Raw genomic sequence first — 230,686 nt, forward strand, 5'->3', positions numbered from 1 at the left:
AGAAACTCTGCGGAATTTTTCTTTTAAATTTCCAGTAATTAGTGCTACGCTGTCTACCCCCCTCGCGCTCATAGACCAGGTGAACAAACTCCCGCCAACCCATGATTTGCCGTATAAACCCTTCTAAGGAGTTTAATGGGATATTGTTATTTTTTGCCGTTGCTAATGCCTCTTCAATAATTTGACCCGGCTGCAGTAGTCCAATATTCAACATCGGTGTAAGTACCGAATGATGAAGAATAGATTCATTAGCTACAATAGCATCTTCATAAATACCAAATTTCTCAAAGCGGTTTTTCAAAAAATCATCCAGCCAGTTTAAAGCATCCTCAAAGGTAACCACAAACAAACAGGGTGTATTTAGCTCACCGTAATTATTAGGAAAATGCTTTAGTACATATAATTTTGCTTCGACGACGAATTTATTTTCTTTGGGTAATTCCAGTTCAGGTACCTTTTCTTTTTTGGGGAATTTCTTGCGGTTATCCTCATCAAATGACCATCTCCCTCCAATTGGCTGCCCATCACTTTCCATCAGGATATTTCTTTTCTTTCGCTGGCTGATATAAAAATCGGTTTGAAAGTAAGTCTTTCGGTTATTGAAATAATCGGCCGTACTTCGTGTCGTGTTTAAAAAATTAGGGCTATCATAAACATGTAGGGTAACCTCATTCATAATACAAGCACTTTGCATTCTTTGAATCAACCAATTGTCGGCTACCGCTGCAATGTGTATATGCTTGATATTTTGCTGAACAAGGCTGTCCACCAATAACCGGCAATCATTTTCCTTTGTATCTGACTCAATATAATTAACCGTAAACTCATTTTTCTGAAGCCAGTCTTGATAAAATTTCATGCTCGCCCGGTGCAAGACCAATTTTTTCCGGTGAAAATTATACTGCTTAAAAAAGAGCCATTCCTCCACAAGATAAACCGCACGGTCTTTTTGTAAAGCCGGGTGGTTTTGGAATAACTGGTGGGGAAAAATTAGCGTAACTGAGTTTACCATGATATGTTAAGATTCAAGCCAAAGCTGCTGAAAAACCTGATCCGGATCGTAAGTTGCTGACTGTTTATCTATATTGAAATAACGAGTTGTTCTTGGGTCATTTCCTACCCCTGCAAGATAAGCCCAATTACCCCAGTTATTACAAACGTCATAATCGATTAATTGCTGTTCAAAATATGCCGCACCATAACGCCAGTCTAAACACAAATCGTTACAAAAATAGCTGGCTACATTTTGCCTACCTCTATTGCTCATAAAACCTGTTAGCTTTAGTTCAATCATATTGGCATCAATAAATGGTACTCCGGTTGTACCATTGATCCAATGATTTAACTTCATATTAAACTGATCAGTATTTGCTAACATTGATTGCAGATTAGCTGACCTTTGAAAATAGCGCTTCGCGTTTTTCTGCATACAAAAGCCAAAATAGTCCCGCCATAACAACTCAAACACCAACCAGTAAGTGGATTCGTTTGCTCGGTATGCTACTTCATATTTTTTTATAGCTTCATAAAGCTCTCTAGCAGAAATACAACCTAAAGCCAGCCAGGCTGAAAACTTAGAAGAATACCTTTCCCCAACCATACCATTTCGTGTCTGTTTATAAATTGATAAGGCCCTGGTTTCATAAAGATAATAGTGTAATCGTTGATGAGCCTGCTCAGTCCCACCTTTAAACTGTATTGCCGCCCGTGGATCAGCAATAATATCGGTGGAGTCTAACTCATTTAAAATTGCCAAATTCAAGGCGGCAATTGGTGGCGATGGAATAGCTAATGGTTTAGGTAATACCGGTCTAATCGAAACTTTATTTTCTGTACTTTTTCTAAACGCTGTAAATACATCTGGCAGCAGTTCTAATGAAAAAGGCAGATCCTCAGCACGAAAAAGGTTACGACAATCAAAGGTCGAAAAAGAACAATTCAAGCCAAGCAGTTTATCTGTTACTTTTTTTTGCGTACATAACTCTTCAGGTGCAACTTCTTTCTCTGCATAAATTCTTTGAGCGCCATATTCTTTTACGAGTTTGAAGATCTCTTTTTCAGGAGTTCCCTTTAGCAATACCAAACCCGAGCCGACCTTTCTTAAATCTTGCTCCAGTTGCTGCAAACTTTCCTTTAAAAACTTCAACCGGAAATCACCAGTCTTTTTAAACTTGAATGCTGTTATTTGAAAAAGATGATCGTCCAAACAATAAAATGGGATGACTATATCATTTTCTTCTACCGCATTAAACAAACATTCATTATCCCGCAAACGCAAGTTAGTTTTAAACCAAACTAAAGCTATTTTTTTTTCAGGCATCATCGGTGTATTAATTTCTTTTAGAAATTTTATTAGAGCTGATGGCTCTTTGTCTGCTACATTTGAATCTGCAAACTGAATGCTGCTCCAGCATTTTGCTATGTTTAGTGGCTCTCCCCTGCACCCTTTTACGCCATAATTTGAAGCTTGAAGCCTTCATTTCTCTGCGCATTAAGGCTATCACCTGCTATTCTTTAATTCCAAATTGGAAAGTAATGGCATCAAATGGAGTTCGATCTTCCCAGGCCATTTCTATAATCCGATCCTTAGCTGCCAAATCAAATATTAAAGTATTCATCATAAAAAAGCAAAATAAGTTGGTGCGATATATTATAAAAATTAGACTTTATTAAAAATTTGCAGTTCAATTAACCGGGCTCTGCCGCCTTAATTATAGCTTCGGCCGCGAGTCTGCCACTTTTAAGAGCTGCATTGATTGAGCCATTCATTAAATAATCTCCACAAACAAAGCACTGATCATTTAATCTCAGTAAATGATGCCCTGGCTGATTAGTAACCTGATCATCATTAGGCAGCGCATAATTGATATGGTAGGTTTTAAGATGCTCCCAGTTGAGCGCATCAGGATACCAAAATTTCATTTCTGATATCACTCTATCCTGAAGTTGGGTTTGATTCGCCTGTAAATGATGACCAATAAGAGATACTGATATTAAAGCCTTGCCATTACTGGAATACACTGGGGATATCTGATCCATCACAGCAATATTATTAACCAATTTTCCGGATAAAGTGTTCAAAGCGATCAGCGGCATGTTAAACGGCTTTTTATCAGCTGTAAAATACATATTAGTAACGGAGTGGTATGATTTTACCAGGTCCTGCTGAAATGGAGCTGGCATTTGAATAGGATTTGTGGCAATCAGGATATATTTAGCCTTGTAAACTGATTTTGAAGACGTGATTACACTACCACCATCAATAGTTTCTACTTTTTCATTAAAAACCAATTCATCAACAGAAAGACTTTGCGCCAGTTGTAAAGGAATCATTCCCATTCCTTTAGCCGGAATAGCGGCATCTCCTTCGCTAAACATTTTAAAAACAAATTCAAACATGCGGCTTGAAGTGCTCAACTGGTCTTCAAGAAAAATCCCCGTCAAAAAAGGCTTAAAGAACTGTCTGATCATCGTTTCGCTAAAGCCCTCTTTTTTCAAATAGTCAATAGTGCTGATCTCCTTTTCAGAAAATATTCGTTCCATGGTCTTGCGGCTAAGTTTCAGTTTTAGCCTCAGCATGTTAAATTTATCCGCTAATGTACCTACAGAAGAAAAAAGAGTGCTCATCAATGCGCCCGGCTGGCGCAGCGGATCGCCAATCCTAGAGATTCCATTTTTATTTAAAATCAAAGCACCCGGGTCAAACCTGCAAAGCGCTAACGCTTCATAATTTAAAAAGCGTTTTGCTTCTGGATAGGCAGTCAATAAAACCTGAAAGCCACGATCAAGAAGAAAACCATTTACTTCATCAGTCTGTACTCTGCCACCTACAGCGTTAGAAGATTCAATAACGAGCACAGATTTACCCGCCTGCTTTAAAACTTTGGCAGCAGCTAAACCAGCTAACCCCGCACCAATGATCATCACATCTGTTTCCATATTTGACATCAAGAATTAACAGGATTATTTATTTCATGAGGCTCTACCCCTGGCTTGGCATAAGCCAAACGGCCAATAGCCTGCGGCAAAAAATAAGCATCCAAACCGGCAACAGTCATGGTCTTGGCTTTCACATGATCCACAGTACCATCCTCAGCAATCAGATCATCATCAGCTAGGATTTGAACGATTTCTCCGATTAGAATAGTGGTACCATTAATTTCAACATCAATAATTTCCCTTAGCTCCAGTCCGATACAAATGGAGGATTGCTTAACAAAAGGTGCTTTAAAACGATCAACATATAACTTTTGAAATCCACAGGTATCAAATTCGGATACATTAGATGGGTAGTAGGCGCTAGTTTGGTGTGCCTGCATATACCATTCTGGCAAAACATTATTTAAAGTGTACTGGCCTGTGGATTTAATATTTGAAAGCGTGCTGTTCTGCTCACGTTCTGGTCTTATCACAATACCTAAAAGCGGTGGATTAGCGCCCAGATGAAAGGCCGAACTAATCACGCATAAATTAGTAATTCCTTCAGTACTGGCAGTACCTAAAAGATTCAGTGACTTATAGCCAACTAAACTATTAATCAGGCTAATCCTGTACCGTTTTTCTAACTGGTAGATCTGCTCACTCTTAATATTTACCATATTAACTTGTTTTTAATTTTCCCAATCCGCCATCCACACCAATGACTTGCCCTGTTATCCAATTGCTTTGATCCGAAAGTAAAAAAGCAATCAAACTACTGATATCTTCTGGTTGCCCAACCTTTGATAAAGGATGTCTTTTCGCAGAAGCTTCACGTTTTTCGGCAGAGTTCAATAGATTTTTAGCCAGTGGCGTATCAGTAAGCGATGGAGCTACCACATTAACCCGTATCTGCTGGGTAGCAAATTCCGCTGCCAACGATAATCCCAATCCCTCTACAGCTGCTTTTGCTGCAGCGACACTGGCATGATAAGGCATTCCGGTGCTAGCAGCAACAGAACTAATCAAAACTATAGATGATGAGGCGGCATTTTTCAAATGTTTAACAGATTGCTGAATAATGCGTGCAGCACCCAGAACGTTAATTCTGTAGTCGTTTAAGAAATCTTCTTCAGTAAGCCTATTGAAAGGCTTAAGGGTAATGCTACCCACTGAATACACCAAACCATGTAAATGCTCAGGAAGAAAGTCTACCATGGCACTCAGATCATCCAGAACATCCAAACACAAGTGCCTGATACCCTTAGGCCAATCCGAATGCTCAGTTCTGGATATATTATAGACAGTAGCACCATTTAGAGCCAGCGAGCTGACCAGCGAAAGCCCAATACCCGAACTTCCACCTACAACTAATATGTTTTTCCCTTCAAAATTCATCATCCTAATTATTTAAAAAAATCTAATGTTACAAATTGAATGCTATTAAAACACCAGCTAACACCTATAACAACCAGCAATATTAGTACACAAAAGTATTTATTTAGTTTTAAATAATACTATTTTTTATAAATATAGTATATTTGTACACTAATTAAATCCAATTAATCATGAACTATCAGCTCATAAAACAAGTCATTGGCCTAATTGAAAAGTTTGACACCACTGAAGATTCCAAGTCTTATACAAAGGACCTGATAGGCTTCAAACGTTGGATTCACGATGATCAAATAGATACAGCGCATTTATATGATGAGCTTGATTGGGAGGGAAAAGAAAATGGTAGGAGTCCGGAGAGCGAGATCAGCACCTTAATTGTTCAGCTGAACAGATATGCAAAAACCTATTCCAAATCAGCTATATACGATTCAGAGTTCAGCACTCAAGAAGAATTTATATACTTAATTAACCTGAAAGCTTTTGGATCAATGACAAAAACAGAATTGATAAAAAGGAATCTTCAGGAAAAATCTGCAGGAATGCAAATTGTCAACAGACTGATAGGACAAGGCTGGATACAGCAGAACGATTCTATGGCAGATAAAAGAAATAAAATCATCTCCATTACTGCTAAAGGACTCACAGCCTTAGCCGATGTCATAGGAAAAATAAGGCAAGCCACTGAAATTGTAACTGGAAACCTCAGCACTACTGAAAAAATGCAAATGATTAAACTACTTCAGAAACTGGATCAATTTCATCAAGCTATATATGAAAAAAATATAGCGCCTGCCGAACTTGTCAATGTCGCATACAATGAATTTTTAAAAAAAAATTAACTATATATTATGTTTAAAAAACTTTCAATCTTCATTCTATTCATCGGCTTTACCCTCTCGGGCATTGCTCAAAGTCAAAAATTTCAACTCTCCAGCCATATACTAGACATCTCAAGGGGGCAACCTGCACAAGGGGTGCTGATAAGGCTAGAAAAACAAAATGGTGATAAGCAGTGGACATTTATCGCCGAAAATAAAACCAACCAGCAAGGACGAATACAAGACTTTCTACCTTATGGAAATAAAGATCATAAAGGAATTTTTAAGCTAACCTATTTTATTGAGCCTTATTTCAAAAGCTTAAAACAGAATTCTTTTTATCCCTTCATTGAAGTGGTTTTTGAAATAAAAGACAAGCAGCACTACCACGTACCCATTACCTTGAGTGCTTACGGTTATGCTACTTACAGAGGAAACTAAACACCTGAATTACAAAACCTTTACATAACTTAATGTAAATGCCAAAATCAAAAAAAACTATAGCTATCATAGGTGCCGGGATTTCAGGTCTTTCAGCAGCCGCTTATGCCGCCCAGGCCGGTAATGAAGTACATGTTTATGAAAAGCATCCCCAAGCCGGTGGAAGAGCAAGACAATTCACAACAGAAAATGGGTACGTATTTGATATGGGCCCAAGCTGGTACTGGATGGCAGATATTATAAATAATTTCTTCCAGGATTTTGGTTACAAAGCCAGTGACTTTTATGAGCTTGTTTCCCTTAACCCCCAGTTCGAAATGGTATTTGATGATGGATTACTGTCAATTCCAGAATCATACCAGGATTTAAAGAAAATGTTTGAGCAGCTTGAACCGGGAGCAGCTGATCAACTTGATGCCTTCATGAGCGCCGCAAAGTACAAATACGAAGTTGGAATGCAGGATTTTGTAAACAAACCATGCTACAGCTGGATGGAGTTTGCCTCTGCTAAAATTGTCAGAAGCGCTTTAAAATTGGACCTGCTCTCCAATTTCAGAAGCTACGTCAGCAAATATTTCACACATCCCAAGCTAAAAACCTTAATGGAGTTTCCTGTTATTTTTCTAGGAGCATCTCCAGAAAACATTCCCGCACTTTATAGCTTAATGAACTATGGAGGATATGCATTGGGCACCTGGTACCCAATGGGAGGATTTTATCAGTTGGTGTTAGGGATGAAAAAAGTAGCAGAAAAACAAGGTGCAATTTTCCATTTTAATCAAAACGTAGAACAAATTGTTGCTGAAAAAGGAGTGGCCACAGGGATAGTCATCAATGGAGAGCTTAAGAAATTTGATGCCATTATTGCATCATCAGATTACCACCACACCGAAACACTGTTAAACAGTGAATTTCGTAACTATGACCAAAAATATTGGAAGAGTCGAACATTTGCTCCCTCTTGTCTGATTTACTATTTAGGATTTAAACAAAGGATCCCAAATCTAAAACATCACACCCTATTCTTTGAAAATGATCTCGATGAGCATATTAAAAGTATTTACCAAGAAAAGAAATGGCCTGAAAAACCACTGTTCTATACCTGCTGTCCGTCCCAAACCGATCCCAATGTAGCGCCCGAAGGACATGAAAACATTTTCCTGCTCATGCCACTGGCAACAGGCATTCATGACCAGGAGAATATCCGTGAGCAATATTTTCAGGAAATGATTCAGCGATTGGAAAAACACACCGGGGTAAAAGATTTATTATCAAACCTAAATTATAAACGAAGCTATTGTGTAAATGATTTTATCAGCGATTACAATGCATACGCAGGCAATGCCTATGGGCTGGCAAATACCTTATCGCAAACAGCAGTTTTGAAACCAACGATTAAAAACAAGCACTTGTCTAACTTGTTTTATACAGGACAACTGACCGTTCCCGGGCCTGGCGTCCCCCCATCAATTATCTCCGGTAAAATTGTAGCAAAAGAAGTAAATAAGCTTAAACAAAAAAAAGCGTGAAAAAATTATTTGATGAATTAGCCTTTCAGGTAAGCAAAGCAGTTACCCTGAAATATAGCACCAGTTTTTCATTGGGAATACTGGCGCTAAATCCTTCGATCCGTCCTGCCATATATGCAATCTATGGTTATGTGCGACTGGCCGACGAAATTGTAGACAGCTTTCACGATTATGATAAAAATAGCCTGTTGCAACGTTTCAAAGCAGAAACCTGGACCGCCCTGGAAGAAGGTATCTCCCTTAACCCAATTTTACAATCCTTTCAGGATACAGTCAATAATTATGCAATAGACAAAATCCTGATAGAACAGTTTTTACACAGCATGCAAATGGATTTACAGCAAATAGATTACAATTCTGAACTGTATAACCAATATGTACTAGGTTCTGCAGAAGTAGTAGGACTAATGTGTCTACAAGTATTTGTGGAAGGCAATAAAGAAAACTTCGATCGGCTAAAACCCTATGCGATGAAATTAGGCTCCGCATTTCAAAAAATAAACTTTCTACGCGACCTAAAAGAAGACTACCAAATATTGGGCCGCACCTACTTCCCTAACATTGACATGAAAACATTCAACAACACCATCAAATTAGAAATTGAAAATGAGATCGAACAAGAATTTAAAGAAGCATTGATTGGAATAAAAAAACTGCCACCTTCTTCAAAATTTGGCGTTTACCTGGCATATAAATATTACATATCCTTATTTAAAAAAATAAAGAGTACGCCAGCAGAAAAAATAATGAACCAAAGAATACGTATTCCAAACGGAAAAAAGTTTTCCCTGGCAATGAGTAGCTATGTACAATACAAGATGGCCATCCTATAAAAAGATAATTTTTGAAGATATGTCACTATTTATATAATCCGTAAAAACACTAAACATGAATTACCTTATCCTAATGATAACATTTGTGATGATGGAAGGAGCCACCTGGTTCATACATAAGTATATCATGCATGGTCTTCTATGGGGATTGCACCATGACCATCACGACCACAGTACTGAGGGCCCATTCGAAAAAAACGACTACTTCTTTGTAATTTTTGCCTTACCAGCAATTGCGCTGATCTATTTTGGTTCGTTAAAAGATTTCAATTACCTGTTTTACATAGGCCTGGCAATTACCCTTTATGGGATGGCCTATTTCTTTGTACATGACATATTTATTCACCAACGCATTAAATATTTAGCAGACACCCAAAACCCCTACCTACTGGCCATTCGCAGGGCCCACAAACAACACCATAAACACCTGGGCAAAGAAAAAGGGGAATGCTTTGGATTTTTATACGTACCCATGAAATATTTCAAAATGTATTATAAAAAAGCAAAGTGATGAAACCCTATACCTACCTTTTAATCAATTTGCTCAGCATCAGTATTTGTTTTATTTTTTCATACGACAGCAGAATCCAGTTCAACAAACAATTCCCTGCCTTTATAAAAGCGAGCATTTTAGTCGCAATTCCATTTATCGCATGGGATATATGGTTTACCGCACATCAGATATGGTGGTTCAATACAGATTATACTACAGGATTGATTCTTTTGGGACTGCCAATTGAAGAATGGCTTTTCTTTATCTGTATACCATTTTCATGTGTATTCACCTATTTCTGCCTGGATAAATTCTTCAATCTCGCCTGGCTCAGTGCCTTTAACAACATCATTGTTTTTGTGAGTATCATCACATGCACAGTTATAGCACTAATACATTACCACAAAACCTACACCCTTGTAACAGCTATAGTCACGGCAACAACTCTAATATACCTGCATTTTATAGTAAGAGCACACTGGATCAGCCAAGCCTCTTTTGTGTTCACCATACTAATGCTTGGATTCTTCCCAGTTAACGGTGTACTGACCGGTACTGGCCTGGAGTCTCCGATAGTGAATTACAATCCGAAAAGTTTTTTAAATATACGAATCCTTACAATACCAATAGAAGATGCCGTATACGGATACTCACAGTTTCTACTCAACATCTATTTATTTAAGAAATTTCAAAAGCCCGTAAATAATTATGAAAAATAAACACTCCATCCCTAGCATCCTTACAATTGCAGCAATCGCAGTATTAAGCTCCTGTGCATCCATGCCTAAAAAAGCAAAACCCGTAGCAGATTTTCAAGTAAAACGCTATTTAGGCACCTGGTATGAAATTGCCCGATTCGACTTTCGTTTTGAAAAAAATCTAGATAATACAACCGCACAATACAGTCTAAAGGAAAATGGAACTGTAAAAGTGCTAAACAGCGGGTATAATTATAAAACAAAAAAATGGAAATCAGCAACAGGAACTGCCAAATTCAGAGGCGATGAACACATCGCTGCATTAAAAGTAAGTTTTTTCGGGCCATTTTATGCAGGGTACAATGTAATAGCGATTAACAGTAATTATCAATACGCCCTAGTTGCTGGAAAAAGTTTAGACTACCTCTGGATCTTATCTCGGGAAAAAAGCATCCCGGATGAAGTAAAAAACAACTATCTTAAGATTGCCAGAGACCTAGGATACGACACAACCAGATTAATATGGGTGAAACAAGATCAAAAGAATCCCAACCTTTCTGAATAAAGACCAAGGAGTATTTTGTTAGAGTTGAAAAACTCCATATACTCCAGCTTCGCAGGGTAAAACCAGCATTTTAAGCCAGCTTAAAAAAGCCACTATATATTTTTCTTCAAAATACTTTCAGCCACAAGCCTGTAAGAGTCCGCGACTAGCGTTTGAATTAATTCCCAGGACACATCGCCATTCAACCCAACACTTACCCAGTGCTTCTGGCTCAAGTTAAAAGGCTTATCTACACCCTTAAGTTCCCTAAGCCCATCAATGAGCTTAGGATCACATTTTAATGTACAACTATCAAACTTATTGAGATCCAATAAGCAAAACATCTTCTTACCAACATAAAACACGAGAATTGACCTAGAATTTTTAAAGAAACCCTCAAAAGGCATACCTTCTCGCGTATTCGGGAAAGACAAACAGAAATCTCTAAACTCTTCTACATTCATATATAATTAAGATCATATCTATCAGCAAATGCTGACCATAAAGGTACAATGTATCGCCAGATAACTATAATTTAAGGGCAAAAGCAATGCATTTTTTTGCATAAATATAATAATCGTTTCTTTGATGGATGCTATTTCTATAACAAGACAAGTCTCCTCAGTAGATCAAAATGTCATTTATATTTTTTTTCTTAGCATATATCCAAAAATATGGGCAAAACAAATCCACATAGCTCATTAACAAAAAGCTACTTACTTGTCATTACTTGTCGCAAGTATGTGGTAATTATCATCGATTATTTCCCACCAATACAAAAATCACAACTCGCTAATAACAATGTGTTATAAAAAATAATTGACACTTCAGCAACAAAATAAGCGTCGGTGGTTATCTCTCTCATGATGTTGACAACTTTGTCTAATTCGCTACTACATGATTCCGTTTTCACCCATTCGGCAACTAGTAAAATTGTCTCTACATCAGATCATACTTGTATTTCTGCAACATTTCCACGGCCTGTCCTAATTTATATGGTTTCGAGAGGTGCATCGATGTCACATTGTCGATGTCTCTCTTGAATCCATTTAGGTAGAAAATATCGTCATGGTCCTTCCAGATAAATTTCATAGATAAAAAATCATTAAGAATAGATAAGCATAATTCTTCATCATGCGCCTTAGCTATTGAAAGCAGTGTTTCTGTGGCCATCCTGATTGCTGAGGTTGTAGTACGATCATAAACACCTTTACCGGCGAAGCCCAAAATATGGGCATCTATGATATTCAAAAGGATTGGGACAGCATCTTTATTGGAGTAGGATTCCCAAGACTTACCATAACCACTAATAACATGCTCATTTTCAACTACCTTTTTTTGCATCTTTTGGTACACCAATGCGAAAGCAATCTTACTATTGCATTTAATAAGCATCGAAATAATGGCCGATTCTTTAAGTACCCCTTCACTTATTAAAATAGAATGATTCGCTGAAAGGAACAACTCCACTTGGCTTGTCTCTCCGTTTTTGTCTAATTGATCAAGTAAAAAAGGGATAAAATGCGAGTGTCGCTTGTCCAGACCAAACTCCAGTAAAAGTATTTCTAAAAATGGGGTATCGTTCTCGAAAAAAAGCTTAATCATTTCCCGAGGATAATAACTGTTGCCAATGGTCAGCTCAGAAATAATTTCCCGTTTGAGCCTGTCATTATAAACCGGAACTTTAAGCCCTTCGTCCTGTATGTATTGATAAAGAAAAAACTGGCCGGACACTGATAGGTTCTCATCCTCGAGGAGAGATATAATAAACGGGTGTAATCTCTGTTCTGGAACTACCCCTTCTATGTAATCCAGATTTAACTTATCATCGTCGGCGCTTTCCCAAATCATGTTGAGCAACAACTCTGGATTTAGTGACTTAAACTTAAAATACTTCTGGAAACCGAAAATTAGTCTGGCGGTATGTTGACCAGTGTGCCTCTGATCATCGGGAAAACCATTATAAAAGTCAAAAGCTTTTTGCTGGTTAATTAAGCACCATGTCTCTATTTCCTGCTTTTGAACGTCGCCCACTATTACCCTGGCGCTATCACTTTTGGGAAGGCTATTTTGAATATCCTCAAACCGGTCAAGTTCGTACACATCTAAAACAGTTAATAGGTCATTCCTATGCAAACCCTTTCCGACTTCGTAACCCTTGTAGATAATTTCACTTAAGAGCTGTTTGGAATACGAATTTATGCTCTTAAGCAAAGGGATTTTTTTATAGTAAACCTCTGAGAAAGCCTCCATTCTTTTGTAAGAAAGTACCTGAACGCCATGGTAGTCATAGATTTTTTCCATATCTATAATAAGAGCTTGCTTGTTAAATTTCATATCAAAATCCGCTTGTTCCCTACCACGGTTAAATGTAATTTCTTTTTCTCGCTCTGCTTTATCGAATAATACCTCAAAACGATAAGTAGTTCTGTTTAGGACAAGCGATTGAAATTGAATACCTAGATCGATATCATCAGCACTTGTAATGTTTCGCAGCGACTTGATGAAGTCTCCTTCCAACTTTCCGGAATTATAGGTATCGATGATATTATCCATAAGGTGATCATTTAAAATGGCCGCAAGAAAATGAGCGACCATAAAACCTTTGGAAGCGTAGTTGAGTAACCGACCTGCGATAAGTTCTTCCAGATGGCATTCTTTTACTAGGTTTACTAGCAGATCATCCTCGAAATGCCTAATTTTATCTCCCGACACAGCGCCGGTTATCACTTTCGTTAATTTATCCCTAATATCATTGATGTTGATTTTAAACACGGCAGTGATATGAACATAAAATGCATTGATGTCCTTTTCCCTAAGCTCATAATTCTTATGTCTCTCAATGAGGTAGTAGAAAATCCGCATCAGTAGTACTGGATCTTTAACCTTACAGAAAAGATCGAATATTCTTTCTTTTGTAGAAACTACTGATCCATATTTTGAACGATGATTCCATGGCTTTTCTTTAATTGCCTTGCTCAAAATTTCCAGCACATAATCAATATATTGGTCAAGATCCGTTTCATTTATACTATCCAGAATTGGCCTGACAATTTCCCGCTGATCAAAATCTCTAAGTTCATCAATTATAAAAGTCGCAATTGCTGGCTTGTGAGCCCCTTGATTACCAAGAACAAGCTTAAGGAGATCTTCCATCAGGTAAATCATTTCATCCGGATTTTCAATAAATTCCCGCACAAGTTGTTTACAGATGTCCTCTAGCCTTTCTGGAAATTTTTGAGTTAACGACATTTCTCTGAGTAGAGATGACGCGGACATCCTTGCCCTTACATGCAAAGAAGAATCCCCAAGCTTATCAAAAAGATACTGCACATTTATTTCTGTATTGCCAAGGGCTCCAATTGCAGATATATTCGAGAGCCATAAGCTTTGCTCTATACTGGTGTTCTGGAATATAGTTTGAAGTGCACTATTTTTGATGCCTTCTGGAATGTTTCCGGGATCAGCGGAAAACACCAGTTCAAGATCATATTTCATTAACCAGTCGACAAGCTGTGAATATGTAGAAGCGTCGAAAGACATATTCAGCAGAAAAGAGAGCACGTTATGCCAGCTCGGATGAACCTTCTTAATGTCACTTCCAATACTGATCAGTTCTATGATACTCTCAAAAGATAACAAAGACAGGCTTCTGGCAGTGAGGAATTCCTGTATATTCTTATGCTCGAAACTCCAAGCACCAGAAGAACTCTGTTCCAAAAAGGGATTTTTAGAGCAATCCCACCCATCTTGCAGAATGGTTCTAACCTCCTTTTCTTTGAGTTCAGAACGCTGCATCACTTCCATGGCGATCGCCAACTCATTTGCAATTTGAAGTTGTTGCGACTTGCTAAACTTCATATCATTTCTATTTTTCTCTATAAAGTCCTCTTCAAGTCTTAGACTAATATAGGACTCAATAAGCTTCGGCCTGGAGATGACAACGTCAGGATTGATCATAAGGCTCTTACCAATCATTTCTAGATAAAATGGATTTTGGATAATATCTCTGAACCGCCAAAAATCGAATTCCTTTAGTCCGATCAGATCGATACTAAATTTGTTATACAAAAAGCGAACTGCTCCACCTTCGGACACCCCGTTTAGGAAATATGGCTCAAGATTTTCTATTACCTTGATGTATTTTAGATAAATATTGGTTCGGCAGCTGACTACGAACTTAATCGAGCCTTCATCTAAATACTGTCTTTTTTCAGAGGAAAACCTCCTGAGTTTATTGGTGAAATCTGCTATATCGTAAATCTCGTCGATACCGTCCAAAATAACTACCAATGAACCTATATTCTGAAAATTATCAGGTAAAAGATCCTCGATTGACATTCCAGAATTAAAGTCCCTTAGTCTTTCATATTTCGGAATATGCATACTTAGCTCCCTATTTTCCCACAGTTCAACCGCAAAATCCTTCAACTCACTGGTCTTCCCATAGCCGGGATTTCCCAGTAGGACCACACCCCATTTAGAAGAAGTCAGGACGTCAATTAAAAATTTCTGTTCATTCTCTTCCCATTGGTAAACATCCTCCTCATTTTCAGACCTCAGCGTCCTTTTGATGTGATGCCGATCCTTAACAATATCGCCGATAAAGAGATGTCTGTGAGATTCATCGATGACTATTTTTTTAAGATTTTTATCGGAAAAGAGCAGCTTTTCAAACTTAGCTAATAACCGTTGCCTACGTTCATCTTCTACAGGTTCAGTCTCAAGTTTATAAATTGGTTGATAAAGTTCTGGATATAAAGAGAAGTATTCCTTTACGAAAGCATTGGGTGTAAGAAATTCTACTGGACAAGTATCTGAAAGCACTTCATAAAAGCCCGCTAGTTTTAGATCCTCGTTAGGATTAGAAAAATCCCTATAAGGCGAAATAAATAATAACAGGTCTATCTTTTTATGGGTGGAAATTATATGTGGGATTTTCTCCATTGCATCAGCATGATTCAGCTGCGAAGAATAATCCTTGCATTCGACGTAAATACAGAGGTGCCGAAAATATTTGTCAACGACAACGACAGCATTGTCATAACCATCCTGTGTGCCAGAATTTTGGTTCCTGGACCTAACTACTTCGTAGCCTAATTCTTCTAAAATGTTCTCTAAAAATAACTTGGCAAGCCTTTCGAAATCTGCTCCCTTTTTAATTGCGCACATTGACAGTTGTTGATATATATCGGTTATAATCGCAAATATAACATATAACAACCATGTGATGTAATCACAAAGTTAGCGGTTTTTGAAAGTTCTTCGTATGCATAAAATTAACCTTTATATTTATTGGTATGTTTACAAGAAGAGAAAAACACATAAAACAAATGATGATTGATGCATTCAATCATCATTTAATTGAACGCGACACCGAGAGAGATACAAATGAGGACTTGGGCTTCATTTATAACGAGTTGAGTCCATTCACAGTTGCAGTTATTGTCACTGAGATTTGATCCTAAAATGAATTCACAATATTCGTATTAGTAATACTAATCCATCTGTTAAACAGCCGGTTCAGATAGAGGGAAAAGGCGAATAGAACCGGAGCTTGTTTCAAAATAGGAACCCGATTTATCTTTCTCCGGAAAATTGCCCTTTTCGGGGCATACCAAGTGTTCAGTAAATTCATAGACCAATGTTCCAAATTCCATAACATCGTTATCTGAAACCATCGATCCGTCAAAGTTAAAATGCGCACCGACTTGATTTCTTATTGCTGCAAGTTTCTTCAGCGAGTCCAATAGAGGTTTGAGGTCTTGTTCCCGGCTCACTACCGAGTAATCATATTTTCCAAGGTCATTCTTCTCAAACCGTTGAACCTTGAGGACCTTTTGGAGCCTGCCGGAAATGCAATCAAGCAACTCCCTGAGCACATACTCATTCCGTGGTTTCCTCGGAACCTTACAATGGTATTTAATGGAAATGAAATCAAGTACATTTTCTAGAACAGTGCCTGCAAGACTAGAGATCCTTTGCCTGTCAAAATCACTGCTATCAAGTGCTTTTTTTAGCTCCTCCAAATCAATCTTACCATTTTGCATTCTAATACCAGTGTTGATATTCCAGTTTCTAAGTTCAACAAAATGGACATCATGCGATGGCGCTCTGCTAAATCTGTACCTGTCTTTCCAGGGACGATAGTGTGTTGTAATCAAGATGTGTGCAAAGAAACTCACCTGATCATGGAGCAAGTCAATAAACCTGTCCAGATGAGTCTCATCAACCGACATGACTACATCATCGAGAATAAGAACGGTGTCTTTATCATTATACTTTTTCGCGAGCGCCAGGAAAATACAAATTCCCAATGTATCTAGATGTGATTCGCTATATACTGACTGAGGCGTAATGGACTCCTCAGAATAAAAATCAGCATTTAGTTCGATCGAATTTTTTACATTGGCTTTTAGGAAAAGTTTAATGCCCCCTAAACTTTCGCCGGGATGCATTTTTTGATATAAGGTCTCTACATCAGAAGAAATGGACGCCAACTCACCGTCGATAAAATCTTTCCTGCACTTTTCTACAATGGTTAGTGCATTTTCAGCAGCATTAGCTAATTTCTCAGCCTTTCCGCTTTCCTTTGTACTGCTAACTAAGGCATTAAACTGCTGTTTGATAAGATTATGTTGATTTTTAGACTTTTCAATCTTGTCACTCTCACTTTTAAAATCAAGCATCTTAAGATTGATTTCCGATCCTTTTATATTTAATGACTTGTATTTTTCATTATTGGTAGAAAGTACCTCAATTCCTGTCAAGACTGTTAAAAGTTTATCAACTGGATCTAATAGTGCTTTAATGGATGGGATAAAAACATCAAGGTCTTCAATAAATGAGTCTATTTGCGTCTTCAGCGTTGCTTCAGTTTGTTCCCTAACCTTTTTTAAATCTGCAAGTGATTTTTGAGCAGACTGAAATTCTTTCATTTTTGCAATCTTATCACTAAGGGATGTCAGGAGTTCTTCCTTAATGATACCCTGATCACATACCGGGCACTGGTCCAATTTTCCCTTACCTGAGATGTATGAATTAGCTTCAGTTAACACTTGTAATATGCTGAAATCTGCCAGTGGATTCGCCTTATTAAGTTCTTCAATTTTAATGACCGCCGCCTTCTCCTTAGCCAGATCTACATTATATTTAACCACGGTTTTTTTTACTTCATCCCGTTTTGATACCACATTATTCCAGTCCTTTATGAGTTGGAGGATTTTATTTTGTCGTTCAATAAGCTTCGAAATATCTTTATCAGACTCACTTTTTGCCCATAGTTTCCAGGTGGTCATTGGACTGCCCTCTGCTTTCCAGGTATTTTCAAGTACGGTTATGGCCGCGGTAATGGTTGTCTTTAATTTTTGAAATGTTTCAGATGTTATTTTTTTTGCTTTTCGTAACTCTTCCTCGCACTTCATGATCTCGGCTACATCAATATAATCTTTAAGAACTTCGTATCTTTTGCCTGGTTCCGAATCAATGAGGTGTATTATATGACTTCTTCTTAAGTGTCTAACACTTGGTGCGCCGCTTTCAGGAGTTTTTAAAAATGTAGAACCAGAGGAGTTTAACTTGGCTACAAAAGTCCCTTTGTCGGTATTAAGTTTTAATGAAACCTCATTTGCTGCACATCCTAAAGACTTAATGAAGCCTTTATCCGCGGAGGATTTGTCCCTAATAGAGCCAAGATTGTCAGTGCATAATGCAATCATTGCATCCGCGATACTCGACTTACCATTTCCATTTTCACCAAAGATCATGGTAATGCTTTTAGCTGGGTTGAATTCCAGCTTTAAAGGCTGTGTAGCTCCCCGGAATTTGTTAATTTCAAGCGTTTTCAGTTTCATTCGGTGGGGTCGAGAGCTTTAATTTTTTTATCAAATGCGGCGATCCAGAACTTTTCTGACATTTTCCCATCCATTAACAATTGTTGAATTTGCGGAACATTGACATCCAGAATTAATTCATTGGACAATAGCTCAGCAATAATTTTTTCAGCAAGTGTTTGATTTGGATTTCCTGATTGCAGCATAGAATTTAATTTATTACCTCAAAGGTAATCAATCTAAAACAGACGACGTAAACTATTGATAACTAAAATAATGAACATCTCTTACACATTTCAATACTTCGTCAAATTACACTCTCCTGCTTAAATATGCACCAATCATACTAGTCATTACGGACAAATCTGATGACCGATGCTTTTTGAACCTCAGGGACAGTTTCAATCGAACTTGCAAAAACAATCTGCTCCTCGCTGATTGATTCAATATGTTCGCTCAATACTTCAATATCCTCAAAGGACATTCCATATCTAAGCATCCAGATGGTTCTATCATTATCGGTACCAAACTTAATGTACATGGCAAGCTTGACGCCCCTTTGATCATCGTATTTCCCTGCATATCTGGTGAAAGCAGCGTAAAAGATATCACTCAACTTAAAACCGATGAGCTTGTCGATATAATCGTATGTATCATACATGATTAGGTCATAGGATACATCAGCTGCTTTTGTTCCTTTTTGCAAAAGGCTAAAGGAATAAAGATTCTTATTGGGTAGATCATGGTAACCCATGACGAATGCTGCTGGCAATTGATTCGCCAATTCGGGTGCCTTTCTTAATTTCCGACGCTCATGGGATTTGCTAGCATAAGAATAGCGGTACCAGCAGATCTGTTTGAAAGTCTTGCCATAAACCCTCCAAAAGATGATCTTAATCGCTGTATTAAGCACAGAGTTTTCTCCGTCCTCAAGTGGCCTACTTAAAAAGAGGGAATATAAATCCCTAAAATAAGCGTAAAAAGAAAGCCTGAAGTCCAGATCCCCACTGATTTTCTCCAATGATATAAGCTCTCCATTAACAAAAACCGCATTTAGAATCAGTTCAATAATACCATCGATACTATCGGTCGAAAGCTTTTCCAGATCCTTTTCGGTAAGATTGAACTCATCTGAATAGGTTCCTTCGAGAATTGCCTGCTTGAAATCGTTATATTCTTCATCGTGCTGCTCATCCTTTTCCAGTGCGGAAACATTATCCAAAATCTCGTCCTTTAACATAATGCCTCTGAAAGTAGACATCCTTTGAGGAGAATTCACCACCACAAATCCATAATCAAACTTTGGCTCCCGGGACGATCTTCCCGCCCTTCCTATAAGGTTTTTTACCGCAAGCGGCTTACTTCCCTCCAGTCGGTCTAAATAGACCAGATCAAACGGCATATTGATCCCCTGCTCTAGCGTGGAAGTAGCGAAACAGATTCGACAAAATCCGTCTTTGGTAAATTTTTCGATAATCAGCCTTGTCTGAAGTGGTAGGGAGCCATGATGAATCACAATGCCGCGTTTAAGCAGGTCGAGCATTTGGGAATAGTGTTCATTATTGATTTCTGTTTCCCCTCCAGTATATTCCTTCAAGGATTGCAGATAAGTTGCGGCCTGGGCGGCGGGCATAACTGGGCAAAGATCGACATACCGCTGGAATTCGGCTAGGAATTTCCCATTTAGTATTTTTGACTTGGGGATGTAAATTAAAACGGACCCCCCATTGGACAGCACCTTCTCTAAGGGATCAAAATTCGATAACACCTTCGTCTTCCCCATGATTTCGGTATTTACACCGAAATGATGAAATTTTCCTGGTCCATCGTGGCACATGAACATTTGTCCAACGTTTTTTTGCACATACTGGATTGATTTGGAACTGCGCTCATCGAAATGATTTTTCTCGATTTGAGATTCGGGATTTTTTACGAACGGGTGTGCAAACACAAAAATGGCATCTTCGAAAGCTTTCATACAGCGCCTAACGATGCTGTCAAAATAGAGACCTCTTTTTGAATCTTCACTGCTTAGCTGAGCTTCATCGAATAGAAAGAGACCAATTTGGAACTCATCCTTTAACTTGAAGAGTTCGCGACACCGTTCAGGAGTAACGATGAAGATGTTTTTTTTGGCATGTTTGGTATTGATCTTATCAATGAAGGTCAAGATATTTACGCTTTTATCTTGTATCCCTTGGGAAAGGGTCAGGTAATACTCATTGATCAATGCCCTTGAGGGGACGACTACTACAACATCATTTGTACTCTGGGAAATTTGCTTCATGAACACATAAGATTTCCCAGTACTGGTAGGTGCTGAGAAACTAAAACATTTATGTCCGGCAATACCTTTTATGATATCAGCCTGTACGGGTGTATATTTATCGTGAAAAGTGTCTTGGATATACTTTCTATATTGTGTGAAGATAACCTCCTCCAGGCTGTTGGTTTCGGTTGGCTTATAAAAGACAGCCATGTAATTTAAAATGGCAACCTTATATTGCTCAAATTCTGCCGGACGGAAACAAGCCAGATGAGAGAGGATTTCCATATCGGTAATTGAGGTCGGTCCGTTTCTATATAGATTTGCAATTACGTATTTAAAGAGCGAATCCACGTTGCCGTCACTCTTAATCTGTTTTATGACGTCCTTCATATGTTTACTGCTACACAAATCAGTTCCCGAAATGCGCTTGCGGCCACATAATGGGTGTTAGCTTTGATATTTTCAATTAGTTGGGCCGTGGGGATTTTCTTCGCGGAAAATGCGGAAATATACCCTTTATGACCATTGACAAAATTTTTTTTGGAATTTTCACAGCAGAAGCGGTCAATATCGGGAAGATCACTATTGTCCTGTTTTATGTCGATAAATTCTACGATTTGTTTCAAGGATTCTCCATAGGAATTGTCCCTTGCGCTATACTTAGCTTCCCCAAAAAGTAATATTTCCTGAAGGTTTCTGGTATAAAAGTCAAACCCGTGGTTTTTCACGGATTTTTCTTTGAAGAGCTCTGCCAGGGGGATATTTAGGTATTTCATATTTTCGACAATGGTCACTCTGGCCAATTCAGATACAACATATTCACCCGAACTGCTCGTCACAGCGTCGTCGGTGGATTTGATAATGTTCTTGGCGATGTATGTAACAGATTCATCAGCGCGTTGCTGGTAGCTGCCTGCAAGATAGCCAAGATCAAAGTTGTGTATCCAAGCCATATCTGAAAGTGATTGAAGTATCTCTTTAAGAGTTATTTCAATGTCGATCGGTTCTACCCTGAAAAAAGTAATATGGGTATCCAATTGCTGATGATCAACTATAGTATATCCTGTCATGGCGATTAACTAATTTAGATGGTGAGTTTGCGTACTATAGTACAAAGTACAAATTTTATTGGTGAATTAGGAGATTGCCGGTTTTATCCCTAACCTGACTCACCAGGCTGCATAAACCAAAAACTTGCTCCTTATACTTCGACTCTGTCAAAACCGATCTGCCCGCCGTGTCTTTTGATTAAAGGTCGCCGCATAAATACACCCTGTTTTTGTCGTAAATAACCCCAGCGTATTTCCCTTACAACAGGCATCTTTACAATGAATAACCCAGTTTGAATTAAAACATAACTATGAAGCAATTAATCCCTGAATCAACTTCAATGGAAACACTCAAGAAGCATTCAATTTTTATAAATCAGTTTTTGGCGGAGAGTTCACAAAGCTCATCCTTTTCAAGGACTTAGCAAGCGATGAATTTCAGGTACCGGAAAATGAAGCCGATAAAATCATGCATATTTCCCTGTCTATAGAGAGGAACACCGTATTGATAGCCAATGATGTTCCGGAGTTTATGGGACGGGTAGATGAAAACGAAAACAAGTCTAAAATATCAATTGGTGCAGAAAGCCGTTAAGAGGCAGATAGCATTTTCAACGGGCTACCGGCAGGAGGTAAAGTCGAAGGCCCCATTGGTGACAGTCCCTGGGGTACATATGCCAGAATGTTTAGAGACAAGTATGGAATTGAATGGATCGTGGAATTTGACCCAAATGACCACTAACAAAACTAACATCAAAAGGCCATTACGAACGTGTGAAAGGAAGCTTCCTTACCCAATCGTAGCAACTCAATGATCTGCAAAATAAAATCAGGATGATTTCGTTTGGCGCACGCACCAGATAGTCATACAACTCAGGTTCTGAACATTGGTGGTTTTGATGCTCGTGAAGTCCTCCGCCAATCTTTTTAGTCAGCCGGAGCAGCATCTCCTAGTTGGCCAGAAAGCGTTCCGACCCATCAGGCAGGATATACCTGACATTTCCGATAAATCTCACTAAGGATTCAATACCGATTTCAGAAGACAGCCGGCAGAAAAAATATCCTCCTGGGTTGAGCATATTCCACATGGAATTCAGCATCGCTTCGAAATGATTGGGTTTTCCGCAAAATGTAATACCGCGCTGCTGATCACGAGGTCAAAAGTGGTAGCAGCAAAGGGCAACTCCTCTACAGCTGCTACCTTAAAACTCTCTGCCGGATCCACCTGAGGAAATGACGTGGCCAACCTTCTCAACTGTGCGATTGCTTCCGCATTTTGGTCAACCCCAAAAACATTCGCCCCGCTTTTCAAAAGTTCCAGTTCCGCAACCGGCATCTAAAATCTTATGGCAATCATCATACGTGCCCTTTAGCAACTGGTCGAATAATGAAAATCGGTATTTCCGAAAGTTTCCTGAATGTGCTGCTTTTTCATCCCCGGGCAAAGATAGCCACAAGTCCGCTTACAGCGAATATTACTGCGCATTTATATTCGGTTGCTAGCCGTACAAACCATGAAACCCAAGGTCTAGCTGTTGTGTGTTAGGATAAATTAATCATGAATTGTGCAAATAAAAAACCCACTCGAACGGAGTGAGGTTAGCAACTTGAATTTCTAGCTACCCAAGATAGCCAAACTTGAATCACATGGAGAAGCAATTGAAGTTTTTGAACAGCCTTAAGCTACTATAATATGGGAATCATTCCTAACGATAGTAAGTCGTCCCCGTGTTTTAACCGAAAATCTGGGTCGCTAAAATGGCCGTGATAAAAAGTCGGAATGACTTTGGGCCTGCCGTAACCTATACTACCTGCAATTCTAGGAAGCATAATCTGCACCGAAGCATGCCTGAGCGGCTTTTTTGCTTTTGCAGGATAATCGAATATCACGGTCATCAGAACATCAGTTTCCGTGGTTTTTATAATAATTTCGGTAAGCCAGTCCATTTCTTTTGGGTCTCCTCCCATCATCCTAAGCTTTTCATGTGAGCGTTCATCGGCAAGGGCCATCGCCAATTCATGAAAATCTGGCCATATTAACCCTGAAAAATGTTCATTGACCGCAATGGGCGCATAAACGCCTTCACCAAGAATATCGCTGGACGGAAGTCTTAACGGTAGGTTGTCCAAGGTTTTAAGGCTGCTCAACGAAAGGTGTTGGAGTGTGTAGAATGATGATTTCTACATCCTTTAGATTGCCAATGGGACATTTTTTGTCGGCAAGCAGCGCTGCACGCGACGAATAGCCGAAATAAGCCGCCACAATTTCATGTGCATGTGAGGATTTTAACTGGATTCCGTAATTGTTTTGGGTGAAGGTGCGCAAGGAATCAACGCAAGCTTTTGTAATTTCAAGCATCATAGCAATTAGAGTTAAAGCCGGGCTTTCTACTCGTCGTGAGTGTTTAAGGACAACCATGCCAGCTGTTTAACTAAATTTGCTGTTTGACTTGTAAATTATTGATTTAACCTAACATTTTCAGCCACTCACAACTGGGGCGCTAGATTCCTTACCCGAAAGTAAAAATAATAATTTAAAAAACAAGCAAAATAATTTAAAACCGACATACTGTTTATTACGGTAACAATTCGCTTTTAGCGGATTTCACGAAATGTTTGGCCACTGCTCCTTACAGCATATCTGTTAAACTCAATAGCCAAACTAGATGGTAAGATATTCACTATTTCTCTTTAACTGGAATATTGGTGTGAACAAGGTGATCCCAACAATACTGAATCTTTGTTAAATTGCATTGAAATCACCAAAAGTCAATACTTTCAGTATGGGATATATCAAGTACATTAGCGATGAAAATGCAAAAAAACTTCTTGGTAAGCGGTTTCCCCTTGGATTAAAGCGGGTAATTAAATTGCTTGATCAATATCTCAACGTTCTCGATGATAATGGAGATTCTTTGCCTGGCCAACTCTTGTTTCATAATATCTCAAAAAGTAGAAACTGGTCAATTAGTGAGTTTGCGAAGATAGATGCCGACATGGTTTTGGAATTGGACACTGCCAGCAAACGGTTAAATATTGATCTTCGGGACTACCGTGTTCATTCTGAATTTGCAAGAGAATATGAAGAAAGACGTGTAGTGCTACATATACTCTTAAAGGATTCCCACAAAACAACTTGGGCAATCTACCTCCCACTCCAAAGTCTGATAATTGGCTTTGGCGACCCAATGCTCGGCTACCATTGTTATGGTCATGGAATATCCTTCTTGGATGAACATGGAGAATTAAAAGAAGAAAACGAAGTTTTTTACTGCGGAATAACGAAGCGAGGCTGGTTAATACGTATGACAGAACATTTTCGTGAAATCAAAGGAGATAGCAAAAAAACATTCCACAAGCTTTGGCGTGAATATCTTGGCAATTCAAATGTTCTATTGAACTCTGAATTAATCGCTCTAAATCATAGTTACGAAACAGCGATGAATTGGGAAGAATGGGTTGTAGAAAAGTACATGGCAAAAAATAAATCATTGAATATGATTCCAGGAGGCTTTGCCGGTTTAAAAAGATTTTCCAGCCAAAATCATTCGCATTCAGAGAACGAAATTTCAATTGTTTTAGGTCAGTCTTCATTTTTGTCCTTTGCAAATCGGTCGTACCAAGGGTTGAAAAACCCAATGATTGAAAAACTGTGGCGTGACGACAGGTATTATGCAAAGGTGATAGGAAAAAGAAATAACACTTTTTCAACATCTGAATTACTGGAGATCAGGCAGATGGCCAAAAAGGGATATGATGTAAAGCAGATTGGAAACCAACTGGGTATCATTGCTCCAAAACGTATCAGAAATGTTCTTAGCGGAAAGACCTATAGCAGAATGTAGTTCCTGATTGCACCCAATGAATTACCATTTTCGTCGATAACAGCGAAGGTCTCTCTTGTACCTGGCTCGTAAACAATGGTAACGGTCTGTTGTTTTCCATCAATAAACAGTTCCATACTTAGCAGTTCAATTGATGGTATATTCAATTCAACAAGTATTTCCTTGCTCTCCCCTTCTTTAGATAGATATATTGAAATATAATCCTCAGTCGGAAAATGATCAGGCAATATATCCTCCAAAATCCCTGCAAATTCAGTTAAATCTGTATCCGAAGTGACTATGATTGAATAAACATTATAAGGAGTGCCGCTAACATCTAAGATGATTTCAGCAAAACTTTCTTTTAGAATATCAACCAAGGATCCCATATTCTAATTTACTAAATTTTTAGCTTCTAATTATTCCTTTTTTCTGGTAATAATCGATAGCCTTTTTACTAAAGGCCTCCAACTTCGCTTCTAAATCTTCTTCAACTACACGATTTTTTTCTTTAAGCCTGTGAAGCTGTTTATGGCCAGCCTCAATACCGCCAATAGGATCGCGGATAACTACGTTTTCCAATATCAGGGTAATTCTATGGTTGGTATATTCTTCCTTCTTGAACTCCTGATAAAACTCCTCTGGCGTGTACCATTTTCCTGTTTCTTTACTATATAGCCAAAAACCACACCTTATTGCTTCCTTATATAAAGGAAGCAAACTGGTAAAACTCCCCTTCTGCTGACCAAAATGACTAATCCCCATAACACCACAAAATTACTAAAAATATTAGTAATCAAAATCCTATTCAAATTTAATACTAGAATAGATCTTCTTTCTAGTATTATGGATTTAGATTGGGTTCAATTAAATCAACCCTTCATCAGCAAAAGAATAATAACCATTATCAGGAGTAAGAATCAAATGATCCAAAATCCTTAGGTCAAGATATTTTCCAATTTCAATTAACTTATTGGTGATAGTGATATCCTGAGAACTTGGATCAAGATTACCCGAAGGATGGCAATGTGCAAGGATAATTGCGCTGGCACTTGCTTTTAAGGCCACTCCAAAAATCAGTTTAGCATCTACAACAACTGCCGAAACCCCTCCTGTTCCTACATTAAAATAGCCCAGAACCCTGTTGTTATAGTTCAATAGCAAAATCTTAAATTCTTCTCGAAGGGCAATTGTATTCTTATCCCAGCAATTATAAAGTGCCTTATACCCGTCCATTGAAGAAGTAATTTGTGGTCTTTCATACGCTTTAAATTTAGGCAGGTAACTGATTTTTATTTCTGCAATTTTTGATAGGTCGTTTTGAATTTTCAGAGTTTCCATAATTTCAGATTTTTAAAGATTTAATTATGGAAGCCTTTCTCCAGCGGCTGGCATCAAGGGCAAAGTGGAGATTCAAAAAATGTGGAGGTTCCCGAAGGGATACACATTTTTTGAATACTACTTTGGCGCAGCGCACCCATATGCTCAGCACGCTGGAGAACTTCGCTGAATAATTAATTCTTTGAAAATCATTATGACACTAAATTTCAAACCCTAAAATGAGCCAAAATTCAAACCCTTAATTGCATAAAAAAAGCCATACCCAAAAGGATATGGCCCAGAAACACATTTAATAACCCAGGCAATATGCGTTAATGCTGGATAAATGTATTTCCTTTCCCCTATTATTTAATTACTTGTTATTCTTTATTGCTGTGACTTCCTTACGTTGCTGATTAGCAAGAACTCTCAAAGCTAACATTCCTTTTCTAAGTCTAGTGCCTGCTGCTGAATTTCCTCTGTTATAAAATTTATCCGCATCAACTTCGATTTGAGAGATAAGTGTTTTAATCTGTTTAAAATTTTCCATGGTAATTAAGTATTAATGTGAAAAATGATGAATTGTTAAGCCTAAAGCCACTTATCTCGAAAGTTCCTGACCTGTTGAAAGCTCCTTATCTTTCGACTGCCCCACTTTCATGTCGAAAGTGTTTTCTTTGGCCTGAACTTTCTCAAACTGATTACGCTTTTCAAGCTTGCCATCCATTGTGAAAAAATTAAGATTCCCATACCGTGGAACGGCTTCCAGTTGCAATTTAACCTCCTTCCCGTCTTTAACCGTAGAGATTAGCGCACGATTACCGTTCTTCAGCTCAGCTTCTAATTTTTGTCTTTGTGAAGGATCATCTAATTCTTTGATTCTGTATTCGTTCAGTACATGTTTTAAATCATAACCATACTGGGGATCCATAAACTGCTGCATTTGAAAATTACCTCGATCATCTTTACCCTTCTCCAGATCTAACTTCACCCATGCCTTATAAGATTCTCCACTGTTATACTTTACCAAATCATCTCTGTAAACCGACCTTCCCTGAATCAGATTCGCTGATTGCTGTGCAGTGAAGCCCCTGCCCTTATCTACCCATATATTCTGCGTTACAGGTTTATAGAAATAGGCGTTTCTAAACTCTTTGCTAACAAAGTTCACCTTACCATTTTCCTTATTGGAATATATATTTCGATGTTTGGGATCCTTTCCAACAGAAAGTTCAGCAGTCCCAGTTTGCGATTTGAAATGATCAATCGCCTCGGTCAGATTTTCAATTCTCTTGACTGTGTTCTTTCCATCCGCTCCAGCTACAATGACCATGTATTTCTCACCTTCTTCAAGACCTTTACCTTTATTATGAGCCACCTCATAGCGATTCAGGTAGTAATAATCCGATTGGCCAGATTGCTTGAAGTGCAAAGTGAAGTCAACCTGTCCCTTATCCGCAGCAATGCTATCATTAAGATGAAACTGCGGAATATCATTTCTCATTTGTTCTTCCATGAGCACCTGCAGCTTATCACTAAATCCCAGGGCTTTCATTTCTTGTTTCAAATTCTCCAGATTGTTTAAATTCATGGCGCGTTTTTATTAATTAAAATTCTGTTGATTGGATTTATTATTACGTAGCAACACCGGCTGGCCTGCTTCCAGCTTGACCTTTATCCTCCGTACTTTTTTAGAAAAGAGGTTTTTCGCAGTGTTGATCCCAGCGCCAGCAGCTTGCAGGCCAATGGACTGATCTATATTCAAAAACTGCATGCTCTGCAAGGCATTATCTGTACCCCCAGAGACTGCATCCCCAAATACCACTTCAGGCGCATTAATTCCCTCCATACCATCTAGCGAGTAAACAGTCAGATCAACGGGAACTATAGAAGTTCCAAGCCTGATATTTTTAATGTTTAGCAATAACCTTTGGTTCATCAATTGGCAAATACCGTAAATCGAATGCCCTTTGAAAAACAGTTGACCAGCAAGGGTCACACTGTCCTGTAAAACAAGCTTAATGGTTGCTCCTTGCACTACTTTTTGGTGATTTGCAATGATGGCTGGAATAGCCCTGAACAAGCTATCGGATTTTAACGATTTCGTCTGCTCCAGTCGTTGTTGAACACGGCCAGGATGCTGGATATCTAAAATCCCTTGTAACATTCCATTCAATTGCTCCATTTCAGGATCAGCAGTTTTATTCTCCTGCATGGATTTCATGAGTCCCTCCAACCGGTCAACATCCCCTTTTAAAGGATCTTGTTGCATTTTTGGGCTTCCTAAAACCAAAGGCTCCTCTTTCCTATTCAATTCCCTATCCAGTAAAGACAGCTTCTGGGTAATGGCTATTGTCTGAGGATCTTCCTGAATTCCTTTAAAACCTAATCGCCCAGCTACAGATTGAAGTCCATAATCTTTAATTTTCACAGAATCCCTGTCGGACTGCTGATAATAACCATACTTATCCTGTGGCTGCTCGCGGGTGAAAGCAGCATCAGGTAAGTCCCTATTGATGCCCTTTTTTACCAATTGCTTTTCCTTCTCGGCATCCCTGATAAAAAACAGGTAATACCCCAACCCTAGCAGGGGGAAAACAATCAGCGGAAGAAAGAGTAGGATCTTCCGCTTTGTTACCTTTTGTTTTGTGTTCATATGTAAATGATTAAAATGGGTTAAAAAGATTCATTAAAGCCTTTGTCAACAAGTAGGTACAGTAAACAGTGAATACCAATAGAATCGACAATAAAGCGTAGATCCAATAGTTCCTGAAACGACCCTTAAGTTTATGATTCACTGCATCAGCAATACTCCGCTGAAATACGTGTATTTTCTTGGCTATACGAGGCTTAATTAAGTCAGGACGAACTGGAATAATGCTTTTGCGAATTGGTTTAGAAAATCTCATAGCCTTAAAGGTTTAAGGGTACATCCAAATTACTGATCGTCTCCCAGCGTTGGATTAGAAAACCATGTGGATTGTTATCAGTCTGGCTTTTTAAGTCCCTGACCTCCCCTGTTGTAACCAGGTTTCGTACAACCGTACTACTGGAACGAATCAACTTTTGAGTAGCGTAACACCTAAATTGATATGGGTATGCATTTAAGTCAAGTGCTATACTATCTACCTCAATTTCCTGACTAATATTAGCTGAAATCAAATTGCTGTAATAACCAGATTCTTTAAGGTTGTCATATTGTTTCTTTGCCGATTCATCCGCCAGATAAAGCGCTTTTGTCATGTTGGACAGAATGGCCTTTTCATCAGGATCCATGCTAAAAAAATACTGATGAAAAGTTTTGATGTGGTCGCGTAATTCTACGGGGATATTCGTTTTCCTATCTGCTGCAATGGCCTCCAGCACCTTCCCATTATACAAGATATGTATTCTATTCTGCGCCTTATTGGCAAACTCATAACTTTTATAAATGCCAAAACAAAGGATGAGCACATTGGCCAGGATCAGATAAATACTAAACCTTTTGATGTGCTGAAATGCCGTATCGATATTTTTAAACTGTGTAAACATGAGGTATGGATTTGGTGAAAGAATGATAGTTATTTGCCCGAGAGCTTATCCCGAAAATAATCCTGACCGGATCCTTCTGCCATCCCGTACGCGGTGTTGCGATGGCCATCTCCGTTTCGGTCAGCGACCATCCCTCCTGATTTTCCTTTTGAGGCGGCTATTCCGCTCACCGTCCCAATCGCTGCAGCTCCAGTGCTCACTACCATAGAATTGACTTTACTCAACATCGAATTACCTCCGCCTGCATGTACCACGTAATTGGCTACCGTTGGCACAGAGAAATAACCCAGGATTCCAATGATCATAAATATCAAATAAGCGGTATCTGTACTGGAGAAAAAGGTATCCCCATTCTGCTGAACCTCTGAAATATCAAGTTTCAACATGTTCTGCTGGATTTTTCCCAGAATGGCACCAAAAATATTGGCGATTGGCAACCATAGAAAAATGTTGATGTACCTGGCGATCCAAACCGTTAATGTATGCTGCAAACCATCGTAGACTGCTAAACCTAAAACAATAGGCCCAAGTATGGCAAGGACAATCAGAAAAAAGGTTCTCATGGTATTGATACAAAGTGCTGCAGCCTGATAAAGCAATTCCAACACCTCAGAAATAAACTGCTTAAAGCCGTGTCGCATTTTATAATCCTGCCGATCAGCCCAGAACTTGATGTCATTTCCAATACTTTCCATCCAGCCTTCATCAGTTCCGGAGGTTTTGTTAGGATGACTGAGTTTATACCATTTTGCCCTATCACCTCCCCCATCTGTGCCCACATAAGCCTTCCAATTGTCTGTTTTCTTCAATTCCAATTCCTTCTTTTTCAGCAAAGCCTTTATCGCGGAATCAGAATTCAGTTTCATTGCTGATGTTCCGGCAACAGTTACACTGAGCACACCGTTCATTACACTCAGCAGTACAGGAAACAATAAAATAGCAAGACCAAGCGTAAAAGGACGCAACAAAGGATATACATCCACAGGTTCGGCAGAGGCAATCTGCCTCCAGACCCTACTGGCGATATACCACAGGGCCCCAAAGCCAGCTACTGATCTACCTAGACCAATCATATCCGAACAAAGCGGAATCATTTCCGCATATACCTTATCTAACACAGATTGCAATCCACCTAGATAGCCTGCAGCTCCCTGAGCAAAGACTCCGGTAGGAAATCCGAAAATTCCCAGCAGAATTAATAAACAAAAAAATGTTCTTGTATGCATAAAATAGATTTAAGGATATAAACTCATGACCTCGCGCAACTCTCGCTGCTGAATTTCTCGCTGAGCTACCAGCAAGCCCGTCTCGGTATTGAAGCTTCTCAGAAACATCAGTTTATGCTGTACCCGCTTAAAAATCCCGTCGATGGCCCGAAGCCGTTCATCATCACTCATTCGCAGTTTGGAGGAAGTGATCACCATTAACAGCTCATCGATGTGATCCAGGCTTTGCTCAAATAACTGCTGATAAACTCTGCCTAAATATTCCAACTCATCCAGGTTAAAGGCGCCGGAAGATCTGAACTGAACAAAAGCAGCCCTATATTCATTAATAATGTTCTTCTGGTAAGTAATGATATCGGCAACCCTTCTGTATTTTTTCACCTCCGGACTGACTAGCATTAAACCATCGAGGAAAAACTCATGCAAAGAGAAATTACCCTTAGAAATGTTCCGAATCAGGTTGTAGCCCCCACTAACTACAGTCCAGCCCTTTTTCATGTCCTGAAGAATATTTTTCAACTGGCTCAGTTTCTCTACATTTAGTAGCAGTTGCTGCACCTCGGTAGACTGTGCCTTGAGCTGAACAGTTGCGCTAAGTAATAACAGCAACAGTCCAAAGCAAACACACAATCGTTTTGATTTATTCAATGATCCCATAATGATATTTTAACTTTTGAATAGATATAATTTCATTTTCCTTGGCCTGAACAAATGCATAAACTTCCTGACAAAAATTCTGGCTAAACTCCAGCTTCTCCCGCATGGCCGCAGATAGCTTATCAAGCCGCATCATCCGCTGGTCTGTGGTTATTTCTACTTTTCCTGAAACCACGACTAAAGCAAGCTCCTCCAGATCTTTCAAACATTCCTCGATGACACCCGCCTGTACTTCCCGCACATACAACTTAGCTTCTGTCGTCAATAACCCATTCCCATTAATCAGGTTAAAGGATTTTAGAATCGAAGCTTGATCGGCAATAATATCTGCAACTTTACCATGACCAGAGATTTGGGGACTAACCAGCTTTAATGAGGATATGAAAGTGCGATGCAACGAGAATTCTCCATTACTGAAATCCTTGATGGTATTAAGACCAGATCCCACTAACTCATAGCCCTTTTTGGCCTGCCCGATATAAAACTGTAGCGCGGCAATTTGCTGTAACAAGTATCGTTTCTGAGTCTTTTTTTGCTTAAAAAACTCTCCAAAGGTTTGTCCTAGTACTGTACCTGAAAAACCAGACAACCCGAAGGCCAGCAATAACGCCAATCCATAAACTTTAGTTTTCGATGCCATAGATTTCCTTTAAAGTCACTATCTCATCCAATGATTTAGCTCGCCCGATACTCAGACCAATATTTTGTCCATTAAACTGTTTGAGATCAGTATAATTGACGTCCATTTTTTCAGCTGCCTCATTAATAATTTCCAGCCGTTTAGCATCAGACATCTGAGTCTTAAAGGAATTCACCACCAGCAGAACCTGGTCAATATTCTTTATACTCTCCTCCAGTATCCCTCCATAAATCTTTTCCATATTGTCCAATTCAACAGAAGTAAAATGTTTATCTTTTTTGAACAGGTTCCAGGCCCACTTATATTCATCCATGATGGCCACCTGCCGCCCGGTCAGATCTTTAATTCTTTTGTAATAAGTGATGGCAGATTTGATTTTCCAGAGTTCCTGATAATAGCCCTGATATAAATCGCGCTGTTTTTCCGTCCAGTCTGCGATTTCTCCGAGCTTTAGCTTAGAGAGTTGATTCTCCAGAGCCTTCTGTGCATTTTGAAGCCAGATGGTTTCATTCTGGAGACGCTGGATCTTTAAATCAACAGCTTTGATTACCTTCTTTACCCCTGCCCGGATTACTTCCAGGACAGCTACCTGTGCGGTCGCGCCTTTGGGCAAAGCCACAAATAGCGTCATCGTACTTATTGGCAGAATGACCATAAATTGTTTCATAAGCTTAACTATATTCATATCCAAAACTTGATTGTTTACAACCTCTTTATTGTTTATTGTTTTTAGCCCTGAGCTCCTGAGCCAACACCATTATCCCCTTTTGCATGCTGCCGTACTTTTGCGCGTACTCTTGTACCATCAGCTTTTCCTTTTCTTCGGTGGTATAGCAGAGATACTCTTCCATGGAAACCTCAGTACGGTAAACTTTACTGTGCTGCTGCCCCAAAGCGATAAAGACTTCCTTGTACTTCCGTGATGGATCATTTGCTTTGTTCATCGATAAAATCTGCGCTTTCTGTTTATCGTCCAGACCTAAAAGCTCCTGTAAAAGGTCAAACTTGTTCTGATATTTACTTTGGTCCAGCAGGATCTTGCAATCGGAATTGTTGATGATGGCTTGTTTGACAATGGGTGATGAAATGATGTCTTCGATTTCCTGTGTAACTACTATCGGTTCTCCATAAAACTTACGCATGGTTTTGTATAAATACTGGATGTACTCGGCCATTCCTTCTTTAGCTATCGCTTTCCAGGCTTCCTCAATCAGCACCACCTTTCGGATCCCTTTCAGCTTCCTCATTTTAGAAATGATGAGCTCCATAATGACCAGTGTCACCACTGGAAACAGGATCGGATGATCCTTTACGTTATCCAGCTCAAAGACAATAAAGCGTTCATGCAGCATATCCAGGTTCTGGGAGGCATTGAGCAAATAATCAAATTCTCCCCCACGGTAATATGGATTTAACACATAAAGGAAATTGCTGATGTCAAAATCCTTTTCCTTAACATTACCATCTTCCAATACCTTTAAATATTCATTCATCAGGTAATCATAGAAGGAATTGAAACAAGGAAAAACATCGTTGTGCTGGCTTAAATAAGCATAATAGCCAGTCAATGCATTTGAAATCGCTACATATTCTGATCTACGATAAGGCTCATCATCCTTTTTCCAAAGTGCTAATAGTAAAGTTTTAATACTCTCTTTTTTCTCTGTATCCAGCGACTCTCCTTCTGCTAGAAAAAAGGGATTGAACTGAATTGGGCTAGCTTCAGAATAGGTAAAGTAATAACCTCCCAGCAGCTCACAAAGTCCTTTATAACTATGACCAATGTCAATCAGTACACAGTGAGCTCCCTGCTGATGGTAACTGCGCATGATATGGTTTACCAGAAAGGATTTCCCAGATCCAGAGCCACCGATCAGCATTTTTGAACGGTTTGAGGTCCATCCCAGTTGCATAGGCTCGTCAGAAATATCCACGTGTACTGGTTTCCCAGACAAGCGATCGCCAAGACGAATTCCAAAAGGACTTAAAGAAGACCTGTAATTACTTTCCAGGTTAAAAAGACACGTGGCCTGCTCAATGAAAGTGTCAAAAGTGTCATTCATTGGGAAATCTGCCTGATTTCCCGGCAAACCTGCAAACCAAATCTGTGCAGCGCCATCAGTCTCCAACTTGGCTACCCCATCCAACTGTGCCATTGCTGCGCTAACCAGATTCTTGCATTTTTTCATTTTGAACGCCTCATCTGCCCAAACTAAAAGGTTAAAATGGGCTTTTACAGGCTGTCTTCCTAAGGCAATCGCTTCGTTCAAAAAATCATTGACGCTATCTCTTGAAATGGCATTTTCACGGGAGTAAGCAGATAAGGACTGTAAACGAAGTTTCTTAGATTCAAGCCGTTTTAAAGTCTTCTGCTCATCCTCAATAAAGAGATACTGATTAAATACGTGATTACAGTTCAAAAGTCCTCCCAGAGGTGAAGCAAAACCAACAGAAAACTTAGTACGGTCGGTACTATACTTATCGTAATTAATCCTACTCCCCACCATAGCTGGCAAATCGGCCGTATCAGAAAGGCTGTACAGATCGGTATACTGATCGCCGATTTTGATTCCACTATCGATATGAATGTCCCGAATACCAGCAGCCCCGTCTTTAGGTAATAAGAATAAATAACGTTCAATAATCCCGGGTTGGTTCGCTGTCCCGGAAAGCGCATCATCATCTAGCTTCTGTAAAGTCACATAACCACTATCGGTTAATATTCGCTCAAATTGCCCCGCAGCATCCAAAAACTCTCCATATAAACCAGAGGTTATCACTTGTGTTGGAACAATGGATTTTCTAAGGATATTACTATATGACGAACTTGAAAGTTTCCTTGCAGATGGTTTCATGGTGAGAAAGACAAAGCATTCATGTTCCATAAATTCCCGCTCATTAAAGAAAGCTTCACTACTCCTAGAAAGTACATCATTCCCTGCCCTTTCATAATCTGCCCGATATGCGCTTTCAAAAAACCAATCAGATTTATGAAAAACTGTATGTGGTAACAATACCCGTATGGCCTTTACCCAGCTTTGGTGATAATTCTCATAATCCCTGTTTGATAAAGTAAAAATCTCTGGTAACGTCAACCTGTAAGCAATCGTGATATCCCCATGCATGGAAATGATCGCATTGTGTTCCACTTTGTGAAGTGGGAAAATATTTGCTGCTTCTACCATGATTTCTTTTTATCTAAATGAATAGCTGAACTTTTTAACCCGGTAAATAACCTGCGGGAACGAAAGATCAAGCTTTTAGGTAAACCACGTTTTGCCATAAACTTCATCAACCCGTGCTCTCCAAACCGATGACTTAAACGAAAAACCATAAAAAACAATAGACTCCCCAAGCCCAGTATGATTGGTAAGATTCCTATTAATCCAATGCCCAGCAGGTACAATACAGCAAAACCAATCAGCAACAATACCAGGCCAATCGCCAGCCAGGCAATGTATTGCCCTTTTAGCCCACGGAATTCAATAGGTTTAGAAACCCCTTTATTAATATGATAGATGCTAGCCATGATTAAACCCCGAAAAAAGACTTTAAAACGGTAGCCACTACCACCAGAAAAATACAGGAACCAAACCAGGCAGAAGCCACTTTCGAAGTATCTGGCTCACCAGCATTCCATTTATTGAATACCTTGATTGCACCTACTAGGCCCACAACAGCGCCAATTGCATACATCAGGTTAGTCCCGGAATTGAAATAACTTTTGACCTCCGTGGTGGCCTGCTGAATACCTGCGGTACCACTTTGAGCGTAAAGTATCACGCTCTGCAACACATTTACGACACAAAGCACGATGGCCATTAGCCAGGAACTGGCCAGCATTTTCTTTTTAGAAGATGGATGAAAACTCATAAGGAAGTATTATAGATAGCGTGGATAAAGGACCTTGAATTGTTAATTGAAGAGCAAGGATAAATTACCCCGGGCTTGCAGCTGCTACCTGAGCAGTGAACCTGATCAAATCAGCACTAATAATGCTCATCCCTTCTGGTAGCCTACTCTTCCCCATTATTTCAGCTTCCCTATCGTCGGCTGTTTCCATATCCGCAGGAGATACCCCAACCTTTTTATCAGCTATAGCCGACCGTTGTAATGGTATACCGGACACCAAAAATTTAGAATTAAAAAAAACAGACAAATTCTTTCGGTAAAACAGCAACAAGACAGCCGCATACCATACAATAGAAAAGACAAGAAAAACAACCAGTACTCCCTGCCATGAAAAATGTTGTAGTATCATAGACCTTTACTTTTCCCGGCACCCCATTGTGCCGGGAATACAAAAGCAAAGGTTCAGAGATTACAAAACTTCATTTCCCATATGGGATAAATAGCCTACAAAAGGCCTCTTACGCTTCCCCAGTCATCCTCATCGTCCATCTTTTTTATAACCGAGTCACGCATCAGATCCAGAAACTGTGTCCTACTCAACCGCTTCCTGGATTTCATATTATCAAAACCTTTCTTAGGAACACCCAGATTTACCCCGAAAAATTCACCGAGTCCTTCAAAAAACTCCACGATGCCAATCTCTCCCTCATTAATCTGTTTGTTTAAATGAATGGCATGGGCAACCTCGATCAAATTGATTGTCTCACCGGTCCATTTAAAGGGTTTCCGTAATTTACCAAACCTGTCTATCGTGGTACTGGATAAGATAGGTTTAGGTTCAAGTTCATACAATAACGAGAGTAGGTCTGTTCGTAGCCGCTCATAAGCCATAATTCTGGCAAACAACTCTCCAGTTACTGTACTACCAGCAGACTCATAAGCTGGGACAACCGGAAGCAATACATTTTGAGAGTCTGCATTCTCCGTAAAAAATAAAGCATCAAGCTCCTGGCCTTTTAAAATGAAATACTTGTAATGAAAAGCATAAGCATCAAAAAAGCGGGCAATGCGCTGAAGTTCCCCCTGATAATGCCTTTTAAGCAAACACAAATTATCATGAGGTAACGTCAAACATACCAAGTGTTTTTCCTGGTAATAAATCAATAAACTTCTAAAACTAGGATATAAGTGTTTGTGGAAATTGATCTCCAAGACTGGATCATCAACAGGATGAAGAATCCTTAAATCTCCTAAAACGGAGATAACCTGTGACTCCTGCTCACGCAAAATAGCGGTTGGATGTCCTTTAGATTGTGAGAGGATTTTCAAGTCCTCCTCTAAAACTGTAAACGCTCTAAGCGCATTTTCATTCATGCCATCATTCATAGATATGTAGATTGATTAAGCCTGACTTGCCTGTTCACTGGCGACAACTTTTCACGGGGTCAGGTCATGATGGCTCAAAAATGTGCAATACAGCGACAGCACCCAATAAGGGAAAACCTTGATTTGAGTAAAATAAGGGTAAACCCTTACACACCAAGTTAGGACTCACCATCCTAATCTACTAGCAGATCGTATTAAAAAACAATTAAATTTTGATCGTGAAATAATTGAGCATATCAATATTATTCCTAGGCGCTCTACCTCGTTTTATTCACAAATGCAGTACGAAATTTGAAAGACTTAAACTCTGCTTGAAGCGACTCTAACTTAGAAAAGTAGAATAAAATGATATTCTATACGCCCCCCTGCAGAGATGATTCGTAGCCAGTTCCAAAAAAGAAATTAAAGTTATCATAATTATATGGGTCCTTAGGACAATCAGCTATGGCTGATCTATGGTCTCTAAAAGCTGGCATTACCCTAACAGTGATTTAATATTGTTTAGCTAGATTGAATCACATTTTTATTCACAAAATACACATCAGGTCTTAATTTAAAAAATAGCAAGCTACCTCATTTTTTTGAAGAGAGCCTTTCAATATGCACATTGATCATCTTCTCTTGATTGCTTTCGTCATGCTGCGAGAGAATCTCTTTGATAATGTGGTACTGTACATGATCAGGCAAAGAGGCGAATTTTTCATAAACTTCTGCATCTTTGAAACACTCTTTGAGGTCGCCTTCTAAGGCAAGTCGGTTGTCGGAGGTTTTATACATGGTCACCACAACTTCATTTCCCCCTTTTTTACCAATAGCTTTGCGTATTTCACTATTGATTGAAATACGCTTATCCTCTCCTTTCAACGGGGCAAGGTTTAAGTTTTTAAATTCATAATGATCAATATTGCCGGATACTTTTATAGAACCCCATTTACCACGGATATCCTTTGTCCCCGGTATAACCAAATGATAAGTCCAGGCTCCCTTACCGGGCACATGCTGAAGGATGAGTTTTTTGTTTTTGAGTAGTTCCATGGTTTTTTCAGGTATAGATAATCGTTCTTATTTGTTAACCATTATTATGTTCAGAAAATCGAACCACAAAAACCTTCCTTGCTAATGTTGGCAGCTATATCTTTTAATTAGAGAGTGCTTTCTACCTAATTATTGTAGAAAAGGTTTAAGTAAGTGAGAAAAAAAATATTTAGCCAGACAAAATATTAAACAGACGCAAGCCACGCAATATGTTTTTTAACTCTTAAAAACTTATTGATAAAGACCGATTTACATAAAACCCATAAGATAAAACTCTCTTGGTTGTTAATAATTCATAAATATATTCACTCTACCCTACTCTACATCGTTCCACCGGACTTCCAACAGTTCTTTCGGTTCAATTCCTAAACCTTTCGCAAGATCAATAATTGTAAGTAATGTAGGATTAATCTTTCCGTCCACATACCTTTTGATGTCACTATGTTCGACATTACAATTAGCTGCAATTTTACGATAAGAAAGTCCACTAGCTTCCTTTAATACTTCAAGCCTTTCTCCGAACCTCTTTAAATATTTATCTTCTTTCTCTCCCATGGTTATACTTTGGTATGAAAGGTCAGAGAAAACAGGAAAAACATTGTTGTGTTTTAACACAACAATTAGTATATTTGATATAACTAAAAAAAATGAATATGATTTAATAGATTTGCAGCATCATATTGAAATTAATTATGGTGCTCACATAAACCTCAAAATCCGCACAAAGCTTAGGAACTTTATGGACAAAACGAGGATAGGTGAGTGCCCGGAACCTTATTATATCTTAGGGAGCCGGGCCTACTTATGGTTTTGTCCAGGTGCTTCCCTCGGGTAGTATTTTCTGTTTGCAGAAGAACCGTCCTAAGCGGTCCGTTGTGCGGATAACCATCGGTAGCCCGGCTCCTTCAGGAGTCTAAAAACCCATTGGCTTGAGGTTTGGAATTAACCAAACTTATTTCAATGGAAACTATAAAATATCAACGTTTAAAAAGGAACAGTTACAATATCATTGATGTTGTATGGTCTAGATTTGATCAAGTTTTTTTATTCAAAAACTTGATCAAAGGTATAAGCCAATTAGCCATCCTCTTCCCACTTAAACCCAAAGCCCCTATTTGATCATCATACAGTACCGAATGCTTATTTCCTAAGAGATAAAACCTAACCATTTATCATTCCTAAAAACTGTATGAAAAAAACGATATACTTACTCGTAATGGCTTTGCTATGCCTAAATATTAAAGGAATTGCCCAGCAATTGACTGAACTGAAAGGACAAGTCACGAGTACATCAGGCAAACCATTAGCTGGTGCAACTATAAAAATCAAATCATTAACTACAATAGCAACAACGGATCAAAATGGGAATTTTACCCTAAAAACAAGTGCGGACAAAGGTAAGTTGACCATAAGCTTCCTTGGCTATCAAGACAAAGAGATCGCGTTTGAAACTAAAAAGTCAAAATACTTAAGCATAAACCTCCAAGAGTCTGAAAATGCTTTAGCCGAGGTTTCTATTGTTAGCACAGGGTATCAAAAAATCCCCAAAGAACGGGCAACAGGTAGTTTTAGTCAACCCAATAAAGAAGCATTTGAGAGCAGAATTAGCTCAGATGTTATTTCACGTTTGAAAGGGATTACAAGTGGATTGAATTTTAATTCCGGAGATACTGGTCCCAATCAAGGTAAGCCAGACCTAAGCATTCGGGGTAGAAGTACAATTTACTCAAATGACCAACCGCTAATTGTGGTTGACAATTTTCCATATAATGGAAACATAAATGACCTAAACCCACAAGATGTTGAATCAGTCAATATTCTAAAAGATGCCGCAGCCGCATCAATATGGGGCGTCAAAGCAGGAAATGGGGTGATTGTAATTACCACAAAAAAAGGCAAAAAGGATCAGGCCACCCAAATAGCTGCAGGGGCAAATGTTACCATTGGTGAAAAATCAAACTTATATTACGATCCCAACTTTTTATCCTCTGAAGAATACATAAACGTCCAACAATTTCTATTTAGAAATGGAAAGTATGATGCAGATCTTGTTGATCAAAGAAATTACCCTTCTATCCCAGCAGCTGTAGAAATTATGGCCGCTAGAAGGAACGGCACAATTTCCAAGCAGGATTCAATTAATGAAATAGGAAAGTTAAAAAATATTGATATACGTGATGGCCTGTACAAATACTATTACGTAAGCCCAATTAATCAACAATATTCAATAAACATCACTTCAGGTGCAAAGAATAATCAGTACTATTTTTCATCCGGATATGATAAGATTCAGACCGAGTTAAAAAGTATTTATAGCGATCGTATTACCATAAATTTTAATAATACTTATACCCCAATTGCTAAGCTCGAAATATCGACCCAATTCAATTACGTATCAGGAAGAACTCATACTTCAAACCCATTAAGTTTAGCTAATGCAACGGGAATTTCAAATTTATATTTTCCTTATACCTCCTTTGCAGATGAGAATGGAACCCCATTAGCATTAAACCGTGGATTTAATAACCTCTTCATCAAACAAGCTACAGAAAATAATTTCCTGGACTGGAGTTATGTCCCCTTACAAGATTTAAAAGAAGTTCAAAATGTTACCAGAACCAATGAAGCAAGGATTTTTACAGGAATAAAATATCAATTGTTAAAGGGCATAAGTTTAGAAGCGAAATATCAATATCAACAGTACAAAACCACACAATCAGATTTAAAAGGACTAAAATCATATAGTACTCGCGATCTGATCAATAAATATTCTATTCTTACAAATGGCAAAGTCACGAACTATAACATACCCGTTGGTGACATCCTGTCTTTGATTAATGGCCAAACAATAAGTAATAATTTAAGAGGGCAAATCAATTACAGTAAACCAGGAAAACATAGTATTTATGCAATAGCTGGGGCAGAAATAATAGAATACCGCAACAGCAACAATTCTAATCAGCTTTATGGTTTCAATTCGGAAACTGATAATTTTACGGCGGTAAATAACATTAATGGATTTAACCTAAATCCAATTGGCTTTGGATTTATTGCTAGTGGAGATGGGATAAGAAATGGAATCGACCGGTTTAAATCTTTTTTTACAAGTGCATCCTATACCTATAATAGTAAATATACCATTTCAGCCAGCGCAAGACTAGACGGCTCTAACTATTTTGGGGTATCCTCTACCCAAAAATCTGTCCCACTATGGTCTGCTGGATTAAAATGGAATATAACAGAAGAATCCTTCTTTCCATCTAATCTGCTGTCTTCTCTACAATTCAGGGCAACTTATGGATACAATGGTAATTTAAACAAATCTGTAACTGGAATTACAACCTTTAGGTATAGTACCAATGCTGCCCACACCAATTTACCTTATGCTACGATTTCCAATTTAGGCAATCCAGAATTACGATGGGAAAAGAATGCAATATTAAACCTAGGTATTGATTTCAATATTACTGGCAATTGGCTATCTGGGAGCATCGAATACTTCTTTAAAAATGGAACAGATTTAATTGGTGATCAGCTTTTGGCGCCAAGTGTTGGATATCTTGCTCCGTCAACCTCGACAAATGTATTAAGGGGGAATTTTGCCCATATGGAAGGACGTGGGTTTGACTTACAGCTAAATTCAAAAAATCTTAAAGGAAGTTTAACATGGACAACAGTGTTAAACTTTAGCAAAGCAACAGATAAAGTTACGCGTTATGACCAAAAAACGGTTACCTCATTTGGTAACTTCCCTACAAGTAATGGCGGTATCCTTCCCTATGTTGGTAAACCCGTTTATAGCCTGTACTCCTATAAATGGGCGGGTTTAGATCCAAATACCGGAGACCCACAAGGTTTTGTCAATAATGAAGTAAGCAAAAACTATAGGGATTTACTTAATCCTGGAAGCATAAATGACATTGTGTATGAAGGACCATCCAGACCTGTTTACTTTGGTGGCGTTAGTAATCTTTTCAATTATAAACGCTTTTCCTTTTTGTTGAACATCAGTTTTAAATCAGGTTATTTCTTCAGAAGATCTTCCATCAATTACGATGAGCTTTTATCAGGGGGTCCCGGCCATAAGGACTATACCTCAAGATGGCAAAAACCAGGAGACGAAAGAACCACCTCAATCCCATCTATGATTTACCCTGTCTCATCCCAGAGAGGTTTTTTTTATAGCTATTCAGAAGCGACTATTGAAAAAGGGGATCACATTAGGTTGCAAGATATAAGCTTAAGTTATGAGCTCATCAATCCCAATCGAACCTTTAAGTCCCCTATCAGAAAACTCCAAATTTCCATTTATGCCAATAATTTAGGAATCCTTTGGAGAGCCAATAAAAAAGGATTAGATCCAGATTTCGCTTATGGCGGCATTCCTTACACACGAACGATTGCTTTAGGTTTAAAAACTGACTTATAATATTATTATGGAAAACATGAAATACATACTCATTACCTTAATTGGGCTCTTTTTCACATCCTGTAAAAAAGACTGGCTGGATGCTAAGCCTACTAATTCATTAGTGGTACCAACCATTATTGAAGATTTCCAGGCCTTACTGGATAACTCGGCACTTATGAATCAAAATGAATCGGGTGCTTATTCGGAAACCAGTTCCGGAGACTTCCAGGTCTCTAACAATTCATTTTTAACTTTTTCTGTAGCATACCGAAACTCATATATCTGGTCTGCAACTACTGATTTCTATGGAGGTGCAGATGTTAACTGGCAAAGCGCTTATCAACGCATATTGAATGCCAATTTAGCCCTTGAAGGCATAGCAACTATTGAACAAAGTTCTTTAAACAAAAGTAATTGGGATAATGTAAAAGGAAGTGCCCTATTTTACAGAGCCTATAACTTTTATGTCCTTGCTCAACAGTATTGCAAGCCCTATTCGGACCGATCTGATACTGATTTGGGAATTCCACTAAGGTTAAACTCAAATATTAACGAACGCTCAAAAAGGGCTACTGTAAAGAGCACTTACGACAGAATCATTACTGATTTAATAGAAGCTATTACTCTTTTACCATCAACCATATCCTACAAAACCCGCCCTTCAAAGCCAGCATGCTATGCGATGCTGGCAAGAGTTTATTTGAGTATGGGTAACTATGCCGCTGCCTTAGTTAACGCCACTGCCTGTTTAGCGCTGTATAATAAGGTTATCGATTATAACACACTTAATTCGGCCAGCACATACCCTATTCCACAGCTGAATGATGAGATAATTTATCAAACAAGATTAGGTGGAGCGACTCTGTTTTCCAGCGCGAACCTAAATGTAACTCAAGAGTTATTATCACTTTACAATTCGAATGACCTAAGATTAAAGCTGTTTTTTGAAAAATCAGTGTCTAATACCTCATTTAAAGGATCCTACGATGGTAGCCGTTTTTTCTTTTCAGGTCTAGCGGTGGATGAAGTACTGCTCATTAGATCAGAATGTAATTCAAGAGCTGGTAATTTAAAGGATGCACTGGAAGACCTAAACACCTTAGTAAAAAAACGCTGGAATAAGGAATCCGCTTATGTTGAATTTAATACTACTGATAAAGAACTGGCAATTTCCAAAGTGCTTGAAGAAAGAAGGAAAGAACTATGTTTTAGAGGATTACGTTGGACTGACCTAAGGCGATTAAACCAGGAAAATAACCGGCAAACAACCCTCACCAGAGTTTTAAACGGACAAACCTATCAGCTCTTGCCCAATGACCCGAAATATACATTCCCAATCGATTTGAATGAAATATTAATTAGTGGAATAGAACAAAATAACAGATTTTAAAAAAAACAAAAATGAAAACACAAACAATAATATATTATGTGATTTTTACAGCAATTTCATTATTCAATCTGTCAAAATCTTACAGTAAAACTGAAAAAAAGACAATTGAGGATCGGTTAATCCTAACGGGTAAATTTACAAATGTAGATCAAAATGGAACAGTCAAATTGTATTTATGGACAGATATCGTGGCCTCTAGTAATAAGTACCGAGAGCCATATAGGGTGTTTAGCACTAAACTAAAAAATGGAAGATTTGCATTCCAGATAGATTCGGTAAAAACAAACGACTACATAATATTGAGCAAAGATGAACTAAATGGCCAACCTATACCAATAATAGATATGTATAGAATAGAGCAGGGTGATCAGATTCATGTCGACATTCATCACAATGGCACATTGAAGTTATCTAGTGTGACAGATTTAGGAAAACCTACTTATGAATACCAGGTCCAATTCTCAGGTAGAGGTTCAAATAAATACCAATGCCGGTATAGCCTAGATTCATTGAAACAGGTATATACAGAAAATTTTTACAGATTGCCAGGAAATGAGAAAGCCAGAAATGCAGCAACAATACTAGAAATCTCACAAAATGAGATAAATATTGAAGATTACATTACCACTAAACAATTAGATTTTCTGGAAACTTACCGTCATAAAATTCCGTCGCATATTTTTGATTTAGTCAAGATTGACCTCATTTCAACCAATATGAAACATGAATTAAAATTTATCTCCACATCAATAAATGAATTCTACACTAAAACTGATAGAGATCTAGTTAGAGAACATTTCAACAACAGCAAATTAAATAGGCTATTTAATGGCATTTCTAAAGAAACAGGTATTAATTCTATAGCTTTTACAAATACAACATTAGAAAAACTAAGAAAAGAAAGCATATTTCTTTATAAAGACAAGCCTGTCCATGAATTAATCTATGCAAAATATAAAGGGCAGCTTAGAGACAAATTAATCACCGCTTACTTAATAAAAAACTATTCTTCTTTGTCAAATATCGAAGCAAAGAAAATATTGGCCGAAGCAAATGAAATTATCGAAACACCTGCTTACCTGAAAATGCTAGACGCATTAACAATTCTAAATATAGGCTCATTATTATACCCATTCGAATTACCAGACAAAGAGAACAAAATCGCAAAACTTAGTGACTTCAGGGGAAAGGTATTATTTATTGATTTTTATTATACAGGTTGTAGCAATTGCATCAGCTATAATAAAAATACCGTATCGGTTGCAAAAGAATACTTTAAAAACACTACAGATGTTTCCTTTGTGACTATCTCTATAGATGGCAATAGACAACAATGGTTAAAGAGTCTTGAAAGCAAACTATATACATCAGAAAGTGCAATCAATCTGTACACCAGTGGCCTTGGTGGAAACCATCCCTTAATAAAGCAATTAAAAATCACAGCATACCCTCATTCTATTCTAATCGATAGAGAAGGAAAAATTTACAATAATAATTTCAAAGATTTGGGTAAAAATGATCCTAATGATTTAATATCAATTATAAAAAAAGCCTTGAATTCAAATTAATTCATTCTATTCTTAAATATAGGGGGATTTTCCCCCTATATTATTTAACATTATGGTCCTAATTTGGGCTGATAAATTCTCCAGGTAAGGAATTACCAACTAATGTAGCACTAGGAATTGTGCTTAATTGTTGGCCAGTCGCCGGTGGGGTTATTGAACCGGTATCCCACTGTTCAGAACAAATTGTTAAAGATTGCTCACAAAAATCTGTGCTAGGATAATAGACATAGTTTGCTTTATTTAATGGAGTACTAGATCCACTTTTATTGTAGAATCGGTGTATGGTATTGTCTGATTTTTTAGTGTAATTAAATGCACTAAATCCCACCGCCAAACCAACTACCAGAAGGCTCAAAGCGATTTTTTTGATGTTTGAAGTTATCGTATTCATAACGTGTTTTTTTAAATTTTTAAGAATGTTGTTTTTTCATTAGCCATAGTGCACACAGGGCAAGAGCAATAAATCCCATATTAAACCACAAATGTGCTGTCCAGCTTAAATTTTGAATGATCAGATTGCAATGACAAGGCAACTTTTCTTCCCAGAGTAACATACTCAGAATGTAAGCCGTAAAAACAACCATTAGACTGACAAAACCATATAATCCCCATTTATAAGTTTTAGGGATGATCAGTAGCAATGAAACTACTATTTCTGATATGGGCACCATCCAGGAGATCAAGGTGGCATAAGTACCAATAAGCTTAACTTTAGCTAAGCCACTTTTGAAGCTTTCATGGTCTTCAATTTTGCTAAACGCAGAAATTAGAAACAGGAATAAACAAACAAGAATTATTAAAAAAGCAATTCTTTCTTTGCTACGCGCTGTAAGCCAAAAACTACACTTGCTAGCGGTTGTAATATCCATTGTAATAGGTTTGATCATTCAAAATATTATTAATTGTGGAATCCTCCACAGTAGACCTTTGGTCCACAAAACTTTAAGACTCTTTGTCACCGCTCTCCTTTCTTTTTATAAAACATAAATTCTACAACCCTAAGTTGTGAACTATCCGTAAAAATAAATGCGGTGAATACCACTAAAAAAAAGGGTTTATAACTAAAAAAAATCCGGCCAAAACCGGATTTCATCAAAAATTAAAATCAGGAGAGATAACGGGACAAATGGCAAGGTGAGATAATATTGGTTCCTGAGTTCGAATAAAATTTCATTATCGAAAACGATTTCTATTCACAGTTGTTCATGTAGCCGAAAATAGTTATTCGAAGCATGAAATTAAATGAATTAAGAAAAGGAAATATCGTTTATACCACAAGTACTACTGCAACCTATGGCCGTAACCCAGTTTTAGTTGTTGATATTGATGCTGATCATGTCTCCTATGTCAGTGAAAAGCATCAGTACTTCTGTGAACTTAAACCTTTTCGCATTATACCTAAGGAAATTACCCCGATCCCTTTATCAAGCAGCTGGCTGGAAGGTTTTGGATTTACAGATTCAAAGATCACTTTACCATCGGAATACGAGCTGGAGATTTGTCTAGAATCAAATACCTATAATATTCATCCGTTTAATAGCGAAAATGAATTGATCGAGTCAGGATTAAATATCAGTAACGTCCACGAGCTGCAAAATCTTTACCACGCTATCACAGGTGATGAATTAAATTTATTAGATTTATAAAAATAAAATCATTAAAGTAATTTACATTTTTACTTTCAAAATCATCCTTACCATTCCCACGAAAAATTTTAAAATCATGAAAGGAAGATCCATTTTTACACCTGAAGAGGCGATATTAATAAAGAACACAATTAATGCCTGCAGAGAGGATGGACGCTACTCCAACAAGGATAAAAGGGACACGCTTCGAAAAGTATATAAATTTTACATCTCGGATTTCGACAGATCAAGGGATGGCTTCACTTCTGTCGACTTTGATCACCAAGTTTCAATTGGCAATATCAAAATTGAAGAAGATCCTAAAGTGACCTTATTATATGAATTTGTGAATTTTGATTACGAATCTGATGAGGCACAAACTAGGTTTGATGAACTAACGAAAAGAGTGGAAAAACACGCCTTTATCAGTGAAGATCATAAACAATTTGTTTTTATGTTATTGAAAGAGGTTAAAAAGCGATTACGCACTATGATGATCAACTAAGAATACGGAAATGAAAGCAAATGAGCTAAGAATTGGAAATCTGGTTTATTCACAAACAGAGGTTGAAAATGGGCATCATCTTCCTGTGATCGTTATTGGTATAGATACAAAGCATATCACCTATTTAAGTCAAAACCACCGCATTCACTCTGAAATTAGGCCATTCCAAGTTATGCCAATCCAGCTTTACCCCATCCCATTGACAAAAATCTGGCTTGATAAGTTTGGCTTTAAAGATTCACTTATTCTTTTACCTGAAAATGGAGAATTAGAAATCAGGCTTTTTAGCAATTCATTTCATATATGGACCACTAAGGAACAAGTCGATGTCCCTATATATAGAAATCATATAAACAATATTCACCAACTACAGAATCTATATTATTCCTTAACAGGAGTAGAATTACCCCTTCTAGGATAATTTTTGAATATATAAATACACCCTCTGTTTATTATTCCAGATAGCTCAATAATAATGGAATCAATTCTTAAAACCTTACTGTTCAATAAAGCAAACGCTAAGAAAATTAAAGATGACAAGTTAGTAAACAGAAAAGTTTACCAAAAGGTATCTCTCTAGGTTGAATATTAGTTAACATCTGTTGGACAGGAATTAATCCCCTTTATAATTAGCTAAAGCAATGGGGAAATAAACAAATAGAAAAGGAATATGGAAAAATAAAGTTAGAATTTTAAAACTCCAACATTAGCCGCTTCATTCGGATTGTCCGAAGGCAGAAGAAGGATATTAATTTCAAGAGCAATTTATAAAACAAAGACATTATTCCAATTCCTAATTTAAAAATCACAATTAATAATTCTTTCTGAGCTTGCCAAGCCTATCGGCAGACATACTCATATACTCTGCAACATATTTTAACTTAGTAGCCGCCAATAACTGAAGTAAAACTGCTTTATGCTTCAGATAACGATCCACCGTATTTAAGTTTTTGATATCATCGATATGCTCCTGTCTGAGTTTATCATAAGTTCCCCTGATCTTTTCAGTAATAAACTCCGTTTCTTTAAAGTCTTCCTTCAAATCAGTCCAATCCTGATAACTAATCAACAACATCCTAGAATCTTTTAATATTTCGATGGTACATTCAGATGGTTGCTGGCTAAAAAAACCTGGGGTCGTATATAAAAAGCTCTTTTCAGACCAAAACCACATAGTTTTTTCTTCAAAAGTCTCCCCATTTACCCTGATCTCCCTGGCAAGCCCATCCAGCATAAACCAAGCGATCTTTTGCTTCTCATGGAAATTCAATATCCTACTTCCCTTTTTATAGGTAGTTTCCTGCAACTTACTTCTCAACATCGTCCGAAAACTGTGGTTCAGTGCAAGGTACTGCTCCAAGATTCGGATCAAGTTATCGAAAGATTCATCAGTTACAGGATTCATGAGTACAAAGGGTTATGGGATAACATGAACTCATCGGCAAAACCCAATTTTTGCATGAGTTCAATCTTTTTATTCACCCCGGTTTTAAAAAAAATATGTCTAATGTGCGTATCAACAGTCTTTTCAGAAATAAATTCCTGAACAGCAATCTCTTTGTACATGAGTCCAGTACAAAGCAGCTCGGCAATCTTTTTTTCACGCGGCGTGAGTCCAAAATTATCGCAGCGCTTCAAAAATTTGTGCTGCTTATTCACATAGCCAGTCATTTTTTGTTCTTCTTCTACCCTCGCTTTTAAAACCGACTGTGCCATAAACAATATGGTCAGTAACAAAAATCCACAATTAGTGACCAGCACCTCTATCCATTGACTGATGTTAAAATAAGCGAATAAACTCAAACAAGCCCAAGGCAACACCGCGCAATACACCGCAATCAGCTCGACACTGTCAGAACAATAAATGGAAGCTTGCCTGGATTTAAACTTGGCCTTGATTGCTACAAAGATTGCCCACATCATGTAAACAGAATAACCAAAAGGAATAATTAGTCCATAACCAAGTGCAAAGTTGAGATCACCACTCTTACCATAAATCAGCACAAAAAACAAGCAGTAAGGCAGTAATAAAAATAGATGCACCCCATAAAAAGCCTGAAAACGCAACAATTTCAAATCGAAACTTTTATAGAAATAAAAGGGGAAATAAGCAGCCATCAAAAATCCAGCACCATAGGCGATGATATTCTGCGTAACGATAGAAAATGAAAATTCAGGATCAGGAAAAAGACCAGAACTCACATTATAAAAAATCAACAGTCCCAATAAGATCAAATACCATAGTAAGGACTTATCCTCAGGGCAGGACAAATAACGATACAGCTGAACAGCCAGCATCATTAATTCGAAGATCACAAAAACATAAGTGATCACATGCATCTCGGAGCCAAAAACTACCATAGCAGATCATTTATAATATGATATTGTTTAAGTTTCCATTTTCATGAAGTATAATTTATAACCAAGGTTGATTTCATGATAAATCTCAAATCCAAATTTTTCATACCAAGGCACATTTTTCAAAACTGAAGTTTCCAAAAAAATTGGCCTTTTCATCGCCCTGGCATCCGCAATTAAAGCCTCCAGTAATTCAGTACCAAGCCCCAGATTCTGAGCCCGGGGATGCACCCCAATAAACCAGAGGTAATACATCTTTACAATAGGCTTGGAATGTTTAACTAAGGATTCCCTTTTCATTATTTTAAACAACTGGCTAACACCAATTACCCTAAAAATCAGTTTCAGATCCCAAAACAACATACTTAGCGAACACATTTTTTTATCCGGAAGCATGACCAAAGCACAGGCGCGACCATCTGCAGAAACAAAAACTTTCCCATAAGCCGTACACACCCTGAAAGCGTAATCCATCAGCTCAGTAAGCCGCTGGAAACGTAAATGATCTTGCTTTAGCATATAATTCACACTCAGGTTATGCTCAAATGCCTTAGCTAAGATGGCCACAACGTGTTTCTTATCATTATTCAGCGTTTTTATCATATCCTTTCATTTATATTATATTTCAAGCAGTTAGGATCCATCTACATCTGATCGACCTTTTTAATCATTAAAAGACCATGCTAACATTTGCCGGATCGTTTTGGAAATCATTTCTCTTCCTTGTTCAGTTCTGATGTTAATCCCGCAATTAATAGCTTCATTTTTTTTGGATTGAAGTACCATATAGTAAATACCTGAAGTCATTATAGCGGATAATGCCCGGAAATTCAGCTCAGATTTCTCAAAATACTTATCCGTATAAGAGAAAAATGGCTCAGCCATGCTTTCTCTTAAACTACTGAGCCGCTTTAAAATGCTGCTATCCTCAGATATTTCAGACAGAATAATGTGCTGCATCTCTTCACTGTTATAAAAAAAGTTGAGCTGATTCTCCAGTAGCTCAGCAATACTACCAACAATCTGTTCCTTGTTAGCCTGAGGATGAAAGACCTCAGGAAACTCTTTATTATCAGCCAGCCAAAAGTCTTTCTCTCTAATATAAGTTTCCACCAAGGTATCCACATCTCCAAAATACCGGTAGATCAAATTTTTATTTACTCCCGCAGTTTTAGCGATCCGGTTCAATCCCAGGCCCCGGTATCCATCTTCCTTTAAAATCACACCAATAGCGGCAATCAATTTACGCTCAGTTAAAACCCTATCCTTAACATTTTTTACTTCTTTTTTTTCATCTGGTATCTTTGTCATATATCCGGGAAATTTTAAGTTTTTTATCCATAAACTCAAAGGCATTTAAAGCCTTGTCCAGTTGCTCGGTGGTATGGGTAGCCATTAATGCCATTCTAATTCTTGCATCTTTTTTGGACACCGCAGGATAGATGATACAGTTGGTGTACACTCCCGCCTTCAGTAGCATTTTGACGGCCTCAGCTGTTAGTGCAGGATCACCCAGCTTAACAGGAATTATTGCTGAGGCAGTATCTCCAATATCAAATCCCAAATCCAATAAACCTTTTTTAAAGTAGCGTATATTGTTCCAAAGTCTGGACATCCACTGAGGCTCTTTTTCTAAAACATCCATCGCAGCAATTACCGTCATGGCAGAAGCTGGCGGCATGGTTGCAGAAAAAAGGTGCTGACGGGACTGAAATTTCAGGAAACGAATCAGTTCCGGATCCCCGACCACATAACCGCCAAGGCTAGCAAAGGCTTTGCTAAACGTCCCTGTAATGAGGTCAATCTCGCCAAAAAGCCCGCAATCTTCAATCAAGCCACGACCGGTATTTCCAAGCACTCCTATTCCATGCGCATCATCCACCAAAATGAAGGCGTCGTATTTTCGTACCAATGCTACCATTTCTTTGAGCGGTGCCAGATCACCATCCTGAGAATATACACCATCAATAACTACCAATTTTGTTCGGTACTGGTCCTTCACTCTTTTTAAGACATCCTCCAACTGTTCCAGGTTATTATGCACAAAAGTCTTTACATTGGTATTCAGGCAGCCTTCGTACACGCTCGCATGTACAGCCATATCCAATATCGCAATGTCTTCTTTTTTAATAAAGATTGAATTGTTGCGCTATTTGCAGTATATCCGGTAGTGTAAAGCATTGCCGCCTTACGCTTAAAAAAAGAGGCTACTTTGTCCTCTAACTGCTGATGAAAACAAAAATGCCCACCTATCGCTGGAGATGCTCCAGCGCCTGTTCCATATTGCTCGATAGCCTGCATAGCTGCATGTTTAACTTTAGGATGCTGGGTGAAACCTAAATAATCATTAGACACAAAGTTCACATACCTTTTGTCATTAACCTCGCCTTTTAAATTCAAACTAAGTTCGGGACCGCATCCTGATGAATTTTCAAGGCGGTAATTAAGATGGCCTTTATCATCCAGAAAATTTAGATAACTATTAAAGGAAATTGCCCTTTCCATCATATTAAGGCCTGGAATATTTTCAAAATCCTTAAAACTTAGTTTAGAATATTCCATGGTCCTATGAGGTTAGCATTGACAAATAACGTGTGTCTGATTTTAACAAAACAGACACACTAATGTAAGTAGTATATATTTAATTATCAAGAGTTATTTTTAACAAAAACCTAATAATCAATTATTTACAACAAAACAGCTAAGCAAATAATTTATGATCACTTTCAATTAAGCTCATTTCAGTTAAAAGAATAGTTTAATAATTGATTAGGGGAAACAAATCCTTTTATTGGTTATTGGAAAATCCAAAACATTTTCATTTTTCAAACCCTATCTTCAGAGTTCAAATAAGTTTAATAATTTGCGACATGGTTTCTCAATTAACCTACTATGGATATGTTCAAACTATTGGAGAAATACCTTAGAAAACAAAGCGAATTAGATCAGCAGAGCCTGGAACTTATATTTAGTAAGTTTAGGCTGATCAGCACCAAACCGAACCAGATACTACTTAGCTACCATGAAGTATGTAAACACCATTATTTTGTGAACAAAGGTTGTATTAGAGTTTTCACGATCAATAAAGCAGGCCAGGAAACTACTCGTTTTTTTGCTTTTGAGGGTGGATTTGGAACGGCTTTACCCAGTCTAATCGATCAGCAGCCTGCACAAGAGTACTTACAAACCACTGAAAAATCTGAATTGTTAACCATAAAAAGAGCAGATTTTTATCACTTAGTGGATACCATCCCTGAATTTGCTAAGGTATACCGAAATATCTTAGAGCTGGGATTTATTACCGCGCAAAAGAGAATCTATGGCTTCCAGGGTTTTGATGCTATAGAAAAAGTGAAGTGGATCAACAACTACTATCCTAAAATTCTTTCCAGGGTATCCAATAAAATGGCAGCCTCCTACCTAGGCATGTCTCCATCCACCTTAAGCCGCGTTAAACGAAAGATTTAAAAACGTTGACCTATGTCAACGTTCTGCTCAAGTCCCAAATGTAACTTTGAGAAAAAAGGTACCATGAAAAAATATCTAAAACTATTCCTATTTATACCCATATTCTGCTTTGGACAAACCAAGCAAAATACAGTTCTGCCAAAGGATGGTACCCAAAATTTAAGTCCAGGCCCAAAAGATTCGTATGTGATCAAAATAGACCAGCTAACCTTACTTGCTGCAACTGAATTGAGCAGTTTAGTCAGCACAAAGGCCCATGAAATAAATAGAGTGGTATCCGTTGCCATTGTTGACCTGGCTGGACAAATCATTGTAATAAATCGCGGAGATGGTGTAGGTCCTCACAATACCGAAGCAGCCAGACGAAAAGCATTTACCGCTGTTTCTACTAAAACGGCTACACTTCTGCTAGCTAAAAACGCAAAAATGACAGCTTCGACTGAAAATTTAGCCCAACTACCAGAACTTTTGCTGCTGGGAGGTGGAGTTCCCATTTATTACAATGACAAATTAATTGGAGCAGTCGGTGTAGCAGGCGGAGGAAGTCCTGAAAACGACGACCTGATTGCAAGAGCGGCACAGATCTTAAGCCTTAATCTAATCGCCAGGTAAAACATTTGATGATCACTAAATTTTAAAATTATGTATATAAAAAAAATGGTTATAGGAATGGTGCTAGCCTTATTCTCTAGTACCGGTTACGCACAGCAGCCCAGCTATCAATTGTCAAGTCATATCCTTGATGTCTCTACAGGACTTCCTGCAGCAGGAGTACCTGTTAAACTTGAAAAGCTAGATGAGAAAAGCAAAAAATGGTTATCCTTAGACCAAAAGAAAACCGATGAGAATGGCAGAATTAAAGATTTTCTGGAAACCAATAAATCTGAAAATGGAATATTTAAGCTTACTTTTCTAATTGCGGATTATTTTAAGCAAAAAAACACAGCCTCCTTTTATCCCTTCATCGAAGTTGTTTTTGAAATCAGGGACGATAAACATTACCATGTACCTATCACTTTATCCCCTTATGGTTACTCCACTTATAGGGGTAATTAGCAATACTGTTTTTGTTTAAAAACATCATTCGAGTGTTTATCGTTTTTAAACCTGAATTAATCATTTTGGCCTGAAGAGCTCGATTTCTTTAGGCCAAAATATCAATTAACCAGGCTTTTGTACCTGTTTTTTACAGCAGTGACATTTAAATTTTTTACATTCTGACCTTTATACTTAAATCCATATCTCATCGAGATTAACAACTGAAAACAACCTGCCGGAATTTATTACTGCACGATTTAAAGCTCAAATTGGGTTGATCTGATCTAAGGATTTCTTTGGTTTATTTTGCCGCTTTGGTCTGTTAACTACCGCCTTAACTTCTTGTTTTTCCTCAGGCTCTTTATCTACAGCACTCGGCTGATCAGTTAACTTCTGAAGTTCAGTAGCCACTAAATCCCTTATCTGCGTTTTAATTTTCTGGTACACCTGTTCTACATCAAAGGAAGTTACATTTTCTACTACTGGTATCATCTGGTAAACTGCCTCCTCCTGTTTAATGGCCTTGTGGTCATTTTGAATTTCACAATGGAACATCTTTAGTTTCATTTTCTGATCAGGATTATCTGAAAGTATCCCCACAAACTCACCAGATGAAAGGGTCGCAATTTTAGAGGCAGGTATCGCAGATTCGAGTTGTAAGGACTTAGATATCGAGAGCTCAGTGCTACTAAAACTCTTAGTTTCCCGGTCCTGCATGATCCTACCAAAATTCTCACTGAATTTTTTGGCAGTATCGCCTGTGACCTGCCCAGAAATGATATTTCCAACAATACCAGTAATCACCGCTGCCTGCTCAGTGCCATAATCCTTCCGAATTTGTTCCAGGCTCTGAACCGCCAAACTCACACTGATCAAATTTGATCTGCAGGTTGCCAATAAGGAATCGGTACCATTTAGAAAAATCGAAGGGAATTCGTCGAAGACTAAACTAGATTTTAACTGTCCTTTTCGGTTAACGAGTTTGATCATCTTTGATATGTATAAAGAAAGAACTGCTCCATAAGTCTGCTGCTTTTGGGGATTATTACCCATACAAACTATCTTTGGTTCCAGAGGATTATTCAAATCCAGGGTAAAATCATTACCGCTGAGCACATAATAGAGCTGAGGTGAGGCTAACCTGGCTAGACCTATCTTAGCGCTGGCAATCTGGCCTTCCAATTGAGCTTTGGCATTGTTTTGATAAGCTGAAATAAACGGATTGATCAGCACCTGAATCTCCTCACAAGTCACCAGAATCGCAAAAAGCTGATCATAATTTACCTGCATCAGTTCAATCACATGAGGCAGCGTACAGTACTTCCCATTTTCATAACATCGCAGGTACCAAATGATGGAGGTTAAAAAATTGATGGGAGATTCCACAAAGAAATCTCCCTGCTTTTTGATCCAATCCCTGTTCAGTCCCATCATAATGGTTCTGGAGGCTTCTGTTGCATCTGTGATGTCCTCCATGCTCACCGGATCCAGTGGATTACATCGGTGTGTACGGCTCAGATCATCGAAATTAATGATGTAAAATTTAGGCTTGATCTGGTACCTGGGATAGTACTTTAGTAGCTTATTATAAGTAATTTTGGAAAGATCATCGTATTTGAAATCGTAAACGAACATACTGAAGCCCTTAGCCAGGTGCTGATCTATGATGTGACGAATCACAAAATAACTTTTTCCTGCTCCAGGACTCCCAGCAATGAGAATCCCTCTGAATGGATTGATGATATTGATCCAGCTAGCTCTGATTTGATCTTTTAACCGATATTTTGCCGGTAAATTAATAGAGTATTCATTCTCCAGCAGCTGTTCCTGCTGAGGGAAAGTTTCATTTTCTGAATTAAAAACATCCGTATTCAGCCTATCTTTTATTAGTCTGGACAACCTACTGCCCCCCGATAATATTAACAAATAGCCGAGCAGCGTTGAGCCTATATAGGTAACTGTGACCAGCTCAGCCGCTGCATTAAGGTAAAAACAACCTACGCTTGAAAAATATAGAAATACCCCGACCATCAAATAGACTACAATCTTCCGAATGCGGATAGCCTCGTCGATCTTCCCTTTTATACCAAAAACTGAAATAATAAGGCAAATTAATGCTAAGAACTTAGCGACAATAAAACCACTAAAAACCCATGTTTTGGCAATATTCGCAATAATTCTATTGGTAATCTGCGAAGTCCAGCCCCAGCTTTCAAAAGCGACATAACAACTCAAGTAAAAATGCAAGCTTAGTATAAAAATGCTGATGTAGCGGGTAAAGTCTACAATCTTCCTTAAGGCAGTAAGATCCTCTCCGGTATTCATAAGCAGATATTTTATTGGTGAAATTTTTATAGCCCCAGCTCTTGCTGCTGGTCATTTCGTTTTTTGCGACGCTTCTTTCTTTTGATACTCATTGACGGATCATCATGACTTTTTGCCAAAGCAATTTCCAGGAAATTTGTTGACCGGACTGGCTGTAGATAACTAGGCAGCTCCAGTTTTAATTCAAGCGTTGGTTTCTTAGATTTATCACTTGTATTTGCCTGTTCAGGAATTCTTTCTTTTCCCTGCACAATTTCTAATCGCTGTTGAAGCGTACCATTCTTTTGAATATTAGCGTACTCAAATGTTTCCTTTAGACCACGATCAAATCCAAACTGCTGATCAAACAGTCTTTCTCCCGATGCTTTAAAAGCCGATCGGTCAAACTGGCCAAGCTTCAGCGAATGGGCCACATTTTTACCTTTCGAGGTATTCATGGGACTGAGTCTGATGAGATTGGTGATATCCTTGCGGCTTACAATGACCTGGACATGAAGCTGCTGCCCGGGCTTTATGCTTCCTTTTTTTACAGTACCATCCTTAACCTGGGGATCATTGTAGCCATAATAGCGGTAGTGTTCCAACTTTGCATACCACAATAGGTCTTTTTCACCATTAACGCCCGGCCTTTTAAAATTACAGGCATATTCATTCATTACCTCAGCCGCATATTCCTTTAAAGCATTCTCCACTCCTTTTTCTCCATAAAGCGATTGGAGGTAACTGATCTCTTTCTGTGAAGGACTGATGTTGATTAGAAAAAACTTAGCATCATCCTTACATAGCTTTGCAATGTTCTGATCCAGATTGTGTTTAACCAAATAGGATGGAATGGCATCGCTTGTACCATTAAACCACAGTTCAGGCTTTAGGTCTTTTGACATTCTATTTTCCTTATCCAGGTAATGCACCAACTCCCCACAGCTACCTTTATTATTTCCCTTATCACTATCAGTAATGTTGATAAACATAAGACTGATTTTTACAGCGTTTCGATTTGTTTTCTTGCCAGTTCAGCCAGCTCGTTTTTTTCTTTGGTTTTGAAGCTTCCCAAATTTTCCCTGTTTTTGATATAAGTATCCAGTATGATCAGAAATTTTTGCTGAAGTATCCTTTTGATTTCTTTAACCTCGTATAGCACTTTAATCATAGCTATAGACTCATCAATTCGCCTCAAATGAACATCCTGGTTCTCAAGTAATAATTGGTTTGCCTTTAATACCTGATCATTAAAAAAGCTTACAATTTGTTCCTGATTTTTGATCATGCGTTCCATCTCCACACGCATGGGTATCAGTAATACCTTTTCCTGGGATTTGATAAAACTGACATAAGCATCATGATTTCTGGACAATGCTTTTTTAAGCTGTTCATCCCCTATGTCTAGCGGATCTTTTCCACTACGGTAAAAGTACTCCACCATTTGCACAAACAGCCGGCTCTGGCTTCGCCCGAACTTCTCAGAAAGCTTCAACAGTTCGTTGTGCACTGATATCGGGAAGCGTATAGATTTCTCAGCAGGCCTGTTTCTTTTAACGCTTTTGCTTTTGGATATATCCATCGTACATATTGTTTTAAAGGTTTTAGCGTGCATAAAGAACGAGAAATATACCCGGAGTATATTCTAAACCCCCTCAGCGATAGCGCCAAGGGGGTAAAGTAAGGCGCTGCCTAACTTCCGCTTGCTCCTTTGACTCGTCCTAAAATACGTTTACGATTTTTTATTCTTGATCCTGCATTAGATTTACAGCAGCATCGTAGTCCTGAATAGGATTTACAATAGTACTGTTTTTGTGGTAATAATTCTTCCATAATCGCTGGGGTAATATGCTTCCAGCATGAACCTGATCAGGAGTTAGATTTCCTATGCTCATATGGGGCCTTTCCTCATTGTAGAGCTTGATTACAAAGTCCAGAACCTGTTTCCCTTCTTCCAAATTGTTAACGCTATAGCTGCTTAAGTATTCGTTTTTTATAATTCCGTTAACACGTTCGGCAATGGCATTATCCCTTGGATCTCCGCTTTCAGTCATACTTATTTGCACCGTACTTTCCTCCAGCGTCTGTATATACTCATTGCAGCAGTACTGTAAGCCGCGGTCTGAATGATGACAGAGGAATTCGATGTTCTCTGCATTAGATAATGCCATTTTCAAGGCCTTAACCGTTTCTACAGCCAAAAGGTTGTCGGCAACATTATATCCAATAATCTTTCTTGAAAAGGCATCCGTAATGAAGCTGATATACAAAAACTTATCATTTATCTTCCAGTAAGTAATGTCACTTACCCATAAGCGGTTTGCCGCCCCAGGCACAAAACCCTTTATTAGATTTGGAAATTTTCGGTACATGTGAAAGGAATTAGTTGTTGATATTCTCCGCTTGTACCTCTTTACCAACAAACCAGGCGTTGATAATAGATCAAATAAGGCATCCCGTCCCATTTTTATCTGATGTTCCAAAAGAAACGGTTGAATCAGCTCATAAAGCTTTCTTGTTCCCATATGTCTATGATCTTTTCTCATCTCAATAACTTTTTTTAATACTAGCTCTTGTTCTATGGTGATAGCCTGGTTATGCCACCAATGCTGATAATAGGCTTGCCTGGTCATTCCAAGTATTCGACAGATGCGTGCAAGGCTTTTCCGCTTGTTTCTGTCTTTCATTTCAAAGATTACTTGGTGAATGACTTTTTTCTAATGTTAATTTTCAGCTCACGTTCCGCTAGTTCTATCATCACTAGGTAGGCTTGTTCTCGAATCTGGCTATCCTCCAGCTGCAATTTTAATTGCCTTATTTCTGCATCTCTTTCATCTTTTTCAGGCAATTCAACGAGTTTATTTGTACTAGGTTTATCCTTCATATAGAATGAAATAGGTTTTTTCTTGACACTGTCGTCAATGTAACCCAATTGCCGCATAAACTTCAAAATTTTGCCGCATTCCCGATGGCTTCCCGTAAATTCCTTCCAGATCGCCTGTTTGGACTTACCGCCTTCAAGGAATGCCTTGACGATAGTGTGCTTCTGCTGAGTACTGAAATACATGCCTGGCCGCTGTTTGGCTCTTTCTTTTTTTTCCATTTTTTTGTCCTTTTTGGGTGTAAACCCATTTTAGGACAAGACACTTTTCATGGAAGAGAAAAGGCAATCAGATAGTACAAAATTCACTGCAATACATTCCCGTAAATTGAATGAAACCTAGTTCAATTACCGGCCAAATTCCCTTCAACAATGGCGTTCTTCAAAACAGGCTTGCCATTCAAATTTGATTCTACGGACAGTTGCATTAAAGCTCCAAAAGGAACGAATCGAATTTCAGTTTCACCAGCTAAATACAAATCGTCCTCACCTGGTTTCTTATAAACCGAAAGACTGATCTTCTTTCCGGAATCTTTAATCGTAAAGAAGCAATTGATGGCCATAAAAGTCTTAGACCATAACATAAAGTCAAGTTTAGCAAGGTAATTTCCGATAGGTACGTGCTCTTTGTAGAAAGAATAATTCTTTGGTTCATAACCCGCTTCCAAAGCAGGAAAGAATCCCATAACAGTGGTTTCTCTATTCATTTTTTTAGGTATTGTTTACCCAAAGATTCAGCTTTTAAGAGCCCTGGTTTCCCATATGGGAAAAACAGTTGAAATGCCAAGGTGAACTCTCCTACTACATGAATAAAAAGTAAACCTGAAATATATTGATTTATTCATTCTGTCTTTCTTAAAAAAACCCAGATCAATAAGAAAAAACAAACAGGTATTCTTTAATTTAAATTTGACTTTTTATACAAAAAGCGTTTGCTCATCAGTATAATACGTGGTTAATTGAGCATTCATTTTCATTTTAATCACCTTCCCTGTTGGACTACATTTTTTCTTGGCATTATGAATCATTAATAAATCAAGGCCTTTTTGTTTATCGTTGAACAAGTCTAACTTCCTTGCTTGCTTGATCAGGTCTTGTAAAACGTACTTAATTGTTTTATGAAGAATTCTAACTTCAGTCTTTGGAATCCTACTTACAATTGAAAAAGGAGAAATATTGGCAAACCAAAGAATTTCATCCGCATAGGCTTGATCTATTCCCCTAATTACTTTCTGATCGATTAACAAGGATTTGACCTCGACTTCTGTTTCAGAAAACAAGTTCATGAGGTAGTCCACTGACATTTCCTTAGATAAAACATCAGGAACAGCCAAAGCAACCGGGTTCAGATCAAACCTACTCAGTTGCTGACAATCCTTGACACTAATAATTTGTCCACCACTAAAACTAAAGTCTAATAATCCAGCAGTGACCTCCTGATTTTGCATGATAATTTGAAATTCTGTCGAATTGGATAAGTTGATTTCCAAGACCGAATGATTCTTGAACTGAAAGCATAATGAAAACCCGTCACGCCAAACTTTTTTCAATTCATGACCTACAAGATTTTCATTTAGCGCTGCAATGGAAACATTGATACAACTATCCTGCATAATATTCAGCTTTTGCAGAAGCCTGTTTTTATACTTTCTATCGAAAATTTCAGCACAAATTTCTAAGTAAGGTAACGTAAACATAATTTAAATCAGAACTTGATGAGGTAAGGGTTTAAAGGTACGCTGTCTTCCTACCTTCTTTTCCTGCTTTATGCAATTCATTATTGATCTAAATCAATGATGAATTCAAAATTTAACAGCGCTATTTTATCATTGCAGTGATTAACATGGCAAATGCTTTAACTTCAAAGAGTCTTCAGAATTAAACACCATATTTACTTGATGAAATTTCTAATTGTTGAAGACGAGGAAGGATTAAGGAAAAGTATTGATCAGTATTTGACTGCTGAAGGAAATATTTGTGATTGGGCTTCCAGCTATGAGCAAGGTTATCAAAAGCTATCCCTTTACGACTATGACTGTGTTTTACTTGACTTAACGCTTCCCGATGGAGAAGGGCTTCAGCTATTAAAATACCTTAAAAAAGTGAATAAATCGGATGGTGTTCTTATCATTTCTGCACGTAACTCCTTAGATCAAAAAATCGCAGGCCTAAGTATGGGTGCAGATGATTACCTGATCAAACCCTTTCACTTGTCAGAACTATACGCAAGGATTATGGCCATTGTAAGACGTAGGAATTTTAACGGAAACAGCCTTGTTCAGTTTAATGAGCTGGAGATCGACACGATTTCTAAGGAGCTCAAAGTAAATAATAAGCTGGTATATTTAACTAGAAAGGAGTTTGATCTTCTATTGTATTTTGTGACGAACAAAAATAAGGTGATTTCCAAATCTGCAGCTGTGGTACACATCTGGGGTGATGAAGCAGATATGGCAGACAGTTTTGATTTCATTTATACTCATATTAAAAATGTGAGAAAGAAATTAACAGATGCTGGCTGTAAAGATTATTTCCAGTCTGTTTATGGAATAGGCTATAAATTCTGCGAAACATGAAATTATTTAGCAGCTATAACCGGATCTTATCCGTCATTACCCTTTCAGGGTTATTAGTCATAGGCTTTCTGTTTTATCAAACACTTGGTCAATACCTCAACAGACAGATGGAAGATCATCTATATGAGGAGCTCCTGGAAGTTAGAGATTTTGCGCATGTGAAAAACATTCTGCCCTCTCCTGATGGTTTCGATGATGTAATCGTGGAATATAAAAAGATTAAAAAACTGGAAGACCAGCGTAAGTTTTTTGCCGACACCAACTTTTATAACCCGAAGAAAAAACATAAGGAGTCCGGTCGTTACCTGATGACACAAATGGTTTTAAATGGACAGCCTTATGAGCTGAAGATTATTGCCTCTAAGTTTGAACGGGAAGAACAAATAAAAAGCATTGTCCTCATAATTTTACTGCCTGTAATAGTACTATTACTAATTTTATGGTTGGTAAACCGAGTACTGATTAAAAAAATGTGGATCCCCTTCAGACAAATTCTAACAAACATTAAAGCATTTAACATCAACCAGGAAGAAGTTTTTAAACCTATTGAAACCAACATTGATGAATTTAAAGAGTTGAATAAAGCCGTGCTTGACGTCTCCTTGAAAGTGAAATCAGATTATAAGGAAATTAAGTTATTTACTGAAAATGCTTCTCATGAAATGATGACTCCTTTAGCTGTGATTAACTCTAAGCTAGACACCATGCTACAATCTAACACTTTAAATAAAGAAGAAAGTGAGATCCTGGCAGACTTATATAAGGCGACCTCTAAACTGACCAAATTAAATCAATCTCTGTTATTATTGGTTAAGATCGATAACAATCAACTTCAAGACAAGGAAAAAATCGACCTTGAAGCATTACTTTATGAGCGAATCAATTACTTTCAGGATTTTATTCAAAAGAGAAATCTGAATGTAAACACAGAGATCAGCAAGCTTTCCATTTACGCCAACCGTTCAATGGTAGAGATGCTCATTAACAACCTCTTCAGTAATGCAATCAGGCATAATTATGTTGGTGGATTTATAAAGATTGTACTAACTCCCTCCAGCCTTCTATTTTCGAATACCAGCACCCAAGCGCGCTTAGACCCGGTTAAGATCTTTGAACGGTTTTACAAGGACAATGCATCAGAAGGAACTGGTTTGGGCCTGGCCATTCTAAAACAGGTATGCCTGAGACAAAGTTACACACTGGCTTACGAGTATCAGGAGGGTCAACACTACTTCAAAATTGAATTTAATAACCCTAGTTAAAAATAACGATTTGATTAAATTAACATAATTTAACACTCAACTTCACAATGTCTTCAGAATTGCCATAGATATTAGCTTCATAATTTAGGAGGTAAAATTATGGATAGAAAAGATTTTTTAGCCAGTATAGGATTATCAGCCGCAACATTTGCATTCATCAATTGTGCAGGATGTGCCAAAAGTTCAAATGCACCTTCAGGGGACACTTCAGGTCCAACTGGCATTGATTTCACTTTAGACCTGAACTTACCCGCAAATGCAGGACTCAGTAATAACGGAGGGCATTTAGTTTCCAATGGCGTCATTGTTGCACGTACTACTTCTGGCTCATTTGTGGCTGCCCAGCGGTCCTGCACTCACGAAAGCTATGGCTTAATCTATCAGCCTAGTGCTTCCAGATTTTATTGTGCCAACCATGGCGCAACTTTCTCAGAAAGCGGTACCGTTACGAATGGTCCTGCTTCCAGAGCATTAACGACTTATCACACCCAACTCACAGGAACTTCACTAAGAATTTACAGCTAACACGATGAAACTATTATTGATCTTTTTCCTAGGCATCATTCCAAGCACTTTAATCTGGAATGAAAATTTTAATGAGGCACAACAACAGGCTAAAACTTCACATAAACAGATCTTAATTAATTTTTCAGGATCTGACTGGTGTGGCCCTTGTATCCGTTTAAGAAAAGAAATTCTGGAATCAGAGGTATTTGAGGCTTATGCCAAAGAAAACCTGGTACTGGTAAGAGCCGATTTTCCCAGACAAAAGAAAAACCAATTACCTGCAGCGCAAATCAAAAAGAACGAATCTTTGGCCGAGCAATATAACCCTGAGGGAAAATTCCCTTATACCATTTTACTAGATGAAAATGGAAAAATCCTCAAATCTTGGGATGGTTATCCAAACGTGGCCGCTGAAAAATTTGTATCGGAGATTAAAACCAGATAAAACGCTTTATGGAAACTATGGCAACTTATAAGCGCGTGCTAAAACTAATGGGAAACCGTTTTGAGTTCACAGTCGTCGCTGACAAGGAGGAATCAGGACAGAAATCCATTGATGCAGCCATAGCAGAGGTTAGCCGGATCGAGGCCTTATTCAGCACTTTTCAAGAAAGCAGCCAGACTAGTCTGATCAATCAATATGCAGGAATAAAACCTGTAAAAGTTGATCCAGAAATGATCCAGCTGATCCAGCGTGCAGTAAAAATATCAGAACTTACCCAAGGTGCATTTGACATTACCTACGGCTCAATTGATAAAAGCCTGTGGAATTTTGATACCAGTATGACCTCCCTGCCTGACGCGGAAACGGCGTTGCAGTCGGTCAGTTTGATTAACTACCAGCATGTAATTGTTGATGTTCCCCATTCTACAGTGATGTTAAAAAATGAGGACATGCGTATCGGTTTTGGAGGTATAGGAAAAGGTTATGCTGCAGACCGGGCTAAACAGGTATTACAAAATCTTGGAATCAAAAGTGGTATTGTTAATGCTGCTGGCGACCTCGTGACCTGGGGCAGCCAATCAGAAGATAAAGATTGGACCATCGGCATAGCCGATCCGGATCAAAGTGACCGTCCTTTCTCTGCCCTTAACATCAGCAACATGGCGATTGCCACTTCCGGTAATTACGAAAAATATGCCACCATTAATGGCAAAAGGTATTCCCATACCATTGACCCAAAGACTGGTTTACCGGTTACTGGAATTAAAAGTGTCAGTATTCTTTGTCCTAGTGCCGAACTGGCCGATGCACTGGCGACCCCGGTGATCGTTATGGGGGTTCAGGTTGGGCTTGACCTGATCAACCAATTACAACAAGTAGCCTGTATCATCATAGATGACCATGACAGGTTATATACTTCCAAGAATATTAATGTAAAACACTGATATGAAAACGTCCTTTGACCGATCTGTACTATTGGGTGTGAGCTTTTTCGCCCTGAGTATGCTGAGCGCCTGCGCCACAGTAAAACCTTACCAGAAAAGCAAGTTAAATGATTCTGAAATGGCCTTGTCCTCCCGAAAGGTGCAGAAATTTGAACAAAGTTTCCAATTGTACCGGGAAGGCGGTTCTGGTGCCAATGGTGGCAAAAGTGGTGGTGGCTGTGGTTGTAATTAACTGAAATCATGAGAAAAATCTATCTGCATGTACTCATGCTGTTCGCTGGCGTATTAGGCGCACAAGGACAAATTAAGATTAAACCGACCCCCTCAGACACGACCAACTACCAAAGTCGCAAGCTGAAGATCGATGAGATCAATCTGGTATCTGCATATTATCATCAGAATGGCAATAATTCTGCGGTAACCGGAGGGATTGGAACAGAGAAACTCAGCGATTTTGCGAACACGATTGACCTGCAGTTGTCCAAGTTAAATAAGGCCGGAAATAAAAACACTTTTTTGTTTGAGCTGGGTGTAGACCATTATACTTCCGCCTCATCTGATAAAATAGACCCGAGTACGATCTCCTCGGCCTCTATGGCAGATACTCGCGTTTACCCTTCCTTAAACTGGACACACAGCAATGAAAAAACAGGAAATGCATTTGGTTTTACAGGATCCTTTTCTACGGAATATGATTACCAGTCCTTAGGTGCAGGATTTAACGTTACCCGATTATCAAAAGATAAAAACACCCAGTTTGACTTCAAATTGCAGGCATTTTTAGATACCTGGAAGGTCATTCTACCTATTGAACTGAGATCTGCAGCGAGTCTTGGCAATGGCCATGAATCCAGAAGCGAAGGATCTAGTCCCCGGAATTCCTTCAGCGCATCGTTCTCCCTTTCACAAGTCATCAATCAGAAGCTTCAGGCAATGATTATTGTTGAACCCGCCTACCAAAAAGGTCTGCTGGCGACCAAATATCAACGCGTTTATTTTACCGATGGTTCCTTAAGAGCAGAGAACTTACCTGATCAACGCTATAAACTTCCTATTGCTGCAAGATTAAATTACTTTGCTACCGATCAGGTGATCATCCGGGCTTATTACCGGTATTTCATGGATAATTGGGGCATCAGGGCACATACTGCAGAAATAGAAGTTCCGGTAAAACTGACTTCTTTTATCTCTATAAGTCCATTTTACCGCTACAATAACCAAACAGGGACAAAATACTTTGCTCCTTATGGGCAGCATGATCCATCAGCCCAGTATTTTACCAGCGATTATGACTTGTCTACATTAAACAGTGATTTCTATGGAGCGGGCATCAGACTAGCACCACCACATGGTGTATTTGGCTGGCAGCACTTAAATATGCTGGAATTGAGATACGGACATTATAGCAGATCTACCGGACTGGTTTCTAATATCATCAGCTTAAATTTAAAAGTAAAATAAAAACCCAGGGCATCTGGAACATCAAATCCAGATGCTTTTAAACGCAATCAACATGGCTACCATTGCCCCCTTAAGAAAAGATATAGACCATCCAGGTGAGATTAAAAAACATAGCGGACCTGTGAGGCTTTGGCATTGGCTAAACCTATTAGTCATCACTGGCTCATTATTGACTGTATTGTTAAACTCTACCTTATTTGATGTAAAAAGCAATACGAGCTATGTGCAACAGCAACTACAGGAATCAGGGGTATCTGTCACCGCACAGCAGGCTAAAAGTGTAGCACATGGACTGGAAGATCAAGTTTGGGCTATCCATATCTATTTTGGTTATGCACTTGCCGCACTATTCCTGTTCAGGTTAATTGCTGAATTTTATCAACCTGGCCGACAACGTTTTTTTTCCAGCCTAAAAGATGCCTACCAGACTTATCGCAGCAGAAGTCAAAAGTCAACTTTAGCCCTACATGACCTTACCGTTAAATCATTATATCTTTGCTTTTACTTACTTCTAGCCATTATGGCCATAACGGGATTATTAATGGCTTTCGATCAGGAATTAGGGATTAGCAAAGCAACAAGCCATAGCATCAAAGACTTTCATGGTTTTTGCATGTATTTGATCCTGATATTTATTGCTGTACATATTATAGGTGTGCTGCTTGCCGAAAGAAAAGAAAGCAAGGGGATTGTATCTGACATGATTAATGGAGGAAAAGCATAGTAAACGTATACCATACAAAACAAGCCTAATTCAATTTCATTTATTCCTCCTTATTTTTCATCATCATTAGCAAAGAATAAGCGCCTTTAACCACAATCTTAGCGGTTTTAAAATCTAAGCCATCCGGTAATCCAACAGCAGTAAAGCACCCTCATTCTCTCCTACCTTAACCTCCTTGAATTCAAAAGTGTTTTTATCTTTTACCAGGAATAAAAACTGTTTTCCTTCAAACTGGCCTAACGCTTCGCTAGGAACAGCAGTTGAACTCACATTTTTCACTTGTACCACGGCATTAATAAAAGTACCTGGCACTAAGGATTTATCATAAGTTTCAAAATGACAATTAACGTCAGCATTTCCATCAGTAGAAAGGTCTTTACCAATCAGTAAAATAGTACATTTTCGTTTTTTTTCTACCTCATTATTGGTATAGGCAAGTAGTTGCTGACCTATGTAAAGCTGATGTAAATCTCTTTCTTTCAGAGCAAGGTGAATATCTGAGGGATTAACCAATTCAAAGAGCACTTCGGTAGAGTTAACATACTTCCCTATATTCACATTAACCTTAGTTCCCACCACCTGGTGTATTTGGCTGACAGCACTTAAACCTACAGGAATTGCAAAAATTAGACCTCCTATCAATAGGAAAACCTGGTTAAAATGATTAGGTTGAAACTAGTTCTTACATTTAACGCAATCCAACCATGAATATACAAAGGTTACTAAAGCCGCTGTTAACCCTGTCATTTCCTATTCTCTTCATTCCATTTGTATGTACAGCTCAAACCAAGGACACCTTAGCAGTATCAGATTATAGTCCAAAAGTGACTTCTTTCATCATTCCTACAATTTTCATTGGTTACGGATTGATATCCCTTGCAGGAAAAAACCCGATCAGAAGTCTCGACCTGACAACGAAAAACGAACTGCAGGAGGATCATCCATTATTTGCTGAACATGCAGATAACTACCTGCAGTACGCTCCAGCAGCGATTGTCTTTGGAATGAACCTGGCAGGAATAAAAGGTAGACACCATATTGGTGATGCTACAGGCATTTATCTGATGTCAATGGCCATCATGACCGGCTCAGTTACTACTTTGAAGCACCTCAGCAAACGAGAGAGACCTGACAACTCATCGGTCAATTCATTTCCTTCAGGACATACCGCCACAACATTTGCATCTGCAGAATTCCTAAAACAGGAATATGGGGATCGCTATCCATGGATGACTTATGCCGGTTTTGCCATTGCAACCGGAACAGGTGCTTTGAGAATGTACAACAACCGGCACTGGTTAAGTGATGTAGTTGCTGGAGCGGGATTCGGAATTTTGTCTACAAAGTTAAGCTATCTACTTTATCCTGAAGCAAAAAAGCTCTTATTTGGAAGAAAGGAATCTGCTTTTAGTTTTATGCCCACTTACCAAAATGGGAATGCAGGGTTTTATTTGAGCGGAAGTTTTTAAAATGAATACTACGCAAGTAGTGAACTGATTATTTAGTATCTTAATGTTTAATATCTTTAATTAACAAGTTATGTTCAGAAAAGTACTTTTAACTATCGCCGTATTAATGGTAGCCATACAATTTTCCAGGCCAGCTAAAAACATCTCGACCTTACATGGTCCGGAGGCCATTGATGCACATTACACTGTTCCTAAAGAGATTGGGGCACTTCTTCGAAGAAGCTGTTATGATTGCCATTCCAATACAACGGTCTATCCCTGGTATAGCAATATCCAACCGTTTGCCTGGTGGCAGCAAAGCCATGTCAATGATGGTAAGGAAGAATTAAACTTTGATGAATTTAATAGCTATGATGTTAAAAAGAAAAAGAAAAAACTGAATGAAGTAGCTGAAATGATTGAAAAGGATGAAATGCCATTAAATTCTTACACCTTGATACACCGAACAGCTATACTTTCTGCACAGGATAAAGACAAGCTGATCACATGGGCAAAGGAATTTCAGAAAACCATTAATTAATCTCATCACGAAAATAAAGTATCCTATGGAATTGGAAGACCACTATACCAACAGAAGTGGCTGGCTTAGGGCTGCAGTGTTAGGTGCCAACGATGGCATCCTGTCGACCACAAGTCTGGCTATAGGCATTGCTGCAGCTAGTACCACCCGTGAGCCCATTGTCCTGGCTGCTGTAGCAGGTCTGGTTGCAGGGGCGTTATCTATGGCTGCCGGAGAATACGTATCGGTGAGCTCCCAATCAGATCTTGAAGTTGCTGACCTGAGCAGAGAAAAAATGGAACTGGCAGAAACCCCTGAGCTAGAGCTGCAGGAATTGGCAAAAATCTATGAGCATAGGGGGCTTGATGAAAATTTGGCCATGCAGGTGGCCATCCAGCTTACCGCCCACGATGCGCTGGGTGCACATGCAAAGGACGAACTGGGTATAAATGATATCACCCAGGCAAAACCGATGCAGGCTGCATTCGCCTCAGCAGCCTCGTTCACTATAGGTGGCCTGCTTCCTCTGCTGGTTTCCATATTTGCACCGATAAAACTAATGGTCATTTATCAGTATGGTTTCGCCATCCTGTTTTTAGCACTATCAGCAATCATGGCGGCAAAGGCGGGTGGCTCAAACCGGAGAAAAGCTGTGCTGAGGATTTGCTTTTGGGGAACTGCTGCCATGTTAATGACTGCAGCTGTTGGTTATTTGTTTGGGGTAAAAACAACATAGTTTTTCCTTTTCCAACATTTAATAAGCTCAAACCAAATTACGCTAAGGAATCCAATACCTATACTTAACCCTATTTGCGTCAAAGTAAGGGCATGGAATTCAAAGAAGTTTGATAAGAACTTATTGTAGATCAACAAGCCACAAATAGCGATGGTTACCATAATAATTCCAAGAACCAAATTATTTTTATATTTCAATGTAGCTATGATGCTGTAATAAAATGAGCGATTGATTAAGGTTAAAAAGATATTTGCTGCAATTAACACCATAAAAACCATAGTCCTTGTTGTATTTTCACCCAAATCAAAGTAAACTGCATATTGGTATGTAAATAAGGTTCCAACTGCAATCATCAGCCCCTGTATCAAACTGGTCAATAATTCTTTACTATTAAAAAAAGTACTGGTAAAGGGCCTGGGTTTTTGTAACATGGTGTTTTTCTCCATCGGCTCATTTTCATAGATAATTGAACAGGTTGGCCCCATGATGAGCTCTAAAAAAATGATATGTACAGGAGAAAAGATATTTGGATAAATCCAGCCTAGCGCTAAAGGAACAAACACGGTAAGAATAATAGGAATATGGATTGATATGATGTACTGTATTGCTTTTTTGAGATTTGCATAGATTCGCCTGCCCATCCCAACGGCAATAACCATTTTTTGAAGGTCATCATCGGCCAATACAAGTGATGCGGCCTGTTTAGCAATTTCAGTTCCCTTTTTTCCCATAGCTATCCCAATATGGGCAGCCTTAAGTGCAGGTCCATCATTTACCCCATCTCCAGTCATCGCAACAATTTCATTGTTTTCTTTAAGTGCATTGATGATCTTAAGTTTAGCTTCGGGAAACATCCTTGTAAAAATAGAGGTATCCATTACCCTTTGTTTTAATTCACTAGCTGTCAATGCCATTAGTTCGTCCCCACTTATGCTATTATCAGCCCCCCGAAAACCTACCTGACGGGCAATTGCACAGGTTGTAGCTGCATTATCACCGGTTACAATCTTCACGTCTATCCCGGCAGCATAAAACCCCTCAAAAACGGACTGAATGTTTTTCTTTGGTGGATCATAAAAAGCAACAAGTCCTTTAAATTTAAAGCTAAAATCCTGTTGTTGCTCTGGAAAATGCTCGCCTGCAAAAGCGGCTTCTCCAACGCCCAATATGCGATAACCATTATTGGCTAATGCTTTGATGGCATCTTCAATCCCCTTCCGCTGCTCAACATCTAAATCAGATACATTTAATAAGGCTTCGGGGGCTCCTTTTGCAGCCACCACCCGATCCCCAAGCTCATTTTGAAAAATATGGGTCATCATTGGAGGCTTTCCGCTAAAGGGATACTCATGCCTCATTTTAAATTGAGGCCTTTCATCCAAAGTTGAAGTTTTTACATAGGCCTCATGTAAGGCGACCTCCATAGGATCAAATGGAATCGGTTCACTCGCCCACATTGCTGTTCTAATCAGCAATTTCTCTTCTAAACTAAGTTCGCCATCAGGACTTGAGATCTTTTGCTCCTGGCTTGCATAAAGCCCTACCAGGGTCATCTTATTTTCTGTTATGGTTCCTGTTTTATCTGTACAGATCACCGTAGCACTGCCCAGTGTTTCCACTGTTTTCATTTGTTTCACGACAATCCCCATTTTCATTAATCTCCAGGCGCCAAGGGCCATAAAAGTGCTGAAAGCTACCGGAATTTCTTCGGGTAGCACACTCATAGCAATGGTTAATGCCTTCATCAAACTATCAATTGCATTTCCGGAATTATAAAAATTTATTGCCCAGACTATAGCAAAAACAACAGCACCTGCAAGAACCATTTTTTCTACAAAATTGCCGATCTGCAGTTCCAGTGGGGTTTTCTCTTCCTTAATTTGTTCAAGACTTTTACCAATTTCCCCCAATTTGGTTTCATTTCCAATTGCAGTTACTTTGACGATAGCCAGGCCGCCTGATACAGTGGTCCCTGAGTATACGCAATTATCTACCTGAGTATGGTCCTTATAAACAGGCATAGATTCACCGGTAAGGATTGATTCATTGACAGAAAAATCATTAGACTGCTCAATAATCCCATCTGCTGCTATGAATGTACCTTCCTCAATCATCAGATAATCCCCTACCACCAGATCTTCACTTTTAACTTCCTGAACCTGTCCATCTCTGATCACTTTACAATCTGGCTCTGTTAATTTTTTGAGCTGTGCTAAGGCATTTCGACTTCTTGAGTCCTGGTACAATGAAATTAATGCGATTAAAACTATGGCAATCGCCAGAAAAACCCCATCACCAACATTTCCATTGATAAAATAAATGGCGGATGCCACAAGCAATAAAATGACCATTGGTTCTTTCAACACCCCTTTTAAAGCATTCAAAAAACCATTCTGCTCTTTATGATTAAATGAATTACTTCCATGCAACTTGCGTGCAGTGATCACTTCTTGTGTGCTTAAACCTTTTATATCTACTAATTCCATTGAAATTGTTTTTTAATACCCACAACTGTTGCATTATTATGGTGGCGAAAAGTAAGGAAGCATTATCATTAGACAAATCAATTCCCCCTACTGAAGGTTACAGAAAGAATACATATGTATTTAATAAACAAATACCCATCATTCCTTTTTAAAGGAAATGATGGGTATTTTACTATAAAAGCTACATTCTTCAGCATTTGAAGGAAGTACTAATTTCTCTATAATGGATCGTTTTTGATGGGTAAAGAATGCAATTATTGATGGCTTATAGCGCTTTACTTCCGTACTAATATCCTGGAGTGTGGTATGTAAAATATTCCATTCCCGATTGATTACTTCAACTTTATAGTTCAATTTCTTTTGAATACTTAACTCAACTGACGCTTTATCTACAACAAGTTCATTATTGGAAGCAAGGTGAATCATCCTCAGATGTGCATCAATTGGCTTTACAAAAGTTATTAATTTAGAAAGTTCAAGTTCATAATTCTTCATATCTGTAGCGTAAAGCACTCGCTTGCAAGGCCTGTTGCGGTAGCTAGAAGGGATGCAAATTACAGGTACTTTTGACCGGGCGATCAGTTTGGAGGTGTGAGTTCCAAATATTTTTTTTATGGTCCCGGCTCCTCTGCTGGCGATGCAGATATAGTCACAAGGATACTGAGCTGTAAATTTTAAAACCCCTTCTGTAACATCATCATCATCAATCATGACTAGCTCAAAGTTTAGTCCCGACAAATTCATCGATTTGAGGATTTTATCTACAAACACAGTGATCTCCTTCTTGGTTTGATTTACAAAAGACTGTTTGTAAACCTGATAAGCATTTTCAGACCATATAAAAGGTCTCAATACATGATAAACGTGCAAGATAACTAATTCTGCTTTCCTAGTTCTGGCCATGTTAATGGCAAAACGTATAGCAGATTTTGAATTTACAGACTGATCAGTCGTGACAATTATTTTATCCATATTGACTTAATTTACAACACACTCACTATAAGAACTATAAATATAAAAATTGAATACGGCATCCTAAATGATCTAAATCATAGTAATGGTTGATACAAACCAGTATTTCTTTTTCAGCAGCTACTCTGACCGGTAGTTCTTCAATTCACAAAGGCTGTCCGAATGCATGGATCACCGCTGCTTTCATGGTTTTAGGTATCATAATTTTGAGCATTATCTTCTAATAATCTTGCATAACCTATTTATCAAATCTACCTTTTAGCAATATAGAAGGAGCTTTATGGTAGTCCCCGTCAGGATTTAAAGCAGCATCAGGCTTTAACATGATACTCATCAGGCAAGGGAAGTAATTCATCAATTGCCAAACTGACCCCTATCATGTAAAACACTGATAGTCATCAAGGTTTTAACAGATTATTAGCGGAACCTTTGTATATAAACCTAAAATCATGACTACGACAATAGAAGACAATGCATTGAGCGCAGAATTACAGGAACTATTCCTGATCACAAAACAATGGTCAACTGATCTACAATTCATTAGTGAGGAATCAGAGATTCTGAAAAACCTAAGTCAGAACCCACTGGAACCTGAAGTGAACAGGAAACACGCGCTCCTGTTTAGTTCATTGGAACAACATTTAGTAAAACTAAAACTCCAGCTTATTCACTTGCAAAAAAGACTAGCGCCTTTAACTTATGGACCTATAAAGGAAATTAAGTTAAGTTTAATTGAAGAACACCAGCTTTTGAAGCGCGAAATGGAAAACATATTGTTGACTTTTCATGAAACTAAAAATGAATTGCTGAAACACATCGCACACGATTAATATCCGATTCAACTTAAAACTACCCAAAGTATCATGGAAGCCACCGATCAAACAAAAACTATACTTGTACTAACCGATTTTACAAATAGTGCTTTAAATGCTGCAGATTACGCCTTGTTTCTAGCCAGCCAATTAAAGACAAAAATATTATTATATCACTCCTACTACATCCCAGCCACTGAATCCGAATGTTTGCAAATCACAAATTATGGACTATTGGCCGAAACCAGCAAATCAAATCTGGAAAAAGAGATGAACCGTTTAAACATCTCCTTAAAAGCATATGGAAGTAATTTCAAACCTCAAATTGATTACTTGAGTGAAGGTGGAAGTTTTACGGACAATGTTTGCAGTATTATAGATGAAAGAAAAAACATTCTAATGCTTGTAATGAGTGGATTTAAAGCACACAACGATGATATCCTTTTTGGAACAGAAATCACCGCAGTAGTAAGTAAGGCCAGATGTCCTGTGGTTATCGTACCGGAAGTAGAATTTCTCAGGGCGTAAATACTAAAAAACAATCGTTTAGCAATGGAAAGCCTAAGACACACATTTTTAAAAGCAATCAATTCAGTAGGCCAGCAATCTGCATATGCGCCCTCTGCCCTTTTAAACGATTTTAATAATTTGCCAGAATTGCTGCAAAAATTCATCCATCAATCTGGCTATACTGGATTTGAAAAGATCGAATTTGCTCATATTAAATGGAACGACACCATGCTCAAACTTAGCCCTAAGGCAAAATGGAGTCCTATGCGTTGCTACCAGGTGAATTTTCTGTCGCAACCTGTAAGATTAGTCTACATGAAGATCAGCATTTTTGGATTACTTCCACTGGAAGCCCTTGATCTTTACATAGACGCACATGGTCGTATGTCAATTAAACTGATAAAAATAATTCCCATCAGTAACACTACAGGGAAAGAAATAGATGCATCAGAACTAGTTACAATCCTTGCCGAAACGATGATTATTCCGCACTATGCTATGCAAAAATACATTACATGGGAAGTTATTGATGCTTCAAGTATAAAAGGAACAATCAATTACAACGGTATTTCAGTAAGCGGAATTTTTCACTTCAATCAAAATGGTGAATGTACACGATTTGTCACACAAGACAGATATTTCACAAAAAAAAACAATAAATATCAAAAAACCAGCTGGACGGCAACTGCCAATGATTATATGCTAAAAGATGGTATCAGATTTCCTACTAAATTCAGTGCGATCTGGAATACAGACAATAGCGATTATGAATACTTTAAAGGCACTATCAAATCTATTGAATTTAATAAAACTGAACTTTCAGGCATCTAAAATAACATTACCCATATACAAATGAAAACTGATGAAGAAATTAGAAACGAGGTAATACTCGCCATGCAAGGCGAGCCTATTCTAAATCAAACTGAGCTAAATATTGTGGTTAAGGATGGGATTGTGACTATGATGGGCACTGTAAATTCTTCATCAAAAAAATTTTCCGCATGGCGAATAGCCTCTGGCATTCAAAATGTCCGTGCAGTTGAATTAGCGATCATTGTTCTTCCAGCACTAAACGTTAACAAAGAAGATGATATAAAAAGATTTTTCTAAGTTACTTTACAGCTATGATTTGTTGCCATCTGGTAGAACAAGTAATGGAATAGTAATTCTTGCTGCCATTTTCTGCGTACGACTACCTCTCAAAATAACATCTATAAAATCGTGTGGACGATGTACCATAACCAATAAGCCAATTTGCTCATCGTCAAAGAATAGATCGAGGCCTGTTCTGGTATCTTCGTTTTCAACAGATCTATAGAAAATATTTGGATAATTGGCTTTCTGGATTATGCCAGTGAGCAATTCATTTGCTATAAGTTGATGATCTACACTTTGAGTAAGCGCAATATGGACATGGGTCATCAAAATATCTGAACCAAATACACTTGCCAGCGATATTAGATTACAAATATCCTCAACATCTTGCTGTGGATGTTCAAAATTTGTAGCGAAAGCTATTTTTCCGAAATCCCGGAAAGGTGTATGAGGAGGAATCAGGAGCAGTGGACAAGTTGTTGAATTAATCATATTTCTACAATTATTATCTAACAAAAAATGAGAAATTCCTTTTCGGTGGGTACCCATTACCATCATGTCTGCATTACAACTATTCATTACATTCTCCACCACGTCAGCGAGTCTCCCCGCTTGATTCATGGTGCTGATCTGCGGGTGAAAACCTGAGCTATGATCAGTATGTTCAAAATGTTTCTTTAGCTTTTTTAGTTCCTCATCACTATCGTCAATAACGCCATCATATCCATTTAATGGCCAGTCGATGTCTCCGACCTCAGCAAGCTGGGCAGGAATGGTAACGGCATTGCATATAACCACATCGGCATTTAAAACCTTTGCAAGGTTATAACCGTATTCAGCCGCATGGTTTCCATCGGTTGAAAAATCGGTCAATAAAAGTAGTGTCTTCATAATTCCTGGAATATGGTTTATTATTAGCAAATCTCCTTAATAATGCGTCGGAAAGAGATGATAAGCATCATCAATGGAACTGACACTCATCACTTGCGCTCGAAAAGCCATTTGAAAGGTTTCACTTTATTTTCTGGACGAAGCCCATATTGTTTAATGCTTTTTTCAACGATCAAAGCAACAGCCTCCTCTATACTATCTGTGACCAAAAACAAATGCGGATCACCTGCACCAATAGTAGCATTGGCTTTCATTCGCTCAATATGAGCTATCAGCTCATATTACAGCCATCAGAACGACCGCCAGCCTCTTTGGCCCTACGATTAGCTGCTTCCATTAATCCCGGGCCACCACCGGTAAGAATGGTAAACCCCAAATGCGCAAATGCTGCACCCGCCTTTCTGGTAAGTTCATAGTAGGGATGATCTTCTTTAAAGCGGGCAGAACCAAATACTGTGACGCAGGGGCCGATGAAATGAAGTGCACGGAATCCCTTAATCATTTCCATCATAATTCTAAATGTAAACTTAAGCTCAGTCCAACGCGAATGTGGGCCACTAAGGAAAACTATTTCAGATTTATCCATCTATACTTTTGTTTATAACTTGATCGAACACATGTCTGTTTAACTAAAATACCGGACGCTCATTTTCAGAAAAAACAAGTAGTGGAATGTCGATGCTCCTGGAGAGCTTTTGTGTTTGACTGCTGCTAAATAGGTTATCAGGAAAGCTCTTTTTACGATGGACCATGGCGAACACATCAATAAATCCATTCTTGGCAATCCAGCTTAGCCCCCTATTGATATCCTTATCCTCAACATGACGGTAGTATATTTTATGATAGTTAACCTTTCCCATCACTTCATTTAAAAAGTTGCCTATTTGAATTTGATCAACGTTTGCTCCGCTAATATGAACGATCAGAATTTCTGCATTAAAGGGGCGCGCAAAGCTGACTAGTGAATGGATCAGTTCGATATCACCATCACTTAAGTCGCTTGCAAAAGCAATCTTATGAATTGATTCTGGAAACTTTTTAAAAGGAACCAACAGTACTGGAAACCCTGCCCTATTATCAATCAAATTCTGACTATTGCTCCCTAGAATAAATCTGTTGATAGCTCCTGCACCAAACATCCCCATCACCACTAAGCTGATCTCCCTATTTTTGACTACATCATTCACCACATCAGTTACCGAACCACGAGCGACAAGGCAGTCAACGGGGGTGATTAGGCCATCGTCTTCCTTCTGCTCCCTTAAACCCAGGGCTTGAAATTCAATTTGTTCAACAGCTTCATCATGAATAACAGAATAATTATTCAAGGGATCTGATACTTGTGAGGCAACAGTGGCCATAGGCGGAATTTGAATTGCGTGGCACAAAATGAGATGTGCTTTCATCGCATTTGCCAGATACATGGCGTAATGAGCCGCAGTTTGCGATGGTGCAGAAAAATCGGTAGTTACTAATATTGTTTTCATCTTTCCTTTTTAAAATGTATATCCGGAAGCGCTGGTACGCTTCTTTTTAATGGCTGATGTTTGTTTGTCTGATACATCGCAGCCTCCAGAGATTCATCGAGATGACGGACATCTTCGTAAAAAACCGGTAACCCGTCTTTTATCTCACACGTTAGGTAAGGCACTTTTTTATATCCGTTACGCTTTATATAAGACTCTTCCCAGCGCAAACGTTCCATATTGATGGCCACTTTCCTGACAGCTGATTCAGGTATTTCGTAACAATCACCTACGTATTGACCTTTAATGAGCCGCATGTAACTTTGCAGACTCACATAAGCTTTAGATTTTGGTTGAGCAGTTAATATTGCAGTCATAAAATCAGATTCCAGACGAGCTTTTGTGAGTTCAAGAACTGCATTAAATCCTGTGGTTTTAGTTACACCATCTATTTTTTTTGCCGAAAAGTCAGGATTTAACTTGCCGTAATGAAGATGATTGATTAAGGTAATTATGGCATCGGTTAACAGCACATCAAAACGTGCTTGCTCCCCAACAGATACTTTTTCGGGGCTATTGATCATCGTGCGTAACTCGTCATATATCAACTCTTTCGGATGGTAATCAGCGTGAGATAACCCGAACTGTAGCACACAATCCAATAGCATCATTGCTTCCCAGGTTTGTTTGGCTTGATCTTTACTTTTAATCCACATCAACTGAAAACCATTTTGATGATAATAACGATTCACAGATTTAGGATAGTAAAGTTTTGATTGTCTGGTCTGACTCTTTAACTGTGCAGACAATTCCTTTGAAATGGATTTTCCCTGACCGTAAACGAAAGATGGCATACCAATTAACATGGTCATCCAGCATAAAATAGCAGCTACAATTTTCATATCCAAATGTTCTGATTATCTGTCAGTTCGGCAATGACCACCATCAATGAAGCCGTTGATTTACATCTAACTTGTTCACTACTTCATCCAACTTTTTGATTTGGATGGCCTGAAGATCATACAATCGTTTAATCTGCTCGCCAAGTAATAAATCCATTTTCTGGTGTAAACTGCGAATACCCATTTCAGCTTTAAGATTAATCAAGTAATCGTTCTCACTTCTCATCCGGTCTTTCTCTTCCTTACGGTTTTGACTCATCATAATGATTGGTGCCTGTAAGGCAGCAATGCAAGAAAGAATCAGATTCATTAGGATAAATGGATAAGGATCAAAAGCTTTGCTACCCATAGCTGTAACATTATAAATAATCCAAAGCGTCAAGATAATTCCAAAAAAAATAATGAACCTCCAGCTACCGCCAAATCGGGCTACCTGATCGGAAAGCTTTTGACCTCCTGAAAGCACATCTTTTGCCGGATGTAGTAGGTTATTCAGGATAAGATCTTCTTCTTTAATGGTTTCAGCTACAATTTTATGAAGCTTATTCAAAAACTCATTCTCATCCGATGACACCTGCTCATTTAATTTCATTTTCATTTATCCACTATTTACTGAACAGGCCATACAAGCTACTCATACAAAAGTGTATAGTAGATCCTGATTGCTAAATGACCTGGGTCACCAGGCAGGATGATGAAGATCACTTGGTTACGGATTGCCGTCATGGCTGGACATTTCGACATCCTTTACCTTTATCAATATGTCATTAGTCATTCGCTTCAAAAACTTTCTGGATGAAACCGGGAATATAGCACGTTTCACAGGACGTTTCTTTTCGGTAGGAATAAAACCCAGATATGAGAATAAGGAGTTTTTTAATCAATGTTATACCATTGGCTACCGTTCCTTACCCTTAGTCGGGCTCACTGCCTTTATTATGGGGCTGGTACTTACTATGCAGTTAAGGCCATCCCTGGTGGATTATGGAGTTGAATCACAGTTACCAGTGATGGTTGGTTTAGCAATTGTCAGGGAAATTGGGCCGGTTATTACGGCTTTGATTTTTGCCGGGAAGATTGGTAGTAGTATTGGAGCTGAGCTTGGTTCGATGAAAGTGACTGAGCAGATTGACGCCATGACTGTTAGTGGGATTAAACCTTTTAAATACCTGGTTGCTACACGGGTTTTAGCTACTACATTAATGCTGCCACTTCTAACCATTCTTGGGGATGCCATTTCTTTATTCGGTGCATATCTGGGTGTAAATATTAGATCAGTAACCAGTTTTGATCTGTTCTTTCTACAGGTTTTTAAAAGCCTGGATTTCAGTGATGTGTTACCAGCTATTATTAAAACTTTATTTTTTGGTTTTGCAGTAGGTATTGTCGGCTGTTATAAAGGTTTCAATTCAACAAAAGGTACGCAAGGAGTTGGAATCTCAGCAAATTCAGCGGTAGTTTTATCCTCTGTAATGATTTTTATCATTGACTTACTAGCTGTCCAAATCACCGAATTATTAGGGCTTAATTAATCAATCATGGAAGTAGCAACGAACGAACAGGTAATCGTCATTAAAGATCTAGTTAAGGCTTTTGGAGACAAAAAAATATTAGATGGATTTAATCTGACGGTAGAAAAAGGCAGTAATGTGGTGATATTGGGAAAATCGGGCTCAGGTAAATCTGTACTGATCAAATGCATCATTGGCTTATTACAATCTGATAGTGGAAGTATTCATGTCTTTAAGGAAAATATATCCCAGATGACTGAAGATGAACTGGATCAGGCCAGGTCCAAAATCGGGTTTCTGTTTCAAAGCAATGCGCTTTATGATTCGATGACTATCCGCGAAAATTTGGAATTCCCCTTACTCAGGCACTGGGTTGACATCAGTAAAGAAGAAGTCGAAAGACTGGTGAAGGAGGCATTGGAAAATGTAGATCTGCTACACACTATAGATATGATGCCATCTGAGTTATCAGGGGGAATGCTTAAGCGTGTTGCCCTCGCTAGAACGATGATCTTACGACCAGAAGTCATTCTTTATGATGAGCCAACAACAGGCCTGGATCCGGTTACCTCAAGGGAAATAGAAAATCTTATCCTTAAACTCCAAAAGAAGAACCATACCTCTTCCATCATCATCTCGCACGATATGAACTGCGTAAAAAACACGGCAGATCTGGTTGTACTCCTATTGGAAGGTAAATGTTACATCAAAGGAACATTTGAGGAATTGAAGCAATCGACTGATGAAAACATTAAACAATTTTTCGAATAAAACAGCATGGGAAATCAAAAAGTAAATAATATCAAACTCGGTGCATTTGTGTTGTCAGGATTAGTACTGATGATATTCGCATTTTTTATCATTGGAAAGAACAACAATATATTCGGGAATGACTTCAAACTGAAGGTCCGGTTCTCCAATTTAAATGGATTAACAAAAGGCAACAATGTACTCTTCTCCGGCTTGCAGGCCGGGACTGTTAAAGAAATTGAACTAATCAACGACAGTACCATTGAGGTCATCATGCAGATCAATAGCAAAGTAAAATCATTTATTCATAAGAATGCGGTAGCAGCTGTCGGAACTGAAGGGCTCATGGGTAATAAAGTCGTTAATATCAGTCCGGTTAAAGGAACGAGTCAAAAGGTCGAAGAAGGTGATTTGTTGCAGGCAAAAAATATGGCTAACATGGATGAAATTATTGAAAAATTAGCGCAGACCAATAACAATGTAGCCAATATATCAGAAGTTTTAAAAGGCACGGTTCTGCGAATAGACAGCAGTGCAATTTTAAAATTAATCAACGATGAATCCATAGGCATCAGTTTGAAGTCATCCCTGGAAAACATCTACAAAATGACCTTAAACGCCAATAAAATGACAATAGGACTAAACCATCTGGTAAACGACATCAGAAAAGGCAAGGGAACTGCCGGTCTTTTACTGACCGATACTTTAATGGCCGGTACACTTAAGGATGCGGTTGTACAAATCAGGGCTGCTAGTGTCAATGCTAACAGCATGACCATACAACTGAACACAATGGTAAAAGACTTGAATCATGACCTGACCAATGGAAAAGGGACTGTTAACACCCTATTGAAAGACTCTTTAATGGCCAAAAATATAAGCCTTACCATGGAAAATCTTCAAAAAGGAACAGATGGATTCAATCAGAACATGGAAGCGTTAAAACATAACTTTCTATTCAGGGGATATTTTAGAAAACTTGACCTACAAAAGAAAAAAGAACAGGAGGAAATGCTAAAAGCTGCTCAGCAAAGATAATACTCCGGATTTCACAGCATAAATCATAATAATAAAATCAGATCAAATGGAATTTCATAAAATCCTAATCGCAATTGACAACAATCCAAGTGCTGAACTCGTTGCCCTCAGTGGCCTACAACTGGCTAAACAGTTCAATTCTGAAATCGCCCTGATCAGTATTATAGATCCAGAGAGCACAGCGGATGAGGATTCTCCTACAACCAGGGAGCTGGAGGACATGATGGAGCACAATCTAAACCGCAGCCAACTCAATGTAATTGAAAAGATATTCAATGGTTTTCCAATCAAAAGCTTCGTGGAAAAAGGCATTCCTTATAAAGTTATTTTAGAAACAGCCGATAAATGGGGAGCCGATATCATCGTTATGGGTACACATGGTAGAAAAGGATTACCCCATTTACTGCTGGGGAGTGTTGCCGAAGATGTGATCAGGCACTCCAAAAAAACACTAATTGTAATTCCGGTGAGTAATTAACAGACCATTAAATCCAGACATTTTGATACTAATAAAAAAAGAAGGTGTTATTTTAAGAAAAACCAACCTAGACTTTGAATGTCAAGGTGTGCTTAATCCCGCTATCATAAAAGAAGGTGAGCGGGTTTATATGTTTTACAGGGCGGTGGCTAAAAACAATTACTCAACCATTGGCTTTTGCGAGCTAAATGGCCCATTGGAAGTTATTCAAAGAAATGATCTTCCGGTGCTCATCCCAATAGATGACAACGAATCCAGGGGAATCGAAGACCCGAGGATCGTAAAAATCGACGAATGCTACTATCTAACCTATACTGCTTTTGATGGATTCAATGCATTGGGCGCTCTGGCAACCTCGCTGGATTTAAAAACATTTGAAAGACATGGCATCATTGTACCTATGATTTCGTTTCCTGAATTCAAAGCACTTGCAGAAAATACGGGTAAGCTTAATGAAAAGTATTCCAGGTTTGCTCATGACAAGACCATAATTACCATGAACACAAGACTTCTGGTTTGGGATAAGGATGTGTGTTTTTTCCCCAGAAGAATAAAAAATCAACTTTATTTTCTTCACCGTATCAAACCTGATATACAAATTGCCTGTGTAAATGAGCTTTCAGAGCTGAATGAGTTGTTCTGGAAAAATTACCTGTTAAACTTCAACAACAATATCGTTTTGGCTCCAAGATATGACCATGAAATAAGCTATATCGGAGGTGGTTGTCCACCAATAGAAACAACAGAAGGCTGGCTGGTGATTTACCACGGAGTACATGACACCGCAAATGGATATGTATATTCTGCATGCGCAGCCATGCTGGATCTGGAAAACCCTGGTATAGAGATTGCCCGTTTGCCATATCCTCTGTTTAAACCTGAAACAATATGGGAATTAACTGGTGAAGTGGATAGTGTCTGTTTTCCTTCAGGCACAGCTATCTTTGGTGATACGCTCTATATCTATTATGGAGCAGCAGATGAACAAATAGCCTGCGCCTCTGTTAGCTTAAATGAACTGATAGCAGCACTTTTAACATTCAGGCTCCAGTAGTTTTCGCCTATGACTAAATTAAATAAACCTTCGGGGAAACTTCTGCAGGACTTTCAGACTCAAGCCTGGGGTAAAACAGGAAGATTAAAGAAAAAAGATGAACCACGATTAATTTCACTATCTACCCATACCCTACCACCATGTCTTTTAATAATTTCAGCCGTTAAATAGAGTCCAAGGCCAAATCCATTTAGCCAGGACTACAACCATTCTGCTTTTAAAAGAAGCTGAAAGATGTTGAACAACAATATAGGACACTCCATCTAATGGCGTATGATCAAAGAAAGAGTTGATTTCTTCCAGTCCACCAGCAGAAGCGCCAATGGCAATAATATATTCAGGTTCATTCATAACCTCACAAGGTTAGAAAACATTATTTTTTTCATGGATTAAAATATTGGTGATGTTTATTCAAAAACGCCAGCGGATTAACTGACGGACAAAAGAAGAAAAGGCTTCAGAAAGAAATATTGTACGTAAAGGTAGAGTTAATTGTTAAATTAACTCAGGCGAAGGAGCCTTCTTGAACACGAGTAACGGAATTGTCAGTTCCCCTGCCATTTTTTGGGTCAGACTTCCCCGAATCATTCTATCTAAGAAACCTTGAGCATGGTGAACCATAACTAGCAGGTCCATCTCACCATGAATCATTAACCAATCCAATCCTTGTTTTTTATTCACGTTTTTAATAGCCTTATAATAAATTTTTGGATAATCATTTTCACAGGAGATATTCAGCATAATTTCCTGAACAGACTTATAAAGTTCTGGACTAGCCTCATTTTCTTTATATACATGTGTGATAAATATTTCCGCTTTAAGTGAAGAGGCCAATACAATCAGCTCCCGGATAAATTTCATTTCGTTATCGGGATCTACAAAATCAGTAGCAAAAGCGATCTTTCGGATTGGGGCAATTTTAGCCATTGCTGGAATAATAAAGAGTGGTGAGCCAATATCATCAATCAAACTTCTGCTATGATTTCCCATTAGCAGTCCACTAAAACCTGCACCATGTGTAGCCATCATTACAAAATCGATCTTAGTTTCGGCAGATATGTCCCTTACCACATCCAGTAGAATTCCCGGATCACTTCTGAAGCTGATCTCAGAATTGGGACTCTGGTTATCGCCCATTTTTTCCAATTGCAGCTTTAGCTTCTTTAATTCTACTTCACTTTCCTTTAAAAGAACATCAGATTCTTCCAGGGGCCAAACTATAAGCCCCGCCTGAGGAACCTCTGCCGGAATAATAACCACATTACATAGTATGATGTTCGCTTGTATTTGCTTAGCCAAGCTATAGGCATAGGCTGCCGCATGTTTTGCGGGCTTGGAAAAATCAGTAAGTACCAATAGGTTTTTCATATCCTGTTCATTGTTTTGTAAAGTTGATCAATAGGAATTGGTATTTCCTTGCGCAGAAACATCACTTCTGATGACCGTCATCATCGACCAAAAGAAGCAATCGACTTAGCTTAGGTATCTTAAAAAACAAAAAATGGAAGCAAAACTAAGTATCAATAATCTTCAGGATCTACTCGACCTGAACACCTCACATTTTTCAAGTGCAGAAACTGAATTGAAAAGAAAACTCCTCGAATGGGCAAACATCTCCAGTTCCATGCAACTTAAGATGATTTTAAAAAAATATATCAGTTTTACCAGTCAGCACCTGCAAAGGATGGATACTTTTCTTGAACAAGAAAAGATTCTTTCGGTTACCAGGACAAACACGATCATGTTGGCTTTCATCAAATCTATCGATGAGAAACTGGAAGCCTGCAAAAATCCTGAAATCAAGGATGCCTGCATACTTGCCGGGATCCAATCCATATGTCATTTTAAGATCAGCAATTATGGAACAGCGGCAGCATTTGCTAAACTGATAGGGCTTGCGGAATTCGCAAATGTCTTTTATGAATCTGAAGTCAACGAAAAACACATCGATGACGAGCTAACGCAACTTGCCATTTATGAAATCAACATTAATGCAATGACTCCATTGAACCTGACACAATAAGCATTTATTTTAAAAAACACCTTTGAGAAACCCAAAGGTGTTTTTTTTATTTTCTTACGTTTAGAGGTAAACTTTCCCGGTCAGATGCATATCAACCGAGAAATCATAAACGTGAGGAATTCCTGTGGCGATGTTCAGCATTGAAACTTCCTGTTCATTCAGATTCTCCAGGTACATCGTCAATGCTCTCAGACTATTGCCATGAGCAACGATCAGAATAGTTTTACCCTGCTTTAACACTGGCAAAATTTCCTTCTGATAAAAGGGCACAACACGGTCAAGAGTATCCTTCAAACTTTCACCCCCAGGGGGTCTTGTCCTAAAGCTTCTTCTCCACAAGAGCACCTTTGCAATACCGTATATTTTTTGACATCTGACTTGTTAAGTCCTTGCAGGTCTCCATAGTTTCTTTCATTCAGTGCCGACGACTTTACAATCGGAACTACACCATCGATTTCTTTAAGAACAATTTCGAGCGTATGGATTGCTCTTTTAAGCATCGAAGTGAAAGCAACATTAATGCAGAAATCCTTCAATAGTATTCCTGCACTTGTTGCCTCCTGTTCCCCTTGATCTGTTAAGTCAATATCCATTTCGCCGGTAAATCTGTTCTCCAGGTTCCATAGCGACTGACCATGACGTAGTAAAATAAGTTTAGACATAGCTTATGTTAAAATTTCGACGTCCTAAATGAATAAGCTTATCTAGCTAATGGATCTTAATCTGTCTTTTTTTAAGCAGTACGCCCTTATCTGATTTTTTTAAGTTAATCGTAAACAGCCCATTATGGTATTTAGCAGAAATATGATCTTCAAGAACATTTTCAGGGAGGCGAAAGGATCCTGTAAATGAGGAATGGGAGAACTCCTTGCGGATATAGTTTTCATCACTTTCCTTTTCTGCCCTGCTTGACTCTGCAGTAACTGTCAACATGCCATTGTCAGTAGTAATCCTGAAGTCATTCTTTTTAAAGCCCGGAGCTGAAAACTCAAGCTTATACCTGCCTATTTTATCCTGTATGTTTACAGCATATTTAGGCTCATCAGAACTGGCAAAAGCCTCATCATCCCAGAAATTATCGGTCATCAAAGCTACTGTCGATAACGTTTCACTTTTTTTTAAGTTGGTCATATCATTAGAGTTTATCTACCTTAAAGTTCGGATTCCCTTAAACATTTATAGATGATTTGTATACGCGATTAGCATGATGCTCATCAATCCCAATGAGACGTTTAGTTTAAAGGAATTACAATTTCTCGGTTATATGATGTATTAGGTTAGTATAATACCGCTTAACACGCAAACGAAAAATATCAAAAAACAAAGTAAAACACAAAACAAAGCATGGAAGTAAAAAAGCCTTGAAGTTTAGGTAACGAAACAAATAAGCACCTGACAGTGCTCCAATCATAAAGAAAAGTATGATTGACAATCGTAATTTGATTTTAGAAACCAGCTCCTGTTGTCCTTCTGGATTACCCAGTTTCAATTGGGCTAATTCAATTCCAAGATCAGTAAAAGTTCCGGTTAAATGAGTTGTACGTACCACTGATCCGGAGATCACAGAAACCAAAGCGTTTTGCAAACCCATAGTAAAAAGAAGGCAGCCAACGAAAAAATTTTTAGGAAAAAACAAATCATTACTGCTCCCATAAATGGCACAAAATATCAAAATGACCAATTCTATAAAAATAGGAATTGCAAAAGAAAACCGTTCATGATGACCAATCCTGGTAACAATCAAACTTGAACACCATGCCCCGATAAGAAACAATAACATCCAGATAGCAACCGTTCCTGCATTGTTCCAATCTCGAGATGCAATCTGTTCAGCAAATAATGCAGCATGACCGGTTACGTTTGTAGTTAAGGCAAAGAATCCTAAAAATCCAGCTGCATTCACAAATCCGGCCACAAAACTTAATAAAACAGCGACCCAAAGGTTATGTTTATAAGTTCTTTTAGTCCCAAAATGTCTAAGCATCTCAGCGGACGACTAAAAAGGGTCTGTTAATTTGCTGACCCGAATCAATTTTTTATTGACAAATTCTTGTATACCAAGACTAGACAACTCCCTTCCATATCCTGATCCTTTAGTCCCGCCAAAAGGCAAGTCAGGCTGAGTCCAGGTTGGATGGTTGATAAATACCATTCCGGTGTCAATCTGTTCGGCCAAACGCTTTCCCCGTTCTATATCATTGGTAAAGATACTCCCACCCAATCCAAAAGGCGAGTCATTGGCCAGATCAATCGCCTCCTGCTCATTGTTCACCCTGTAAAACGAAGCAACCGGACCGAATAATTCTTCATGATATGCAGCCATTCCAGGTTTAACATCACCCAAAATGGTAGCCTCAATAAATGCACCTTTTCGATTAATTAGTTTACCACCCAGCAATACCTTTGCACCAGCCCTGACACTTCGCTGTACTTGTTCTATTAACTCTATAACGGCTCCTTCTGAGCTTAATGGCCCCAGTTCTGTTGCCTCATCCATTGGATCTCCAACTTTCAAGCCACCCAGTTTGGCCTTGAATTTATCCAAAAACTCATCAGCAACTGCTTCCAGAACAATAATCCGCTTAGAGGCCACACAACATTGGCCGGTATTGTTCATCCGCCCAACAACAGCCCAGTCAACGGCCTTATCCAGATCAGCGTCTTCCAAAACAATAAAAGCGTCGCTGCCACCAAGTTCAAGTACCGACTTCTTTAAATATTTCCCGGCAGCAGCCGCGATACTTGCGCCAGCAATTTCACTTCCGGTAAGGGCAACACCTTTAATCCTGGGATCTGCGACCACGTCATCTATACGGCTTCCACTAACAAATAAATTAGTATATAATCCTTTGGGTGCCCCAGCCTCTGCAAACAATTCCTGAATGGCCAACGCGCATTGAGGAACATTCGAAGCATGCTTAACTAACACGACATTACCTGCCATAATGTTAGGTGCAGCAAAACGAGCGACCTGATAAAAAGGAAAATTCCATGGTTCAACCCCAAGCAGGACACCAATAGGAGTACTCTTAATATAAGCTTCACCAAATTCAGTTTCCAATTTTTGGTCACTTAGAAAGGCTTCCCCATTTATAGCGTAATAATCAATAATATCAGCGCTGAGTTCAATCTCCCCATAGCTTTGAGCAAGTAACTTACCCATCTCCAATGTGATCAATTTAGACAGTTGGTCTTTTTGCTCACGCATCAATTTTGCGACACCATGTAAAAGTTCTGCCCGCTGTGCATAACTGGTTTTACGCCAGCTTTGGAAGGTTTCATCAGCGATAGAAATTTCCTCTGCCACCAATTCCGGAGACATTTCGGGAAAACTTTTAATAAGTTCATTATTAAAAGGGTTAATGGTTTGAATAGCCATAATGTAGATTATTTATTTTAATTGTATAACTGTTGCTAGTAAGAAGGGTCATTTTCCTGAACAGTCTCATTTCGCTGATACTCCGTAAGATCAATTGCGCCTCTTGCAAATCTTTTCTGCAAAATATCCATCTACCCAAATTCTCGAACTAAGCGTTTTGATTTTCAAGTAAGTCATTCATATTCATAGCTATTTTAGATAGATAAAGTCTAAAGGTCTGTGTAATTGGGGGCATCTCAAATGATATGAATCATCTCCACATAAGACACTCGTCATCAGATCAGTCCAACCTTACGGGGAAGTACTTTTTCTCTTTCCCCAAAGGATCTTATAAATCTGAACCACAACCAAAGGAAGCAAACTGGCCATAATGGCTACCATCCATGCATCAATAGAAAATATAGATAAATTGAGTGCAACGTGTGTCTGTGGAAATAAGTAAACCAAAAATATCAGGAAGAAACATAACAACAGTGCCAGCCATACAAACCTGTTTTTAGTGACTTCGTTTGACCATATTCCAGAGTGATTAGAAGACATGTTGAAAACATGAAAGAGCTGAGCAAAGGCCAGCGTAATAAAAGCAATATTGTTAAGCACCTTAGGATCATTTGATACAAATGCACGGCAATAGAATACCGCCAAGACTACCGATCCAGTGATCAGCGTTGCATACAGCACGATGATCAGCCAGTTTTTATTCGAGATGATATCTAGTTTTGGATCTCTTGGTGATTTCTCCATCACTGTCGGATCTCCCTTTCCAAGGCCTAACGCAAGTGCTGGAAAGACATCAGTGACCATATTCAAAAAAAGAATCTGTAAGGGAAGTAATATGGTTTGAGGTGCCAGAAAACCTAAAAGTGTAACAATAAAAATCTCACTCAGGTTACAGGAAACGAGATAAATTACAAAGCGTTGTATGTTCTGAAATATCTCCCTGCCATGAGCGACTGCCCTTGCTATGGAAACAAAAGAATCATCTTTCAGCACAATGCTCGCTGTTTCCTTAGCAACCTGAGTGCCCCTTAATCCCATCGCAATCCCAATATCCGCTTGTTTAAGTGCGGGCGCATCATTTACCCCATCTCCAGTCATCGCAACCAGATACCCCGCTTTTTGATACACTTCTACGATTTCCAGTTTTTGCCTGGGCGTAGTTCTGGCAAAAACCACTGCGGAAAGAATTTTCTTACGCCATTGTTTGCTAAGTGATTTCATATCTGGCAATTCACTTCCCTTGATCACTTCCTGATCATCCTTAGTAGCGATACCGGTTTTCATCGCAATATTCAATGCAGTCATGGGATGATCTCCCGTAATCATCACCGTTTTAATTCCGGCTACCCGGCAGGTCGCAATAGCGCCCTTAACAGCTAACCTTGGTGGATCCAAAAAACCAACCATACCTACATATACCAATTCCTCAAGATAATGCTCCTTTGAAATTTCTGGAGCCTCTCTATATCCAAAAGCCAATACACGCAGCCCATCAGCCGAAATCTTTTCAGCAGCTGAAATTATGCCGGTTCGTTGAGCCGGAGTTAAGGGTAGCTTTTCTTTACCAGATTGAATCTGGGTACACCTTTCGAGTATACTTTCAACAGCACCTTTGGCAGCAACAAAATCCCCATTTTGATGTTCATTTAGTGTAACCATCATTTTAGTTTCAGCATTGAAAGGAGTTTCGGCAAGTCTTGGATATTCAGCGATCAGCTGCTCCGAAGAGACACCTGAAGCTTCCGTCAAATAAAGTAAGGCTACCTCTACCGGATCTCCGACAGCCTTTTTTCCGCTTTCTTTATCTTCCAACGATGCATCGTTGCATAAAGCTCCGATCAGGATCAGCTTTTCAAAATTCTCCCCGCCGCTTTGACCTAAACCGTTCAAATATTTCAACACTCCTTTTTCAATAGCTACCTGCAAAACTTCATCTGGAAAGCCAAGTAATTCCACGTAGATCTTATTTTCTGTTAAAGTGCCTGTTTTATCTGTGAAAATTACATTTACCCCACCAAGAGTCTCAACTGCAGACAGTTTTTTAACAATTGCATTTTTTCTGGCCATAAGCAACATCCCATAGGCCAAAGCAACGGTGGCAACGATAGGCAGTCCTTCAGGAAAAGCAGCTACCGCCAGGGCAATTGAAGTTTCAAGAATCAATAACCAAGACTTTCCTTCCAGCACCGCCGAAAGAGAAAATAGCCCAGTCATCACTAAAGTAATCCAAATCAACTTTTTAGTTAACTTATTAATCTTCAAATCCAGTGGTGTAGTGGTCGCCTCTGGGCGATCCACCATCGAGGTAATTCTCCCCAACTCGGTATTTTCTCCAGTGCCGGTAACGACCACTTTAGCATTGCCATTCATTACAGCAGTTCCCTTAAAAACCATGTTGATCCTGTCTGCCAGTTCAACCGCTCCATTTATGGCTTCAAGTTGCTTCAGTGCAGGAAAAGATTCACCAGTAAGAGGAGATTCATCACATTGCAATTGATTGAACTGAACTATCCGCCCATCGGCCGGGATCATATCCCCCGCTTCCAGCACCATCAGATCTCCTGGAACGATTTGTTCTGCTGGCAACTCTTTGGTCTTCCCATGCCGGATCACTTTGGAAAAGACCTGATCCATTTTTTTTAATGCACGCATCGACGTCCGGGCCTGCAACTCCATAAAAAAACCAATGAGCGCATTCAGAAAAATAACCACCAGGATAGAAATAGCTTCTATCGCATTTCCAAAATACATGGATGCGAAGGCAGCGACAAATAACAAATACACAATTGGGCTGCTAAACTGTCCGATAAGCATCATCCAGATGCTTTTCTTTTTTTGGCTTTGATAAATATTTAACCCAAATTTCAAGGCTCGTTTTTCGGCTTCTGCATGTATAATCCCTGAGGTCTCATCGGTGTTTAGCGCCTTGCACACCTCAGCGACACTTAGCGCATAACTTCTTTCCAGGGGATAGGTTATTTCATTTTCCATTTCCAGTTTTTGATTTCAGGCATATCATCCAGATTTTTACAGATGTATGCGCTATGTTCAGCTAGTTTTGCTTCACAGAAGTGAACGAAATCATTTACATGCTCCTGCATTGCAGGTACTCTACGCACTGCTTCCATCGCCAGATGATAGCGGCTCATCTGGTTCAATACGACCATATCAAAAGGAGTTGTTGTTGTCCCCTCTTCCATAAAACCCCGAACATGAAACCGTGCAGGATCGGGTCTACCATGAACCAAATCATGAATGATGCGTACATAACCATGAAAGGCAAAGATGACCGGTGCACTATCTGTAAAAAGTAGCTTAAACTGCTCCTTACTCATCCCATGCGTATGGTAAGCCCTAGGAGACAGGCCCATTAAATCTACCACATTCACCAGGCGTACTTTAAGCTTGGGCAGATGTTCATTTAAGATGGAAACTGCCGCAACTGCTTCAAGCGTTGGCACATCACCTGCACAACCTAAGATGACATCAGGAAAACTACCATTTTCGTTGCCAGCCCATTCCCAGTTAGATGCACCTCTGGCGCAGTGTTCAATCGCCTGCTCCATATTTAACCACTGAAGCTCTGGCTGTTTACCCGCAATCACCACATTGACATAATTCTTACTCCGCAGACAATGATCCATGACAGAAAGTAAAGTATTCGCATCTGGTGGAAAGTAAATTCTGATAACCGTACTCTTTTTATTAACAACCGTATCAATAAAACCAGGCCCCTGATGACTGTAACCATTATTATCCTGCCTCCAAACATGTGAAGTCAGTAAATAATTCAATGAAGCGATAGGCTTTCTCCAGGGAAGTTCAGCAGTAGTTTTCAGCCATTTGGCATGCTGGCTGACCATAGAATCGACTATGGTTACAAATGCCTCATAACAGGGGAAGAGTCCATGTCTGCCCGTTAAAATATATCCTTCAAGCCATCCCTCACACAGGTGTTCACTTAAAACTTCCATTACACGTCCATCTGGAGCAAGTTTTTCATCGATCGGGATTGTCTTCTCCATAAAACAGCGGTTGGTAGCCTCAAAGACAGCTTCCAAACGATTCGAGCTGGTTTCGTCCGGACAGAACAACCGGAAGTTCTGATGTTTATTATTTAGCTTTATGACGTCGCGAAGATACTTACCCAGATTACGGGTGCTTTCTGCCTCAAGTTCAGTGGGGAGAGCTAATTCAAGGGCATAATCTTTAAAGTCCGGAAGGATCAGTTCCTGAAGTAACATCCCACCATTTGCATATAGCGATGCGCTCATGCGTTGATGGCCTACAGGAGCCAGTTCTGCCAATTCCGGAATCAGGTTTCCCTGAGCCGTAAATAATTTTTCAGGTTCGTAACTGCGCATCCAGTCCTCCAGCATCTTTAATTTTGCTGAATCCTCTTTCACGCCAGCCAAGGGTACCTGATGCGCTCTAAATGTTCCTTCAATAGGTACACCTTTCCATGATTTAGGACCTGTCCAACCTTTTGGAGTCCTTAAGATCATCATTGGCCATTTAAAGTCATGAATGATTCCATCTTCGCGGGCATTCAACTGTATCTCTTTTATTTTCTTATAGACTACATCCAGCGTTGAGGCCATCTGGCGGTGTACCTTCATGGGATCATCTCCTTCAACAAAGAATACCTCATATCCATATCCGCTGAACAATTCTTTTAAAGATTGATCATCCATACGGGCAAAAACGGTGGGTCCTGATATTTTATAACCATTCAAATGTAAGATGGGCAGCACTGCACCGTCTCCTACCGGATTCAGGAAAGCTTTTGAATTCCAGCTGGCAGCAAGTGGTCCGGTCTCTGCCTCACCGTCACCAATTACGCATACTGCAATTAAATTAGGATAATCATACACTGCTCCAAAAGCATGCATCAAAGAATATCCTAGTTCTCCCCCTCGTGGATGGAGCCTGGTGTATGCGCACTGACATGACTTGGTATCCCACCCGGTGTAGAAAACTGCCTGAATAACTTCAGCATACCTGCTTCATCCTGACTAACGGAAGGAAAAACCTCCGAATAAGTTCCTTCCAGATAAGTATGCGCTACCACTGCCGGTGCACCATGGCCAGGTCCGCAAACATAAAGCAGCTCAGCATTACGCGCTTTGATCAGCCTGTTCAGGTGTACATATACTAGATTTAAACCCGGAGAAGTACCCCAGTGACCTAATAAACGGGGTTTGATATCCTCAGGCTTTAATGGCCTTTTCAACAATGGATTAGCCTGTAAATAGATCTGCCCGGCAGAAAGATAGTTAACCGCCTGCCAATAGGCGTGTATTTTTTTAAGATGCTGCTCTGATAGGGTATCCATAAATTAGTTTTTTAAATTAGTATTGATGATATGGTCTATATGTTTTGCAATCATCCAGGCTTCATTTGTTTTGATCACCTGAACACTAACAGTACTATCTAAAGTAGAAATGATATCCTCTGAGGTCTGATGGAGAGCAGGGTCTAGCTTGATGCCCATAAATACCATGTCCCTGCAGATTTGTTCCCGGATAAGGGGAGCATTTTCTCCAATACCTCCTGTAAAAATCAAAATATCCAATCCTCCTAAACCTGCAGCGAGTGCAGCAATTTGCCTTTTCGCCTGGTAACAGAATACATCAATGGCTTCCTGAGCCTGAGGATCTGAAAACCGCCTATTGATCAACTCCTTCATATTCCCTGTACCAGCGATTGCTTTCAGCCCTGAAGAGTTGCTGAACAATCCATCTAATTGTGCAGGTGTCATTTCGTATTTCCTTAAAAAAAACAAGATTACTCCCGGATCCAGATCACCTGATCGTGTGCTCATCACCAAGCCACCTATCGGACTCATCCCCATCGTTGTTTCCTGGCCTATCCCCCGGAAACCGCAGCCATACTTGCACCGTTGCCCAAATGGGCAATAATTATTTTCTTTTGCTCAATATCCTTAGTTTTATTGCCAAGCTCCTGCATAATGAATTCATAAGAAAGGCCATGAAAGCCATAACGCATCAACCCCTGATCTCTAAAAGCCCGGGGCAAAGCATAAAACTTAGCAACGGAGGGCATATTTTGATGAAAACATGTATCAAAACAGGCTATATGGATCGCTTTTTGATATGATTCTCGAAAAATGCGAATTAGCTGAATTTCCTCAGGCAGATGATTTGGAGCAAGATAAGTGTAGGACTCAAGAACCTTAATCAGATCTTCGTTGATTACCTCAGGCATTCTATGTATAGGACCACCCTGTACCAACCGATATCCAATATGCTGAATCGGAAAGCGAGCTGATAATGAATCTAACCTATTTATCAACTCGGCCGCAGCAATCTCCAAATTAAGATAAGGTGCCTCTTTGCTCAGTAAAAGTTTACCTGCCGAATCACTTATCAGCAATTTAGCTTGTTGATCACCAATTCCAGTTATAGATCCAGACCACTCCAGCTCCATACTATGTTGATGATACAGACTAAATTTAAGACTCGAAGAACCCGAATTGAGTACAAGAATATAACCACCGATGGTATTTGAATGATGCATTTATTATAGGGAATCAATCGCGAATCTGAGTTGATCGACAATTGTCTGAATTCAAATCTCGGCATTGAGCTATTGCTATGACATGATCAAACACCAGGGAAATCGTGACCCCCATCATCAGCCAACAGCTAATTAAAACAAAATGGCCTTCAGATTGTCATTATAGCACAGGTTTAATAATCTGTAACCACCAATTTTATGGAAAATACCGTTCTGCTTAAAGCGATCATCGATAATGCGATAGACGGTCTGATTACCATAGATGACCAGGGAATAATTGAGTCCATTAATCCCTCAGCCTGTAGACTATTTAGCTATACTGAACAGGAAGTTCTTGGAAAAAACGTCTCCATGCTCATGCCACAACCAGACCGGACAAATCATAACGGTTACCTCTTTCATTATAAAAAAACTGCTAAAGCCAGCATTATTGGTATTGGCAGAGAATTAACAGGCTTAAAAAAGAATGGCAGTACATTTCCTTTTCGTCTGGGCGTCAGTGAAGTTAAATACTCAGGAAGAATTATTTATGCTGGTTTTATTCATGACCTGAGCAGGGAAAAAGAAGCCGAATCACAACTCCAGGATTATGCCGCTTTACTCGAAGATCAGGTGCAGGAACGAACGCTTTCCCTTCGGGAAACGGTTGAAGCATTGGAAAAAACCAAGGTTGAATTGAATTTATCCCTGGAAAATTTGCACAATACTGTTTTTACTTTGGAACAAACCCAAAAGGAACTAAACTTATCCCTGGCAAAAGAACAAGAATTAGGAAAGCTTAAAAGTCGGTTCGTTTCTATTGCATCACATGAATTCCGAACACCTTTGAGTATGGTACAGCTTTCTGCATCACTTATTGAACGACATGCACTTCCTTTTGACAATCCAAACATCAGCAAACACGTAGACAAAATAAAAGATGCTGTACTGAATGTTACTGCAATCCTCAATGACTTCCTATCCCTGGAAAAACTGGATACCGGGAAAGTACAAGCTAAATTCAGTTATTTTAATTTGGCTGATTTCGCTGCAGAAATCGCTGAAGAGATGCAGATCGCTTTAAAAGGTGGACAAAAGATAGTATATGTACATAGGGGCCCAGAATTTATGATCACATTGGATCAGACCTTGTTAAAAAACTGCATCGTTATACTTATTGACAATGCGATAAAATACTCCGGGGAAGAAAGTTCTATACAATTCTATACCAAGATCAATGAAAATAATTGCAGCATCAGAATTTGTGACAATGGCATTGGAATACCCTTAGACGACCAGAGACATCTTTGCGAGCCATTTTTCCGGGCACATAACACGGGAAAGATCTCTGGCAATGGGCTTGGATTAAGTATACTTTCCAGGTATACTGAGCTGATGAATGGCAAAGTAGATTTCAAAAGCAGAATTAACCGAGGTACACTTTTCACCCTCACATTTCCCCAATCATGAACAAAAAAATATTGATCATTGAAGATCACGACGCCATAAGGGGAAACATAGTTGAAATCCTGGAAATGGCCAAATACACGGTTTTTGAAGCTGACAATGGAAAGATTGGCGTAGAAATGGCGTTAAAACACATTCCAGACATCATTCTCTGCGATATCATGATGCCTGAACTTGACGGATACGGGGTATTATATATGCTCAATAAATACACAGAAACCTCAGCAATTCCTTTCATTTTTCTAACAGCCAAAGCCGAGCACAATGACCTGCGCAAGGGAATGGAAATGGGCGCAGATGATTACCTAACCAAACCTTTTGATGACATTGAACTACTTAATGCCATAGATGTCAGATTAAGAAAAAAAGCCCATCTTCAGCTCCAAAATCAAAACATGGCTAATGATTTCAAAGTGCTGGTAGCCAAAACCGATGGCCTGGCAGAATTCACTAAGATCATAACAGGCCACAAAAGCCGTGAATTCAGAAAAAACCAAGTTGTTTACTATGAGGCAGATCATAGCAAAGGCCTTTACCTGATCATCCAGGGTAAGATCAAAACCATTAAACTTTCAATGGATGGTCGTGAATTGATGACCGGTATGTATGCGACCGGAGATTACCTGGGCATCAATGCCATTTTAGGAAAAAGCACCTATAGTGATACTGCTACAGCAGTGGAGGATAGCACACTCAGTTTGATCCCTATGGAAGAACTTGAAAAAGTCATCAACCTTTATCCTGAAGTAGCGAGAAAGTTCATTCATCTTTTATCCAATGACAACCGGGAAAAAGAGGAACAACTCCTCCAGCTGGCTTATGATTCCGTCCGAAAAAAAATGGCTGGAGCCATTCTTCGCCTGTACCATCAACAGATTATCAAAAAAGACGTTTTCAGCATTACCCGTGAAGACTTAGCAGCAATGGCCTGTATGGCTACCGAAACGGTAAGCAGAACCCTATCAGATTTCCGTAACGAAAAATTAATAGAACGTGAAGGGATAACCATTACTGTACTGGATCTGGAAAGGCTTGCGAAAATGAAGAACTAACTAAGCCATTACTCCGCCATCCAGAATAATTTGTGTCCCATTACAATAACTGGAGTCATCACAGGCTAGATAAATAAATGCTTTAGCCACTTCTTCAGGTGTACAAAGACGCTTAGAGGGGGTTCCATCAATCCAGGCTTGGTGAATGGCTTCTGGAGCCTCAGCCAATAATGGAGTTTCCACATAATATGGACAAAGTGCATTCGCTCTGATATTTTGTGCAGCATATTGAACCGCTATATTTTTGGTAATGCCTAAAACGCCATGTTTGGCTGCTGTGTATGGTACTAAACCGTGTTCTGCTTTCAATCCACCAAGCGAGGACATATTTACAATTACCCCTCCACCCTGCTTCAAAAACTGCTGCAGTTCATATTTTACGCAATAAAACTGGCCAGTTAAATTTACCGCGATCAACCTGTCCCAAGTAGCCTCAGGCATATCATGTATCCCGGAATAAGTTCCGCCAATACCTGCATTATTAAAAGCTACATCCAATCTTCCAAATTCTGCCACAGTCGTAAGGATAGCCAATTTAACGCTTTCCACATCTGACACATCAATTGGAACAAACATACATCTGGCTCCTAATGCCTTTATTTCATTAACCGTTTCCAGGTGATCCTTGTTTTCAAGGTCAGCCACAACAATTATCGCTCCTTCTCGTGCAGCTTCAAGAGCAGCAGCTTTTCCAATACCTGAATTTCCTCCGGTGATGAATACCACCTTTTTTTTCAATTTTCTCATAATTTCTAATAACTGCAAGCATTAGCTCCCTTTTAGTATTTGGTCAACTAACAAATAATTTTTTACAGGCCATTTATTTGGTCCAACGATTAACCTGCTTTCATCTGGATAAAATTGGTTAAATGCTCTTCAAGTAAAGCGGTTTTAAAGTCATTATCAGGTCCATTGTCAGTTATTGTAATCTCCTGATCTGACACACTAATTGTTAAAGCAGTTCCAGCAATTATATCAGGAAACAGCACATTGATCTCATTATAAACATGGACGAAGTCTATATTCAGCATAGCATCTAATTTAGTGTTGATATAATCTGGAAATTCCCTTTTTAGAAGGTCGAAAAGAACTACAGCACTTAAAGGATGTATGTTTTTAATTGTTGTCATAATAGTTTTTTTATGGAATTTCGCGTGAAAATAAATTGAACATACGCTTATCACTGTTGTATCATCAAATGTAGATAATGAAAATTCGCTGATAATGATCAACATCATAGATCACACTGATTTACATCAAGTTGAATTATTGTTCCTTACTGATCATTATATGATTATTCCATATACCCCATCGTTTAGGATCGACAAGTTTATCCCAAGTTATCTAATAGCAGGATCAGTTTTTGGTCTAAGGGTCCCGCTAACAGGAGTATGACAAGGACATTATTTTGTAGCCGATTACTTAAATAGTTTTACAGATAGGTATTTATTACGGTTCAGGTATCCTTAATTATTAGGTTATAAACTTCCTACTTCCTTTCAACCAGTGACCACTTGATGTGCGCTTAAATCGATTAATTCTAAAATACCAGAGGCCCCTTAAAGTCCTAAAAAAATTAAGCAGACACAATTGAATAATAATATAATGGATAGTGATTATTTGTAGTTGGAGCGGGCGATGAGCTTTTCGATATCTATAACCCGAATCTTCCTACCTTCGGTTTCAATGATTTCTTCTGTTTTAAACTCCTTTAACAACCTAATTACATTTTCCTTTGCGATACCGGCAATATTAGCCAGATCAGTCCTAGAAATATCAATAATTATTTCTTTGCCTTCTTCAGTCTCAATTTTAAACTTTTCACGCATTACAATCAGCGCAATTGCCAGTCTTTCGACTGCACTACGCTGCGCAAAGACAGAAATATTATTAGCAAGAACTGAGTATTCATGACTCAAAGATTTCAGTAAGCGATTTGCAAATATCGGAGAGGTATTTAAAACCGTTAAGAAGTCATCCTTAGGGATAAAACTGATCATACTATCTTCCATCGCAGCAGCAAAGTCAGGATACCGTTCTTCAGATAAAACAGCATGATAACCAATCAGCTCCCCTTTATTGGCAACATAAATAATCTGCTCTTTTCCGCCAGGATCAACCTTATATTTTTTAACCTTACCCTGATGAATAAAAAATATTCCATAAGGTACTACACCCTCTCTAAAAATAATTTCTCCTTTTTGATATCTCTGTTCTCCCTGGCGACCAATCAAAAAGCTATAGTCTTCGGCTGAAAGGATAGACACAATAGATTGAGTAGTAAAACTCCATTTATCAATCGGAAAAATGCCTGATAAGCTCATCCCGCAAAGATACAACATAATAAACCTGATACATACATATGATTTGTACAATTGATTTACAATCAGCCTATCACATGCATGTGGATGGATCCTATCATTTGTTTTCATATCTTACTCCCGGAGTCAACCAATAGAGTAGAATAACCCTTGAATATCTAAAATTAAAAGGTCCCAAGATGACAATTCCGCTCATAAGTACGCCACCGTACAACCAAAAAGAGGAAAGGTCTGCGGTAACGCCATAGGTTAGCAGACAAACCAGCAGCATTTCTACTACATTCATTCCATAGCTGATAAACATCGAGGCATAAAAATAACCTGGCTCACGCTCAAACCGGTAATGACAATTTGAACAGCAATCGTTCATGTGCTGAACATGAAATCCGTACATACTATTAGAAAACATATTTCCTACTCTACATCTTGGACATTTTGCATGTCTTAATGCGTAGGACTGTGATTTATTCATTGTCGTTCAAACTTATTTCTAAGATTTCCATCTAATTCAGCTAAAAACTCCACGGTGTATAGATAATCTTTTCCGTGTTCTACTGTTGTCCCATGAATACAGACTGCCAGATCCTTGGTCATCTTACCCGATTTAATAGTCTCCACACAAACCTCTTCCAGCATAGCACAAAACTGTATCAGTTCCTTATTGTCGTCCAACTTGCCCCGAAACGCTAATCCCCTTGTCCAGGCAAAAATAGAGGCAATAGGATTTGTTGATGTGGGTTTCCCAAGCTGATGTTCACGGTAATGCCGGGTAACGGTACCATGGGCCGCTTCAGCTTCCATCGTTTTTCCATCTGGAGTAATCAGAACGGAGGTCATCAGACCTAATGAACCAAAACCCTGAGCTACAGCATCAGACTGCACATCACCATCATAATTTTTACATGCCCAAACAAAATTACCATTCCATTTTAAAGCAGAGGCAACCATATCATCAATCAGACGATGTTCATAGGTAATACCCGCCGCAGAAAACATATCCTGAAATTCATTTTCATAAATTTCCTGAAAAACATCCTTAAACCTACCGTCGTATTTTTTCAGTATTGTATTCTTTGTAGAAAGGTAAAGTGGCCATTTTTTTGTCAGGGACTGATTAAAACAAGCCCTTGCAAAGCCATAAATACTTTCATCTATATTGTACATGGCCATTGCAATTCCATCTCCCTGATAATTGTATACCTCATGCGACTCTTCCGCACTTCCATCGTCTGGTTTAAATGTAATCGTCAGTTTTCCGCTGCCCTTGGTTAAAAAATCGGTAGCACGGTACTGGTCTCCAAATGCGTGTCGTCCTATACAGATCGGGTTGGTCCAGTTTGAAACTAGTCTAGGGATGTTGTCAATAACTATAGGTTCGCGGAATACGGTTCCATCAAGAATGTTCCTAATCGTTCCATTAGGCGATTTCCACATTTGTTTAAGCTTAAACTCTTTGACACGATCCTCATCCGGCGTTATTGTAGCACACTTAATCCCTACGCCATATCTCTTAATTGCTTCAGCCGCATGAATGGTTACCTGATCTGATGTTGTATTACGGTGTTCAATACTAAGGTCAAAATACCTAATGTCAAGTTCCAGATAAGGAAGAATCAGTTTTTCCTTAATAAATCTCCAGATTACACGTGTCATTTCATCTCCATCAAGCTCAACGATGGGGTTTACAACTTTAATTTTTTTAATTTCCATATCATTTATCATTTACATATCGTGAAGATCCTATTCTGGAAACACAACATAATTATGCAGATACACAAGCGCATATCTATAGCAACTAAACTGGGTACTGCTTAAAACTAATGGAGATAAATTCTCTATTTTCCTTTCCAGTTCATTCACGTATTCAATAACAGGATAACTTTTATTTGCAAGCTGGTTTACAGCATCAGTAATAATCGTCTCCACTTGTGGGTAATTTTGTGCTTCAGCAAGTTGTTTTAAAACTGTGGAGGAATAATTTTCTAAAGTCATTTTGATATTGTTTTTATTAAACAGTTTTATTTTTTAATCCACATTCTCAAAGGTTTATTGAGATCTTGTTCAACCAGCTCATATCCTAAAGGAATATGATGTACATATCCATGGTAGGTAACCAGCCTTGTTCCGCTGGCCATATTTTCCAGGGCCTTGCATAAATAATTAGAATAATAGGCATACAAACCCGGAGAGTAGTCAATAGACTCATCTATACGCGCAACGTCGATTAAATTTTCAGCAAATGCATTGTAAAAGTAAATGCTATCATAGTATCTGAGATTCGATTCTGTAAAATTACCATGAAGAAACCGGACATTACCGAGCTCAGTTCTTCGCTGTGCTTCAATAGCCATATCAAACAGATCTTTCCTCTGTTCCACACCATGAAACTCTGAATCAGGATGAGCATGTGCGGCGGCAATACAAAACTTACCGATGCCACTCCCAATATCCAGGATTTTAGATCCGGGAACCGGAGCTAAAAATGAAGCCGCTTTTTTTGCTATAGCCAAGGGGGTCCAATGGACTTTTGATATCTTTTTTATCCGTTCCGGGAAAAAGCTATCGAACACTGAATCATCAACGTAATAGTTCAAAGGCAACAAACCGTAATCCATAAGATTATACTGATCAGTATCCATTATAATTAGGATAAAATAGCGTGAAAAATGAATGACTTTTAAAAACAAGGGGCTTTACAGCAGGATGATCAATCCAAGAAAAATTCCAATTATCATTATCAAGTACATTAAAAGCTCTGTACTTGCGAAACTTTTATACTTCGCCCAAAATGAATCTTCATTTGAAGGTATTTCCTTTTCACTCATATTCCTGTAATTAAATATGGAGTCTAATGATTTCCATGATGTAAAATTAGCCTTATTAAGTACTTATTTCACAGAAAGATATCAGTACCTACACTGATAATAATCATCTTTTAATATTCTAATGAGGAAGTTTAGGAAATACTCAGGTGCTCAATGACCCTTCATCGCATTTGCCGTTTTTTGGTAGTATCGTTTTGCCTTAATTCTAAAAATATCGTAGAATAATGCATATATCAAAATGCTTATCGGTGCAAAAAAAGACTTAAACCCGAAATGATGAAAAAGGTATGCACCAACAACTGCACCTGTCATAAAAAAAAATATAATGACCAATCGAAGCTTTATCTTAGCGATAAGAGCTGGATGATCATGTTTACTTTTATTAAACAACTGTGCTAACTCTATACCAAGATCAGTAAACGTTCCGGTCAGGTGCGTAGTTCTTACCATCGAACCAGAAATCATAGATACCAAAGAATTCTGTAAGCCCATTGCAAAAAGCAGACTGCCAGCAAAGATCTCTTTAGCAACTAAAGTTCCATCATATCGATGACCATATAACGCAGAAAAAAGAAGGATAATAATTTCAATAAAAATAGCAATGAAATAAGAAAAGCGTTGGTTATGCCCCGTCAATGAAAGAATTAAGCTTGAAATGAAGGCACCTGCTAAAAAAAGGAACATCCATAAGGCAACAACCTGAGCAGTATGCCAATCTGCAAGGGCAATTTTTTCAGCCAATAAAGCGGCATGTCCGGTAACATTCGTAGTCAATACTGCAAAGCCCAGAAATCCCTCTGCGTTAACGAATCCTGCGGTTAGTCCCAGTAAAGTTGCTAATTTAAGGTTATGTTGAGGCGTACGTTTTGCCCCCAGGTGTCTTAACATGGCTGTTATTTATTGCATTTTCAATGACAGCTTTTACTCCTATTACACGTATAGAAAATTATGTTGTTGGCAAGCTATGTAAAAAATTGCAAATGTCTAGAGCGAGCCAATGTAGGGATAATCCAGTTATTTCATGCAACTATCAAAAAAGAAGGCCATGAAAAATGATCCGGTTATTTTATAAACTGATAAGTATCACCCTCATCTATGATTTCTTACTGTAAAACACTCTGATCTAACCAATAGATTTGCATGTGATTAAATTCTATTCTTTTATTGACCCATCTCATGACAATCTTCCTTAAAAGGCAATATCTATTAAAAGATTTATACCTGATGGTTTAAGCTTTCATAGCCCTAACCATCATTACAAAATCTAAAGACAGCATAATGAGCATAAATAAAAATAGCTATCAACATCAAAGAATCAAACCGGTCTTCAAAAGAAGACCTACCCGATTCACAAAAGTATTTCTAAAAATCCGGGAACACCCGGACAAGTATCAGTCAAGCAACTGATAAATAGCAATCCATACAAAATTGAAATAATGAATTTATTAGAAAAGAACTTATTAAAACCCGGCCCTTTAGGAGAACATGCACATTATGCACATGGGTATTTCGCCTACCCAAAACTGGAAGGTGAGTTAGGGAACCAAATGTTTTTTAACGGGAAACAGAAACTAGTTTGGAGTTTGAATAATTACCTGGGTTTGGCAAATTGTACCGAAGTAAGGAAAGCGGATGAAGAAGGTGCAAAACAATATGGGCTCGCCTATCCAATGGGTGCAAGAATGATGACAGGTAACACCATACTCCATGAAATGCTGGAAGAAAAACTTTCCTCCTTTGTGAAAAAGGAGGAAACATTTTTACTTAACTATGGCTATCAGGGTATGTTATCGATCATTGATAGTCTACTTGACCGTCATGATGTCGTGGTTTATGATTCTGAATCACATGCATGCATCATAGATGGTTTAAGGTTACATATTGGTAAACGTTTTGTTTACAAGCACAATGACATTCAAGATTTTGAAAAACAACTCATTAGGGCTAAAAAACTAACTGATCAGAACAAAGGCGGAATTCTTGTCATTACCGAAGGTGTCTTTGGTATGCGTGGAGATACCGGGAAATTAAAAGAAATCAGCGCCTTTAAAAAACAGTATGATTTTACTTTCCTTGTTGATGATGCTCATGGTATTGGTGTAATGGGTGCAACTGGAGCCGGAACCGGTGAAGCTCAGGGTGTTCAGAATGAGATTGATCTTTATTTTGCCACTTTTGCGAAATCATTCGCTGCTATTGGCGCTTTTGTTTCTGGAAAAAAAGAAATTATACAGTATTTAAAATACAATATGCGCTCTCAAATTTATGCCAAAGCGCTACCGATGCCACTGGTATACGGCCTACATCAACGACTTAGTTTGATTAAAGAAAAACCAGAACTCAGAACTCAATTGTGGGAGATCACTAAACAACTACAAAATGGACTTAAACAAGCAGGACTGGAAATTGGCAATACACAATCTCCTGTAACACCAGTTTACTTAACTGGTTCTATTGACCAGGCAACAGCATTGGTGAGGGACCTTAGGGAAACCCACGATATATTTTGTTCGTTAGTAGTCTATCCGGTAGTTCCAAAAGGAATGATCATTCTAAGGTTAATTCCAACAGCTAATCATACCACAGAAGAGGTTGGGCGGACTGTGGAAGTATTTAAACAAATTAAACTTAATCTAACTGCTGGAAAATACGACAATCAACTTCAACTGTCTTAATCAGCCACTCCTTTAAAAAAATGAATCATTTTATGAAAACCAGGGAAAAACGTTCATTAACGTATTTAGGCATTAATGGAGATAGATCCGGCTATTGGAACATTTCTACATTTGATTTAATTATCAACTCAATTCGTGATCATCAATGTGAACTCACATCAGCAGGTGCCTTGGCCTGCAATACCGGTAAGTTTACCGGACGATCACCAAAAGACAAGTATATCGTAGCAGAGGAGCTGACTGAAAACAACATCTGGTGGGGAGAAGTTAACCATAAGCTATCTGAGCAATCCTATGAATGTCTTTATAAGAAAGTGACGCTTTATTTATCAAGTCGGGATGTTTATGTTAGAGATGTATTTGCATGTGCAGCTAAAGACTACAGACTTAAAATAAGGGTTGTAACAGAACACGCCTGGCAAAGCCTTTTTGCTTACAATCTTTTCTTAAGACCGAATACTTATGAATTATCAGAATTCAGCGAGGATTGGGTAATATTATCAGCACCTGGCTTTAAGGCAAACCCAAAAGAGAATGACATCCGGTCTGAAAATTTCACGGTGATCAATTTCAAGAAAAAAGTCATTCTCATAGGTGGAACTGCCTATACTGGGGAGATCAAAAAAGCGGTATTTACAGTGTTAAACTACATTTTACCACAAGAAAGAAATGTATTACCCATGCATTGTAGTGCAAACGTTGGTGAACGGGGGGATACCGCTATTTTCTTTGGACTATCCGGGACAGGAAAAACAACACTTTCGGCAGATCCGGACAGGAAGTTAATTGGCGATGATGAGCATGGATGGGATGCCAATTCTGTTTTTAATTTAGAAGGTGGATGTTATGCAAAGTGTGTCGATTTAAGTCCTGAAAAAGAACCACAAATCTTTAATGCCATTAAGTTTGGTACTTTATTAGAGAACGTATGCTTTTATCCAAACCATCAAGTCGTAAACTATACGGATACCTCTATTACCGAAAATACAAGAGCAGCCTACCCTATTGATTCCATAGAGAATATAGTTGAGCCTAGTGTAGGAAAACCACCTGAAAACATATTTTTTCTGACCGCAGATGCTTTTGGTGTGCTACCACCAATTTCAAAGTTGAATGTACGACAGGCCATGTACCATTTCATTTCTGGATATACTTCAAAAGTTGCGGGAACGGAAGTTGGAATTAAGGAACCTCAGATTACTTTTTCCGCATGTTTCGGAAAGCCTTTTTTACCACTACATCCGGTCAGATACGCTTCAATGTTGGGTGAAAAGCTTAAAAGTACAGCCATCAAAGTATGGTTGATTAATACAGGCTGGACCGGTGGCAGTTATGGAATCGGAGAACGCATTAAACTGGAATATACCCGGGCTATGGTTACAGCTGTCTTAAATGGACAGTTAGAGCATGTCGAATTTAAAACACACCAGCTTTTTGACTTGGCAATCCCTATGAGCTGTCCTGGAGTTCCTTCAAATCTGTTAAGCCCCGAAAACACCTGGGCTGATAAAAACGAATATCAAATCGCCGCTAAAATCTTAGCTGATGAATTCGCCAAAAACTTTAAAAAATACAAAGAACAATAAACTTAACTAACAACAAACACCCTATGGAATACCCAAACAATTTGTTTTACACTAAAGACCATGAATGGATTAGTTTTGATGACCAATATGCTTTAATTGGCATTACCGATTTTGCTCAAAATGAACTTGGTGACATTGTTTATGTAGATATCCCCACTTTAAATTCGACCGTTCACAAAGAAGATATTTTTGGCACTGTTGAAGCGGTTAAAACAGTATCAGATTTATTTATGCCTGTTACCGGAAAAGTTGTTGCTGTAAACCCGGATGTTGAAAAGAAACCAGAGTTAGTAAACCTAGACCCATATAGTACCTGGTTGATCAAGATTTTCGTAAGTACAGCCATAGAAAAGGAATCCTTGTTAACAGCTGAAGCCTATAAAAGTCTAATTGGAGCCAATACCGCATTAAATGCACACTGACTCTCTTAATGTAGTGTATTTTGATAAAGACACCAGCTTCGATTTATTTATACCCCAGGCGCATTCAAAACCTATCAGAAATGCATTGGACTCCACTGGAAATTGCTAAAAAATCCAGTGAATATCTATCCGGACCAAACTCGAAAGTCCTGGATATTGGAAGTGGCGTCGGGAAGTTTTGCCTCGTGGCAGGTTTCTTTGAACCGGAAACTTTGTTTTATGGAGTTGAGCAACGTAATGATTTATTTAATTTAGCCGAATCAGTAAAAAACACACTGGAGCTACCAAATGTAAAATTCATACACAATAATATAACCGCGTTGGATTTTGACTTATTTGATTCTTTTTATTTTTTCAATTCCTTTTATGAAAACATCAAGCCAGATCTGGGTATTGATAAAAATATTGAAGCAAATGCCCTATTATATAGCTACTATACAAACTATGTTTATCAGCAGTTAGATCAAAGGCCATCAGGCACCAGGTTAGTTACCTACCATGGTTCATTAAAACAAATACCCTCCAGCTATAGGCTAATTGACAATACCCACCACTATGCACTAAAAATGTGGATGAAGGAATGAAAATCCAAGCGGATTAGGACATTAGAAAAGATAGATCCGACTTGGCTTTCATACCAACACAAGAGACTTTCACCTATCCCTGTCACAGGTAAGGTGTTCTACTGATCAAAGAAAAATTGTTAAAAAGATCATTATCATTTTTACAATTTGATGGAAATGCTATTTCATTACTTAAAGTATGGAATATCTAAATAATGTCAATCACAAACTTAATATATAAGATAAATATAGCGGTTACTGCCACCAGCAACAGCAATGGTGTAGCCCAAATGCCGACCTTAAAGAAATCAAGACCTCCCAATTTTTCGCCTTGCGCTAGTAATTACCAACATCGTAGCGAGAGAGCCTGAAATTTTTAAATTTGGACCAATATTACACCCTATAAGTGCAGCATATTGGATGAGACTGAGCGAGTGCAGATACTACATCTTTTTATCCGAATAAGCCCCAGAAGCACTAGAACGAACAAATCGTTTTAGATAATCAGTCGGCAGCAGCCTTCTGACTTTTTGATAAGCCCCCGCTCCTAAACAATTCCATAGCAAGACAAGGCTTTTCAGAAAAAAAACCTCGTGAGCGTAGCAAGCAGGGAAGATTTTTTCCAGAAAACCCGAAGGGTTTAGCCTTGTCGGTTAGGGAATTGTTGAGAAATTTGCCTACAAAAAGCAGGAAGAAATTTTAATCACCAATTGGTAAAAAAAACTATTGTTCAACACTATTGATTTCTAAGATGATCACTCAGAACAATCAGAAACATAAAATTCAGGTTCTTTAAATTCCAAACGATACAAGAACTGATATCTCATTATTCATCATGTCATAAAACTTATGGAATTTATCCCACATGGGATTTCTTGCCATTCTAAAAAACCATTATTGTGATGAATCTAAGATTAGATATAGACCTCAGCCCATGGAACCATTTAGTTTTGACAAACTCCCGGAAGTCGTTCGTCAGTTATTTGAGAAAATTGAACGAATGGAAGAACTGCTGCATGAATTACAACCCAAAGAACAGCAAGAAAACCAACTGCTCAGCATCACTGAGGCCGCAGAATTCTTAAAAGTATCTGTACCAGCCTTATACACCAAAGTTAGCCGGCAGGAAATCCCTGTCAGTAAACCGGGAAAAAGACTCTATTTCAATAAAACTGAACTAAAAAAATGGATCCTGGCCTCAAGAAGAAAAACTATTTTAGAGCTTAGAACTGAAGCTGCGGAACGCATCAAAATTCGTGACAAGCACAAAAACTTCATTTAACATTTCAAGAACAATCCTGCTACCTATAATGTTAAACACTAAATCAATGCCCTGATCAATTGGGATAATTGTTAGGGTAGATAATCGATTAATCCTAATTTGATTTTATAAGCTCTCTAGTTAAAAAGAAAAATAATCGACACTAATTACTAATATTTTTAGCATACTTGTAATCTAATTCTTTAATCATGGCAGCAAGAGCTTTAGCATATACAATCGATCTTTTACAGTATAAAATCATCACTTACATTCGCCTTAATTCAGCATTAAACTCCAACATTACCTACAAAACCAGATTTGTAGATGTCACTGAACATGCGATAAATTTCAATTTTTATGAATTCAATGAAGCCTATCAAGAGAAATTCATAGAACCTGATTTTGAAGCTTATAGTGCAAAATTCATTGAATTTATCAAACCTGTTTTCCAGGATTTCATCAAAGAAATTCACTATGGTGGCTATACATTCCGGGTCAGTATTAAATTTAATGCGGAAAGGTTTGAAAAAGTATTTTCTGTACTCAGCCCGGGCAATCCCCAGTAGACTAATTAAAGTCCAGTAAATTACAACCGGTAGCGGAGTTTGATGTTTCTACCTATGGCTTTAAGCAGTCCAGGGTTATCGTTTACAGTTGCATCAACAGCATCCCAATCCCCTTTTGAATTACAAACCAGCTGATACTCCTTATCATTCAGGTTAATCTGAATTTCAGTAGTTAGTTTTGTAATTCCTTTAGTTAAGATAAGGTAGGTATAGTCCTTCTCATCAAAGTTGATCCGCATAGGTAAATTCATGCCGTAAATATAGCTTCGCAAATTTACTTTTCTTGTGCCCCGGCGTTCAAACCCTATAAATAGCTATTAATGGGCCATTTCAGGCGCCAGACTACTGGTAAATCTTCATTAAATTAGTCAATACCACTATTTAAAATTCCTGCCACCGTGAAAAGCATCTTTTGGAGCTTGCTCAGCCCTTTTAGATCTTTTATCCCCAGAAGAATAAGGCGCAGATTTCTCATCTCCTCTAGCTAAAGTCAACACTGGCAAATCCTCCGCCTCACGTTACACAAGTTTGCCCAGCATCTTGGTAAAATCAAAACACTTACTGACGATCACATGGGCTACCTGCCCTTCGCGCTGTAACCGTCCTTACACCATCAGCAGGGCAGCTTCAAATGGCTGCTCACCAGTCATCACCTCTCCCTTAGGCACTGTCCAGCTGCCTTTATCTTTATTTCGGAAAAACGGACCGCCCGGATGAACCAATAAGACCTTCAACTTTCCTGCAAACCTATACAACAGTATACCAGCACTTTTTTTAGCCATAAAATAAACAATAAAACCCGGATCGCTCCAGGTAAATATCATTCAGAAGCATTGACATAAAAATAAACCATCCTATCTGATTAATCGCTGATGGTAAGTTTCAATTTCTTTAAGTGCCTCCAGGATCCCAGTACGCTGCCTTTGCAATAATTCAATATGGTCCGCATGTGACTGATAATCCTCCAATGCCTGGTCATACTTTTCAATCGCCGCTTTCTCTCCAGTCTCAATCGCGCTTAAAATCGCCACATCTTCTTTACTGCTCAATGCCTGTTTAATATCAATCCAGGTACGGTGTAATGCACCCAAAATACCACCCGATTCATTTTCAGAATCACCTCCGTGCAAAGCGATATGATCTTTCAGCTCCATAGCATACCCAGCACGCTGAGCAGAGTATTTTAAAAACAACCCCTGTAGCTCAATGCTATCTGTAGCCTCACTTGCAGATTCATAACCTTCTTTTCCGTCGTTCACAATATTAACCAATCCTTTCAGGTCGTTAATAATTTCGTTATTTGTTTCCATAGATAAATAGATTTTTAAATTAGAACAAACTCGCAAAAATAAAGTTTAGACCAGGTGTTAAAAATCAGCGATGATGTTGGGCAATGCCAGTTCGATTAGAAACCTTAGACGCTGTTAAATATTGGCGTATAAAAACTTTTGATTATACCTCGTTCCTTAAACACTAATATTAACTGCCTTTATTGTTACCCACAACAAAAAGCTGATCAATAAACTTCTACCTTATTTAAAATAAGGTAAAAATCATCTTAACTCCTTAGCCTTGAAAGTGTAAATACATTAAAATAATACAATTGGATTTATAACCCACACCATACATCCAGCCCCATCCCATTTAGAGCAGAAAAACACTACCATGAAAAATCAAGAAACCAATAGCCCAGATTTACAGCAGTTCATTAAAACCTTTCAGCCTAACAAATTTTTATTATCAAAGGAATGGTCCCTAACCGTAATAACCAAACGGTTACTTTGAGCGCTCTGAAATCAGTAACGGCCTTAAGTTTCCCAATAATAAAACATCAAAAAAACAAATTAGAACCCCGCTGGTTATTGTCCCTGGATTGTGTAAAAAAGATATTCACTTCAAAAACATACACCTATCAAAAAACAAAAGCTATGGCAACTACAACAAAAATTGGCACAAAAGCCCAGACAAAAACAAAAACAGGGAAAATGGAAAATTCAGAGTTTCATGATTTTTTCGTAGATGAACTAAAAGATATTTACTGGGCTGAAAAACACCTTGTAAAGGCATTACCAAAAATGAAAAAAGCAGCTACCAGTCCTGAATTGGCGACAGCTTTTGAAAAGCATACCGACGAAACCAATAACCACATCAGTACCCTGGAAAAAGTATTCGAACTACTCGAGGAAAAAGCCCAGGCTAAAAAATGTGATGCAATGGAAGGTCTATTGAAAGAGGCAGATAGCATAATTGAAGATACCGATGCAGGCACGCTTATCCGTGATGCAGGACTAATCCTTGCCGCTCAAAAGGTTGAGCATTATGAAATTGCCACTTATGGTACACTAGTAGTCTTTGCACAAAATATGGGACATAGCGATATAGCTGAGCTCCTGCAGACCACCCTTGACAATGAAAAAGCCACTGACGTCGCTTTGACAACTGTTGCTGAAAGCTTTATCAACGAACAAGCTGCATCAGAATAAATGAACCTATAACTCCTCTTAGCTAAACACTAAGAGGATTCTTTTCACAATTACATTGTAAATTAATAAGAAATGAAAAACGAATTGACTCATCAAATTTTGGATCGCGTAACCTCAGTTGGATTGAATACCACAGGAAATGAGAATATTGACAAAGGAGAAAGAATCATTTCGATGATAGCTGGAGGATGGTTACTTTACAAAAGTTTAAAAAACATTGGCAAAAGCCCAATGCTCGGGTTACAGGGTTCTGCTGCTGCGGGACTGATGTTATACCGAGGCGTCTCAGGAGTATGCCCAATTTATAAAAAACTCAACAAAGACACCACCGACCCGGGAGCAATTAGCATCACAGAAAATATTGTAGTTAATGCTCCGAAAGATAAAGTCTATGCATTTTGGCGAGACCTATCCAATCTACCCAAATTCATGACTCATTTGAAAAGTGTGGAGGAGATTAATGAAAGTATTTCATTGTGGATAGCAAACACTCCTGGAGGCCTGGTAGACCTCAATTGGAAAGCAGAGATCACCCGTGAAGAAACTGGAACATACTTAGGTTGGCAGTCCCTGGAGGATGCCATGATCGTGAATGCAGGAAAAGTAGAATTCAAAGAAACATTAAACGGCACTGGCACCGAATTACACATTGAAATTGACTATTTCCCACCAGCAGGTACTGTTGGCAGAGGGATCACCAAAGTATTCAATGGTATCTTTGAGCGCATGATTAAGGAAGATATTCAGCGCTTTAAAACTTATGCAGAAGAGACTGACTTTAAAGAATTTGCAGGACTTACTGTTGATTAGACCAATGCTGGCCCTGATAACGGGGCCAGTATTTAATTATGGCTTAGGATCTTTAGACTGAAGTACTTCGATAGAGGCCTTTTGAGTCTGTTCCATTTTCTTTTTCAATTCAGCAGCCCTTTCTTTCAAATCAGCAGATTTCTTAAGTAAATCCTCGCTAATTTCTGCATTAGTGGCTTCTTCGTTACCTTGCTCTAGATTATTCATAAATTAGGGATTTCCTCCAAAGATACAAATTATAACTAAATATTTAAATGGCGGATATGAGCTAAACTAACTTCAGGTAGATCTTGACTGGCTAACTAATAAAACCATTACTCTAACTCATCCATCATTCTCCCCTCATCAAAAAACAATGAAATCCATAATCTCTTTTGCTAATTAATTTAAAAGATCAGGAAAGATTATAGTTAAGATGATCTTTATAATCAAAGTTCCCTTCCTAAAGTGCTTTCTTTTTCAGTGTCCTTGATCTAAGCTAGCGGAAGTGAGAACGAGAATACCGAACCTTCACCAAGCTTACTATCTAATTTTATGGAACTTCCATGTAACTTGAGAACTTCAGCAACGAGATAAAGGCCGATTCCAAATCCAGAAACCTGCATGGTCTGTTGATCATTGACTCTATAAAAACGTTCAAATAAACGTAACTGATCAGCCTTTGAAATTCCTACGCCTTGATCTGCAATGTTAAAACGCAATTGCTTATTGATCAATTAGCAAATTATTTTCACAGTAGTACCAGAACCTGAGTATTTTACAGCATTATTCAATAAATTAGTCAACACCTGAGCTATTTTATTTCTGTCAGCACAAAGTTCAACATCTGGACAGCCACTGTATTCCAGCAGGTGATTGGGCGCTAAAATAATGGCTTCTGAGATGGTTTCTTCCATCAGTTCTTTTAAAGAAAACTGACTTAATGATAAGGTCATTTTACCATGTTCAAGCCTGGAAATATTTAAAAAATCATGGATCATTGTCGTCATTTTAACTGTCTGTATTTCGGCTCTTGTCAGCACGTTCAAAATGAATTGATGCTCAAGCCCCTGCGCTTTGACCATGGCCAGTTGTATATAACTTTTCAAAGAAGTAAGCGGAGTTTTAAGTTCATGGCTGACGATACCAATGAAATCATGTTTACGTTGTTCTTCAAGTTTTTTATCGGTAATGTCCCGGGCAATCTTAGAGAGCCCCGTTATTTGTCCCTGGCTATTCTTTATCGGAGAAATGGTCAACGATACATCAATGAGACCTCCAGCCTTGTTTAGCCTTTTAGTCTCAAAATTCTGAACACGTTCTCCTGTTATCAATTTACTTAGAATCATTGATTCCTCACTTTTTCTATCCTGGGGAATGAGTTTTAATATAGACTCTCCAATCATTTCAGCTGCTGAATATCCAAAAATCCGTTCTGCTGATGGGTTCCAACTTGTAATGATACTATTGAGGTCTTTACTAATAATTGCATCATCACTTGAGGCAATAATAGCAGAAAGTATAGCACTGTTTGTTTCAGCTTGTTTCAAATAAGTAATATCTCTAGCTATTTTTGAAACCCCTATTATTTTGCCTACACCGTTTTTAATTGGCGAAATGGTTAGCGATACCTCAAAAATCCACCATCTTTTCTTAGGCGTTTGGTATGAAAATGGTCCACCCTTTCACCCTGATTAATGCGTATTAAAATTGCTGGTTCTTCCTCAAGCCTGTCCTGTGGAATTAAAGTCAATATTGATTTTCCAATCATTTCAGCAGCGCTATAACCAAATATTCGTTCTGCAGATTTGTTCCAACTAGTTACCATGCCATTTAAATCCTTACTTATGATCGCATCATCAGAAGAATCTACAATTGCAGCCAGTATCGCTCCTTGTTCCTCTAGGCCCTGGTATTCCGAGATCAACTTTTCCTGCTGCTTGATTAACTGAATAAATTCTAGTTTTGGTAAATTCCGCCCATTTAGTGTCTCTTTCAGAGCTTTCCTATCATCCATTTATTTGCGAATTTTTTGTGGTTTCCAAAGCACCGATAATTTCATTTTACATACAAAGTATATATAAAGCCTGAATTAATACCTCATCAGTTATGGTGTTCTTCTGTCTAATTCCTAACCAGCGATTTAAATTGTTTCTTCGAAACTGGAATGTCCCCAGCATCTATTTCTTGTTCATTAATACAGTGTTTGTTAAAATACCTTTTCACCACGATTCCCGCAAATAATTTTTCAAAAGTATCTTTTTTCCAAACCACCAAACAAGCTAACATCATAAAAAACAGCGCAGTTATTCCAAACCCTTTAGCATAACTATTAAATAAGCTTGACAAGTAAAAAGTGAAAGTAACCATACAGAGCAGAAAGGTGAGCATCACCATAAAAAACAAAAACGTACTGGACAATACATCAGCGATTAACTTTGATCCTTTCTCTAGAGCACTAAATTTAAAAATCTCGATGCGGATGCTTAAATAGTCTTTGAATTCTAACCAAAGGGATTTGAGAGCAATAAGTTTAACATCAATCATAGGCACGTTTTATAAATAAAAACCAACTGAATAAAAAAATTTTAAAATAAGCCTTTAAAAACAAGCAAAGCCAACGCATTTCCTTGGGTAAAGTACTTTCTGATATATGACTAATGTGTATTTTTTTTTTAAGACCGCTTTTATAGATGTTTTTTTTAAAATATATAAGCACATTATCATACTGATTATCAGATAAATTCAAATAAAAATGATAAAATTGACTAAAACAAATTAAATATTTAAATTTCCTTCAGGATTTATTTAGCACCACATCCTCCAAAGTTCATGATTACCGGAACGGATCTCATTCGATAAATCCTGCATAAAAGCATCTTCTAAATTTCCCTCCATAGTTGTATTCACAATTTGAGTATTTGTTAAATTCACAGAAGTAAAACTGATTTCTTTTTTTCGACTTACTTTTTTTAAATGCTTTACTGCTTTTGAAGTTTTTGTTTTCATAAATAAGATTTTAAATGGAGTACATCAATAAAACAGGTGTCAAGAATGATTGTTTCAATTGAAGTTCCTTCTGTTACACAAAATAATATCCCCTAACTTTAAATTCGCTGTTATCTTGTTTTAAAAAGAAAAAATCGAAGAAGCACTTTTTATCTCTGAATTATTTAATATAAAAAAAACAAAAATGGAGTAATCGCGTTACCCCTAGGTATAGGTTGAACTGAAATAACTGAATACGTATAAAAATGGAGGCAATACAAAATGTTCTAATGATAATTAATGAAAAAGGTAGACTTCGAGTACCCAAATCTTTCCTAATTCCAATTGCGGGCTTTGCCAGGCTAAGAAGGGCCGGATACATTAGAATACAAAAAGAAAACACTGAATTCTATGCCTATCTCACGCCAAAGGGACTAACTTATTTGCAGGATCACTTCATCACCTCGAAATTAGTCCAGGAATACCTTTTAAAATATTGAACTTTTTTTGGAGTTAGTAGGCTAGTCCAGGCTTATGCTTTTTAATAAAATCAGCCCATTTAGTTGGTTGGCTACCGGTAATCACCTTTCCTGAAATATCAAACCGGCCTCCCAGACAGGGGCAATCCCAGCTTTGTTCAGCAGTAATGAACTGAACGATACAGCCAGCATAGGTGCAGGTCGGATCAAAATATCACCTTTCCTAGTCATCCTTTAAAATTGAAAGTTTCCTATCTTCAAAATTCACTATTTTTCCATCACCAGATCAAAATACTTGTGGGCCTACCCCATTTATATGTATACCTAAGTTTGGTTCCACAAAAATTTTTTTAACTGAGCGTTTGCTTTAGGTATCTGAAGATACATTCCTATGAACTTCTTTAACAACTTTGTCAAGATCTGTAACACTTTGAACAATCATTTTTGCAGCATCTTTAACATCTATCAAGTCTGTAGCCTCTTGTATTAATTTCCCAAGCCCCAACAGATTTGCTACATATCGGCGAATTGAATGAGAATGACTGATCTTAATCTCGTGGAGCTTTCCACTAACCTGCATTAACTCAGTGATATCATGACCAATACAAAAGATCCCAATAGGTAAATCATGGTCATTGAACATTGCCTTATATTCCCATTTTGTAATAATAAAACCACCGTTACCATCATGCTTACGTAAGGTTGCAGGAAAAACTGATTCTCTATGCAAGAATGCTTTTTCTGAAACAGCTTGACAAATTTGTTGATCTTCTTCGTGCATAGTTATAGCATAATGCTTACCTACAAGATCACCATGAATAGTTTGAAAAGCTTCGGTGTAATGCCTATTAAGATAACTGTATTTAGAGTCCATATCTACTGCTATAAGATAATACGTTCTTGAATCACCTAATAGTTCTTTAATTGCATGAAAATGTTGTATACCATTCATAGTTCTAAATACTTAGTAAAGGTAGCTTTTTAATTAAGTACATATCTGGTTAATGTTATTTGATGCATCATACAGTTCAACAACTTGTTTCTTTGATGCCATCATTTATCAATTATTTTTAATTGACCAAAGGTGTATCCTCTTCCTTGAACAAAGAAATAGGATTTATCGTCAATTGTCTTGACGCTATCAATAAGTCTAATTTCTTTTGTTTGGAGAACAAAAACTTTAGATTTCTTTTTAAAGGATTTGATCAAGTCTTTGTTATTTTCTTTTATTGAGAAGTCAAACGTCAGAATTATCATTAGAATAACACCACAAATGATAAAAAGATATTTGAAATTTTCTATGTTCATAAGTTTGTTTTTAAAACTTTCTACACCTATTCCCGAGAGATATTCGGATTGGTAGTAATTATTTAATTAGGCTTCATCGTTCCAATTTTTTATTGCATCCATTATTTATTTCACCCTTTACTTTATTAAATCTCGTTTTGTATATTAATTTTTCATCCTTCCTTCTCTATAAGTCTGCCCAGTATCGATCATGACCAAGTTGCGACTGATCAGCTGCAGCTTAGTGAGTAGGATCATGCGAAATCTTTATTAATTGGTAATTCCTGGATTCAAAACCTAGCTGTTCTGTTTTTTTCAGGAATCCTAGGGTTAGTCTCAATACGAATCACTTACAGTGTGTCATATTATCTCTAATGATTTATATGACAATAAATTTTAGTATCAACAATGATCTTATTAAACAAACAAGAACATTAACATTTTACGTATCAAAATGTTTCAAGTAAAAAGTTATTAAAACCCATTAAAACTAATTTCAATTTTACACGTATTGCAAAATAAAAATTGCCACTTCTATTGAAATTTAAAGTGGTCGTTAAACCAAAAAGTGTTCCCTTTATGAGAGTCACTATTCACACATATTTGTCAATTAAAATTTTTTATGATCAACCAGTGATATACTGCCAATACTCAAACTTTGAGTATTGACTTTCGCTATCTTTAAATGGATTAACGCTAAAAGTGTTGTGGAATTTTATGTTTAACCTATCATGTCATTCAGGGAATGATGGATAGCAAAGCCATAGCAACAGCCATCAAAATAGGAAATGGAAAAGCAGAACTGAATACTGAGAAGGTGGAAAAATCTAGGTATGGATAAAAGAAAATAAACATATATTAAAAGACGGTAACAATCTCAAAGGTTGATCTAAAAAATGAAGTAATCCATGTGGTAGATATCGTCTTAATCCATGATAATTTTGATTATTTAGAAAACCGTGCTACACTTTTAGGGCGCTTTTTACAGGACTTTTTACGCCTAAGTTTTTTAGAGCAACTTAAGAATCAGGCAATAAATTACCATTTATAATCCTTGACTGAATAGAGGATTGAATAGATATACTATCCCTTAAATATTTCTCCACGATCATACTTCCAATAGGGGCAGCCCAAACACTTCCATATCCGGCATTTTCTACAAACACTGCAATTGCAATTTTGGGATTCTTTCTAGGGGCAAAAGCTAAAAATGCAGCATGATTTTTCCCATGTGAATTTTGAACCGTTCCTGTTTTCCCACACATTTCAATGCCATTTATTCTTGCTGAGTAGGCAGTACCACCAGGATTATTAACGGCAAGGCTCATCCCTTGGATGACTGGCTCGAAGTACTCCGAATTGACATCAACTGAAAGTCGCTCCTTAAATTTAGGATTATTCAAATCTTGTGTACCGATGCCCTTTATCAAATGAGGTCTGTAATAAAATCCTCTGTTGGCAACAATAGCCATGATATTAGCCATTTGCATAGTGGTTATTCCCATCTCTCCTTGTCCAATTGAAAGAGACATATTGTATGACGAAGTCCAGTTATGGCTTCCGAATCGTTTAGTATAGAAAGCTGAAGAAGGTAACGAACCTGGTTTTTCATTTTGCAGATCTATCCCCAGCGCCTTACCTATACCAAATTTCATAATAGAAGATCTCCATTTATCATAAGCATCCACAGCACCAATACCTTGTTTGTCAATCATTCCAGAATAAATATAACCGAAATAGGTATTGCAAGAAGTTTGAATAGATTGAGAAAGATTTATTGGTCCATGCACATGAGTACACCCCATAAACCCTTTCTTACCATAACGATATCCACCCTGGCAATTAAAAACTGTATGTTCATTGATTAAACCGGCTTGTTGTGCCACCAAAGCACTCACCACTTTAAACACTGAACCCGGAGGATACTGCGCCTGGATAGGTCTAATGAACAAAGGGTGATTGGAATTATTCAATAACTCCATATAATTATTTCCTTTTTCTAGTCCTGACATTAAGTTCGGGTCATAAGACGGGCTGCTTACAAAAGCTAAAACTTCACCAGTACTGGGTTCAATAGCCACTATGCTGCCGATTTTATTATTCATGAATTTCTCTGCAAGTTTTTGAATTCCTTGGTCAAGGGAAGAAACCAAATCCTGTCCAGCCGTCGAAACGGTATCATATTCACCGTCTTTAAATTCACCTTTGGGTCGATTAAATGCATCTACCATTACATTTTTAACACCACGTTTTCCCCTAAGCTGTTGTTCATAAAAACGCTCTACCCCGCTCACACCTATAAAATCGCCAGGACGATAAAAACGATCATCGTAATGAATATCCCGTTCGGTAACCTGGTTTACATATCCCAAAAATTGAGCTGCAACGCTATCAGGATAAACACGAATTGTCCGTCTTTCGGCCCAAAACCCACTAAACTGATTGAGTTGTTCTTGTAAACTACTATAAGCTTCTAATGTGATTTCCTTTTTAAAAATTGAGGCTTTATAAGGAGAGAAATTCTTTGCCTTATTCACCTGATGCTCAAATTGCTCGAAATTAATATTTAACAAACGGCAAAACTTAGCAGTGTCAATATTTTTCATCTTAGAGGGAATAACCATAATATCGTAAACAGGTTTATTCCTAACCATAATTTGCCCCCCTCTATACCTTATATTACCCCTATTTGGATAAAGAACCTTTTTACGCAAGACATTTTCTGTTGCCGCTTTATAGTAAGAATCATCGATGAGCTGCATAAAAAGCAACCTAAAAAAAATAACAAGTACACACACCACCATAACACCCTGAATTACGGATTTTCTGGAATAATTATTCATTAAACTTCAAATTTTAAAAAAGACTTACCATTAAATGGCCTTAATATTATACTTAATCACGAAGATTGATTTATTATTCTTAATAAATCAATTTCTATCCATGAAGTTACCAAAGTGAAGTATTTTAATGAATTTTGATAACTCCTTTATCTCATTAAATATCATAAACTTTATGATTAATACTTACCTTGCTGTTTTACACCCAACTCAATTTATGCAGGCAACATTAACAAAACAAGGAATACTACTTATACTATTGAGCATTTTTAATTTATTCAGTAACTCATCTTCCGCCCAGGAAAATATTTCAAAGCGAAAAACTCCCATGATGGGATGGTCTAGTTGGAATAACTTCAGGGTTGCTATTGATGAAAATATCATTAAAGCCCAAGCAGACAAAATGGTTTCAACCAAGCTAAAAGATGCAGGCTACAATTTTATAAATATTGATGATGGCTTTTTCGCAGGCAGAGATGCTAAGGGTAACCTATTAACCCACCCTAAGCGCTTCCCTTCAGGAATGAAGGTACTAGCAGATTACATTCATAGCAAAGGTCTAAAGGCAGGCATCTATTCTGACGCAGGAATAAACACCTGTGCTTCAATCTGGGATAAAGACACCATAGGAGTAGGTTCAGGAATGTATGGGCATGATGAACAAGATTTAAATCTAATGCTCAGAACATGGGGATATGATTTTATAAAGATAGACTGGTGTGGAGGAGAAAAACTTGGTTTAAATGATGAAATGAGGTATACTCAATTATCTAATCGCATCAAATCAATAAGCAGTAATGTTTTGTTTAACATTTGCCGTTGGCAATTCCCTGGTAAATGGGCGGTAGAAATTGCTGATTCCTGGCGCATTTCTGGAGACATCAGCAATGATTTTAACTCCATTCTGCATATTATTGATAAAAATGCTGACCTATGGAAATTCAGTTCTCCCGGTCATATAAATGACATGGATATGTTGCAGGTAGGACGAGGTATGAGTGATGATGAAGATCGGTCCCATTTCACCATGTGGAGTGTAATGAACTCTCCCCTGCTTCTTGGAAATGACCTGAGAACCATATCCAACAAAACCTTAGCGTTAGTCAGCAATAAGGAAATTATCGCATTGAACCAGGATAAATTAGGTTACCAAGCACGCAGGTTAAAAAAAAATGATAAACTGGAGGTGTGGGCAAAGCCGCTTATATCGACAATGAGCGGAGAGGTAGCTGTGGTTTTATTTAACAGATCTGATAAGAAACAAGAAATCACATTTGAATTGGATAGTATAGGCATTGATGCAGATAGATTATATAAAATAAGAGATTTATGGAAGCACCAGGAAACAGGCTGGATGAGCTTAAAATCGCAACAATTTGTAGTACCGCCGCATGGTGTTGTCGCACTTAAGGTTATGGGCAAATCTATACCATTTAATGTCTTCCAAAAGGATATATAAACAAGTTATTTGTTTTGTAACCTGGATAACTTGGTCCCTTAAAATATGAGACGAAAAAAAAGTACAGCGTCTCTATGATAAAAAGAACGTATTTTATGGATCAACACCGATGGTGGCGGAATAAATCTGGTTGCCCCAGACAAAATATTATTTAAACACTATTTTCCGACCTATGGTTTAAAAATCGCCTCTATTACCTCATTTAGCGATCAAGAGCTGCTCATTTCTGCAATTAGTAAGGGATTATCCTTATCAATAAAGTCAGTGGAGCAATTTAACCCTTTCATAACAACAAAATTAATTCTCAGTGCGAAATCATTAAATCCTCTGGTATAGCTGTAAATATTAATAGTATCAGTCGGGATTACGTATATATGTAGAATTACATTTATAATGTACAACTGCTTAAAATGATAATATGTTTTTAATCCATGTAAGCCTCCATATTCACTTGCCCATCTTGGATCAGTTTGCCACGTTTGGGCTACAAAACCTCGAATAAGTTTTAAACTTACTAAACTAAAAAAGGGGTAAATCAATTACCCCGCTGAATTTACTTCGACAAATCAAAAAGCTCTGCATCTTCCAGGATAATCAGCTTGTCATTTGCAACTCCAAATTCTTCCGCCTTTTTTCTAAGAGAGGCCCTTGTGGTACGACAATGATCCAATGCATCCATATGCACAGCAATTACTTTAGCACTTCCACTAGCAGCTATAAGTGCCATGGTCTGCTGCTGATCGGCAATTCCTCGAAACCTTGGATTCTTGCACCACCGGAAATTACGATGATGAAATCTGGCTTGATCCTGTCGATATTTTTTCGGATCTGTTCTGTCCAAATAGCATCACCCATGATATAAATGGTGGGTTGGTTCTTTGCTGTTAATACGAAACCTGAGGTTTTACCCATCATTTCCAAAACTTTACCGGAACCATGTTCACCATTGACCCCCTCAATACCAATATTTTTCCAACTGGTCTTTTGCTCAAGTGTCTAAGCACCCGAAAACCCCTTTTGCTGAAAGAAGTCCCGGTCAGCAGGCTGATTAATCAACTTGACGGTCTTTGATAATAACTGGCCCGCAGGTTCGTCGAAGTGATCCGCGTGGGTGTGGGATACCAGAACGAGTTCAACGCCGTCGGTGATCGTCGAGATGATTTACTAACACTAAAAAGGGATAAATAAACTTTACCCCTTTTATTTACTTCGACAAATCGAGAAGGAAAAATAATTACCCTTATTTATTCACATGGCTGTGATCACGAACTACTTCATCTTAAGCTTTTGATGATCCTTTAATCTATTTACCCATATGGAATTCTGTTTTCAAATTAATAGTCACTATTGCATAAAAAAGCAGATACTATGGAAACTTTACATCAACTGTCGCATTTTTTTAATAAGAGACCTTTTCAGAATTAGGAGACTTAACTTTCCAATGTACTGAACTAAGAACTTTGCTTTTCTGCAATACAAAAACTGCCCATAAATCCCAAAAGCACAGTTATAGCAACACCTGGACTGCAGAGCTTTTAGTCCTTATTCGAAACCATATTCTTATAAATAATGCCGTTTTTCATAATGATAATGAAGTTCTTTTCAGGATTTTCTATTAATTTTATATTTTTTATAGGGTTTCCATCCACTAGTAGCAAGTCAGCATAAGCGCCTTGTTCAATAACACCAAGTTTTCCTTCAGAATATGGGTTACGCTTACCACATAAAGCAAGCAACTCCGCATTGGTGGAAGTAGCCATTCTTAAGATTTCGAAGGGTTTGTACCAACGTACAAGTTTGGCAAGCTGTGCACCTTGCCTTGTAGCCAGTTTTGCATCAAAAAGGCAATCGGTGCCCCAGGCTGTTTTTATATTATATTTTTTTGCGAGCGCGTATGCATTGTCTGTTCCTTTGGTCATTTCCAACTGCTTTTTTCTGTTCTCTGATCCTTCAGGCTGGGGATTGGCATCAGCATCATCCAAAAACGGCTGCAATGATAACCATACCCCCTTTTGTGCAAGGAGTTTCGCTGTCGCATCATCCATCAATTGCGCGTGTTCTATGCACTTTACACCGGCATGTACGGCCGCCACAATAGCCTTTGGTGTATATGCATGCACAGCGACATAGGTTCCCCAATTATCGGCTGCATCCACAGCTGCCTTAATTTCTGCCTCTGTAAACTGGGACACGTCCAAAGGATCATAGCTAGAGGCCACACCACCGCCGGCCATAACTTTGATTTGGGTGGCACCCAAACGCAATTGTTCCCTTGCCCGCATTAAAACCTGATCGGCACCATCAGCAATGATCGTCATACCAGATTTTTCCATATAATTTAACGGTGCGCCTGTATGCTTTGGCACATCTGTAGGCATTCCAAAGTCACCATGTCCACCGGTTTGGGAGATGGTAGCACCGCTTGGATAAATACGAGGCCCATTAATTATTCCCTGATCTATCGCTTTCATGAGGCTAAATGAGGCTCCTCCCATGTCACGCCCTGTCGTGAATCCACGAAATAGTTGTTTCTTGGCTGCATCTGCTGCAACAAGGTTAACATATCCTATATCTGATATCATTGCAAGCTGTAATGGAATTGATTCCATTGTTAAGTGAATGTGTGCATCGATTAATCCTGGCATTAAAAACTTACCCTTGCCATCAATAATTTGCGTATTTGTGCTTTGAATTATAGCAATAGGGCTGGTAGAAACGGTTTTTATCAGATTAGCTTCGATCAATACATTTCCGATGATGGTTTTCTCATCTTTACCGTTAAAAATTTCTACATTATTAATCAGTATAGCTCTAGGCTGTCCTAATGCCATGCTAGCCATTGTTAATAGAATAATAGTGAATACGTATTTCATAACTTATAAATTAGCTGAATTAGAAATAAACCTATTTTTGCAGAGTGGCTACATAGAATGTAGATCTGGAGTTAGTACATTTGAATAGACAGTAAGTTAAGAGAATTCATAACTTAACAGAAATTATGTCCCGAGAAAGAAAAGCGTATCCAAAAGAGTTCAAGCTGATGAGTGTTGAACTGAGTAACAGCCGTAACGATTTGACAGCCCTTGCCAAAGAGTTAGATATCCAAGTCTCTTTATTGTATCGTTGGAGGAAGGAATTGTCAAACAAACAGAGCACTAGTTTTCCAGGGAATGGGAAAGTAATACTAACGGAAACCGAACAAAAGTTAGCCCGATTGGAAAAAGAACTTCGTGAAACACAAATGGAGCGAGATATATTAAAGAAGGCCATCAGCATTTTCTCCAGGAGCGACAGCAAATATTCAGGTTCATAACGGATCATAGTACGTTATTTCCTGTCGGGAAAATGTGTTTAGTATTAAAGGTAAGTCGGGGTGGTTTTTATAGCTGGTTAAAGAATATTCCCTCAAACCGAAGTATTGAAAACAACATGCTTGAAACCGAGATTCTTCAGGCTTTTGAAAACAGTAAAAAAATATACGGAAGTCCTCGGATCACTCAGGAACTTCATAAAAAGAACATAAAAGTGTCCAGACCAAGAGTTGCCAGAATGATGAGAAAAGCGAATTTGAGAAGTATCGTAAAGAAGAAATTCAAAGTGACCACTGATTCCAACCATAAGTTCCCAGTACCGGAAAATAGGTTGGGCCGTGATTTTAAGCCAGGAATATTAGGTGCAGTTTGGGTATCGGACATCACCTACATTAGAACAAAGCAGGGCTGGCTATATTTGACCACCGTTATAGATCTGGGTGACAGAAAAGTGGTCGGCTGGGCATTAAGCACAACAATGAAGGCTATAGATACAACAATACCAGCATTTAAAATGGCACAAAAAAACAGACCTATCATTCAAGAGCTTATTTTCCACTCTGATCGCGGGGTTCAGTACGCCTGTAATGAATTTAAGGGCATATTGGAGAAAAATGCCTTGATCATCAGGAGTATGAGCAGAAAGGGTAATTGTTGGGACAATGCAGTCGCTGAGAGCTTCTTTAAAACACTTAAAACGGAATGTATATACCAACATAAGTTTATTAACAAAGAGCAGGCAGCACTCGTCGTATTTGAGTATATAGAAACATGGTATAATCGCAAAAGGCTACATTCAGCTTTGGGGTACATGTCCCCACAGGAATTTGGTCAAAACTTAAATAAACAAAATATTGCAGCTTAACCCAATGTCCATTTTATTGTTGCAATTCCAATCATTATTTCAACAAATCAAACTCCGACTTTTTGAACAACCTTTTTCATTAGTGTGTCAAGTTGGGAATTGAGAAAGATATTTCGTTCTCGACTACCAGCATTCTTTATTAAGCTTTAAAAAAGCTATTTATTAAAGTTAACTTTTTTAAATTATTAACGGGTCAATTAAATATGATAATAGCCCTTATAAAAAAACATATATTTAGATTTAGCGACTGCAACTAAAATATTCTTAAGAAAACCGCGCGTTATTCGAGGAGTTGAATTACAAAAGCCAACAGATGATGTAAAAACGTTAATTTTAGCACCAGGTTCGAATCCATACCCGCCAGCTTTGTTGAGACTTCTGTACTGCTGCGATGTGCTGCGAACCCATTTTTCAGCAGTCTGATAGAAATGCTGTGGGTACTTAAATCCTAGCTCGCAGGCAACATCAGCTATAATATTAATACCCTCAAGCATCTTAATTTTAGCTACATCGATCGCCACTAAACCTTTTTGTTACTCACCATATTATTGGTAACCAACCTGGCAATAACCACGGCAGGATATAATATCCCTACTGCAGAAAGCAAAACTGAAAGCATACGTGAGGCCATTCCATCAGGATAAATATCGCCATAACCAACTGTAGTTAACGATACCAGGCTGTAATAAACATAAACAGCATAATCAGTATCGTTATTATGCAAATTTATATTCCCGGCAATTGATTTACCGGTTTGAATTTTTAAAATCTCAAAAGCAAACGCGCCCATTAAGGCAAATAAGAGATAAACATTCACTGCTCCTATCACTCTGAAGACATTACGCTCTGCATTTCGAAACAACAGCCTAACATTAATAAAAATGAACAAACTCATATTCACAAGCCCAACTAAACGCTCCACTAAATAGTATTCCTTAGGCGTATCGTCAAATCTAATCATGAGCAAAATCAAATGCGCCAAGAACAGAAATGACGATAAATATATGTTCCACCTATCTTCGCTTGAAAAAATCCCAATAAAGTAGAGTGCGAGGAATAACATATTTAAAACCAAAATATCTACTACTGCTCCCTCTAGCAAAATGGGCATAATAAATACCATAAAAAAGAGCATTACCAATAATGTGATAAAGCTGGTGTCTGAATGCCAATAATCCTTTACACTATTAATAATTCGTTTCAACGGCAGTATGATTTAGATAAATTTAAATAAGAACCGGCGGTAACAGCTTGTTGAGCATATACAATTTAGAGCTGAAAGAATGTAAATTAAACATTTGCTGCAACTTAATTTCAAATAATTTAGCAATATAATATACACGAAAGGTCCAAAATCCAATCCACCTAAATCCAAGTAGCTACTCAGTATTGCTAAAAACAAGCAGTTGTTGAACGCTTTTAATTAAGTTGCAACCTAGACACTTTATGAGCTCTTGGTTATTTTATTGGTTATAGAGGTGACCACCTCATCTAGTTCGACTGAGGATTTGGCGAGGTGTTTTATTAGCTCCTCACTCTCCTGATCTAGACAATTGTATTGCAGTAGATTTACCAGCGCCATTATTTTTGTTAAAGGAGCACGTACCGCATGGGACTGTAACCAGGCGATTTCCTTGAGTTTATTGTTCTGCTCTTCAATAGCTCTCATTTGCTTTTTATTCTCGGTAATATCTTGCATTGCTCCAATCATTCTATAAGCATTTTGATTCTTGTCAAATCCAATGTATCCACGGTCCATGATATCGCGGTAAACACCATCACCACACAAAAACCGGTATTCATCCTTCCAAAATACAATCCCTTGTTGAATTTGCATTTCGATCTTTTCCATTACCCTTGGACGGTCATAAGGATGAATATTGTTCTCCCACCAGGAGCCGTCCGTCAGTAAACTAGCCGACTCGTATTTCAAAATTTCACTGAGTCCAAGATTCCAGCTGATTTTCTTGGTTTTAAAATTAAAATCCCAGATGGCATCTCTGGTAGCTCTTGCTACGATCTTATAGCGTTCTACACTCTCAAAAACTAGGTTTTCGTGCTCCACTCTGTCGGTAATGTCTCTGGAATTACAAACAATCCCTAAAATAGATACATCTTCAATCAGGTTCGTTGCACGGGTTTCGATCCACCTCCATTCTCCTGCGATATTCTTAAAACGGAATGGAGAAAACAGCAGCTGCTGAGTTGTTTTTAATTTTTCAGCTTCTTTAACGACTTGATCAACATCATCAGGGTGAATGAAATCCAAAGCATTTTTACCTATAAAAGTAGTCGACTCAATTCCCAGTATTCTCAAGGAGGTTGGGCTTACATATTTATAGTTCAACTCCAAATCAACAATAGCAATCAAATCAGACCCTTCTTGAACCAGGGCCTTAAATCGCTGTTCACTTAAAGCCAGTTGCTGCTCTGCAATGATTCTACTGGTAATGTCTTGAGCCAGCACTAGCCTAGCCTTAAGCCCATTGAAATCAATTAAACTACTTTCAATTTCAACAAAAATAAGCTCGCCGTTTTTCTTAAGATGCCGGAAAACTGTTTTATAAAATTCTTCACTGTGATCGTCCTCCCGAACTATATCATTTACCAGAACCAAATCCTCCGCAGGACTGATATCGGTAATTTTCATATTCAAAAATTCCTTTTTACTATAGCCATACTTCATTACAGCCGCCAGATTAACCTCTAAAAAGAAAAAAGTTTTGATGTCAAAAACCCACATTGGCAAAGGCGACTTTTCGAATAGATTGTCAAGACTGATAGGATCAATTTTACCCTTCATTTTGCTTCGATTTACAGGTGTGATTGTTGATTAATTATAAATGGCAAAAAAAATTCAGGATATTCAATAGGTAACCGTAAACCTCAAAAGTCAATTTCCGCTAACATATAAAAAAAAGCAATAACTAACCACCCTCATCAGAAAATTCACTTAAATACCCAGGGTCAAGCTAAACCTATCCTAAAAATAAATCTAGAATAGACCATTTTTGTTCTGTTTTAACAGGCACAATTTATTTCAGAAATCGCCCCTCAGATCCTTGTATTAATAAAGTATCATCAACATTTTTATATTGCTAAGAACCTTAATTGCTAAAAAGCGGTAAATTGGCTTATAGGAATAATTTTTATTGGAATTTTACTTATATAAAGATCGTTTTTTTATGGTGACAGGATCTTGCATGTAGTTGATATACGTAAAACAATTCAATTCCAAACTTGTTTAGCAGGCAAAAATTTTTGAAAAGACACTTAGATTTCTATCATCATGTTGCTGCCCTTTGGGGTCAATGCGCAAAATGCTGGTAAAATGTTCGCTGAAACAACCAGGTTGTGGATACCGCTGGAACCGACTCCGCCTGAAGTTCAATTAAGTATCTGATCAAGCTTGAAGAAGCATTTTAACCCATCCAGAAGAACCCAAATAAATTTTAGTAGTCCAAATCGCCAAAGACTCAAAATCAGCTGCTGCGGAAAGAATCAAATAAAAACGGTATTTTTGCAGAAAATGGACATTTTATGGCCATTTCAGCCTTCCTTTATAAAAACAGCTATGAGCACAATAAACTATCCGCAATTCAGCCTAGATTTTCATAAAAACATCTTAGAAAGCCTGGAAGATTATGGAGTATTTACTACTGATAAACATGGAATTGTAACTAGTTGGAATAAAGGAGCAGAAAATGTGCTCGGCTATGTTGAACAGGAAATATGCGGCCAGTCTGCCAGGATCATCTTCACAGATGAGGATCGCAAGAATGAAATTCCAGAGCATGAATTCACAGAAGCAATGGAAAAAGGAAGAGGTCAGGACGAGCGTTATCATCAAAGAAAAGATGGAAGTTTGTTTTGGGCCAGCGGACTAGTTTTTCCATTATATGACAATGACCAGAACCATATTGGCTTCACCAAAATTCTTAGAAACCTAAGTAACCGCAAGCAGGCAGAAGAAGAGGTTTTAGAAGCCAGAAAATATGCACAAAGTATTGTTGAGACCTCTAAAGAACCCATCCTCATTTTAAATGCTGACTTGAGCATTAATTCTGCAAGTAAATCATTTTTTAATTTATTCAATTTAGACAAGCAGGAAGTCGAAAACCTAAACCTGTTCGAGGTGCTGTCCAGATCGCTCGACCCCCAGGCGCTAAAAGAGCAAATGCAAAGTTATGACAGCTTTGAAAACCTCGAACTAATTCAGCCTCAAAAACAGACTGATGAAGAACATATATTACTGGTTTCCAGCCGAAAGGTTTTTCAAACTTTCAAATCAATCGGCCAATTTCTCCTGACATTTGAAGACGTCACATCAGCACGAAAACTCGAACAGGCTAAAGAAGATTTCATGAACATCGCCAGCCATGAACTCAAAACCCCCATTTCAGTGATCCGCTCCTATACACAATTACTAGGTCTGGAACTAAAAGAAAAAAGCAATGATCGGGTCAGCAAAATTCTCAAACGCATTCTTCATCAATCAGACCACCTCAATAAGCTCACCTCGCTGCTGCTGGATGTTTCCGCCTTTAACGCCGGAAATATTAGCCTGAATAAAGCGCCTTTTGTATTGTTAGAACTGGTCCTGGAGATCGCTGCTGAAATAACCGAAAATGCAAACCATCAAATCATCCTGCAGGAAATCAGCGACGTCAGGGTAATGGCAGATCGCAGCCGCATCGCTCAGGTGATCACCAATCTGATAACTAATGCCATAAAATACTCACCTGATGCGGACATCATAAACCTTAATCTACAGGTAGATGATAGCAAAAAAACTGTAAGGCTATCAGTTCAGGATTACGGCATAGGTATTTCTCTTAAAAATCAACAAGAACTGTTCAAGCGTTTTTCAAGATCAAATCATAAAAAAGCGAGAAACATAGACGGTTTTGGCATGGGCTTATACCTCTCTCAGGAGATCATAAAAGCACACAGGGGTCAAATAAGCGTCATCAGTGAGGGAGAAAATGGCTCCACATTCTATTTCGATCTAGATGTGATTTAAATAAATTGCTGCTAAGCCTGGTAATTACTCTGTCCCATTTTTACACTTTGCTCTAGCTTTTGTTTTAGCTGCTCAACAGAAAATGGTTTCAGCAAAAAATCATCCAAATAACGCAGCTCAGGATGCTCCTCTAAAGACATCCCGATTGAAGCAGTAAGTGCAATGATACAGACCTGACTTTTTTGTGGATCGCTCAACTCACGAATCCTCCTACTGGCATCAAAACCACTCATCACAGGCATATTAATGTCCATAAGTATTAAGTCATAAGGGTTCGCTATTACAGCGTCCAGGGCAAGCTCGCCATTTGCTGCAACATCAGCAACCAGCCCCCATCTGGTCAGCGTTTTCTGCAATACCATCACGTTTACAGGATTATCCTCAGCAATCAAAATTCGCAAATGCCCAATTTCAGTACTGAATTCATCCGGCATAACCTGAGGCTCATCATTAACAAGCTCAGCAAAGGACAGTTCAAAACTAAAGAACGTTCCCAGCCCCTGTTCAGATTTAAAGCTCAATACACCTCCATGAAGCTCCACAAGCCTTCGGGCAATACTTAAGCCAAGACCAGTACCCTGGAACTGCTCAGAGATTTGATGTTCAGCGCGAAAATAAGGTTCAAAAACACGAGCTTGCTGCGTTTCAGGAATTCCGATCCCAGAATCTTCAATTTCAAATCTAATGCGAAGCATAGCTGAATCAGCCGATACCACAACGGCCTTAATTTTAACAAATCCTGATTTTGTGAATTTTATTGCATTTCCGGCAAGGTTAAAAAATATTTGAGTCAACCGGATCTGATCCCCCATCACTAATTTCTCCTTAATCCGATCATCCATATCAAGCTCAAAGACTAAATTACTATCCAAAATCCGCAATTTTAGCGCGCCATACACATTACTTAATAAAAGGTCCAGGCGAAAACTCGTACTTTCCAGCTGTTCCATTCCAGCATCCAGGCGATTAAAGCTCAGGATATTATTAATCGTTGACATCAGGTTTTCTGCTGAAAAACTTAAGATATCCAGATTTTCCCTTTGTCGATCACTAGGATTGTCTTCCAGTAATATATTAGTTATCCCAATCACTGCATTCAAAGGGGTGCGAAGTTCATGAGACATGGTAGCCAGGAAATTAGTTTTCGCTGCCGCCATCTTTTCCGCCGAAACCAGCGATTTTTTAAGATTGGCATTCAACAGCCGCTCCTTACGGCTGGTCTTCTTAAATGCACGAAAAAAATAATGATGAATAAAAATAAGCAGTAAAAAGTTAAACACTAAAGCAAAACTATATTCATAAAAACTTACAGAAAGATTCCCAACTAAAAAGTCAATTTGAGTAAGCTCTTTGATAAAAAATAACGCCACCAAAGACAGAGTGTTGACTAATGAGTAAGCCAATCCCCATCGAAACCCCAGGATATAATAACCACCCGATACAATAATCAGAACGTACTGCACAGTCACTATATTTATTCCATCCTGCAGTAATAACATATTCGACCAAACAAAACAGGTCAGGCAAAAAATAAAATAATGCCCTACCTTTTTCCAGCAGACCTCTGTGAATATTAAAATCAAACCCAGGATAAATAGCAGTAATAATAAGCTAACCCTATAACCAAGGATACTGGGCTCCTGAAAGTAATATATAACCAGTAATACCATGCTCTGGAAGGAAAAAGCAATCAGCAATTGCATAAGGATTGTGATTCTTCCGCGGTTAAGCAGTCCGGCTTCGTTGTTGCGGATTGCTTTAAATTTCTCTATAAATCTTTTCATATTTGTTCACACAAATCACCTATTTATTTATCAGCTCTACCATAATATTTCTTTAACAAATGCCAGATCAATAGCGATCATGACGATCGCCTATAAACTCTGCATAATCATTTCAGCCGCTTATTCATTCTAAATGAATAAGCTAAGCCATATTTTAGCTTTTGGCCTGGCGTATGCCACCAGAATCCTTAGTTCGTGAATTCAATAAATTATTGTATTTCAACTCACAAGACATGGTGTGTATGCTGAACACCTGTTTTCAACAAACAAAAACAAGTTCTTAAGTCCTTATCTTAAGACAGCAGCAGCAACCCAACTTTATCTGAGATTAAAAAATAAAACACCTCATCAACCTAAAAAAATTTGATGTTTTATAGTCTATTTTTAGCAAAACCAATTAAGTTTAACCAGCTCCCTTATGCAAATTACATACCAAGGAAAATGAATTAATGCTATTAGAAGTTATTGAATTAATTATTTGGTCTATCCAGCAACCAAAGCTTTTTAATAGATATTAAAGAAAATTAAAATCCTATTTTTCTTCCTAAGATAAAAAGCTAGCATTATTTGTGAAGTCAAAAGCCGATAAAAGAACACCTACAAACTAATAGCTGCAGTGTTAGAAGAGACCCACTGCAATAAATTAGAAAGAAGTAGGCAATTTAAAGTGAAAAACACAACCATTATGCTCATTATCCTCCATCCAGATTTCACCTTGATGGGCGCTTACGATTTCTGCACATAGATATAATCCTATTCCAAAACCAGCAGCATTCTTTATCTTTGAATTTTCTATCTGGCTAAAAAGCTCAAAAATTCTACTTTTATCAATATCCGCAATTCCGCAGCCTTGGTCTGTGACACTTACCTGGACGTAACCTGATTCTTCAAAACAGCTTATGGTAATCGTTTTGTAAGCAGGAGTATATTTAATGGCATTAGCCAATAAATTGGCCACCAAAATCCCAATCTTTAACCGATCAGCTCTGAGGATAATCGGCTGAATACCGTTAAAAACAAAAGTGTGCAGGGCTGCTGACAGCCGAACTTCATTCAGATGCTCCAGCAATAATTCTTGCAAATCAAAATCGCTCAATTCCAATATAAAATTATCAGATTCCAAACGCGAAATACTCACAAAACCATTCACCATACCCGTCATTTTTCGAACCTGTGACATGGCCAGCACCATCATTTGATCCAGATTGTCATCCTTGTTGACTTTTACTTTCCTGCCCAATAACTGTAGTAGTCCAGTGAGGGAAGTAAGGGGCGTTTTTAGCTCATGACTGGCCATACCGATAAACTCACTTTTACGTGTCAGCTCCAATTTTTGACTAGTAATGTCCATAACTATTCCCCTAAACAGCACAAGTCCACCACTTAAATCCCTGACTACCCAACCAGTTAAACGAAACCAGAGTGTTTGTACTGAATTCACAGGCCTGATCGGATACTCTATTTTAAATGATTTTTCCAATTCCATAAATTCCTCCAAGATCTGAGCAACTGAATCCCGGTAATCTTCCTGAATCAGCTCAAGGACTGTGTTTAGCGAAACCTGCCCTGCACTAAAACCATGTAGTATGGCACCTCTTTCAGAAAAGCTCAGCACTTTGTGTTCACAACACAACTTCCAGGTTCCCAGCTTAGCAATCTTACTGAGCATAAAGCATTCTTCCTTACTGGAGGCCAGTTCATATTTAGAGACCTCTAGCTTTCGGGAGGTATCCTGCAGCAATTGTTTGGAAAATACCTGATCGCTAACATCCTGTATGCTCACCAGAATTCCATTGACAAGGCCATGTTCAGAAATAGTAGCATGAAAAGTATAATCGATAAACCTGGAAAACAGCTCCCCGCTCTGGCTCTTAAAGCGCATTAGGACCTGCTGATCTTTAAAACTCTCCCCGGTATGAAAAACCTGCTGAAGCTGTGCTAAAATAACAGCATCAATCATAGGAAAGGCTATGACTAAGGGTAGCCCCAGGGTTGGAATAGCCTGGTCACGTTTCCAGAAATCAAACATGGCCTCATTGGCAAAGCCAATAGTCAATAATTCACCTTTTAAAACAGCTACAGGAATCGGCAATAGGTTTAATAGCTGTTGATTTTCAGCATATGACAGCAAAACACTGTCATTTACATACGGCATAGGCTTTGGAGTTAAATAAAAAGAATTGGAAATCAACTATCTACCCCACAGAACATCCCTATACCCATAAAGTTTAAAAATAACTAAAATAGCGGCTATGATACTTGGGAATACAACCTTAAGGGGGAAATTACAAAATTTAGCAAAATTAAAAACATTCAAAAAATCACCCTAATTTTTAATCAGGTTAAACAAAATAGACATCAATGGAGTTATTATTCCTAAAATTTTGACTCCACTTGAATTTAAATCATATTATACCCGAGTCGCTTATTCTGGTCAAGGTACTGGAGGCGGCCAATACAGGAATTGTAATTACCGATAACCTGTTACCCGATAATCCGATAGTTTTCTGTAACCCTGCTTTTGAAGAAATTTCAGGTTACAGCCGCGCAGAGATCATAGGACATAATTGTCGTTTCCTGCAAGATCAGGATAGAGATCAACAGGCACGTTTTACGATAAAAAAGGCTTTAACTGCAGGAGAAAACTGTGTAGTAGAAATTCGAAACTACAATAAACAAGGAAAGCTATTCTACAATGAACTGCATATCTCTGCAGTAAAAGATGCCTCGGGTCAAATCACCCATTTCATAGGAATTCAAAACGACATCAGCAAAAGGAAAATAGCAGAACATGCGCTGGAAATGAATTTTAAAGAAATTGAGCAGAAAGTAGCCGAGCGAACCCAAATGCTACAACAAAGTGAAGAATATTTATCTAGCATTGTTGAAACCATTCGCGAAAGCCTGATTGTAATGGATAAAAATTATCATGTGCTAAGCGCCAATCAGCATTTTCTGAGTACCTTTAAAGTCTCCATAAATGACACAAAAGGAAAACTGTTATATCAACTGGGTAATGGGCAATGGAACATACCTGAACTTAAAACCATGATGGAAGAAATCCTTCCCAATAACAATCCGGTGTTAGATTATGAAGTAGAATACGAATTTCCGCACATAGGTAGGAAATTGATGCTGCTCAACGCCCACCGGGTAGAGTTAGAAGGACAATTCAAAGACCGGATTTTACTAGCCATAGAGGATATTACTGAGCGGAAGGCCATTGAGCAGCGCAAAGATGATTTTCTGTCCATTGCAAGTCACGAACTTAAAACACCTTTAACCACCGTTGTTGGTTACATGCAGATGATCCAAAGGCTTATGCCTGAAAATGCTTCAGATAAATTCAGAACAGTAGTCAACAAGACAGGCAGCTATGTAGGTCGCCTGAACCAACTGTTGTCCGAGCTGCTGGACGTTTCCAGAATACAAAGCGGTAATATCGAATTGCATAAGGAACAATTTGATTTTGACAAAATGATCCTGGATACCATAGAGGGTATTCAATCCGCCAGTCCATGCCACCAAATTACCATTAAAGGTAAAACAGGCATCTGTTATTATGGTGATGAATCTCATCTCATCCAGGTACTAACCAACCTGATCAGCAATGCCATTAAATATTCACCAGAATCTAATATCGTTGAAGTCCATATCTCCAGAGTCAGTAATTTTATTAAAGTTTCTGTGAAAGACCATGGAATGGGGATTAAGGAAGACGAATTGAAGAAAATCTTCCAGCGATTTTACCGAATAGGTGAAATTCAACAAAAACTATCCTGGAATGGGCATTGGTCTGTATATCTGCGAGCAGATCATCAAAAACCACCAAGGTACCTTATGGGCAGAGAGTAAACCTGGAACAGGTTCCCTATTTAGCTTCACCCTACCGTTAAACCCTACAAAACCTTAAATAAATGGATAAGAAAGTAATGATTTGTGATGACGATAAAGGCATTCTTGAAATGATGGAACTAATTGTAGAGGATTTTGGTTACCGTGTTTGCACAGAAGCAAACAGCATGAAATTGATTAAAGCCATGGAAAGGGAAAAACCTGATATTCTAATACTGGACATTTGGATGCCCTTACTTTCAGGTGATCAGGTACTAAAAAACCTTCGATCAGATCCAAAATTCCAAAAGCTGCCGGTAATTATGTACTCAGCCAGCACTGATGGAGCGGCAATTGCAAAAAAAACAGGGGCAGATGACTATCTGCCCAAACCTTTTGATATTAATTTACTGATCGAAAAAATCCAAAAACTTCTTTAAAAACTACTCAGGTAGGGTTTATAAACTTCAACATTATGTTTACTACAAAGTAAGTAGGCATAATAATTGTCAACACACCAGTATTTTTTTGGTTAAAAAACACACATGAATATTTTTTTACTTTTTCTCAGTTGCATTCTTTTGTCGTTTTCCTTGCTTTCTTTAATCAGAAATGATTATTGGACATTCAGAGTATTCGACTATCCAAGATTGCAAAAATTTGTTGCAACAGCAGCTACCTTAATTCTCGTTATTGTCTTTTTTACTGAATACTTTCTACCACAATGGATGCTGGTAGGCTTACTATCGCTGAATCTGGCTTTTTTAGGCTATCAAATTATCCCTTTTACTCCATTAGGGAAAAAACACATTTTATGGAGTAAGAACTATATTTCCGGTCAGAGTATCCGCATAATCATCTCAAATGTATTTCAAGATAACACCAACTTTCAAGGCTGTCTTGACGTTTTAAACAAAAATGAAGCAGACCTGATCTTATTATTGGAAACTAATAAAATCTGGGAGCAGCAGACGATCAGCCTTCAAAAAACACATCCGTTCCATTATCGTGTACCTCAGGAAAACACCTATGGAATGATACTTTACTCAAAGTATGAACTGCTCAGCCCGGAGCTAAAATTTCTTGTGGAACAGGACATCCCATCCATCCATACAAAAATTAAATTACCCTGTGGCCAAATCATACAGCTATATGCTTTACACCCTACTCCACCAGTGCCCAATGAAAATCCAAGATCAACCGAGCGCGACAAAGAACTGCTGCTTATTGCAGATATGGCTAAAGCCTGTTCTGATCCTGTCATTGTGATTGGAGATATGAATGATGTAGCCTGGAGCTATACTACAGAATTATTTCTTAAAATGAGCGGCTTACTTGATCCCAGACGCGGACGTGGATTTTATAATTCCTTCCATGCCCATTATCCCATCATGCGCTTTCCACTAGATCATGCTTTTATATCTACGGATTTCAAACTTCATAAAATAAAAAGGCTACCAAATTTTAACTCCGACCATTTTCCTATTTATATAGGATTACAATATGAACCCGCAGCAGAACTACAACAGCAAAGCATCAAAGCCAGCCCTGAGGATATAGCCATAGCCCAGGAAAAAAAACATGCAGTCACCTATATTATATAGTTTATGTAATCTTTTTATCACCAGCAGTACAGTAGGAAAGGGAATTGCGGGGACAACGCAGTAGCAGAGCGCTACTTCAAGGCAAAAAAGCTAAATGTGTAAAATCAGCACAGTTTGACTGACAAAGCGCACGCAGCGCGCATCGTTTTCCAATATATTGAAACTTGGTACAACCCTAAAAGACTACATTCTACACTGGGCACCTCTCTCCATAGGAATTTAGAATAAACTTAAACAAACAAAATATTGCAGCTTAACCAAATGTCTACTTTATGGTTGCAATTCGATATCCTATACAAGATATCCCTTAAGTAATTAGTGCAATCCAATACGTATTTTTTTAAATAAAAACAGTATTAATACTAATTAGCCACTTATTACCTTTGTATAGCTATGCTTAATATAATTTATAAAAATACATCGGGTAATTATAATCTTGTAGAAGCTGAAAACAAGGAAAAGATGCCAGGGACTTATCTCTGTATGAAGGGATATAATGAAATTGTCTGCATTTTTGATAAGAAGACAAAGAAGGTTATCTATAAATGTGGAAAATACATGAATCACTATGAAAAACTAAAAAACCGATTTAAATTATATTAGCGTCTGAGCAAATAACTAAAGACATCTTTTATGATATTTTATTCCATGCCTTTCTCAAGCTACATCGCAGTAACCAAAGAATTATGCTGCATGTTTCGGCAAACTGGCTGAAGTTAGCCAAAGAGTTGAAGTTAAAAAGGGCACTAGTAAGGAAACCAACTATACCTACATTCAATTTATCCAGAAACTTCTGTCTAGTTTCGGGTTCAGCACACAAACTTATGGAATCAAAAAACACACTTTCCCCTTAAAAGTCCAGATTGACAAAATACTTCTTTTAAAAAGCACATCAGCAACAAGCCAGAGCACCGCTATCAGGCTCAGCAAAACCTTCTTTAACAGCAATTAATAACAGTCATTGAGCTTTGTCTTGCAATATACTTCGCTGCTATTCTCCTGTTGTCTAAAATACTGGTTGAAACATCTATCCCATATGGGATTTCTTCTGGTTACAAAACGTTACCATTGGTAAATTCTATTCAAATATGGAACCATTCAGCTTCGACAAACTTCCTGAAGTCGTCCGTCAGTTATTTGAGAAAATAGAAAGGATGGAAGAAATGCTTCATGAATTACAGCCAAAAGAACAGCAAGAGAACCAGCTGCTGAGCATAACTGAGGCCGCTGAATTCCTAAAAGTAACCGTATCTGCTTTATACACGAAAGTAAGCCGGCAAGAAATCCCGGTAAGTAAGCCTGGAAAAAGACTATACTTTAATAAAACTGAACTAAAAAAATGGATCCTGGCCTCAAGAAAAAAAACGATTGCAGAGCTAAAAAGCGAAGCAGAAGAACGAATTAAAATTCGTGATAAGCATAAAAACTTCATTTGAAAAAGGGAGTATACCATGCTGGTATACCCCCAATTCATCACGCCCCTAAAATTATGATGTCATTGTCTTTGAAGATTAACAGCTGTCACTTTGTGTCTCGCCTTTAATATCTGAGGATTGATGGAGATGGTCCAATAAGGTTTTAGTACTCAGTTCACATTCGCTGATGCAAACCATGTAATTATTTAATACCCATTCATTATTAAACCCATCATTAACAGCAGTATCAGATGCTGCTTTAACATTCATTGCTTTTAATTTACAATCAAATTGTAAATCCTTAAGTGTTGAGATTTCATTACCCATGGTTTTAGATTTAAGTCGTGTCGCATTTTTACAGACTAACATATCTACCTGTGGATTACATCTAACCTAGTAATAGGCAGGCTTATATTTAACCACGAATATAAACAATTTTCCTTCGGCAATTGAAAAATAAAACATATGGACACAAATTAAGGAATTAGATAAAGAAAAGCATCACTCTGAAGCTTCAGGGTGGTTTTTCTTTATGATTGTTTTAGGGTGTTCCTTTTTCAGGCAAATAACCTTAACCATGATCAGGCGCATCATTACAAGCATCATCCTAGAGTCGCCGGCTTTTCAAGTTGCCGCTTGAATCATACAAGCAATAACTAAAGGGGAAGCATCTACTTCCCCTTTATAATTAACTCAGTGAACTTGCTCCCGATCGGGCAAATTCCATACAAAGATTAAATGCAACCTGAGACCTTTGGGCTCCGGCCCCATCCATGATGCATTTAAACTTGCTTTGCTCATCCTTATAACCCCTAACATTCTGAAAATATCCTGTTACCGCATTGTAAGCTCCATACAATGTGCCCCTAGTACTTTGGTCCTGTTGAGTAGGACTGCAAAACGCATACTCCATCACATTACTGACTACATTGGTATAAATACTAGAAAGCTGATCTTGCTGATGATCTGCTAAATGCTCAAGTGTCTGCTTATTGGGTGCCATTGCAATCTGAACAAGCCGTTTCACCAAATGATCATTGATCTGGATTTTAGACCATTGATTAAAAACCTCCTGTAGCTCAACAGCCAAAAGGTTACTTATACCCAGCAGCTGATGTGCCTGTTTTAAACGATCCTTCGCACTGGATGTATGTCTTATTTTAATGCAATTGGTTTGATGATTCAATGCAGCATTCAAAGTATTCTGACAAACAATTCTAACCGGCGTAAAAGCAGCAGTAACACTACCATAACCATCGTGAGAAGTGGTTAAAAACAAATACTTTTCGATGCAATCATCCTTGCCCACGCGTATATAATCAGGAAGTTTAGCCGTAATAAAAATACGCTCCCCTTTACCCAGAGCACCAGCAGTCTCATACAATATCCCATCAGCCCCGCCCACAATACTATCAAAAAATGCAAAAGCATCAGTATTCTGAACCACGGTATAATCCTTACCCACCACCCCCAGTACAGCCTGTGTATCAGTACGCACATTAGCGAAATAATCTGGAACTATAATATCCGGCTGGATCTGATCGAAAAAGTCATCAGCATCCGGATTTTTGTACTTCTCCAGCTCCTCAGCATTCAAGCTAAATAAGGGCCTTTTCTCAACCGCATAATCTAGGCCCGCATGAACGATCGCCTCAGCACTTGTCGGATAATCCTCAATCAGCTGCCCTAGTTTATGCCAGGCTTTTTGTTTCACTGTAAAAAAGCTGTGTTTTTCTGTCTGCTCGTTATAATTAAGATGATGTGCCATAATTCTAAATGTTATTATTCTGATTAATGATAAATAATGGATTTGCCAAACTCGGGAACATTCAACATGAACCTCCGCGCCGATTCCCTTCCCCGCAGAATACTGCAACAGGTGGACTCCTACTGTTTTTTTTCTTCATGGTCTTATCTCTTTTATAGAATCAGTCGGCAAGAGCTTTCCTTGCTTTTTGATAAGCCCCCGCTCCTTAATCAATTCCATAGCAAGGCAAGAATTTTCAGAAAAAAAACCTCGTAAGCGCAGCGAACAGGGAAGATTTTTTCCTGAAAACCGAAGGTTTATTCTTGCCTTGCTAGAGAATTGTTGAGAAATTTGCCAACAAAAAGCATAGGGAAAATTTTAAACATCCTTAAATACCATGATCAACAAAAAAACAATTAGTGGCTTACAAGCCTATGAGAACTTAAAGCCTCTTGTGTAAGATCTACTTGGCAAATGCACGTTTCCCCAACTCCATTGCAGCCATAATACTACAGGATTTAGCCAGCCCCATACCATTGAAACAGCATAAATCACGATGTGATAACTCCGCAAGCTTGCTGATTTGATCATCAATACTTTCCAATATCCGAGAAGACAAATCCACCGCGCTTTCACTGGGAGTACCAGAGTGAATCAAAATCGCCAATAGTTCAGCATCATCCATAACAGAAACACCATTATTGAACAATTTATCTCTTGGCCTCAACTCAGGATCCCAGCTTTTAATGCCATTAGCCTGCCCCCGCTTTTTTTCATGAAATAGATCTTTGATCGTTACATTCTGCTGATCATGATGAGCAGCACTTTGAAATAGAGAGGAAAAAGCCTGAATTAAAAAATAGAAATCCTCTTCAAAGACAATGACCTGATTGCGGGTATATGAACCATCCTGCATTTGATCACTTCTAGTGATCTGAATATAGTTCGTGTGATTGTCCGCGACTTTAAAATCAAGGAAGTAATGCTTATTTGAATTAGAGAAACTTTCAGATACTATGGTTTTGTTTTTCATAACGTTTTGTGTTAATCCATTACAAAACTCCAAAGTAAAAGAAGATTAACAGACTCATTTTTAAATTATCTGATCGGCCCATCTACTAGCTGATGCAGCAAACAATTATCCGATAAAATCGTTTATTAAGAATTACCAATCAACACGTTCTATGAATCATGCAAACCAAATAGAAAAGAAATGCTGCGAAAACTGCGGGGAGCTGATTGTCGGAAGAACAGACAAAAGATTTTGTGACACCTATTGCAAAAACACCTTCAACAGCAACAGACGTAAAGCTGAGCGCTTTCAGGAATACGATAATCTTCCAGAAATATTCAAAATCATCAAAAACAACCATGAAATCTTAAAGACTTACCAACCAGCTGAATTCAGTGAACAAAGTAGTACTGAAGGAATTTCCAGGCAAGAACTATTAGCAAAAGGATTCAACTTTAGATTTTTCACAAGTATACAGCGTGATACTTTCGGAGAATACTGGAAATTTTGCTTTGATTATGGCTGGAGGGAAAATGGATATGATTACTGCTCCCTTAGCCACGATATCCAAGCAATAGCCTTGGTTCCAGCCAATCAATATTTATGTATTACACCGCTCGAGAATTAACACAATTAGGATAATTAGGTTAAATGAACCAATGGCTCTAGCAACACAAAGTCTTACTGAGCACTATCAATTTCTATTTTCACAACCTATAACGAAGTTTGATATTTCTACCTATCGCTTTAAGTAGTCCAGGATGATCGTTCACAGTGGCATCAACAGCGTCCCAATCCCCTTTTGAATTGTAAACCAACTGATACTCCTTATCATTTAGGTTAATGTGAATTTCAGTAGTTAGCTTTGTAATTCCTTTGGTTAAAATAAGGTAGGTATAGTCCTTCTCATCAAAGTTGATCCGCATAGGTAAATTCATGTCGCAAATATAGCTTCGCAAATTTAATTTTCTTGTGCTCCAGTATATTAACCCCCTAAATAGCTATTAAGCTAACCGAATGTGCTTTTAATGACAAACCAATCGTTGCATGATCCTGGATGGACTACCTGCTCACATTTACTCATCAGGGATAACTCCACCTGGGTTTCCAGCACACTTTCTGAAGGCTGACCTTTAAAGATCATTATCGGCATATCCTTTAGTAAAAACACTAACAAATTAGTTAGTAGTCAAGTTCAACTTTATGCTTTTCAATAAAATCAGCCCATCTAGTTGGTTGGCTACCGGTAATCTCATGGAAGTTATTGAAAGTGTCATCGGCACCGGGAATAGTTCCTGCAGCATAACGCTTCCAGTGATCATATACACACCTCATATAAGCCATTTCAGCACCTGCACTGATCATCGACTTTAAAAAAACTTCAGGAGAAAGTGGTTCATAGTGGAACGGCTTTCCAACGATAGCAGTCATCATCAAGGCCAATTCATGAAATGTTACCGCATCATAGCCTAACCTATAAGTCTGCCCTGCATGAATTTCAGGATGTATTAAAGCTTCAGCAGCCACCTTCGCTACGTCTTCTACATCCACCCAACTTAAACGCGCACCTTCAACATAAGCGTGAATGACCCCATTTTCAATCGATTTCTTACCGCCATAACTCAATATGTTCTGCATAAATGTTTCGGGGCGTAAATGCGTAAAAGAAAATCCAGACCATTCTATATATCGTTCGATCAACTGATGCCATGCCCAATGTGCAACCGTAGTATCATCACGACCACAAGCACCTAGATGAACAACATGCTGAACACCTGCTTTTTTTGCGTTATCCAGGAAAGTTTTACTCTGGCGTAGCATATCAACCGTATAACCGGTAACAACAAATACACTATCGATGTTTTTTAGCGCAGGGAGATGTGTACCCTCATCATCAAAATCAAAAATAACTGTAGCAATTCCTCTCACATCAAAAGCACCTGCCTTTTGTTGTGAGCGTACAGCCGCAATAATTTCAATTTCACTATTAGAAAGCAGAAAATCTATTGTTTTACTACCCACCTGACCGGTTGCCCCGGTGATAAGTATTCTTGGAATTTTTGTATTTGACATGACCCAAAGTTACCGGTAAAAAAAAAGAGGCCACTTGATCTAAGTCATAAAATTGACTTGACACCAGTCAATTCAATTACTTTCGCATTGCGATATTCTTCTTGATTCGACTTAAGGTTTCAGGGGCAAAGCCGAGGTATGAAGCGATCAGATTTTGAGGAAGCCTTTGAACAAGTGTTGGATTACTTTCAACAAATTTCATGTATTTTTCCTCTGCGGTATGGGTAATTGAACTAATTAACCTGCGCTCCTTGGTAAAAAGGCTATTTTGAAAAAGGATACGAAAGTAACGATCCATAATAGGAACTTGTAAAGTCATTTCCTCAAACGACTCCGGCGATATCATTAAAATTTCAGTATCCTCAATGGCCTCAATATTAATAGCAGCATTTTCACGAGTAAAGAAGCTATGTATATCTGATGACCACCAGCCCTCCAATGCAAACATATTTATATGTTCTACGCCCTTTTCATCAACATTATAAGACCTGAGCAAACCCTTTTCTACGAATGACAGGTATTTACAGACATCCCCCTGTTGAAGCAAATACTGTTTTTTCCTTAGTTTTTTAGGGGTAAAAAAAGTTTTAAGGATATCCTTCTGAACCTCAGTCAGTGACACCTTTTCCTGAATATGAGAAAAAAACACTTCAAACATTTAAATTAAAATTTAGAAAATGAGTCGTTCTGTTAAAAAGCATCAAAGTTAATTCTTTGTGATAACAAACCAATGTATGCAATGATAGCCAATAATCACAATCGCTATCCCTATCACAGAAGTAAATAGACGTAATAATTCTCAATTCGCAGATCGCAAATTGAGAATTAAGGTGGAATTATATTTATGGTCCTAATACAGCAGCAACCTACTGCTAGTTCTTTGGCTTCTCCTTATTCATTTCGATGCACAATAAACTTAAATGATTTCGGCGCTAAGACTTCATCCTTTTCAACCTCCACAGTTTCTTCTGGGATATTGAGCATCACCTTATCTGCGGCATTACGCTTAGTCTTGTCTACAATTTTTGCATAAATTTCCGTATTCTTAAATGCTTTATGACCTAGCATTTTAGAAACCGTATAAATATCAGTTCCAAGCTCCAATTGTAATGTTGCGAAAGTATGGCGAAAACTATGAAACGTAATATTCTTTCTGATACCTGCTTTTGTCAACCAATGTTTAAAAAAAGTCTTCATTCTGGAATACCTTAAACCTTGAAAAACAAAAATATTTTCTGTATTCTGAATCCCCATCATGGAGACCGCCTGGTCTGAGATCGGCATCACCTCCGCTGCATCTGTTTTTTCCTGCGAGAACTGAAGCTCGTATTTTCCGGGAGTTCCGCGAAGCTCTGACCACTTCAAAGTCGCTACATCAGAAAATCTCAAACCAGTAAGCCCTGAAAAAAGCGAAGCCATTTTCATTAAATCTGAATCAGCAGGTGTATCCGCTAAGTGTTGGAATTCCTCAAGGCTAAGCCTTTCTCTATGCGTCTCCTTAGGAGTAATCGGCTTAACAATCGCATGTAGATCCTGGGGAATTAAGCCCTTTTTATAGGCGATTCTTAAAATATGTCTAAGCTTAGCATAATAGCTTACAGCTGTATTTTTTGAGATAGGCCTTTCAGTCCTACTGATACCAGGCCCACTGAGTAAATAATTTTTATAATCCTCACACAAGTAATCATTGAGCTCAGGAAACTTCAAATCATGGCCAGCAAAGGCGCAAAAATAACGTAAGCTCATCCCCCAGCTATCTGAAACAGAATGTTGCTTTTTACGGGCTTCAATTTTAAAAAAATCGATAAAGCTACCGTCTTTTCTGGCGTCTGAAATAAAACCAAACCTTCGATTCTGTATATCCAATTGACGTTGCGCACAAATACTACGAGCCAGCACCATTGTTTCCTTATTATGTTGCCGCTCCCATTGATCTACAGGACTATCATAGATAAACAGTTTTAGCGTTTCAAACCGATGAAGTTTACCGGTAGAGGGATTTTTAAGGGATGGTGAATAATCAAGTATTATGCTTTTCCTATTATTCACGATAGTTCTCAACCTCATTTTTACTTTAGCCATAACTTAATCGTTTTGGTTAGAAAAATTGTTTAGATCAGACTTCAACACGTAACTAAACTTACCATCACGATATTTCGGAATATTATTTCTCTTCAGCAGATCCCACAAGGCCTTCTCAGAAAAATTAAGCACCTGCTGCGCCTCAGTGATAGAGTAACAATACTTCGGATGCGGATTCTTTTTACGTGCCTTTAGAACAGGTACCTTAAATTCAGCAAGAGCCAGCATTTGATCAATATCAATCCTTTTGATCAAAGTTTTTCGTGGAGTCAATCTTACTGCTTTTATTCTACCCGTTTGAATAATGTTATAAATACCTCTGATGGAAATATTCAATAATCTAGCAGCTTCCCTGACAGTTAAAAATTCAGCAACAACTATATCCTTAGCAGTAGCAACTACAGTTGCTACAACTTGTTTTTCAGAAGCTTGAATCTTCTCCTCCCGGACTTTTCGTTTGCCATACCTGCTGTTACAGATATGGCTACAAAATCTAGTTACAGTAGTCCTTGCCAGGAAGCTATTTCCACAAAACTCACAAATTCTTTTGACTTTAATATTCGAACTCATCCTAAGGTTGTTTAACGCAAATGCAGCGCCTCTTTTCGATCTAATTCCACTAATAACACCTGTAGTTAACTCTCCTTTTTTAAGTGCCATTAAGCGCCGATAAGAGTCATTAAGTGTCATTAGATGTCCTTAGTCGCCATCATTTACCAGGTGAATTTTTCACAAGATTTTTAGATGAGAAAAGCTACAAATGCGCTACAAAAGTCAGAAAAACAAAAGCATATATCCAAAAATATGGACAAAAGAAATACACATAACTTATTAACAATAAGCTACTTAGTTGTCATTATTTGTCGTAAGTATGCGTTATTTACCCTGATTATTTGCCGATACAAAACTTGCTAAAGATATTCTCCAGCAAATCATCCGTAGTCACTTGCCCAGTAATCTCCCCTAAATAATATAACGCTTGCTTGATATCCATAGCTAAGAAATCTGAAGTCACCGGATTCGTCAAACCTCTCACTACACTATCCAGCGCCGTTCTGGTTTTCTGCAACGCTTCCACGTGTCTTATATTCGTCACCATTGTGTGGTTCGTAGACAGCTTATCTCCTACTGCGGTATCATAAAGCAACTGTTTCAACTCTTCAATCTGCTGATTTTCCTTCGCCGAAATAGAAATAAAATTAATATCTGAAGGAAGACCAAGTTCCTTCACTCGATCTGTAAATGAAAGATCAATTTTATTCGCGACTGCGATAAAAGCAATTCCTGGTTTGTGTAAACTTTGAATATCGTCTCTGATTTCACTCGCAGAAAGATTCACTACATCAAAAAGATAAACCAGTACTGCCGACTGGCTAATCTTCTGCATCGTTTTCTCTACTCCGATCGCTTCAATCGTGTCTGTCGCTTCTCTAATCCCTGCAGTATCAATCAATCTGAAATTAATCCCATTGATATTCAAAACCTCTTCAATCGTATCGCGTGTAGTTCCGGCAATTTCACTTACAATTGCACGATCTTCATTTAACAGCGCATTTAAAAGAGTTGATTTTCCTGCATTCGGCCTACCGGCGATAACCGTGTTGATCCCTTCTTTAATCACGTTTCCTAACTCAAACGAGCGGATCAGTTTATTAATCACCAATGTGATCTTATTGATCAATTCCTGCAGCTGATCTCTATTTGCAAACTCCACATCCTCTTCAGAGAAGTCAAGTTCCAATTCAATCATAGAAGCAAAATGAATCAATTGTTCTCTTAACACATTCAATTCCGTACTAAAACCACCTCTAAGCTGGTTCATCGCCACGCTATGCGCGGCCTGAGAATCCGAAGAAATCAAATCTGCTACAGCTTCTGCCTGCGATAAGTCTAAAGAACCATTTAAAAACGCCCTTAAAGTAAATTCTCCTGGTTTAGCCGCCGAAGCACCTTTTCTAATCAACAAAGAAATGATCTGCTGAATGATATAATTTGAACCATGGCAGCTAATTTCCACCACATTTTCTTTTGTATAAGACTTTGGAGCTACAAATAGCGCGACTACGACCTCATCAATCACCACATCACCATCTTTGATCAAGCCAAAGTGTAAGGTATGGGAATCTTGTTTTAGCAAATCCTTACTAAAAACGGAGTTCGTGATCGTGATCGCATCCTTACCTGAAAGACGAATTACACCGATCGCACCGATTCCTTGAGGAGTAGATAAGGCAACTATAGTTTCATTACTGATCATAAGAAGAAATATTCTGTGTTTTGATTATTTACAAAACTAGCCAAACATTTCATACCTTACCGTGTTTAGTTTTTGAAAAAACAAATAAACTACAATTAAATCCTTACTGGTTCATCAAAACAAGCTCAAATCTGAGCTTTTTGCATTGATGTGACCTATTAATTTAGCCAGACGCTTATGAAAGACATGCCCCTTACCGTTAAAAGATCCATTGAACTCCTCGGAATCGTTCTTGTAGGAACCATACTTGTCATTGGAAAAGACATCATCATGCCGGTCATCATGGCCTTCTTCATCAGCATCATGCTCCTACCCGTATTTCGATTTTTAAGAAAATACAAAGTCCCGGAAATAGTAGCCATCATTTTGCCGATCCTTTTAGTGGTCATCTTTGTTGGGGCTATCGTATGGTTCTTCTCCGCGCAGGTAGGTGTTCTGGCATACGACTTCCCACAAATTAAATCCAATGTAAACGCACATTTAAAAACGCTCAGCGAATGGTTCGGCAGCATCAGCCATATCTCTACAACCGAGCAAATGAAGTTCATTACCAAAAAAAGTGATGACCTTCTGGCAATGGGCGGTAAAGCAGCCAGTGGAGCAGCAGTAACCTTAAGTTCACTGTTTGTATTTGTCGGTCTATTGCCGATCTACATTTACCTGATGCTATTTTACAAAGACATTTTATTGCGCTTTGTATTCATGTGGTTCAAGACAGATCATCACCCAAAGGTGAAAGAAGCCATTTATGAAACCGAATCTATCATCAAAAACTACCTGGTGGGCCTTCTGATTCAAGTGACCTATATGACCATTTTACTAGGAGGACTTCTGTTACTTTTCGGCATTAAACACGCCTTGCTAATCGGTGTTATTTTCGCGATCTTAAACTTGATCCCTTATGTAGGGGCATTAATTGGGAACATTATCGGTGTTTTACTGACCCTGACTTCCTCTACAGAATTATGGCCGGTCATTACTGTGCTTGCTGTTATTGCCGGAGTTCAGTTCCTGGACAACAACATCCTGATGCCTAGAATTGTAGGATCGAAAGTAAAAATAAACGCGCTATTTGCCATTTTAGGAGTTGTCATAGGTGGAAGTATAGCCGGTGTATCAGGAATGTTCCTATCCATGCCGATCATTGCCGTATTAAAAGTTATCTTCGACAGAACAGTGATGTTTAAGCAATGGGGCGTATTATTTGGTGATGAAAGACCTTCAAAAAGCCCAATGACCTTTGCCTCTTTCAGGAAAAAGAAAAGCGTACCCACTTCGACAGGAACTCAAAAATAACTCCTGCACCAACACCTCATTCTAAACTTTGAATCTATCATTCCGAAAGAAAAAATGGAACAGAACAAAAACGCTCGCTGGATACTCGACTTAAAACATTGGCAACTCTTTGCTTTATTCGTAGCACCTTACGTATTGCCCTATCTTTTCCGTCCCTTCAGAACACCTGGCTCCAGTGGCTATTGGATTGAGCTATGCTCTTTAATTTATCTGCTCACTTTATTTTGTGGATGGATATATTTTACTACCATAAATCTGTATCCACTATTGCCAGCCACCGTAACGACGAGCATTAAAAGTTTCAAAAGGAAGGTCGGCTTCGCATTCTTCCCGCCCTTCATCCTCTTAGCAATTGCCTTGTATCGGGAGACCGAAGGAAATGGAGGCTCTGGTTTCTTTGCCCTAGCCGTCTTGATAGGGTTAATTCTGGTGTATCCCGCCATCTGTCTGATCCAATCCACCTACTTTATGATCAAAACGCTAAAAGGAGTGGAATTACAACGCCCTATAACCCGCAGCGACTACGACTTATTGGATTGCACCATTATTTATCCGCTCATAGGCGTTTGGATAATACAGCCGCGGATCAACAAGGCCTACGAAATGTCCAATATCCTGCAGCAGCTGCAAGATGAAAAATAATAAAGTTTTAAACACCCTACTGAATAAAAGAAAAAGGTCCTGAACATCACGCTCAGGACCTTTTTTATCAAGTTAAAATGAGATTTACATTCTTTCTGGAACTGTGATTCCTAAGATTTTCATACCAGCTTTAAGAATGTTCGCGGTAACCGCACTAATGCTTAAACGGTGATGCTTCAACGCTTCATCTTCTTCTTTCACAATCGGTGGAACCTCATGGTAGAATTTATTGAACATCTTAGCCACCTCATACAGGTAATTTGCCAAACTTGCCGGACTAAACACTTTCGCTGCAGCAACAATCTCTGCAGGATATTTAGCCAATAACATGATCATTTCGCGTTCTGTAGCTGTAATCGCTACTTCAGCAGCCCCTTTTCCTGCATCATAACCTGCTTTGTTTAACAGAGATTTGATACGCGCATGAGTGTATTGAATAAAAGGACCTGTATTTCCCTGGAAATCGATAGACTCCGAAGGATCAAATAACAATCGTTTCTTAGGCTCTACTTTCAGCAGAAAATACTTTAAAGCCCCCAAACCAATATTGTTATATAAAGCGCTTTTTTCTTCTTCACTAAAATCGTTTACTTTTCCTAGCGCTTCAGTTTTCTGTTTCGCAGTCTCGATCATCTCTGCAACAAGATCATCTGCATCTACCACTGTACCTTCTCTCGATTTCATCTTGCCGCTTGGCAGATCCACCATACCGTACGACAAGTGGTGTAACCCTTTAGCCCAGGTTTTACCTAGTTTTTCTAAAATCAGGAACAATACCTTGAAGTGGTAATCCTGCTCATTTCCTACTACATAAATCGACTCATCCATTCCGAAATCGTCATGTTTCATTTGAGCAGTACCCAAATCCTGAGTGATGTATACCGAAGTACCGTCTGCACGTAAAACCAATTTCTGGTCTAAGCCATCAGCAGTTAAGTCGATCCATACAGAACCATCTGGTTTTTTAAAGAACACGCCTTTTTCCAAACCTTCTTCTACCGTTCCTTTTCCTAACAAATAGGTATTACTCTCATAATAGTACTTGTCGAAATCAACACCAAGGTTTTTATAACTCACTTCAAAACCAGCATAAACCCAGCTGTTCATCGTTTTCCATAAGCTAATTACAGCCTCATCTCCTGCTTCCCAATCCTGAAGCATTTTTTGTGCTTCTAAAATCAATGGGGCATTCTTCTTCGCTTCCTCTTCTGTCTGACCAGCTTCTTTTAAAGCCTCAATTTCTTTTTTATACTCTTTATCAAAGATTACATAGTATTTTCCCACCAGGTGATCCCCTTTTAAGCCTGAACTGTCCGGAGTTTCGCCATTTCCCCATTTCTGCCAGGCCAGCATGGACTTACAGATATGGATACCACGGTCGTTTACCAGGTTCACTTTGATCACTTCATGACCGCTTGCTTTTAGCAATTCTGCCACAGAATAACCTAACAGGTTGTTTCTAACGTGTCCTAAATGTAAAGGTTTGTTGGTATTAGGCGATGAATATTCCACCATCACCTTTTTGCCATTCGGCGCAATTGCACCAAATTCAGGGCTCAAAAGCTCCTGATTGAAAAGGCTTAACCAATAGCTGTCGGCTACTGATAAGTTAAGAAATCCCTTAATTACGTTAAATGCAGTAACTTCTTCTATGTTTGCTACCAGGTATGCTCCAAGTTCCGCTGCCGTTACTTCCGGAGATTTTTTTGAGAAACGCACGATAGGAAAAACCACAATAGTGATCTGTCCCTCAAATTCAGCTCTGGTATCTTGTAAACTTACTTGGTTTTCAGGAAGGTCCTGACCGTATAATTGCTTTACCGCAGCAATCGTTGCTGTGGTGATATGTTGTTCGATATTCATAATTTACTCGTTTCTAAAAGCGTTCGTCGCTTTAATTAAAATTTCAAAGGCATGTTCTGCCATTTGATTCTCCCTGTCGAGAGTTGGATTCACTTCTACAATCTCGAAGCAGCATACTTTCTGATTGGTGATCAGGCCAGACATCAGCTTGCCCGCTTCTCTTTCTGTCAACCCTTGAGCAACCGGTGTCCCCGTCCCTCTGGATGCCGTAGGATCCATAGAATCCACGTCAAATGAAACATAAATGAGATCACAATGATCAAGATACACCAAGGTATCAATCACTGTCCGTTCTACCCCTCTTTTCCGGACGTCAGCCGTCGTAAAGATCTTGACTTTATTTTTCTTCAGCAAGTATTCTTCCGGCTTCTCCATATCCCGCGCAGAAATCAGCACAAGATCGCGATAATTAATCTTAGGTGCTATATTTCCGACGTTTTTTAGCTGAAACCAGTAGTTGATCGTTTCCTGATCCAGCTTGTTCACTTTCGACTCTAAATTATCTTCGTCAAGTGACATCGCTAAGGGCATTCCGTGCATATTTCCGGAGGGTGTAGTGTATGGAGAATGGATATCTGCATGCGCATCGATCCAAATTACCCCTAATTTCGACTTTGGAAAAGCCGCTTTTATCCCCGCAATCGTACCCGCTGCAGTACTATGATCTCCCGATAAAACTACCGGAAACTCTTTCTCTTCTAAGGTAGTCCGCACCTGATCACTCACCCGCTCTACCATCGTCAATATCCCGGAAATCCGCTTCGCATACGGGCTGCCGGTGCCTTCAAGCAACAAATGGTTCTCATTTGGCACTTCTATAGATTTATGTTTTTTGAAGAATCTACTCCCAAAATCCAACGCTGCAATCTTAATTGCATCCACTCCTAAACTAGCTCCCCGTGTACCGGCGCCGATCTCGGATTTTACCTCAATAATTTTTAAAGTCTTAGTCATAAAAAAAAATACAAGTGTATTTTATAAAGTGATTATCTTTGAGCCGAAAATTAACTCATTTAATTAGCTACCCCTTTAAATAATTGTTCAAAAATATAAAAAATGCAGAGTTACTCCGAATTTCTTGATCTAAGTGTTGGTTTCCCTCAGGAAGGTTACAGCGTTATAGACGACGAATTGTATTTTCAAGATCTCAATCTGATGGAAATGATTGAAACCTATGGTACGCCATTACGTTTCACTTATCTCCCAATGATAACTAAGAAAATCCAACAAGCCAAATTATTATTTCAAACGGCTATCATCAAGAACAATTACCGTGGGGACTATAAGTATTGTTACTGTACTAAAAGTTCGCACTTCAGGCACATTGTTGAAGAAGCCTTAAAGAATGGCATTCACCTGGAAACCTCATCAGCATTTGATATGCCTATGATTGAGGCATTGGAGAAAAAAGGTGCCCTAACCAAAGACATTACAGTGATCTGTAATGGATTTAAAACTTATCAGTACAAACAATATATCATCGATATGTTGCACGACGGATATAAAAACATCATTCCAGTATTGGACAATAAAGAGGAATTTAACCTTTTTGATGATGAGGTAGAATTAGATACACCTTGTAACCTGGGTATCCGTATCGCTGCTGAAGAACAACCAGACTCACAGTTTTATACTTCAAGACTGGGTGTACGTATGGAAGATGTGATTGAGTTTTACAACAATAAGATCTCTGCAAATCCAAACTTCAGAGTAAAACTATTACACTTCTTTATCAATTCAGGTATTACAGATTCTCCATATTACTGGAACGAACTTGAAAAATATGTGACTTTATATTGCAAGTTCAAAAAGATCAATCCTGAACTGGATACTTTAGATATCGGTGGTGGTATGCCATTTAAAGACTCTTTAGTATTTGATTTCGATTACGAATACATGGTAAATGAGATCGTAAAAAGGATTAAAGAAATCTGTGCTGAGCACGATGTAGTAGAACCAGATATCATTACTGAATTTGGAAAATACACCGTTGCAGAAGCATCTGGTATCTTATACAAAGTATTAGGACGTAAACAACAGAACGACAGAGAGAAATGGCTGATGCTGGATGGTTCATTCATCACCAACCTTCCAGACGTTTGGGCCTTAAACCAGAAATACATTTTATTGCCGATCAATAACTGGGATGCTGAATATGAGCGTGTCAACTTAGGAGGTATCACTTGTGATGGCCAGGATTATTACAATCAGGAAGCACACATGAACAGTGTATTTATGCCTAAAACACGTAAAGTACAATACCTGGGCTTCTTCAATACCGGAGCTTATCAGGAAGTACTGAGCGGTTATGGTGGCATTCACCATTGCTTATTGCCAAGTCCGAAGCATGTAATTATCCGTAGAAACAGAGATGAGACTTTCAACTTTGAAGTGTTCGGAGAAGAACAAAACAGTAAACAAGTGTTAAAAATCCTGGGTTACGTTTAAAACCGGATCCCAAACAGATTATACAGCGTGTGTCCAAAAGGCACACGCTTTTTTTTCGGCCTGATTTTTAGGCAAAAAAAAGGGACGCACCCCCCGGTGCGTCCCCAACCTTAAACCAAACTTATTATGAAAACTCTTCTGCTTCTTAATTAAGAAACTTTAATCTCTTTCGCAGCAGATTTTGATTCGTCTTTTTTACCAATTGTGATGTTTAAAATTCCATTGGTATATTCCGCAGTAATTTTCTCTGCATCAATACTTTCAGGCAACACAAATGATCTTGCAAAAGAGAAGTAATCAAACTCTTTGCGTGTATAATCTTTTTTCTCGTCTGTCTCCGCAACCTTTTTCTCTGCCCATACCGACAAAGTATCTTTCTTTAGGTTGATTTGAAAATCTTCTTTAGTTAAACCAGGTGCAGCCAATTCAATTTTGTATTCTTCAGCGGTTTCCAAAATGTTTACTCCTGGAATCTTATTGATCGTTAAGTTTTTATTTAACGCCTCACTGAACAAAGAATCAAATACATTGTTAAAATAAGGTGCAGTGTTTCTGGTTCTGTTATTAAAATTTACTAGTGTCATCGCTTATTCTCCTTTTATTTTAAGTTTTAATTTTATACTTCGATATAATCAACACTTATACCAATCCAATTATCTATGATATTTAAGACATTTTGGCGCAAGAAAACAAAAAACACAGACAAAAAGACAGACGTAGTCAACCATTTCGACAGTTTTAAGTATAAAACGCAGATAGAAACTCGTTTTGCAGATTTCGATATGATGGGCCACGTGAATAATGCTGTGTACTTTACCTATTTGGAAATGGCCAGAGTAAAGTATTGGAATACGGCCGTAAAATGGGATTGGAGGAAAACCGGAGTAGTCATCGCCAAAGCAGAGTTGGACTACCACAGCCCAATCTACCCAGAGGATAAAATCAGCATGTATGTAAGAACGTCAAGAATAGGAAAAAGCAGTTTCGACCTGGAATATTTACTGGTCAAATTGGTGCATGGAGAAGAAGTCATCTGCAGTAAGGGAAAAACAGTATGCGTCGCATTTGATTATAGCACTAAAACCTCCTCCGCTATTCCTGATAATGAAAGAACAAAAATGATCTCATTTGAACAGCTTTAGGAAATTAAGCATTGTAAAAAAATAGCGTCTTGCTTTTAAATTTCTTTGAAAGATTAAAAGCAAGACGCTATTATTATATCATTCGCTACTCAATGAAATTAGCAGGTTTCACAAAGCCTGATTTCATACAGTCGCCGATAGGTCCTTAACCAACAGTAAATCGTTAAAATATCTTTCCTGGATTTAGAATTCCTGCAGGATCAAACACCTGTTTAATCCCCCTCATTAAATTCAAGTGTACTTCTGAATATTTAATCAACATGAAGTCTTTTTGTACCAAACCGATCCCATGTTCGCCCGAAATCGTACCCCCCAAAGCGCTCGTCAATTCAAAAATCTCTACGATACCCTCTTTAAGTTTAGTATGCCAATCTTCATCGCTCATTCCGGCTTTAATAATATTCACATGTAGATTTCCATCACCAGCGTGGCCGTAGCACACACTTTCGAAACCATACCTGGAACCGATCTCCTTGATGCCATTGATCAATTTCGGCAAAGCTGCCCGAGGAACCACCGTATCTTCTTCTTTATAGATAGAATTAGATTTCACCGATTCTGGCATAATCCTCCTCATACGCCATAATTCTTCTTTTTGCTGAGCGGTATCTGCAAAAAGCACATCTGTACAACCAAACTGCTCCAATACCGCATTTACCTTCTCGCAATCTTTGAAAATACTGTCCATATCATTCCCATCAAATTCTATCAGCAGAAAAGCATTGATGCCATCTTTTAGGTCAAACTTGATCTGATCGAATTCAATCACCCACTCCACTCCTCTTCGCTCCATGAATTCCAGGGCAGAAGGAATCACTTCCGCACGGAAAATAGCAGATACTGCAGCACATGCCTGTTCATTTTCTGCAAATGAAGCCAGCATCAGCACATTATTTTCTGATCTGGGAATCAATTTGGTGACGATCTTAGTGACCACAGCCAAAGTTCCCTCAGAACCAATCATCAACTGTGTCAGGTTATAGCCAGAAGCATATTTAAGCGTATTTGCACCTGTCCAGATGATTTCACCGTTAGGCAAAACCACTTCCAGGTTTAATATATATTCTCTGATCGTGCCATATTTAACTACCCTTGGTCCGCCTGAACCATGGGCTACATTGCCACCTATAAAACATGAACCTTTACTCGAGGGATCAATCGGATAAAGCAAGCCTTTCTCCGCCACTGCATCCATAAATTCCTGTGTAATCACGCCTGGTTCTACAATGGCCTGAAGATTCTCGGTATCAATATCAATGATCTTTTTAAAGCGCTCCATAGACAACAATACGCCGCCAAAAATAGGTAAGGCAGCACCACTTAAGCCCGTTCCGCCACCTCTAGGGGTAACAGGAACCAGGTATTGATGGCAAATTTTCAGCAAGGCAGATACAGATTCGGTATCTTTTGGTTTCACCACCACTTCCGGATAGTATTTCAAGTCTTCGGTCTCATCATGACAATAGATACTCAAAGTTTCTTCATCAGTAAAAACACTGTCTGCACCAACAGCAGCTTTGATCAGGTCCAGCAAGTCGACAGTAATTTTAGTAAATTCCATGGTGATATAGGTTTAGGCTTTTTAAGAAAATAATAGATAAATATAAATGCGGTTATTGAGGCGCTTCATAACTCAATTCCACAAAAGAATGGCCGATTTCACCAGGCATAGGAGGATTCATTTTTCGAATCCCTACTTTCCCTGTGCGTACAAATGGATAGTTATCGATCACGCGATCTAAAATTCTTCGTACCACCGTTTCCAGCATTTTCTGTGTATTTGCCATCTCTTCCAGCAAAATAGTGTTCAGCACTTCATAATTCACCGTATGATTCAAATTCTCTGTATCACCTGTATGAATAAAAGTAACTACAACATCTACCATGAAATAAATTCCAGTTAACTGCTCCTCAGGATAATACCCGTGAAAAGCATAACATTTTACATCTCTTAACGCAACCGTTTGAATATAGCTTTTAGCATTGCTCATTTGACAAAATTAAATCTTTGAACCGTTATTACCAGCCATTCCTTTAAATTATTAAATCATTCCTCGAAATCATTAACTTTGAAATCAGCCTGATTAAAAAATCAAGCGGACAACAAAGACCAAATATCTCCTGACCTATGAGTAAATCTGCAAAAAAAGACCTCTACGAAGCTCCTGACTACTATCAGTTAGATGAATTACTAAGTGAAGAACATAAATTGATCCGTTCTTCCGCAAGAGACTGGGTAAAAAGAGAAGTCAGCCCAATCATCGAAGATTACGCACAAAGAGCAGAATTCCCGAAACATCTGATCAAAGGATTAGGAGAGATTGGCGCTTTTGGCCCGACTATTCCTGTGGAATATGGTGGTGCAGGTTTAGATTACATCGCATACGGCATATTAATGCAGGAAATTGAGCGTGGAGACTCTGGAATCAGGTCTACCGCCTCCGTACAAGGCTCATTGGTCATGTATCCGATCTTTGCTTATGGCACCGAAGAACAACGTAAAAAATATTTACCGAAATTAGCCACAGGCGAGTTAATGGGCTGCTTTGGACTCACAGAACCAGATCATGGCTCTAATCCTGGTGGAATGGTGACCAATATAAAAGATAAAGGAGATCATTATCTGCTAAACGGGGCAAAAATGTGGATTTCCAATGCGCCATTTGCAGACATCGCAGTAGTCTGGGCAAAAGACGAGTCTGGCAAAATCAGAGGTTTAGTTGTAGAACGAGGAATGGAAGGTTTTACCACACCAGAAACGCATAACAAGTGGAGCTTAAGGGCTTCCGCAACTGGCGAGCTGGTATTCGACAATGTTAAAGTGCCTAAAGAAAATATTTTCCCTGACATCACTGGATTAAAAGGACCACTAGGCTGCTTAAACCAGGCACGTTATGGCATCGCTTGGGGAGCATTAGGCGCAGCGATGGATTGTTATGATACTGCTTTGCGCTACTCCAAAGAACGTGTACAGTTTGGAAAACCTATCGGAGGATTCCAATTACAACAAAAGAAACTAGCAGAAATGGTAACAGAGATCACCAAAGCACAACTTTTAGTATGGCGTTTAGGTGTGCTTAAAAGTGAAAACCGTGCTACAGCAGAACAGATCTCCATGGCCAAAAGAAACAGTGTAGAAATTGCATTGGATATTGCCCGAAATGCACGTCAGATGCTTGGAGGGATGGGAATTACCGGCGAATATTCGATCATGAGACACATGATGAATCTGGAATCTGTGGTTACCTACGAAGGAACCCACGACATTCACCTCCTGATTACAGGAATGGATGTTACCGGATTAAACGCCTTCAAATAAACCTTATAAAATCTATATTAAATGCCCTCTTCACGCTCCAACAAATGCTTAAAAACGTTGATTATCGCGTTTTTAAGCATTATTTCTATAACACAAACTTATAGCCAGGGAAAGAACTTTTCTATACAGACCCAATCTCCTTCCTGGACCGTCACTACAAACAATAAAGGAGCTACCCCAGCAGATAAGGACATCTCTGATGGCTACTTTATTTCTCTTTATGAGAACCAAAACCAGGTCGGTTTACAAGAAGAATATACCCACATTATTCGGGAGATAGTTTCCGATGCCGGGGTACAAAACGGCTCAGAAGTCGCTGTCACCTATGAACCTGATTACCAGAAGCTCATTTTTCATAGGGTCATCCTCTGGAGAAATAACCAGCCGAAAAATCTTTTAGCCTCTCATAAATTCAAAGTACTACAAACAGAAAAAGACTTGTCTAAGTTTATCTATAACGGAACCTATGATGCTTTTTTAGTGCTGGATGACATCAGAAAAGGTGATCGAATAGAATATGCATACACCATCAAAGGCGACAATCCTATTATTGGTAAAAACTATGCAAACCAGTTTTACTTCGAAGGATCCAGCAGTATAGGACACCATTACACGAACCTCATTATCGATCAAAACATACCGCTTTTCCTTAAGAATTTCAACTTTAATACTGCTCCAAAGATGACCGAGAAAGATGGAATTAGGATTTACGAGTGGGACAATAAATTGTCAAAAACGCATAGAACCACACCATTTGAACCATCCTGGTATAACCCATTAAAAAGAACACAGGTAAGCACCTTTAAAAACTGGTCAGATGTAGTCGACTGGGGGCTCTCCATTAATGACTATTCCGCCATCAGCACTGCATTATTAGATAAAAAAGTAAAAGAACTCCAACAAAAATCAAATCAGAACCCAAAGAAATACCTGGAACTGGCCACCAGATTTGTTCAGGATGAAATCCGATACATGGGAATTGAAGTCGGACAATATTCACATAAGCCAAATTCACCGGAAAAAGTACTGCAGCAGCGTTATGGTGATTGTAAAGACAAATCCTTGCTCCTGCTGCACCTGCTAAATCCGATCGGCATCAAAGCCTATATGGCCTATGCCAACACCAACAGGACCATTAAAACAGATGAATATTTACCAAGCCCTTTTGCCTTCAACCACGTAGTGCTTCTGGTAGAGCTGGGCGCAAAAAAGATATGGATTGACCCTACAATTTCTTATCAGAGAGGCCCTATTGATCAACTGTATTTCCCTGATTATGGAAAAGTACTGGTTCTAAAAAGAGGCATCAATACGCTGCAGCAAGTCAATAGCAATGCCACAGGAAAGTTAGCCACAAACCTCATTTTCAACTTACCGGATACTACAGAAAACAATAAGACCAGTCTCATCGTCAAAACTAAATACACTGGAAATTATGCCGATGACATCCGTTCAGAAATAGCAGGATCAGGGATTGACGACCTGGAGAAATCCTATTTAGAATATTATGGTAAACTTTACCCCAACACAGAAATAAAGGCACCTCTTAGCGTAAAGGACAATGAAAGTACGAATACTATAGAACTTACAGAAAGCTATGAAATCAGCGACATGTGGATGCTGGACGATAAAGGATCACACTACATCCCATTCCTGGCCGACATCATTGGCGATCAAATGCGTGACCTGCCGGCTAAATCCAGAACGGCACCGATTTCGCTGAAATCTCCTGTAAATGTCGAACAAACACTTAGTATCACCACGCCTGAACAATGGAGTATGACCATCGAACCTTTCAAACTCGACAATGACTACTTTCATTTTGAAAGCAATGGCAAGCAAGAAGGAAAACTCCTGACGCTAACCTACCTATTTAAGAATAAGAAAGATTACATCGAAGGTACTGAGCTGAAAAAATATGTCAAAGACAAGAAAACTGTAGAAGAACAGCTGAACTACTTTATCAGCAGAGAAAAAACCAAGACAGATGCAGCAGAATACAATCCATACCTGGCTATATTATTCCTCGTTACGGCAATCATTTCCGCCATCTCCATGGTCAGGATATATGAGAAAAAATATGCTTTTAATCTGGATGAAATTGCAGCGGCACCGGCATTAAAGGGATGGCTAATGCTCCTAGCCATTTATGTTGTCTTTGTTCCGTTCCAGATTTTAGCGAGTATCGTAATCACGCCAATATGGTCACCAGAGATCTGGGAAGCCCTGGATACACAACCTAACTTACTGAACTATGGGACGAAAGCGATATTTATCTTGACTATAATGCTATCAGTTGTCTTATTATGTGCATCCATCCTTGGAATTTTTCTATTCTTTAAGAGACGTAAAAGCTTCCCACAGCTATACATTTCCTTCTTAATTGGATATATTTGCTTTTTAATTCTAAACATTGGCATTTATTTATTGTTAACTCAGACAAAAATCCAGTTAATGGAGAACAAAATCCTGACCATCTCATCAGGGATCACCTACTGTATTTTATGGATACTATACCTTTATAAATCCAGCAGAGTCAGAGAAACATTTGTATTTACCTATCCCGAATTAGCATGGATGACGGCCGCTACGCATCATTACCAGCAGCAACCTAACACCACAACAAAAGAAATTATTGAACATGAAGACATTTAAAAAATATTACCAGCTGCCTGCACCTCCTGAAGAAGTGTATTTAGCGATGACAAAAGCACAAAGCATCCAACTCTGGACTGGCGCAGAAGTGGAATTCACAGAAGAACCAGGCACGGAATTTTCATTCTGGGATGGCGATATCGTAGGTAAAAACCTGGAATTTGAACCTGGCAAAAAAATCGTTCAGCAATGGTATTTCGGCGAAGACAATGAACCTTCTATTGTGACCATTAAATTCCATGAAGATAAAAAAGGTACTTCTCTTGAGTTCGTACAGACCAATATCCCTGATGAAGACTATGACGACTTCACTGCAGGATTAACAGAATATTACTTTGGAGGCCTGATCGACTTTTTCGAAGAAGACTAAGCATTAAAATAGACTTGGGCGCGCATCCCGGGTAAGCCCAGGAAAGCCCATAAAAAAAGCTTGTTGAAACCATGGAATCTCCAGCGTTTCAACAAGCTTTTTTAATATATAAAGGTAGATTATCCTGCTGTATCGTAAACAGAAACGATGTTCTCTCTTAAATTGTAATGCGATGCCATTACCTCTCCGTAAGCACCTGTGCTACGTAAAGCAATCAAATCTCCACGGAAAGTTTCCGCAAGCTCTACTTCTTTACCAAAACAGTCTGTACTTTCACAGATTGGCCCCACTACATCATATTTAACTGCAGTTGGCACATCGATTTTAGAAATGTTCTCAATTTTATGGTAAGCCTGATATAAAGCAGGTCTCATCAATTCCGTCATTCCCGCATCTAAAATGATGAAGTTCTTTTTCTTCCCATTTTTCACATAAAGCACTCTGCTGATCAAAGAAGCGGATTGTCCAACCAATGCTCTTCCCAATTCAAAATGAACCTCTTGATTAGACCGTACCTCTAAAAACTCCTGGAATACTTTAAAATAAGCTGCGAAATCAGGAATCTGCTGTTCTGGATTGTGGTAATCAATACCTAAACCACCACCAACATTTAACACCTTCACAATAAACCCACGTTCTTCAAACCAGGTAGCAAATTCATTTACGCGCACACATAGGTTTTTGTAAACGTCAAGATTGGTAATTTGAGAACCGATATGGAAATGCACACCAATAAACTCAAGGTTAGCACTCTCTTTCAAAGTATCCACACAGGCAGGCAAATCCCAGGAATTTACACCAAATTTGTTCTCATCTAATCCTGTAGTGATGTTATGATGCGTGTGTGCATCTACATTTGGGTTGATACGGATGGCTACTCTTGCTACCTTCCCTTTCTTGCCAGCCAGTTCATTAATTACTTCCAATTCCTGGATAGACTCTACATTGAAGCAAAAAATATCCTGGTCTAAAGCCTCATTGATTTCTCTGTCTGACTTTCCAACACCTGCAAACACGACCTGCTTCTGATCAAAGCCTACTTCAATCGCCTTGCTCACTTCACCACCGCTTACACAGTCGGCACCAAAACCTACCGCCTTAATTTTTTGTAAAACAGCAGGATTGAAATTTGCTTTCATAGCATAGTGCACATGAAAATTATATACCTTTGCCGCCGCTGCACAATCATTCAATGTATTTTGCAGCAGGTTAAGGTCGTAATAATAAAAGGGTGTTTCTAAATTCGCGAAACGTGCTATATCTTTTTCGGAAAACATAATGTTCAAGTATCTGATTATATTTTTTATTGTTGTGCTGAGTTTTATTTATTTCGGCAATTACGTCGATTTCAAGAACAACAGATTGAGTAGAAACGAGTACGATAGAAGAGTCAAACTCTTTATCCTACTCGTTGTTATTCTTGTTGCCGTTATGATCTGGCTAAGAAAGAGGTAAGCCCTCCCTTATTCAAATAAACGGTTGTGCAAGCTTTTTAAGGCTTCCGTCTTGTCATCAGTATTGATCAATAAAGAGATGTTATAATTGCTGCCTCCATAAGAAATCATTCTGATTGGAATATGTTTGATAGAATCTAAAACTCTTGAGGCAAAACCGTGCGTTTGCGCACTGAAATCACCAACTACACAAACAATACTTTGGTTCTTATCAATTTCCACGGAACCGAAAGCATGAAGTTCTTCTACAATCTTATCCAGGTTATCGGTAAAATCAATTGTTAAGGAAACCGCTACTTCTGAAGTAGTGATCATATCAATTGGAGTCTTATAACGTTCAAAGATCTCAAAAACTCTTCTTAAGAAACCATAAGCCAATAGCATACGGCTGGAATGAATTTTAATCGCAGTGATGCCATCTTTAGCAGCGATTGATTTGATCTTTCCTTTTTCACTTTCTGCAGAGATTAAAGTACCGGCAGCAGAAGGCTCCATCGTATTCAATAACCTTACTGGAATTTTATATTTCTGTGCAGGGAATACCGATTGCGGGTGTAAAATCTTTGCCCCGAAATAAGCAAGCTCCGCAGCTTCATCAAAAGAAAGGTGAGAGATTGGCTTGGTCCCTTTAACAATCCTAGGATCATTGTTGTGCATCCCATCGATATCCGTCCAGATCTGAACTTCTTCCGCAAGGATGGCAGCGCCGATTAAAGAAGCTGTATAATCACTTCCACCACGACGCAGGTTATCGACCTCACCAAAGCTGTTTCTACAGATAAAACCTTGAGTGATGAACAATTTATTTCCTTTATGCTGCTCCAATAAAGGCGTTAAATGTTTCGTGCTATACGGAACATCCGGCTCATTATCTTCGTCAGTTTTCATGAAATCTAATGCAGGAAGCAATACCGATGGTACACCGATCGATTTCAGGTAAATATGGTATAAAGTAGTCGACAATAGTTCTCCTTGTGCCAGCACTACTTTCTCTTCAATTGGGGTGAAAATATCATTCACTAAAGAAGCCAGGAAACCAAAATGGTATTCCACTACTTCTTGTCCCTGTTCGCGAAACTCTCCTTCAGGCAATAGTTCAATAATGAACTCATTATATTTCTGGTTCAATGCGTTAATTAAGCTTAACGCCACCTGTTTATCCTCCTTTAAAAGTTTGCCTGAAATTTCCACTAAACTATTGGTTGTACCAGACACGGCTGATAGGACCACAATTTGCTCTTCGGCCGGATTAATGATATCCAGCAACTTTTTCATGCGCTCAGGGCTTCCTACGGAAGTTCCTCCAAACTTTAATATCTTCATTTAATTGAGGTAAGAATTTTATTTTTTGATAAATTGGCTATATACTTGTATAGTGGCCGTGAAATTAAAAAAATCGGCGATAATAAACGCTAAATACACGAAATAAAATTTGGAATTGCACATTTTAATCCTATTCTCACAAAACAAGCTGAAAGATTAAACGTTTATTCCTGCAAGAGTTAAAAAGACATACACAATCATATGCAATTAGAAGCAGCAACCCTAAGTACCATCAATCAATGGCTTAACGGCAATTACGACAGTAAAACGAAAGAAGAAATCCAACAGCTATTAGATAAAGAAGCTTTTACTGAGCTGACCGACTCTTTTTATAGAAGTTTGGAGTTCGGAACAGGAGGCCTTCGCGGCATCATGGGTGCCGGTTCTAACAGAATCAACAAATACACCATTGGAACGGCCACACAAGGGCTTTGCAACTACCTGAACAACAAATATCCTAATGAAAAAATCAAAGTAGCCATTGCACATGATAGTCGCAATAACTCAGATTATTTCGCTGGAATCACTGCAGATGTGTTCACGGCCAATGGTATTCATGTGTATTTCTTCAAAGCACTGAGACCAACACCAGAACTTTCTTTCGCAATCAGAGAATTAGGCTGCAAAAGTGGCGTGATGCTTACTGCATCCCATAACCCAAAAGAATATAACGGATACAAAGCTTATGGAGCTGACGGCGGACAGTTTACCTCCCCAGATGATACCATGGTGATGGATGAAGTAGCCAAAATCAAAAATATTGATGAGGTGAAGTTTGACCGAATCGACAGTAATTTTGAACTGATTGGAGAAGAAATTGATCAGTTATATTTGGATAAAATCACTGAATTATCAGTTTCACCGGAAGCGATTGCACGTCAGAAAGACCTTAAAATCGTCTTCTCTCCTATTCATGGTACAGGAATTACTTTAGTACCTCAAGCATTAGCGCAATTCGGTTTTACCAATCTGACATTGGTTGAAGAACAAAGCACTCCGGATGGTAATTTCCCAACGGTGGTTTATCCTAATCCTGAAGAAAAAGAAGCACTGACATTAGCCCTTAAAAAAGCGGAAGAAATTGATGCAGACCTGGTTTTGGCCACAGATCCAGATGCAGACAGAGTAGGTATCGCGGTGAAAAATAACGACGGACAATTCGTATTGCTAAACGGTAATCAGACGGGAAGTCTTTTGATCAACTATCTATTGAGTGCCTGGGAAGAAAAAGGAAAACTTACCGGTGATCAATACATTGTTAAAACCATTGTGACGACCAATATCATCGAAGAGATCGCTAAAAAGAAAAACGTAACCTTCTACAATACCTTAACCGGATTTAAATTTATCGGTCAACTGATGACCAGCCTTGAAGGTAAGAAAACCTTTATCGGTGGTGGTGAAGAAAGTTATGGTTACCTGATCGGCGAATTGGTTAGAGATAAAGATGCAGTGGTTTCCTGTGCTTTCATTGCAGAAATGACGGCTTTCTACAAAGATAAAGGCAGCAGTTTATACAATGCCATGTTAGACATGTATGTAGAATACGGCTTGTATAAAGAAGAACTGGTATCGATCACTAAAAAAGGAAAAACTGGTGCAGAAGAAATCAAAGCGATGATGGAGAAATTCAGAAGCAACCCACCAGCAACACTTGGAGGTGCTAAAGTAGTTTTATTAAAAGATTATGAACTGGGCTTTGAAACTAACCTGAGCACGGCTGAGAAAACAAAACTAGACTTCCCTAAATCAGATGTACTGCAGTTTATCACCGAAGATGGCAGTATTGTTTCTGCAAGACCATCGGGAACTGAGCCTAAGATTAAATTCTATTGCAGCGTAAATACCACTTTAAAAGACAAAGCAAGCTTTAAAGAAACTGACGCCCTACTTGGCGACAAGATTAAAGCAGTCATGAAAGATTTAGAGGCTTAAGCCTCTAAATCATCTTTCTATAAATTTAGTAGGTAATATTACCTTACTTCTTTCAGTTTGGGGTAATGATCTATCCGCAGACAGTTCCTGAAGAATAATATCAATAATCTTTTCAGCGATCTGTTCTATGGGTTGATCAACCACACTGATGGGAGGTGTATGGATCTTGAAAACATCCTGATCATCATAAGCAACAATCATAAAACCATCATCAATAGGCTTCTTAATTTTCTTCAGGAAGAATAAGCCTCTTACTGCAAGGTAGTTGGTAGAGAAAAACACCGCGTCAATCTTCGGATTTTCTTCAAACAAGGCTTTTAAGCGCTCATTGGTATCTTCTTCCGTGCTATCGAAAGGAATTCGAACCAAAGTCTGCTCATTTACAGGGATCCCATGGTCTTTCAATGCCTGCTCATAACCTAAATAACGGTTATTGATCTGGTCCACATCCACATCTACAGTTACGAAAGCAATGTTCTTTCTTCCTTTCTTGATTAGAAATTCGGCGGCAGAATAACCACCCTTGAAGTTATCTACGACCACGTAGTTCACATCAAGATCCGATAGATTCCTATCGAAAATAACCACCGGAATTTTATCTTCCAATAACTGTTTGATGTCTTCTTCAATCCCAGGAACCGGTGCGATGATGTAAGCATCGACCTTTCTTGATTTAAACATCTCAATTAAGTCCCTCGCTTTTGCCGGGTCATTCTCTGTACTGGAATAGGTGATTTTATAGCCTTTTTTATATGCTTTATCCTCAATACGTCTGGCTATAGCCGAGAAAAACGGATTGGAAATATCTTCTACAATCAAACCGATAGTTTTGGTATTCCCTGTCCGCAGACTTCTTGCGATCTGATTCGGTTTAAAGCCTAGCTCAAGAATAATCCCTTCTACGCGTTTGATCACCTCCTTGCTGATGCGCATCTTTTCGGCTTTGCCATTTAAGATAAAGGAGACTGTGGTGATGGATACTTCTGCTTTTTTTGCAATATCCTTAATAGATGGAGGTTTCATTCGTAATATAATTTACAGGCAATCTAGAGAATTAATTGTTAATCTCCTCAAAATATTTACCTGCAATTTTAACAAAGGCATCTTCATTTAAAGGTTTATGTAAGTAATTCCTAATTTCTTCATTCGCAGAAGCCATCAGTTCGTCGTCAGGATTCAAAGAAGTAGTCAGCATAACAACGATTGTTTTCGATTTATGCGCGACATCAATTTTCCGATATTCTTCCATAAAGTCCCAGCCGCTCATACCTGGCATATTGATATCCAGAAAGATGAGACCAGGCCTCAGCATACCTGCATCATTCGCATATTTACCTGAAAAAGTCAAATAATCCAAAGCTTCCCTCGCCGAGGTAATCGCCATAATATTCACTTCTATATTTGTATTCTGAACTATTTTCCGATGGATATAATTGGTGGGAATGTCGTCATCAACAAGCAATACACAATTAAGATCCTTAAATTTTTTCATACGCTATCGATCATTTTTAAGGCTAAAACAAAACGTACTACCCTCATTAGGGGTGGATTTTACAAAGATCTCCCCGCCATGGAGCTCCACAATCTTTTTACAATGAGAAAGTCCAATGCCATGTCCAACATATTCTTCCTTACTATTTAAACGTTGAAAAATCAAAAATATCTTTTCCTTATAGCGCTCTTCAATTCCGATTCCATTGTCGCTAAACTCAAAGTTCCAATGCTGCTCGGCATAGGAGGCAGTCACCTGAATTTTCAATATACCTTCTTTTTTCCGGAATTTTAAAGCATTGCTGAATAAGTGTCTAAAAAGCTGCTTCAACGCCTTTTCATAAGCAGGAACACGCGGTAAATTGTCATAATCAACTTCCAGATGGAACAAGTCAGTTTCTTCAGCAAACTCCTGCTGAAGCGCGGCCATTAAATCATTGCAATCCAATAATTCCTTTGGCTCATGAGTCCCCAAACGCGCATAATCTAAAACACCTTTGATCAGGTGTTTCATTTTTTCAGCGGATTCAGCGATGTAATCCAGGTACAAAGCGCCGTTCTCATCGAACTGTTCTCCATACTCCTTCTTCAATAAGCCCGTAAAGTTTTTAACGGTCAATAGCGGCTCCTGCAAGTCATGGGATGCAATATATACAAACTGTTCCAGTTCTTTATTTCTGAATTCCAGCACCCTCGCATATTCCTTCAGGGCCTTTTCAGAGTTCAGCTTATCCGTAAGGTCTCTGGTAAACTTAGAAAAGCCAATCACCTCATTCTCGTCATCATAAACAGTGGTAATGGTCACATGTGCCCAGAATTGCTCCCCATTTTTCTTGATGCGCCAACCACGATGATGTGCTTTACCATTCAATACCGCCTCTTCCAGCAAATGATCAGGTATTTTATTGACTCTGGCTTCTTCGGTATAAAACAACCTGAAATCCATGCCCAACATCTCCTCAGCGGTATATCCTTTGATCATCTCCGCTCCTTTGTTCCAACTGCTGACACATCCATGCTGATCAAGAAATAAAATCGCATAATCCTCGATTTCCCCCAACATTTTTAAAAGTAAGGGTTGAGGTTGACTTAAATTGTTCTGCATGGAAAAGCTAGTAATTTTCCTGAACAATATTCAAAAGTCAAGCCAGGCTAAATTACCCGTAAAAACACCTATAGGAATCAATTTTTTGCAGGAAAGCGAAAAAAAAATGTCCTTCTTTTTTCCCAAACAGGGAATTGGGGAACTCAAAGTTAATTCCTTATTTGCCCAGCCCCTTTTACGATCCATTTTTCTGTGACCAATTTCTCCAATGCGAAAGGTCCTCTTGCATGAAGCTTCTGCGTAGAAATTCCAATCTCAGCACCTAATCCAAACATTTGTCCGTCTGTGAAGCGCGTAGAGGCATTCCAGTAAACTACGGCAGCATCTACGGCTTCTAAAAATTGTTCCGCTTCTGCTGCATTTTCCGTGATGATGGCCTCAGAATGCTTCGAAGAATATTCGGAGATATGATCTAATGCTTCCTGTATATTTTCCACGACCTTAACAGAACACTTATAATCAAGAAATTCTCTTCCAAAATCTTCGCTTGCTGCATGAACCAAATGCGGGTAATCCGACTCCTTTAAAAGGCTAAAAGCAAGGTCGTCCGCAAAAACTTCTACCTGATGTTCGGACAGTAACGGCGCCAGCAGTTCTAAAAAGTCTGCAGCAATTGTTTTATCGACTAACACAGTATCTAATGCATTACATACGGAAGGACGAGAAACCTTGGCATTCTGAACAATTTCAGCCGCTGTATTCAACTTTGCGGATTCCGCAACGTAAGTATGACACACCCCTGCTCCAGTCTCAATAACCGGCACAAGAGCGTTCTTACGCACGAAAGAAATGAGCTCATTGGAACCACGTGGAATGATGACATCAATATATTTTTCTGCCTGAAGGATTTCCAGGATATATTTCCTATCCGCTGGCAATTGCTGCACAATATTTTTATCCAATCCTGATTCCAGCAAAACTCCCTGAATCAAGGAAACTAAAAAGAGATTGGTATGAAAAGCATCTTGTCCGCCACGTAGCAAACAAACATTTCCAGATCGGATACATAAAGAAGCAACATCGATCGTCACATTAGGTCTGGATTCATAAATGACACCCACTACGCCTAAGGCTACTGTTTTCTTTTGAATCAGTAGACCGTTCTCCATTTGCTTGCTGGAAATCAATTGATTGGTTGGATCCTGCAACAATGCGACATCATTTAAACTATTGGCCAGGCCTGAAATGCGATCGGCGTTCAATAGCAACCGATCCTTTTTAGGATCAGCATCAGACATTTTTTCCAGGTCTTTTAAATTTTCTTCAATAATCTGAGTAGAATTCCCGAGGATTACCGCTGCCAAACGATGGAGCAATGCCTGCTTTCCTTCATCGCTTAAAGAAGCGATGGAATGCCTGGCTTTCTTAGCATTTATTAACTGATTTTCTATAGCTTCCATGTTTGTTTATAAGATAACGATATCACTGGCGTTGGCAATCTCCAGGTTATGTTGTTTTAAATTGTTTATAATATTTTCAGAGGAGGCTTTAGCCCTTGCTACCCCAACAATGTTCATTTGAGCATCCACCAGCTCAAATATTTCTCCATTTGCAAATGGGGCAATCACAGCAGCCACCCCCACAGCCAGTAAACTTTTACGTGCTCTAATGGCCTCCACAGCACCCTCATCTACCATTAACCTGCCGGTCACCAGACTTCCACTCGCCAGCCATTTATTTCTGGCCGGTATAGAGCAATTTTTAGCTGCACATACGGTTCCGGTTTTTTCGGCTACCGCATCCAGAATACCATTCGGGGTTCTAATTCCAAATATGACCACTTTAATCCCCATAGTAGAGGCCAGGTGGGCAAAGGTCAGCTTGGACACCATCCCTCCTAATCCAAGATCAGAAGTTTTTTTATCGGCAAGGGAGAACACCTCGTTATTGATGGAATCTATTTTCTCCACCACTTTTCCATCTTTATCCAATACGCCAGGAACGGAAGTCCCCAGCAAGATCAGTGAAGCGCCAAAACCTACGCCCAGCAAGGTGGCCAGCTCATCATTATCAGAAAATCTCAATTCCAGATCACTCACTACATCATTTTCATTTGCAATAGGAATGACGCCATTCTTCCACAGTTCCTCATAGGTTTCTTTGAGTTGTAAAAATTGCGTTCTGTTAGAGAAATGACGACGCTCACAAAGACTCTGAGCCATCTGAATGCCATAGGGGTAAAAATGTTTTGAATAGGTATTTAACAATATGGGGTTCCCGATAGCCGCAGCAGCTTTCCTTTCGGATATTTTCCCTTTATAATTTTTAATGTATTGCTTTCCAGCAGCAACGGCACCTGAAGAAACCAGAATTAATCTATGTCCTTCCGCAAGTTGGGCAACCTGTGCCGCTACATCAGCAATTACACCCTCATCCAACTCCCCTTTTGGAGTAGTAATGGAGGCAGTACCTAATTTCAAAACAAGTATCGGCTTATTCATTTCTATTGAATTTGTTGTTTTCTATTAAATTGTGATGGTTTTCTATTGATTTTGATGGCTTTCTCTTGAAATGAAAAATCATTTATGATTTTAAGAATCCCCCATTAAAAGTCCTAAAATAGAAATTTTACCTTATTTTTCTCATCAAATACTTTATCTACAGTCAGTTTAGTGATGATATTTTCAAAATAAGGATGATGTTTTAAAATAAAACAGGGAGAAAATAAGAAAACTGCTAAAAGTAAAGGAATTACGTTTAGCAGTTTTCGGTTTTATAGGCCAGATAGCCGATTTATCAAGAGACTAAGCTCGCATCCAAAGTAATTTCCAGATTATAAGCTTTGCTCACTGGGCAATTCGCTTTTGCTCCCTTTGCAATTTCCTGAAACTGTTCATCAGTAATACCAGGAACACTTGCTTTTAAAACCAAATGAGAACTGGAGATCACGCCATTGTCTAGCGAAATCGTAGCCTTAGTCTCTAAATTCTCAGGCGTAAAACCCGCTTCTGTTAAGTCCAGGCTCAATTTCATCGTAAAACAGCCTGCATGTGCCGCAGCCATCAGCTCTTCCGGATTCGTACCAATCCCATCAGCAAATCTGCTGTTAAAAGAATATTGTGTCTGATCCAATACTTTGCTATCTGTGCTCAGGTGTCCAGCACCTTCTTTGATTGTGCCATTCCAAACGGCTGTTGCATTACGTTTCATAGTTTATTGTTTTATGGAGTTTATAAGTTTAATACTATAGCAGGTATACACTATGGCTCTTGTTCTATACCAATTCATACCAACCAATTTCAGTTGATCTTAAACCATTTGATACTATGCAATTTATCAATTTAACCTGGCTTTCAATTGTAATTCTGTAATCTGTGTGGGTAAAATAATTAAATCTGTACCCATTGCGCTTAGAATAAATTTACGACTTTTAGGGTTAATTCAATTTAAGTAAAATGTTAAAAGACGTTACCATTATTCCTTCCAACTCAAACGATATTGATCGCATTTTTGAACTTTATGATGATGCAATCGCTTATCAAAAAACTGTATTCAAAAAACACTGGCAAGGATTTGAACGCAGCTTAATTGAAAAAGAAATTCAGGAAGGCAGACAATGGAAAATCATCATCGAGGGACAAACAGCCTGCATTTTTGCCATCGACTTCAACGATCCACTCATCTGGAAAGAAAAAGATGCGGATCCTTCCATCTATATCCACCGAATTGTGACGAATCCAGCATTCAGGGGTTATCATTTTGTGAACATCATCATTGAATGGGCCAAAGCTTATGGTGCTAAAAAGGAAAAGAAATACATTAGGTTAGATACCTGGGGAGACAACCCTAAGCTCATCGCTTATTATGAGAGATGCGGTTTCAATTATTTAGGCAACATTGTCCCGGAAGCCTCCGAGGTACTGCCTAAGCATTATGAGAATATTGTACTGGCTATATTTGAAATCGAGATTGATTGATAAAATCTATGCTTCCTTAAATAAAAAAATAGCTACGTGATGTTTTATAACCAACGTAGCTACAATCTGTATTTCAAATCTGAAACATCAATGCTTTTATCCATCAAAAGGCAATAAAAACTTTAATTAGCCCCACTCTATTCCGGGTTTTCGTAACTCCCTTTATCACCTATATAAGTTGCGCATAAAGAAATCCCCTAAGGGGGCAAATGGCACAAATCATCGCTTACCTTAAAATTGTAATTGATCCTGAAAGCGTCTTTCTTCCGTTATGCGGATCAATCACATAAAAATAAGTACCTATTGGCAGATCCTTCCCTTTAAATTTGCCATCCCAGGGCTTTGACTTTGCATCACCGCTAAACACCTTGGTCCCAAACCTGTTAAAAATGACAATCGTGGCTTGAGGATAACTTTCCATGTATTTTATCTTCCAGTCGTCATTAATCCCGTCACCATTTGGGCTAAAGGTATTGGGAATCTGCGGGTTTTTAATTAGTCGAACATTCACCTGATCGGTACTGGCACAACTCTCCCCATCGGTAACAGTCAGCGTATAAACCTGATCTAAAGTTGGAGCGCAAACTGGGTTCCTTACATCATCACGATCCAGGAAAGTGGCTGGAGTCCATTTATACCTCAATCCAGAGTTCCCCCCTCCTGCGGGCACCTTACTATCCAATGCCAGTTGCTGACTTCCTCCTTCCAGCATAGAAATATCCGCACCTGCATCCGCCACTGGTACTGGAAGTACTGTAATCTGCTGACTTTTCTCTACCACGCAGCCATTCTCCGCGGTAAAAATATACTGGATTGAATACGTCCCCGGACCAGCCAGTTCAGGGCTGAATTCTCCCTGCGCATTAACCCCCCTTCCTAAGTATTTTCCTTCCCCTGCTGTCCCCCTGACCTCCTTTGCCTGGGTCAGCTGAAATGGATCCGCATTCTTGCAAATGGCAGGCAAAGCATCAAAAGTAAGTTCAGGACTCGCTTGTAAAATAAAAGACATTAACTTTTCATCCCTGCAGGAAGTACCCGAAAAAACCACCATCCGAACGCTCACAGTCCTGGTTGCCGGACTATGAAAAGCTGGATACAGGTGTTTAAAAATCCTGACTCCGGCATTGCGTTTTTCCGGCTGTAAATCTACCTGCACCTCAGTAGGTTTTTGATCATCAAAATACCATTCAATTCTGGTGATCTCCCCGTAATCTACAGTAGCCCTGTCCTCAAATGCCAATTCTTGTCCGCTGCAATACGTACTTCCCTGAATGCTGAAATTTGCTGTAGGCAGGCCGTTAAACCGGAAACCCCTGGTTATCGTCTGAGGACAAATCCCAGCCCTGCTCACAGTCAGCGTAATGGTATATTCCCCGCTTCTGCTAAACAAATGGCGACCATTCTTATCTGTTGAAGTATTGGGATTACCAGGTCCAGAATAAACATCTCCAAAATCCCAGACGTAAGTCAAAATACCCAAAGCATCATCATCATCAGGCACAGTAGTATTCTTAAAATAGGTCGCCCCATCATTCACACAAGCATCTGGCATCAGAAAACCGGGTACAGGTAAAGACTGCTCGACCTTCATCAGAACAATATTGCTGAAATTTGGAACGTCTATACATCCACCCATCACTACTTTCCGCCGGTAATAAACAGATTCAGTAAGTAGTGGCGGATCAAAATGCTCAGTTATAGCCCCGATAATATTAGTAAAATCCTGGCCATTGGATGATTGCTGCCATTGATAACTGAAGGGAACCGGGCCACCGGAAGGTTCCATCCCCTGAATAATTCCAGGATCTCCTTTCAAACAGAATACTGAAATTTGTGGTGCCTGAATCACATTTCCAGTAATATTAGCCATAACGACCACTACATCTTCAGCACTTGAAGCTGCTAGGTCTCCATTGTAATTGCTGCCTGGAACAGGATCTGGATAAGATTCGTAACTGAAAAATGTATTTGGAAAAGCATTGACCGCAGGAGTCACTAAGCGATCTGGATTAGCAGCAGTTCTTAAAGGATCTGGGGCTAATGACTGCGCACTGGCATGATAAGTACCGGGTATCACGTTACAAGCAATTTTAGCAGTCAGTGTAATCACGACCTCATCCCCTGGAAACAAATTGAAATTCCCTACCAGCAAACGTCTGGCCGTAGGATCCAGATTAACCAATGTTTCCGGTCCGCTGGAATCCCCGGTATAACTGGCTTTTGCGGAGACAAAAGAAAAACCTGGCGGCAGTTTCATTTCCAGCTGAACATCGACAGCAGTAGCAGGTCCTAAATTTCTGGTTCGGATGGTATAATTTAACTGACTGCCTGGGTAATTTAAAGCGGTTAAATTGCTTAAAGCAACCTTCGTATACAGCTCCGGAAAACAAACATTATACCTTAAATGCCGGGGAAGATCACTATTTCTAAAAGACTGGGTATTTCCATCCTGACCATCAGCAGCAGATTTTTTGTCGCCAGTCTCATAAACCATACCAGCACTACCTTTGGTTACATTTGTGGATGCCCTGGAAGGAGACAGGGAGTTGAAAACCTGTCCGCCACCACCACCGCCACCAGGCCCATTCGTTAACATCACCGAATTCTTTAAAGCAATGTTATGGCCATTCCCTCCTCTTGCTTCTATACTCACATTAGCCGGTAAATCGCCACGAAGTTCATTGACAAAAATAGTTCCGCCAGCACCGCCACCCGAACCGGAAAGGATCACATTATAATCTCCTGGATTTGCCCAAGGCGCCAATATGCTCGCTCCGTTTGAAATAATAGCACCTGTTCCAGTGATGCGATCTGCATTGATCATCACTGCCGCGCCACCTGCCGCGGTAATGTTAAAAATATCATAACCATTTACGTCTGCACCACCACCTCCTCCTCCGGGAATCAATCTATCAAGATCCGCATTGACCGTATAAACTGGAGAACCTGGACGCCCGCCATTTGGAAAAACATCTCTGGGATCACCGGTAGCCGCGCCATTTCCGCCTACGCCACCAGCGCCACCATTGCCACCGCCGCCGCCGCCTGCAAGGTTCAGGTATCCGGCACCACCAGCATTCGCAGCCGCGCCTATCCCTCTGGTTCCTAATGGAAAGCCAAAAGCTGGCGAACCTGCAACCCCATCTGCTTTACCAGCGTGTCTTTCGGCAAGATCTCTGGTAGAAAACTGAGCATAAACATCATTCCTATTATAATAACCATCTGCGCGCTCAAAACCACGGGCTTTATCTCCTCCAAAAAAGCCACTCACAGAAGCATCTATTTTGTGGCCATTTAAGTTCAACGTACCTGCAACATTGAAAGCCAGTACGCCTCCAACTTTCCCATTAAACCGGGGCATATTGACACTTTCCCGATCTAAATCCAATGTTAAGTTTGCGTATTGCGGGACTCTGATGACCTGAAAACTTCTGGAACCACGGAACAAAGTAGGCGCTGCACTTATATATTGATTTACCGTACCATCACCTGCTCCCAGGCCCTTAAAAATCAGTAAACCACCATTCCGGGTCACCGAATTTATAGCCAGCACATATTCATATTTACCACTGCTTCCCAAATCTGTAAAGCCGGTACCTCCACGCCCATCCGGTCCTGAAAGTGGATTATTGCTTCCATATCTCGCATCATCACTAAAGTTAATGGTCGCATCCTGCATCTGAATCACCATCAGCAAATCTCCAGGACTAATCGGAGTCGTTCCAAAATTATCGAAGAAAAGACCTCCAGACAGATCTACGCCATTGAGCATAATTTGCTTGGAACCCTGGGGAAGGACCATATCTGTGGCCGGCGAGAAATAAGTATTGATTACTCTATTCCGAAAACCTGTTGCACCATCTTTACCTGGACTTCCACATATTTGTGCATGTATATTGTGAAATATAAACAACAGACAAATCAATAAGACTATATTTTTCATTTTAGTACTTGTCAATAAAGCACAAGATACCAAATTACCTTAAAAGTAAGTAATTATATAATAAACATATTTTGAGTATTATTACAAGATATTTGATCAACTTAATTTTTATTTCAGCACATTATAGCGTAAAACAAGGAAAACAGAGTGCAATTAATTAAACGAATCACAAATTGAACCTACTTATCTTTATTCCGGTTTTTATTCAACTTGATTTTAATCTTACCATCTTCCCCATCAGTTGCCAATAAATGAAGTACAATTCCCTTCATTCTGCGCTCCTGAATTTCCTTTTTATCGATGATATCCGCATCCTTTTTCGGATTCCTAAGCGGCACATCTACTGCAATATTCGTCCCTTTCGACATAGAATATACTCCAGATACGTCCATATTCAGGAGACTTGTATTGATCTGCATTGGGGCAATCGTAATCAGCGGCCCACGAACATCAAACTTACCATTCAGGTTACTAAAAGTAATATTGTCCAGATCCCTGAAAGGGAAAGCAAATTTACCCACACTTTTTACCGGTTCAAATTGCAGTAATGCCCCTTGTTTTAAGTCAAATACAATATTACCGCCTAAAGAATTGGTCACCAGTCTTCCCTGATCCGTAATCAAACCGCCAATTGTCGACTTAGAAAAAAGAAAACCTTTCAAGTTTTTAGAAGTCAGCGTAGTCATCCCGAAATTATCAAAAGAATAAAAGAAGTTTTTAATATCTACATTGCTTAAGGTCGTGTTAACCAAAAAACGATTCATATTTCCTTTTTGGGAGATATTCCCATTTACCTTCATCGCACCTCCACCATGTTTCACAGAAATATTTTTCATACCAATGCCAGCTTCAGAAAGAAACAAATCTGCGGTAACATCTGTACCAACAAATTTATTATAATATACTTTGGCTACCCTTAAGTGCATATCAACCTTACTCTTCTCAAATAAATCGTTCACATCTTCTGAGAAACTGGTATTTTTTGAAGATTTCTTCGACGCTCTAGCTGGCTTTCTTGTTCCCAGAAAACCTAAAAACTCTCCTAAATGTAACTGCGGACTTCTAATCTGCCAGTTCAGCAAGATCTTCTCTGGATCGTTATAATATAAATTCAGGAAATTACGAATCTGGCCATCCATCATTACGATGCTCTTTCCACTCTGCAAACGAATATTTTTAATAAATAGATCATCCGTAGTGAAATTCAAGGACACCGCAGTATTGGTAAAATTCAACTTCCTTGGCACATAACTTACATCTGCATTCACCACGTCAACTACCCCGGTCACCAGTGGTTTATGGAGTTTAAAATCAACGATATCGGCTTTATAAGCCAACCTCACTGTTGCTGTTCCTTTCCCAAACCTCAATGTTTCTGTTCCAATTGCTTTATTCAGCTTCGCAACAGCAAATTTCGACTTGAATACCCCTGTAGCAATAGGTTTCTCCAAATCAAGAATCATTACCGTATCAATTGAAAAAGGCATTTCTGTATAGGAACCTCTAAATCCATACAATTTAATCGCTGAATTCGGATCAGTAATACCTTTACCCTTTTCATAATTATTGGTAAAGGTGCCTTTAAAGTTACAGCTGTCAATAATGGCTCCCGGAGTTTTTAAAACATTATCTTTTACGATCGCCGTCACATTAATTTCCGGATCACCACCTGGCCCCATGTCCCCGTTTAGGATACAACTGGCATCTATTGGTGTTTTCAAATCAAACATCAGCAGTTTCTCTGTAATATTTGGTGCCAGTAAATTGGCCGCATCTTTCCATAAAATGGAAGGCGCTTTAATGTCAATGGTAAAAGTTGTATTTTCTTTTGAGGTATCAAATTTAGCACCGATAATAAAAGGATCCTTTCCGATATTCAACTGATTAGGAGCAACCAGGATAATCCCTGTATCTTCATCATAATTGATCTTAAAAGGACCTTCCAGCACCTTATCTTTGATAAAGCTGCCTCTTCTCGTATTAAAGGCCATGCTCTTTGCCAGCGTCTTTAACTTCAAATTCGCTTCCCATCCTGAAAAGGAGTAATCCATCTTTCCATCCAGATCGGCGACTTCAAAATGAAACAATTTATGGCCCTTTCTATTGTCAACAATAAAATTCACATTATTTAAGCTGAATTGTTTCAATTGAGCATCGGTACTCGCCTTAGTCGAATCTGATTTTTTCTTATCTTTCTTTCCAAAAACAGCGGTGTTGCTATATCCGGAAGTATCGGTAAACAAGTCTATTTTAGCATTATTAATACCTATTTTTTTGATCTCAATAGTTCCTCTTAACAAGGCCATTGTGTTTACTGAGACTTCAAAATCCTGCGCCTCCAATAAGGTATGCTGGTGTACTTTCCAAAGACTATCTTTAATTACCACATTTTTGAGACTGATAGATACCCCTGGAAAACCTTTAAAAAAAGTAGGGTCCATACTGCCAATGGTTAAAGATCCATTGAGATTTTTATTTAATTGTTCTGTTATTGTAGCCAGCAACGTCTTTTTATTTGCATTTACATACAAACCGAGTCCAACAAAAACGAGAGCAACAAGAGCGACTAAACCAATAAATATTCTAAGCGTAATTTTAGACCAGCGAGGCATTTTTTCCATGTGTAAAAAGCTAACGTTTTTAACTATCAAATTGTTTGGCACCAAACTGGTTTGCAGGACAATTACTACAATTTATAAAAAAACCCGGTAAGTCTTAACTTACCGGGTCGCAAAAAAACGCTAAAACAATTAATCTATAGTGGCCATATCAATCACGAATCGATAACGAACATCACCTTTCAGGGTACGCTCATACGCCTCGTTGATCTGATCCATTCTGATCATTTCCACATCGGAAGTGATGCCATGCTCCGCACAATAATCTAACATTTCCTGTGTTTCCTTGATACCACCCACCAAAGAACCTACCAGACTACGGCGACCAAAAATTAATTGAACCGCATGTACTTCCGAAGGCGTTGGAGGAACACCCAACAAAATCATCACTCCATTGGTACGCAATAAAGCAAGATACTCGTTGTAATCATGTTCTGCAGAAACCGTATCAATGATAAAATCAAACGTATTCGCCAGACCTTTCATCGTCTCTTTTTCTGTAGTCAATGCAAAATGATGCGCACCTAACTCTTCAGCATCTTTCGCTTTTTCCGGAGAACGACTCAGCATCGTTACTTCAGCACCCATAGAAGCGGCAAGTTTTACAGCCATGTGGCCTAAACCACCCAAGCCTACGACTGCCAGCTTATGTCCTTTTTTCACGCCCCAATGTCTCAAAGGAGAATAAGTAGTAATCCCCGCACAAAGCAATGGCGCCACTTTTTCCAATGGTAACTTATCGGAAACGCTCAATACAAATCCTTGAGTCACCACAATATGTGTGGAATAACCGCCATAAGTTATGGTTTTCTTATCCTGCTCAAAAGAGTTATAAGTCTGTGAATGTCCGTTTTCGCAATACTGCTCCTGATGGTCTTTACAGTTATTACAATGACCGCAAGAATCTACAAAACAGCCTACACCTACTGTATCCCCTACTTTGAATTTACTTACATTAGCCCCTACACGGCTCACTTTACCTACGATTTCATGGCCTGGAACGACAGGATACATCGTACCTCCCCATTCATTTCTTGCCGTATGGATGTCTGAATGACACACCCCACTATATAAAATTTTGATCTCCACATCATCCGCACCCGGCTCCCGACGAGTTAATTGATACGGTTCCAATGGTTTATCTGATTTATGAGCTGCGTATGCTTTTACTGAAGTCATATTTTTGTGATTAGTTTATCTATAAATAACGAAACTACTAAAAATGTTTTAGCTAAAAACTATACCTCAACCCAAATTGCATCTGGAATCTGGAAGCAAAGAAATCTTTCGCATAAGTACTCGTATTATTCACATCATAAGTATAGATAGGATAACTCGTTGGAGTTCCGGCAGTCACCGCTTTCAGACCTACACTTGCCATAGAATTATAGGTATTTGGAGAGAAATATTGAACACCCCAATTTTTATTCAGCAAGTTCGTTAAGTTCACAATGTCGTAAGTGAAAGTCAGCGTGTGTTTATGCCCGGCTGTTTCAGAAACAATCAGGTCTTGCGAAAACCTAAAATCCGCCTGTACATTCCATGGGGTACGTGCGCCATTACGCTCTGTAAATAACCCTCTTCTGGTTTTTAAATAGCGATCGCCGTCGATAAAGGCATCAAATGCAGCCGCTTGCTGGATCCCATCCGGTGTTTTCGCGAAAAACTGAGGTGTCTCTCCTGCTTTTGGAACATACACTAAACTCACATTCTGTCCAGTACCATTGATGGTCGTATTCAGGAATCCATAAGAATATGGGGAGCCGGATTGCGCGCTAAAGAACAAGGAGAAGTTGGCTGTATATTTATTACGGCTATCCCAGGCATGTTTAAAATTAACGGTAGACACGATGCGGTTGCGAATGTCAAAATTAGAATAAGCAAGTCCTGGATTATTAGGATTTAAAGCCTGATTCAACTGCCAGTTAGATTCCATCGAGTTTCTAATCCCATTGGTGATGTCTTTCGACTGTCCGTAAGTATATGCTGCCATTACATCCAGGCCAAAAGGAAAGGACTTAGTCACTTGTCCGGTTAAACTATATCTGTATCCCTGACTGGTATTCGACAGCAAATACGCATTGCTATAAGCAGGGTTAATTTTATTGTTGCTACTAGGATAAATAGGCTGCTGATGCTCCGTATCATAGATATTATAAGTTGGATTATCCGTAAAATTCACTTGTTGAAACTTCAGATCATGAATCACTTTCGTGAAAATCCCTTCTACTGTAAACTTCCAGGAGTCATCAGTTTTATAATCAAAAGCTAAACTTGACCTCCATGTTTTAGGCATTTTAAAATTATTGTCGATCAGATCGACCTGCGTTGCGCCATTGGCATCATTCACATTTACTCCTTGTTTCGCCACATATCCTGCCTCTCCATTTCCATTTAAAGCATCTTTAATCGGATCAGATCCTGCAGCTGGTTTAACCAATGGTTTTGCCGGGTCATAATTGTATTTTTGATCATAAGCACCGAAAGTAACGCCATTATTATAATACGCATAACCTAACCAGGCAAATGGAACCCTTCCGGTAAACAATCCGCTTCCCCCTCTTAAAATCATTTTTTGATCACCATTGATGTCATAATTGAAGCCAATTCTTGGCGACACCTGAACTTGTCCGAGGTAATCATTTTTAATGTCTTTTGGTTTTGTATAGGTAAAAGTCATTCCATAATTAGGATCTGCAGGTGCATTAATGGTCTTATCACTTAAAGGCTGTTTATTTGGTAAATCAGCAAGGTCTAACCTCAATCCATAAGTCAGCTTAAATCTATCTGTGATTTGGAACTGATCTTCTCCATAAACACTGTACATGTTCAACTTAAATTCAGCGGGAGGATTGGCCATAATGTAATCCCTGCTGTTGTTGGCGTAGTTGTAATTGGTACGCACCCGGGATGGTTGGTTTTTCAAAAAGTCGTCAATACTACCATAAGCCACACGTCCATTCCAGGCATTTACAAAACCATAAGTGATGTTATACAGTTCATTATGTGTACCAAATGTGATGGTGTGTTTTCCTTTTGTAAAGGTGAAATTGTCTGTAAACTCAAAGGTTTTTTGTTTCATATTGAAGATACTCGCTTCCCGGTCGGTACCCAGGAAAATCGTTCCCCCGCGAGAACTGATCTCAATCTGCGGCACTGCTGGGTTTCCTAATGGATCTCTAAAATCATGAATATTAGAATAGCCAACCACCAAACTATTGGAAGCGTTATTTGAAAGCCTGCTTTTCAATTCTGCAACTGTAGAACTCTGGTTATTCGTCTGCTTAAAGTCGATCCCAGAGAACCTGAAATTCGCCTGGTCTCTTTCTAAATTCGTCGCCTCTGAACGGATGGTGTTGTTGCGGATCGTCAATTGATTTTTATCATCAATATTCCAATCTAAACGGTTAAAAAACTTGTTGGATTTGGAGTAGATATTGTAATTTCCGGCTGTACCTGGATCAATCCCATACGCATTGATCATGTGGTCAGTAATCGATTTAGCCTCATCAGAGGTGATGAGCTTCATATCCGGTGATCCGGCACCTAAAATAACAGGATCTTGTCTTCTGGTGAGCTCCTCATTTGTAAAGAAAAAGAGTTTATCTTTTATAATAGGAAGCCCCAGACGAAAACCTGTTTGATAGTCATAAAAGGCCGAAGGTTCTCTGGCATTATCGCCGATTTTATTTCTGCCAATCAGCGCTGCATTTCTACCGTATCCATACACCGATCCACTCACATCATTGGTACCAGAACGCGTCACCGCATTCACGCTACCTCCTGTAAAGTTTCCAATTTTAACATCATAAGGTGCCAGCAATACCTGTACATCCTGTATCGCATCCAGAGAAACAGGGTTAGTACGTGTGCTGCTGCCCGGCATACCAGAACTTCCACTCTGCCCACCCAAAGAAGGACTGAATCCAATTGCGTCATTATTAATGGCCCCATCAATCGTAACGTTATTGTACCTGAAATTCGTTCCTACAAAGGAATTGTCTTTACTCCCCTGAGGGGTTAATCGTGTTAAATCAGTCAAGCTTCGGCTCACTGTAGGCAGTGTTTTAATCTGCTCCTGGCCGATTTTTGTTCCTGCACCCACCTTTGCACCTCCCTTAGTACCTGCTACGACTACTTCATTCAATTGCTGACCTTCTTCGGGCAGCATAAAATCCAGGCGCAGGTCTACACCCAGGTTTAGTGTAATTGCTTTTTGCTGCTGAGGGCTATAACCTACATAACTAACAGTCACTTGGTATGGCCCGCCAGGATTTAGGTTGTTCACCCGATATGCTCCATCCTTACCCGTTACAGCACCATACTTTGTGCCGGTTGGCAGATGTAAAATGAGTACGCTTGCACCGGGGATCCCCATTCCTTTACCATCACGAACCTTACCATTCATGCTGGAGGTCGTTACCTGAGCCTGAACTCCAAGTCCTATAAACACAAGGAACATCAACGCCAGGTAAACAACATAATTGCTGAATTCTTTTTTCATTTTCTAGGTTTAAATTTTCCATCAAAACTACTCTGGCTGGATCACGTTAATATTAAATTAACATGAACACGAAGCAGGCTTAACATGAGATTAAAATCAGATTAAAAAGAGATTAAAATGCTCATTTTCAGTAGTTAAACTGGATGATTTATAATATCTAAAAGGGATGAAAAATCGAATCCTGTTAGGATAAACAAGTTAATTTAATGTTATGATTATGTTAAGGAGGTCCGAATTTAAAAATCTGATCTTCCCAACCATATACTTTCCAACTCCTGACTGAAGTTTCGGAAGATAAGCTTACTGAACAAGTACCCTCATAATAGATTACACAAACGTTTGCATAGCTACAAAAAAGATAAAAAGCCATAAAATATCTCTTAAATTTTAAATGGGGGAATGAAAGTCACACCATGTCCTGAGACAGGGCTTAGAAAAAGAAGCGCTGCTTTCCTAGAATCATTATTCAGAGGAAACCAGCTTACACAACCGTTTGCGCATCACTAAACCAACTGATTATCAAACCTTCTTCTGAACTTATAGAGCATTAAATCAATCTCTAAACCAAATCATTATGAAATTAACCCATCTCTTTCCAAAGCCGGTTTTACTGCTGCTTTTTCTATTTACCTCCCTTACTTCCTGTCAAAAGTCTATGCTCAGTGAAGGCATTGAAAAACAACAGCGGGAGCAGAATCAAACCCTGGCGCTTGCAGGCACAGAAAATGCCGCACCATCGCAGCACATTTTCTTTTCTTTCCCTTCAGATGCCATTGCAAAAATTCACAAAATTAAGATTACCGAATCCGCGAATGCAGAATATTTTTCTGTTCACAATTACTCAGGTGGCTACAATGGTTTACAGCAAACCCCAGACAATTCTTTTGGCACACCAAACATTCTGATTGCATCACACTGGGATCCGAATACCGCAGGTGGCGTATTCTCCAGGGTAGCCTATACGGCACCAAATACCATTAGCAGCAGATTCGGTGGTGAAGGTGACGGTTACAAAACCATTAATCCCTATCAATGGGCGCTCAATACCTGGTACAATATTGCCATCAGATCCTGGAAACTCAATGGAGAACTGTTTATTGGCACCTTCATCCAGAACATGAGCACAGGTACCTGGTTCCACACCTCTACCCTTGCCATTCCAGAGCGTACCACTTTTTTAGGTGCTGGGAATGATTCCTTTCTCGAAAATTGGACAGGCAGCAATCCAGCTTACGATGGCAGTTTCATCAGGAAAGCTTTTTTCAAAGACTGCTGGAATTTAAGTACGACCAATGTATGGCAAAAACATACCAGCAGAAGTTTCAGTGCCAATGCTGGGGATGAGGGTAGGAATGGCATTTACGACCGTGCTTTTAATTCTGGATATGATGCGGCGGAAGATGCCTATTTTATGGAACATGGGGGTACCGTACAACCTGATGCCGCTTTTGGTACCGGCCGTACTTTAGCCCTCCCTGCACAAACCAATCAAGGCACTGCACCTGTGATTACCGTTGGAGAATCCCAGTCTGTCTCTGCAATTTACTCAGGAAATACCGTATACATCAGCTGGAGCAACAACGCCACAAAAACACCGCAATTCTCTTCAAAAGTGGAATTACTAGACCCGAACGGAACAGTAGTCAATACAATTAATGAAGTGCTTCCTCAAAAAAGAACTGCAACCTTTAGTAATGTGACGCCAGGGAGCGGAACTTATACGGCCAGGGTAACCATCACTGATATTTTTAACCAGGTCGCTCCTGCAATCAGCTCGACACTGGTTCCTGGCGATCCACCTGCGACCTGGTACAGACTAAAAAACGCATCCAGCGGATTATACCTGTCTGTAGAAGGAAGCAGCACTGCAAATAGCACCTATATTGTACAATCGATCAGCAGTACAGGCGCAGAACAAAAATGGAAATTAAGCTCACAAAATGGGGCAACTGTGCTGATCAATAGTAACAGTAATAAAGCTATAGACATTTCTGGAGGAACTCAAACCATTGGTTCAAATGTGATCCAATATACCATCAGCAATGCCATCAACCAGCAATGGAACCTGGTATCTGTGGGCACCAATAAATACGTCATTCAGAGTAATATGTCCAGTCATTACATCCTGGATAATCCAGGCAGCAGCAGCACCAATGGCCAAAGGCTTGTTTTATATTCTATGAACGGAACTACAGGTACTGCTAATCAACAATGGATCTTAGAAGCTCAATAAATAATCATTTACAATAATAGACCAGCGGCAATCGCCATAAATCTGATCTGAAAAAATAAATGGCTTTTAGTTTTTACACTAAAAGCCATTTACCTATATAAAATACGCCAGTATTTAATAAATACTAGTCCGTAATTAGATCAGCACTATTCCGCTTCACGTAAATTTAAAGTCTTTGTGGTATTCGACCTAATTTCTTCGGTCATTTTCATGTTCTTGCTGAGTGCATGGCCATAAGAAGGAATCATAGCAGTCAATTTTTTCTGCCATTCTTTGCTTTTCAATTGTTCTCCAAAGCAGCGTTCCATTAAAGTAATCATAATAGAAACCGCAGTAGATGCACCTGGTGAAGCGCCCAATAAAGCAGCTATAGAGCCATCAGCAGCGGTAACTACCTCTGTTCCAAACTCCAAAATACCACCATGTTCTTCATCCTTTTTGATCACCTGTACACGCTGACCAGCAGTTTCCAGTTCCCAATCTTCCATTTTGGCAGTTGGCAAATACTCTCTTAAAGCCGTCATACGGTCTTCCGGAGATTGACGTACCTGATTGATTAAATATTTTGTCAGCGGTAAATTGTCCAGTCCGGCAGAAATCATTGGACGGATATTGTTCACCTTAATCGACATCGGAAGATCCATCAAAGATCCATTCTTCAGGAATCTCGTAGAGAATCCTGCGTAAGGACCGAAAAGTAATGCTTTTTTACCGTCGATCATTCGAGTATCCAAATGAGGTACAGACATCGGCGGCGCACCAACCGAAGCTTTTCCGTATACTTTGGCATCATGGCTGGCGATCACATCTGGATTGATACATTTCAACCATTGTCCACTTACCGGGAAGCCTCCAAAACCTTTGCCTTCAGGAATATCAGATTTTTCTAACAATGGCAATGAGCCACCACCAGCACCGATGAAAACAAATTTAGCTTTCACTACACGTTTATCACCAGTAGCTTCGTCTTTCACTTTCACTTCCCAAAGCCCATTCTTTTGCTTTAGTTTCTTCACATCATGAGAAAAGTGCATGCTTACTCCCTCCATTTTCTGAAGCGTGTCGAACATCATTCTGGTTAACGCCCCAAAATTCACATCCGTTCCCATGGTCATTCTTGTTGCAGCTACTTTTTCTTTAGGATCACGTTGATCCATCACTAAAGGCATCCACTTTTTCAATTGATCAGGATTTTCAGAATACTTCATTCCTTCGAAAAGAAGATTTTCCTGTAATCTGTCGAAACGTTCACGTAAAAACGCAACATTTTTCTCTCCCCACACAAAACTTACATGTGGAATGCTCTTAATAAATGTTTCGGGTGATCCTACCAGGTTGTGATTAACCAGGAACGACCAAAACTGCTTGGATACTTCAAAAGATTCTGCAATAGCTACCGCTTTTCCAGTTTCTACTGAACCATCTGCTAATTGTGGCGTATAATTTAGCTCACAAAATGCAGAATGCCCGGTGCCGGCGTTATTCCAGGCATCAGAACTCTCTGCCGCAGCAACATCCAGTCTTTCAAAAATTTCTATGGTGATATCCGGCTGCAGTTCTTTAAGTAATACACCTAATGTGGCGCTCATTATTCCTGCTCCAATCAATACAACATCCGCAGTTTTTTCCGAATTACTATTCTTACGAGTCATTTATTTGAATTTTTATGCAAAAATACAATACCTTATCAAATAATCCTTAAGAAAACAAGATGTTTTACGAATTATTTCCATCAATTTCCAAAAATCCAAAAAATACCGTTGATAAATGGGGTAAAGACTGGGGCAATCCTCCCCATTTCTGGTAAAATTTTCATTTACTCTAATTTTATTACCTAAATTGATAGGATGCTTTCTTTTACTATCCGATAATTCACACAAAGAAAACTCAGGATATCAACCACTTAGGCCTTCATTTGTTTGTCATTTTTATATGACTTAGCTGGTATAATTTGATCTAGCTCTAGCCGGATGAGATCTTGCTTTATCAATTCCTTCAATTCAGCTTCTTTAGGTAAGTACAATCGATATTTACTGGCAAATAACTTTTCATTTTCTGACAGCACAGAATATTTAGCGATAGTTTCATCCTTCTCAAGCAAAGTATAACGCCAATAGTTGGATGGTCATCCTTTCCTTTTTTCAGGTCATTGTATATCCGGACATACCTATCCATGTGCCACAATTGCACTGTGGGTAAGCTGATCTGTTTTCCAGTCAATCCATACAAAACATTTCAGCTTTCTGAAGTTTTAGTATCCATAGGCAAACCTAAAAACTCAAAGATATAAGGGTCTTTGATGAGTTCTTGAGCATTTGGAACTTCCTCCTTCCCTGGTTCCAGCACCCGCCCCACATACAGCGACCTGATATTTCGCTGTCAGGTGCGCGTGGCCATCCTCCTTCAACAGCAAACCGAATGTACTCAGCTCTTAAATCATTGGTTTCAAGTCGGCTAATCATTCTGTAGTGAGTCCAGCTTAATTTGGTACTCACTGCATTCCAAATTGAAAAAGCATTATAAAATGCCCTCATATTGTTCAAATTACGCTCATCAAACCCCTTTCCAAACTCCAGCGTAAGCTGCTGAGCTAGTTTTTTCAATACTGATTTACCATAGGCCGCTTTTGCATTCCCTTCCTGCTCGTCTTCTATAATGAGCTGTCCAATTTGCCAATACATTTGCAGCAAAATCGCATTGCTCTGCTGGTATGCTTTTCTTCTGGCGAGGCTAACGACCTCGGTAATTTGCTCAAAAAGTATATTCTGTTTTTCTATCGCTTCCATTCCGGTTTATTTTATGACTCTGGTCTATCTTATGTATTATAACCTGGATAAACCACCCCAGCGCTTTATTTGTGCAAGAATCAGTTTAGGACTGGATCATGAAGATGTTTATTTTCCTTGTGTATTTATTGTTGATTACTTGAAGGTTGATAGGGCCTAATCAAGTCTGTAGACCTACCAAAATCTTCATGAAGCCAGCTCAGCTACCTTTTAATTATAAAAAAAACAAAGTGTCAACCACTAGTATAACTCAAAGACAATGAGTACCAGCTGAAAGTTATTTAAAACAAATTGCAGACCATGACCACCATCGCCCGGATCACAAAGCGTTTAAAGTGCTGGAAAAAGAATATAAAGTCCTCAAAGAACAGCTGGAACACTTACCTGGAAAGCCTGCGGAACAAAACTCAGGTACAAATACCTGATTTTAGAAAAAACGTTTTTTTAATGCCATAAACTATTTATCTTCCCAAATAGTTCAGGGAAATTCATGTCGAAAAAATAATAAAACAATTCCCCCTGTTTAATTGCTGTTATAATCTAAATACAAAAGCAGAAGCGTATGATCTCAGTGAACCCAACCAATGGAAAAACGATAAAAACCTATACAGAAGATACAGAAAAGCAGGTCAATACGAAAATAGAAAAGACACATCAGGCCTGGTTAAAATGGAAGGAAACCCGTTTTTCTGTACGTGCTGAGTTCCTTAGAAATACTTCCGCAGTGCTGTTAAAACGTAAAACGGAATTGGCTACTTTAATGGCTAAAGAAATGGGAAAACCATTACCTGCAGGAATTGCCGAAATTGAAAAATGTGCTGCTGTATGTGATTTTTATGCTTCTAATGGCGCTAATTTCCTAAAAGACGAGTTGATTGCTACGGAAGCCAGTAAAAGTTATGTCAGCTTTCAACCATTGGGCGTAGTGCTTGCGGTGATGCCCTGGAATTTTCCTTTCTGGCAATTGTTTCGTTTTTTAGCCCCTGCTCTAATGGCGGGTAATGCGGGCGTATTGAAACATGCTTCCAACGTGAGCGGCTGCGCATTGGCCATCGAGGAAGTCATTAAAGAAGCAGGTTTTCCAAAAGATCTTTTCCACGTTTTACTGATCAATAGTAAAGTTGTAAAACAGGCCATTGCCCATCCTTTCATTAAAGCGGTTACTTTAACCGGGAGTACGGAAGCCGGCAAACAAGTTGCACAGCAAGCAGGTTATCATTTGAAAAAAACAGTACTGGAATTGGGTGGAAGCGATCCTTATATCGTACTGGCAGATGCCGATCTGGAACAGGCCGCAGAAATCTGCATGCAAAGCAGGCTGATCAATAATGGTCAGAGTTGTATAGCTGCAAAAAGATTCATTCTCGTAAAAGAGATAGAAAAAGATTTCATGAAAATCTTCCTTAAAAAGATGCAGTCAAAAATCACCGGAGATCCCTATGATCAGCAGACAGACCTTGGCCCTATGGCCAGAAAAGACCTGCGTGATGAGTTACATCAACAGGTAATGGACAATATAAAAGCTGGGGCAAAATGCGTTCTTGGGGGGAAAATCCCTGAGTTTAAAGGCGAACACGCGTTTTACAGCCCTACTATTTTAACTGGAATAAAGAAGGGAATGCCAGCGTATGAGGAAGAACTTTTTGGTCCGGTAGCTTTAATATTCACGGCAAAGGATGAGGAAGATGCGATCAAGATTGCGAATGATAGTCCGTTTGGATTAGGAGCAGCAGTATTTTCAGCTTCAAAAGCACATGGCGAAGAAATTGCGGCAAAGAAATTGAACGCAGGATCCTGCTTTGTAAATAGTCTGGTAAAATCAGATTCAAGATTGCCCTTTGGTGGAATCAACCAAAGTGGTTATGGCAGAGAGCTCAGTTCTTTTGGTATTCGTGAATTTGTAAACATTAAAACCGTCTATATCCAATAAGGATTAGACTTGATTCCATCGGGGTAGCTGACCATAAATTCCCTGATAAATCTGCAGGATTTTCGATTTCATAGTGGCAGGCAAGTCCTTATTCTTATGATCATAAGTCACATACCAATGGATGTGTAAAGCTTCTATGTCTTCGATCATCATTTGTACAGGCCAGGAATTCTTACGTTCAATCTCCCCAAACTGAAAACCATTCAACAGGTTCTCCCGCAGGTCGTCCACAATATCTGGATTGGGTTTCAGCTCTTTTGATTTTTCCGGCGGACCAGATTTATTGATATAAACCAATTCCACTCTCCCCTTTCTTAACGCATACACCAGGTATAGCCCATAATTATACGAGGATACATTGCAAACTTCTACTAAACTGTCCGTTGCCTGAAAAAAGAAATTGCCCTGCTTGTATTTACTCAATTCGTCAAACATAGATCTAATAGTTTTAAAACCGATCATTTTTTCAATCGCGTTATCCCAATATAAAAATTTTGAAACCATCTTACAAATTAACTCCGTTAATGAAGTAGAAAAAATAACTGCATTTGTTGTTTCTATAATTCTGCTTTTACAAACTGTCAATTCCTACCAGATCTTGATTAAATTACTATCAATAACGACGCCCATATTAACAATTTCCTTACAACTTAAAGAAAATCATATACTACTGAATTCTAAATAGATAACTTTAGTCATCATAATACTTCAGCCGTATCCTCATGAAAAAAACCTACATTCTAGTGTTGTGTATGCTCTTCTTCAGCGCATGTGTTCCTCAGCGAAACCTGGTTTATTTTAACGATTTATCCGAATTGGCTAAAGATCAGATCAGCAGTGCTGAGGCTGAACTTAAGATTCATAAGAACGCTCGGCTGAGTATTTCAGTAAACAGTTTAAGTCCCGAATCCAATGCGTTATTTACTAAAACAACGACAAGAACCAATACTAAAGAAAGCCACAGTGTGCAAAGTAATCAGATAGATCACCAAAGCATGGTGACGCTCCCACTCAGCGGCAATATCACTGGGTGGAACCAGAAATACTAGGTAACATTATCCGATGCCTAGTCATTTATTTAAAATACTCTTGGGCAGATAAACGACCTTGGCACTTTGCCAAATGCCAAGCCCATGGTGATTTCATGGGAGCCATTTTGACTACTTCCCAATGCACTGGTGACCTGATCATAAGAATATCCGATTCTAAAGCGTTCGTTTACAAAAAACTGAATAATGCCTGAGAGGGAATTTTCTTTACTCAATGACATTCCGGATGTGGGCTTTTTCCATAGATTAAATCCAGTCCGGATAGAGCCACCAATCCAAACTTTATCGTTAATGATCAACATGGTGTTAAAGTCGGCACTGGTTGGACCTCTAAAGTCTTCTTTGATCAGGAGGCTGGGTCTGATTCTGAGTTCTGGAGAAACATTAATTAAGGCTCCGCCCATCATATACGCATGTCGGCTGCGAATAATATTTAAAGAGGAAGATTGGTCTCTTCTTTTATCTGGTCCTGAAAAGATATCCAGGGCAGAAAGTCCAAGGTACCAATAGTCTGAATTGTAGAAGATACCTAGACGTAAGTCGGGCACGATGTCACTTTGATTGCCAACTGGCAGGGCCTCATCTCCGGGCTGAATCGTGGTTAACAGCCCTCCTTTTAAACTGTACTGTGCTGCGCCTATGCCCAATCCAAAACTTAAGCGCTGTGTATCTTCTCCGTTTAATTGTAATCGGAAAGCGTAATTCAGCGTTGCTGAAGTGGAAGATTGCGCACCGATTTTGTCGGTGGTTATCTGGAAACCCACCCCCATTTTACGATCCTGAGGATCTAAAATCCCATCAATTGAGGCGGTTGCTGTCTGCGGTGCGCCCTCCATTCCCAACCATTGCGCCCGCAATCCGAGTTGTACAAACCATTCTTCTTTATACCCGGCATAAGCCGGATTCACACTCAGGCTATTGAATATATACTGGGTAAACTGAATATTTTGCTGCGCATTGGTTTTTCCAATCTGCAGGCAATAAAGACCTATAAATACAGTGATCAGTTTTTTAATGTTCATTATCTTTTGATTAAAATCCAGCTTTTACGGGAGGTGACAACTCCTCCTTTTGTCAGTTTGAGTACATAGAAATATGTTCCGTCATTTAAGCCGGCCCCATCCCATTCATCTTTATAGTTGTTGTTTTTGTAAACCTGATCACCCCAGCGATTGAAAACAGCCAGGTCTATATTTTCATAATTTTCTCTTCCTACAATCTGGAAAGTATCATTTTTTCCATCTCCATTTGGCGTAAATGTGTTTGGTATTTCCAAATCTGGCGGCACTACATTGATTGTTACTATAGCCACATTAGAAGATATTCCCACTGCATCATGGATTTTATAACTGAACTTTTCTATACCTGAATATCCTTTTTTTGGCAGGTAAACTATTTTACCATCTTTATTCATTTGAAGGGTACCATTTGCAGGCGCCATCTGTACTTCGATGGTACTGACATCCAAAGGGAAAAGACTTGGTTTGTCATTTTTCGCCACTGCTACCATCACCTCCTGATCAGTTTTGGTATTTGCAAAATCATCTACTGCCGCAGGGTAACGCTTCACATCTATATCAGTAGGAATGTCATTGCTCTCATTTGTACCAGAAAGATCTGATACTTGTTCCCCAATCTCTGTAAGGCCATCGATCTGGGCAGTATTTCTCACGTTACCATTCAGCTTTTCATCTTCCGTAATGGTATAATTTTCCTGGTGGGTGATGGAAGCATTCGGCGCAAGGGTGGTTCCAGGAAGTGTAATGACCCCTGGAATTTTCGGATCCGATAAAACCAGGTGATGTAAGGTGACGTTTCCGATATTCTTGATGACAAAGGTGTAAGTAATCGTTTTCAAGTCTGTATTTAAGCGTCCCGTTTTCACCAAACTGATGTTAGGGTTCTGATCAATAGCAACATCAGCGGTAGCGGAAACAACCAATGGATGTTCTGTACTTTGTACTGTAGCCGTATTCTGAATTTTACCAATATTTGCTGTCGGAACCCCATTTCTATCTAGATCTGATTGGGTAACGGTATAGGTTCCAGTATAAATCCAAGATTCTTCTCTTTCCAAAACACCATTGCCATTATCACCTGTGAGTCTTAAATTTCCAGCAATTAGCGGATCGCTTAGGTTCACATTGTGGTGACTTGCAGATCCAGTATTTCTAACTGTAATCGTATAGTTTATCTGATCTCCGGCAGCAGAAACGGTGTGTTTGTCGGCGGTTTTCGTAATTGAAAGACCGATACAAGCAGGAACAGTTATGGTAATTTTAAAAGGAGTTCCATCACAGCCACCGGCTAATCCTCTTGGCGTAACGACATAAGTGACCACCTGCGCAATGGCTGTTGGATTGTAAAGGTCGGTAATGATGGTATTTCCAGCGCCATTTACTGCACCAAGTACCGGAGAGTTCACCGTCCAGCTAAAGGTAGATGGGATTGCGTTTCCACCTTTAGCCCTGTTGTTGATATTGGCTTGCAACGGATAGTTGAATGATGATTGACCACAGCTAAGCGGGCTAACAGTGTCGTCAAATCCTTTTGGGACAGGGCTAACCGTCACTGTGGTTGTTGCTGAAACTGCACTGGTGCAACCTTCAGTATTTGTTACGGTAACGGTATATATGCCGATTTCACTGACACTATAAGTTTTACCCGTAGCACCAGGAATCAGGATGCCGTTTTTATACCATTGGTTTCCAATGTTTTCTGATGAGCTAAGAATCACTACCCTTCCTTCGCAGAAAGTCGTTTCATTTGACGGGGAAATCTGAGGTTGTTCCGGATACTGAACTTCAGTAACAGGAGTTGCTAATGATATCGGACTGGCACAGCCGTTTGAGTTTGTAAAGTTTAGTGAGTAATCGCCAGGAGTTGTTGCAGTATAGTTTTTGCCCGTAGCTCCAGGGATTAGGATACCGTTTTTGTACCATTGGTTTCCGTTGTTTTCTGAAGAAGTCAGGACGACATTGCCACCTTCGCAGAAAACTGCATGGTTGGTTGCGGTGATAGTTGGGGCAGCAGGAATCGGGTTTACGGTGATTTTTATAGCGATTGAGGCTTGACTGCTACAAGTGTTCAAAGTTACTTTTACGGTGTAAATTCCACTTTGAGAGACTTCTAAAGTTGGGTTTGTCGCGCCTGCTATTGCAATACCATCTTTATACCACTGGTTGCCTTGAGTTGTGGAAGAAGTCAGTAGTGTATGCCCTCCCTCACAGAACTCACGTTCGGTTGCGCTGATAGTTGGTGTATTTGGAATTGAATGAACCGTGATGACCGCATCTGCTGAGGCATCGCTGGTACAGCCGTTAGCACTTACTTTTAGGGTATAGGTTCCGCTTTCCGAAACTTCTAAAGTTGGGTTGGTCGCTCCTGCTACTGCAATACCATCTTTATACCACTGGTTGCCAGTTGAGGACGAAGAGGTCAATATCGTATGACTACCTTCGCAGAATTCGCGCTCTGCAATAGTTACATCTGGCTTAACAGGAACCGGGTGAACCCTGATCACCGCATCAGCTGAGGCTTCGCTGGTGCAACCGTTCGAGGTTACTTTTACCGTATAAGTGCCACTTTCCGAAACTTCTAAAGTTGGGTTGGTCGCTCCTGCTATTGCGATACCGTCTTTATACCACTGGTTGCCAGTTGAGGACGAAGAGGTCAATAACGTATGACCGCCCTCACAGAATTCGCGCTCTGCAATAGTTACATCTGGCTTCACAGGAACCGGGTGAACGGTGATCACCGCATCAGCTGAGGCTTCGCTGGTGCAACCGTTAGCACTTACTTTTAGGGTATAGGTTCCGCTTTCCGAAACTTCTAAAGTTGGGTTGGTCGCTCCTGCTATTGCAATACCATCTTTATACCACTGATTGCCAGTTGAGGACGAAGAGGTCAATATCGTATGACTACCTTCGCAGAATTCGCGCTCTGCAATAGTTACATCTGGCTTAACAGGAACCGGGTGAACCCTGATCACCGCATCTGCAGAAGCTTCGCTGGTACAGCCGTTAGCACTTACTTTTACCGTATAGGTGCCACTTTCTGAAACTTCTAAAGTTGGGTTGGTCGCTCCTGCTATTGCGATACCGTCTTTATACCACTGGTTGCCAGTTGAGGACGAAGAGGTCAATATCGTATGACTACCCTCGCAGAATTCACGTTCTGCAATGGTCACATCTGGCTTCACAGGAACCGGATGAACCCTGATCACCGCATCTGCCGAAGCTTCGCTGGTACAGCCGTTAGCACTTACTTTTACCGTATAGGTGCCACTTTCCGAAACTTCTAAAGTTGGGTTGGTCGCTCCTGCTATTGCAGTACCATCTTTATACCACTGATTGCCAGTTGAGGACGAAGAGGTCAATATCGTATGACTACCCTCGCAGAATTCGCGCTCTGCAATAGTTACATCTGGCTTAACAGGAACCGGATGAACGGTAATGACCGCATCTGCCGAAGCTTCGCTGGTACAGCCGTTAGCACTTACTTTTACCGTATAGGTACCACTTTCCGAAACTTCTAAAGTTGGATTGGTCGCTCCTGCTATTGCGATACCGTCTTTATACCACTGGTTGCCAGTAGAGAACGAAGAGCTCAATATCGTATGACTGCCTTCGCAGAATTCGCGCTCTGCAATGGTCACCTCTGGCTTCACAGGAACCGGATGAACGGTAATGACCGCATCTGCCGAGGCTTCACTGGTACAGCCGTTTGTACTTACTTTTACCGTATAGGTGCCACTTTCTGAAACTTCTAAAGTTGGGTTGGTCGCACCTGCTATCGCAGTGCCATCTTTATACCACTGGTTGCCAGTAGATGACGAAGAGGTCAATATCGTATGACTGCCTTCGCAGAATTCACGTTCTGCAATGGTCACCTCTGGCTTCACAGGAACCGGATGAACCGTGATCACCGCATCTGCTGAGGCTTCGCTGGTACAGCCGTTAGCACTTACTTTTAGGGTATAGGTGCCACTTTCCGAAACTTCTAAAGTTGGGTTGGTCGCCCCTGCTATTGCGATACCATCTTTATACCACTGGTTGCCAGTAGAGGACGAAGAGGTCAATATCGTATGACTACCCTCACAGAACTCACGCTCTGCAATGGTCACATCTGGCTTCACAGGAACCGGGTGAACCGTGATCACCGCATCTGCTGAGGCTTCGCTGGTACAACCATTCGATGTTACTTTTACCGTATAAGCACCGCTTTCCGAAACTTCTAAAGTTGGATTGGTCGCTCCTGCTATCGCGGTGCCGTCTTTATACCACTGGTTTCCGGTAGAGGACGAAGAGGTTAATATCGTATGATTACCCTCGCAGAATTCACGTTCTGCCATGGTCACATCTGGCTTCACAGGAACCGGGTGAACGGTGATCACCGCATCTGCTGAGGCTTCGCTGGTACAACCATTCGAGGTTACTTTTACCGTATAGGTGCCACTTTCTGAAACTTCTAAAGTTGGATTGATCGCTCCTGCTATCGCGGTGCCGTCTTTATACCACTGATTGCCAGTTGAGGACGAAGAGGTCAATATCGTATGACTACCCTCACAGAATTCACGCTCTGCAATAGTTACGTCTGGCTTCACAGGAACCGGGTGAACCGTGATCACCGCATCGACCGAGGCTTCGCTGGTACAGCCGTTTGCACTTACTTTTACCGTATAAGTTCCACTTTCTGAAACTTCTAAAGTTGGGTTTGTCGCGCCTGAGATTGCAGTACCATCTTTATACCACTGGTTACCTAGACTTGCTGATGAAGTCAATATCGTATGGCTACCCTCACAGAATTCACGCTCTGCAATGGTCACATCTGGCTTAACCGGAACCGGGTGAACCGTGATCACCGCATCTGCTGAGGCTTCGCTGGTACAGCCGTTAGCACTTATTTTTACCGTATAGGTGCCACTTTCCGAAACTTCTAAAGTTGGGTTTGTCGCGCCTGAGATTGCAGTACCATCTTTATACCACTGGTTACCTAGACTTGCTGATGAAGTCAATAAAGTATGATTACCCTCACAGAATTCACGCTCTGCAATGGTCACATCTGGCTTAACCGGAACCGGGTGAACGGTGATGACCGCATCTGCCGAGGCTTCGCTGGTACAGCCGTTTGCACTTACTTTTACCGTATAAGTGCCGCTTTCCGAAACTTCTAAAGTTGGGTTTGTCGCGCCTGCTATTGCAGTGCCGTCTTTATACCACTGGTTGCCAGTAGCTGACGAAGAGCCTAGTATCGTATGGCTACCCTCACAGAACTCACGTTCTGCAATAGTCACATCGGATTTAACCGGAACCGGGTGCACAGTAATCACCGCATCGGCTGAGGTTTCGCTGGTACAACCATTGGCACTTACTTTCACGGTATAGGTTCCGCTTTCCGAAACTTCTAAAGTTGGGTTTGTCGCGCCTGCTATTGCAGTGCCGTCTTTATACCACTGGTTGCCAGTAGCTGACGAAGAGCTTAGTATAGTATGACTACCTTCACAGAACTCACGCTCTGCAATGGTCACATCTGGTTTAGCAGGGATTGGGTGAACGGTAATCACCGCATCTGCTGAGACTTCGCTGGTACAGCCATTTGCACTTACTTTTACCGTATAGGTTCCGCTTTCCGAAACTTCTAAAGTTGGGTTTGTCGCGCCTGCTATTACAATGCCATTTTTATACCACTGGTTGCCGGTAGATGACGAAGAGGTCAATATGGTTCTGCCTCCTTCACAGAATTCACGTTCTGCAATAGTCACATCTGGTTTAGCAGGGATTGGGTGAACGGTAATCACCGCATCTGCTGAGGCTTCGCCGGTACAGCCGTTTGCACTTACTTTTACCGTATAAGTGCCGCTTTCCGAAACTTCTAAAGTTGGGTTTGTCGCCCCTGCTATTGCAGTGCCGTTTTTATACCACTGGTTACCAGTAGCTGACGAAGAGGTTAATATGGTTCTGCCTCCTTCACAGAATTCACGCTCTGCAATGGTCACCTCTGGCTTAACCGGAACCGGGTGAACAGTAATCACCGCATCTGCCGAGGCTTCGCTGGTACAACCATTGACACTTACTTTTACCATATAAGTACCACTTTCCGAAACTTCTAAAGTTGGGTTTGTCGCGCCTGCTATTGCAATGCCATTTTTATACCACTGGTTGCCGGTAGATGACGAAGAGGTCAATATGGTTCTGCCTCCTTCACAGAATTCACGCTCTGCAATGGTCACCTCTGGCTTAACCGGAACCGGGTGAACAGTAATCACCGCATCTGCTGAGGCTTCGCTGGTACAGCCGTTTGCACTTACTTTTACCGTATAAGTACCGCTTTCCGAAACTTCTAAAGTTGGGTTTGTCGCCCCTGCTATTGCAGTGCCGTTTTTATACCACTTGTTACCAGTAGCTGACGAAGAGGTTAATATGGTTCTGCCTCCTTCACAGAATTCACGCTCTGCAATGGTCACCTCTGGCTTAACCGGAACCGGGTGAACAGTAATCACCGCATCTGCCGAGGCTTCGCTGGTACAACCATTGACACTTACTTTTACCGTATAAGTGCCGCTTTCCGAAACTTCTAAAGTTGGGTTTATCGCGCCTGCTATTGCAGTGCCGTCTTTATACCACTGGTTGCCGGTAGCTGACGAAGAGCTTAGTATCGTATGACTGCCCTCACAGAACTCACGTTCTGCAATGGTCACATCTGGTTTAGCAGGGATTGGGTGAACGGTAATCACCGCATCTACCGAGGCTTCGCTGGTACAACCATTGGCACTTACTTTTACCATATAAGTGCCGCTTTCCGAAACTTCTAAAGTTGGGTTTGTCGCGCCTGCTATTGCAGTGCCGTCTTTATACCACTGGTTGCCGGTAGCTGACGAAGAGCTTAGTATCGTATGGCTACCCTCACAGAACTCACGTTCTGCAATGGTCACATCTGGCTTAACCGGAACCGGGTGAACAGTAATCACCGCGTCTGCTGAGGCTTCGCTGGTACAACCATTCGCACTTACTTTTACCGTATAAGTGCCGCTTTCCGAAACTTCTAAAGTTGGGTTTGTCGCTCCTGCTATTGCAGTACCATCTTTATACCACTGGTTGCCAGTAGCTGACGAAGAGCTTAGTATCGTATGACTGCCCTCACAGAATTCACGCTCTGCAATGGTCACCTCTGGCTTAACAGGGATTGGGTGAACAGTAATCACCGCATCTGCCGAAGCTTCGCTGGTACAACCATTGACACTTACTTTTACCGTATAAATGCCGCTTTCCGAAACTTCTAAAGTTGGGTTTGTCGCGCCTGAGATTGGGCTTCCGTCTTTATACCACTGGTTGCCAGTAGCTGACGAAGAGCTTAGTATCGTATGACTACCTTCACAGAATTCACGTTCTGCAATAGTCACATCTGGCTTAACCGGAACCGGGTGAACAGTAATCACCGCATCTGCCGAAGCTTCGCTGGTACAGCCGTTCGCGCTTACTTTTACCGTATAAATACCGCTTTCCGAAACTTCTAAAGTTGGGTTTGTCGCTCCTGCTATTGCAGTACCATCTTTATACCACTGGTTGCCAGTAGCTGACGAAGAGCTTAGTATCGTATGACTACCCTCACAGAACTCACGTTCTGCAATGGTCACATCTGGTTTAACAGGAACCGGGTGAACGGTGATCACCGCATCTGCCGAAGCTTCGCTGGTACAACCATTCGCACTTACTTTTACCGTATAGGTTCCACTTTCCGAAACTTCTAAAGTTGGGTTTGTCGCGCCTACTATTGCAGTACCATCTTTATACCACTGGTTGCCAGTAGCTGACGAAGAAGTTAGTATCGTATGGCTACCCTCACAGAACTCACGCTCTGCAATGGTCACCTCTGGCTTAACCGGAACCGGGTGAACAGTAATCACCGCATCGGCTGAGGCTTCGCTGATACAGCCATTGGCACTTACTTTTAGGGTATAGGTGCCACTTTCCGAAACTTCTAAAGTTGGGTTTGTCGCTCCTGCTATTGCAGTACCATTTTTATACCACTGGTTGCCTAGACTTGCTGATGAAGTCAATAAAGTATGACTACCCTCACAGAATTCACGCTCTGCAATGGTCACCTCTGGCTTAACAGGGATTGGGTGAACGGTGATGACCGCATCTGCCGAGGCTTCGCTGGTACAGCCGTTTGCACTTACTTTTACCGTATAAGTGCCACTTTCCGAAACTTCTAAAGTTGGGTTTGTCGCTCCTGCTATTGCAGTACCATCTTTATACCACTGGTTGCCGGTAGCTGACGAAGAGCTTAGTATCGTATGACTACCTTCGCAGAATTCACGTTCTGCAATGGTCACATCTGGCTTAACAGGAACCGGGTGAACCCTGATCACCGCATCTGCTGAGGCTTCGCTGGTGCAACCGTTCGAGGTTACTTTTACCGTATAAGTGCCACTTTCCGAAACTTCTAAAGTTGGGTTTGTCGCGCCTGCTATTGCGATACCGTCTTTATACCACTGGTTGCCAGTTGAGGACGAAGAGGTCAATATCGTATGACTACCTTCACAGAACTCATGTTCTGCAATGGTCATCTCTGGTTTAGCAGGGATTGGGTGAACGGTAATCACCGCATCTGCTGAGGCTTCGCTGGTACAGCCGTTAGCACTTACTTTTACCGTATAAGTACCACCTGCCGTTACCGTTAATTCGGGGTTAATTTCACCCACTAGCAATACCCCGTCTTTATACCACTGGTTGCCAGTAGCCGACGAAGAGGTCAATATGGTTCTGCCTCCTTCACAGAATTCACGTTCTGCAATAGTCACATCTGGTTTAGCAGGGATTGGGTGAACGGTAATCACCGCATCTGCTGAGGCTTCGCTGGTACAGCCGTTAGCACTTACTTTTACCGTATAAGTGCCACTTTCCGAGACTCCTAAAGTTGGATTGGTCGCTCCTGCTATTGCGATGCCATCTTTATACCACTGGTTGCCAGTAGAGGACGAAGAGGTCAATATCGTATGACTGCCCTCACAGAATTCGCGCTCTGCAATAGTTACATCTGGCTTAACAGGAACCGGGTGAACAGTAATCACCGCATCAGCTGAGGCTTCGCTGGTACAGCCGTTAGCACTTACTTTTAGGGTATAGGTGCCACTTTCCGAGACTTCTAAAGTTGAATTGGTCGCTCCTGCTATTGCGATGCCATCTTTATACCACTGGTTGCCAGTAGAGGACGAAGAGGTCAATATCGTATGACTGCCCTCACAGAATTCGCGCGCTGCAATGGTCACATCTGGCTTCACAGGAATTGGGTGAACCGTGATCACCACATCTGCTGAGGCTTCGCTGGTGCAACCATTCGAGGTTACTTTTACCGTATAGGTGCCACTTTCTGAAACTTCTAAAGTTGGATTGGTCGCTCCTGCTATTGCGATGCCATCATTATACCACTGGTTGCCAGTTGAGGACGAAGAGGTCAATATCGTATGACTACCTTCGCAGAATTCGCGCTCTGCAATAGTTACATCTGGCTTAACAGGAACTGGGTGAACCCTGATCACCGCATCTGCTGAGGCTTCGCTGGTACAGCCGTTTGCACTTACTTTTAACGTATAATTACCACTTGCCGTTACCGTTAATTCGGGGTTAATTTCACCCACTAGCAACACCCCATCTTTATACCACTGGTTGCCAGTTGAGGACGAAGAGGTCAATATCGTATGACTACCTTCGCAGAATTCACGCTCTCCAATGGTCACGTCGGGCTTAACAGGAACCGGGTGAACCCTGATCACCGCATCTGCTGAGGCTTCGCTGGTACAGCCGTTTGCACTTACTTTTAGGGTATAGGTGCCACTTTCCGAAACTTCTAAAGTTGGATTGGTCGCTCCTGCTATTGCGATGCCATCATTATACCACTGGTTGCCAGTTGAGGACGAAGAGGTCAATATCGTATGACTACCTTCGCAGAATTCGCGCGCTCCAATGGTCACATCTGGTTTAACAGGAACCGGGTGAACCGTGATCACCGCATCTGCCGAGGCTTCGCTGGTACAACCGTTAGCACTTATTTTTACCGTATAGGTGCCACTTTCCGAGACTTCTAAAGTTGGGTTGGTAGCGCCTGCTATTGCAGTGCCATCTTTATACCACTGGTTGCCAGTTGAGGACGAAGAAGTCAATACCGTATGACTACCCTCGCAGAATTCGCGCTCTGCAATGGTCACTTCCGGTTTAAGAATTGTATTTACAAAAACTGTTACTTTTTTAGCTTCAGCAGCAGAATTATCGCAAAGGTCTGAACTTCTCACTGTGACAAAGTAATCAGTGGTAACTGAAGGATTCACTGTTAAATCGGTAAGCACATGTTGCAAAAGCGCATCAGTGTACCAAGTAAAGATTGGTTCATCTAGCGTGCTTTCTGCACTCAACACCACAGTCCCCCCCGCACAAATTGTTTGGTCTGCTGCTGTAATATCCGCTGCAACAGCTCGTTCTCGTACTATAACCTGAGCAACATCTGAAACATTATTACATCCAGATGCATTCTTTACTGTAACCGAATAATAACCAGCAGCTGTCGCATAATAAAAACTACTAGTTGCTCCAGGAATACTGGCACCATAGTTTTTCCACTGATAGGTAACATTTGGAACATTGGTTACTAATAATTTCACCTGATCGCCACTGCAAATGACTGGATCACCATCGATAGTAATGGCTGAGACTGTTGGTACCGGATTGAAAGTAAGGGGAACCTTGTTAACACCTGGTTCCGAACAACCAAATTCGTTGGTTAACAGGATTGAATATAATCCAGATGAAGAGGCCATATAAAAATCACCCCCATCCTGCACAAGAATCCCATCTTTAAACCATTGTTTTTGATGAGGCGTATTCACGGAAAGCTTTACTGCGGTTCCCTCGCAAAATAAACCCTCATCGTTGTAATTGATCAAAACACCCAATGGCAAGTCAGAAACCTTCAACACACTAACCGCTTCCGATTTGCAGCCTAAAGGAGAAGTCACAATCACCTTAATATTTCGATTATTGAAGCTTAATGGTACATTTTTAAGCGTTAATGCTGCTGTTTTTGGTCCTACAACTGTAGACGATGCTACGAAGTCCTGCCATGCATTTGACCCATCTTTATACTGCCATTGATAGGTATTACCGACTCCTGTTGCTGTCGATTCAATGACGATATTTTTTGTCTTACAGGCTACCAAATCTTGGGGAATCGTCACCACAGGAACTGCAGCTACATGGATTAAATAAGTCGTTTTCTTCCTGTCATTATTAACGGTTCCTAATGTGAAAGTTCCATCTGCAGTCGGCATACCAGTAACCAGCATCGATTTACCGGCCGTATTGGGTGTAAATGTCAAACCCGGAATCACAACAGGCATCAGCACCGATACTTGATCAGCAGCCCCCGCATAAGAAATATTAGTAATCGCGGAGCCGGCACAAATATCAACCAGGTTAACATCATGATACTTTATATTGTTACAACCCTCTACTGCAGTTCCATTTAAACATTCTAAATGAGGATCTGTGGGTGGCCCAACAGCATCAGGATTTGGATTTGTTGCATCTGGATCGGTCACATCCGCAGGGCGAAGCATACTAGCCTCTGCAGAAATCGGATAAACAATAGCGGTCGCAGTCATCTTCCCAGTGATGGTAAACGTTAACTCAGCCTGATTATTAAGATCTACTGTTGCGGTAAATTTCGCTGGAATTGTGGAGGCATTCCTAACCAATCCAGGTTTATCAAAACCAACTGGAACAGCAGGATCAATCTCGAATCCAGTGGGACTTTTAAAAGCAAAAGTGGCTCCTGTTACATCGCTTGGGCCATCATTTTTTACCTTAACTGTATAAGTAATCTGTTTATTCAACAGGAATGAACTGAGATCAGGCGTAATGCTTAGAACTTTCAGATCGGCCACCTTTACCGTCAGATTGATAGGATTATCTACTTCAGATCCCTGAATGTAAGCCCAGGTATCCATGGACCTTGTATTTCCAAAACTGGTGAGTCCGGAGCCAGAATTTTTAGTACCATTTGCTCCAGCGGATCCGGTATAAATTCCCCATTTATGCATTCCGTCAACCTCATCCTTAGTACTTCCAGTCACATTATTAATGTGAGGCTTAGAAGATTCCAGAAAAGTCCCTGCACCAGTAATATCAGAATCATCCCAATAAGTTCGGCTGCTATAGATAGATTCATCCGTAGAAGTATCCTCGATAAGGTATTCAGTCGTATTATTCGTCAGTTCAATAATTAATCCATTAGGATTAATTTCCATATCAATATAAGGAAAGTGTACTTCAGCAGATTGCAGTTTGGTTTTTAGGGTACTCACAATAGCGGCTGGCAAAAGATAATTTCCATTGCCATCTTTCCCATCCCAATAAACAGAGTTAAAACCAGTATTAGCGACCCCAATAATCACTCGATTAACGATGGGGCCATTCCCTATTTTAACCGGGATAGTGATCCTGTAAGTGCCAACTGTACTAGATTCAAATTGGATTCTAGCCCCATTCTTACCGGCTAAACCAGGGCTACCTTCTGCACCAATAATCTTAAGGTTGGTAATCTCAGGGCGAACCGCTGTATTCTTTAGCCAGGTTTCCGGCTCTGGGAAACCTCCTATTTTAGCCTTAGCAGGCAAATCTGGATTTGGCTTATTGTAAAATATTTTATGGGTCGTATTCGTTCCAACATCAGCAAGGGTTGGATTGTGAGTCACCTCCAGAATGTCATTAAGGTTTGACTTATCAAAACTTTTATAAGTAGGAACAGAATTACGTGCAAAACCATTGCTGTTAGAGAAAAAGGTAAAAGCTACGCCATTACTGCCATTGGTATTTACACGATAAGCACGTCCATCCTTGGTAAGTACATAATGGCTAACATAATAAGCACTTCCCTCAGTAAAATCCTGATAGAGATGAAGGTTCAATACATTAGCATATACTCTTCCTTTTAGCCATTCGCTCCCACCTTTTTTCATTACGGAAACATCCCAAGCCGCAATCTCATCAATATTGTCGTCACTGCGAATGGGATCTACGCTTGATTGTTTCCATGAAGCATTAGCTGAAATTTTTGGAACAAGTGGCTTACCTTCCCCATTAAGTCCTGATGGAGGCAGGAATTCAATTTTCCATATTCCTTCTGTCGATTCATCAACTTCTACGGTATAGGGCTTGTAACAGTTTACATTGTCAGTCGATCTTCCCGTTGCAGGCCCTGCAAGTTCAGCAAGCCGGTTAGGAATTCTTCCAATGGAGGAGTTCGCCGCTGTAGATTTAGCAACACCAACTGGTGGAGTGAGGGTGATAATGCCTTTCTTGTACCCTTGTGCACTTGAGGCCACTGCAATGATCTCTCCGGCTTTCGCGTAAACATAATGGGTACCCTTAGTTTTAAAAGGCCAGGACTCATTTGGTTCAGGAGTAGAATTACAATTCAAAAATGCCCGGTTGCCCTTTGCGTTTGCTGGATACAAATCCTTACTTCCCTCCCCATAAACAGCCGAAAAATTGAATAACAAGCAAACTATAAACAGACAGCATAGTTTGTTTGTCAGCAAATTAAACAGATGTCGGAGCGTTTTTAGCATCATACATTTGAAGTAGATGTATGGCCTTTTAGGAATTCTTGCAAAGCGAAATCAATTCTTTAATAAGTACGCTTTCTTACCAAATGATCGGCTAACAGCAAATTTTCTTAAAGGTTAACTCTATTTATCACTACCAAATTAAACAGAATTTCTATAATATTCCCATGCAGAATAAAAAAAAACAGGATTTTTAATAAAAACCGAGCCAAATAAATACATAAATCATAAAACAATATTTAAGATCCAAAAAGGACAATATTTAAATAAAATAGATATAAAATGTGTAAAAAATTCCACATTAACCGAGACAAAGAAGTAATCTTTTCCCCTAATTGGGGAATATACTACACAACAGTATAAATTAAAATGACGTGCCACTTAAATTAAAGCCTCTACTAATAGCATAAAAACATTAAAAAAAATGTGATTTACCAAAATATTAGATCAACAATGAAAAAATACAGAAAACAAATAATCATTATTTGATAAATAACATACATAAAAAACTAAAAAATAAACCAATAGTTTAAAACTGGAGAAAATAATGTTCCAATGCCAAACATAAATTAGTTGGCCAGCGGGGAGTTCCGCCATAGAAATTGAAAACTACCACAGCACACAAAAACAGCAACACACTGAATACCAACAATAAACAGTAATATTTTACGTAAAAAAGCAAAATTGTGATAAAGATCATTTTTTTGCCTTGGGTAGATCTATATATTTGGACTATAATTTATTCTACTCGATGGATGTCGGTAAAAGGGGCCCGTTCCGGGAAGTTCGGCCCCTTAAATTTATCTCAATTCCGATAAAATCGACTAATCAGACTTGGCAGCACAATCAGCAATAAAGGCAATGCTACCAAAAAACCACCAATAATTGCAATAGCTAACGGCTGATGTAATTGCGCCCCAGCTCCTATACCTAGTGCCAGCGGACTTAAAGCAAGAATAGCTCCTAGAGCCGTCATCACCTTAGGCCTCAATCTAGTTGAAATTGCATACACTATTGCCTCATTCCGCCCTTTGCTCTTCAACGAATCTTTAAACTGTAAAAAAGTAAATATGGCGTTCTCGGCGATAATCCCAACCACCATAATCAATCCTGTATAACTGCCTACATTTAATGGTGTATGCGTTAAAAACAAGGCCAGGCAACTCCCAGAAACCCCGAGGACAGCAATTAATAGAATAAGAAAGGCGATTTTAAAGTCTTTAAAAACGAATAGAATGACACTAAAAACCAATAAACTGGAAAGCATCAGGATCATAAAAAGCTCTTTAAAAGACTGCCGCTGCTCCGCATAGGCACCTCCATATTCAATAAAATAACCATTTGGAAGCTGAATCTTAGCCCCAATCTGCTGTTGAATATCGGCCATTACGCTGCCCAGATCGCGTTGATCCAGACGTGCAGAAACCAAACCAATAGACTGTAGGTTTTCCCGTTCCAGCTCTGCCTCACCGCTTTTAGTCTGTACTTTGGCCAGCATTCTAATGGGTAACACCTTTCCGTTAGCCAGAAATATATTCATTTGACTGATTTGCTCAACACCTGGATTCTTCCCATTAAAGGACACCATTCTTATCGGGTATACTTGCTGCAATCCATACATACTGCCTACCACATTTCCTTCCAGGGCTGCCTGCACCTGCAGCTGAAATTCAGCAGGTGAAATCCCATATTGTGCCAGAGCAGCATAATCAGGACGTATATCGACAGAAGGTCCAGCAATAACGATCCCATCAAAAACATCAGCCGTCCCTTTTACATTTGACACTACATCCGCTACTTTTTTTGAAAGCTGCTGAAGAACTTTTTGATTTGTTCCAAATATTTTAAGTTCTACCGGCTGTGTTGCGCTCATCAGATCACCTAGCATATCACCAATAACCTGTCCGAAATCTACAGTCAAAGCCGGCTGGGACTGTTCAATTTTACGTCTGATTTCTTCGATAACTTCATCGGTACTCCTATTTCTATCTTTCTTTAACTGAATCAGGTAATCTCCGGTATTAGGCTCTGTAATAAAAAAGCCCATCTGCGTACCTGTCCGCCGGGAATAAGTAGCTACCTCCGGAATCTTGACAATCATCCGCTCCACTTCAGTCAGGATTCGATCCGTCGCTTCCAAAGAAGTACCTGGAGGTGTTTTATAATCCAGCACCACACTGCCTTCATCCATTTCCGGTAAGAACCCCGTTTCTAAACGAGGAAACAGGAACAGCATCAGCAATAGGAGCAAGCCAATAAATCCATAACTCCAATAAGATCTTTGAATAAAATAGCTGATCCAGGCACTGTTCTTTGACTCCCTTACTGGAACAGCGGGATTTAAGGCTGACACCTGCAGCAATTCCGCCGCTGCATTTTCTGAAATCGGGATTTCTTTTTTACTGAGTAATAGGTAAATCACTGGCAAACCAATCCAGGTTACAAAAAAAGAACACACCAGTGTGATGACCATGGTGTTGGTCATTACCTGAAAATAAGCGCCTGCAACACCTGTCATCAGTACAAAAGGAATAAAAATCACGATGGTGCTAATGGAGGAGCCCAGCATTGCCGGAAAGAGATAGGCGATTGCCTTTTTCAACAGCACATCAGTTGGCGCTCCCGGATGCTCTTCATGTGTTCGGTGAATCTGCTCAACTACCACAATTGCATCATCGATAATCAATCCGATAGCCGCAGCAATTGCACCTAGTGTCATGATATTGAAAGAGTAACCAATAGCGTACAAAGAGATGAGTGTTAAACCGAGGGTAACAGGAATGGTGAGCAAAATACTGAGACTGGGTTTCAGGGAGCGTAGAAAAACGATGGCCACTACAATGGCCAATACCAAACCGATCCACAAACTGTCAGTCACACTTTTTACTGTAGTATTCACAAAATCAGCCTGCAGATAATAAGGTTTTATTGTCACTCCCTGAGGTAAAATTTTTCTCAAATCAGCAACCTTCAGTTCCATTTGCGCGGAAAGATCCACCAGGTTCGCATTTGGCTGTTTGATGACTGCAATCAAAATTCCTGGCTTCCCATTGGCATTCACCCTGGTATATTCAATCGCTTCGGCTGCGCTAATTTCCGCAAGCTCTTTCAATCTAACTGCTCTATTGCCCTTTTTACTGACGATTACATTTTCAAGATCTGCCTTTGTCTTTAGCGTAGCATCTGTAACTGATAAATATAAATAGTTAAAATCCACTACATAACCATTAGATTTCACAAAGTTGGTTTGCGTCATTGCATTGGCAATTTGATCGGGACTAATCGCCAGCGCTGTCATTTTTGAAGGTTCTAGCTTTACGCGGTATTCCTTAGTTTTCCCACCGATGACCCGGATTTCCGAAACCCCTTCCACCTGCAATAGAAATGGCTTAATGGTATAATCTGCCAATTGTTTCAGTTCAATTGGGGATTTAATCCTGCTTTCCAATGTATAACCACTAACCGGAAGAATCGATGGATTCATCTTCTCTACTGTCAGGTTCAACTCTGGAGGAAGGCTGTTTTTAATTTTAGCAATCTGCGATTCAATTCTTTGCTGACTTAAATCGATGTCGGCATTCCAGTTCATGTAGGCTGATATTTCGCAGGTCCCCCTACTCGTTACACTTCTGATGAGCTTTAAATCCGGCACCTGTTTCACTACATTTTCCAAAGGCCGCGTCACTGTCAGCATCATCTGATTGACTGGCTGCAACTGACCTTCTGCAATGATCTTGATCTTTGGAAAAGTAATTTCCGGAAATAAAGCCGTTTTGATCCTGGTATAGGAAAAAGCGCCCCCCAGAAGAACCAGCAGCAAAACCACCATTAATGGTTTCTTATGAGAGATGAAAAAGTTATTCATAGCTTATTTCTTGATTTTAACTTTCGCTGTATCTGCAAGCCCATAATTACCGCCCAATACAAACCGATCATTGGCTGCAAAGCTGGGCGACAGGATTTCTACCTGTTTTCCATCATCGATCCCCTTTTTCACAACCACCTTAACGGCTGTCGAGTCGTTACTCAATTTCATTACCCAAAATTCATCTTCCGTTTCATTACTCAGCAGCGCAGTTTTTGGAAGCGTCAAGGCATTGGGATGATACAAATTGACAATTCTTGCGCTGGCTACGAGATTTTCTGGAATGGTATGATCAGGAGCAACATGAATGATAAAACGCTGCGTCTGCGCTACAGAATCTACACTGGCCAAAGGAAGGCCAATCGTTCCGGCCAACTGCTCTCCGTCTGGCAAAGTCAGCGCTACCACAGCATTATTGACTAAACTTTGTCTCATCGCATAAGGAGCATCCAATAAAAACACCAGGCTATTTTTATTACTCAAAACCGCAAGAACCTCTCCTTCTGGCACATAATCTCCCTTTTGATGGTTCAGCATAGTGATGAAACCAGGTGCTGCAGCCCGGATATTTGAGGTGCCTGAAAACTTAAATGCTGGATCAAGCCGATTAATGGAATTCCCAATGGCCTGCGCTTCTTTAGTGACCAGGCTGAATAACACCTGGCCACTACGAACAGCATCCCCCATTTTGACCTTCATTTCCTTTAGGTATCCATTTATACTGGCCTTGATATAGCTTTTTTCCAGATAGCTGGAACTGGCATTTAAATCCACATGCGAAGTCATATCCTGATATGCAGGAAGTGTAATTTCTACTATAGTTTGCTGTTCCTGAGCAACCAGACTATTATCTTTTGCCGGAGTTCCACAGGCAGCCAGCAATAGACTGAGGCAAGCAGCAACTATATTTTTTATTACATTCTTCATATTATCTGTTCCAATAATTGAATTGATTGATCAGCTTAAAGCCATTGATATAGGTTTGACGCAGCAGATTTTTAGCGGTTAGGTAATTGTTAATCGCGAGGATATAATCGGCAATCCTAAGGTCACCGGTATGCAGCAGCCGACTATCTACCTCGATCAAACTTTTAGCAAACCTGATCTGCTCGTTAAGCTGTGGATACAAATCCTGATTTTCCTTGATCTGCTGCAGCAATAGATGAACTTGCTGTTGATGCTGTCTGATAAAAAACTCCTGATAAGCGAGTCTGGTTTCCTGCTGAATATTCAGCTGCTGCAGCTGCATCGTTTTTTGATGCCCATCATAAATTGGGATAGAAAGTGTAAAACCAGCACTTGTTCCGAAATTCTTGTAGGGCTGTAGTAAAAATGAAGAATTATACCCCCCATTTACATAAATACTGGCTTTGGGTCTGTAGTTCAGCGCTACCCCAATCTTATCATTTTCATTTTTTAGACTGTCTAACTTGTAGCGTGTAGTAAAAAATGAGCCGCGCACAGGAATAGCAGGACTAATATCAGGGGCCTCTATTGGATTTACAGCGGTATCAATTATCCCACAAAGGTAATTTAACATCACATAGTCACTATTAAACTGCATTTCTGCTTGTTTACAGGCTAATCGCTGCTGTTGAAAGGTGACCAGGAAAGTAAGATATTCAGATTGCTTATACGTATTTGCGCGGGTAAGTTTTTTCAGAACCACCTCTTCTTTTTTCAGTAGTTCATAAACTTCCGCATTAAACACCATTTGCTCCTGACTTGCGTAAGCATTTAAATATTGATCCGTAATGTTCTTTTTTAGGTCAAGTAACGACCAACTGGCCGCATATTTAATGGAATCGCGATGAATCTTTAATTGCTCTTGTTGCTGATTGATTCGACCTTTCCCTATCAGCATATAATTTACAGTCAGCAATGCCTCCAGGCTCTGCCCGTTACTAAGTGCTTGATCATAACCGTAACCTTTAACCACTGGCGCATATAAACCTGTTGAGCTTGCGGTAACCTGGGGGCGATAACCGGCCCGCCACCTTAAACTATCTATCCGATTGCTGAGCTGTTGGTTTTTATAATCATTCAAAACCGGACTGGCAGTCAGCCCCTGATGGATAAAGTAATCCAGGTCTTTCCCGGAAATAGATTGTCCTTTTCCAGAAATTGAAAATAACAGCAGCACAATCAGTGCATATAGACTAGTTTTAGAACGTTCCATGAAAAGAAAGACCAACTGTTTTATCTTGATATACCGGCACCATACTATAGCTCAGCGTCTGTTTTCCGATCAGGAGTTTCTTTACATGCGGATATAAGTAATAGGCAATTTTGGTAGATAGGATTCCGATTCCCGCACCTGCAACCACATCACTCAGCCAATGTTTATTGTTGTACATCCTCAATGTACCTGTAGCCGTCGCCACCGCATATCCGGCATAGCCGTACCAGGGAGAAACATCTTTATATTCTTGATTTAAAAATTCGGCTGCGGCAAAAGCAGTAGCAGTGTGTCCTGAAGGAAAGGAATTATAACCGCTGCCATCTGGCCTTAACCGGTGGGAAGTTTTCTTTAAGATGGATACACTTCCTCCCATAATGGCGGTAGACAATACATAAATCCCTGTCGCATCTACCAGACTATGCTTTCCTTTTATTCCAGCAAAATTTAGTGCATAAACCGCAAGTGCCGGCGCAAACTGCGTGTAATTATCCAGATGCGCCGCAAATAATGGATGGTCTTCCTGAAGTTCGCTTTTTGTAGTTAAATCCAGATCTCTGATCGGATTGTTCCCAAAAGACAGCGCTCCATAAGTGAGAAATACTGCAGGAATAATCAATGCCTTTACTTTTAAAGGATGATCGCTGGCACGCTGCAGGGCTAAGGAATCAGTAGATTGAACCTGGGCATACAGAAAACCGGGCAAACAAAATGCAATTAACAGACAGTGTAGCTTTTTCATTATTCAAATGTTTAACTAAAGCTAACACTCAAATATGTAGAAATTCTGTAGTGGGCTAATCCCTAAAAAGTCCCCGACATCGAAAAGCCAAGCGTTTTTTGCTGATAGGCTGGCATCACATTGAAATTGCTTTGTTTTCGGCCCATAATCAGCCTTTTCAGCTTTGGGTAGACTAAATAACCCAGCTTAGCAGACAAGATACCTACACCAGCACCTGCCACCACATCACTTACCCAATGCTTATTATTATAAAGTCTGAATATTCCTGTAGTAGTGGCCACCGCATAACCTGCGTAACCAATCCATGGAGATACATCCTGATATTCCTGTTTTAAGAATTCTGCCGCTAAAAAAGCGGTTGCCGCATGTCCGGAAGGAAAAGAGTCGTAACTGCTTTCATCAGGGCGTAACCGATGAGATCCTTTTTTTCCCAATGCCACGACTCCTGTCATGATGCCCATAGACACGACATAATTACCTGTTGCATCAAGGTAGCTATTCTTGCCTTTTATGCCAGACAGATTAAGGCCATATACCGCTAATGCGGGTACATAACGCATAAAATCATCGGCACTTTTAGAAAAAAACGGATGATCCTCCTGAAGTTCCGCCTGCGTACTGCGGTCAAGATCTCTAATGAAATTATCTCCTTTTGCCATCAGGCCGTAGCCTATAAATACTGCAGGAATGATAAAAGGGGCAACTTTAACCTTATTCTTATTTGTTAATGAATCTGCCAACTGGCCTTTGGTTATTAAGGAAAAACACAACATTAGCAACACGCTACACTTCAATCTCAACATCTTTATATATATCTTATCTCTAAATTACCAGTTAATTCTGTAGTAATTCTGTGGCTGAAAAACCTTTTCTCAGGCCAAATTTGCAGTTTTACAAAAATCAAGCCCATTGATGGCATCATAAATGTGGCTACCACGCAATTACATTAAAATATATTATATGTCCAAAATTGAAATCACACTGGATCATCTCTTAGACGGCCTAATAGCTCGTATACCGTCTTTTATAGCAGCGCTCATCACTTTATTTGTTGGCCTCTATCTCATAAAATTTCTACTCCGTTTTTTAACCAATCGTTTTACAAAAGGAAGAATTGACATCTCGCTGTCTAGTTTTTTACTGAGTATTATCAAAGTTGTACTTTATGTACTGTTGTTATTAACAGTTGCTTCTACACTAGGTATTCAAACCACCTCTTTCGTGGCTGTACTAGGTGCTGCAGGCCTGGCGGTAGGGTTAGCTTTACAAGGCAGTCTGTCGAATTTTGCTGGTGGTGTCCTGATCTTATTATTTAAACCATTTAGAGTGGGACATGCGATATCTACAAATAATGGCGTCAGTGGTACGGTACTTAAAATTGACATCCTATATACTACCCTAAAGGCTGGGAACGGTACCACTTTATATGCTCCTAATGGTCCTCTTGCCAATGCAGTCATCAACAATCTAAGCGACAATGACACCAGGATGCTGGAATACGTGATTGGTGTTTCTTACGATTCAGACATCAATGTGGCCAGAAATGAAATTATAAAAGTGCTGGCTGCAGACCCACAGATCCTCAAAGAACCTGAACCTAAGGTATTGGTTACTGCTTTAGCGGATAGCTCGATCAACCTGACTATCCGTGCCTGGGCAGAAAACAAGGAATTCTGGCCAGTATACCACAGAAATTTTCAATTGATCAAAGAAGAACTGGATAAAAACAGCATTGGAATCCCATATCCGCAGCGCGAAGTCCATGTGATTACAGGAACGGAAACGGCAAAGTAAGTTATTTGCATAAAAAAAGAGCGTATCTTTTGGATACGCTCTTTTTTTATAGTTCATATAGCAGGGCTATTATTTACCTTCGTATTTTTTGAAGATTGAGGTCGCTGTATGGCCACCAAAACCAAAGGTATTGTTCATTACGTAGTTGATCTTTTTAGCAACTGACTTTCCTAGAACGATGTTTAATCCTTCAGGCATCCCTTCATCCAAATTCTCTGTATTTATAGTAGCCGGAACCATATCATGCTGTGCAGAAAGGATACTGATCACACTTTCAATTGCACCTGCAGCACCCAACAAATGGCCTGTCATAGATTTTGTTCCGCTGATCAATACCGGAGCGTCATTGAATACTTTTTTAATTCCGATCAATTCACTTAAATCACCAAGACCTGTTGAAGTCGCGTGTGCATTTATATAATCAATTTTTTCAGGCTCAATTCCAGCATCCTTCAATGCTTTTTTCATACCTTGAACCGCACCTAATCCCTGAGGATGTGTTCCCGTTAAGTGGTAAGCATCAGCAGCCATACCACCACCAACCATCTCACCATAAATAGTAGCACCTCTGGCAATTGCGTAATCGTAATCTTCCAGGATCAGGGCAGCAGCACCTTCAGCAATCACAAAGCCATCTCTGTCTTTATCGAATGGGCGTGAAGCTTTTTCAGGATCATCATTTCTTTTTGACAAAGCCTGAGCACCATTAAATCCTCCCACAGAAGAATCCGTGATAGCAGCCTCAGAACCACCTGCGATCATGATATTTGCTTTTCCTAATCTGATCGTATCAAAGGCACTGATAATTGCAGTGTTTGAAGAAGCACAAGCGGAAACTGTACAATAGTTTGGTCCATGCAGACTGTTACGTATAGAGATCACTCCAGCCGCGATATCCACAATCATTTTAGGAATAAAATAAGGGCTGAATCTTGGAGTCCCATCACCTAAGTGATATTCTTTCAATTGCTGTTCAAAAGTACCGATTCCTCCGTTTCCAGTTGCCCAGATCACACCTACCTCACAGCGGTCTTCTTCAGACATGGCAGAGAAATCAAGTCCTGCAGCTTTAATCGCCTGATCACTTGCTGCAATAGCATATTGAGTATAGACATCATACTTTTTGATTTCTTTTTTCTCAACGTAATCTTCTGCATTAAAGTCTTTGACCTCACAGGCAAAATGAGTTTTAAATTTGGTAGAATCAAACTTTGTGATTGGTCCTACTCCACTCTTACCTGCCAGGATATTCTTCCACAATTCATCTACAGAATTTCCTAATGGACTAATAACACCCATACCGGTTACGACTACTCTTTTCATCCTATTTTTTTATTTTATTTAATATTGTTAAGGCTAATGCCCTTGTATTTTTATTTATCTGTTGTACTGTCTTCGGGTTTTCTTCTCTCCGTCCGCAGTAGATTGCTATATCCTTTTGCAATGAGCCGTGTTCTGCTTTCGTTCCATACCTCACAGGTGACATTGGCAATTTGCCGGCCTTTCTTTACCATTATAGTTTCTGCAATGATCAGGTCTTCTTCTTTCGCAGCGGCGAAATAATCCACCACAAGATTGATCGTCACATAATAATAGGGCTCGTCGTAGGCAAACAGTGTCGCTCCGATGGCATCATCAATAATGGCAGCAGTAATACCGCCATGCAGGATTCCCATGGGATTGGTCATTTCTTCCCTCACCTTATGCTGTAATACCAGCTTTCCCTTTTCTACGGCTAGAATCGTTGGCCTTAACCAGTTCAATACCGGCGACAAAGAGGTCTTCATCTCTTGTCCGATGTGCTGTTTGAAAAACTCTGAGGGTTTAAGCATCTATTCCTAATTTAAGGTGAATCAGTTAAGATTTTTAGATCCACACCGCCGTGGAAGCTAAAAATTCCACGGCGCAAATATACCCACCCTTAGTTGAAAAACAAACTAAAAGGCCGAATGAATGCGGAAAAGACTAGTTAACGATCGCGGCAGCCTGTGTTTGAACAGCCATTTTCTCTGTTTCTATGGCAGTCAACCCTTTATTAATCTCATTGTACATATTTAAGGCATCGGGATGTAATGCGAGGATTCCATTTACCTGCTGTGTGTTTCCAACCGCCAATTGCTCGTTTAACAAGACCACATCTGCAGCATTCAATTGATTATTTTCGAATTTAGCCGTCCAATGGTTGATGAAACCAGCCATTTGTTTGCTCTCCATTTCTCGGGTAATTGGATTTAGGCTCTTTTTCAATAATTCGGCTTCATAGCTGGCCGGGCTGCACATTGGATTAAATGCCTTCAGAAAAGGCATATTGTATTGATTTAACTTTTTAAAAGCACCAAAAAGATAAGGCAGCGCTACAATAGCAAGGAGGATTAAAGCACCAATTGTTAGGTAATTCATATTTAAGCTAGGGTTTGATCTTTTCATTCCTACCGAATCTACCGGCAGGAGGAGGTAAAAGTAATAGAAAAATAAGGAATTTGGAAAATACTAAAGATACCATTCCATCCATTTGCGAAGCCAGCCTACGCGTTCTTTGATGAATCTGGGTGTAAAAAAGAAATTAGACCAGTCTTCAAAATGATCATGATGGAATTTGAAATAGAAGATCCACCAGGCAAAACCGAAGTATGGAATAGCGCGCAGCTCCTCTTCGGATATTGGCCGTACCGTTCTATAGCCCTCCACAAAGATTTGAAATTCCGCATCTGCAGCTTCCTGGCTTCTCTTTTTAAACAGCACGTGCAGGAAATAATGCGCATATAAAGAGGCCAGGTCATTGACCAGGTATCCTTTCCCTGCGAAATCAAAATCAAAAAAGGTCAGTGTCCCATCGGCTTGAAAATGGAAATTTTTAGGCAGGTAGTCATAGTGACAGTAGCCATAGCCAAATGTATTGAAATCAAGTGCTTTCATTTTATCAATCACCAGCCGCACCGCTTCTTCTAAAAAGGCATATTCTTCTTCCAAGCCCTTAAACGCCGGCTTAATGGATTCCAAAGGTTCAATAAGCATCGTATCTATGTTATATTCCTTTCTTTTATGCGCTAGTTCCAATCCTTCGCTGAGCGTATGAACAACCGCCATCTCTTTCCCAAGGGTAGTCAGATGAGCCTCGTTCATATCAACCACCTCTCCCTCTGCAAAAGCAAATAAAACACCATATCTTTTCCCCTCTGCTGCATTAAAAGACTGGATAAACTCTCCATGCACATCTTCAATAGGGAAAGCTACTTTTGCCCCTCCGTATTTTAAAGTATTTAGCAGTTCTACTTCCCCTTTAATTTCCGTTAGACTGCGATGCGCGGTCCTATAGATCTTAAAGATGTACTTGAAACATAGATTTTCCAGTATATAGGTATCACTTACATTGTGAATCAAGAGTCGGCAAGTCAGGTCATGAAATCCGTATTGCTGCATCAGAAATACATTTAAGGCCGATGCAGAGAGCATAGAATATTGAGTTGGGAAAATATCAGCAGGGATCATTCCACTAAAATGCAGATTATTTCCTGCCTAGCACTGATTATTCAGGTGATGATCTGCTAAAAAAATGACTGCAACACTTAAACACCTCTTAATTCAGGTTGGAAATAGAAGAGATTACCGCCTGAGGACACTGTACAGCACAGCAATTGCTTAAAAAACAACTCATCACCTTCAAAAGCCCAGGGATACTAAATGGCTTCTGCAAGAAAGCATTGCAATTGGATGCTCCTAAAGATAAAAAGTTCTTAGGAAGGCTGGAATAGATGACTACAGGAATCCGGCAAGTACGTTGGCAACTCTTTAACTGCGCACAAAGTTCTCCTCCGTTTGAGCAGGGCAGCAAGTATTCCGTTAGGACTAAATTAGGCCTAAAGTCCTCTGCGAGCGGAACAATATCCGCTACCTGATGATAGATTCTATGCTGGAAGCCTAATTTCTGAAAGCTCCAGACAGTCAGTTGCAAAGCATTTTATCGTTATCCACAACGATGATCCTTGCTGGTCGGATTTGTAAAATTGGATAATTTTCCGGTCTATTGTGTTGTTGCAAATTTACCATGAGTATCAATTTTCTATAAATTTACGAGAATATATCCCGGCTCACACCCGTCTTTATACGGTTACGCACTACACTAAACACCTGTTTTACAGGTCAGTTAAACCCAGAGTATTTAAATCAATCAAAACAACTGGAAGAATAGAAGTTTTTAGAATTGAATTGGCTTCTTCGCGCTAAAACCTCCGCAGCCATATTTTGCTGCTGGTTTGATCAGCATATAGATACCCAGCCCTATGAATACCAATGCCGCTTTAAACCCGTAAAGATCAACAAAGGGCAGATCGCTTAACGTATATACACCTCCTATGATCACCAGGATTAGCCAGCCTGATACTTTAAAGTCTTTCTGATAGCCGATCCACAGACCTATGCCCAGCATAATTGTATGCCATGACAGCACCCAGCGTGGAATCCCCAGACCTAAATTATCCAGGATCATGATTAAACCTACTGCGACAATAACTGCCCCTGCAGCAACATTAAAGTTGAATTTGTGTTTTTTTACCTGCGTTTCCATATTCTTTTTTCTTCAAAACTATGGAGGAACGCAATGCAGGTCAAGCGATTTATGTTGTACTCCCGTAGCTTATCGGTAAAATGCGGAAAAACACCGGTAGATCGCTTGTCGATTAAACCTTGATTCGTTCTATAACTGGTGTATCAGTAGCTGTATTGATTCCGCTCAGCTCTACATATTTTACATTTGGAAGCCAAAAAGAGCCGCCTTCGATTCTTACAAAAATCTTATTCAATTCAATTTTCTTATTGTTTACAGTTACATAAACATGGAACTTCTGATCTTCTTTTGAGACCATCAGATACATTGGAATCTTTTTATGGGACACAAAACGAATCTCATACTGATCTTTTCCGATCTCTTTAGTTTGGATGCCATAGGCGAACTTACGCTGGATATAGCTCAGATCTTTTTTCTCTCCGTTATCATCATAACGCAGCCAATATACCAATAATGGTTCCGCCCTGTTGACCTCACCTTTGGCATCTACATTCAGTTCATAAATGATGGTATTGGTATTCGGATCTCTTTGCAAATAGAACAGCTGATTCTTGATTCCTTTCGGCGTTGGAAATTTTAATGGAGAAGGATTATTGCGGTCAGCAGTCTGCGCATTTACCGTAAAAACGGTCAGCATAAAAATAAACAGCGCTAAGCAGACACGGCTTATTTTAGTAAAAATGATAGTAGTCATTGTGTTTTTATTTTACTCCGGTAAGCAGCCCTGTTATTAAGTCTGAGGGGAATAAGGTAGCTGCAAAGCTATAGATTTCTAAAAACAACTTATCCAGTGGATTGTCAAAATAATGGGGTGAACTGAATTTTTACAGCTCAATTTTTCTGCCAGGGGCTTACATTTCAGTGGAGTAGCAGAAAAAATGCATCGCCGCAGTAAACCTAAATAAACACCTTAATTTAAAATCATAATCAACTGAATAAAAGCACTATATTATTCAGTTAATAATTTGTTTTAATCAAATGATTAATTCTAATTTTCACACTGAAAGCGTTTTTAGCATGGCTTCTACCCAAATTGGAACCCAATGTTTTCGCTCTTCCATGAGCTGATCAAATTCAGCCTTTCCTTGCTCCCCCTCTGCTTTTAAAACCGGACTGCTGATAAAAGGAAAAACAAGCAATCCCAGCAGGTTCATGATAAAGTGCATCGGATCTACCTTCTTCTGAGTAGTGGCTTCCAGCTGCTTGTAAAAGTTAGATTCGATCAGCATTTCCTTCACATTTAGATTGGCTTCCATCCTGAAAGGGTTTGCCCTGATTTCAGTCAGGATGAACAAGGGCAGGTCGGGGTGACTTTTCAAAAGGTCAATATAGTGTCCTGCAATTCCTGCAATCTTATCCTTAAGTACCGTATTTACATCGTTCAGAATCTCCTCCAATCCCAGTAAAAAAAGCTGGAGACTTTCTTCCATTACGACATCAAACAACTTCTCTTTACTTCTGAAATAGTAGTTGAGTAAGGCCAGATTTATACCTGCCTCCGCAGCAATATCCCTGGTCCTTGTGGCTGCAAATCCTTTCTCTATAAACAGCTTGGTCGCCGCTTGCTTAATCTTTTCTTCAGTAGTCAGCGCCAAGGCCATCAATGTTTCTTTCTCTGCCATTTATCAATTGAGTGGGTTCATTCTTATCTTCACAAAGATAGCTAATCCTCTAAAGCGGATTTCAAAAAAAAAGCGATGCAGAGACTCGGCCCTGCATCGCTTTTAAGCATAATTTCTTCAGCTGCTAGAAGTCAAATTTGACTCTCGCACGAATACCCCAACTGGAAACGTTCGGGTTATCCAGGTAGTTGAATCTTTTCACCGCATCCACACGAAGTACTTTAAATATGTTCCCAACGCCCACACTTCCTTCCATATAAGGCGCTCTATTTAGGGAATTGGTGATCGGCTGCCCATTTTCATTGCGTACAAATTGCATTGCTTCCGGGTTCTTATCGGGGTTATTCTCGTCACGTAAACCGCCATACAACACTTTAAAAGACATCACTTCTCTTAATTTCAGTTTTTTAAGCAATGGGATTTTATTGAAAAAGAACCCATTAAAATTATGGTCCAGATTTACACTGGCATAATGATCACTGACAAACTCCAGGAAGTTCATCAGGTTATAAGAGTTCAGCTGATACGCATAAGTCTGATTGGCTCTATGGATCGCCAGCAGTGGAAAAGGCACCTTTCCAAGGATATAAGCGCCTTCCAGCGTCACATCTGTATACCCCAGCTGACTCAGGTAAACCCGTTTATCGATACTTCCCATAAAATTGTGGTAATTGTACTCTCCACCAAATACGCCTTTAATCCCTGCGGTATAGCGGAAGTTGAAAACAGGATTAGGTCCTACAAACGGTGTTCTGTAAATTTTGCTCTGGTAAAATTTCTCATTTGGCGCATACCTTAATCCTAAACTGATCTCTGCAGTGTTGATATGATCTATACGGTCATTTAAAGCGTTCTCAGCGGAGTTACTAAAGTAAAGTGAACCTGCCGGACTCTGCTTCCATTTGCGCAGCCCTAAGGTGTATGAAAAGTGATTTTCAAACTCATGCACATAATCTAACCTGTAAAAATCATTGTACAGCATCATATTGTTCTCTCCTCTTTTAAAGGAAAGCAGGAAGTTATCTTCCTGAACAAATTGCAATTCCTGTCCTGGAATTTTAGTATCTCGCTGAAAACTTGCCCTGATATAGTTCTGAGGAAAAGAATAGATAGATTTATTATTTAAAGAATAGGTTCCACTCAAAAAGTATTTCCATTTCTCATCTTTAAAGCCATAAGCGGCATACGTTTCAAAATAATAGCGTTTGCTCAATGCCGGGGTTGTCCTACCACCAAGACGAAGGCGAAAACCCTCCACCCCATTAAAGCTGTAAAAAGTATTCACTGGGCCCATTTCAAACGGACCAAAATCTTTGTATCCGGCGAAGAACAGCGTCACAATATCCATTGTTCTTTTGAAGGAAGGGATGGTCTGTAAGGAATCTATATGACCATAAATCTTCATATTTCCCGGATGAAGGGGTTCCGGACGGTTATTTAGCCAAAACTCTTCTGATTTTTTAAAGGCATCTGGCATGACTACCAATGCCCCAGAGGCCTTATAAACGGTATCTGGCTGCGGCACATTGAATTTGAAATCTTTAAAAGTCACAGTTCTTTCTCCGGTAAAACCTCCCCCACTCTTTTTGCTAAGGCCGAAATCAACAATCAGGTTACTTTTACTCAAATGATAACGCTGATCCGGATTCTTCTCGAAATCCAGTTTAGCTTCCAATGCACGTACAAAATTCAGGTTGATGTTTTTATTGACCGTCAGGTAGGCATTCTGGATCGCATAATTACCATCCAGCGTCACATATAATCTCCCTTCGAACAGTAGATCGGTATTGTTACGCGGCGTAAAAGCAAGCTCTACCAGCTGAGGATTATGGTTTTTAATGGTATCCGTGATGAAAAATTTATAAAAGGTTGGGGCACTATCTGCAATCGGGCTCAGCAGTTGATTACTTACTACAGAAATGTTGTTATCATAAATATTGATGTCCTGATACATCCGGTCGAAATAGGCGGTTAAGCCCTGATTGTCTATAAAACGCTCATCAAAATTCACTCTTTTATCTGCGATAACTACTGTTTTGTTCTTTTCAGGGCTCTTCCTGAAATAGTTGTCGCTCAATTTCTCTTCCTGAAATACAGGAAGTAAGTTTTTACCACCAATTTGGGTAGAATCCTGTTCCTGGAATAAAAACTGATAATTACGGAAAACCCTTCTGTTCTTGAACTTATCAGAAAGGTTACTCAAAGAAAACTTCATCAGTTCATATTTCTGGTATTCTACGAAATTGTAGTTTTCCATTTTGTTCTTTGACTTGTTGGCGATCACTTTTCGAATCAGTTCTACTGCCGGGTTCTCTTTATTTCGATATTTCGGCTTTTTCCCTGCAGTAATCACCACCTCATTCATCAGCATTGCATCCGGCATCAGCTGAACATTGAGCACCTGCGTACCTCCGGGCTTAATGGATTTTGTCTGCGATTTATAGCCTACATAGCTAAATCTTAGCGCATTGGCTCCATCTTTTAACGTGATACTGAATTTACCATCAGCATCCGTTCTTCCGCCAAGGGTTGTCCCTGGAATGAGGTAAGAAACATAGGGAAGTGTTTCTTTTGTACTCCCATCAGTTACCGTCCCTGTGACCAGAGTTTGCTGCGCCTTTGCGGAATTAGAAAGGAAGAGTGTTAAAAATAAAATCAATAGACTGATTGGCTTCAAAAGAACCAAAAGCAAGCTTCTTTCTGTTAAAAATGGAGCTTTTAGCGTTAAGGCAGCGGGTTTTACGCTTGCTGAATATGGGTATGATGTGTGCACGTTTCCGGTTAGCTTGTGTAATCCTTAATAAACTAGGTTATGAGAGTGGACACAAATATATAGCTAACAACTGACTATCTGTACTGTTTTAGTCAGCATGAAGGTCATTAGAAGATGTTATGACATCTAAATGAAAATTCCGGAAAACTTAAAGGTTTATTTTGCGATCCAGGCTTCAGGGTTGAGTTTATTCTGACCCCTCATAATTTCAAAATGAAGCACAGGTCCATCTTCTTTAGAAGCCACAATACCAAGGGTTTGTTTGGTTTCCACTTTATCGCCTTTAGCCACACTTACCGATTTCAGATTCTGATAAATGGTGAAGTAATCGCCATGGATCAGGGCGACAATAAATGTCCCGTATAACTCTCTAACGAATAACACCTTGCCTTCAAAAACCGCCTTTACAGCAGCTCCGTTCTCCGTTAGGATATTAATCCCGTCATTGTTATAGGAAGCCTGACCTTCAGTATGGGCACCAAAGCGCTCTACAATAGAATATTGACTCACTGGCCATGGTAAACGTCCTCTATTGTTTTCAAAACCTGCAGAAAGTTTTGCCGCTTCAGGGGAAGCAGTCAGGTAACTGGAATTGGTTTTTTCTTTTACTGCAGCTACGGGACGACCTTCTGCAATTGCCTTTTGATTGGCCAGACGCTCTTCTTCTTCCGCTTTTTTTCTGGCAAGTTCGATCTCTTTCTGAATGGCATTTCTAATGGCACGGTCAATATCAGCCTGTTTTCTTTTTCTGGCTGCCAGATCCTGCTTGAACTGCTTCTCTTGTCGGCTGATTTGATTTAACATTACCGCCTGCTCAGACTTATTCTTGCTCAGTTTGACTTGTTCGTGCTCCTGCTCCGTCAGCAAAGTACTTTTCTCTTTCAAATTCTTATCGAGCACACCGATCTTATACTCTATGTTTTTTTGCGTTCCTTGTAGATAATCAGCTTGTTTCTTGCGATACTGACCAAATTGCTGCAAATATTTAATCCTTTTATAGGCCTGGTTGAAATCATCGGCCGCAAATATGAACATCATCTTTTCATAAGCATTCTGGTTCCGCTGTGCAAAGCGGATCATGCTCGCATATTCTTTCTTTAACTGCCCCAGTTGTCCTTTTAAGCTCCGTACTTCATTGCTGTTTTCATGAATCTGATTGTCCAGATTTTTCACTTCCGAGTTGATTACTGCAATTTTATTCTGCATCAAACGGATCTTTGCATTTACCGTTCTGATTTGCCCAAGCGTCAATCGCTTATTACTGGAGGTTTCATTTAAGTTTTTCTGCAGCAATTCAATTTCCCTTTGGATGGCTTCTTTATTCCTTTTCAATTCTGCACTGGTTTGTGCAAAAACAAGGGTACTGATAGAGGTAAATAGTAGAATTAAGAATAATTTCTGAAGCTTCATTGTGTATATAAGTAACTGAATACCGCAGCCCTGCCAGTGTGTTAAATTAGCAATGCGATTCTAAAACTATTGAAATCAGGGCTTAAATGCAAATTCTAAGACAAAACAATCAAAAATATCCTACTTTCGGCAATTACATGGACGAGAATAATCAACCATCATATTCCGACAAAACAGTCTTGATTGAATTGAACCATAGCTGGTTACTGGTCAAACCAAGACCATTGTAATCGATAAAAAGATAGAGCAAACCAATTCCACTGCTTACCTGTAAACGCAAGGGCTGTGCAGTTAATCCGAAATTTTTAATCAATGCTCTGGGGAATACTTCATCAAACCCGATAAAAAGCTGTTCCAGCTCAGTGAGCTGAAAATTCAGGCTGGTATCACCTTCCATATAAATCGCCTTTTCTGTTAAGGTAATTTCTCCGGTATGACGATGAAAGGGGCCTATTCCTGAAAAATGAACACCAATCTGATCAACAGCCCCTCTATTTAGCACCTCTGCTTCCGTACTCCATCTTACATTTCCAGAAAGCAATATATTTTCCATACTACGCTTTTCATAAAATTAACATTGCAGGTTATTTGTCTGCAGACTTCAATATGCTGTAAATCTGGCTGTCTAAAAACTCACCATTAAAATAGAAATCTTCCTTAAAATGAGCCTCTTTAACAAATCCCTGCTTAAGCAATACTTTAGCAGAGGCAATGTGATCAGGATCAATCATTGCGTAGATAGAATGTAAGCCCAGTTCTTCGAAACCAAACTTTTTTATCATCGCCAATGCCTCTGTAGTGATGCCTTTACCCCAAAATCCTGGAGCCAGCAAATACCCTACCTCTGCACGAAAATTGGCAAAATCAAATTTTGGAAAACCAATAAAGCCAATTAATACATCTGGTGCTTCTTTTAAAGTGATGGCCCAGCCCAGGTTTTCTTCTTTCAAAAAACCTTCATGAACCTCATCCATCAAAGTATAGATATCATTTATAGAGGTTGGTCTGGCTAATGGAACATATTTCATCACCTCTTCATCACTCCTCAATTTAAAAACAGCGAGCGCATCTTCTTTAGTCTGCTCCCTCAATAATAGCCGCTCTGTTTCCAGAACCGGCGGTCTTTCAAAATTAAAGTTCAATCCTTTATGCTTCATATTACCTGTAATTATCCTTCGCTTTACCCGCAATTGCGCTTCATTTTTACCCGCATTTTTCGTCTCCCAATATAGCAGTTTTCCAGGATTTCATTTCCCCATGTTTTTATTCTATACTAGTTTAATAGATTTTATCGCAATCTAATGTCTTGAAACCTTATCTTTGTCAAAAAAAAAGCTTCCGGGCAATGATTGAATTAAGAAATATAACAAAAACATTTTTCCAGAAAACCAGAGCGATCACTGCCCTATCCGAGGTTTCCTTAATTGTACCTGAAGGTAAAATCTTCGGGGTGATCGGAAGCTCAGGAGCTGGAAAAAGCACCCTGATCCGTTGTGTAAACCTGCTTGAAAAACCAAGCTCAGGAGCAGTAATCGTGGATCGACAAAACCTGATGGATCTTTCGCCGAAAGAACTGGCAAAAGCCAGAAGACATATAGGAATGATTTTCCAGCATTTCAACCTGCTATCCTCACGCACTGTTTTCGAGAATGTTGCTTTTTCCCTGGAATT

General features: G+C 39.3%; 213 protein-coding genes and 3 pseudogenes (2 of these 216 running past the window's edge). 72 read left to right on the forward strand and 144 right to left on the reverse strand.

Annotation, left to right across the window (positions count from 1 at the left end):
- The 6 genes and pseudogenes from AQ505_RS16620 to AQ505_RS16645 all read right to left on the reverse strand — a co-directional run.
- Positions 1 to 1,012, reverse strand: the 5' portion of a protein-coding gene (locus AQ505_RS16620) for a cryptochrome/photolyase family protein (RefSeq protein ID WP_062549207.1). The gene continues 482 nt to the left of window position 1, outside the view; only the first 1,012 of its 1,494 coding nucleotides appear in the window; its start codon is at positions 1,010 to 1,012; the stop codon falls past the left edge of the window.
- A gap of 6 nt (positions 1,013 to 1,018) precedes the next feature.
- Positions 1,019 to 2,323, reverse strand: coding sequence for a DASH family cryptochrome (locus AQ505_RS16625; protein ID WP_197286204.1), 1,305 nt, complete (start codon positions 2,321 to 2,323; stop codon positions 1,019 to 1,021).
- Positions 2,324 to 2,330: 7 nt separating this feature from the next.
- Positions 2,331 to 2,621, reverse strand: a pseudogene (locus AQ505_RS26960) (TIGR03643 family protein).
- A gap of 67 nt (positions 2,622 to 2,688) precedes the next feature.
- Positions 2,689 to 3,948, reverse strand: coding sequence for an NAD(P)/FAD-dependent oxidoreductase (locus tag AQ505_RS16635; protein WP_062549208.1), 1,260 nt, complete (start codon positions 3,946 to 3,948; stop codon positions 2,689 to 2,691).
- Positions 3,948 to 4,598 (reverse strand): flavin reductase family protein, encoded by a 651-nt coding sequence (locus tag AQ505_RS16640; RefSeq protein WP_062549209.1) that lies wholly within the window; start codon positions 4,596 to 4,598, stop codon positions 3,948 to 3,950. The genes AQ505_RS16635 and AQ505_RS16640 overlap by 1 nt, the downstream gene beginning before the upstream one ends.
- A gap of 1 nt (position 4,599) precedes the next feature.
- Positions 4,600 to 5,319: an SDR family NAD(P)-dependent oxidoreductase gene (locus tag AQ505_RS16645; RefSeq protein WP_231634909.1), complete on the reverse strand. Its 720-nt coding sequence runs from the start codon at positions 5,317 to 5,319 to the stop codon at positions 4,600 to 4,602.
- A gap of 167 nt (positions 5,320 to 5,486) precedes the next feature.
- Here AQ505_RS16645 and AQ505_RS16650 point away from each other — a divergent pair, with 167 nt between their 5' ends.
- The 7 genes from AQ505_RS16650 to AQ505_RS16680 are packed head-to-tail and all read left to right on the forward strand — an operon-like array spanning position 5,487 to position 10,693.
- Positions 5,487 to 6,155, forward strand: coding sequence for a MarR family winged helix-turn-helix transcriptional regulator (locus AQ505_RS16650; RefSeq protein WP_062549210.1), 669 nt, complete (start codon positions 5,487 to 5,489; stop codon positions 6,153 to 6,155).
- Between the two features lie 9 nt (positions 6,156 to 6,164).
- Positions 6,165 to 6,575 (forward strand): hydroxyisourate hydrolase, encoded by a 411-nt coding sequence (uraH, locus tag AQ505_RS16655; protein WP_062549211.1) that lies wholly within the window; start codon positions 6,165 to 6,167, stop codon positions 6,573 to 6,575.
- Positions 6,576 to 6,613: 38 nt separating this feature from the next.
- The gene (locus AQ505_RS16660; protein WP_062549212.1) at positions 6,614 to 8,104 is read left to right on the forward strand and encodes a phytoene desaturase family protein; all 1,491 of its coding nucleotides are present in this window, start codon (positions 6,614 to 6,616) and stop codon (positions 8,102 to 8,104) included.
- Positions 8,101 to 8,937, forward strand: a complete 837-nt coding sequence (locus AQ505_RS16665; RefSeq protein WP_062549213.1) for a phytoene/squalene synthase family protein — start codon at positions 8,101 to 8,103, stop codon at positions 8,935 to 8,937. Before AQ505_RS16660 ends, AQ505_RS16665 begins: the two co-directional genes overlap by 4 nt.
- 55 nt (positions 8,938 to 8,992) lie before the next feature.
- Positions 8,993 to 9,448 carry a sterol desaturase family protein gene (locus AQ505_RS16670; protein ID WP_062549214.1) on the forward strand — a complete coding sequence of 152 codons (456 nt, stop codon included), beginning with the start codon at positions 8,993 to 8,995 and terminating at the stop codon, positions 9,446 to 9,448.
- A complete protein-coding gene (locus AQ505_RS16675; RefSeq protein ID WP_062549215.1) occupies positions 9,448 to 10,149 on the forward strand; it encodes a lycopene cyclase domain-containing protein in 702 nt (233 codons plus the stop codon). The genes AQ505_RS16670 and AQ505_RS16675 overlap by 1 nt, the downstream gene beginning before the upstream one ends.
- On the forward strand, positions 10,139 to 10,693 hold the full coding sequence (locus AQ505_RS16680) for a lipocalin family protein (RefSeq protein WP_062549216.1): 555 nt from the start codon (positions 10,139 to 10,141) through the stop codon (positions 10,691 to 10,693). The genes AQ505_RS16675 and AQ505_RS16680 overlap by 11 nt, the downstream gene beginning before the upstream one ends.
- A 92-nt stretch (positions 10,694 to 10,785) precedes the next feature.
- Here the strand turns inward: AQ505_RS16680 and AQ505_RS16685 are convergent, their stop codons facing one another.
- The 6 genes from AQ505_RS16685 to AQ505_RS16710 form a co-directional block, all read right to left on the reverse strand.
- Positions 10,786 to 11,136: an MmcQ/YjbR family DNA-binding protein gene (locus AQ505_RS16685; protein ID WP_062549217.1), complete on the reverse strand. Its 351-nt coding sequence runs from the start codon at positions 11,134 to 11,136 to the stop codon at positions 10,786 to 10,788.
- Between the two features lie 475 nt (positions 11,137 to 11,611).
- On the reverse strand, positions 11,612 to 15,844 hold the full coding sequence (locus tag AQ505_RS16690; protein ID WP_062549218.1) for an NACHT domain-containing protein: 4,233 nt from the start codon (positions 15,842 to 15,844) through the stop codon (positions 11,612 to 11,614).
- A gap of 338 nt (positions 15,845 to 16,182) precedes the next feature.
- Positions 16,183 to 18,525 (reverse strand): AAA family ATPase, encoded by a 2,343-nt coding sequence (locus AQ505_RS16695; protein WP_062549219.1) that lies wholly within the window; start codon positions 18,523 to 18,525, stop codon positions 16,183 to 16,185.
- Positions 18,522 to 18,710 carry a hypothetical protein gene (locus tag AQ505_RS16700; RefSeq protein ID WP_062549220.1) on the reverse strand — a complete coding sequence of 63 codons (189 nt, stop codon included), beginning with the start codon at positions 18,708 to 18,710 and terminating at the stop codon, positions 18,522 to 18,524. Before AQ505_RS16700 ends, AQ505_RS16695 begins: the two co-directional genes overlap by 4 nt.
- Before the next feature lie 140 nt (positions 18,711 to 18,850).
- Positions 18,851 to 21,163, reverse strand: a complete 2,313-nt coding sequence (locus AQ505_RS16705; protein WP_062549221.1) for a DEAD/DEAH box helicase — start codon at positions 21,161 to 21,163, stop codon at positions 18,851 to 18,853.
- Positions 21,160 to 21,843, reverse strand: coding sequence for a hypothetical protein (locus AQ505_RS16710; RefSeq protein WP_062549222.1), 684 nt, complete (start codon positions 21,841 to 21,843; stop codon positions 21,160 to 21,162). The genes AQ505_RS16705 and AQ505_RS16710 overlap by 4 nt, the downstream gene beginning before the upstream one ends.
- A gap of 448 nt (positions 21,844 to 22,291) precedes the next feature.
- Here AQ505_RS16710 and AQ505_RS27260 point away from each other — a divergent pair, with 448 nt between their 5' ends.
- Positions 22,292 to 22,417, forward strand: coding sequence for a hypothetical protein (locus tag AQ505_RS27260; protein WP_335337968.1), 126 nt, complete (start codon positions 22,292 to 22,294; stop codon positions 22,415 to 22,417).
- A gap of 498 nt (positions 22,418 to 22,915) precedes the next feature.
- Here the strand turns inward: AQ505_RS27260 and AQ505_RS26965 are convergent, their stop codons facing one another.
- The 3 genes from AQ505_RS26965 to AQ505_RS16730 form a co-directional block, all read right to left on the reverse strand.
- Positions 22,916 to 23,158: a class I SAM-dependent methyltransferase gene (locus AQ505_RS26965; protein ID WP_231634910.1), complete on the reverse strand. Its 243-nt coding sequence runs from the start codon at positions 23,156 to 23,158 to the stop codon at positions 22,916 to 22,918.
- Positions 23,159 to 23,508: 350 nt separating this feature from the next.
- Complete coding sequence (locus AQ505_RS16725; protein ID WP_062549224.1) at positions 23,509 to 23,952, reverse strand: hypothetical protein; 444 nt, start codon at positions 23,950 to 23,952, stop codon at positions 23,509 to 23,511.
- Positions 23,953 to 23,956: 4 nt separating this feature from the next.
- The gene (locus AQ505_RS16730; RefSeq protein WP_062549225.1) at positions 23,957 to 24,184 is read right to left on the reverse strand and encodes a hypothetical protein; all 228 of its coding nucleotides are present in this window, start codon (positions 24,182 to 24,184) and stop codon (positions 23,957 to 23,959) included.
- Positions 24,185 to 24,605: 421 nt separating this feature from the next.
- On the opposite strand from AQ505_RS16730, the gene AQ505_RS16735 reads away from it, so the two are divergent.
- Positions 24,606 to 25,667, forward strand: coding sequence for a hypothetical protein (locus AQ505_RS16735; RefSeq protein ID WP_062549226.1), 1,062 nt, complete (start codon positions 24,606 to 24,608; stop codon positions 25,665 to 25,667).
- On the opposite strand, the gene AQ505_RS16740 is transcribed toward AQ505_RS16735, so the two are convergent.
- The 18 genes from AQ505_RS16740 to AQ505_RS16825 all read right to left on the reverse strand — a co-directional run bounded on the left by AQ505_RS16740 (position 25,652) and on the right by AQ505_RS16825 (position 39,848).
- The gene (locus tag AQ505_RS16740) at positions 25,652 to 26,035 is read right to left on the reverse strand and encodes a hypothetical protein (protein WP_062549227.1); all 384 of its coding nucleotides are present in this window, start codon (positions 26,033 to 26,035) and stop codon (positions 25,652 to 25,654) included. The genes AQ505_RS16735 and AQ505_RS16740 overlap by 16 nt on opposite strands.
- Before the next feature lie 19 nt (positions 26,036 to 26,054).
- Positions 26,055 to 26,411 carry a hypothetical protein gene (locus AQ505_RS16745; protein ID WP_062549228.1) on the reverse strand — a complete coding sequence of 119 codons (357 nt, stop codon included), beginning with the start codon at positions 26,409 to 26,411 and terminating at the stop codon, positions 26,055 to 26,057.
- 102 nt (positions 26,412 to 26,513) lie between these two features.
- Entirely contained in the window at positions 26,514 to 26,987 is a 474-nt protein-coding gene (locus AQ505_RS16750) for a JAB domain-containing protein (RefSeq protein WP_062549229.1), read from the reverse strand.
- A 352-nt stretch (positions 26,988 to 27,339) separates the two neighbouring features.
- Positions 27,340 to 27,516: a histone H1 gene (locus AQ505_RS16755; protein ID WP_062549230.1), complete on the reverse strand. Its 177-nt coding sequence runs from the start codon at positions 27,514 to 27,516 to the stop codon at positions 27,340 to 27,342.
- 51 nt (positions 27,517 to 27,567) lie between these two features.
- The gene (locus AQ505_RS16760; protein ID WP_062549231.1) at positions 27,568 to 28,557 is read right to left on the reverse strand and encodes a hypothetical protein; all 990 of its coding nucleotides are present in this window, start codon (positions 28,555 to 28,557) and stop codon (positions 27,568 to 27,570) included.
- 12 nt (positions 28,558 to 28,569) lie between these two features.
- Positions 28,570 to 29,622, reverse strand: a complete 1,053-nt coding sequence (gene traM / locus AQ505_RS16765; protein ID WP_062549232.1) for a conjugative transposon protein TraM — start codon at positions 29,620 to 29,622, stop codon at positions 28,570 to 28,572.
- A 10-nt stretch (positions 29,623 to 29,632) separates the two neighbouring features.
- Positions 29,633 to 29,875 carry a hypothetical protein gene (locus AQ505_RS26435; RefSeq protein WP_157262435.1) on the reverse strand — a complete coding sequence of 81 codons (243 nt, stop codon included), beginning with the start codon at positions 29,873 to 29,875 and terminating at the stop codon, positions 29,633 to 29,635.
- 4 nt (positions 29,876 to 29,879) lie between these two features.
- A complete protein-coding gene (traK, locus tag AQ505_RS16770) occupies positions 29,880 to 30,497 on the reverse strand; it encodes a conjugative transposon protein TraK (protein WP_062549233.1) in 618 nt (205 codons plus the stop codon).
- A 29-nt stretch (positions 30,498 to 30,526) separates the two neighbouring features.
- Positions 30,527 to 31,723 (reverse strand): conjugative transposon protein TraJ, encoded by a 1,197-nt coding sequence (gene traJ / locus AQ505_RS16775; RefSeq protein WP_062549234.1) that lies wholly within the window; start codon positions 31,721 to 31,723, stop codon positions 30,527 to 30,529.
- A 9-nt stretch (positions 31,724 to 31,732) separates the two neighbouring features.
- On the reverse strand, positions 31,733 to 32,380 hold the full coding sequence (locus AQ505_RS16780) for a hypothetical protein (protein WP_062549235.1): 648 nt from the start codon (positions 32,378 to 32,380) through the stop codon (positions 31,733 to 31,735).
- Complete coding sequence (locus AQ505_RS16785; RefSeq protein WP_062549236.1) at positions 32,364 to 33,020, reverse strand: hypothetical protein; 657 nt, start codon at positions 33,018 to 33,020, stop codon at positions 32,364 to 32,366. Before AQ505_RS16785 ends, AQ505_RS16780 begins: the two co-directional genes overlap by 17 nt.
- On the reverse strand, positions 33,004 to 33,687 hold the full coding sequence (locus tag AQ505_RS16790) for a hypothetical protein (protein ID WP_062549237.1): 684 nt from the start codon (positions 33,685 to 33,687) through the stop codon (positions 33,004 to 33,006). Before AQ505_RS16790 ends, AQ505_RS16785 begins: the two co-directional genes overlap by 17 nt.
- A 46-nt stretch (positions 33,688 to 33,733) precedes the next feature.
- A complete protein-coding gene (locus AQ505_RS16795) occupies positions 33,734 to 36,205 on the reverse strand; it encodes a TraG family conjugative transposon ATPase (RefSeq protein ID WP_062549238.1) in 2,472 nt (823 codons plus the stop codon).
- Positions 36,199 to 36,549 (reverse strand): DUF4133 domain-containing protein, encoded by a 351-nt coding sequence (locus tag AQ505_RS16800; RefSeq protein ID WP_062549239.1) that lies wholly within the window; start codon positions 36,547 to 36,549, stop codon positions 36,199 to 36,201. The genes AQ505_RS16795 and AQ505_RS16800 overlap by 7 nt, the downstream gene beginning before the upstream one ends.
- A gap of 2 nt (positions 36,550 to 36,551) precedes the next feature.
- Positions 36,552 to 36,842 carry a DUF4134 domain-containing protein gene (locus AQ505_RS16805; RefSeq protein WP_442952125.1) on the reverse strand — a complete coding sequence of 97 codons (291 nt, stop codon included), beginning with the start codon at positions 36,840 to 36,842 and terminating at the stop codon, positions 36,552 to 36,554.
- 534 nt (positions 36,843 to 37,376) lie between these two features.
- A complete protein-coding gene (locus AQ505_RS16815; protein ID WP_062549241.1) occupies positions 37,377 to 38,258 on the reverse strand; it encodes an RteC domain-containing protein in 882 nt (293 codons plus the stop codon).
- Between the two features lie 573 nt (positions 38,259 to 38,831).
- On the reverse strand, positions 38,832 to 39,293 hold the full coding sequence (locus AQ505_RS26090) for a DUF1905 domain-containing protein (protein WP_082461597.1): 462 nt from the start codon (positions 39,291 to 39,293) through the stop codon (positions 38,832 to 38,834).
- A gap of 315 nt (positions 39,294 to 39,608) precedes the next feature.
- Positions 39,609 to 39,848: a helix-turn-helix domain-containing protein gene (locus tag AQ505_RS16825; protein ID WP_062549242.1), complete on the reverse strand. Its 240-nt coding sequence runs from the start codon at positions 39,846 to 39,848 to the stop codon at positions 39,609 to 39,611.
- A gap of 634 nt (positions 39,849 to 40,482) precedes the next feature.
- Between AQ505_RS16825 and AQ505_RS16835 the strand changes: the two genes are divergently transcribed.
- The 3 genes from AQ505_RS16835 to AQ505_RS16845 are packed head-to-tail and all read left to right on the forward strand — an operon-like array spanning position 40,483 to position 46,662.
- Positions 40,483 to 43,722 (forward strand): SusC/RagA family TonB-linked outer membrane protein, encoded by a 3,240-nt coding sequence (locus AQ505_RS16835; protein WP_062549244.1) that lies wholly within the window; start codon positions 40,483 to 40,485, stop codon positions 43,720 to 43,722.
- A gap of 7 nt (positions 43,723 to 43,729) precedes the next feature.
- On the forward strand, positions 43,730 to 45,094 hold the full coding sequence (locus AQ505_RS16840; RefSeq protein WP_062549245.1) for a RagB/SusD family nutrient uptake outer membrane protein: 1,365 nt from the start codon (positions 43,730 to 43,732) through the stop codon (positions 45,092 to 45,094).
- Between the two features lie 11 nt (positions 45,095 to 45,105).
- On the forward strand, positions 45,106 to 46,662 hold the full coding sequence (locus tag AQ505_RS16845) for a TlpA family protein disulfide reductase (RefSeq protein WP_062549246.1): 1,557 nt from the start codon (positions 45,106 to 45,108) through the stop codon (positions 46,660 to 46,662).
- A gap of 58 nt (positions 46,663 to 46,720) precedes the next feature.
- Here the strand turns inward: AQ505_RS16845 and AQ505_RS16850 are convergent, their stop codons facing one another.
- Positions 46,721 to 47,053 (reverse strand): hypothetical protein, encoded by a 333-nt coding sequence (locus AQ505_RS16850; RefSeq protein ID WP_062549247.1) that lies wholly within the window; start codon positions 47,051 to 47,053, stop codon positions 46,721 to 46,723.
- A 19-nt stretch (positions 47,054 to 47,072) separates the two neighbouring features.
- On the reverse strand, positions 47,073 to 47,549 hold the full coding sequence (locus AQ505_RS16855; RefSeq protein WP_157262437.1) for a MauE/DoxX family redox-associated membrane protein: 477 nt from the start codon (positions 47,547 to 47,549) through the stop codon (positions 47,073 to 47,075).
- A 345-nt stretch (positions 47,550 to 47,894) separates the two neighbouring features.
- Here AQ505_RS16855 and AQ505_RS16860 point away from each other — a divergent pair, with 345 nt between their 5' ends.
- From AQ505_RS16860 to AQ505_RS16870, 3 genes are all read left to right on the forward strand, one after another.
- Positions 47,895 to 48,308 (forward strand): hypothetical protein, encoded by a 414-nt coding sequence (locus AQ505_RS16860; RefSeq protein ID WP_062549249.1) that lies wholly within the window; start codon positions 47,895 to 47,897, stop codon positions 48,306 to 48,308.
- Positions 48,309 to 48,384: 76 nt separating this feature from the next.
- Positions 48,385 to 48,792, forward strand: coding sequence for a hypothetical protein (locus tag AQ505_RS16865; RefSeq protein ID WP_062549250.1), 408 nt, complete (start codon positions 48,385 to 48,387; stop codon positions 48,790 to 48,792).
- A 10-nt stretch (positions 48,793 to 48,802) separates the two neighbouring features.
- Positions 48,803 to 49,213 carry a hypothetical protein gene (locus tag AQ505_RS16870; RefSeq protein ID WP_062549251.1) on the forward strand — a complete coding sequence of 137 codons (411 nt, stop codon included), beginning with the start codon at positions 48,803 to 48,805 and terminating at the stop codon, positions 49,211 to 49,213.
- Between the two features lie 390 nt (positions 49,214 to 49,603).
- Here AQ505_RS16870 and AQ505_RS16875 read toward each other — a convergent pair whose 3' ends face one another.
- The 5 genes and pseudogenes from AQ505_RS16875 to AQ505_RS16895 form a co-directional block, all read right to left on the reverse strand.
- Positions 49,604 to 50,197 (reverse strand): Crp/Fnr family transcriptional regulator, encoded by a 594-nt coding sequence (locus AQ505_RS16875; protein ID WP_062549252.1) that lies wholly within the window; start codon positions 50,195 to 50,197, stop codon positions 49,604 to 49,606.
- Positions 50,194 to 51,153, reverse strand: coding sequence for a helix-turn-helix transcriptional regulator (locus tag AQ505_RS16880; RefSeq protein ID WP_062549253.1), 960 nt, complete (start codon positions 51,151 to 51,153; stop codon positions 50,194 to 50,196). The genes AQ505_RS16875 and AQ505_RS16880 overlap by 4 nt, the downstream gene beginning before the upstream one ends.
- A gap of 27 nt (positions 51,154 to 51,180) precedes the next feature.
- Positions 51,181 to 51,753, reverse strand: a complete 573-nt coding sequence (locus tag AQ505_RS16885) for a GNAT family N-acetyltransferase (protein WP_062549254.1) — start codon at positions 51,751 to 51,753, stop codon at positions 51,181 to 51,183.
- 60 nt (positions 51,754 to 51,813) lie between these two features.
- Positions 51,814 to 52,461 (reverse strand): TetR/AcrR family transcriptional regulator, encoded by a 648-nt coding sequence (locus AQ505_RS16890; protein WP_062549255.1) that lies wholly within the window; start codon positions 52,459 to 52,461, stop codon positions 51,814 to 51,816.
- Positions 52,442 to 53,712 (reverse strand): annotated as a pseudogene (locus tag AQ505_RS16895) (aminotransferase class I/II-fold pyridoxal phosphate-dependent enzyme). The gene AQ505_RS16890 and the pseudogene AQ505_RS16895 overlap by 20 nt, the downstream one beginning before the upstream one ends.
- A 336-nt stretch (positions 53,713 to 54,048) precedes the next feature.
- Between AQ505_RS16895 and AQ505_RS16900 the strand changes: the two are divergent.
- From AQ505_RS16900 to uraH (AQ505_RS16910), 3 genes are all read left to right on the forward strand, one after another.
- Positions 54,049 to 54,618, forward strand: coding sequence for a Crp/Fnr family transcriptional regulator (locus AQ505_RS16900; protein ID WP_062551081.1), 570 nt, complete (start codon positions 54,049 to 54,051; stop codon positions 54,616 to 54,618).
- A gap of 63 nt (positions 54,619 to 54,681) precedes the next feature.
- Positions 54,682 to 55,230 carry a heme-binding protein gene (locus AQ505_RS16905; RefSeq protein ID WP_062549256.1) on the forward strand — a complete coding sequence of 183 codons (549 nt, stop codon included), beginning with the start codon at positions 54,682 to 54,684 and terminating at the stop codon, positions 55,228 to 55,230.
- 30 nt (positions 55,231 to 55,260) lie between these two features.
- On the forward strand, positions 55,261 to 55,674 hold the full coding sequence (uraH, locus tag AQ505_RS16910) for a hydroxyisourate hydrolase (RefSeq protein WP_157262439.1): 414 nt from the start codon (positions 55,261 to 55,263) through the stop codon (positions 55,672 to 55,674).
- Positions 55,675 to 55,920: 246 nt separating this feature from the next.
- On the opposite strand, the gene mobC is transcribed toward uraH (AQ505_RS16910), so the two are convergent.
- From mobC to AQ505_RS16945, 7 genes are all read right to left on the reverse strand, one after another.
- Positions 55,921 to 57,981 (reverse strand): conjugal transfer protein MobC, encoded by a 2,061-nt coding sequence (mobC, locus tag AQ505_RS16915; protein WP_062549257.1) that lies wholly within the window; start codon positions 57,979 to 57,981, stop codon positions 55,921 to 55,923.
- A gap of 26 nt (positions 57,982 to 58,007) precedes the next feature.
- The gene (locus tag AQ505_RS16920) at positions 58,008 to 58,952 is read right to left on the reverse strand and encodes a DUF5712 family protein (protein ID WP_062549258.1); all 945 of its coding nucleotides are present in this window, start codon (positions 58,950 to 58,952) and stop codon (positions 58,008 to 58,010) included.
- An 11-nt stretch (positions 58,953 to 58,963) separates the two neighbouring features.
- Positions 58,964 to 59,542 (reverse strand): BfmA/BtgA family mobilization protein, encoded by a 579-nt coding sequence (locus AQ505_RS16925; protein ID WP_157262441.1) that lies wholly within the window; start codon positions 59,540 to 59,542, stop codon positions 58,964 to 58,966.
- A 160-nt stretch (positions 59,543 to 59,702) separates the two neighbouring features.
- On the reverse strand, positions 59,703 to 60,647 hold the full coding sequence (locus AQ505_RS16930) for an IS3 family transposase (RefSeq protein ID WP_082461600.1): 945 nt from the start codon (positions 60,645 to 60,647) through the stop codon (positions 59,703 to 59,705).
- An 8-nt stretch (positions 60,648 to 60,655) separates the two neighbouring features.
- Positions 60,656 to 61,063: a hypothetical protein gene (locus AQ505_RS16935; protein WP_062549260.1), complete on the reverse strand. Its 408-nt coding sequence runs from the start codon at positions 61,061 to 61,063 to the stop codon at positions 60,656 to 60,658.
- A 122-nt stretch (positions 61,064 to 61,185) separates the two neighbouring features.
- A complete protein-coding gene (locus tag AQ505_RS16940) occupies positions 61,186 to 61,548 on the reverse strand; it encodes a hypothetical protein (protein ID WP_062549261.1) in 363 nt (120 codons plus the stop codon).
- A gap of 210 nt (positions 61,549 to 61,758) precedes the next feature.
- The gene (locus AQ505_RS16945) at positions 61,759 to 62,454 is read right to left on the reverse strand and encodes a formamidopyrimidine-DNA glycosylase (RefSeq protein WP_197286207.1); all 696 of its coding nucleotides are present in this window, start codon (positions 62,452 to 62,454) and stop codon (positions 61,759 to 61,761) included.
- Positions 62,455 to 62,739: 285 nt separating this feature from the next.
- On the opposite strand from AQ505_RS16945, the gene AQ505_RS16950 reads away from it, so the two are divergent.
- The 8 genes from AQ505_RS16950 (at position 62,740) to AQ505_RS16985 (ending at position 68,760) form a co-directional block, all read left to right on the forward strand.
- Positions 62,740 to 63,417, forward strand: a complete 678-nt coding sequence (locus AQ505_RS16950) for a response regulator transcription factor (protein ID WP_062549263.1) — start codon at positions 62,740 to 62,742, stop codon at positions 63,415 to 63,417.
- A complete protein-coding gene (locus AQ505_RS16955; protein WP_231634912.1) occupies positions 63,414 to 64,679 on the forward strand; it encodes a sensor histidine kinase in 1,266 nt (421 codons plus the stop codon). The genes AQ505_RS16950 and AQ505_RS16955 overlap by 4 nt, the downstream gene beginning before the upstream one ends.
- Before the next feature lie 99 nt (positions 64,680 to 64,778).
- Entirely contained in the window at positions 64,779 to 65,204 is a 426-nt protein-coding gene (locus AQ505_RS16960) for a QcrA and Rieske domain-containing protein (RefSeq protein WP_062549264.1), read from the forward strand.
- A gap of 4 nt (positions 65,205 to 65,208) precedes the next feature.
- Entirely contained in the window at positions 65,209 to 65,631 is a 423-nt protein-coding gene (locus AQ505_RS16965; RefSeq protein WP_062549265.1) for a thioredoxin family protein, read from the forward strand.
- A 17-nt stretch (positions 65,632 to 65,648) separates the two neighbouring features.
- Entirely contained in the window at positions 65,649 to 66,575 is a 927-nt protein-coding gene (locus tag AQ505_RS16970) for an FAD:protein FMN transferase (RefSeq protein ID WP_231634913.1), read from the forward strand.
- A 1-nt stretch (position 66,576) separates the two neighbouring features.
- The gene (locus tag AQ505_RS16975; protein WP_062549267.1) at positions 66,577 to 66,807 is read left to right on the forward strand and encodes a DUF4266 domain-containing protein; all 231 of its coding nucleotides are present in this window, start codon (positions 66,577 to 66,579) and stop codon (positions 66,805 to 66,807) included.
- Positions 66,808 to 66,815: 8 nt separating this feature from the next.
- Positions 66,816 to 68,036, forward strand: coding sequence for a DUF3570 domain-containing protein (locus tag AQ505_RS16980; protein WP_062549268.1), 1,221 nt, complete (start codon positions 66,816 to 66,818; stop codon positions 68,034 to 68,036).
- A 31-nt stretch (positions 68,037 to 68,067) separates the two neighbouring features.
- Positions 68,068 to 68,760, forward strand: coding sequence for a cytochrome b/b6 domain-containing protein (locus AQ505_RS16985; RefSeq protein WP_231634914.1), 693 nt, complete (start codon positions 68,068 to 68,070; stop codon positions 68,758 to 68,760).
- 114 nt (positions 68,761 to 68,874) lie between these two features.
- Here the strand turns inward: AQ505_RS16985 and AQ505_RS16990 are convergent, their stop codons facing one another.
- Positions 68,875 to 69,336, reverse strand: a complete 462-nt coding sequence (locus tag AQ505_RS16990; RefSeq protein ID WP_157262443.1) for a hypothetical protein — start codon at positions 69,334 to 69,336, stop codon at positions 68,875 to 68,877.
- 128 nt (positions 69,337 to 69,464) lie between these two features.
- Here AQ505_RS16990 and AQ505_RS16995 point away from each other — a divergent pair, with 128 nt between their 5' ends.
- From AQ505_RS16995 to AQ505_RS17005, 3 genes are all read left to right on the forward strand, one after another.
- Positions 69,465 to 70,229 carry a phosphatase PAP2 family protein gene (locus AQ505_RS16995; RefSeq protein ID WP_062549271.1) on the forward strand — a complete coding sequence of 255 codons (765 nt, stop codon included), beginning with the start codon at positions 69,465 to 69,467 and terminating at the stop codon, positions 70,227 to 70,229.
- 70 nt (positions 70,230 to 70,299) lie between these two features.
- The gene (locus tag AQ505_RS17000; RefSeq protein ID WP_062549272.1) at positions 70,300 to 70,749 is read left to right on the forward strand and encodes a heme-binding domain-containing protein; all 450 of its coding nucleotides are present in this window, start codon (positions 70,300 to 70,302) and stop codon (positions 70,747 to 70,749) included.
- Positions 70,750 to 70,774: 25 nt separating this feature from the next.
- Entirely contained in the window at positions 70,775 to 71,464 is a 690-nt protein-coding gene (locus tag AQ505_RS17005; protein WP_062549273.1) for a VIT1/CCC1 transporter family protein, read from the forward strand.
- Here the strand turns inward: AQ505_RS17005 and AQ505_RS17010 are convergent.
- Positions 71,437 to 73,950 carry a cation-translocating P-type ATPase gene (locus AQ505_RS17010; protein ID WP_062549274.1) on the reverse strand — a complete coding sequence of 838 codons (2,514 nt, stop codon included), beginning with the start codon at positions 73,948 to 73,950 and terminating at the stop codon, positions 71,437 to 71,439. The two genes, AQ505_RS17005 and AQ505_RS17010, sit on opposite strands and share 28 nt — an antisense overlap.
- A gap of 138 nt (positions 73,951 to 74,088) precedes the next feature.
- Positions 74,089 to 74,922, reverse strand: coding sequence for a universal stress protein (locus tag AQ505_RS17015; RefSeq protein WP_062549275.1), 834 nt, complete (start codon positions 74,920 to 74,922; stop codon positions 74,089 to 74,091).
- A gap of 449 nt (positions 74,923 to 75,371) precedes the next feature.
- On the opposite strand from AQ505_RS17015, the gene AQ505_RS17020 reads away from it, so the two are divergent.
- Genes AQ505_RS17020 through AQ505_RS17035 form a run of 4 tightly spaced genes read left to right on the forward strand, consistent with a single transcriptional unit; the run spans position 75,372 to position 77,354 of the window.
- Complete coding sequence (locus AQ505_RS17020) at positions 75,372 to 75,752, forward strand: hypothetical protein (protein ID WP_062549276.1); 381 nt, start codon at positions 75,372 to 75,374, stop codon at positions 75,750 to 75,752.
- Positions 75,753 to 75,785: 33 nt separating this feature from the next.
- Positions 75,786 to 76,262, forward strand: a complete 477-nt coding sequence (locus AQ505_RS17025) for a universal stress protein (protein ID WP_062549277.1) — start codon at positions 75,786 to 75,788, stop codon at positions 76,260 to 76,262.
- Positions 76,263 to 76,286: 24 nt separating this feature from the next.
- Positions 76,287 to 77,075, forward strand: coding sequence for a DUF6920 family protein (locus AQ505_RS17030; RefSeq protein WP_062549278.1), 789 nt, complete (start codon positions 76,287 to 76,289; stop codon positions 77,073 to 77,075).
- A gap of 21 nt (positions 77,076 to 77,096) precedes the next feature.
- Complete coding sequence (locus tag AQ505_RS17035) at positions 77,097 to 77,354, forward strand: BON domain-containing protein (RefSeq protein WP_062549279.1); 258 nt, start codon at positions 77,097 to 77,099, stop codon at positions 77,352 to 77,354.
- A gap of 12 nt (positions 77,355 to 77,366) precedes the next feature.
- On the opposite strand, the gene AQ505_RS17040 is transcribed toward AQ505_RS17035, so the two are convergent.
- The 6 genes from AQ505_RS17040 to AQ505_RS17060 all read right to left on the reverse strand — a co-directional run bounded on the left by AQ505_RS17040 (position 77,367) and on the right by AQ505_RS17060 (position 81,196).
- On the reverse strand, positions 77,367 to 78,230 hold the full coding sequence (locus AQ505_RS17040) for a universal stress protein (RefSeq protein ID WP_062549280.1): 864 nt from the start codon (positions 78,228 to 78,230) through the stop codon (positions 77,367 to 77,369).
- 89 nt (positions 78,231 to 78,319) lie between these two features.
- Positions 78,320 to 78,484, reverse strand: a complete 165-nt coding sequence (locus tag AQ505_RS26690; RefSeq protein WP_197286208.1) for a hypothetical protein — start codon at positions 78,482 to 78,484, stop codon at positions 78,320 to 78,322.
- A 17-nt stretch (positions 78,485 to 78,501) separates the two neighbouring features.
- Complete coding sequence (locus AQ505_RS26695) at positions 78,502 to 78,732, reverse strand: LOG family protein (RefSeq protein WP_231634915.1); 231 nt, start codon at positions 78,730 to 78,732, stop codon at positions 78,502 to 78,504.
- A 127-nt stretch (positions 78,733 to 78,859) separates the two neighbouring features.
- Positions 78,860 to 79,717: a universal stress protein gene (locus AQ505_RS17050; protein ID WP_062549282.1), complete on the reverse strand. Its 858-nt coding sequence runs from the start codon at positions 79,715 to 79,717 to the stop codon at positions 78,860 to 78,862.
- Positions 79,714 to 80,598, reverse strand: coding sequence for a hypothetical protein (locus AQ505_RS17055; protein WP_062549283.1), 885 nt, complete (start codon positions 80,596 to 80,598; stop codon positions 79,714 to 79,716). The genes AQ505_RS17050 and AQ505_RS17055 overlap by 4 nt, the downstream gene beginning before the upstream one ends.
- 43 nt (positions 80,599 to 80,641) lie before the next feature.
- Positions 80,642 to 81,196: a DUF1003 domain-containing protein gene (locus AQ505_RS17060; RefSeq protein WP_062549284.1), complete on the reverse strand. Its 555-nt coding sequence runs from the start codon at positions 81,194 to 81,196 to the stop codon at positions 80,642 to 80,644.
- A 163-nt stretch (positions 81,197 to 81,359) separates the two neighbouring features.
- On the opposite strand from AQ505_RS17060, the gene AQ505_RS17065 reads away from it, so the two are divergent.
- The 5 genes from AQ505_RS17065 to AQ505_RS17085 are packed head-to-tail and all read left to right on the forward strand — an operon-like array spanning position 81,360 to position 85,429.
- Positions 81,360 to 82,130, forward strand: a complete 771-nt coding sequence (locus AQ505_RS17065; protein ID WP_062548516.1) for an MlaE family ABC transporter permease — start codon at positions 81,360 to 81,362, stop codon at positions 82,128 to 82,130.
- A 6-nt stretch (positions 82,131 to 82,136) separates the two neighbouring features.
- On the forward strand, positions 82,137 to 82,880 hold the full coding sequence (locus AQ505_RS17070; RefSeq protein WP_062549285.1) for an ABC transporter ATP-binding protein: 744 nt from the start codon (positions 82,137 to 82,139) through the stop codon (positions 82,878 to 82,880).
- Positions 82,881 to 82,886: 6 nt separating this feature from the next.
- A complete protein-coding gene (locus AQ505_RS17075; protein WP_062549286.1) occupies positions 82,887 to 83,897 on the forward strand; it encodes an MlaD family protein in 1,011 nt (336 codons plus the stop codon).
- Positions 83,898 to 83,943: 46 nt separating this feature from the next.
- On the forward strand, positions 83,944 to 84,375 hold the full coding sequence (locus AQ505_RS17080) for a universal stress protein (protein ID WP_062549287.1): 432 nt from the start codon (positions 83,944 to 83,946) through the stop codon (positions 84,373 to 84,375).
- A gap of 22 nt (positions 84,376 to 84,397) precedes the next feature.
- Complete coding sequence (locus tag AQ505_RS17085; protein WP_062549288.1) at positions 84,398 to 85,429, forward strand: pesticidal protein Cry7Aa; 1,032 nt, start codon at positions 84,398 to 84,400, stop codon at positions 85,427 to 85,429.
- A gap of 59 nt (positions 85,430 to 85,488) precedes the next feature.
- Here the strand turns inward: AQ505_RS17085 and AQ505_RS26095 are convergent, their stop codons facing one another.
- The 3 genes from AQ505_RS26095 to AQ505_RS17095 form a co-directional block, all read right to left on the reverse strand.
- Complete coding sequence (locus tag AQ505_RS26095) at positions 85,489 to 85,584, reverse strand: hypothetical protein (RefSeq protein WP_082461866.1); 96 nt, start codon at positions 85,582 to 85,584, stop codon at positions 85,489 to 85,491.
- Between the two features lies 1 nt (position 85,585).
- Positions 85,586 to 85,780: a chemotaxis protein CheB gene (locus AQ505_RS17090; RefSeq protein ID WP_062549289.1), complete on the reverse strand. Its 195-nt coding sequence runs from the start codon at positions 85,778 to 85,780 to the stop codon at positions 85,586 to 85,588.
- A 144-nt stretch (positions 85,781 to 85,924) separates the two neighbouring features.
- Positions 85,925 to 86,797 (reverse strand): universal stress protein, encoded by an 873-nt coding sequence (locus AQ505_RS17095; protein WP_062549290.1) that lies wholly within the window; start codon positions 86,795 to 86,797, stop codon positions 85,925 to 85,927.
- A 133-nt stretch (positions 86,798 to 86,930) separates the two neighbouring features.
- On the opposite strand from AQ505_RS17095, the gene AQ505_RS17100 reads away from it, so the two are divergent.
- The gene (locus AQ505_RS17100) at positions 86,931 to 87,452 is read left to right on the forward strand and encodes a YciE/YciF ferroxidase family protein (RefSeq protein ID WP_062549291.1); all 522 of its coding nucleotides are present in this window, start codon (positions 86,931 to 86,933) and stop codon (positions 87,450 to 87,452) included.
- A 60-nt stretch (positions 87,453 to 87,512) separates the two neighbouring features.
- On the opposite strand, the gene AQ505_RS27080 is transcribed toward AQ505_RS17100, so the two are convergent.
- The 9 genes and pseudogenes from AQ505_RS27080 to AQ505_RS27095 form a co-directional block, all read right to left on the reverse strand.
- Positions 87,513 to 87,746, reverse strand: a complete 234-nt coding sequence (locus AQ505_RS27080) for a 2,3-bisphosphoglycerate-dependent phosphoglycerate mutase (RefSeq protein WP_250636618.1) — start codon at positions 87,744 to 87,746, stop codon at positions 87,513 to 87,515.
- On the reverse strand, positions 87,743 to 88,114 hold the full coding sequence (locus AQ505_RS27085) for a 2,3-bisphosphoglycerate-dependent phosphoglycerate mutase (protein WP_250636619.1): 372 nt from the start codon (positions 88,112 to 88,114) through the stop codon (positions 87,743 to 87,745). The genes AQ505_RS27080 and AQ505_RS27085 overlap by 4 nt, the downstream gene beginning before the upstream one ends.
- A 46-nt stretch (positions 88,115 to 88,160) precedes the next feature.
- Complete coding sequence (locus tag AQ505_RS17110) at positions 88,161 to 88,583, reverse strand: Hsp20/alpha crystallin family protein (RefSeq protein WP_062549292.1); 423 nt, start codon at positions 88,581 to 88,583, stop codon at positions 88,161 to 88,163.
- A 115-nt stretch (positions 88,584 to 88,698) separates the two neighbouring features.
- Positions 88,699 to 89,436 carry a YoaK family protein gene (locus tag AQ505_RS17115; RefSeq protein ID WP_062549293.1) on the reverse strand — a complete coding sequence of 246 codons (738 nt, stop codon included), beginning with the start codon at positions 89,434 to 89,436 and terminating at the stop codon, positions 88,699 to 88,701.
- A 12-nt stretch (positions 89,437 to 89,448) separates the two neighbouring features.
- A complete protein-coding gene (locus AQ505_RS17120) occupies positions 89,449 to 90,831 on the reverse strand; it encodes an NAD-dependent succinate-semialdehyde dehydrogenase (RefSeq protein WP_062549294.1) in 1,383 nt (460 codons plus the stop codon).
- Between the two features lie 291 nt (positions 90,832 to 91,122).
- On the reverse strand, positions 91,123 to 93,822 hold the full coding sequence (locus tag AQ505_RS17125; protein ID WP_062549295.1) for a cation-translocating P-type ATPase: 2,700 nt from the start codon (positions 93,820 to 93,822) through the stop codon (positions 91,123 to 91,125).
- Positions 93,807 to 96,166, reverse strand: a pseudogene (locus AQ505_RS17130) (phosphoketolase family protein). The gene AQ505_RS17125 and the pseudogene AQ505_RS17130 overlap by 16 nt, the downstream one beginning before the upstream one ends.
- A gap of 3 nt (positions 96,167 to 96,169) precedes the next feature.
- Positions 96,170 to 96,679, reverse strand: a complete 510-nt coding sequence (locus tag AQ505_RS27090) for a hypothetical protein (RefSeq protein WP_197286210.1) — start codon at positions 96,677 to 96,679, stop codon at positions 96,170 to 96,172.
- Between the two features lie 20 nt (positions 96,680 to 96,699).
- On the reverse strand, positions 96,700 to 97,371 hold the full coding sequence (locus tag AQ505_RS27095) for a hypothetical protein (protein WP_082461603.1): 672 nt from the start codon (positions 97,369 to 97,371) through the stop codon (positions 96,700 to 96,702).
- Positions 97,372 to 97,569: 198 nt separating this feature from the next.
- On the opposite strand from AQ505_RS27095, the gene AQ505_RS17145 reads away from it, so the two are divergent.
- Positions 97,570 to 98,820 carry a PAS domain-containing sensor histidine kinase gene (locus tag AQ505_RS17145; protein WP_062549298.1) on the forward strand — a complete coding sequence of 417 codons (1,251 nt, stop codon included), beginning with the start codon at positions 97,570 to 97,572 and terminating at the stop codon, positions 98,818 to 98,820.
- Entirely contained in the window at positions 98,817 to 99,869 is a 1,053-nt protein-coding gene (locus tag AQ505_RS17150) for a response regulator (protein ID WP_062549299.1), read from the forward strand. Before AQ505_RS17145 ends, AQ505_RS17150 begins: the two co-directional genes overlap by 4 nt.
- On the opposite strand, the gene AQ505_RS17155 is transcribed toward AQ505_RS17150, so the two are convergent.
- From AQ505_RS17155 to AQ505_RS17190, 8 genes are all read right to left on the reverse strand, one after another.
- Entirely contained in the window at positions 99,870 to 100,616 is a 747-nt protein-coding gene (locus AQ505_RS17155; RefSeq protein ID WP_157262445.1) for an SDR family NAD(P)-dependent oxidoreductase, read from the reverse strand.
- A gap of 89 nt (positions 100,617 to 100,705) precedes the next feature.
- A complete protein-coding gene (locus AQ505_RS17160; RefSeq protein ID WP_062551084.1) occupies positions 100,706 to 100,999 on the reverse strand; it encodes a hypothetical protein in 294 nt (97 codons plus the stop codon).
- 486 nt (positions 101,000 to 101,485) lie between these two features.
- Complete coding sequence (locus AQ505_RS17165) at positions 101,486 to 102,193, reverse strand: Crp/Fnr family transcriptional regulator (protein WP_062549301.1); 708 nt, start codon at positions 102,191 to 102,193, stop codon at positions 101,486 to 101,488.
- A gap of 94 nt (positions 102,194 to 102,287) precedes the next feature.
- Positions 102,288 to 102,662: a hypothetical protein gene (locus AQ505_RS17170; protein ID WP_062549302.1), complete on the reverse strand. Its 375-nt coding sequence runs from the start codon at positions 102,660 to 102,662 to the stop codon at positions 102,288 to 102,290.
- The gene (locus tag AQ505_RS17175; RefSeq protein ID WP_197286211.1) at positions 102,659 to 103,900 is read right to left on the reverse strand and encodes an NADP-dependent isocitrate dehydrogenase; all 1,242 of its coding nucleotides are present in this window, start codon (positions 103,898 to 103,900) and stop codon (positions 102,659 to 102,661) included. Before AQ505_RS17175 ends, AQ505_RS17170 begins: the two co-directional genes overlap by 4 nt.
- A gap of 30 nt (positions 103,901 to 103,930) precedes the next feature.
- Positions 103,931 to 104,182: a hypothetical protein gene (locus AQ505_RS17180; RefSeq protein WP_062549303.1), complete on the reverse strand. Its 252-nt coding sequence runs from the start codon at positions 104,180 to 104,182 to the stop codon at positions 103,931 to 103,933.
- Positions 104,183 to 104,208: 26 nt separating this feature from the next.
- The gene (locus tag AQ505_RS17185) at positions 104,209 to 104,700 is read right to left on the reverse strand and encodes a methyltransferase domain-containing protein (RefSeq protein ID WP_197286212.1); all 492 of its coding nucleotides are present in this window, start codon (positions 104,698 to 104,700) and stop codon (positions 104,209 to 104,211) included.
- 465 nt (positions 104,701 to 105,165) lie between these two features.
- A complete protein-coding gene (locus AQ505_RS17190; RefSeq protein WP_062549305.1) occupies positions 105,166 to 105,903 on the reverse strand; it encodes a YoaK family protein in 738 nt (245 codons plus the stop codon).
- Positions 105,904 to 106,451: 548 nt separating this feature from the next.
- Here AQ505_RS17190 and AQ505_RS17195 point away from each other — a divergent pair.
- The 6 genes from AQ505_RS17195 to AQ505_RS17220 all read left to right on the forward strand — a co-directional run bounded on the left by AQ505_RS17195 (position 106,452) and on the right by AQ505_RS17220 (position 112,088).
- Positions 106,452 to 107,690 (forward strand): aminotransferase class I/II-fold pyridoxal phosphate-dependent enzyme, encoded by a 1,239-nt coding sequence (locus tag AQ505_RS17195; RefSeq protein ID WP_062549306.1) that lies wholly within the window; start codon positions 106,452 to 106,454, stop codon positions 107,688 to 107,690.
- Between the two features lie 32 nt (positions 107,691 to 107,722).
- Complete coding sequence (gene pckA, locus AQ505_RS17200) at positions 107,723 to 109,276, forward strand: phosphoenolpyruvate carboxykinase (ATP) (RefSeq protein WP_197286213.1); 1,554 nt, start codon at positions 107,723 to 107,725, stop codon at positions 109,274 to 109,276.
- Positions 109,277 to 109,299: 23 nt separating this feature from the next.
- Positions 109,300 to 109,698: a glycine cleavage system protein GcvH gene (gene gcvH / locus AQ505_RS17205; RefSeq protein WP_062549308.1), complete on the forward strand. Its 399-nt coding sequence runs from the start codon at positions 109,300 to 109,302 to the stop codon at positions 109,696 to 109,698.
- Positions 109,699 to 109,778: 80 nt separating this feature from the next.
- Entirely contained in the window at positions 109,779 to 110,282 is a 504-nt protein-coding gene (locus AQ505_RS17210; RefSeq protein ID WP_062549309.1) for a class I SAM-dependent methyltransferase, read from the forward strand.
- Between the two features lie 913 nt (positions 110,283 to 111,195).
- A complete protein-coding gene (locus AQ505_RS17215) occupies positions 111,196 to 111,543 on the forward strand; it encodes a helix-turn-helix domain-containing protein (RefSeq protein ID WP_062551086.1) in 348 nt (115 codons plus the stop codon).
- Between the two features lie 188 nt (positions 111,544 to 111,731).
- A complete protein-coding gene (locus AQ505_RS17220; RefSeq protein WP_062549310.1) occupies positions 111,732 to 112,088 on the forward strand; it encodes a hypothetical protein in 357 nt (118 codons plus the stop codon).
- A 20-nt stretch (positions 112,089 to 112,108) separates the two neighbouring features.
- Here the strand turns inward: AQ505_RS17220 and AQ505_RS17225 are convergent, their stop codons facing one another.
- The 3 genes from AQ505_RS17225 to AQ505_RS17235 form a co-directional block, all read right to left on the reverse strand.
- Positions 112,109 to 112,339: a hypothetical protein gene (locus AQ505_RS17225; RefSeq protein WP_062549311.1), complete on the reverse strand. Its 231-nt coding sequence runs from the start codon at positions 112,337 to 112,339 to the stop codon at positions 112,109 to 112,111.
- Between the two features lie 354 nt (positions 112,340 to 112,693).
- On the reverse strand, positions 112,694 to 112,870 hold the full coding sequence (locus AQ505_RS26700) for an NUDIX domain-containing protein (RefSeq protein ID WP_231634918.1): 177 nt from the start codon (positions 112,868 to 112,870) through the stop codon (positions 112,694 to 112,696).
- A gap of 72 nt (positions 112,871 to 112,942) precedes the next feature.
- Positions 112,943 to 113,398 carry a ferritin-like domain-containing protein gene (locus AQ505_RS17235; RefSeq protein ID WP_062549313.1) on the reverse strand — a complete coding sequence of 152 codons (456 nt, stop codon included), beginning with the start codon at positions 113,396 to 113,398 and terminating at the stop codon, positions 112,943 to 112,945.
- Between the two features lie 618 nt (positions 113,399 to 114,016).
- Here AQ505_RS17235 and AQ505_RS17240 point away from each other — a divergent pair.
- Both AQ505_RS17240 and AQ505_RS17245 read left to right on the forward strand, forming a co-directional pair.
- The gene (locus AQ505_RS17240) at positions 114,017 to 114,571 is read left to right on the forward strand and encodes a YciE/YciF ferroxidase family protein (RefSeq protein ID WP_062551087.1); all 555 of its coding nucleotides are present in this window, start codon (positions 114,017 to 114,019) and stop codon (positions 114,569 to 114,571) included.
- A 72-nt stretch (positions 114,572 to 114,643) separates the two neighbouring features.
- The gene (locus tag AQ505_RS17245) at positions 114,644 to 115,381 is read left to right on the forward strand and encodes an SRPBCC family protein (protein ID WP_062549314.1); all 738 of its coding nucleotides are present in this window, start codon (positions 114,644 to 114,646) and stop codon (positions 115,379 to 115,381) included.
- 36 nt (positions 115,382 to 115,417) lie between these two features.
- On the opposite strand, the gene AQ505_RS26450 is transcribed toward AQ505_RS17245, so the two are convergent.
- The 9 genes from AQ505_RS26450 to mrdA form a co-directional block, all read right to left on the reverse strand.
- A complete protein-coding gene (locus AQ505_RS26450; RefSeq protein ID WP_157262447.1) occupies positions 115,418 to 115,588 on the reverse strand; it encodes a hypothetical protein in 171 nt (56 codons plus the stop codon).
- A gap of 266 nt (positions 115,589 to 115,854) precedes the next feature.
- On the reverse strand, positions 115,855 to 116,097 hold the full coding sequence (locus tag AQ505_RS17250) for an ATP-binding protein (RefSeq protein WP_062549315.1): 243 nt from the start codon (positions 116,095 to 116,097) through the stop codon (positions 115,855 to 115,857).
- Positions 116,098 to 116,910: a sensor histidine kinase gene (locus AQ505_RS17255; RefSeq protein WP_062549316.1), complete on the reverse strand. Its 813-nt coding sequence runs from the start codon at positions 116,908 to 116,910 to the stop codon at positions 116,098 to 116,100. It abuts the gene before it with no gap.
- A gap of 71 nt (positions 116,911 to 116,981) precedes the next feature.
- Complete coding sequence (locus AQ505_RS17260; RefSeq protein ID WP_062549317.1) at positions 116,982 to 117,377, reverse strand: PAS domain S-box protein; 396 nt, start codon at positions 117,375 to 117,377, stop codon at positions 116,982 to 116,984.
- A gap of 107 nt (positions 117,378 to 117,484) precedes the next feature.
- The gene (locus tag AQ505_RS17265; protein ID WP_062549318.1) at positions 117,485 to 117,907 is read right to left on the reverse strand and encodes a hypothetical protein; all 423 of its coding nucleotides are present in this window, start codon (positions 117,905 to 117,907) and stop codon (positions 117,485 to 117,487) included.
- A 261-nt stretch (positions 117,908 to 118,168) separates the two neighbouring features.
- The gene (locus AQ505_RS17275; RefSeq protein WP_062549320.1) at positions 118,169 to 118,369 is read right to left on the reverse strand and encodes a hypothetical protein; all 201 of its coding nucleotides are present in this window, start codon (positions 118,367 to 118,369) and stop codon (positions 118,169 to 118,171) included.
- A gap of 825 nt (positions 118,370 to 119,194) precedes the next feature.
- Positions 119,195 to 119,779 carry a PAS domain-containing protein gene (locus AQ505_RS17285; protein WP_062549322.1) on the reverse strand — a complete coding sequence of 195 codons (585 nt, stop codon included), beginning with the start codon at positions 119,777 to 119,779 and terminating at the stop codon, positions 119,195 to 119,197.
- A 101-nt stretch (positions 119,780 to 119,880) separates the two neighbouring features.
- Positions 119,881 to 120,135 (reverse strand): hypothetical protein, encoded by a 255-nt coding sequence (locus AQ505_RS17290; RefSeq protein WP_062549323.1) that lies wholly within the window; start codon positions 120,133 to 120,135, stop codon positions 119,881 to 119,883.
- 998 nt (positions 120,136 to 121,133) lie between these two features.
- Positions 121,134 to 122,957: a penicillin-binding protein 2 gene (gene mrdA, locus AQ505_RS17295; protein WP_062549324.1), complete on the reverse strand. Its 1,824-nt coding sequence runs from the start codon at positions 122,955 to 122,957 to the stop codon at positions 121,134 to 121,136.
- 127 nt (positions 122,958 to 123,084) lie between these two features.
- Between mrdA and AQ505_RS17300 the strand changes: the two genes are divergently transcribed.
- Positions 123,085 to 124,413, forward strand: coding sequence for a glycoside hydrolase family 27 protein (locus AQ505_RS17300; RefSeq protein WP_231634919.1), 1,329 nt, complete (start codon positions 123,085 to 123,087; stop codon positions 124,411 to 124,413).
- Positions 124,414 to 124,966: 553 nt separating this feature from the next.
- Here AQ505_RS17300 and AQ505_RS26465 read toward each other — a convergent pair.
- The 3 genes from AQ505_RS26465 to AQ505_RS17315 form a co-directional block, all read right to left on the reverse strand.
- Positions 124,967 to 125,140: a hypothetical protein gene (locus AQ505_RS26465; RefSeq protein WP_157262449.1), complete on the reverse strand. Its 174-nt coding sequence runs from the start codon at positions 125,138 to 125,140 to the stop codon at positions 124,967 to 124,969.
- Complete coding sequence (locus AQ505_RS17310) at positions 125,128 to 125,328, reverse strand: hypothetical protein (protein WP_157262451.1); 201 nt, start codon at positions 125,326 to 125,328, stop codon at positions 125,128 to 125,130. Before AQ505_RS17310 ends, AQ505_RS26465 begins: the two co-directional genes overlap by 13 nt.
- A gap of 620 nt (positions 125,329 to 125,948) precedes the next feature.
- Positions 125,949 to 127,286 (reverse strand): metal-dependent hydrolase family protein, encoded by a 1,338-nt coding sequence (locus AQ505_RS17315; RefSeq protein WP_082461605.1) that lies wholly within the window; start codon positions 127,284 to 127,286, stop codon positions 125,949 to 125,951.
- A 125-nt stretch (positions 127,287 to 127,411) separates the two neighbouring features.
- On the opposite strand from AQ505_RS17315, the gene AQ505_RS17325 reads away from it, so the two are divergent.
- Positions 127,412 to 128,589, forward strand: a protein-coding gene (locus AQ505_RS17325) for an IS3 family transposase (RefSeq protein ID WP_231634920.1) whose coding sequence is annotated in 2 segments (ribosomal slippage) — positions 127,412 to 127,676 and positions 127,676 to 128,589 — 1,179 coding nt in all. Because the reading frame shifts where the segments join, the coding sequence is not laid out codon by codon here.
- Positions 128,590 to 128,786: 197 nt separating this feature from the next.
- On the opposite strand, the gene AQ505_RS17330 is transcribed toward AQ505_RS17325, so the two are convergent.
- From AQ505_RS17330 to AQ505_RS17340, 3 genes are all read right to left on the reverse strand, one after another.
- On the reverse strand, positions 128,787 to 129,110 hold the full coding sequence (locus AQ505_RS17330) for a hypothetical protein (RefSeq protein WP_157262455.1): 324 nt from the start codon (positions 129,108 to 129,110) through the stop codon (positions 128,787 to 128,789).
- Positions 129,110 to 129,793: a potassium channel family protein gene (locus AQ505_RS17335; protein ID WP_062549331.1), complete on the reverse strand. Its 684-nt coding sequence runs from the start codon at positions 129,791 to 129,793 to the stop codon at positions 129,110 to 129,112. Before AQ505_RS17335 ends, AQ505_RS17330 begins: the two co-directional genes overlap by 1 nt.
- A gap of 240 nt (positions 129,794 to 130,033) precedes the next feature.
- A complete protein-coding gene (locus tag AQ505_RS17340) occupies positions 130,034 to 131,392 on the reverse strand; it encodes a PAS domain-containing protein (protein ID WP_062549332.1) in 1,359 nt (452 codons plus the stop codon).
- A 771-nt stretch (positions 131,393 to 132,163) separates the two neighbouring features.
- Here AQ505_RS17340 and AQ505_RS17345 point away from each other — a divergent pair.
- Positions 132,164 to 133,612, forward strand: a complete 1,449-nt coding sequence (locus AQ505_RS17345) for a PAS domain S-box protein (RefSeq protein WP_197286214.1) — start codon at positions 132,164 to 132,166, stop codon at positions 133,610 to 133,612.
- A gap of 11 nt (positions 133,613 to 133,623) precedes the next feature.
- On the opposite strand, the gene AQ505_RS17350 is transcribed toward AQ505_RS17345, so the two are convergent.
- Together AQ505_RS17350 and AQ505_RS17355 are read right to left on the reverse strand one after the other, a co-directional pair.
- Positions 133,624 to 135,396 (reverse strand): ATP-binding protein, encoded by a 1,773-nt coding sequence (locus AQ505_RS17350; RefSeq protein ID WP_062549334.1) that lies wholly within the window; start codon positions 135,394 to 135,396, stop codon positions 133,624 to 133,626.
- 643 nt (positions 135,397 to 136,039) lie between these two features.
- A complete protein-coding gene (locus AQ505_RS17355) occupies positions 136,040 to 137,551 on the reverse strand; it encodes a PAS domain-containing sensor histidine kinase (protein WP_062549335.1) in 1,512 nt (503 codons plus the stop codon).
- A gap of 239 nt (positions 137,552 to 137,790) precedes the next feature.
- Between AQ505_RS17355 and AQ505_RS17360 the strand changes: the two genes are divergently transcribed.
- From AQ505_RS17360 to AQ505_RS17380, 5 genes are all read left to right on the forward strand, one after another.
- Entirely contained in the window at positions 137,791 to 139,251 is a 1,461-nt protein-coding gene (locus AQ505_RS17360; protein WP_250636620.1) for a PAS domain-containing sensor histidine kinase, read from the forward strand.
- Positions 139,214 to 139,309, forward strand: a complete 96-nt coding sequence (locus tag AQ505_RS27100; protein WP_250636629.1) for a hypothetical protein — start codon at positions 139,214 to 139,216, stop codon at positions 139,307 to 139,309. The genes AQ505_RS17360 and AQ505_RS27100 overlap by 38 nt, the downstream gene beginning before the upstream one ends.
- Before the next feature lie 4 nt (positions 139,310 to 139,313).
- A complete protein-coding gene (locus tag AQ505_RS17365; RefSeq protein WP_062549336.1) occupies positions 139,314 to 139,670 on the forward strand; it encodes a response regulator in 357 nt (118 codons plus the stop codon).
- Positions 139,671 to 139,775: 105 nt separating this feature from the next.
- Positions 139,776 to 140,834, forward strand: coding sequence for an endonuclease/exonuclease/phosphatase family protein (locus AQ505_RS17370; protein ID WP_062549337.1), 1,059 nt, complete (start codon positions 139,776 to 139,778; stop codon positions 140,832 to 140,834).
- Between the two features lie 1,088 nt (positions 140,835 to 141,922).
- Entirely contained in the window at positions 141,923 to 142,270 is a 348-nt protein-coding gene (locus AQ505_RS17380; protein WP_062549339.1) for a helix-turn-helix domain-containing protein, read from the forward strand.
- Positions 142,271 to 142,345: 75 nt separating this feature from the next.
- Here the strand turns inward: AQ505_RS17380 and AQ505_RS17385 are convergent, their stop codons facing one another.
- The 3 genes from AQ505_RS17385 to AQ505_RS17395 form a co-directional block, all read right to left on the reverse strand.
- Positions 142,346 to 142,576 (reverse strand): hypothetical protein, encoded by a 231-nt coding sequence (locus AQ505_RS17385; RefSeq protein ID WP_157262459.1) that lies wholly within the window; start codon positions 142,574 to 142,576, stop codon positions 142,346 to 142,348.
- 361 nt (positions 142,577 to 142,937) lie between these two features.
- The gene (locus AQ505_RS17390) at positions 142,938 to 144,017 is read right to left on the reverse strand and encodes a DUF932 domain-containing protein (protein WP_062549341.1); all 1,080 of its coding nucleotides are present in this window, start codon (positions 144,015 to 144,017) and stop codon (positions 142,938 to 142,940) included.
- Between the two features lie 442 nt (positions 144,018 to 144,459).
- On the reverse strand, positions 144,460 to 145,029 hold the full coding sequence (locus AQ505_RS17395) for a UPF0758 domain-containing protein (protein ID WP_062549342.1): 570 nt from the start codon (positions 145,027 to 145,029) through the stop codon (positions 144,460 to 144,462).
- Positions 145,030 to 145,180: 151 nt separating this feature from the next.
- On the opposite strand from AQ505_RS17395, the gene AQ505_RS17400 reads away from it, so the two are divergent.
- The gene (locus AQ505_RS17400; protein ID WP_062549343.1) at positions 145,181 to 145,636 is read left to right on the forward strand and encodes a hypothetical protein; all 456 of its coding nucleotides are present in this window, start codon (positions 145,181 to 145,183) and stop codon (positions 145,634 to 145,636) included.
- A gap of 79 nt (positions 145,637 to 145,715) precedes the next feature.
- Here the strand turns inward: AQ505_RS17400 and AQ505_RS17405 are convergent, their stop codons facing one another.
- The 7 genes from AQ505_RS17405 to mnmE all read right to left on the reverse strand — a co-directional run bounded on the left by AQ505_RS17405 (position 145,716) and on the right by mnmE (position 151,420).
- Positions 145,716 to 145,946, reverse strand: coding sequence for a hypothetical protein (locus AQ505_RS17405; protein WP_062549344.1), 231 nt, complete (start codon positions 145,944 to 145,946; stop codon positions 145,716 to 145,718).
- A gap of 71 nt (positions 145,947 to 146,017) precedes the next feature.
- The gene (locus tag AQ505_RS26470) at positions 146,018 to 146,161 is read right to left on the reverse strand and encodes a hypothetical protein (RefSeq protein ID WP_157262461.1); all 144 of its coding nucleotides are present in this window, start codon (positions 146,159 to 146,161) and stop codon (positions 146,018 to 146,020) included.
- A 29-nt stretch (positions 146,162 to 146,190) separates the two neighbouring features.
- Positions 146,191 to 147,081: an SDR family oxidoreductase gene (locus AQ505_RS17410; RefSeq protein ID WP_062549345.1), complete on the reverse strand. Its 891-nt coding sequence runs from the start codon at positions 147,079 to 147,081 to the stop codon at positions 146,191 to 146,193.
- Positions 147,082 to 147,157: 76 nt separating this feature from the next.
- Complete coding sequence (locus AQ505_RS17415) at positions 147,158 to 147,739, reverse strand: Crp/Fnr family transcriptional regulator (protein ID WP_062549346.1); 582 nt, start codon at positions 147,737 to 147,739, stop codon at positions 147,158 to 147,160.
- A gap of 233 nt (positions 147,740 to 147,972) precedes the next feature.
- Positions 147,973 to 149,163, reverse strand: a complete 1,191-nt coding sequence (locus AQ505_RS17420) for a tyrosine-type recombinase/integrase (protein WP_082461606.1) — start codon at positions 149,161 to 149,163, stop codon at positions 147,973 to 147,975.
- 3 nt (positions 149,164 to 149,166) lie between these two features.
- Positions 149,167 to 149,823, reverse strand: a complete 657-nt coding sequence (locus AQ505_RS17425) for a helix-turn-helix domain-containing protein (RefSeq protein WP_062549347.1) — start codon at positions 149,821 to 149,823, stop codon at positions 149,167 to 149,169.
- 229 nt (positions 149,824 to 150,052) lie between these two features.
- Entirely contained in the window at positions 150,053 to 151,420 is a 1,368-nt protein-coding gene (gene mnmE / locus AQ505_RS17430; protein ID WP_062549348.1) for a tRNA uridine-5-carboxymethylaminomethyl(34) synthesis GTPase MnmE, read from the reverse strand.
- Positions 151,421 to 151,597: 177 nt separating this feature from the next.
- On the opposite strand from mnmE, the gene AQ505_RS17435 reads away from it, so the two are divergent.
- Both AQ505_RS17435 and AQ505_RS17440 read left to right on the forward strand, forming a co-directional pair.
- The gene (locus AQ505_RS17435) at positions 151,598 to 152,716 is read left to right on the forward strand and encodes an AI-2E family transporter (RefSeq protein WP_062549349.1); all 1,119 of its coding nucleotides are present in this window, start codon (positions 151,598 to 151,600) and stop codon (positions 152,714 to 152,716) included.
- A gap of 54 nt (positions 152,717 to 152,770) precedes the next feature.
- Positions 152,771 to 153,358, forward strand: coding sequence for a hypothetical protein (locus tag AQ505_RS17440; protein ID WP_062549350.1), 588 nt, complete (start codon positions 152,771 to 152,773; stop codon positions 153,356 to 153,358).
- A gap of 84 nt (positions 153,359 to 153,442) precedes the next feature.
- On the opposite strand, the gene argS is transcribed toward AQ505_RS17440, so the two are convergent.
- Positions 153,443 to 155,221: an arginine--tRNA ligase gene (gene argS, locus AQ505_RS17445; protein ID WP_062549351.1), complete on the reverse strand. Its 1,779-nt coding sequence runs from the start codon at positions 155,219 to 155,221 to the stop codon at positions 153,443 to 153,445.
- A 3-nt stretch (positions 155,222 to 155,224) separates the two neighbouring features.
- Positions 155,225 to 156,175, reverse strand: coding sequence for an arginase (locus AQ505_RS17450; RefSeq protein ID WP_062549352.1), 951 nt, complete (start codon positions 156,173 to 156,175; stop codon positions 155,225 to 155,227).
- A gap of 102 nt (positions 156,176 to 156,277) precedes the next feature.
- On the opposite strand from AQ505_RS17450, the gene AQ505_RS17455 reads away from it, so the two are divergent.
- On the forward strand, positions 156,278 to 157,669 hold the full coding sequence (locus tag AQ505_RS17455; protein WP_062549353.1) for an arginine decarboxylase: 1,392 nt from the start codon (positions 156,278 to 156,280) through the stop codon (positions 157,667 to 157,669).
- Between the two features lie 149 nt (positions 157,670 to 157,818).
- Here the strand turns inward: AQ505_RS17455 and AQ505_RS17460 are convergent, their stop codons facing one another.
- Positions 157,819 to 158,253 carry an Hsp20/alpha crystallin family protein gene (locus AQ505_RS17460; RefSeq protein ID WP_062549354.1) on the reverse strand — a complete coding sequence of 145 codons (435 nt, stop codon included), beginning with the start codon at positions 158,251 to 158,253 and terminating at the stop codon, positions 157,819 to 157,821.
- 75 nt (positions 158,254 to 158,328) lie between these two features.
- Here AQ505_RS17460 and AQ505_RS17465 point away from each other — a divergent pair, with 75 nt between their 5' ends.
- Entirely contained in the window at positions 158,329 to 158,811 is a 483-nt protein-coding gene (locus AQ505_RS17465) for an acyl-CoA thioesterase (RefSeq protein ID WP_062549355.1), read from the forward strand.
- A gap of 163 nt (positions 158,812 to 158,974) precedes the next feature.
- Here AQ505_RS17465 and AQ505_RS17470 read toward each other — a convergent pair whose 3' ends face one another.
- Both AQ505_RS17470 and AQ505_RS17475 read right to left on the reverse strand, forming a co-directional pair.
- A complete protein-coding gene (locus AQ505_RS17470; protein ID WP_062549356.1) occupies positions 158,975 to 160,372 on the reverse strand; it encodes an FAD-binding oxidoreductase in 1,398 nt (465 codons plus the stop codon).
- Positions 160,373 to 160,424: 52 nt separating this feature from the next.
- Positions 160,425 to 160,802: a dihydroneopterin aldolase gene (locus AQ505_RS17475; RefSeq protein WP_062549357.1), complete on the reverse strand. Its 378-nt coding sequence runs from the start codon at positions 160,800 to 160,802 to the stop codon at positions 160,425 to 160,427.
- Positions 160,803 to 160,939: 137 nt separating this feature from the next.
- Between AQ505_RS17475 and AQ505_RS17480 the strand changes: the two genes are divergently transcribed.
- From AQ505_RS17480 to AQ505_RS17490, 3 genes are read left to right on the forward strand one after another with little or no spacing between them, the layout of a single operon-like run.
- Positions 160,940 to 162,130, forward strand: coding sequence for an acyl-CoA dehydrogenase family protein (locus AQ505_RS17480; protein ID WP_062549358.1), 1,191 nt, complete (start codon positions 160,940 to 160,942; stop codon positions 162,128 to 162,130).
- Positions 162,131 to 162,151: 21 nt separating this feature from the next.
- Positions 162,152 to 164,785, forward strand: coding sequence for a DUF3857 domain-containing protein (locus tag AQ505_RS17485; protein ID WP_062549359.1), 2,634 nt, complete (start codon positions 162,152 to 162,154; stop codon positions 164,783 to 164,785).
- A complete protein-coding gene (locus AQ505_RS17490; RefSeq protein WP_062549360.1) occupies positions 164,772 to 165,155 on the forward strand; it encodes an SRPBCC domain-containing protein in 384 nt (127 codons plus the stop codon). The genes AQ505_RS17485 and AQ505_RS17490 overlap by 14 nt, the downstream gene beginning before the upstream one ends.
- Positions 165,156 to 165,274: 119 nt before the next feature.
- Here AQ505_RS17490 and lysA read toward each other — a convergent pair whose 3' ends face one another.
- Positions 165,275 to 166,432, reverse strand: coding sequence for a diaminopimelate decarboxylase (gene lysA / locus AQ505_RS17495; RefSeq protein ID WP_062549361.1), 1,158 nt, complete (start codon positions 166,430 to 166,432; stop codon positions 165,275 to 165,277).
- Positions 166,433 to 166,618: 186 nt separating this feature from the next.
- Positions 166,619 to 167,932, reverse strand: a complete 1,314-nt coding sequence (locus tag AQ505_RS17500; RefSeq protein ID WP_062549362.1) for an aspartate kinase — start codon at positions 167,930 to 167,932, stop codon at positions 166,619 to 166,621.
- A gap of 201 nt (positions 167,933 to 168,133) precedes the next feature.
- Between AQ505_RS17500 and AQ505_RS17505 the strand changes: the two genes are divergently transcribed.
- Positions 168,134 to 169,867 carry a phospho-sugar mutase gene (locus AQ505_RS17505; RefSeq protein ID WP_062549363.1) on the forward strand — a complete coding sequence of 578 codons (1,734 nt, stop codon included), beginning with the start codon at positions 168,134 to 168,136 and terminating at the stop codon, positions 169,865 to 169,867.
- A 9-nt stretch (positions 169,868 to 169,876) separates the two neighbouring features.
- Here the strand turns inward: AQ505_RS17505 and AQ505_RS17510 are convergent, their stop codons facing one another.
- The 6 genes from AQ505_RS17510 to AQ505_RS17540 all read right to left on the reverse strand — a co-directional run bounded on the left by AQ505_RS17510 (position 169,877) and on the right by AQ505_RS17540 (position 175,613).
- On the reverse strand, positions 169,877 to 170,890 hold the full coding sequence (locus AQ505_RS17510) for a LacI family DNA-binding transcriptional regulator (RefSeq protein ID WP_062549364.1): 1,014 nt from the start codon (positions 170,888 to 170,890) through the stop codon (positions 169,877 to 169,879).
- A 31-nt stretch (positions 170,891 to 170,921) separates the two neighbouring features.
- Complete coding sequence (locus tag AQ505_RS17515) at positions 170,922 to 171,359, reverse strand: response regulator (RefSeq protein WP_062549365.1); 438 nt, start codon at positions 171,357 to 171,359, stop codon at positions 170,922 to 170,924.
- 3 nt (positions 171,360 to 171,362) lie between these two features.
- Positions 171,363 to 172,463, reverse strand: a complete 1,101-nt coding sequence (locus AQ505_RS17520) for a sensor histidine kinase (RefSeq protein WP_231634921.1) — start codon at positions 172,461 to 172,463, stop codon at positions 171,363 to 171,365.
- Positions 172,464 to 172,612: 149 nt separating this feature from the next.
- Entirely contained in the window at positions 172,613 to 173,863 is a 1,251-nt protein-coding gene (locus tag AQ505_RS17530) for a glutamate-5-semialdehyde dehydrogenase (RefSeq protein ID WP_062549367.1), read from the reverse strand.
- Positions 173,864 to 173,869: 6 nt separating this feature from the next.
- Positions 173,870 to 174,904: a glutamate 5-kinase gene (gene proB / locus AQ505_RS17535; RefSeq protein ID WP_062549368.1), complete on the reverse strand. Its 1,035-nt coding sequence runs from the start codon at positions 174,902 to 174,904 to the stop codon at positions 173,870 to 173,872.
- 295 nt (positions 174,905 to 175,199) lie between these two features.
- Positions 175,200 to 175,613, reverse strand: a complete 414-nt coding sequence (locus tag AQ505_RS17540) for an OsmC family protein (protein WP_062549369.1) — start codon at positions 175,611 to 175,613, stop codon at positions 175,200 to 175,202.
- 245 nt (positions 175,614 to 175,858) lie between these two features.
- On the opposite strand from AQ505_RS17540, the gene AQ505_RS17545 reads away from it, so the two are divergent.
- Entirely contained in the window at positions 175,859 to 176,380 is a 522-nt protein-coding gene (locus AQ505_RS17545) for a GNAT family N-acetyltransferase (RefSeq protein ID WP_062549370.1), read from the forward strand.
- Between the two features lie 226 nt (positions 176,381 to 176,606).
- Here AQ505_RS17545 and AQ505_RS17550 read toward each other — a convergent pair whose 3' ends face one another.
- From AQ505_RS17550 to AQ505_RS17565, 4 genes are all read right to left on the reverse strand, one after another.
- Positions 176,607 to 180,323, reverse strand: coding sequence for a gliding motility-associated C-terminal domain-containing protein (locus AQ505_RS17550; protein ID WP_062549371.1), 3,717 nt, complete (start codon positions 180,321 to 180,323; stop codon positions 176,607 to 176,609).
- A 179-nt stretch (positions 180,324 to 180,502) separates the two neighbouring features.
- Positions 180,503 to 182,944, reverse strand: a complete 2,442-nt coding sequence (locus AQ505_RS17555; protein WP_231634922.1) for an AsmA family protein — start codon at positions 182,942 to 182,944, stop codon at positions 180,503 to 180,505.
- A 129-nt stretch (positions 182,945 to 183,073) separates the two neighbouring features.
- On the reverse strand, positions 183,074 to 184,120 hold the full coding sequence (locus tag AQ505_RS17560; protein ID WP_062549372.1) for an NAD(P)-dependent alcohol dehydrogenase: 1,047 nt from the start codon (positions 184,118 to 184,120) through the stop codon (positions 183,074 to 183,076).
- A 52-nt stretch (positions 184,121 to 184,172) separates the two neighbouring features.
- Positions 184,173 to 187,445: a TonB-dependent receptor gene (locus AQ505_RS17565; RefSeq protein ID WP_062549373.1), complete on the reverse strand. Its 3,273-nt coding sequence runs from the start codon at positions 187,443 to 187,445 to the stop codon at positions 184,173 to 184,175.
- Positions 187,446 to 188,019: 574 nt separating this feature from the next.
- Between AQ505_RS17565 and AQ505_RS17570 the strand changes: the two genes are divergently transcribed.
- A complete protein-coding gene (locus AQ505_RS17570; protein ID WP_062549374.1) occupies positions 188,020 to 189,678 on the forward strand; it encodes a DUF3472 domain-containing protein in 1,659 nt (552 codons plus the stop codon).
- A 146-nt stretch (positions 189,679 to 189,824) separates the two neighbouring features.
- On the opposite strand, the gene AQ505_RS17575 is transcribed toward AQ505_RS17570, so the two are convergent.
- The gene (locus AQ505_RS17575) at positions 189,825 to 191,330 is read right to left on the reverse strand and encodes a malate:quinone oxidoreductase (RefSeq protein ID WP_062549375.1); all 1,506 of its coding nucleotides are present in this window, start codon (positions 191,328 to 191,330) and stop codon (positions 189,825 to 189,827) included.
- Positions 191,331 to 191,948: 618 nt separating this feature from the next.
- Positions 191,949 to 192,464 (reverse strand): DUF1016 N-terminal domain-containing protein, encoded by a 516-nt coding sequence (locus tag AQ505_RS26475; protein ID WP_062549377.1) that lies wholly within the window; start codon positions 192,462 to 192,464, stop codon positions 191,949 to 191,951.
- Between the two features lie 562 nt (positions 192,465 to 193,026).
- On the opposite strand from AQ505_RS26475, the gene AQ505_RS17590 reads away from it, so the two are divergent.
- Entirely contained in the window at positions 193,027 to 194,394 is a 1,368-nt protein-coding gene (locus AQ505_RS17590) for an NAD-dependent succinate-semialdehyde dehydrogenase (protein ID WP_062549378.1), read from the forward strand.
- 3 nt (positions 194,395 to 194,397) lie between these two features.
- On the opposite strand, the gene AQ505_RS17595 is transcribed toward AQ505_RS17590, so the two are convergent.
- A complete protein-coding gene (locus AQ505_RS17595; RefSeq protein ID WP_157262463.1) occupies positions 194,398 to 194,829 on the reverse strand; it encodes a hypothetical protein in 432 nt (143 codons plus the stop codon).
- Positions 194,830 to 195,116: 287 nt separating this feature from the next.
- Here AQ505_RS17595 and AQ505_RS17600 point away from each other — a divergent pair, with 287 nt between their 5' ends.
- Entirely contained in the window at positions 195,117 to 195,443 is a 327-nt protein-coding gene (locus AQ505_RS17600) for a hypothetical protein (protein ID WP_062549380.1), read from the forward strand.
- A gap of 29 nt (positions 195,444 to 195,472) precedes the next feature.
- Here AQ505_RS17600 and AQ505_RS17605 read toward each other — a convergent pair whose 3' ends face one another.
- From AQ505_RS17605 to AQ505_RS17635, 7 genes are all read right to left on the reverse strand, one after another.
- Positions 195,473 to 196,465, reverse strand: coding sequence for a PorP/SprF family type IX secretion system membrane protein (locus AQ505_RS17605; RefSeq protein WP_062549381.1), 993 nt, complete (start codon positions 196,463 to 196,465; stop codon positions 195,473 to 195,475).
- Complete coding sequence (locus tag AQ505_RS17610; RefSeq protein WP_157262465.1) at positions 196,465 to 209,919, reverse strand: Ig-like domain-containing protein; 13,455 nt, start codon at positions 209,917 to 209,919, stop codon at positions 196,465 to 196,467. Before AQ505_RS17610 ends, AQ505_RS17605 begins: the two co-directional genes overlap by 1 nt.
- A 952-nt stretch (positions 209,920 to 210,871) precedes the next feature.
- The gene (locus AQ505_RS17615) at positions 210,872 to 213,931 is read right to left on the reverse strand and encodes an efflux RND transporter permease subunit (RefSeq protein ID WP_062549383.1); all 3,060 of its coding nucleotides are present in this window, start codon (positions 213,929 to 213,931) and stop codon (positions 210,872 to 210,874) included.
- Positions 213,932 to 213,934: 3 nt separating this feature from the next.
- A complete protein-coding gene (locus tag AQ505_RS17620) occupies positions 213,935 to 214,858 on the reverse strand; it encodes an efflux RND transporter periplasmic adaptor subunit (protein WP_062549384.1) in 924 nt (307 codons plus the stop codon).
- A 1-nt stretch (position 214,859) separates the two neighbouring features.
- Positions 214,860 to 216,110: a TolC family protein gene (locus AQ505_RS17625; protein ID WP_062549385.1), complete on the reverse strand. Its 1,251-nt coding sequence runs from the start codon at positions 216,108 to 216,110 to the stop codon at positions 214,860 to 214,862.
- Positions 216,097 to 216,852, reverse strand: coding sequence for a phosphatase PAP2 family protein (locus tag AQ505_RS17630; RefSeq protein ID WP_062549386.1), 756 nt, complete (start codon positions 216,850 to 216,852; stop codon positions 216,097 to 216,099). Before AQ505_RS17630 ends, AQ505_RS17625 begins: the two co-directional genes overlap by 14 nt.
- Before the next feature lie 62 nt (positions 216,853 to 216,914).
- Positions 216,915 to 217,592, reverse strand: coding sequence for a phosphatase PAP2 family protein (locus AQ505_RS17635; protein ID WP_231634923.1), 678 nt, complete (start codon positions 217,590 to 217,592; stop codon positions 216,915 to 216,917).
- Positions 217,593 to 217,812: 220 nt separating this feature from the next.
- On the opposite strand from AQ505_RS17635, the gene AQ505_RS17640 reads away from it, so the two are divergent.
- On the forward strand, positions 217,813 to 218,646 hold the full coding sequence (locus tag AQ505_RS17640) for a mechanosensitive ion channel family protein (RefSeq protein WP_197286216.1): 834 nt from the start codon (positions 217,813 to 217,815) through the stop codon (positions 218,644 to 218,646).
- Between the two features lie 69 nt (positions 218,647 to 218,715).
- Here AQ505_RS17640 and fabF read toward each other — a convergent pair whose 3' ends face one another.
- From fabF to AQ505_RS17695, 11 genes are all read right to left on the reverse strand, one after another.
- Positions 218,716 to 219,969, reverse strand: coding sequence for a beta-ketoacyl-ACP synthase II (gene fabF / locus AQ505_RS17645; protein ID WP_062549389.1), 1,254 nt, complete (start codon positions 219,967 to 219,969; stop codon positions 218,716 to 218,718).
- A gap of 50 nt (positions 219,970 to 220,019) precedes the next feature.
- Positions 220,020 to 220,478 carry a PaaI family thioesterase gene (locus tag AQ505_RS17650; protein ID WP_062549390.1) on the reverse strand — a complete coding sequence of 153 codons (459 nt, stop codon included), beginning with the start codon at positions 220,476 to 220,478 and terminating at the stop codon, positions 220,020 to 220,022.
- Between the two features lie 133 nt (positions 220,479 to 220,611).
- Positions 220,612 to 221,046, reverse strand: coding sequence for a hypothetical protein (locus AQ505_RS17655; protein WP_157262467.1), 435 nt, complete (start codon positions 221,044 to 221,046; stop codon positions 220,612 to 220,614).
- Positions 221,047 to 221,136: 90 nt separating this feature from the next.
- On the reverse strand, positions 221,137 to 222,135 hold the full coding sequence (locus AQ505_RS17660; RefSeq protein WP_062549392.1) for a phosphotransferase enzyme family protein: 999 nt from the start codon (positions 222,133 to 222,135) through the stop codon (positions 221,137 to 221,139).
- 706 nt (positions 222,136 to 222,841) lie between these two features.
- Entirely contained in the window at positions 222,842 to 223,210 is a 369-nt protein-coding gene (locus AQ505_RS17665; protein ID WP_062549393.1) for a LiaF transmembrane domain-containing protein, read from the reverse strand.
- Between the two features lie 112 nt (positions 223,211 to 223,322).
- Positions 223,323 to 223,904, reverse strand: a complete 582-nt coding sequence (locus AQ505_RS17670; RefSeq protein WP_062549394.1) for a DUF4833 domain-containing protein — start codon at positions 223,902 to 223,904, stop codon at positions 223,323 to 223,325.
- A 301-nt stretch (positions 223,905 to 224,205) separates the two neighbouring features.
- A complete protein-coding gene (locus tag AQ505_RS17675; RefSeq protein ID WP_231634924.1) occupies positions 224,206 to 224,832 on the reverse strand; it encodes a TetR/AcrR family transcriptional regulator in 627 nt (208 codons plus the stop codon).
- A gap of 124 nt (positions 224,833 to 224,956) precedes the next feature.
- Entirely contained in the window at positions 224,957 to 227,500 is a 2,544-nt protein-coding gene (locus AQ505_RS17680; protein ID WP_442952126.1) for a DUF5686 family protein, read from the reverse strand.
- Between the two features lie 261 nt (positions 227,501 to 227,761).
- Complete coding sequence (locus AQ505_RS17685; protein WP_062549395.1) at positions 227,762 to 229,015, reverse strand: murein hydrolase activator EnvC family protein; 1,254 nt, start codon at positions 229,013 to 229,015, stop codon at positions 227,762 to 227,764.
- A gap of 151 nt (positions 229,016 to 229,166) precedes the next feature.
- Positions 229,167 to 229,568 (reverse strand): hypothetical protein, encoded by a 402-nt coding sequence (locus AQ505_RS17690; RefSeq protein ID WP_062549396.1) that lies wholly within the window; start codon positions 229,566 to 229,568, stop codon positions 229,167 to 229,169.
- A 31-nt stretch (positions 229,569 to 229,599) separates the two neighbouring features.
- A complete protein-coding gene (locus AQ505_RS17695) occupies positions 229,600 to 230,172 on the reverse strand; it encodes a GNAT family N-acetyltransferase (protein ID WP_062549397.1) in 573 nt (190 codons plus the stop codon).
- A gap of 188 nt (positions 230,173 to 230,360) precedes the next feature.
- Between AQ505_RS17695 and metN the strand changes: the two genes are divergently transcribed.
- A protein-coding gene (gene metN, locus AQ505_RS17700; protein ID WP_062549398.1) for a methionine ABC transporter ATP-binding protein MetN crosses the window boundary here: on the forward strand, positions 230,361 to 230,686 show its beginning. 706 nt of this gene lie beyond the right edge of the window; 326 of the gene's 1,032 nt are visible here — the first part of the coding sequence; the start codon lies at positions 230,361 to 230,363; its stop codon lies beyond the right edge, outside the window.

It is taken from the genome of Pedobacter sp. PACM 27299, assembly GCF_001412655.1.
Lineage (GTDB): Bacteria > Bacteroidota > Bacteroidia > Sphingobacteriales > Sphingobacteriaceae > Pedobacter.

Coding starts and splice junctions, on each gene's coding strand:
- AQ505_RS16625 (WP_197286204.1), bottom strand. CDS start 2,323: ATGATGCCTGAAAAAAAAATAGCTTTAGTTTGGTTTAAAACTAACTTG.
- AQ505_RS16635 (WP_062549208.1), bottom strand. CDS start 3,948: ATGTCAAATATGGAAACAGATGTGATGATCATTGGTGCGGGGTTAGCT.
- AQ505_RS16640 (WP_062549209.1), bottom strand. CDS start 4,598: ATGGTAAATATTAAGAGTGAGCAGATCTACCAGTTAGAAAAACGGTAC.
- AQ505_RS16645 (WP_231634909.1), bottom strand. CDS start 5,319: ATGATGAATTTTGAAGGGAAAAACATATTAGTTGTAGGTGGAAGTTCG.
- AQ505_RS16650 (WP_062549210.1), top strand. CDS start 5,487: ATGAACTATCAGCTCATAAAACAAGTCATTGGCCTAATTGAAAAGTTT.
- uraH (WP_062549211.1), top strand. CDS start 6,165: ATGTTTAAAAAACTTTCAATCTTCATTCTATTCATCGGCTTTACCCTC.
- AQ505_RS16660 (WP_062549212.1), top strand. CDS start 6,614: ATGCCAAAATCAAAAAAAACTATAGCTATCATAGGTGCCGGGATTTCA.
- AQ505_RS16670 (WP_062549214.1), top strand. CDS start 8,993: ATGAATTACCTTATCCTAATGATAACATTTGTGATGATGGAAGGAGCC.
- AQ505_RS16675 (WP_062549215.1), top strand. CDS start 9,448: ATGAAACCCTATACCTACCTTTTAATCAATTTGCTCAGCATCAGTATT.
- AQ505_RS16680 (WP_062549216.1), top strand. CDS start 10,139: ATGAAAAATAAACACTCCATCCCTAGCATCCTTACAATTGCAGCAATC.
- AQ505_RS16685 (WP_062549217.1), bottom strand. CDS start 11,136: ATGAATGTAGAAGAGTTTAGAGATTTCTGTTTGTCTTTCCCGAATACG.
- AQ505_RS16690 (WP_062549218.1), bottom strand. CDS start 15,844: ATGTGCGCAATTAAAAAGGGAGCAGATTTCGAAAGGCTTGCCAAGTTA.
- AQ505_RS16695 (WP_062549219.1), bottom strand. CDS start 18,525: ATGAAACTGAAAACGCTTGAAATTAACAAATTCCGGGGAGCTACACAG.
- AQ505_RS16700 (WP_062549220.1), bottom strand. CDS start 18,710: ATGCTGCAATCAGGAAATCCAAATCAAACACTTGCTGAAAAAATTATT.
- AQ505_RS16705 (WP_062549221.1), bottom strand. CDS start 21,163: ATGAAGGACGTCATAAAACAGATTAAGAGTGACGGCAACGTGGATTCG.
- AQ505_RS16710 (WP_062549222.1), bottom strand. CDS start 21,843: ATGACAGGATATACTATAGTTGATCATCAGCAATTGGATACCCATATT.
- AQ505_RS27260 (WP_335337968.1), top strand. CDS start 22,292: ATGCATATTTCCCTGTCTATAGAGAGGAACACCGTATTGATAGCCAAT.
- AQ505_RS26965 (WP_231634910.1), bottom strand. CDS start 23,158: ATGCCGGTTGCGGAACTGGAACTTTTGAAAAGCGGGGCGAATGTTTTT.
- AQ505_RS16730 (WP_062549225.1), bottom strand. CDS start 24,184: ATGATGCTTGAAATTACAAAAGCTTGCGTTGATTCCTTGCGCACCTTC.
- AQ505_RS16735 (WP_062549226.1), top strand. CDS start 24,606: ATGGGATATATCAAGTACATTAGCGATGAAAATGCAAAAAAACTTCTT.
- AQ505_RS16740 (WP_062549227.1), bottom strand. CDS start 26,035: ATGGGATCCTTGGTTGATATTCTAAAAGAAAGTTTTGCTGAAATCATC.
- AQ505_RS16745 (WP_062549228.1), bottom strand. CDS start 26,411: ATGGGGATTAGTCATTTTGGTCAGCAGAAGGGGAGTTTTACCAGTTTG.
- AQ505_RS16750 (WP_062549229.1), bottom strand. CDS start 26,987: ATGGAAACTCTGAAAATTCAAAACGACCTATCAAAAATTGCAGAAATA.
- AQ505_RS16755 (WP_062549230.1), bottom strand. CDS start 27,516: ATGGAAAATTTTAAACAGATTAAAACACTTATCTCTCAAATCGAAGTT.
- AQ505_RS16760 (WP_062549231.1), bottom strand. CDS start 28,557: ATGAATTTAAACAATCTGGAGAATTTGAAACAAGAAATGAAAGCCCTG.
- traM (WP_062549232.1), bottom strand. CDS start 29,622: ATGAACACAAAACAAAAGGTAACAAAGCGGAAGATCCTACTCTTTCTT.
- AQ505_RS26435 (WP_157262435.1), bottom strand. CDS start 29,875: ATGAGATTTTCTAAACCAATTCGCAAAAGCATTATTCCAGTTCGTCCT.
- traK (WP_062549233.1), bottom strand. CDS start 30,497: ATGTTTACACAGTTTAAAAATATCGATACGGCATTTCAGCACATCAAA.
- traJ (WP_062549234.1), bottom strand. CDS start 31,723: ATGCATACAAGAACATTTTTTTGTTTATTAATTCTGCTGGGAATTTTC.
- AQ505_RS16780 (WP_062549235.1), bottom strand. CDS start 32,380: ATGGGATCATTGAATAAATCAAAACGATTGTGTGTTTGCTTTGGACTG.
- AQ505_RS16785 (WP_062549236.1), bottom strand. CDS start 33,020: ATGGCATCGAAAACTAAAGTTTATGGATTGGCGTTATTGCTGGCCTTC.
- AQ505_RS16790 (WP_062549237.1), bottom strand. CDS start 33,687: ATGAAACAATTTATGGTCATTCTGCCAATAAGTACGATGACGCTATTT.
- AQ505_RS16795 (WP_062549238.1), bottom strand. CDS start 36,205: ATGGTAGAAGCAGCAAATATTTTCCCACTTCACAAAGTGGAACACAAT.
- AQ505_RS16800 (WP_062549239.1), bottom strand. CDS start 36,549: ATGGCTAGCATCTATCATATTAATAAAGGGGTTTCTAAACCTATTGAA.
- AQ505_RS16805 (WP_442952125.1), bottom strand. CDS start 36,842: ATGGCCATCGTGCTTTGTGTCGTAAATGTGTTGCAGAGCGTGATACTT.
- AQ505_RS16815 (WP_062549241.1), bottom strand. CDS start 38,258: ATGAATGATGGCATGAATGAAAATGCGCTTAGAGCGTTTACAGTTTTA.
- AQ505_RS26090 (WP_082461597.1), bottom strand. CDS start 39,293: ATGGAACTACTCAAAAACAAAAAACTCATCCTTCAGCATGTGCCCGGT.
- AQ505_RS16825 (WP_062549242.1), bottom strand. CDS start 39,848: ATGGGAGAGAAAGAAGATAAATATTTAAAGAGGTTCGGAGAAAGGCTT.
- AQ505_RS16835 (WP_062549244.1), top strand. CDS start 40,483: ATGAAAAAAACGATATACTTACTCGTAATGGCTTTGCTATGCCTAAAT.
- AQ505_RS16840 (WP_062549245.1), top strand. CDS start 43,730: ATGGAAAACATGAAATACATACTCATTACCTTAATTGGGCTCTTTTTC.
- AQ505_RS16845 (WP_062549246.1), top strand. CDS start 45,106: ATGAAAACACAAACAATAATATATTATGTGATTTTTACAGCAATTTCA.
- AQ505_RS16850 (WP_062549247.1), bottom strand. CDS start 47,053: ATGAATACGATAACTTCAAACATCAAAAAAATCGCTTTGAGCCTTCTG.
- AQ505_RS16855 (WP_157262437.1), bottom strand. CDS start 47,549: ATGATCAAACCTATTACAATGGATATTACAACCGCTAGCAAGTGTAGT.
- AQ505_RS16860 (WP_062549249.1), top strand. CDS start 47,895: ATGAAATTAAATGAATTAAGAAAAGGAAATATCGTTTATACCACAAGT.
- AQ505_RS16865 (WP_062549250.1), top strand. CDS start 48,385: ATGAAAGGAAGATCCATTTTTACACCTGAAGAGGCGATATTAATAAAG.
- AQ505_RS16870 (WP_062549251.1), top strand. CDS start 48,803: ATGAAAGCAAATGAGCTAAGAATTGGAAATCTGGTTTATTCACAAACA.
- AQ505_RS16875 (WP_062549252.1), bottom strand. CDS start 50,197: ATGAATCCTGTAACTGATGAATCTTTCGATAACTTGATCCGAATCTTG.
- AQ505_RS16880 (WP_062549253.1), bottom strand. CDS start 51,153: ATGGTAGTTTTTGGCTCCGAGATGCATGTGATCACTTATGTTTTTGTG.
- AQ505_RS16885 (WP_062549254.1), bottom strand. CDS start 51,753: ATGATAAAAACGCTGAATAATGATAAGAAACACGTTGTGGCCATCTTA.
- AQ505_RS16890 (WP_062549255.1), bottom strand. CDS start 52,461: ATGACAAAGATACCAGATGAAAAAAAAGAAGTAAAAAATGTTAAGGAT.
- AQ505_RS16900 (WP_062551081.1), top strand. CDS start 54,049: ATGTTCAAACTATTGGAGAAATACCTTAGAAAACAAAGCGAATTAGAT.
- AQ505_RS16905 (WP_062549256.1), top strand. CDS start 54,682: ATGAAAAAATATCTAAAACTATTCCTATTTATACCCATATTCTGCTTT.
- uraH (WP_157262439.1), top strand. CDS start 55,261: ATGTATATAAAAAAAATGGTTATAGGAATGGTGCTAGCCTTATTCTCT.
- mobC (WP_062549257.1), bottom strand. CDS start 57,981: ATGAATACCGGAGAGGATCTTACTGCCTTAAGGAAGATTGTAGACTTT.
- AQ505_RS16920 (WP_062549258.1), bottom strand. CDS start 58,952: ATGTTTATCAACATTACTGATAGTGATAAGGGAAATAATAAAGGTAGC.
- AQ505_RS16925 (WP_157262441.1), bottom strand. CDS start 59,542: ATGGATATATCCAAAAGCAAAAGCGTTAAAAGAAACAGGCCTGCTGAG.
- AQ505_RS16930 (WP_082461600.1), bottom strand. CDS start 60,647: ATGAAAGACAGAAACAAGCGGAAAAGCCTTGCACGCATCTGTCGAATA.
- AQ505_RS16935 (WP_062549260.1), bottom strand. CDS start 61,063: ATGGAAAAAAAAGAAAGAGCCAAACAGCGGCCAGGCATGTATTTCAGT.
- AQ505_RS16940 (WP_062549261.1), bottom strand. CDS start 61,548: ATGAATAGAGAAACCACTGTTATGGGATTCTTTCCTGCTTTGGAAGCG.
- AQ505_RS16945 (WP_197286207.1), bottom strand. CDS start 62,454: ATGCAGGATAGTTGTATCAATGTTTCCATTGCAGCGCTAAATGAAAAT.
- AQ505_RS16950 (WP_062549263.1), top strand. CDS start 62,740: ATGAAATTTCTAATTGTTGAAGACGAGGAAGGATTAAGGAAAAGTATT.
- AQ505_RS16955 (WP_231634912.1), top strand. CDS start 63,414: ATGAAATTATTTAGCAGCTATAACCGGATCTTATCCGTCATTACCCTT.
- AQ505_RS16960 (WP_062549264.1), top strand. CDS start 64,779: ATGGATAGAAAAGATTTTTTAGCCAGTATAGGATTATCAGCCGCAACA.
- AQ505_RS16965 (WP_062549265.1), top strand. CDS start 65,209: ATGAAACTATTATTGATCTTTTTCCTAGGCATCATTCCAAGCACTTTA.
- AQ505_RS16970 (WP_231634913.1), top strand. CDS start 65,649: ATGGCAACTTATAAGCGCGTGCTAAAACTAATGGGAAACCGTTTTGAG.
- AQ505_RS16975 (WP_062549267.1), top strand. CDS start 66,577: ATGAAAACGTCCTTTGACCGATCTGTACTATTGGGTGTGAGCTTTTTC.
- AQ505_RS16980 (WP_062549268.1), top strand. CDS start 66,816: ATGAGAAAAATCTATCTGCATGTACTCATGCTGTTCGCTGGCGTATTA.
- AQ505_RS16985 (WP_231634914.1), top strand. CDS start 68,068: ATGCTTTTAAACGCAATCAACATGGCTACCATTGCCCCCTTAAGAAAA.
- AQ505_RS16995 (WP_062549271.1), top strand. CDS start 69,465: ATGAATATACAAAGGTTACTAAAGCCGCTGTTAACCCTGTCATTTCCT.
- AQ505_RS17000 (WP_062549272.1), top strand. CDS start 70,300: ATGTTCAGAAAAGTACTTTTAACTATCGCCGTATTAATGGTAGCCATA.
- AQ505_RS17005 (WP_062549273.1), top strand. CDS start 70,775: ATGGAATTGGAAGACCACTATACCAACAGAAGTGGCTGGCTTAGGGCT.
- AQ505_RS17010 (WP_062549274.1), bottom strand. CDS start 73,950: ATGGAATTAGTAGATATAAAAGGTTTAAGCACACAAGAAGTGATCACT.
- AQ505_RS17015 (WP_062549275.1), bottom strand. CDS start 74,922: ATGGATAAAATAATTGTCACGACTGATCAGTCTGTAAATTCAAAATCT.
- AQ505_RS17020 (WP_062549276.1), top strand. CDS start 75,372: ATGACTACGACAATAGAAGACAATGCATTGAGCGCAGAATTACAGGAA.
- AQ505_RS17025 (WP_062549277.1), top strand. CDS start 75,786: ATGGAAGCCACCGATCAAACAAAAACTATACTTGTACTAACCGATTTT.
- AQ505_RS17030 (WP_062549278.1), top strand. CDS start 76,287: ATGGAAAGCCTAAGACACACATTTTTAAAAGCAATCAATTCAGTAGGC.
- AQ505_RS17035 (WP_062549279.1), top strand. CDS start 77,097: ATGAAAACTGATGAAGAAATTAGAAACGAGGTAATACTCGCCATGCAA.
- AQ505_RS17040 (WP_062549280.1), bottom strand. CDS start 78,230: ATGAAGACACTACTTTTATTGACCGATTTTTCAACCGATGGAAACCAT.
- AQ505_RS26690 (WP_197286208.1), bottom strand. CDS start 78,484: ATGAAAGCCAATGCTACTATTGGTGCAGGTGATCCGCATTTGTTTTTG.
- AQ505_RS26695 (WP_231634915.1), bottom strand. CDS start 78,732: ATGATTAAGGGATTCCGTGCACTTCATTTCATCGGCCCCTGCGTCACA.
- AQ505_RS17050 (WP_062549282.1), bottom strand. CDS start 79,717: ATGAAAACAATATTAGTAACTACCGATTTTTCTGCACCATCGCAAACT.
- AQ505_RS17055 (WP_062549283.1), bottom strand. CDS start 80,598: ATGAAAATTGTAGCTGCTATTTTATGCTGGATGACCATGTTAATTGGT.
- AQ505_RS17060 (WP_062549284.1), bottom strand. CDS start 81,196: ATGAAAATGAAATTAAATGAGCAGGTGTCATCGGATGAGAATGAGTTT.
- AQ505_RS17065 (WP_062548516.1), top strand. CDS start 81,360: ATGTCATTAGTCATTCGCTTCAAAAACTTTCTGGATGAAACCGGGAAT.
- AQ505_RS17070 (WP_062549285.1), top strand. CDS start 82,137: ATGGAAGTAGCAACGAACGAACAGGTAATCGTCATTAAAGATCTAGTT.
- AQ505_RS17075 (WP_062549286.1), top strand. CDS start 82,887: ATGGGAAATCAAAAAGTAAATAATATCAAACTCGGTGCATTTGTGTTG.
- AQ505_RS17080 (WP_062549287.1), top strand. CDS start 83,944: ATGGAATTTCATAAAATCCTAATCGCAATTGACAACAATCCAAGTGCT.
- AQ505_RS17090 (WP_062549289.1), bottom strand. CDS start 85,780: ATGAATGAACCTGAATATATTATTGCCATTGGCGCTTCTGCTGGTGGA.
- AQ505_RS17095 (WP_062549290.1), bottom strand. CDS start 86,797: ATGAAAAACCTATTGGTACTTACTGATTTTTCCAAGCCCGCAAAACAT.
- AQ505_RS17100 (WP_062549291.1), top strand. CDS start 86,931: ATGGAAGCAAAACTAAGTATCAATAATCTTCAGGATCTACTCGACCTG.
- AQ505_RS27085 (WP_250636619.1), bottom strand. CDS start 88,114: ATGTCTAAACTTATTTTACTACGTCATGGTCAGTCGCTATGGAACCTG.
- AQ505_RS17110 (WP_062549292.1), bottom strand. CDS start 88,583: ATGACCAACTTAAAAAAAAGTGAAACGTTATCGACAGTAGCTTTGATG.
- AQ505_RS17115 (WP_062549293.1), bottom strand. CDS start 89,436: ATGCTTAGACATTTTGGGACTAAAAGAACTTATAAACATAACCTTTGG.
- AQ505_RS17120 (WP_062549294.1), bottom strand. CDS start 90,831: ATGGCTATTCAAACCATTAACCCTTTTAATAATGAACTTATTAAAAGT.
- AQ505_RS17125 (WP_062549295.1), bottom strand. CDS start 93,822: ATGGAAAATGAAATAACCTATCCCCTGGAAAGAAGTTATGCGCTAAGT.
- AQ505_RS27090 (WP_197286210.1), bottom strand. CDS start 96,679: ATGAGTCCGATAGGTGGCTTGGTGATGAGCACACGATCAGGTGATCTG.
- AQ505_RS27095 (WP_082461603.1), bottom strand. CDS start 97,371: ATGCATCATTCAAATACCATCGGTGGTTATATTCTTGTACTCAATTCG.
- AQ505_RS17145 (WP_062549298.1), top strand. CDS start 97,570: ATGGAAAATACCGTTCTGCTTAAAGCGATCATCGATAATGCGATAGAC.
- AQ505_RS17150 (WP_062549299.1), top strand. CDS start 98,817: ATGAACAAAAAAATATTGATCATTGAAGATCACGACGCCATAAGGGGA.
- AQ505_RS17155 (WP_157262445.1), bottom strand. CDS start 100,616: ATGAGAAAATTGAAAAAAAAGGTGGTATTCATCACCGGAGGAAATTCA.
- AQ505_RS17160 (WP_062551084.1), bottom strand. CDS start 100,999: ATGACAACAATTAAAAACATACATCCTTTAAGTGCTGTAGTTCTTTTC.
- AQ505_RS17165 (WP_062549301.1), bottom strand. CDS start 102,193: ATGAGCTTATCAGGCATTTTTCCGATTGATAAATGGAGTTTTACTACT.
- AQ505_RS17170 (WP_062549302.1), bottom strand. CDS start 102,662: ATGAATAAATCACAGTCCTACGCATTAAGACATGCAAAATGTCCAAGA.
- AQ505_RS17175 (WP_197286211.1), bottom strand. CDS start 103,900: ATGGAAATTAAAAAAATTAAAGTTGTAAACCCCATCGTTGAGCTTGAT.
- AQ505_RS17180 (WP_062549303.1), bottom strand. CDS start 104,182: ATGACTTTAGAAAATTATTCCTCCACAGTTTTAAAACAACTTGCTGAA.
- AQ505_RS17190 (WP_062549305.1), bottom strand. CDS start 105,903: ATGTTAAGACACCTGGGGGCAAAACGTACGCCTCAACATAACCTTAAA.
- AQ505_RS17195 (WP_062549306.1), top strand. CDS start 106,452: ATGAATTTATTAGAAAAGAACTTATTAAAACCCGGCCCTTTAGGAGAA.
- pckA (WP_197286213.1), top strand. CDS start 107,723: ATGAAAACCAGGGAAAAACGTTCATTAACGTATTTAGGCATTAATGGA.
- gcvH (WP_062549308.1), top strand. CDS start 109,300: ATGGAATACCCAAACAATTTGTTTTACACTAAAGACCATGAATGGATT.
- AQ505_RS17210 (WP_062549309.1), top strand. CDS start 109,779: ATGCATTGGACTCCACTGGAAATTGCTAAAAAATCCAGTGAATATCTA.
- AQ505_RS17215 (WP_062551086.1), top strand. CDS start 111,196: ATGGAACCATTTAGTTTTGACAAACTCCCGGAAGTCGTTCGTCAGTTA.
- AQ505_RS17220 (WP_062549310.1), top strand. CDS start 111,732: ATGGCAGCAAGAGCTTTAGCATATACAATCGATCTTTTACAGTATAAA.
- AQ505_RS17225 (WP_062549311.1), bottom strand. CDS start 112,339: ATGAATTTACCTATGCGGATCAACTTTGATGAGAAGGACTATACCTAC.
- AQ505_RS26700 (WP_231634918.1), bottom strand. CDS start 112,870: ATGGCTAAAAAAAGTGCTGGTATACTGTTGTATAGGTTTGCAGGAAAG.
- AQ505_RS17235 (WP_062549313.1), bottom strand. CDS start 113,398: ATGGAAACAAATAACGAAATTATTAACGACCTGAAAGGATTGGTTAAT.
- AQ505_RS17240 (WP_062551087.1), top strand. CDS start 114,017: ATGGCAACTACAACAAAAATTGGCACAAAAGCCCAGACAAAAACAAAA.
- AQ505_RS17245 (WP_062549314.1), top strand. CDS start 114,644: ATGAAAAACGAATTGACTCATCAAATTTTGGATCGCGTAACCTCAGTT.
- AQ505_RS26450 (WP_157262447.1), bottom strand. CDS start 115,588: ATGAATAATCTAGAGCAAGGTAACGAAGAAGCCACTAATGCAGAAATT.
- AQ505_RS17260 (WP_062549317.1), bottom strand. CDS start 117,377: ATGGATGATAGGAAAGCTCTGAAAGAGACACTAAATGGGCGGAATTTA.
- AQ505_RS17265 (WP_062549318.1), bottom strand. CDS start 117,907: ATGATTGATGTTAAACTTATTGCTCTCAAATCCCTTTGGTTAGAATTC.
- AQ505_RS17275 (WP_062549320.1), bottom strand. CDS start 118,369: ATGAAAACAAAAACTTCAAAAGCAGTAAAGCATTTAAAAAAAGTAAGT.
- AQ505_RS17285 (WP_062549322.1), bottom strand. CDS start 119,779: ATGAATGGTATACAACATTTTCATGCAATTAAAGAACTATTAGGTGAT.
- AQ505_RS17290 (WP_062549323.1), bottom strand. CDS start 120,135: ATGAACATAGAAAATTTCAAATATCTTTTTATCATTTGTGGTGTTATT.
- mrdA (WP_062549324.1), bottom strand. CDS start 122,957: ATGAATAATTATTCCAGAAAATCCGTAATTCAGGGTGTTATGGTGGTG.
- AQ505_RS17300 (WP_231634919.1), top strand. CDS start 123,085: ATGAATTTTGATAACTCCTTTATCTCATTAAATATCATAAACTTTATG.
- AQ505_RS26465 (WP_157262449.1), bottom strand. CDS start 125,140: ATGGCACTTATAGCTGCTAGTGGAAGTGCTAAAGTAATTGCTGTGCAT.
- AQ505_RS17310 (WP_157262451.1), bottom strand. CDS start 125,328: ATGATGGGTAAAACCTCAGGTTTCGTATTAACAGCAAAGAACCAACCC.
- AQ505_RS17315 (WP_082461605.1), bottom strand. CDS start 127,286: ATGAAATACGTATTCACTATTATTCTATTAACAATGGCTAGCATGGCA.
- AQ505_RS17340 (WP_062549332.1), bottom strand. CDS start 131,392: ATGAAGGGTAAAATTGATCCTATCAGTCTTGACAATCTATTCGAAAAG.
- AQ505_RS17345 (WP_197286214.1), top strand. CDS start 132,164: ATGAGCACAATAAACTATCCGCAATTCAGCCTAGATTTTCATAAAAAC.
- AQ505_RS17350 (WP_062549334.1), bottom strand. CDS start 135,396: ATGAAAAGATTTATAGAGAAATTTAAAGCAATCCGCAACAACGAAGCC.
- AQ505_RS17355 (WP_062549335.1), bottom strand. CDS start 137,551: ATGCCGTATGTAAATGACAGTGTTTTGCTGTCATATGCTGAAAATCAA.
- AQ505_RS17365 (WP_062549336.1), top strand. CDS start 139,314: ATGGATAAGAAAGTAATGATTTGTGATGACGATAAAGGCATTCTTGAA.
- AQ505_RS17370 (WP_062549337.1), top strand. CDS start 139,776: ATGAATATTTTTTTACTTTTTCTCAGTTGCATTCTTTTGTCGTTTTCC.
- AQ505_RS17380 (WP_062549339.1), top strand. CDS start 141,923: ATGGAACCATTCAGCTTCGACAAACTTCCTGAAGTCGTCCGTCAGTTA.
- AQ505_RS17385 (WP_157262459.1), bottom strand. CDS start 142,576: ATGGGTAATGAAATCTCAACACTTAAGGATTTACAATTTGATTGTAAA.
- AQ505_RS17390 (WP_062549341.1), bottom strand. CDS start 144,017: ATGGCACATCATCTTAATTATAACGAGCAGACAGAAAAACACAGCTTT.
- AQ505_RS17395 (WP_062549342.1), bottom strand. CDS start 145,029: ATGAAAAACAAAACCATAGTATCTGAAAGTTTCTCTAATTCAAATAAG.
- AQ505_RS17400 (WP_062549343.1), top strand. CDS start 145,181: ATGAATCATGCAAACCAAATAGAAAAGAAATGCTGCGAAAACTGCGGG.
- AQ505_RS17405 (WP_062549344.1), bottom strand. CDS start 145,946: ATGAATTTACCTATGCGGATCAACTTTGATGAGAAGGACTATACCTAC.
- AQ505_RS26470 (WP_157262461.1), bottom strand. CDS start 146,161: ATGCCGATAATGATCTTTAAAGGTCAGCCTTCAGAAAGTGTGCTGGAA.
- AQ505_RS17410 (WP_062549345.1), bottom strand. CDS start 147,081: ATGTCAAATACAAAAATTCCAAGAATACTTATCACCGGGGCAACCGGT.
- AQ505_RS17415 (WP_062549346.1), bottom strand. CDS start 147,739: ATGTTTGAAGTGTTTTTTTCTCATATTCAGGAAAAGGTGTCACTGACT.
- AQ505_RS17420 (WP_082461606.1), bottom strand. CDS start 149,163: ATGGCTAAAGTAAAAATGAGGTTGAGAACTATCGTGAATAATAGGAAA.
- AQ505_RS17425 (WP_062549347.1), bottom strand. CDS start 149,823: ATGGCACTTAAAAAAGGAGAGTTAACTACAGGTGTTATTAGTGGAATT.
- mnmE (WP_062549348.1), bottom strand. CDS start 151,420: ATGATCAGTAATGAAACTATAGTTGCCTTATCTACTCCTCAAGGAATC.
- AQ505_RS17435 (WP_062549349.1), top strand. CDS start 151,598: ATGAAAGACATGCCCCTTACCGTTAAAAGATCCATTGAACTCCTCGGA.
- AQ505_RS17440 (WP_062549350.1), top strand. CDS start 152,771: ATGGAACAGAACAAAAACGCTCGCTGGATACTCGACTTAAAACATTGG.
- argS (WP_062549351.1), bottom strand. CDS start 155,221: ATGAATATCGAACAACATATCACCACAGCAACGATTGCTGCGGTAAAG.
- AQ505_RS17450 (WP_062549352.1), bottom strand. CDS start 156,175: ATGACTAAGACTTTAAAAATTATTGAGGTAAAATCCGAGATCGGCGCC.
- AQ505_RS17455 (WP_062549353.1), top strand. CDS start 156,278: ATGCAGAGTTACTCCGAATTTCTTGATCTAAGTGTTGGTTTCCCTCAG.
- AQ505_RS17460 (WP_062549354.1), bottom strand. CDS start 158,253: ATGACACTAGTAAATTTTAATAACAGAACCAGAAACACTGCACCTTAT.
- AQ505_RS17465 (WP_062549355.1), top strand. CDS start 158,329: ATGATATTTAAGACATTTTGGCGCAAGAAAACAAAAAACACAGACAAA.
- AQ505_RS17470 (WP_062549356.1), bottom strand. CDS start 160,372: ATGGAATTTACTAAAATTACTGTCGACTTGCTGGACCTGATCAAAGCT.
- AQ505_RS17475 (WP_062549357.1), bottom strand. CDS start 160,802: ATGAGCAATGCTAAAAGCTATATTCAAACGGTTGCGTTAAGAGATGTA.
- AQ505_RS17480 (WP_062549358.1), top strand. CDS start 160,940: ATGAGTAAATCTGCAAAAAAAGACCTCTACGAAGCTCCTGACTACTAT.
- AQ505_RS17485 (WP_062549359.1), top strand. CDS start 162,152: ATGCCCTCTTCACGCTCCAACAAATGCTTAAAAACGTTGATTATCGCG.
- AQ505_RS17490 (WP_062549360.1), top strand. CDS start 164,772: ATGAAGACATTTAAAAAATATTACCAGCTGCCTGCACCTCCTGAAGAA.
- lysA (WP_062549361.1), bottom strand. CDS start 166,432: ATGTTTTCCGAAAAAGATATAGCACGTTTCGCGAATTTAGAAACACCC.
- AQ505_RS17500 (WP_062549362.1), bottom strand. CDS start 167,932: ATGAAGATATTAAAGTTTGGAGGAACTTCCGTAGGAAGCCCTGAGCGC.
- AQ505_RS17505 (WP_062549363.1), top strand. CDS start 168,134: ATGCAATTAGAAGCAGCAACCCTAAGTACCATCAATCAATGGCTTAAC.
- AQ505_RS17510 (WP_062549364.1), bottom strand. CDS start 170,890: ATGAAACCTCCATCTATTAAGGATATTGCAAAAAAAGCAGAAGTATCC.
- AQ505_RS17515 (WP_062549365.1), bottom strand. CDS start 171,359: ATGAAAAAATTTAAGGATCTTAATTGTGTATTGCTTGTTGATGACGAC.
- AQ505_RS17520 (WP_231634921.1), bottom strand. CDS start 172,463: ATGCAGAACAATTTAAGTCAACCTCAACCCTTACTTTTAAAAATGTTG.
- AQ505_RS17530 (WP_062549367.1), bottom strand. CDS start 173,863: ATGGAAGCTATAGAAAATCAGTTAATAAATGCTAAGAAAGCCAGGCAT.
- proB (WP_062549368.1), bottom strand. CDS start 174,904: ATGAATAAGCCGATACTTGTTTTGAAATTAGGTACTGCCTCCATTACT.
- AQ505_RS17540 (WP_062549369.1), bottom strand. CDS start 175,613: ATGAAACGTAATGCAACAGCCGTTTGGAATGGCACAATCAAAGAAGGT.
- AQ505_RS17545 (WP_062549370.1), top strand. CDS start 175,859: ATGTTAAAAGACGTTACCATTATTCCTTCCAACTCAAACGATATTGAT.
- AQ505_RS17550 (WP_062549371.1), bottom strand. CDS start 180,323: ATGAAAAATATAGTCTTATTGATTTGTCTGTTGTTTATATTTCACAAT.
- AQ505_RS17555 (WP_231634922.1), bottom strand. CDS start 182,944: ATGGAAAAAATGCCTCGCTGGTCTAAAATTACGCTTAGAATATTTATT.
- AQ505_RS17560 (WP_062549372.1), bottom strand. CDS start 184,120: ATGACTTCAGTAAAAGCATACGCAGCTCATAAATCAGATAAACCATTG.
- AQ505_RS17565 (WP_062549373.1), bottom strand. CDS start 187,445: ATGAAAAAAGAATTCAGCAATTATGTTGTTTACCTGGCGTTGATGTTC.
- AQ505_RS17570 (WP_062549374.1), top strand. CDS start 188,020: ATGAAATTAACCCATCTCTTTCCAAAGCCGGTTTTACTGCTGCTTTTT.
- AQ505_RS17575 (WP_062549375.1), bottom strand. CDS start 191,330: ATGACTCGTAAGAATAGTAATTCGGAAAAAACTGCGGATGTTGTATTG.
- AQ505_RS26475 (WP_062549377.1), bottom strand. CDS start 192,464: ATGGAAGCGATAGAAAAACAGAATATACTTTTTGAGCAAATTACCGAG.
- AQ505_RS17590 (WP_062549378.1), top strand. CDS start 193,027: ATGATCTCAGTGAACCCAACCAATGGAAAAACGATAAAAACCTATACA.
- AQ505_RS17595 (WP_157262463.1), bottom strand. CDS start 194,829: ATGTTTGACGAATTGAGTAAATACAAGCAGGGCAATTTCTTTTTTCAG.
- AQ505_RS17600 (WP_062549380.1), top strand. CDS start 195,117: ATGAAAAAAACCTACATTCTAGTGTTGTGTATGCTCTTCTTCAGCGCA.
- AQ505_RS17605 (WP_062549381.1), bottom strand. CDS start 196,465: ATGAACATTAAAAAACTGATCACTGTATTTATAGGTCTTTATTGCCTG.
- AQ505_RS17615 (WP_062549383.1), bottom strand. CDS start 213,931: ATGAATAACTTTTTCATCTCTCATAAGAAACCATTAATGGTGGTTTTG.
- AQ505_RS17620 (WP_062549384.1), bottom strand. CDS start 214,858: ATGAAGAATGTAATAAAAAATATAGTTGCTGCTTGCCTCAGTCTATTG.
- AQ505_RS17625 (WP_062549385.1), bottom strand. CDS start 216,110: ATGGAACGTTCTAAAACTAGTCTATATGCACTGATTGTGCTGCTGTTA.
- AQ505_RS17630 (WP_062549386.1), bottom strand. CDS start 216,852: ATGAAAAAGCTACACTGTCTGTTAATTGCATTTTGTTTGCCCGGTTTT.
- AQ505_RS17640 (WP_197286216.1), top strand. CDS start 217,813: ATGTCCAAAATTGAAATCACACTGGATCATCTCTTAGACGGCCTAATA.
- fabF (WP_062549389.1), bottom strand. CDS start 219,969: ATGAAAAGAGTAGTCGTAACCGGTATGGGTGTTATTAGTCCATTAGGA.
- AQ505_RS17650 (WP_062549390.1), bottom strand. CDS start 220,478: ATGCTTAAACCCTCAGAGTTTTTCAAACAGCACATCGGACAAGAGATG.
- AQ505_RS17655 (WP_157262467.1), bottom strand. CDS start 221,046: ATGAATTACCTAACAATTGGTGCTTTAATCCTCCTTGCTATTGTAGCG.
- AQ505_RS17660 (WP_062549392.1), bottom strand. CDS start 222,135: ATGATCCCTGCTGATATTTTCCCAACTCAATATTCTATGCTCTCTGCA.
- AQ505_RS17665 (WP_062549393.1), bottom strand. CDS start 223,210: ATGGAAACGCAGGTAAAAAAACACAAATTCAACTTTAATGTTGCTGCA.
- AQ505_RS17670 (WP_062549394.1), bottom strand. CDS start 223,904: ATGACTACTATCATTTTTACTAAAATAAGCCGTGTCTGCTTAGCGCTG.
- AQ505_RS17675 (WP_231634924.1), bottom strand. CDS start 224,832: ATGGCAGAGAAAGAAACATTGATGGCCTTGGCGCTGACTACTGAAGAA.
- AQ505_RS17685 (WP_062549395.1), bottom strand. CDS start 229,015: ATGAAGCTTCAGAAATTATTCTTAATTCTACTATTTACCTCTATCAGT.
- AQ505_RS17690 (WP_062549396.1), bottom strand. CDS start 229,568: ATGGAAAATATATTGCTTTCTGGAAATGTAAGATGGAGTACGGAAGCA.
- AQ505_RS17695 (WP_062549397.1), bottom strand. CDS start 230,172: ATGAAGCATAAAGGATTGAACTTTAATTTTGAAAGACCGCCGGTTCTG.